The sequence below is a fragment of the Fibrobacter sp. genome, from assembly GCA_024399065.1.
Taxonomy (GTDB): Bacteria; Fibrobacterota; Fibrobacteria; order Fibrobacterales; family Fibrobacteraceae; genus Fibrobacter.
On the sequence record JAKSIB010000002.1, the window covers coordinates 1 to 200,175 of the forward strand.

Here is a 200,175-nt window from a genome sequence, read left to right on the forward strand (position 1 = left end):
TCCTCGTTCTTACCGGCGTGGAAGGCGTTCAGTCTCAGTCTATTACCGTTGACCGTCAGATGAAGCGTTACCACGTACCGCGCGTCGTGTTCGTCAACAAGTGCGACCGTTCCGGTGCAAACCCGCTCCGCGTTGCAGTTATGCTTAAGGAAAAGCTCAACCACAAGCCCTGCGTTATGCAGATTCCTATCGGTCTCGAAGACCAACTGAAGGGTGTGGTTGACCTCGTCGAAATGAAGGCCTACTACTTCGAAGGCGCTAACGGCGACGACATGATCGAAAAGGAAATCCCGGCTGAACTCGCTGACCAGGCTCAGGAATACCGTGAAAAGCTCGTTGACTGCTGCGCAGACTACAACGACGAAATCATGGAAATGGCTATGGAAGGCAAGTACGGCGTCGACGAAATCGACAAGGCCCTCATCAAGAAGACCATCCGCGAAGCTTGCATTAGCCTCGAAATCACTCCGGTGTTCATGGGTTCCGCTCATAAGAACATTGGTATCCAGAAGCTCCTCGACGGTGTTGTGGACTACCTCCCGAACCCGCAGGAAGTTGAAAACAAGGCTCTCGACCTGAACAACGAAGAAGCTGAAGTTGTCCTCAAGTCTGAAGACAACGAACCCATGGTTTCCTACGCATTTAAGCTGGTGAACGACCGCTATGGTCAGTTGACCTACATCCGCGTCTACCAGGGTGTTATCAAGAAGGGTGACATGATCACCAACATCGCTACTGGTAAGAAGGTTTCCGTTGGCCGTCTCGTTCGTATGCACGCTGACGAAATGGTGGATATCACCGAAGCTGGTGCAGGCGACATCGTTGCTCTGTTCGGTATTGACTGCGCATCCGGTACTACCTTTACCGATGGCAAGAACAACTACAACATGACCTCCATGCACGTTCCTAACCCGGTTATCGAATTGGTGATCGAAGCTAAGAACCGTGACGACCTGGACAACATGTCTAAGGCTCTCAACCGCTTCACTAAGGAAGACCCGACCTTCCAGGTTGAAGTTAACAAGGAATCTGGCGAAACCATCATCAAGGGTATGGGCGAACTTCACCTTGACGTTTACATTGAACGTATGCGTCGTGAATACAAGGTTGACGTCCAGACTGGTGCTCCGCAGGTTGCATACCGCGAAACCATTACTCGCGCTTCCAAGTTCGACTACACCCACAAGAAGCAGACCGGTGGTAGCGGTCAGTACGCTAAGGTCGTCGGTGAAATGCGTCCGATGGCTGTCGAAGGCGACTCCGAAAAGGTTTACAACTTCATCAACTCCGTCGTTGGCGGCCGTATTCCTAAGGAATACATCCCGTCCTGCGATAAGGGCTTCCAGAGCTGCATGGCTGCAGGTTCCTTGATCGGCTTCCCGGTCGTTGGTATCGAAATGGACGTCCAGGATGGTGCTTTCCACCCGGTTGACTCTTCTGATATGGCCTTCCAGGTTGCTGCTCGTATGGCTTTCCGCGAAGCTTTCGCTAAGGCTGGCGCTCAGATCCTCGAACCGATCATGAAGGTTGAAATCCAGACCCCGACCGAATTCCAGGGTTCCGTTGTTGGTAACGTTTCTCAGCGTCGTGGTACCATCGTTGGTACTAACGAAGAACTCGGCATGACCACCATCACCGCTGAAGTTCCGCTTTCCGAAATGTTCGGTTACGCAACTGACCTGCGTTCTATGACTCAGGGTAAGGCTGAATTCACCATGGAATTTGCAAAGTACCTCCCGGTTCCGCGCAACATCCAGGAAGAACTCATCAAGAAGTACGGCGACAAGGCTGGTGCTAGAGCTTAATCTTTGAGTTCAACTCAGAATTAAAAAAGTCCCGCGGATTCCCGCGGGGCTTTTTTTTACGCACACAGTTGCACGGACACAACACTGGAGGACTTCGCCCTACACCAAACAAATTAAAACGAAGGTCCTCCATATTATATACAAAGAACCCCAAACCGAGTGCTGCGCACAAATTTATTTGTGCATTGCCGAGGCGATGGTTCTTGTGTTCATAGAACACAAAGAACCCTGCGAGACTAGCCCGCAGGGTTCAGTGGAATTAGAAGAGAACAAGTGTGCTTCCTACCTAGTCTACTCCGCGGTTAGAGGCCGGCATCCCGTCTCGAAAACCAGAATAGGTTGGAAGCACGTTCTTAATATACACTGCGAATTTCCCTAGGAAAACTTTTTTCATAAAAACACTGCTCCCAGGAAAAACATTCCAACATGGAGTACGCGGTAATTCCGTCGTTTTTACATATAAGCAAAGATGATAAAGAGGTTTTATAGGTAGTTTTACAAACAAACTATCATAAGCTCTTGTAAATCTTTGTGTTTTTCACCCATAACTCGGCCATTACATAGTTTTTATAGGTAACTAACGAAAATTCGCTCATAACTCAATTCTATTCTGGGAGTATTTTACCTATAAACACATCATTTAAAACCGATTTATAAGTGATTTTTGTCAAAACCCGTTCGAACCTTCGCTTCCCGCCACAGTTCCTGGAGGCGTTCCGGAGTTTCCTCCTTCATTTCCTTGCCTTCGGCCCGGGCCATTTCTTCCACCACGCGGAAACGTTTTTCGAACTTGGAATTGGCGCGTTCCAAGGCGAGGGCGGCATTGAAACCGCAGTGGCGGGCAACGTTCACCAGGCTGAACATGATGTCGCCGAACTCATCTTCCATACGTTCAATATTTCGATTTTCTTCGTTTGCGGCTTGCATTTCAGCACGGAATTCAGTAAATTCTTCTACGGCCTTGTTGAACACAGGTTCAGCCTCGATCCAGTCGAAACCAACCTTCGCTGCGCGGCGCTGAATTTCCTGGGCGCGGGCCAGAGTGGGCATGCTCTTGCTAACCTTATCCATAGCGGACTTGCCCGCCATTTGTAGATTATTCTTTTCTGCAGCCTTGATGCGTTCCCATCGACGGGTCACTTCGGAGGCATCATCCACCTTGGCATCGCCAAACACATGTGGGTGACGGCGGATCATTTTTTCGCAGATTCCCTGCACCACATCGTCAATGGAAAAGTCATTGTTTTCCTTTGCGACCTGTGAGTGGAATACTACCTGGAAGAGTACATCTCCCAGTTCTTCCGCCATGTGAACCTTGTCGTTTGCCTGGGCGGCATCAATGTATTCATGAGATTCTTCGACTAGATAGGGCAACAAGGACTGATGAGTCTGTTGTCTGTCCCAAGGGCAACCTTCCGGGGAACGGAGGGTGGCCATGATTTTCACAAGATCTTCAAAGGAATATTTCATATGGTACAAGATAGAAAAGGCAAGAGCTGTACAAATGCCAACGATATTTATGAGCTCGGGCTCAAAGAATTCCCTCTGCAATTGAAGGATTCCATTCTCCGCCCCAAAAGACTTTTTTGCAAGGGCATACTTCCCGACAAGGAATCCATCGGAATCGCCATGGTGGGCACAAGGCGCCCCAGCAGCTCCGCCAAGGAACTGTGCCGCAAGCTAGTGGAAAGCCTTAAGGGAACCAACGCGGTGGTAGTTTCCGGCCTTGCACAGGGCATCGACAGCTACTGCCACGAAGCAGCCCTGAATGCGGGCATAAAGACCATTGCCGTCATCGCCCAGGGGTTGGAAGCCCAGTTCCACGGTTCCCAAGCAGAACTGGCCCATAGAATCGTTTCTGAGGGCAGTTGCATCGTCACCGAGTACGAGGGAGACTTCCCGTCGTACAAGGGCACCTTCCCCGCCAGAAATCGAATTATCAGCGGTCTCAGCCGAGCCACCGTCCTTGTCCAGAGCAAAACCAAGGGAGGCGCCCTCATTACCGCCGACTATTGCCTTCAAGAAAGTAAATTGCTCCTGGCGGTTCCCGGGGACTTCGACAGCGAGGTTGCCAGCGGCCCAAACCTCTATTTGGATCAAGGAAAGGCAAAGCCCGTTTTTTCGCCAGAGAGCCTTCGGGTAGCAGCAGGTCTTCAACTTGTAGAATCACCACAGGCCAGCCTGCAGCAGTTGGAACTTTTCGGTTGCAACCTATCGGAAGAGGCCAAGGCGTTCTTCAAACAATTCAATGGTTTCCGGAAGACTTTTTCAGATCTTCAGAAAGAATCTAACTTTAAGACTGGCAACATTTTAGCTATATTAACAGAACTAGAAATTGCAGGACTTGTCCAGACACAGGACAACTACCAATTCTATTTCAACGGATCGGATTAACTTGAACAAGCGACTATTCTTCTTTGCCGGGATCATCATCATCGCAATCATTGCGATGGTTTCCCAGGTTTTCTTCGGAAAGAACAGCTTGAGCCAGCAAAGATACGTCGCCCACGACATTGCCGTCTATCAGGCAAAAATCGATTCCCTGGAAAAGGTGATCGAAACCCGCAACATTCAAATCGAACGCCTCAAGACCGACTCCCTCTACAAGGCGGAAATCCTCCGCACCCGCTACGGCATGACCCAGAAAGGCGAAAAAGCCTTCCAGCTGGTGGAGTAAATCCTTTTTTTTCATAAGTGAAAAGAGCCCGCGTAACACGCGAGCTTTTTTATTTCAAGGAAGACTTTAATCTAACCAAACTCTTCGGGAACTAAAACAGTTTGCATTTAGGTCAAGAGGAGTGGAGTTGGATTCGACCGACCCCTGAAAGGGCGACTGGAGCATCGCGCAAGGAGCGGAGGGAGAAGACAATCTACCACCCTCGCAGACCTTACACAAACAAGACATCAAGCCATTTTACTGGCGTCCGTATGTCCGGCCTTCTCCACCTTTCCTGCGAAATAGCTATAAGCAGCCGGCACAATGAACAGCGTCATGAAGGTAGCGAACGTGAGACCGCCCGCAATAGCGATACCCATAGCCATGCGGCTAGGCGTGCCCGTGAGGATCAAGGGCACTGCGCCCAATACCGTGGAAAGGCTCGTCATGAGGATTGGGCGGAAGCGGCGTTCCGCCGCTTGCCTAGCCGCTTCCAGCTTTGTACATCCGGTAGCAGCAGCAATCTGGTTTGCGAATTCCACAATCAAGATACCGTTCTTCGTCACAAGAGCAATCAAAAGAATCAAGGCAATTTCACTGAAGATGTTCAGAGTCTGCCCTGTAAGGAACAGGCAAGTGAGCGCACCAGCCAAAGCCAACGGCACCGTAAAGAAAATCACCAGCGGAGCGCGGAAACTTTCAAACTGACCTGCCAGCACCAAGAAGATCAAAGCCAGCGCCAGCAGGAACACAATGTACAAGCCGGAAGAGCTTTCTTCGAATTCCTTGGACGCGCCACTCAATGTGGTGCTTACGTTGGGATATTCCTTCAAGAGGCCTTTAGCAATTCGACGCATCTCTTCCACGCCGTCGCCGATGGTCTTTCCGGGAACAAGACCCGCCTGAATCGTAGCAGCGCTAAAGCGGTTGTAACGCGGTAGCGACGGCGATGCAGACTGTTCCTTGTAAGTGATAAAGTTATCCACGCTGACAGCTTCGCCCTTACGGTTCTTCACCGTCAACAAGGACAAGTTCTGAGGCGTTGCACGATACTGGTAACCGACCGCACCGATCACATCGTACTGACGGCCTTCCTTGTAGTATTCACCATAATTCATGTCGCTAATGCTCAATTGAACGGCCTGGGCAATATCATTTACAGACACGCCTTCTTCATTAGCCTTATCGCGCAAAATCTCGATATGAAGCTCCGGCTTGGTAAACTTCAAGTTGGTATTCACCACGCTGAACACCGGACTCTTGCTAGCCTCTTCCATAAACTTGGGCACCAAAGTTCTCAGCACTTCGATAGAACCTGCCTGCAGCACAAACTGCACCGGCAAGCCACCGCGCTGCGTACTGATACTCTGAGGTTCAAACACCATCACGCGAAGGTCAGGATATTCGTTACCCAGAATCTGGATAGCATGGGCGATTTCACTCTGGGGACGGCGAGCAGTTTTGTCGTCATTCAAGGACAAACGAATTCTGGAGTTACCAGCATTCCAAGCACCTGCCTGAACTTCCTTATATTCGCCACTATCCAAGATACCCATGACTTCATCCACGAAGGCATCGGCCATACGTTTAGTGCGGGTAAGAGTCACGCCTTCGGGCATGTTCACGTTCACCATCACGGCACCGGAATCTTCCGTCGGAGCCATTTCGCTACTCATGTTATTGAAGCAGAAATAAGCCGCAATCAAAAGTCCCGCCACAATGGGGAACAACAGAAAACGCAATTTCAGGAAGCCGCCCAGAAGCACAGAATAAATACGGTTCAAACCATTGAAGAAAGGTTCCGTCAAGGCAAAGAACTTACCCTGTTTCTGCTTTCTCAGGAACTTGGAGCAAAGCATGGGAGAAAGGGTCAGTGCGCACAAGGTGGAAAGGAACACCGTACCGATCATCACTGCCACGAATTCGCGGAACAAGAGGCCCGTTGTACCGCCCAAGGCAAGCACAGGCACAAACACAGACATCAACACCACAGAGGTGGCAATCACGGCAAAGAAGATTTCGTTGGTTCCCGCCACAGCAGCCTGCTTGGGAGTCATGCCCTTTTCAATCTTGTCGTAAATGTTTTCCACAATCACAATGGCGTCATCCACAACAAGGCCGATGGCCAGCACCATTGCAAGCAATGTCAAAACATTAATACTAAATCCGCAAAGGTACAGAACAAAGAAGCTTCCGATTACAGCCACCGGCACCACCACCATAGGGATAATGGTTGTACGGCCCTGACGGAGGAAAGCGAAGATAATGGCAATCACCAGGAGGAATGCAACGAAGATGGTCTCCACCACTTCCTTGATGGAAGCACGAATGTTGATAGAAGTGTCGCGGCCATAAAGCATGTCCACGCCTTCGGGGAGTTCACGACGGATGTCTTCCACACGCTTGTAGAATTCGTCTGCAATGTTCACATGGTTACTGCCAGGCTGTGCCACGAGAGCGCAAGTAATGGTGTTCTTACCGTTACGGCGGAAACCCTTACGAGTATCCATGGGTTCGTAATGGATGGTAGCCACGTCTGCCACGTGAATCACAGTGCCGTCGGCAGCAGTCTTCACTGCAATTCTACCAAAGGCTTCCGGATCAGGAATACGGCCCAAAGTACGGATGGAAAGTGTGGTTTCAGAACCTTCGATGGAGCCGGAAGGAAGTTCCAGGTTACCTCTGCTGAGAGCGGCACTCATTTCGCTTCCGGTAACGCCCATGGCCTGCATACGAATGGGGTCAATCCACAGGCGGACTACAGGCTGCTTTTCGCCCCAGATCATCACTTCGGAAACACCGTTGATGGTCTGCAAACGTTCCTTCACGTGGTTGCGGGCAATTTCAGAAACCTCCATGGGGTCCAGCTTGTCGCTGACCAGGCTGATCATCAAGATGGGATCGGAATCAGAGTCGCTCTTATTGACGGTGGGTTCATCCACATCGTCGGGCAAACGACGGCGCACACGGCTCACACGGTCACGAATATCGTTGGCAGCGGCTTCCAGGTCCATGCCGGTTTCGAATTCCGCACTGATGTAGGAGAAACCATCGGAACTGGTAGAAGTCAAGGCCTTGATGCCCGGCGCACTATTGATGGAGGATTCCAGGACTTCGGTAACTTCGGCTTCCACCACAGCCGCATTAGCGCCGGGGTAAGAAGTACGCACCTGGATCAAAGGATAGTCGACGTTGGGATATTCACGGATACCCAAGTTGCTCATGCCGAAGGCGCCCAGCAAAAGAATCACCAGGGCCATCACAGTCATAAGGACCGGGCGACGAACTGAAAGGTTTGCTACACTCATTATTAGGTTCCAGGGGCGAGGTTCGAGGCGCCAGCCTTAGTCAACTTCGTAATCGGTATTGTTGCGAATTTCGCGAATGCGGATAGAGCTACCCTGACGGATGCTGATCAAGCCAGAGGTAATCACGGTATCGCCTTCATTCAAGCCAGAAACAACATCCACGGCAATAGGCGTACGGAGGCCAGTTTCCACACGGACCATCTGGGCCTTGCCATCCTTGGCGATAAACAAATAACCGCCATCCTTATCCAGAGTCAAAGCTTCTGCAGGAACAGGAATAGACTTGGCGCGACCGGAGGAAAGTTCCACACTAACCTTGACGTAGCTGCCAGCCAGCAATTCACCGTTAGCATTATCTACAGCCACCATAATCTGGCGGGTACGGCTGCTTTCAGAAATGGTAGCGTCCAGAGCCTTCACCTTGCCGGTTCTGTTGATACCGCGTTCTTCATCGCGAAGGTCGATTTCGTCACCAACCTTCAGATTAGAGGCGTAACGCTGAGGCAAGGCAAACCTAGCCTTCAGCTGCTTTACTTCGCTAAGAGTTGCAATAGAAGTGCCGGTAGTCATCCAGGCGCCAACGGAAACATTCACAAAGCCAAGCTTACCGCTAAACGGTGCGCGGACTTCAGTCTTTGCAATCTGAGCCTTAATCAATTCAATGCTTGCTTCCGCAGACTTAAGAGACGCTTCTACAGCTTCAAGATCAGCCTGGGTAGCAGCATTCTTTTCCACCAAGCCCTTAGTACGGTCCATCTTTTGCTGAGCCAACTGCTTGTTGGACTCGGCCTGCTTCAGCTGAGCCTTCAATTCAGAATCGTCAATCTTTGCCAGGAGGGCGCCCTTCTGCACGTTGGCTCCATCCTTGGCCATCAGCTTCATCAAACGGCCATTTGCAGCAGCAGTCAGCTCCACGCTGTTCATGGCCTCCAAGGTAGCCATAGTCTGAAAACTCTTGTTAGCTTCATGAGCCTGGGCAATGTAGCCTTCTACGGCAAAAGTCTTAGCCTTACCACCAAAGCCACCCGGACCGCCCTTGCCAGGGTCTTTTCCACCAGGAGCACCAGGACCACCCTTGGCAGCATTATCGCCACCACAAGCGGAAAGCACAACAGAGAGCGCAACAATTAACAAACCAACAAATTTTCTCATATCCATCCAAGGACAAAAAGGTGAAGTCAACCCAACCCTAACTCCAATTAGATGCTTGGAACCAGGATTCGGTTGCAAGGTTTTTTCCAAACACTACCTAAAACTTCACGTTCAGAAGTAAACCGCTGCCATCTTCAAAGAATTGGGGAACAAATTCCATTCGTTCAGTAAACGCCTTCGAAGATGTTGCTCGGTAAATTCTAATGGAATTCAACATGGATACCACACGGTTCAGCACCAGGGCGCCCATAGAAGCCTGAAAGAAGATCCTGCTAATGCGGAAATGACGCAAGCGGCTCTTATATTCCTCAATGTGTTCCGTACTCTCAGGATTATCACTGCTGCCCCAGTCCCACTGAATTTCTGCAGCCAGTTCTTCGTCAATTTCCTTGCCAGCACGAATCATGGTCTGGTTGTAATCCTCGTCCATGTCCGGAGAAGAATTCTGTCCATCTACCCCACCGCGGCTACGATAATTTCCCACCGTATTCAACATGGAGACATTCTTGCTCTTGGTGTTCAATCCGGCATGACGCACCGCATAATTATGGGCTGACGAAATATAACGTTCGCCAATGAAGTAACTGCCGATGGTAGTCATCCACAGCGCAGCGTCAGTCCAGACAAAGGGACGGACAAACTGTTTTTCGCCAAGGTATAATTCACCCATACCAGGCAACAACGCAGAGGCACCAACAGCCTTCCACCAGCTTTTGTCAGAATTCTTGGAAACGCTTTCATCCACCGAAACCACCACCTGGGAATAGGCAGAGACTGCAGCGAACAAAAGAACCAAGATCAATCTCATTAGAAACTCCAGCTAGCCTGAACGTTTACACCGACGCCATCGAACAAGGTAAAGCCACCATCAAGATGCAGGTAGTCATACCAAGACAAATCTTCCTGATACAAGGTCTTGTTGAAGGCGTTTGCAGTGAGGGCTGCATCTACTGCAGAGATAACATGGTTCAGGATCAAGCCACCAAAGAACCATGCCTGCATATCAGCATAGTCGTTAGCTTTGTTACGAAGAGAACGATATTCATCCTTGTGCTTGGATTCTCCCAGGGAGACTGCAGAGGCGTTGGGGTTTTCCAGATCGAGGCTGATGTTGGAGGGAATCACATCATCCCAGCCAAGAACATAGTTCTTATCAGCGATCAAGGAATAGACTTCTGCCGGCTTATCAAACTTGACCTTTCCCATTTCCTTGCCAAGGTTTACAGGCTTGTTCACAAAGTCGCTCTTGTATCCAGCATCGTTTTCATAAAGGTCTCGGCTATAGCAACCGCGTGCGGAAGCGTTTCCATAAATCGCTTCACAGAAACTTTCACGGGAGCCAAGGTAGCGGGTACGGAAAGCTTCTGCATTAGCACCACTGCCATTGGATTCAAACAACGTACGCATGCCGTTTTCGTAATCGCCAATGGAGAAGTGTTCCTTGGCATAGCTCTTATACTTCTTGACTTGCTTGCCGTACTTGTAGACAGAGTAGTAGTACCAACCGCTCCAAAGACCTGCTTCCAAAGCCAGGTAGACGACACCACGGGCCGTAGTGAACTTGGAACCGCCAGTGTATAGCTGACCTGCACCCGGAATCACAAGGGACATGAACAAAGCCTTACGAGGATCCTTGTACTTGCCCTTGATTTCATCCATGCCGTGAACCTTGGAAACCTTCACCGGCCCAAGCAAGTCGCGACGGCTCATGGAACTGGAGGACGGAGCGGCAGAAGTTTCAGAAGAACTGCTAGATTCTGCGGCTGCGACTTCAGAAGAGGAGGATTCAATTACCGGCATTTGGGCTGCTTGGGCAGCCAAAAGCTGATCCTGAATATCCATCAGGGAATCCTGGGCGCGCATGGCGGAATCCTTGGGAAGTTCCGCCTCACGAATAGAATCACGGACTCGGGCCTGTTCCGTTGCCTGTCGGATGGCTTCCTGACGTTCTGCGTTCATTCGAGCATAGTTACGGGCGTATTCTTCTTCGGGAGAAAGGGAGCTGGAGCTCTCCGCCACAGAAGAGGAACTGGCCACGCTTGAGCTAGAAACGGCAACGGAACTGGAGGATACCGCAGCACTGGAAATAGCAACTGTGGCAGAACTTGAAACCGCGGCACTGGATGCAACCTCGGAGCTGGAAGACTGAGCTTCGGCAGCGGCAGCTTCTTCTTCAAATTCGGCAAAAAGGTCTCGCGGCTGGGCAAAACCCTGAGTTACAAAAAATCCGGCCATGCAGGCCACAATAGACTTAAGAGCAAACTTGTGCATACAAGTATAAAATAGAAAATTGCAAAAAAAAGAACCGCCCCAATCCGAAGAATGGAGCGGTTCAAAAGCTTTTAACCAAGCTAGTTTAGGGAGAGAGAATTACTTCTCTGCCACCACCCAAACCTTAACCTGTGCTTCAACGTCGCTGAAGACCTTGATAGTCACGGTGTAAACGCCGAGCTGCTTGATCGGTTCAGCAAGATCAACCTGAGCGCGGACGATCTTAACGCCCTGCTTGGTGATTGCATCAGCGATGTCGGAAGCGGAGACGGAACCGTAAAGGCGTTCGCCTTCCACTACGCGGCGTTCGAGGTTAACAGAAATCTGAGAAAGCTTTGCAGCGACGTCGCCAGCAGCTGCCAGTTCCTTCTGGAATGCAGCTTCAACAGCAGCGCGGTTGTTCTTGATTTCTTCAACAGCTTCCTTGGTTGCACGAACAGCGAGCTTGCGCGGGAAGAGGTAGTTATTTGCATAACCGTTCTTAACCTTCACGACGTCGAGCATCTTGCCGAGGTGGGGAACATTGGCCTTAAGAATAATTTCCATAGTCTAGGTCCTCCAATTAGCGAATGCTGTCCGAAACGAACGGGAGAATAGCCATCTGACGAGCACGCTTGATTGCTTCGTTCAGCATACGCTGATACTTAGCAGAGGTGCCGGAGATGCGGCGAGGAATGATCTTGCCACGTTCAGAGATGAAGCGACGGAGAGTCTTTTCATCCTTGTAGTCAATGAACTGAACGTTGTTTTCAGTGAACCAGCAAGTCTTCTTGCGACGAATACGGGTTGCCTGCTTCTTATCTTCAAAAGCCATGATTAAGCCTCCCCTTCTTCTTCTGCGTCAACCGGAACGATTTCTTCGGTAGACTGAGCCATATCTGCATTGTAAACGATTTCGGTCATCGGATAATCAGCGAGGGTCATCCAACGGAGAACGTTTTCATTGAGCTTGAGAGCTGCTTCCATAGCGGCAACAGTTGCAACTTCTGCCTTGTAGTAGAAGATTACATAGAAGCCGTGCTGGCGCTTGTTGATAGAATAAGCGAGCTTGCGCTTGCCCCAATCATCGCGACGAACAATTTCGCCACCCTTAGTGATGTTAGCGGCGATGGTCTCGATTTCAGCCTTGATGGCGTCGTCAGAGATCATAGCGTCGATGATCACCATAGTTTCGTACTGTCTCATAATGAGATCCCTTTGGTCTTTCGCCCAGGTTACCACCATTGGCCCCGGGAGGGTTCCGATATAAATCGGTGGCCCAAATATAGAAAAGGATGAATTTTTGTCAAACCTAGGGGGCTGGTCCTAGGTAAAAATGTCATTTTTCAGCCCTAAATTGCGATTTGGAGACCCACAATTCCGTGCAGAGACCAGTTCCCCACCCCGCGGTTGAAGTACCTCTGGACACCAAATTCGGCAGAAATCCAGATGGAACGGAGATTTCCCCTACCCCAAGGCCAGAATTCCTGCATGTCGATAGCAATACCGGGGGTAATGGACAGGAGGGCCGAGTTGGAGAAACTGTACTCAAACAAGGCACTGCCGGTCAGACCGAAATAGCGAGTCGGCTTCCAACCGAAACCGCCACCTACACCAATGGAGAAACCATCCAGGGAGAACATTTTTTCGCACTCGGTCAGTTCGCGTTCAGTGGTATCGGGAGCAGAGACCGTTGAGTCGCCACCGATAATATTCCCAAAATCATCCTTTATCTGATTGCGAAATTCCGAAATGCGGGTTGTTTCAAAGCCAAAGACCGGTTCTGCATAGATGTCAAAGTTTGTCCATGTTTTATGGAATCGGGCATCAATACGGAAACGCTGGTACATAAGCATGGAGGACTTGTCCAGGTTGCCGCCGAAGTATCGCACGTCGCCGCCACCGCTGATCCAGTCCGTATAGAAGAACTCCACCTGAGCCTGCCAAATTCCCATGCAATCGCAGTCCATGGTAGGCTGAAAAACGCCAGCGCCGATGCCTACGGAAAGGCCTTTGCCAGTGTAGGCCGTTTGGCGAGGAAGCGGAATGTTCTTCTGTATTTCCACAACTACAGGCTTTTCAACATCAAGAGAGTCGACCGTGGGCAAGGAATCTACAGCAGCCAATGTGTCGACCGTGGTCAAGGAATCGGCGACCTTCGAGGAATCGGCCCATTCAACGTATTCGCCGAGAGGGGCCAGGGAATCATTGACCAAACCAATGTTTTCCCTTACGGCAGTCTCCGGGTCGTCGTATTCATCCGGCATTTCACATATAACATACGCGGAGTTCGGCCAATTGGAATTACCGTCCGAATTTTTTGCTGTGTCCGAAGTTTGTGCGGAGCCAACCGATTGCTGGAGCGAATCAGCTGCTTGCTGAACAGAACTATCCTGCTGCAGGTTAGAGCCGTCTGATTGCAGGTTGGAACCATCTGTTTGCAGGTTAGAACCGTCCGCCGCTTCAGCAGCGAAGGCTCCCATGGCAAGCAAAAGTACAAACAGGATTGGCTTCATTTCTGAATTAATTATAACAAATCCATTTACTTACGGGTCGCAGCCTTGGCAGCTTTTCGAACCATCGGGGCGTAATTTCCCGAGGGGTCCACCGTTTCCAGCAAATCAATCTGCAGATTTTCGATTGCAACGGCATCTTGTACCTCGTTGAACCTGGCATCATAGAAGAGCAAGGCACGCCCCTGTCCGCGGTTAAAATCTTCGAAGATCAGTTGGGACGAGAAATGCTCATGATAAAAACTCGTCATGTATACAGGTTTAAAGGCCGCGGATGCCTGATTCAGCTTTTGGATAATATCCTTCTGCTTTTCGGTCAGGGGCTGCCACTGGCAGGAATCTGGATGAACCTCCGGGAAGTAACCGAACTTGTAGCCAACGGAATCTTTCTTGACGAAGAATCTCACCTCCACATTGCCGCTCTCTATATGGAACTCGGTGTGAATTTCATAATCAATATGAAATTTATTTTCTGAAGGTTCCAAATTAAAATGGCTGACCACGCCCCAACAATCAATAACGCGTTCTCCAAAGTAAAGGGCGTTCCCGACAAAAGATACTGCAAACAAGGCGGGAACCGTAAGCCAGTGGATCCAGTTTTTCGGTTGAAGATGCAGGCCCCAAAAGCCACACAGCAGAAAAAGTCCCAACAGCAGAAGGCCATAGAGAAGGCACGTACTGGAGGCACTTTCGGACCAGAGGATTCTAAAGCCTTCCTGGGCCAAACCACCCAAGAAATAAATCAGCAAGGCACCCCAAAGTACCGCCCACAAAGGCTTGGGAAACACATTCTTGAATAGCACCGCCAGTACCAGGGAAAACAGGCAAGGAAGAAAAACATCCTTCAGGGACTCCGTCAAAAACCAGCCCGGATCCGAGAGCACGCTTTCTAAAAGGGTGGACAAATAATTAGAAAGGTTTGATTGGATCATTGTCACCTTAATTTAATCAACCTCAATATACACAAAAACCCTCGACGACATGCCGGGGGCTTTTGTAAAAATGCTTTTAGAACACCTTATTAAGTCTGCTTCGATTGCCGCGGGGCTTCGCCCCTCGCAATGACAGTTGGGACTAGTAAGTACCGAGGAGTTCGCGGACCTTGTCCATCATGGCCTTGGACTTGACGCGGGCCTTTTCCTTACCGTAGGCGAGAATCTTGTCGATTTCTTCGGTGTGGGCAAGCAGGTCGAAGTACTTTTCGCGGGCAGCGCCCAGATGTTCTTCGAGGACGTTCTGCAGTTCCTGCTTGGCGTGGCCCCAGCCCATGCCGCCTGCGCGGTAGCGGGCTGCCAGAGCTTCGGTCTGTTCCGGCGTTGCGAACAGCTTGTACAGTTTGAACACGTTGCAGGTATCCGGATCCTTAGGTTCTTCGATGCCCTGGGAGTTAGTTACGATCTTGCCCAGGCGCTTCTTGAGAGCCTTGGAATCCAGGAAGATGTCGATGTAGTTGTCGTAGGACTTGCTCATCTTGCGGCCATCCAGACCCGGGATCACGCCGGTGGATTCCTGGAAAACCGGTTCAGGAACGGTGAACACATCCTGACCAAAATGCTTGTTGAACTTGATGGCGATATCGCGGGCAAATTCCACATGCTGCTTCTGGTCCTTCCCCACCGGCACGATGTCGGCATTGAACATGAGGATGTCAGCATCCATCAAGCAAGGATAGCAGTAAAGGCCCATGTTCACGTTGGCATCCACGTCTTCGCCGGCGGCATCGTTCTTCGCCACCTTGTCCTTGTAGGCGTGGGCGCGGTTCATGAAGCCCTTGGGGGTAAAGCAGCTGAGAGCCCAGCTCAGTTCGAATATTTCGGGAATGTCGCTCTGCTTGTAGAACAGGGTTTCTTCCGGATTCAGGCCCAGGGCAAGCCAGGTGGCTGCGACCTTGTAGATGTTGTCGCGCATTTCGGCGCCGTTCTGCACGGTGGTCAAAGCATGATAGTCTGCAATGAAGTAGACAGCGTCGTAAGTCTTGGTGAGTTCAAGAGCCGGGCGGATTGCGCCCACATAGTTGCCGAGGTGCGGAGTGCCTGTCGGCTTGATACCGGTAAGAGAAATCTTTTTCATGGCGGGAAATTTAGGAAAAAAAGAAGAATACAAATATTATATGGACAAAAAAAGGTTATCTTTACCCCAAAATGATGCAAGACGAAAAGTACATATTGGTAGATAGCGAAGAATCCTTGGCAGGTTTGCTTGCAGATTTGGAACTTTACGACATGGCTGCGGTAGATACCGAAGCAGACTCCATGTACCATTATACCACCCGCCTTTGCCTTATCCAGATTACCATCGGCGACCACCACTACATTGTGGACCCGCTATGCGAACTGGATCTTGCACCGCTGTTCAAGGCACGCGCCATGCAGACCTTGATTTTCCACGGTGCAGACTACGACCTTAGACTTTTGTGGCAGACCTACGGTTTTGCCCCCAAGCACATTTTCGACACCATGCTTGCGGCCAAGATCCTGGGCGAACCCCACCTTGGCCTTGCAGACCTGGTCCGTGAGTACTTCGGCGACGAACTGAAAAAGGAAAATCAGCGTGCCGACTGGACTACCCGACCGCTCCCCCTGGAAATGTGCGAATACGCCATCCACGACACCTTCTACCTCCACGAACTCTGCGCAATCCTTGCAGAAAAGTTGCAGGCAGCGGGACGTATGGACTGGCTCATGGAACAGTGCGACGCATTGATCGAACACGCCAAGAACCCGGCTCCCGCAAAAAAGGACCCCTGGCGCATTACCGGCAGCAACATTTTCAGCCCCTGCTCCCTGAATATTTTGAAATTCCTGTGGGAATGGCGCGAAAAACAGGCCGAAGAACTAGACCGTCCGCCCTACAAGGTGATGCCTTCTGAACTGATGCTGGCAATCGTTCGCCACGCTCAGCAGACCTTCCCGGTGGTAGACCTGGAAAAGCTGCCCCGCCTCCCCCGCAACTTTAAGGAAGACCGTCTGGATTCCTTCGTGCAGATGCTGACCGACGCCATGGCAGTTCCTGAAGCTGACTGGCCAGCACGCTTGCCCAAGGCTCCCCCTCCGCCTATTGTTCCCAACTCCGACTTGCTGTCGGTGCTGAAACAGTGGCGCGACGACAAGGCTGCCTCCTTGAACATCGATGCAGCGCTCCTTGCCAACAAGGCTCAGCTCATTTGGCTTGCAGCCCCCGGCACCATGCCCTGGGAAACCCGCTATGAAGAAGCCAAGCTGCAGAACTGGCAACGTAGGATTTGGACCGAGATTTTGCAAGAAAACCTGCCTACCGCAAAGCGCGTCGGCGACCCGGACTAACAGTCCAAGAACTTTTTTGGTATAAAACTTTTTGGTGACAGCCCGCTAAACTTAACGCCGGCATTGAATATGGAATACATTTTACCGATTATCCTCCTTTTCGTGGTCCTAGCCTCTAGACCTTTTTACGACAAACTTTTCAAGAAAAAGGAAGAAGGCGATGAACTTATCAAGAACCCCTGGTTCGAGATCCATGCTATTCCTGGCTACACCGCCTCTAGACAGATTGCTGCATTTTATCCTTTGAAGGGTGAGCCCAATATTTTGCCCATCCTGGAACAGCTCTGTGAAGAAGGGCGTCTGCTGCTCCCCCGCTGCACCGGCGAAACCACCATGGAATTCTACCCCGTCAGGAACCTTCGCAAGGATTTGGTGAAGGGACATTTTGGAATTATGGAACCTCGTGAAGGTTTGGAACCTTTCCAGGGTGAAATCAACGTCTTTTTGGTACCCGGCACAAAGTTCAATTTGGACGGCAAGCGCCAAGGACACGGAAAGGGTTACTACGACAGATTTTTGGCAAAGTATCCTGAAGCCTACAAGGCAGGAATTGCCACCCCCAAGCAGATTGCGAAGGAGCCTCTGGAACAGAAGGAAACTGACATCCAGATGAACCAGGTCATTGTTTGCAGGGAAAGATATTAAACTAAAGGAAGTGCACTATGGCATTTGACAACAACAGAAAATTCGGCCGCGCCCCCCGTCAGAATTACAGAGTCCGCGAAGACAATGAATTCCGTCCGCAGAATCGCGAAGACCGCCCCCAGGGTGATTTCCGTTCTCAGGGTGATTTCCGTCCGGCTCGTCCGAACAACGAATTCAAGCCATTCCGTCCCAAGCCCCGTTTTGAGCAGCGTCCGCAAGACACCGCTCGCGCCCTCCAGGACGGCGTGGTTCCCGCAGTTGGTGACGCAGACGCAGCCCCGCAGGTAGCCGTAGGCGGCATCAAGGAAGTGACCGAACTTTTGACCAAGAGCCCCATGCAGGTTCACCGCGTGCTGTTCATGCACCAGTCCGGCAATCCCAAGCTCTATGAACTGCAGAAGCTTGCCAAGCGCAACCACGTTCACGTGCAGCAGGTAGATTCCAAGATCCTGAACAGCTACGCCACCCCGAACCACGGTGTGGTGGCCCTCATGAACGAAAAGGAATTGCTGGTCTGGGAAGACGTTCGTGAGGAATTCTTCAAGGCCATCGATAACGGCGAACGCAAGTTGATCGCCGTAGCCACCAACATTGAAGACCCCCGCAACCTGGGCGCTTGCATCCGTAGCTCCCTCGCCTTGGGCGTCGACATTTTGCTGCTCCCCGCCAAGGGCATGTGCGGCATTACGCCCAGCGTTGCACGTACTTCCGCAGGCGCACTGGAAAAGATGCGTATCTGCCGTCCCAACAATTTGGAAGCAGCCGTTGGCGAATTGAAGATGGCCGGCTACCAGATTCTCGGTCTGGACGCAGACACCGAAACCAACTTGGCAGACTTCAAGTTTGCAGACCATGCCGTTATCGCCGTGGGTGGTGAAGACGTGGGCCTTCCGCCTTTCATCAAGAAGCAGTGCGATGCAGTGCTTCGCATTCCCATGATGCCGGAAGCACACTCCTACAACGCTTCCGTGGCACTTTCTTTGGGCCTGTACGAATACGCAAGACTTAGAATCAAATAGCAGCTCAATTAAATCTGCATAGATTGCCACGTCACTACGTTCCTCGCAATGACATAAGGCAAAAAAAATTGGCGACCGAAAGGCCGCCTTTTTTATTTTAGTTCTCCGGGAACAAATCCGGATGTTCTTTCATTTCATCAATCTGGATTTGATGCAGAACCACCTTACCCTCGGTTAGGCTCTGTTGCACATCAATCAGTCGCTGGTTCAATGAACCGCGGAACTTGATTTCCATACAACGCTTCGCCATCACGAAAGGACCATCCACCAGGATATCTGCAAAGCTGAGGAGTTCAAGATACTCAGGCTTTTCAGGAGCCAAGGCCATCAGGCGTTCATAAGTGAATCCAGTAAAAATCACCAGGTTAAGACCACGTTCCTTGATTTCGCGAGCCAGGGGAACCAAGGTTGCCGCCTGGAACATAGGATCGCCACCACTCAAGGTAACGCCATCCAGCAGCGGGTTTTCCTCGATCATGTCAAGAAGTTCCTTGAGGGAAACAAAATGACCGCCATTAAAATCGTGGGTCTGGGGATTATGGCACCCGGGGCAATGATGGGAGCAGCCCTGGGTGAAAATAGAAAAGCGGATGCCCGGGCCGTCCACAAAGGATTCCGGCTCTACACCCGCTATTCGCAGGCGCATAGATTCGAGACCTTCCGCAGCAGGAAATTCTTCCTCGCGATCAACATCTTCTACGAATTCGCTATCTCGGTTCATCTATGCGTCAACAGATTTTTTATTCAACAAATTAGTTTTCGCTGTCGTAACCGTGCTTAACGCGGTCGTTCACTTCAGCAAGCTTTGCGTTGTTGAAACGGTCCACTGTACCAACCAGGTAACCAGTGATGCGACGGATGCGTTCGAAACCAACGCCTTCGCCGTACTGGGACTTTTCCTTATCAGACATTTTATACTCCTTAATGTTTACTTTATACTGAGAAAAAATTCTTTTCCAACTGTTCGCACACAATTAGCGAATGCCCAAGAAGGCAGGCATGCCCGGGAACTTCTTGCGGAGTTCTTCAATCTTCTGCGGGTCAATGGAATGACCTTCCTTACGGCCGCAGCGGGGGCAGACATCGTTAATCACGCCAACGAAACCACAAACCGGGTCACGGTCAACCGGGTGGTTGATGGAGCCATAACCAATGCCGGACTTAGCCATGAAGCGAACGATCTTTTCGAATGCGTCAAGGTTCTGAGTCGGGTCACCATCCATTTCGATGTAGCTGATATGGCCAGCGTTGGTGAGTGCGTGGTACGGTGCTTCCAGTTCGATCTTCTTGAATGCAGAAATCTTGTAGTAGACCGGAACGTGGAAAGAGTTGGTATAGTAATCGCGATCGGTAACGCCCGGGATAATGCCGAACTTCTTCTTATCCATGCGGAGGAAGCGACCAGAAAGGCCTTCTGCCGGAGTTGCGAACAAGGTGATGTTCACACCGAGGCGCTTGGATTCGCTGTCACAGAAGTCGCGCATGTGCTGGATTATTTCCAGGCCCAGGCGCTGAGAAGATTCGGATTCGCCATGATGCTTACCGGTGAGAGCCACCAGAGTTTCAGCAAGGCCGATGAAACCGATGGAAAGGGTACCATCCTTCAGGACTTCACGGACTTCGTCATTCCAGCCAAGCTTTTCGGAACCAATCCAAATGCCCTGACCCATGAGGAAGGGGAAGTTCTTTACGCGCTTACGGCTCTGGACTTCCATACGTTCCAGCAACTGATCGCGGACGAGAGCCAACATACGGTCCAGTTCCTTGTAGAACAGGTCCAAAGACTTCATCTTGAGAGCGATGCGCGGAAGGTTAATGGAAGTGAAGCTCAAGTTACCGCGACCGAAAGTGATTTCGTGGTCGGGACGAGCGGAGTTACCAATAACGCGGGTGCGGCAGCCCATGTAGGCGATTTCAGTTTCGGGACGGCCCGGCTTGTAGTAAGCAGCATTGTACGGTGCATCCATGAAGCTGAAGTTGGGGAACAAGCGCTTTGCAGAAACGCGGCAAGCAAGCTTGAACAAATCGTAGTTGGGATCTTCAGGGTTCAGGTTCACACCAGCCTTCACGCGGAGGATCTGAATCGGGAAGATTGCGGTTTCGCCACCACCCAAGCCTTCTTCTGTGGTAAGGAGCAAGTTGCGGATTACCATGCGGGCTTCGGGATCGGTGCACATACCATAGTTGATGCTGGAGAACGGAGTCTGAGCACCGGCGCGGCTGTGCATAGAGTTCAGGTTGTGAACGAAGGCTTCCATTGCCTGGAAGGTAGCCTTATCGGTTTCTTCGTAAGCCTGCTTTTCAGCAAACTTCTGAGCCCCCATGACGATTTCGGTCGAGAAAGTCTTGGAGAGTTCGCGAGCTTCGGTCTGGACAAACTTTTCGTTAGGAACGAGAGTTGCAACCATGTCCATTTCGAACATTTCGTCGTGAAGCTTCTTGACGATGGGGCGGAGTTCTTCTTCTTCCTTACCGGTGAGAAGAATCAAGGCCTTCACCATGTTGTTCAGGTAAGCCTTGCGGTAAGTGATGCGAACGCCGTCGGCCATGGCATAGTCGAAGTTAGGAACAGCCTGGCCACCGTGCTGATCATTCTGGTTGGACTGAATAGCGATAGCTGCGAGAGCTGCGTAGCTGCGGATGTCCTTCGGTTCACGGAGATGGCCGTGACCGGTATTGAAGCCGTTCTTGAAAAGCTTGATCAAGTCGATCTGGCAGCAGGTCATGGTGAGGGCATAGAAGTCCAAGTCATGAATATGGATATCGCCTTCGGAATGAGCGCGGCTGTGTTCCGGCTTCAGCATCATCATGGTGTAGAAATGCTTTGCGGATTCGGAACCATACTTAAGCATGGTACCCATGGCGGTATCGCCATCGATGTTTGCGTTTTCACGCTTCAGGTCGGATTCCTTAGCGGAGCTGAAGGTGATGTCGCGGAGGGTGTGCATGAGGCGAGTGTTCACTTCACGAACACGGGTACGTTCTGCACGATAAAGGATGTAGCTCTTGGCGGTGTCGCCGTAGCCAGCTTCGGTCAAAGCCTTTTCAACAGCATCCTGAATGTCTTCAATTTCGGGTTTGGTCTTGCCTTCAGCTTCGAGGCGACCTACTGCGTAAGCGGCAACTTTAAGGGCGGTGCTACTAAGAACGTCTTCGCCGCCGAGGAGGTCGAGCTGGCTCTGAGAAGCCTTGATCTGTTCTTCAAGTTCACCGGAGGCACGGAAAGCTTTTACAATGGCATCGGAAATCTTTTCGATGTTGAACGGCATCTCACGGCCGTCACGCTTCTTCACAGTAAAGATCATCACCAATCCTAGATTTTTTGGCTCGCCAGCCGATAAAAATGCGACTTTTTACCGAATCCGGCGAATTTAGTTCAATTTCTTCAATTCCACTATATCTTGTGCTTTCCTCCAAACCCTAGACACAAGATATGGACTACAAGATAATAAAAAGACCATTATTTAGGGGTAATTTTTTCAAAATTCCTAATTTTTTTTTCACATTTACATTGCTTTACAAAAACTTATCAACATCTTACAAAAAGTGTCATAAATTTGTGACCTGAAGAATAAAAGCTTACTTTTTCCTAACTCTTTATTTAATAAGAACTTAGCGAATTTTAGTCGAAAAACACACCCCATTTTGACTTATCAACAACAAAAAACGGGCATGTGATGCCCGTCACTTGACAAAAATTTAGGGGTTTTATAGCTACTTCAATTCCACCCAAAGGCGAACGTTGGCACTGATTTCTACAGAGTCCGCGATGGAGGATACATCGGCAGCAAGGACATCGACGCTGTTCATGGCAGCAAGCATCACACCCTTGCGACGGGCTCCGCCCATGGCAAAGACGCCGTCACCTTCGCTACCGATGTAGAGGACCTTGCCCAAAGTGCGGCCAGCGCCTGCTGCGTAGTGAGAAGCCTTATTCATGCCGTCCTTGACGGCGGCTTCAATAATAATACCCTGCAAAGAATCCTGATCTTTCAAAGTTGCCTGGGTGGGATAAATTTCAATATCCGGTTCTGCAGACAACAACTGAGACAGCAAAGCAGCGTCCTTACGGGAATCAAGCTTCACCACGAAATTCTGGGTTGCCACATAGCCAACCAAATTGCGGGAGCCCTTATCGTAGGACCATTCCTTAGTCAAGGAAACACTGTTCTGCTCAATGCTGGATTCAGAAATGTCCAAGGATTTCACTACATCGAAAATCTTGGTGCGGCGTTCGGTAAGCTTGTTATAGACACCATCCTTGTCTGCATCACGAAGCTCAATGGAGAAATTGGAAACAAACTGGTTTGCTTCAAACTTCTGGGACTTGTGCCCGGTCAATTCCACCTTGGGAACCAAGCTAACATCATCGGAAGCATTAGCAGAGGTCTGGGTTCGATTGCAGCAGTCACAGCCAATAAGGTTGAGAGAGGCGATCAGCAAAGCGGACAGGACAAATTTCTTTTTCATAGTTACTCCAATTAAAACCAAACCAATCCCACTCCTATAAACCTACTTATTTTGATCCTTGAAAACAAGCTTTGAAATCAAAGAAATCAAAACCGCTACGATAATGGTGGTAGACATGCTGATAAACGGCATCCAAGGCCAGCTGAAGATTCCACCGAGAACCGCAGGCACGCCGAACACAGGAATTCCCTGCACCAGCACGAGGCTACCCATACCGCAAAGAACGGAAACTACCACAACCCAGGGGCGAACATTCTTGATAAAGAAGGCCAAGAGAAACATGCCAAGGAGCGGGCCGGTGAAAAGACCTGTAAAGAACAACGCGTTCTTCAAGAGGCTTCCCTGCTGAGTTGCTGCGAACAAGGCGCCAAATACACCAAGGACTCCCCAAAATACCGTCCACAACTTTGCACGCTTGAGACCACCCATACCCTCGTCTTCCTTGAAGCCGAGAATATCCTTTTCCATGGTGTTGCTGAGGGAGTTGATGGCGCCAGAAAGAGAACTCATGGCAGCAGCGCAAATGGCGGCAACGATCAAGCCAGTAATACCAACGGGAAGTCCATTCACGATGAAGTGGGGGAACACGTCGTTCTGGCCGATGCCTTCGGGGAGCGGAGCAGCATGAGCCATCTGGTAGTAAACGTAGAGAGCGGCGCCCACCCAGTAGAAGAGGATAGAAACAATGACGCCCAAGACCATGGAAAGCACGCTGGAACGGTTGGCAGCCTTCACGTCCTTGCAGCTCAGGTAACGCTGCACAAACTGCTGGTCACAACCGCGGATTGCAATTTCCAGAATAGCATAAGCGAAGCCTGCTGAAATCAAGGTGCGGGCGTTGGAAATATCGAAGGAAGCGTCCCACCATTTGGTCTTGCCCGCTTCGGAAGCCATAGCAGCCATTTCACCGAAGCCGCCTACGGAATTGGCAATCAAAATCAGGACAAGGGCGCCACCGCCGAAGAACACGATAAACTGCATCACGTCGGTCCAGATCACCGCCTTGATTCCACCAAACCATGTGTAGAAAATGGCGACCGCCGCAGAAACGATGATGGCGTAACGCAGGTCCACATGCAGGATTTGAGCCAGCACAAGGGACGGTGCATAAAGAAGAATACCCGTACGGAGCAACAAGTGCAAGCAGTAGAAAACCGCAGCCAATCGCCTTACGCCTCGGGAATACCTTACTTCAAAAAGCTCGTAGGCACTGTTGATGCCCGCATTACGGAACCTGGGGATGAATACGAAACCCACCACAAAGATGCTAAAGAAGGCTCCAATCTGGAACATAAGGAAAGTCATGTTGTCGCCATACACATCCGCAGGCGCGCCCAGGAAAGTGGTGGCACTGACGGAAGTTGCAATGAGGCTGATGCCCACGGCAACCCAAGGCATGGAACCGCCGCCCAGCATGTATTCCTTGAGGTTCTTGTTTCCGCGGGAAACCCACAGGCCGATAAACAAGGATACCAGCAGGTAGGCAACAAGGACAATCCAGTCAAAAACAGTAAACATAGGTACCTATAAAAAAGAGCCCGCAACAGCAATGTCCGGGCTCCGTAATTTCAAAAGTTAAGTAGCAGAATTTTCGGGAGCAGCCGGTTCGGAAGTTTCTTCCTCGAAGCGAATCACCTGATTACGTCCACCTTCCTTGGCGCGGTAGAGAGCCTGGTCGGCGTTGTTCACGGCTTTCTTCATATCGTGGAAGTCCGGGGTCACCAGGAATGCACCGATACTGACGGTAACGCGAAGCGGTTCAGCCTGCTTGACATCGAAGACCAGTTTCTGCACTGCCTTGCGGATTCGTTCTGCAGTTTCCAGCATACCTTCTGCAGTGGTTTCCAGAAGACCAACCACAAATTCTTCACCACCGTAGCGGGCAACAATATCGATATCCTTACGGATTTCACCGCTGATGGTATCGGCGATGCCCTTGATGACCACGTCACCAATGGGATGGCCGTAAGTATCGTTCACATGCTTGAAGTGGTCGATGTCCATCATCAGCACGCCGATATTGTACTTCTTGCGGTCGGCGCGAACCTTCTCGGTACGGAGGCTTTCGTGAAGAGTACGATGGTTGATAAGACCGGTAAGACCATCACGCATAGCGAGGTCGCGGCCATGTTCAAACTTGCGGGCACGATCGTAGGCAAAGCCAGCAACGCCAGCAAAGGCCTTGAGCAATTCCTTTTCGTGATCAGTGTAGGGCTGGGAGCTACGGTTTTCCAAGCAAATTGCAATATCAGCTTCAGAGGAGTCCGGTTCAGTAGCAATAGGCATCACGAAAAGTTGACGCAAATTCAGGTTGCGCTTTTCGTTATCGTTCAGGCGGGGCACGTAATCGTTGAAGTTCTGGGAGAAGCTACGTTCCACAGGACGGTTACGCATAAGGGCGAGAACAAAAATACCCTTGTCAGAAAGAGTAAATCTCTTTTCTGCAAACTGGTCGGCATCGATACCATCGCAGAATACCACACGGCCAGAGCCTTCCTTCACCTTGTTCATGGCAAGAATGGTAAGACGGTCGTAGGCCACGTTATCCTTGACGTAGTTGATAATCTGCTTGTAGATGTCCTTCACAGTCATGGTCTGGAAGAACTTGCGCTGGTAATTGTAGAGGCCGCTGTACTGCTGGAGAGCGATATGCTTCTGGGCAGAGAAGAAACCCTTGCAGTCAAGCATGCTGATACTGCCGGCAATGTAGTTCAAAGCCTGGGCAGTCTGGTCGTTAAAAGCGTTAGGATAGACGGAATCCATAACCAGAGCGCCAATTCGGACACCATTGTAATTCAAGATAGGCACCGCCACCACGGACTTGATGGGAGTGGCGTCTGCATAGTACATGAGGCTCTTGTTGCTGGTCAAATCACCTTCAAGAAGACGATTCACGCTGGGGCGGAAAAGCTTGCTGATTAAACCGGTATTTTCAGAAATGCGAACACAAGGATTCACAGAAAGTTCCTTGTCGTTCACAAAATTTCTCACACCCCAGTCCTTGGGATTTTCCAGCTGGGTAAAGACGATAACAGTATTTACATGGGGCACCGCAATCTTCAGGGCGCGCATCATGTTCTGCATGCCCTTATTGATATCGGCGTTGGCACGAGCCCAGATCTGGCTCACCTTAAGGGCGGCTTCAGGTTCATTTACCATGCCGTTTTCATTACGGAATTCAGTACGCAGATCCGGAGCCACGATGGGATTGGCGTTGGTGGGATTTCTCTTGAGAGAAATAATCGGCAAGGTCGAAGTGGACTGCTGGCTATTGGGACCAGCCAAACGGGGGCGATTCAGCCATGCAAGAACAAAAGCCACCACGGCAAAGGGAATCAGGAACAAAAGCATCCCGCCCTTGAACGCAAGACCTAAAAACAGGCCCGCCACCACAAATAAAACTTCTGACACAGTCATAAAACCCATCTACCTTCTTATAACCGGAATGAACGGTACAGCATTACAGACGCGATTCCACCATAAACGAAGTGGCTGATCCAGGCTGCCCAAAATGGCGTTAGTGCTCCATTCTCGCCCATTTTCAATCCGATACGTTCAAGGATATAATAGCTAAAAACAATCAACAGGCCAACACCGAACTTCTGAGAAAGGCCTCCAGAACGGCTATATCGATGACAAAGTGCGGCGCCAATCAAAAGCACGATTAAATTCATCCAATGAGCGGAACGTTTAAAGTGGAGGGCCGTTTCCATGAGACGGGTATCTTCACCAGAACGCTTCAGGACCTCGATGCGCTTAATGACCATCTTGGAATCCATTTCGTCGGAAACCTGACGTTCATTAATCAGGTCATCCGGATGGGTGGACACCTTTTCACAAGCCCTTTCCTGGGCAATTCGGTAGACATTGACGTTGCCGTCCCTGGTAAATTCACGATGGAACCCACGTTCAAACTGCCAGCACCCTTCACCGGTACTATCGTTTATCGTCATCCAACGAACAAGCTTTGCGTCGTAACGTTCTGTGAGGCGCCCCTGTTCGCGAATAAGCAAAACAACATCGCGGCCAATCTTACTCTTTCCAGAATAATACCTGAAGAACCAGCTGGCCTTTTCATTTTCAATAAAGGTAAAGTCCTGTTTTTCCTTGACGCGGGGATTCTTCTTTTTCTGGGCATTTGTTTCCATAATTTCCAAGCGCTTATGGTTAGCATCAGGAAGCCACAATTCACTCATTTCATAAGAGCCTAGGGAAACAAGTACACCAAAGAAGAAAATCGGCAACAACGTCTTAAGAGGACTTTGTCCAGAACTCTGCATTGCGGACATTTCCAGATGACGAGCCATATTACCCACAGACGCGAGAACGCCGATAAACAAGGCCACCGGTGTAATCAGGTAAATCATATAGGGCAAGTAGCAGACGTAATAATCTACAGCATCCTTCACATCGCGGGCAAGCCAAGTCTTGATATTACCAACAAAGTCAATGACCACGAACATAAAGATCGCGCCAAGCAGGACAATGAGGAACATCTTCAAGAAGTTCCAGATCAAATATCTGGTGAATTTCATCCGAACCTCTTGGTAGCACGTTTAAAGACTCGACCAAAGAAGCCCTTGATTGCACGAATGGCTCTAAAGAACTTGGAATCACCGGAGAACTTGTCTCGGACCATGGCGATGGTTATAAATATTCCAAATACGCCAATGATGATGTTGGACGCCCACATGGCAAGATAGGGATTCAGCAACAAGCGGTCTGCCAGGTTTTCACCACCGATAAGGCAAATCCAGTAAATCACAAAGAACGCCAAGCTGTAAAGAATACCTGTACCGATACCGCCTTTACGAGCCATGATACCCAGCGGAGCCCCGATCAGGATGAAGATAAAGCAAGCGAAGGCCGTACTAAATTTCTTCTGAATTTCAACGGTGTACTGAGCCTTACGTTTCAGTTCCGCCTCCATGCGGCCATAGAAACGTTCCGTGGTACGAAGTGCGGAAATTTCCTGGATGCGAACTTTTTGCAAAGACCTGCGGCGCTGGATGGAATCCAACTGAGGGGAGCCTTCCAGGTTATCCGGAACAATGGTGTCTCCCGCCACATTCTCGCGCAAGGCGACCAACGTGTTCAAGCGTTTTTCAATGGCGGTTACCTTATACTCTTCATACTTCTTTTCCGCATCCTCAACCACTTCCTGCATCATTTCGATGGGCATTTCGCGGTCACTGCGGTAGTTGCGGCTACGACGTTCCAGACGATCATCCACATTCTTCATGGCCAGATCCTGGGAGAAGAAACGGATGCGGAAATAGTTCTCCGGATTGTCCGCATCGGTCATGTGGTTTTCACCACTGCGGAGGCGAAGCATAAGGGTTGCACCATTGTCGGCGTATTCCATGGATGCGCTATCCGCATAGACAATTCGCGGGGAGCCCTTCTTTTCCATTTCAAAAATCTGAATGCCGTACAAAGTTCCCGTGCTGGGATCAATTCTATTAACCCAAAGCTGGACATCCGGGAACTGAGTAATAAGTCGACCCGCATCAATGAAGGCATGGGGCTTTTTGCGAGAGACCGCGCTCATCAATTCTACAGAGCGATGGTTGGCTTCCGGAAGGATCCAGTTGTTAAAAACCACCATGAGAACTGAAATCAACATGGACACAAGAAGCACGGGGCGCATCAACGAAAGAGGCGAAACGCCAGCAGCCTTGCAAGCCGTAATTTCCTGGTCGCCGGACAAACGACCAAAAGCCATGAGGCTAGCCACCAGTACTGCCATGGGAATGGACAAGGATAGCATCCATGCCAAGTTCAGTACGAAGATTTCAACGACGGTGGATGTGGGCAACCCCTTGGACAACACATTGTCCAGAATTTTCACCAAAAAATCCACTACAAAAAGAAACGTAATGCCAAAAAGAGCCGCGAGAAACGGTGCAATTAGCTCTTTCAATACGTAGCGGACTAAAATCATTTTTCTAAACAGACAATTTTTTCTACTTTACGAGTGTAAAAGTAAGAATTAACAAAAGAAAAAAAATGAAGTTGACCAAAAAGATACCCCTGTTGCTCACCTTTTCCGTATTTGCCGCAGCCCTCTCCGGTTGCGCGACCAAGCCTCAGGAAAAGATGAAGTTCACGGAATGGTGCAAGGCCCGTTACGAATTCGCAGAAGACCTTTACAAGAAAGGCAAGTATGGTCGTACCGTAGAAAAGTTGGAAGAAATTCTTGCTACTTGCGCAGGCACCGGTTACCTGGAACAGACTCAGTTCCTTTTGGCAGAAAGCTATTTTAATCAAGAAGACTGGATCGAAGCCCGTGGCGAATACGGCAGCTTCATCATCAACTTCCCTGGCTCCCCCTTTGTGGAAACCGCTGAATTCCGTAAGGCAATTTCCTCCTTCAACATGGAATACCGTGTAGCTCGCGACGAAGCCAACACCACCATCGCCATGAAGGATTTCGAGCGTTACCTTTCCAACCACCCGGATTCCCCGCTCCGCGACTCTATTGACTACTACCGCGGTCTCCTGGTGGAACGTATGGCAGAAAAGGAATTCCAGACTGCACGACTTTACCTCCGTATGGACAAGCCCCAGGCAGCTGTAATCTACTTCAAGGAATTCCTGGAAACCTACCCCACTTCCAAGCGTCATACAGAATCCCTGTTCATGATTGCCCAGGCTTACAATGACCTGGATCAGTTCGAATCCGCCAAGAGCTACCTTGCCATTGCAAAAAGCGAAGCCAAGGAAGACGACAAGGATATCCAAAAGCAAATCGCCAAGGTTGAAAAGAACATCGCCAAGGCAGAAGAAGCTTACGAAAAGCGTTTGAAGAAGGATTCCGAAAAGAAGCGCATCCAGAAAGAAGAAAAGGATCTGCAAAACTAGTCTTGCGGAGTTTCCATGCTGTCGTTTCGCAAAGTTCTCGCCTGTATCACAACTGCAATCGTAAGCTTGACGCTTAACGTTTCTGCAGCAGAGGACCGCGTTGAACACGACAAATCCAAGCTTTCCATTTTCGTTCAGCCTTCTGTATCCTTTCTTGATTTTGAAAACAGAAAGTATTTCCAAAACGCCGTAGACACCATCTACAAAAGTTTTAGAGAAAGCGCCGTCACCGAAAGCGAATCCCTGAATGTCGCAAAGCAGGATTTCCAGAAGGTGAACTTCTGCTTCCCCATTTCCGCGGGTTTGCAGTACCAGGTTTTACGCGACCACTTCATTAGCGCAGGCATTGGATTCATCTACGATAACGAATCTGTGGTGTTGACCGACCGCAAGAACCGCACCCACAACTACAGTTACACCATCCAGGGTGTTCCGCTGTTTTTGGAATACAGGCTCGCCATCCCCAAGAATTTCCTGTCTTTGTCAAACTCCAGTTTGTTCAGCATCGCAGCACGTTGGTACTGGGTTTTGCCGGGAACAGAAATCTACACCACCTGGGGTATGCTTGAAGCGAAGACTCCTTTATCCGGCGCCGGCTTTGGAATCAGCTTAGGTTACCTTGTTGCCAGCTGGAAGGGATTCAACATTTACGGTGACATTGGATTCAGTTCCATTTCCGTAGAATCAGACAAGAAGTTCTCTGACATCGTTCCCGATGGTCCCGAAGAAAAGGCCAAATGGAACGTCGGTGGTTTGCAGATGCAGTTCCGCGTAAGTTTCGGTCTGTGGAACGACAAGAAAATCGAGGACGATGAGGAAAAGAAAAATTCCCCGCAAAGAAACCGTTCTCCCAAGGAAATAGTTGAAGCCAAGAAGACTGCAAAGGCCGCGGAAAGCGAAACTAATTCCGAAGGTTCCGCTGCTGAAACAAAGAGTGCGGACAATGCAGAGCCCGCAGCAAGCACTGCAGCAACTGAACCCGACGCAACTGAGCCCGGCGCAACTGAGCCCGACGTAACTGAGCCCGCAGCAACTGAGCCCGCAGCGAAGCCGGAGGAATAATGAGCCTCTTGCCGGGAGAAAAGCTGCGCTACGCAGAAACCCACTTCAAGTTTAAACTTCCCTGGTCATTGCTTTATAGGCCCTGGCCAGAAATTTTGGTGGACGCGCCGTTCCAATTTGTTCCTGGCGTGAAGCCTATGCTATGGATTGTGGTGCGAGACGCCCACAGATTTCCGACAATCCTTGAATCTGTTGAAATTGAAATCCGGGAAAACAATACCGCAGGGAAAAACTCCGGCGAAGTTTGCGGCACTGCGAAGGTTGTTCCTCTGGGAATTGAGGCAAAGGATCAGTTCGCTTTTTATCCTGTAGAAATCGGTGACTTGGAACCGGGTCACTACGAAATTCACTGCAAGATCAAGGCCATTCGGGACATCAAGGGAAAACGAAAAGAACGCGTTTTCACCCGTTGGAATTTCCCTGGAATGGAGCCAACGCCATTGAAAATCCATGTGCTCGCCACCCAGCCGCCAAAGGCTCCGGGATTTGTTGCTGGCGAAATGCATTGCCATACCCTCTACTCCGCAGACCACGTGGAACATGGTGCCTCCCCCGCTGTATTCCAGCAGGCAGCAAAGGCTATCGGGCTTGACTTTGTCAGCTGCACGGACCACGCTTACGATTTTGCCTACACAACTGAAGACTACACCAAGGAAGCGGAATCGCCTCTGCCAAGGTTCAATGCGTTACGAGAAGAAGTAAAGACATTGAATGACGAGGCGAACTGCGACGAAGCCATGCCGCTGTTAATCGCCGGCGAAGAAGTTTCTGCAGGTAACGCAAAAGGCGAAAACGTTCACGTCACTGTTCTCGGTCCTGAAGGATACTTGCCGGGCCTCGGCGATTGCGGAAGAAACTGGCTGGACAACAAGCCCACATTCAAGATCGAAAAAATTTTGCAGATGACAGAAGCTCACTGCTTCGCAGCACATCCCCACCAACAGATGGGGCTGCTGGAAAAATTCATCTTCCGACGCGGCTACTGGGAAAGCAAGGATCTGCACGCAGCATCAAAGCATCCCATCCGCGGAATACAGTTCTGGAACGGCTTGCGCGACGAAGGTTTCAAGCTTGGTCGCGAGTGGTGGATCCAGGAGCTGTGCAAGGAAAACTACGTGCTGCCCATCGGCGGAAACGACGCCCACGGAGACTTGAACGATACCACCGCTGTGGATCTTCCGCTGTTTACGTTGAAGCATAACCGCCACCACGTTTTCGGAAACGTGAGGACCGTGGTAAAGTTGCCCGAACCGTTGGAAACCTCGGATAGAACTGAGCAGACTGCAGATGGTACCGCGCAGCCGCTGACCCGCGACATTGTGCATCAGGCATTCGCAGGAGTCAACTGCTATATCACCGACGGCCCCGCCCTCTGGTGGGAACGAGTCGCAGACTCTGCTGAAGGCCGCCCCGAAGGGGCGGTGGCGTTCCATGCCCGCAGTAGCGATGACTTCGGAGGCGGGTTCAGGTACGTGAAGATTTACGGGCGGCGCCGTTTGTTAAACGGCAAGCTCGCTCCAAGAGAAGAGCTGCACCTGGCAAGCCAGGTGGCCGCCCGCCCCGAGGTAGACATCACCGTGGACTACGAAGACTTCGCCTACCTTCGCGCAGAATGCATCACTGCCACAGGCAAGTTCGCATTGACCTCCGCCGCAGTCAACCCACGCAAATAGACGCGGAACCGCGCGCACCACCGACTTCGCCGACGCGTTTACTAGTACGCGCTCCTTTTCCTGAGCTTTACGCCAAAAACAAAAAACGCTCCGTTTGCACGGAGCATTTTCAAATTTCTAATTCGTCCCTCTAGTACGCTCTCCTGTCCTGAACACAGCGTCGATGACCGGAGGTTTCCTACTTGACGAACGATCGACGCGGTTAGATACTAGCGAGGAACTTCTTAGCCTTGTCAGCCACGGACTGGTTGTCGCCGTAGACTTCAAGGAGGCGTTCAGCTGTCTTCTTAGCCTTGTCGTTAGCACCGAGCTGCTGATAGACGAGGGTAAGCTTCCACATAGCGTCGGCGACAGACGGAACTTCATCCATCGGTTCGTCCTTCTGGTAGCGGTCTTCCTTGTCACCAGTGCGCTTTGCAAATTCAGCAACGAACTTTTCAAGCAGACCGGCAGCAGCGGAGTAGTCGCCCTTTTCCATCTTCACAGCGGCAAGGCCGTGCATTGCAGCGGAACGAACCAGAGCAACAGAACCTGCATTGTCCAGAGACTTCTGGAAGAGGACTGCAGCGGCGTCAAAGTCGCCAGCTTCGTACTTGATGTTGCCAGCATAGAGAGCAGCCTTAGCGAGACCAACACCACTCAACTTACCAGAGTTGATCTTGGATTCGAATTCAGCCAAAGCATTTTCCTTTTCACCAGCATAGAGGAAGGTCATTCCCTGGCCGAGGAGTTCAGCCTGTTCTGCAGCAGCAGCCTTCTGGTAATCGCGGTACTGAACCACGCCCACCACGATGGCAATGACAACTACCAGAGCAGCAACGACCTTGGAGCCGTGTGCAATAAAAAATGCCTTCATTTCAGAATTGTTGTTATTGGATTCGTTAGCCATGTTAAATGTCCATATTAAAATTTTTTGTGTCCCAATCATAGCAAAAAAAACGGGGGTTGTCAGTCCGTCTTGACAAACAACCCTCTCATTACTACCTTTGCACCCACTACGCCACTCTAGCTCAGCTGGTAGAGCAGCTGATTCGTAATCAGCAGGTCGGCAGTTCAAGTCTGCTGGGTGGCTCGACGAAAAAGGCTCGGATTTCTCCGGGCCTTTTTTGATTTTCATCAAATTTTCGCGAATTACTGTCTTGCAGCCAGTTCTTCAGGGGTTCTAGCCAAAATATCCCAGTCACCGCGCTTAATGATCTTGTAAGCATAGCCCTGTTCGGTCAAGAACAGCTGACGATTCATGGCAAATTCCTGTTCCTTGGAATCCTGGGTCACAATACTGTAGAAGTGAGCTGCACCGCCGTCCTGCTTCGGGCGAAGCACACGACCAAGACGCTGTGCTTCTTCCTGACGGCTACCGAAGGTACCGGAAATCTGGATCAGCACGTTTGCATCCGGAAGGTCGATAGCAAAGTTACCCACCTTGGAGACCATGAGATTCTTCTGGCTACCATCTCGGAAGGCGGCATAAAGTTTGTCACGTTCCTTGTTGGGAGTCTTACCGGTAATCAGCGGAATGTCCAAAACCTTGGAAAGGTTTTCCAACTGTTCAATATACTGACCGATAATCAGCACACGGTCATCCGGCTTGTCGTAGTACTTGAGCAAACGCTGGACAATGTCGGTCTTTTCGGGATTGGTACTGGCCAAGGTGATCTTGTCGCGGACAGGAGCCAAGGCATACTTCATCTTCATTTCCGATTCCATGGGAATACGGATTTCGTTACAGTCGGCAGTTGCGATCCAGCCTTGGGCTTCGAGAATACGCCAAGGAATGTCGTACTTCTTCGGGCCAATCAAGCTGAACACTTCTGTTTCCTTGTGGTCTTCACGAACCAAGGTGGCAGTAAGGCCCAAGCGACGGGTAGCCTGCATTTCAGTACTCAGGCGGAACACCGGAGCCGGAAGCAAATGGACTTCGTCGTAAATCATCAGGCCCCACTTCTGCTGGCTGAACAGCGGGAAGTTGGAAAGTTCCTTCTTGACCTGTTCTTCGGTACCTTCTTCCAGGTCGATTTCAGACAAAGTCTCGTTCGGATTCTCAGACTTCTTGGCGCGCTTACGCTGGGTCAAAATCTGGTAGGTAGCCACAGTGACCGGACCGATTTCCTTGACTTCGCCGGAGTATTCCTTCACCATGTCGGGAGTCAAGTCGGTCTTGTCGCAAATTTCGCGAATCCACTGGCGGGAGGCGGAAATATTCGGGGTAAGAATCAAGGTCTTAGTTTGTACCAAAGCCATGGTGGCAATGCCGATCACCGTCTTACCGGAACCGCAAGGCAACACGATCACGCCGGAACCGCCCTTTTCAGAACCGCTGGCGTAGAAGATTTGAGCAGCTTCCTTCTGGTAATCACGGAGCTTGAATTCCTTGCCGCTGAGCATGGTATCGCGGAGCTTGATAGGCAGGGGATCGCCTACGGTATAACCAGCCAAGTCTTCCACCGGGAAGCCTGCGTTGGTGAGAGCCATCTTCAAATGGCCACGACGTTCCGGATCCACCACAGCGTGGGTATCATCGATGAATTCAAGAACGAAAGGTTCTACTTCGCGAAGCTTGCAGATTTCCGTGAACATGAACTTGTCATCGGATTCGATGAGCAAACGATCACCATCTTTCTTGAGGCGCAGCAAGCCATAGCGGGACATGTAGTCTTCCACTTCGGTAATCACCGTCTGCGGAATAGGATAGCGGCTCTGGCTATCGAGACGTTCAAGAACTTCCTTGGCTCTGAGGCCAGTTGCTGCAGCATTCCACAAGCTCAAGTGGCTGATCTTGTAAGTGTGCAAGTGTTCCGGGCTCTTCACCAGTTCGGTAAAGGGGGCAATTGCATCACGTGCTGCTTCGTAAGTGGGGGCATCAACCTCCACCATAATTTCCATGTTACTTTGAACAATAATAGCGCCATTCGGATTCATAGGGCGCCAAATTTAATAAAATCCAAAAAACGTGGCAAGATAAGCTGTTCGAAGCCAATGAAAGAGAATTAAAACATCTCATTTACCTTTTTTATTATATCTTTATGATGTAAAAAAAGAGGTTTTTTTGAGCCAGTTAAACATTAATGGAAAAACCGAATCTCTCTGTATTTTCGGTAATCCGATTGGACACAGTAAATCACCTTTGATGCACAACGCCCTTTTTGAGTCCTTGGGCATTAATGCGGTGTATCACCCCCATGCTCCAGAGCCGGAAAACCTGGCCGACGCCATCAAGGGTTTCCGAGTTCTCAAGTACCGCGGGGCTAACGTCACCATTCCCTACAAGACCCCAGTCATGGACCTGGTTGACGAAGTTTCTGAAATTTCAAAGTTCACGGGCAGCGTAAATACGCTCTACTGGAAAGACGGTATCGTAGGTGGCACCCTTTGTGGCACCACAACCGACCCCTACGGATGTATCCGCAACCTGGAAGAATTCGGGGTTCATCCCGAAAATACCTCCGTGGCCCTGCTGGGTAACGGCGGTGCAGCCAAGGCTATCGCTTTCACTTTGGTGGAACGTAACAACGAGCTGACCATTGTATGCCGCACCAAGGAAAAAGGTCAGGCACTGGCAGACGGATTGAACAAGGCTTTCGCAGGAAAGGCTCCCACCGTCCAGGTGGTCACTTTCGCTGAATTCGCAAAGGTTTCTCCCAACATCAAGTTGATCATCAATGCAACCTCCGTGGGTATGACTCCCAACGTAGATGAATCTCCGCTGACTGAAGCTGACCTGACTGCTGGCCAGGCCGTATGCGACATCGTGTACACTCCCCGCATGACCAAGCTTCTGCAGATGGCAGAAGCCAAGGGTTGCAAGATTGTCACCGGCGAAGGAATGCTGGTACACCAGGGTATTGAAAGTTTCCGCAAGTGGTTCCCCGAGGAAACCAAGAACAAGACTAACGACGAACTCGCCGCTATTATGCGCAAAGGAATGCAAGGTTAATTATGAATAAGCACATCTTTTTCACAGGTTTCATGGCCAGCGGAAAGTCCCGCACCGGCCGCGCCCTTGCAGAACGTTTGAACCGCCCTTACGTTGATACCGACGCAGTTATCGTTGAACGCGCAGGCAAGACCATCAGCGAAATTTTTGAACAGGACGGCGAAGCCAAGTTCCGCGAAATGGAACGCGACGTGGTCGCAGAGTTTGCGGCCAAGGCCGAGCCCCATATCATTTCCTTGGGCGGCGGCGCACTGACTCAGCCGGCCAACCTGAAGGTCATCCGCGAAAACGGCACCATCATCCGCCTCTGGGCAAAGCCCGAAGTTCTTTCCGAACGCATCGGTCGCAAGAACACCCGTCCGCTTCTCGCAAATCTCAGCGACGAAGAACGCCTTGCAAAGATCAAGCAGATGCTGAAGGACCGCGAACCCAACTACGCTAACGCAGACTTCAGCGTAGAAAGTTCCAACGAGTTCTCCGAAGACCACGTTATCGAAAAGATTCTCCACATTATGCGCTTCTGGGAGAACCACGCTCTGGACGTTCTGCCCAGCAGCGGCGGCAAGTATCCCATCTTTATCGGCAAGAACATTATCCAGGATGTTGGCGTTCTGCTGGAATGCCTCAAGCTCTCCCCCAGCCATGAATTCCTGGTCTGCACCGACACCAATATTGCAAAGGCGCAGAACCGCACCTTGTTCGAATTGAAGAACCAGGCCGGCCGTTGCCCCATCTTCAAGTTCCAGGCAGGCGAACGCAACAAGACCTTGCACAACTTGAACCAGCTTTACAGTTTCATGCTTCATCGCGGCTACACCCGTAAGAGCTGTCTTCTGCAGTTCAGCGGTGGCGTCGTAGGTGACATGGCAGGCTTTGGCGCCGCAACCTACCAGCGCGGCATTCCCTTTATCCAGTTCCCCACCACCCTTCTTTCTATGGTGGACAGTTCCGTTGGCGGTAAGGTTGCCGTAAACCACCCCGAAGGCAAGAACATGATCGGCGCCTTCTACCAGCCTCACGCAGTGGTTGTAGACGTTGATGTTCTCAGCACCTTGCCTGAAACCGAATACCTGGCAGGCCTCGCCGAAATCGTGAAATACGGCGTGATTTACGATGAAGAATTCTTCCGCTACATGGAAGAACACGTGGAACAAATCAAGAACCACGATCTGGAAGTCCTTAAGCACCTGATCTACCGCAGCTGCGCCATCAAGGCAGAAGTGGTGGGCATCGACGAAAAGGAAGCCGGACTTCGCGCTATTTTGAACTACGGTCATACATTCGGTCACGCCATCGAAAACCTGACCCACTATGAAAAGTTCACCCACGGCATCGCCGTTTCTCTCGGTATGCGTGTGGCAGCCCGCGCCGCAGTTCTCCTGAACAAGATGACTGCAGAAGCAGAAGCCCGCCAGAACAAGTTGCTGGACGACCTTGGATTCCCCAAGACTTACGACATCGATGTGGAAGCCGCATGGGACGCCATGGCCGTCGACAAGAAGGCGGAAAAGGGCACTCGAGTTTATATTCTCCCCACCAAGATTGGTGCGGTAGAAAAGGTTTGCAACATCGACAAGAACATTGTTGCAGAATCTTGGAAGGCTATTAAGTAAGAGGTTTATATGAGTATTCTAGTTACCGGTGGTACGGGCGCATTAGGGTTCCATATTCTCTCCAGTCTGAAAGGTACTTCTCACGACCTTTACAGCTTCAGTGATGAACAACCCCAGCCCTGGCAAAAGGTCGATGGCGTTCAGTACTTGAACGGAGACCTGTTGAATTTCAAGGACGTGTTGGAAATGCTCCAGCAGGTGAGTCCCACCCACATCTATCATCTGGCAAGTCAGTCCTCTGTGGGCCTCAGCTACAAGAAGCCTTACGAAACACTGAACATCAACTTGCTAGGTACACAGAACCTTCTGGAAGCCGTACGCCAGGTTTGCCCCAAGGCAAAGGTGATGCTCCTGAGCTCCAGTGAAATCTACGGTCGAACCGAGCGCAACCTGACTTATCTTCACAAGGAATCTGACCAACCCAACCCCATGACACCCTATGCAACATCAAAGGCATGCATGGAACTATTGGGCAACCAGTTCCGTAACGCACATGGCTTGCACGTTGTATTCGTGCGTCCCTTCTACTTTACCGGGCCTCACCACAGCCGCCGTTTTGTAATTCCTTCCATTGCCTATCAGCTGGTGAAAATCAAGCACTACGGCACCGAACCGGTCATCTACTCCGGAAGCCTTGACGTAAGCCGCGACATCGTGGACGTTCGCGACGTGGCACGTGGTATGATCCAGCTTTTGAACCAGGCAGAATCCGGCGAAGTGTACAACATTTGCTGCGGTAAGTCCTACACCATCCGCGAAGTCGTGGAAATGATGGTAGACATCGCCGACGTGAACGTAGACTTCCGTTTTGACCCGGGTTATGAACGCCGCAACGAAATTCCCCTGCTCATCGGTGACCCCACCAAGGTAATGGACACTGGTTGGAAACCCATGATCAGCATGGAAGACAGCCTTACCGACTTGTTCAACGAAATGGTTCTGCGCCGCCGCATCGAATTGAAGATGGGCATGGGCAAAGATCTGAGACTTTAGAATTTCGTACATTAAGAAGATGGTTAAAAGTCTCTACACATCTATCTTGGCAATCCTTGTGGCTGCAGGCGTCGCTTTCGCAGCCGATGTTACTGCACCCAAGGGAAACGTCCGCGGTACCACAGTGGACGATTTTATGCCGCACCAAAATTCCGCCAAGGAATTCAACGAAACGTGGAACTACCAGTTTGTCTTTGACAATGGTACCCGAGCCTACGTTGGTTATTCCACCCTCTACGTTCCCAGTTCCGGCAAGAAGGTCGCTTGCGAACTTTCCTTCTGGAATTTCAAGGGCAAGAGCTATACCGTCGGTCGCCAATATCCGCCGGAACGCCTCGTCGCCGACAAGGCCAAGGCAACCATCGATATCAAGGGCGAATACAAGATGGAAAACAAGCCGGGCAAAGGACATCGCGTTTACTTCACTGCCGACAAGAACGGAAGCTTCTTCCTGGATTTGACCTTTGATTCAGCAGAAAACGGCAAGGTTCCCGGCGACGGCATTTGGAAGATTGGAAACGAAAAATTCGGTCAGTACATCCACATTCCCTACGGTCGTGTCTCCGGCAGAATCGCCTACAACGACGATACTTTGACCGTGAAGGGCTACGCCTATATGGACCAGGCCTGGCAAACCGTTCAGGCAACTGACTTGGCTGCACGAGTAATCAACTTCAGTTCCAATGCAAGAAGTCCGCTTTACGCAGGCCGTATGTTCATCACTCCCGAAGGCAAGTACGCTGGCTACGCTCTCTATAACGGTGGCGAAGGCTACAAGGTCGCCATGCCCAAGGAAATCAAGGACGGCGAACAAGTTTATACAGGAAAGAAATTCTCCAAGGGCGATTTGGAAATCTCTTGGAACGATGAATCAATTCCCGCACTGAAATTCAACACCGCAAAGCCTTTCCAGAAGGCAAGTTTCTTGGACAAGATTGACAGCTGGTTTGCAAAGAAAGCAATCAAGCTTGCCACTGGCGGCGAAATCATGTTCTACCGTGGACGCAGCGAAGGCAGCAGCGGAAAGAAAATTGACTGGTGTGTTACTGGAGTTAAGGATTAATGACAAAGTTTCGTCCGTGCATCGACCTGCATGATGGAAAGGTCAAACAGATCGTAGGCAGTTCCCTGAGCGATTCTGGAGCTGGCCTCAAGACCAATTTTGAAACGGACCGTTCTCCCGCATGGTTCGCAGAACTTTATAAGAAAGACGGCATTACTGGCGGTCACGTGATTATGCTGGGCAAAGGCAACGAAGCCGCAGCAAAGGCTGCCCTCGCCGCCTACCCTAATGGCCTGCAGATCGGTGGTGGCATCAATGCCGAAAACGCCAAGGAATATCTGGACGCAGGCGCAAGCCATGTGATTGTGACCAGCTGGATTTTTCCGGATGGCAAACTGGATCGCGAACGCCTCGCCGCCCTCGTAAACGTTGTAGGTAAGGAACATTTGGTTTTGGACCTTAGCTGCAAACGCACCGGTGTCGATGCCAACGGCAACCCCACCTGGAATATCGCAACAAACCGCTGGCAAACTTTGATCGACATCCAGATTACCCCGGCAACGCTCCGAGACCTGGCGGAAAGCTGCGACGAATTCTTGATTCACGCCGCAGACGTGGAGGGAAAGCAGCAGGGCATGGACGACGACTTGATTCGTTTCCTGGCAGAAAACAGCCCCATTCCTGCAACCTACGCTGGCGGCGCCAAGTCTCTTGAAGATTTGGTACACTGCAAAGAAATTTCTAACGGAAAGATTGACCTCACCATCGGAAGTGCATTGGACCTTTTTGGTGGCAAAGGAGTGAAGTACGATGACTGCGTCAAATTCAACAAAGCTTAAGGCTACAGACAAGCTGGACACTCGTCCAGGCATTTTTGGACGCACTGTCACCAGCACGTTCCGCAAAAGTTTTGGCATCAAGCACAAGCCACCAGGAAACATTCGTACCTGCTGGATTCCGCCTATTGTTTTCGGCTCCGCCCTCATCAATATTCCGAAATTGTTGAAGCTCCGTTCCTACCTGAAAAAGGAACGCAAGGCTCGCCTTGCAAAAGATCCTAACGACATTAGCGTCCTTTACTACTCTGACAATCTGGACGAAACCAACGGTATTGCAAATAACCTCCGCAACGTGATTCCCTACATGCGCGCCCACGGCTTGAAGGCCGGTCTCATGGGAAGCGCATTCAACACCCGCCCCTGCGGTGTTGTGGAAAACGGCTACTGCATTTTGCTGCCCCGTATGTTCAGCATGGAACAGCTGGGTTACGCCAACAGCGAACTGGCCATTCCCCGCGTAAGCCCGGTGCTCCGTTTGCTGAAGCGTTATCCCGTAGACATTATCGAACTTGAAACCCCCAGCCCTGGCGCATGGCTTATCGCCCTCTGCGGAAAGCTCGCTGGCATCAAGGTCATGAGCCATTACCGCACCGACGTTCCCCAGTACACAAGAACTTTGGTGAAGGCCAAGTGGATGCACTTCTATGTGCTCAAGCTGATGCAGATTTTCTACTGGATGGCACGTCCGGTAATCAGTCCCTGCGACGACTATTCCAACGCCCTCATTAACGAATTGAAGGTGCCGGAAAATCAAGTACGTCTGATGCCTCGCGGCCTCCCCCTAGAACGATTCCAGGCATCGATGCGTGGGCAGGGTACTTGGGAAAAGTTCGGCTGCACCCGCGAACAGCGCCCGGTACGATTCTCCTTCATTGGACGAATTTCCAAGGAAAAGAATCTGGAATTCCTGAACCGTGTCTGGAAGAAATTTGCAGCTAAGCATAACGACGTAGAATTAATGTACGTAGGCTACGGCTGGTACCTTGACGAAATCAAGGCTGAATTTGCCAAGAGCGACGTGAAGGACAGCGTGAATTTCGCAGGTGAACAAGGTGGCGACACTTTGGCCGGTCTCTACGCCGACTCCGACTTTTTCCTGTTCCCCAGCACTACGGACACCTTCGGCAACGTGGTGGTGGAAGCCATGTCTACAGGCACTCCCGCCATCGTCAGCAACTATGGCGGTCCCCGCAATATCGTGGACAGCGAAAAGCATGGCATGATTCTTCCCATCGACGAAGAAAAGTGGCTGCAAGCTCTGGAAAATTGCCGCAAGATGAAGCTGGAAAATGCAGAAGCCTACGAACAGATGCGTAAGGATTGTCAGATCCGTAGCACCCGCTACACTCTGGAAAATTCCAGCAAGTCCCAGTTCGAATATTTCCGAAAAGTCGCAAAGGAATACTACAAGGTATAGGCACGAGGTTCGAGGCTCGAGGTTCGAGGCTCCAGTCATAGATGGATTCGCAAGAATTAAAGAAACTCCGCAACTGGTTTTCAAAGAACGCCGCAGCACTGCCGTGGCGTCCTCTTGATTTAGACGCGCCCCGAGATCCTTACGCCGTATGGATCAGCGAGACCATGCTGCAACAAACCCAGGTTTCTACCGTACGCGAATACTTTGTCCGTTGGATGGAACGTTTTCCCGACGTCGCCACCCTTGCGAAAGCCTCTGAAGAAGAAGTCTTTAAATACTGGCAGGGGCTTGGATATTACAGCCGCGCCCGCAACATTCTGAAGACGGCGAAGATTGTAGCGGAGTCCGCAAACGCCACGGCAAGTGCTGCGACGACCTCACAAAAAACGCCTCCCATGCCCGCCACCCGCAAGGAGCTGGAAGCTCTTCCCGGCATTGGTGCATATACTGCAGGCGCAATTCTCAGCCTCGCTTACCACAAGCAAGAAGCGATTCTCGACGGGAACCTGGTCCGTATTTTCGCCCGTTTCTACGCGCTGGATTTTCTCCCCACAGAAAATGCAAACGCAGCCGCCACCTACTGGAACTACGCCAAGGAAGTGGCGGACTCCCCCAAGGCTTACATGCACAACGAGGCCCTGATGGAATTAGGCCGCACCGTTTGCAAAATCAAGAATCCGGAATGTGCCAACTGCCCTCTCAAAGAGAGGTGTAAAGCATTCGCCGCAGGCACCACCAGTCAATTTCCGCCAGCAAAAAAGCACGTCCAAAAAGACTGGCACGGCACTGTCCTCATCATCGAAAGCAAGGACCATAAAATCCTCGCCGTTCATGGCGGCCAAAAATTTTTCAGCAACCAGTTCGCCCTCCCCCATTTCGAGACGGCGAAAAGTGTCGCTATTGGCCTTCCCCAGCAAGCAGAAAATCTAATTAACGCCGACGACATTCTATCCATCGAAAAGATCGGTTCCTTCCGTCACGGCATTACCGTCCACAAGATTTCTTGCGGCGTTCTACATATCACCCTGAACAAAACTGCAAAAGCAGCACAAACCAGCGTCACTCGCGCACGAACTGGCAAGACCGCAAATCAGGAAACACTGTGGATAGAAAAAGCGAAGGCCACAGAGACCTTCGCCAACAGTTTCAGTTTAAAAGCCTTAGAATCTCTTTCGAGCTGTGCAGATAAATCTTAAGCGGTCGTGACTACCGTTGGGAACTTCAACCACTTCCTTTGCAAGAACGTGGAGCAATGTTCCCGCAAAAGTAATTCCGTACTTCGGGAAGTTCTGTTCAAAGGTAACATCCCAATACCAGTCGCCCTTCACAACCATGGGATCGATGCTGCGCAAGTTCCACTTGGCGTCGCTACGATACTTCACAGAATGAGAAATTCTGAAAGTCTTGTTAATCAACCAATCACCGGTAAAAGCAACAAAGTATTCAGCCGGAGTGACTTCCAATTTTTTGGTCAAGCCACTGATTCTTTCAAAACCAACCATGGCATTGAACTTGAACATATCCTGATACCAGGCGTTCAACCAAATTTCTCCAGTGACGCCCTTAATCCAAGAATCAATTCGGCCTGCGCCGCCATAACGGAAGAAATAAGAGTTCTCATCAACAAAGCCATCCACATCAAATGTTTCAGCTCCGTATTCTGCCCAGAAGCTACCCTTACCACCATAGTTTAAACTTGCCACCGTATCATTAAATACTGCATAGCCCTGGATAAGGGTCATTTGACCATCAGCCGTCAAGTCAATCTCATGATTGTTAAGGATTTCCTTGGTATCGGCCAAAGGATTCAAACGGGTTCCGGAAATGTTCTTCACGCCAACGGTAGCGCCCATGGTCTTAGGAGTAGGAATTTCAAACTGGACGCTATCCTGCACAAGCCAATCGCGTTCGTTTATACCGAACATCACATCGGCTGTCAAACGCTGCAACGGCTGGAAACGCAATTCAACAAAAGGCCAGAAAACACGGTCTTCCTCAAGATCCGTATAAACTGTTCCGGAATCGCTGACTCCACGGAAGGCAAGGCCTGCAGAAATTTGAAGTTTACCTTGTCTGCAAGCTTCATCACACTGGTAGTAGATGGAGCCGTTCACTTCCTGACGGGAGCCCCGTTCCTTCTTAGACTTGTTCATGTATTCCGCATCCTCGTAAGCGAGGGTCACGGAGACATTCTTCACATCCGCACGAGCTTCAATACGGGGCTTAAAATGAGTCGGTATCCAGCGGGAAGATGCAGTGTATGTCCACAAATATTCTTCACCAGCAACAACAGAAGCGTTCACCATGGAGTTGGTGTAACCAACGCCTGCATAAGCGGTACTGAACAAGGGGTAGTTTTCACCGAAGTGGGCAAAGCTATTATCCACCTGGCTTCTTCTGTAAGACGACATCTTTTCAGAGAAATGGTCGTCCTGGAACAAGCGGCCTGTTATCCAAAAACCCTTATAGGCAGGAGTCGTAAAGCCCACTTCAAGGAAGGGAGTTCTATTAGCCGGATATGCCTTGTCACTGGGAAGCAAGTTCTGATAAATCATGTCGCCCAGTTCATTTCCGGTTTTCAACCAGAAAGAAGGATCAAGGGGTTTCCAGGACGGAGTCCCAGACATACGATTGAACAGCAAGCGATCACGCAACTTTGCAGGGGTCCACAGCTCGCTTTCAGAATAGGTACCGCCGGCGCCGAGAATTCTATCAAAAGCATAAGTGGGACCGCCAATAAGGTAGGTTCCATCACCGCGAACTTCGTATTCCATGCCTTCAACTTCAGCATCAACCGTTGCAAAAGTCGGCGCAGCCAAAGCAGCAGTCAGGGCAAGAGTCAAGAAGGATTTTTTCATTACCAGATCCTCCTTTCAATATAAAGGCCTACAGTGAGCATTTCAGAACGCTTAGGCAAAGTCCAAAGTTCTTCCCAAACAGCATTCATGCCGACACGGTATTTTTCAAAATTCCAGAACGGGATGTTCAAATGAACGAACCAACCAAATTCTGTTTCATTGTCACCCAGTGTTCCACCAAGATCGTTTCCGAAATCCAGGGTCTTTCCTTCCTTGACTTCCGCACGGGTAAAATTACAAGTAAAACCAGCACCAATAATGAGGGGACGAATGTATTTCAATTTCCAATCCATACCCACTTTACCAGAGAACTGGTTAACGCCATTCAACTTTGTCTTGGCCACAGGCTTGAAATAGGAATAGTTGAAAGTCATAAAGCCATCAGCATTTTCCCAATAGGAGTAACGGATTCCAACACCACCATAAAGGGTGTTTTGGACTGCGTCGATCAAGTCTCCAAAGGGATAAATTTCACCGCCTTCAATGGACACATAGAAATGCTCGAAGGCATAGTCCGCGGGATTTTTTTCTACAGACGGCTTTACTGCTGCAGAATCCGCAGCAGGAGTCTGCGCAAACAGGGTCGCCGCAAACACAGACAAAGCTAACAGCAGAACTTTCAACTTATTCATAGAAACCTGCTTATGCGTTACGAATCAAGGCCTGGGCAAAGAAACCATCGAAACGGGAATCCTTGTTACCGGGAAGCACGGCGTCGCCCGCCTTTGCAAAATTCGGATGAGCCTTGAGAAACTTGGAAATAACCTGGGTCGTTTCCACCGGATCCGGAGAGCAGGTGGCATAAACGATAACGCCCTTTTCTGCAAGAACGTTAGCTGCAGATTCCAGCAAACGGTACTGCAAGTCAGCCAATTCCTTCAGAGACTGATTGGTCAGGCGGTAAACGGCTTCGGGTCGGCGGGCAATCACGCCCATGTTGCTACAGGGCACATCCAAAAGAATGCGATCCACCAGAGCACCCGGAGACAAGTTCAAGCCTCGGGCAATAAATTCCATTCCGTTGCCTTCCGTAAGAGAAAGCACATCGATGCAAGCAGTATGAATGTTGGTGAGGCCGAGGCGGTCAGCCAAGTCCTGCATCTTGTCCATACGGAAATCAGAAACATCGCTGGCGAGAATGCAGAGGCTGGGGTCCATTTCTGCCATGAGGGCGGACTTGCCACCAGGAGCAGCACAGGCGTCCCAAACCTTCAGGCCGGGCTTCAAATCCAGAAGTTTCACCACTTCGTAGGCGGAAGGATTCTGCAGGCTGAATTCGCCCTTTGCAAATGATTCAGATTCAAGAACCGGCTTCAGTTTTGCATCGGCAGGAACCTGAATGTAACGGTCGTAAAGAATGGAAGCTCCATCAAAGCCAAGTTTCTGGGCAAGCTTAGGAGCGTTAGTCTTCTGAAGATTTACGCGCAGCCATTCCGTCGGTCGTTCCAAAGTCTTCTTTGCGAGAAGTTCAGCAGTGTCACCGCCGTACACGTCAAACCAACGACGTACAATCCATTCGGGCACGGAGTTTTCAATAGAAACTCGGCGCACGCGCTGCGGGGGCATTTGCGGAAGACCGCTCTTCTTTGCTGCACCAAGTACGCCATTCACCAGGCGGGCAGCACCATCACCAAAGCCAAGTAACTTCGCGAGATTTGCGCTGGTGCTGACAGCGGCGTAATCCGGGACGCTCATAAAGAACATCTGGAACAATCCCATCTCGATAATCATCTGGAGTTCCAGCAAAGGTTTCTTCTTCGTCAACGTCTTGACGAAATAATCCAGGTAAAGATGGCGACGGCAAACACCCAAAGCAATTTCCATGGCAAAGGGAGAAAGTCCACTGTCCTTGATAAACGCACCCTCATCAACCCACTGCATCAAGACGCGGTAGGCCTCACGGCGTTCCTTAAGCTGATCCTTGACTTCGTTCTGCATGAAACAACCAATTGCTAATTGCCGAAGGCAAGTCCGTCGTGATTCTGGATGCCACGCATAAAGTCTGCCACCGGCATGGGCTTCTTGCCTTCGGCCTGAATTTCAATCACTTCCAGGAGACCTTCGCCAGTGCCTACATAGAAGCGCTTGTCCTTGAAGGCAACTGCACCAGGAGCGAGGCTGGGGCCGTTTGCGGGAGTGTCTGTAACGCGGAGGTAGACCATGCGGCCGCCCAATTTTCCATAGCCACCGGGCCACGGGTTGAAAGCGCGGATGCGGTCGTGAATCACCTTGGCCGGAAGATTGAAGTCGATAAGACCTTCTTCCTTCTTCAGTTTGGGAGCACCAGAAGCCTGGGCGTGATCCTGAGTCAAATCCTTTTCAGTACCGGTAATAAGCTGGTTAATAGCATCGTCCAAAGCTTCACAACCGGGAGCCACCATCTTTTCCAGAAGGCTTGCGGTAGTATCCTGATGGTCGATGGGAATCACACGCTGAGCAAGGATGGGACCGTGGTCCATCTTTTCATCCAGGCGGAAAACAGTAACGCCTGTTTCCGGGAGGCCATCGGCGATAGCGCGCTGCACGGGAGCGGCACCGCGGTACTTGGGAAGCATACTGCCGTGAACGTTCACAGCACCAAACTTTGCAACGCCAAGAATGTTCTTAGGAAGAATGGAGTAAGCCACCACCACAAAGAGGTCCGCACCAAAGGCGCGGAGTTCTTCTTCAAATTCCGGAGCCTTCAAGTCCACAGGCTGCAACACCGGCAGGCCATATTCCAAGGCCAGGCTCTTTACCGGCGGAGGAGTCAGCACGCGGCCGCGTCCTGCGGGACGGTCCGGCTGAGTTACAACACCAACAACTTCTGCAAAGTCACTTTCTTTCAAGTGCTTCAAAAAACATGCCGCGAATTCCGGCGTACCCATAAATACAATCTTCATATGTAGGAATATAGCAATTAAAGCAGGATTATTAGCCAAGAGCCCTTAGCAGCTAGCAAATATAACCGCGGCAACATCACCATATTTCTCTTTTACCCTTGTTCCTTTAACCAACAACTTTTATATTTGGCACCGCTATGAGAATACCTCTTCAAATTGCCGTGATTTTTGCCATTTGCCTGGCAGGCGAATTTCTAAACCAAGTGGTTGGCATTCCTATTCCGGGTAACATTCTCGGCATGGTTCTGCTCCTTATATTACTTTGTACTAAAATTCTTAAACCGGAGCAGATTTCCGGCGTTTCCAGTTTCTTCTTGAACCATCTGGCACTTTTCTTCTTGCCGCCAAGCATCGCCATTATGACCGTTGGCGACGACATTCTCAGCCAGTGGCCCACCCTACTCCTTCTTTGCATCGTACTGACGCTCATCAGCTTGGCAGCCACCGGCCTTACCACGCAGTTTCTCATTGGCCATCAAGAAAAGCGTCTGAACATCGAACAACTTGAAGATGACGAAATGAAACAATCCACTAGGGGGAAGAAATGAACACCATCATCAACTCGCCCCTGTTCGGAATTTTCCTGACCTTGGCCGCCTTCGAAGTGGGCGTGGCTCTGAACAAGAAATTCAAGTACTCCATCTTGAACCCGCTGCTCATCGGCCTCATTCTCATTGTGGGATTCCTGATGATTACGGGAATCAGCTACGACAGCTACAAGATAGGCGGCGACTATGTTTCCATAATGCTAGGCCCCGCTACTGTGGTTTTGGCCGTTCCCTTGTACAGGCAGCTGGGCAACCTCAAAAAGCACTGGCTCCCGATTTTGACAGGCATCGCCGTCGGTAGCCTCACTTCCATTTTCTGCGTGGTGGCAGCCTCTAAGTTGGTTGGCCTTAGCGAAACCTTGATGCTTTCCTTGGTTCCAAAGTCCATCACCATTCCCATGGGCTCCGTAGTTTCCGAACAGATTGGCGGCATTCCCAGCATTACCATTATTTCCATTGTGATTACGGGAATTACTGGAGCCGTCACTGCTTCTGTGGTTTGCAAGTTCTTCCGCATTAAGCACAAGGTGGCACAGGGTATTGCCATCGGTACAGCTAGCCACGCACTAGGCACCACCCGTGCCATGGAAATCGGAGAAACCCAAGGCGCCATGAGCTCCCTCGCCATCGGCATTGCGGGAATCTTCACCGCAGTAGTGGCACCGATTCTATTGCAAGTGATTGCATAACCATTCCTGGATTCATTCGCTTCGCCTTACGGCGCCGCTCAGAATGACATCGGGTCTACTTCCCCACAAGGATTTCGGAAATAACAGATTCCTCTTCGGGAATGTTGCAGAGCTTTTTCAGGTCGTCTTCGTAGAAGAAATGAGGGCTGCGAACGGTCTTGTTCAACACTCGTCCAGACAAGTGCAGAGATTGCAGAATGTATCCCGCATTCAAATTCAAGTAGCGGTAAGCGCGTTCTCCCAGCAGGTTGCAGGCTTCCTTCAAGTCGGCAGTAAGTACCACGGCAAAGGCTGCGTTTTCAGCATCTTCTACAGCGGCGTGGCACTTGGCAAACTTTTTCATCACCACAACACCGTTCTGCATGTAGATGGACTTGCGTACAGGCACATAGCGGTACACACCAGGGTACACAAACATCACATCAAAAGTCACAATCCAGATTTTCAAAAGTCCTGCGCCGAACAAATTGATCGGGCCCAGTTCCAGCCAGCGAAGCATACTGGAAAAATCATCCAGGTCCATGCTGATCTTTCTGAAGGGCACGTTTTTTGCGGCCACCTGTTCCAAGTCGGGCAACGCACTAAGGTAGCTGTCGCCAGAATACTTCGCAGGAGTCAGGGGGAATTCATCGCCGGGCAGTGCCTGGGAAACCAAGCGACGCACACGAATGCACTTGCTTAAATCTTCAATGGTTTCTGCACGGTTCTGGTGCATAAAGCGGGCAGCATATCGATCCGCCGAAGCCACCATATCCATTTCGCTTCGGTTGGAATAGGCCGATTCGCCCACACCATCATCCACCGAGTCGTAGGCAACTTCGCTATACTCCGGAAACACCGCCAAGCAAGCCAGCGGAACTTCTGTAGAGGGCAACTTCAAGGCCACCGCCACATCGTCATCTACAAAACCACCCAGAGGGAAAACCTTCGCGCCCTTGCGTTTTGCGTCCAGCAGAACACTTCCCACGCAGGCGCCCACATCACGCTGCACCTGGGAATAGGCCGATTCCTTAAAACGCCAAACAGCGCGTTCCAAAATTCCAGTAAAAATGTACAGCACCGGAGTGTCGCAGACAAAATCCTTATCCGGGAAAGCCGCTGCCAAGGATTTCATTTCATCCTTGCCGCCAATTTTCACCAACTGGCCGGCGACAGTCCTTGAAGCGGAGCCCGCGGCGGAATCAACCCCTCGGCCCGACGCACCCCCAGCAGCATCGTAGGCATAAATCCCATCGGGCAAACTGCGGCCTCTCAGAACCACATAAACGCCCACAGGCTTAATATCATCTCCAGAAACGTACCCAAAACCAGGCACGTCTTCTGCCCGGACATCAATTCGGTTACAGCCAGAGTAACGGCGATCCGCCGCTTTTTGCTTTTCCCACTGCAGCACAATGGGATCCGCAACGGCCTTCGCTGCGTACTTTACCGATTCATGGTAGGTTTCTGAGTAAAAATTCATGGAATACCTTTAATATAGCAGTTTTTCGCCTAAAAAGACGATCTTCGCAAGTCAAAAAAACAATACAGCTAATACGCTTTTTCCATTTACAATCAAAAACTGAATGTACCGACTAAAGAATTTAAATCTATTTTAAAAAGGATTAAAGTCAAAAAAGGAACATCTATGAACTACAAATCCTTGGCAACACTTACTGCCGCCGCAGCACTCGCTTTCTTTACCAGTGCATGTAGCGACGATCCCAAGACCGAAAACCCCACCGGCGGCAACGACACCCCAATCCTCCCCGACAATCCTACCGGTGGCGACTCCACAGTTACCGATCCCACTGGTGGCGACGATCCCACTGTCGGCGGCGACTCTACCAGCACCGAACCCATCGTTGTTGAACCGTTTACCCCCAAGGGCATCCTGATCGACGACTTTGAAGATGGCGATGGTGAAACCGCACAGGGCAACGGTTGGTTCACCTATGACGACCAGGGAAATAAAGGTGCATCTGTCATCGAAACTGCCGTTAGCGAAGAAGGCTACCCCGTCGCTGTCGAAGGTGGTTACAACTCCAAGTATGGTTTCCAGGTGAACTACACCTTGGACAAGGGTGATTACCCATACGACCCCTACGTCGCCATTGGCGTTGCCATTAGCGAAGAAGATTTCTCCAAGATTGGCGGTATCCACTACTGCTATAAGGGCGGCAAGCACACCGTTCGTGTAGAAACCTCTGACGTGACCGACTTCGACGTCCACGGCACCCAAATGCCGGCATCTACCGCCGCATGGAAGTGCGTTGACGTCAAGTTCCGTGACCTGGCTCAGGAAGGCTGGGGCGTATACGTCCCCTTCAACAAGGAAAACATCAACCAGATCAGTTTCCACATCAAGGGAACTGCTAAGGTTTCCACAGGTTCCCTGATTATCGATAACGTGGCATTCCTTGATCAAGACGCCCTGCCTGCAGACGTTGCAGACCTGACCATCAACGAGCCCTCCATTCCTGAAGTTACCATCGGCGACATCGCCATCAGCAATCCGCTGCAGGAAAAGGCCATGAAGTACCTGAACAAGGGTGTAAACTTCACCAACTGGCTGGAAGAAGCTAACGGCAAGTTTGACGGTACTTTTGAATTCGGCGAAGACGACATCAAGCTTCTTGCCGGCTACGGTTTCAAGAGCATCCGCCTGCCCATTGACCTGGACCTCTATGTGACCAACAAGAAGGATTTCCTTGCAGGCAAGGCAACCGAACTTGCTTTCGATGACGAAACCTTGTTCAAGGTTCTCGATTCCTTCGACACCTGGACCAAGGAAAACGGCATGTCTTTCGTAATCGACTACCACGAATACGACAACAGCTACAACGCTACATCTGCTAACGACACCATCTACATCAAGATGATGGCCGGCGTCTGGAAGCATGTTGCAGAACACTTCGCCACAAGCGAACGCGAAGATATCTTCTTCGAACTGCTCAATGAACCGGACATGAGCAATGGTAAGGTGACTGCAGCCCAGTGGACTGTTGCCGCACAGGCCATGATCGACGCTATCCGCGAAGTAGACAAGAAGCATTCCATCCTCTTCGGCGATGCTCAATGGTACTCCATGACGCTCCTGGCCAAGCGTACCCCGTTCACCGACGACAATATCATCTACGTCATCCACACCTACGAACCCTTCGTCTTCACTCATCAGGGCGGTTCCTGGACTGACTACGCTGCAGTCAAGAACATTCCGTTCCCCTATGATCCGGCCAAGTGGTCCGAATACTCTGTTGACTTCGGTGTTTCCGCCGCCAACAAGAGCAAGGTTCTTGGAGCCATCAAGCAGTACTACAAGACTGGCAGCAAGGAAGCTATCCTCCAAGCCGTCGCCAAGGCAAAGGCTTGGGCTGTTACGAACAACGTTCCTGTGATCATCAACGAATTCGGCGCACTCCGTGATAAGTCTGATGCAGAATCCGTTCTGAACTACTACAAGGCCATGGCAGAAATTTGCGACACCTTGCAGATTCCTTGGACTCACTGGGGCTACACTGGCGGATTCTCCGTCATCGACAAGGATGGCAAGCTCTACGACGGTCTGGCAGAAGCCATGGGCCTCGAAGCTAAGTAAATCAAGGCTTTCCGCTTTTAATTAAAGAAGCTGCTCCAATCAATGGGGCGGCTTTTTTGTAGATTGTAGCTAATGCGTGCTTTTAGATTTTTGAAGACCTTTTTTGTGGTATCCGCTTCTGCGGTGTGTTCTCTTGCAGTTGCCGGAGGCTTTTACGGCAACCAAAGCGACGTCAAATGGAAAACCGCTGGATCCGATCGTTTTCAATTCTTCTACCCTGCAGAATATTCTAGCCACGCATCAAAAGTTTCAGCCTACGCCGAAGCCGTTTACGACAGCGTCGTAAGTCGTTATCACAAGGATTTGCCTAGCCGTGTCAATGTCACCCTGAGCAACGCCCTGTACAGTAACGGTAGCGCTGTCCCCAGCGAAAACGCATTGAACCTCTGGCTCACCAACTGGGACTTTAAAATCCGCAGTAGCCACGGCTGGCTCGCCGATGTGGTCACCCACGAATTCAGCCACCTGGTCAGTATCGAAAGCGGAAGCAAGGTTCGTCCCAACATTTATGGTCTACAGTTCAGCTACTCCGACTACTACAACGAACGCATCACCAACGATTTCATATCGCTAATTCCGTTCACTTTACAGCCCCTGTGGCTTGCCGAAGGTACAGCCCAGTATGAGTCCAGCCGCATGGGATTCGACGGCTGGGATACCCACCGCGACATGTTGCTCCGCGTTGCCGCCTTAAACGACAGCTTGCTTTCCTTGGAATACATGCACGACTTCTCGGACAATTCCTTGTTCGCAGAACTCGGTCCCTATACACAGGGCTTTTCTCTCGTCCTGTACATCGACAAGCACTACGGCGAAGATGCCGTTCCGAAAATTTGGAACAATCTTGCAAAGCTAAACAGAATGACCTTGGACGGAGCCATCAAGGATGTCCTTGGCATCAGCGAGCAGGAACTGTACGACAACTGGAAAAAGGAAATCACCGAAAAATACAAGGCGCAAAAAGATTCCCTCGGGGAACTTGTTGAAGGGACCAAGCTTACCGAAAACGCCTTCTGGCAAGATTTCCCCGTTGTTGCAGGAAAGCACCTCTACGGCATTTCCAACTTCGGCGGGCCATGGTTCGACGGCAGCGTCTTCAAGATGCCGCTGGAAGCCGACACCTCAAAGGCCGACACGGCTAAGGTTGCCTCAGCCGACACCTCAAAGGCCGACAGCGCAATGGTTGAAATCGGCGATGTGGTCGTCGAGAACAGCACCGAAGAGGACAGTTCCACCACTATCAACATCGGGGACTACGCCAAATGCGGATTCAAGGCAAAGAAGCCCTGGTTCGACAAGGGCATCGATGTTTTTGAAGATTCCGTGCAAGGTCCTGTGCTGGCCTACATCAGCTATCAGAATCGCGACAAGGATGGACACGCACACTTTGATGTGGCAGTTAGCGACACAAGCAAGCACCAAATATCATTGACCTACCTAGTAGACGCAGTCTACCCCACCATCGACAAGCAGGGAACAACCGTCGCTTTCGTTCGTCGCGAACCCTACAGCACCCGATTCAGTCTGAGCAAGGTTCCCTACCCCAAGGACATCAAGGATTACGTTTCCGAAGATCCCGTGGACATTTTCGTTCCGGATACCCAGTATACCTACTACAACATCTACAGCCCGAAATTCAGCCCCGACGGAAAACGTATCGCCTTCGGTTTCTTCGACAACAAGGTTCGCGGCATTGCAGTCATCGATTCCGACGGCAAGAACTTCAAGGTTGTAAGCAACTCTGAATACGACGAACGCGACGTCAACTGGATTGATGATGACAAGATTATTTTCGCCAGCAACCGCAACGGCATTTTCAACCTGATTGAAAAGAGCCTGAGTTCCGGCGCAGAACACCCCCTCACCAACGTGGTTGGCGGAGCGTTCACTCCTGTACTGAACAAGGACACCATCTACTACACCAACTACGACAAGGATGGTTTCTCCCTCTACAAGTTGGCCTACAGCACCTTCATTCCGGCAAAGGCCGACACCACAACAGAAGGCACCAAGGAAATCGTCCTGAAGGGCTCACCTCTCAAGCGCGTTGAAAAGCAGCTGGAGTTGCCGGAACTGGAATTTGCCGGTGTCGAACAGAACTACAAGCCCATCCCCAACGTTCCTTTGTTCATTCCCATGCTCGCCCTTGCAGAAAGCGCACCCGACCTTACCGTTTTTGGCGATGGTCAAATGAAGGTGAAAGCAGGCCTTGCAGTGGTCCTCAGCGATCCTCTGAAAAAGAACAACGTTCAGCTAGGCTTGCTCCTGGAACTGGGCAAGGGCCTCTTTGAAAATGTCCAAGGCCTCTTCCCCGCCCTTGAAAAAGAATTCTTTGCTTCCTGGGAAAACCGCAGTACACCTTTGGACCTGGGACTTTCCTACACTTACGCCAACTACACCAGCAAGGACACCGTCCGCTACGAAGACGTTAAAGCCCACGGAGGAGATAGCCTCGGCATTAACAACTACGCCGTTTCCACTCAATCCATTGTGGCAAGCGCCGGCTATAGCATATTCAAGTCCATCGACACATTGCAAATTGCCGGTGGTTACAACTGGTCCGACTTCAACCTGTACGAAGACTACTTCAGCTGGACCTACCAGAAGCAAATCGTCGCCATGGCAGCCCTGGGCCTCTACGGTGAACATAGTGAAGATGACATCAGCGGCTCCGGCAATGGCGCATTCCTCTATTATCAATACTCAAACAACGACCTGTACCGCCCGGGAACCTTCGCCGAAAGCTTTACCGTTACAAGCAGCGGAAAGGTCAAGCCTAACTACAGAAACTTCAACATTCATGAAATCGGTTTGAATCTCTACGGCAGCTTACAGAGCCCGTGGACAGGCGCACGTCTTGCTGCTGGCGGCAAGATCAGCGGCATCGTCCACTGGAATACCGACGCCAAGGAAGACACTCTGGATTCCTACTATTACAAGGCTTTGTTCCTGGAAGGCTACCCCTACCTCCGCAGTTCCGAAGACTACACCTTGTCCGGAACAAGAACGGCCATGGCTGAAGTCCATTACCTCTTCCCCATTTATGATGATTGGCGTAAGCACGCCTGGATCTTCAGCACCCGCAGCTTCTACTTCGATCTCTTCGCCCAGATCGGCGCAGCATGGCAGGGCGATTGGATTGATACGGACAAGTGGACCGACCATCGTTTCTGGGATCGTAGCGTAGGCTTAAGCTTCCGCATGAGTAACAAGATATTCTACAGCGTACCGCTGGATATTTCCTTAACCTTCGCCAGAGGCCTCAGCCGCATCGGTGAAGACAAGGACCTCCGTGGAGGTCGCAAGGTCAAACCCATCGATATTCCGGTGCTGCCTGACTGCGTATCGCCCACACGAATCCGCTTCGCCATTGGAATGGGCTTTAATAATACGTGGCAGTAGGCCACGTATTATTTCAACACCATCGGCTCGGTCATGAACAAACTTCGTTTGTTCGCGACTCTCGCCTTGGGGCGTTGGCAATAACACATGGCAATAGCCAGGAATCGGCACCATGGGTAAAAAAGAAAAAGGGACTTGAAGCCCCTTTTTTTATTTCTTGTTGATTTCGCCGGGGAGTAATTGTCCCGGACTGGTTCTGCGAGCCGCATCGCCCGTAAAGTTAGGATTGAATGTCTTGATCTTCGCGCTTTTCATTTCCGCCTGAATGTCGTTCATGTGCATTTCCCACTGACGAATGGCTTCGTCCAGTTCTGCACGGGCATTCAGCATCAGTTCCTTGAGCTGCATCAGTTCAAGCATCCTGTCGCGCTTCATGATCCACAGTTCTTCTTCCTCGGGCATGCGCTCGATATTGAACAGCAGATTCAAGTAGTCTTCTTCAGCCTTGGAGTAGGCCTTGTAGGTTTCCTCGTAAACAAGATGGCGGTCATCCACCAGCGTCTGCTGGTGAGACGGATGAGCCGCACATCCCATCAAGGCAAAGCCCGCCATGCAAGCAAGTACAAAAGAACGCTTCATGAATTATTCTTCGCCTTCGCCAGGTTTCTTGACGGTGTAGAGACGTTCCAAAAGGATGTGGCTATTGAAAGTCACAGTATCCTTGGTTGTCGGGTTCACCATGGTGTGGACACCCTTCTTCACTTCGCGTTCCTGGCAAGGAATACCGGAATCCACATCGATAGCGATACCGAATTCCGTTGCGTACTCTGCAGAAAGGCCCGTGTTGTAAGCCATGTACTTTTCAGGAATGATCTTGCTGTTGACGTGCTGTTCCCAAATGTAGTAGGGGAAGCTTTCCTTTTCGTGTAGGTACACATTGTACCAAAGGCAGTTTCTCTTATCCAGATGCTGGAAGCCCTTGGTCACCACAGAGTCTACCTGAATCAAGGCGAAATTCAAACGGCCCTGGTCCTTGAGCAGCTGGGTAATGTCAGCGCGTTCCGGAACAGTACCCTTAATCAAGTGGTCCATTTCCCAACGGTGCTTTTCTGCACGGGCCAGGTGAGGCTTGTATTCCGGGTTCAGCAACTGGTCACGCCAGCGCTTGGGCATGGGAATCTTGTTCACCAGGGAGTCGTATCCTTCGTTAAGGCCTTCGATGCTGAGCACATTGCGATCTACGGCAGACATATTGACTTCGTCCACACGCCAAACCAGTTCAGAAGGCATGAAGTTCTTCAGGTAACCCTGGGAAGCGTCAATGCTGTACTTACGATTGACCTTGATGGTATCGCCAGCCTTGGAATAGTTCAATACACCGAACGTCTTGGTAATGGTTCCCATACGTTCTTCGCCTTCCATGTCGTAAGTGGCGATAAAGCTCTGCACGCAGATTTCAACATCTACGGGAGCCTTCAAATCATAATTTATCGTAACATCGGAATCGTTACAGGCACAAAGGGCCAATGCGGCACAAAGGCCAAATAAACTTCTAAGATTCATAAATTATCGAGTCTTGACCAAGGTGATTTCTTTCTGTGCAATGACATTGCCATCGGCACTGAATTCAACAACGATAGAACCCGGCTGCTTTTGACGGCTAAGTTCACGGGCTGTCATAAGGCCGCCATGCTTAGATTTGCCCTGCAAGGTGTAGGAATCCATCTTTTCTGTCACCGGAATTTCACGGGACCAGATTTCCTTACCCTTGTTAGCCAAGGTTCCTTCAAAGAAAGCGGTCTTCAGTTTGGTGAAGTCAAAGTTGCGACCATACTTGAACTGGACAATCATCTGGTCAGCCAAGTCAAATTCGCTAGTAGTATCCACAACCACATGGGCAGTGGGATTCCAGTCTCGACCGCAGGAAATAGAAGGTTCCTCGGACATACAGCCGGCAATAAAACCGCAAAGAGCTACAGTAGCAGCAAGAATCATTTTTTTCATATTACAAACTCTCTTTTAGAACCAGAAACGGAGACCCACGCGGAAGAAGAAGTCCGGGAACTTCCATTCCACATCGTCGTCGTCATAGTACTCATGCTTTCCATTGTTCCAGTCGTGATCGTCTTCCCAGCTCAGGTAGTGGAATTCGACCACCGGGCTCAATTCGAAATAGAGCTGCAGCGGAATGACCGGGAATTCCCACTGGAAACCGCCAGTGACACCGGCACGGATGGCGAAGCCAAATTCATCACGCCACCACCAACGATCGTTATGATCCTTGTAGTCAACCCAGTATTCTTCATCCCACAAGCCGATACCACCGGTGGGGCCAACATAGAAGCCCATACGGCCCAGTTCCTTGGGATTGTTCAAATAGAAATTCCAATAGTAACCAACGTAGGCACCAAAGGAATTGTCGTCGTCACTGAGGTACAAATGGGCGTAAATATCCAAGGTAATGTCATTGCCCATGCGCATCATGAAATCGAGACCCGCATGTTCACCAGGATTGCCAGCCTGAATCCAGCCACCAGCACCCATGTTTTTAGAGGAGCTACCAGATTGACCGGAACTAGAACTTTTTGCAGATACGGCAACAGGCAGCATCACGCAGAGAATGAGAGAGATTAGCAATTTTTTCATCATGCCAATCAATTTAACAAAAACTATCGGGAAAGGACAGCCAGCATTTCCATGTGGGGGGTCTGCGGGTAGAAGGCAAAGGCCTCCGCAGACTTCATAGTAAACCCGAATTCCCTTAATTTCGCAAAATCGCGGGCAAGGGTCACAGGATCGCAGGAAACGTAAATCAATTTTTTCACGGAGCTTTTGGCAATGGCATCCAGCGCTGTAGGCGGAAGGCCTGTACGGGGCGGGTCCACAATCAATGTGGCGGGAATGTCCACCACGTTTTCGGCAAGCCAGTCTTCTGCCGGAGCGGAAACATTTTCCGCATTTCCAGACAAATTAACCTTGGCATGCTTTAGGCAGCCATCGTCTCGTTCCACAGTGGTAACGCGTTTGAACTTGTCCTGGAGAAGGGCGGCAAAGAAGCCTACGCCGCTGAACAAGTCGATAAGCCATTCGTCGCTGGCTTCGCCACTTTTGATACCCTCATCAACGGCGTTGCGTACAGCGTCCACAAGCTCCGGCAACAAACCCAGATTGCTCTGGAAAAATACAGAGGCGTCGGACTCGATTTTCTTGCCGCCGATTTCCACAACGCTTACAGCGTTCTTCTGGAATTCTGCAGCAGGCATGCCATCGTAATAGTAGCTGACCTGGCCGTTTCCGTTATCAAAAATATTCAGTTCCCTGGCCTTCAAACTCTTGGCAGGGCCTTTTAAAAAATCATTCAGTCCCTTGGTGAGAACAGGGCAATCCGCAAAAGTTACTGCGTGATTGGATTCCTGTTCACGGAAGCCGAAGCGGGCTCCATCCTCACGGTTACCGCAGAACACCACGCGGGCTCGGTTGCGATAGTTCCAGGGGTTTCCCGTATGAACCTTGAAGTTGTCCGGAAGTTCCGCATGGGCCAGGCGTCTAAAATTTTCACGTTCCACCTGGGCCAGGTATTCTACCTGCTTGGCTGAATCCAGATGCTGCAGGGAGCAGCCGCCACAGCGGCCATACAACGGACACTTGGGCTTTACACGATCGGGGCTAGTTTCCAAAACTTCCAGAACGCGCCCGCGGGTAAAATCCTTCTTCTGGAAGGTCAGAAGGACCTTGCAAAGTTCCCCCGGAAGGGCTCCAGCCACAAAGCACACGCGACCATCGGCCAAGCGTCCCATGCCCTCGCCGCCCTGCACCATCTTATCGATGCGCAGTTCAACAAAGCGGGATTCACCCTTGAAGCCTCTCTTGTCCTTAAAATTTCTGCGGAAGTCAGCCATTTAAAAATCAGTCAATTAAATCGGTCAAATAAAAAAAATCAGTTATCGCTTAATGGTAGGAACACTAGCCAAAAGTTTCTGGGTGTATTCATGCTGCGGATTCACAAGAACCTTGTCCGCCTCGCCACGTTCCACCACCTTGCCAAAGTACATCACCAGCACGTCGTCGCTCAAGGCGCGAACCACCTGCATGTCGTGGCTAATGAACAGCAGGCTAATTCCAAGTTCATTGCGCAAGTCGTCCAGCAAATGCAAAATTTGAGCCTGCACAGAAACGTCCAGGGCGCTGGTCACTTCGTCGCACAAAAGAACCTTGGGCTCCACCATAAGGCTTCGTGCAATACACAGGCGCTGGCGCTGTCCGCCGGAAAATTCGTGGGGGAATTTATCAAGGGCTCCCGCGGGAATAGAAACGCGGTCCAGCAGCTTCTGCGCCCTCGTTCTAGCGTCGTCAAAGGAAAAACCGCGGGCCACCACGGGCGCCGTCAAAATTTCAGCAACCGTCTGTCGAGGATTCAGGCTGCTGAAAGGGTCCTGGAAAATCATCTGGACCAAGTCGCGGACCCTACGAACCGCAGCCCCGTTCTTAAAGTTCACGTTTTCGCCAAGCAACTTGTAGGAGCCGAAATCCGCCTGAACAAGCCCCACCAGGGACTTCACCAGAGTGGACTTACCGCAACCGGACTCGCCTACGATAGAAAGGATCTTTCCCTGGGGAAGCGTAAAGGATACGTTATCAACAGCGGTAAAATAGTTCTTGACCTTGCCAAAAACACCCCCACGGATGGGAAACTTCACCGTTAGATTTTCCACCTCAAGGGCAGGAACTTGCGTATCCAAAATCAACTATCCTTCCACTTCACCATCCAGGCTAGCCAAGGCTTCCTGAACGTTCTTTTCGGTTTTCAGCAAAATCTGTCTGCAGGTACGAAGCAGTTCCGTAGCTTCCTGAACCTGGCCAGCAAGCTCATCAATCTCCATTTCGGAATTGTCAATACGTTCCAAAATGTTTTCTAGACGCTCCATAGCGTTTTTATATTCAAAGTTTTCCTGACTCATGCCTTTGAATATAGTAGATTTACCACCGTGAGTTTTGGAAGAACAAGGATTTTTCGGCTTTTACGCCTAAGCATCGCCCTAACCCTGGGCGCCCTTTTCGCAGCATGCCTAGACATTCCTAGCAACCCAGACTCTACGGCCGTGGTCGAGACCGTAAAGGTCATGGTTTACCAGAACGACATCTACGACTCAACGTTCTACAAAATCAATCCTGCAGAATCAGCCTCCCTGGTAGCAAAAGTTTATCCTGCTTCCTTCGAAAACGAACTGGAATTCTACTGGTACTTCAACGACGAACTTGTAGATAGCGGTACCGTATACTCCATCCGTTTTCAGGATCTGAGCAACATTCCCAACATTCTTTTCGTCACCGACAAAGGTGGCAATTCCAGAACTGTCAGATTTACCACAATCCTTAATTCTGCTCCGATCATTGACAGCAAGACTATCCCCGCCGACGGAGACAGCATCGAAGCCACGGAGAACACCCCCGTTCTTTTCCAGTGGAACACCTTCGACTCCAACGACGATAAGCTGACCCACATTTTGGAAATCGACAGCACAAGCTACAACGTTGGTCCTCTGACAAAAATATCCCAGTCCGGATTCGAACCTGGTGAGCACTCTTTCCGCGTTATTGCAACAGACTCCTTTGGCGATTCCGACACTCTGTCCTGGGTTCGCTTCACCATCACAAATTCACGGGAGGATTCCGAATGACCCCAAAGCGTCATGCCTCCCTGATTTTTGCGGTGCTAGCCCTTTTCCTTGCAGCCCTTTGCAGCTGTACCGATGCCGACGACGTTATCTTTAACGGCGACGACACTGAATACATCAGCGTCCAGGCCTACATCACCCGCGTACTGGATTCCAGCGCCACCATGATGAAATCAGACACCATCACCCCTGGCGACTCCCTGATTTTCATGACCAACGTGTACCCGTCAAAATCCATCAGGAGCAAGGACTACTATTGGACCATTGACGACAAGGCTTTCGCAGGAGAATACAATTTTAGAAGACCGGTGTACTCTCCGGGCCGACACCTGATAAAGTTCATCCTTGTGGACTTTTTCGGAGACACCCTTACCGACAGCATAAACCTCATTGTCGCATCCACTCCGAAGCTAGATGACCAAGCCTTCATTCCCGCCAAGGGCATCCAGAACATAGCCTCCACAGACATTGTGAATTTTGCGTGGAACGCCTCCGATCCTGACGGCATGTGGGATTTGTCCCATCATTTCATCCTGAAAGAAGCTGAAGGGTTTTACGAGAAGCCGAAGGTCCTTGTGGACACCATCCTGAAGGAAGCCTACTTCACCTACCGCAAGGGATTCTCCCCATTGACCCATTATGAATGGTCCGTTTCCGTTGAAAACAATATCGGTCAAAAGTCTGAAGAAACAATCCACGGAACATTGAATACCCAGGGCGTTCCAGGCGAAAACGCCATCTACGGATTCGTCACCCATACATCATCAAACAAGGCCTTGCCAATCCATTTGGAACTCAGGAACGACTTCGACGAAGTTGTCTATAGAGCAGACGACTATAACATGGAGAAGGGTGCTTTTGTTGTGAAGCCCATTGCAGACGGCGACTACAAGATAACAGCATCTATCGATGGATACACAGACTTCACCCCCGCCACACAAGAAATATCCATTCGGGGAAACCAGGTCTTGACCTTAAAAACCATGACCCTGCAAGACAACTACCCACCGCAAATACTGGCATTCAGCGGCAAGGATACCATTCCTTGCACAGCCCCCCTGAAGTTCGGCATATGGGATAAAGGCGGAGACATTTTGAGCAACCGCATCAAAATCGCTTACGAGTCCACAAGCATATCTAATTTCACTTTCAAGAATGACACGCTGACCGCCGTTATTCCCGAAATCAAGACAAACTGGACCACCAAAACTCTTTCCGTCACAGCCTACGACCAAAGCGGAAACAAAAAGCAAAAGACTCTTTATATAGCACCATGCACCACCCTTGCGGAGGCGTACAGTGAATAAGATTTTTGCATACGCGCTTTTCCTCGCCAGTTTGTTCATCTGCATGGCGCTTTGTTCCTGCGGCGATAACCACCTCGCCTCAGAGGGGCCGCAAATGTACCCGTATATCATTGTCACTCCAGACAAGTACAACGGCGCATTGGACGGTTTCGTTGCAAGCGAAAAAATCTACGCAGCACAGAACCAGACTGTAAAGCTGTACGCTGCCGCGGCCATCGGAAACAGTCATTTCTACGGCGACGACATCTTCCCCTATTTTAAGAACGTGCTCTGGGAAGTTGACGGAGAATTAATTTCTGCATCCGTACTTAAATACTCCCTAAAAGACGCTGGCCGTAAGAAGATTCATTTGACCGTGGTGGACTTCTGGAATGACACAACCCATAGGGAACTCGAATTCTTTGTCAATGCCCCCAACAAGATCAGCATAGACTTCCCCTATGACGGCTACAACCAGGTAGACCCGGAAAATACCCAGTCCCTGCCTCTGCAATGGACCATGGAGGGAATCGACGAATGGGAAAACGCAACATGCACCGTTTTTGCCTGTAGTGACAAAGATTCCCTGTGGGACCACCCCATCGCCATCGTCGACTGCTTCGACGAAGTCAGCCTTCAAAACTCCCTTGTCGGCAACAAGCTTAGCCTGACCGCAGATTCCTCGTTTAGCTTTTACTGGGCGGTCAAAGCCGTCGTCACCAGTGAATTCCAGGATCCCACAACAGATTCCACCGAAATAGCCCGATTCTCCACAAGAATCTCCGGGGATAAATCCGTCATAAAAATCCCCTTCGTCTACGATGATTATTACGACAGGGAAATCAACGAGACAAGTATTACCGTCGTATCATCCGCCGGCGACACGTTGGATTCCTTCATCAGCCAGAAAAAGGCAGACGTCGCATCATTCTCCATAATTCCCCGATCCAATGTCAAAGTCTACATCCAGAGCATCAACCGTCGTGAATACATGCCCGAGGTTCTGTCCATTGATATTCCCCCCAACACCGTTTACGTAACCGACACAGTCCATTTCGTAGACAAGATTCCGCCACAGATTGCACTCTATCGAAAATCCTTTGCAAAGCTCGGAAGCATCGGTTTTTACGTGTACGACGACGGATCAGGATTCGACTTCAACAATGCGGCAGTCACCATCGACAAGGACACCGTATCCTTCAACGCCGTGTCGCCCAACATGATTATTCCTGTCGGTTGCCACCATGACCAGTGCTTGCTGCAAGTCTACGGGGAAGACTTCGCAGGAAACAAGCTGCCTGACGTCAGTTGGCTCATGATAATGAGAACCGATTCCGTCTATGTGTATGGGCCCTACCCCAACGAGGAGAAGTGATATGAAGAAAATCATTTTCATCCTCATGTTCATCGCAGGCTTTATCCAGGCCCAGGAAATACAGGAAAATGTCCCTCAAAGATATCTCCATGTTTCCACCATTCCTGGAAATGCGGACATCTACATAAACCAGCTGCACCCAAACCACAAGAAGAATCCCCAGGCCTCGTCGCCGGTGTTCATTCCCGTCACCAGCGAAAACTCCCAGGACAACGAAATTCTGATTTCACTGTTCAAGCCTGAGTTTGCAGATACGACCATCCGGGTAAAGCTTTCCGCCAAGGATACTTCCTTCCTCATCGTGTCCCTACGTCCGAACTATGATAAGGCACTGCAGGAGGAACAGGAAAAAATCCTGAAAAAACGCTACAACAGTAATTTCGGTAAAAAGATGATGATCGGCTCAGCAGCCCCCTTTGTTGTAGGCGCCATTTCCGGCATCATCGCAAGTAACCAGTTAGACAAGGCCAACGAAGCCAAGAAAAAAATTGAAAATTCGCCCCTGGCGGACAAGGCAACCCTGGCCAAGCACCAATCCGACTTTAAACAACACCGCGATAACGCCGATATCGGGAAAACGATTCTAAATGTTGGAGTTAGCCTCGGGGCATCACTTCTTGCCGTGGGCATCATCCTACAATTCTAGGTTGCGTATGAAAAAGTTTTTACTGGCAATAATCCTTCTTGCTTTTGCAGCCCACGCCGAAGACCTCCAAGGTGTCCGAGCAAATATTGAATTGGTTACGGGAGCAAAGCAAACCGCACAATTCCTCGGCATCCAGCAGGATACCGTGAGCCTTGGCGGAATGATCAAGGGCAATTTCACCGTCATCAAGATTGCCAAGAATCGCTTCAAGAGCATCGTTGACGAAAACGGCAAGGACTTGCTAAACGAAGTCAAGGCAAGCACCGACTCCACCGTCGCAGCCGTGGATTCCGCAGCAACTGACTCCTCTGCCATTGATTCCGCAGCTGTTGAAACCGCAGCCGAAAGCAGCGCCGCCGTTTCTCCCGCAGAAACTTTCCTTAACACCGTCGACGGCAAGCACGTCATTGTCGCATTGGAACGCCGTTCCATCGATTCTGTTCTCGCAAGCCAACTGAACGTCCTTATTGCACGCATGCTCCAGGAATCCGGAATACCCGTAGTTTCCGCAAACCGAACAGACTTCGGATTCTGTAGAGAATCAGCCTGCATCAAGGATTCCCTGGTCCACTATGGGGCTGCCTCCGTTTACATGGGAAGCATCATTGCCGCCAAAAGCACCGACTCCGTGACCATCCAGATGGTGCATCACAATCTCGCAGATTCTTCCCAGAAGGACGTGAAAACCGTCCAAATGAATTTGTCTACAATGACCGCCCTCAGCGACGCCATGTCCAACGACAAACTGAAAAACTTCACGTTGCAGCTCCAAGGAAAGGAACTTCCCAAGCCTAAGCAAAACAGAAGCTACATCCACGTCGAAACAGACCCGGAAGGCGTAACTCTCGCAACCGCGACCCAGGGAGAAATTTGCAGATCCCCCTGCACCTTCGCCACCCAGGATTCCGGCAAGGTCGCCCTTTACGCCTACTGGAATGTGGACAAGCAATTGTGGGGTGCAAGACAAGTTATCGTTCCCATTCCCTTCGATACAACAAAGATTTCCCTCAAGCTCAAGCAGACCCGCCCCGAGCTTAGAATCATGACGACCCCCAGCAAGGCCGAAATCTACGCCGGCTCCGATTCCATTTCTGTCAAGTCCAAGGCCATCGGCAAGACCCCGAACAAGTTCCCCATTTACGAACCGGGAACCATCACCGTCAAGCTCCGTAAGGAAGGCTACCGCGACACCACCATCACCACCTTTGTTCCGCCCACCGACCTTACAGACATCAACGTAGAACTTCAGCCTATCACCGACATCGAAGAACTCCGCGCACAGGAAGCCTGGACCAAGAAAAACAAGGTCCGTAAAATCGGCCTCACCCTCCTGGGATCTTCCCTCGCCCCTATCATTGTTGGCGGCCTGTTCACTTACCTCGCAAGCGAGAATTACGACAAGGCCGACAAGCTCAAGCAGGAATTGAGTCGCCCGGCCACAGCAGGCGGGGAACACTACCTGCAGAAAATCCAGGAAAACCACGACTTGGTAAATAAGGGAAAACGCCAAATGGCCATCGGCGGATCCTTGCTTGGAGCTGGTCTTGTAATTTTAGGTGTCGGTATTACACTGACCTTCTAAAATGGAAGCAAAAAAGGCCCCAAAACAGCACTTATAAAGAAATTGTAAATTACACTTTCCTAAAAGAAAACCTAAATTTACACTGATGCGTAGACTATTACTTACATTGTCTCTTTTAGCTGCCGCTGCAACTACCCAGGCCGCCGACTACGAACGTTCGAATTGGCGCCAGCAGTTGTACCTTCAGGCAGAACCTGCTTTTTTGAATTTCAAGGGTGACAACGAACTCTTGGACAAGGGCATCAACGCCGATGTCTTGACCGTTCCCCTGTCTGTCGGTTACCTTTGGTCTCCTCTGATTACGCCGGCATGGAAGGCTGACATTCCGTTCACCATCTGGTTGGGCTTGGAAGTCAATTCCATCCAGTTCGGCACAATCGAAGACAAACCGCAGTACACCATCCCGAACTGCAAGGCTAGCGACTGCAGCCCCCGTGACGACGAAGAACTTTCGTTCATGACTTACGCTCCGTCCGTGGTGGCTGGTTTCTCCGTGAACCTGGTCGGTGGTTTGGACTTTAGAGCCCTGGGTGGTTTCGGTTTCCACTTTTTCTCCTTCTATGACGATTACAGTGGCAACATCGAACAGTACACCGATTTTCTCTACACCGCTTTCGCATCTGGCGCTTTGGAATATCGCATCACCGAAGTGTTCCAGGACGTGGACCTCAAGATTGGTTTGAACGTACGCAAGGAATTCCTGGCCTACGAAAACATCAAGGCACGCAATGTGGACGGCAACAAGAGCAGTCCGTCCCCCTATTCCGGTTTGACCTTCGACAAGGTTGAATACAAGTGGCCTGTACGCGTCGGCCTCGAAGTATCCCTTGACTTTGGCCGTGAAAGCCGCCGTGACCGCAAGATGCGTTTCAAGCTCCATGACCGCGATGGCGTGCTCCGTGAAAACAGCGAAGTCAAGGACACCTTGTCCGACTGGGACTGCATGGCTATCGAACGCGACTACCGCTTCTACCTCGATGAAGACGGCAACCTGCCCGACATGAGCGAAGCCTTCACCCGCACCCAGTTCGCCGACGTTCTTGAAAGCTACCTGGCATTCTGCCACCCGGCAGACTTGGCCACCAAGGAACAGCTCTACGCAACCTTGGATAGCGGTAAGGTTGAATTGAAGGAATACCAGGTCCGCCAGGAAGATTCTCGTTTCGACCAGGTCATGGCATCCAACGATCCGGAAATGCTCGAAATGTTCCTCCAGTACTATCCGGATTCTCCGCGTCGTGCTGAAGTTGAGAACAAACTAAAGTCCCTCGGCGAATACGACAAGTTCCGCGCCATCCAGGCACAGAACACCTTCAAGGCCTACCTCTCCTACCTGAACGACAATCCCAACGGTGCATTCCGTGACGAAGCCGAAACAGGCATCTTTGAACTGGTCAAGGCCGGCAACCGCACCAAGGACTACGAAATCTACCTGAAGCGCTTCCCCAACGGTAAGTATGTTGACGAAGCTCGCGCAGCTCTCAACGCTTCTAAGCAGGAAACTTCCATCATCGAATACCAGACCGGTGAAACCTATAACACCGACCCGGAACCGGAACAGCCCGCCTACGAAGAGCCCGCTGAAGAACCGGAAGAAGAGGAAGTAGAAGAACCTGCTCCGAAGAAGAAAGGCAAGAAGGCTGCTAAGAAACCCGCCAAGAAGGCAAAGAAAGCAGCAAAGAAGCCTGCCAAGAAGAAAAAGAAATAAGCCTTGGCAATAAGCCTTTGGCAAAAGCAAATTGAAAGTGCAGCCGACCTCGGTTGCACTTTTCTATATTTGGCCCATCATGATTTACGACCTTATTATCGACTGGTACAACGCCCACCTGAACTACGGCACCGTAGCCCTCCTCATGACGGTGGAAAGTTCCTTCATTCCTTTCCCGTCTGAACTGGTGGTGCCTCCCGCCGCCTACAAGGCCTTGCAGCCAGATTCCGGCCTGAACATCGCCCTGCTGGTTGTGGCCGCCACCATCGGCGCCTTGCTGGGAGCATTCATCAACTACTACCTGGCAAAGTTCCTGGGCCGCCCCATCATCTATAAGTTCGCAGACAGCCGCGTAGGCCACTTCTTCCTGCTGGATGGCGAAAAGGTGGCCAAGGCAGAACAGTTCTTCCGCGACCACGGCGCCATCTCCACCTTGGTGGGTCGATTCATCCCCGTGATCCGTCAGCTGATTTCCATTCCCGCAGGCATCGCCGGCATGAAGCTTTTGCCCTTCACCGTGTTCACCGCCATCGGCGCCATCACATGGAACATCATCCTCGCAGTTCTCGGCTACGTCGCCCACGGCCAGCAGGACATCATCCAGCAATACAGCCACGAACTTTCCCTGGGTCTCGTTGTACTTGGCGTGCTGTTCGTCGGTTACATGGTCTGGAGCGCCCTGAAGCCCAAGAAAAAGAAGGACTAAAACAGCATGTCATTGCGAGCCCGAAAGGGCGTGGCAATCGAAGCTGGCTCAATCCGAGCTTTGAAAAAAAAAGACCTTGGCTAAAAACCAAGGTCTTTTTTAAATGTCAGGTTGCGCGACTTGTTTCGTTGCAAGCAAGCCGCAGCAACTTACTTAGCGCGAGCCGCGGTTAGCCTGCTGCTACTTCGTAGCAGAGGCGAAAGCCTTGTCCAGCTTGGCGACAGCTTCGACGCATTCGGCTTCGCTGACATTCAGCGGAGGAAGCATACGGAGCACGTTGCCCTTAGCGGAAAGGACCATGAGCTTTTCTGCACGGGCGGCAGCAATCACATTGCCCACCGGCAGGGATTCGTCCAGAGCGAGGCCCACAATAAGGCCTGCACCGCGGATTTCCTTGATGGCGCTGTACTTTGCCTTGAGATCAGCGAGGGCGGTGCGGAGCTGTGCGGAACGTTCCGCGACATTCTTCAGCAGGGCCGGTTCTGCAACCTGGTTCACCACAGCGAGACCTGCAGCGCAAGCGATGGGGTTACCGCCGAAAGTGGTACCGTGGTCACCAGCCTTCAGTTCGTCAGCAATCTTCTGACGGAGAAGAACGGCACCCAGCGGGAGGCCGCCACCGATACCCTTGGCCAGGGAGACCAGGTCCGGATTCAAGCCGTACTTTTCAAAGCCGAGGAAGGTTCCGAGACGGCCGCAGCCTGCCTGGACTTCGTCGACAATCACCAGCACGCCGAATTCCTTCTGGAGGCTGTTGATGGTTTCCACCATTTCTGCAGACAAGGTCATGACGCCGCCTTCAGCAGCCAGGGATTCCAGCATGATGGCGCAGGTGTCCTTGTTGACTTCAGCCTTAAGTGCTGCGCAATCGTTCCAAGCCACATGCACGAAGTCGCCCGGCATGTTGCCGAAGCCCTGACGGAGCGCCGGCTGACCGGTTGCAGAAAGGGCTGCGAAAGTTCTGCCGTGGAAGCTGTTCACGAAGGTGATGATCTTCAGCCTGTTGGGTTCGCCCTTGCGGTCGAAGTACTTACGTGCAAACTTGATGCAGCCTTCGTTAGCTTCGGTACCGGAGTTGCAGAAGAATGCCTTGCCGAAGCCGGTGATTTCCAAAAGCTTCTTGCCCAGTTCCACCTGGGGCATATTCACGTAAAGGTTGGAAATGTGGTTGAAGCTATCCATCTGCTTCATCACTGCTTCCTTGATGGCCTTGTTCTGATGGCCAAGAGCGTTCACTGCAATACCTGCAACGAAGTCCAGATACTTGTCGCCCTTGGTGTCGATGAGGTAGGAACCTTCACCCTTTACAATTTCAATGTCGGCCTTGCCATAGAGAGGAGCAATGACCTGCTTATCTTGTTCGAGAAAATTCATTTTAAAATTCCTTTAGTGGTTAGTGATTGGTGGTTAGTGGTTAGTTTTATAATCGCGGCGCAGCCGCCTTATTTTCACTGATTACTAACCACTGTTTACTAATCACTTCTAGCACTGAATAGTGCCGTAGTTGTGTTCGCCGTTAATTTGCTTGATGAAGGATTCAGCGTCCTTCCAGCCCACGATATGGATGCTCTTCAGTCCTCGTCGGATAGACTTGAAGCTTTCGCGGACCTTAGGAATCATACCACCGCTGATAACGCCTTCTTCAATGAGCTTTTCGGCATCACCTTCAGAAAGTTCAGGAATCACATTCTTTTCGCCGTCCATAACGCCCGGCACATCGCTCACCAGCACGAACTGGTCAGCCTGCAGTGCCACAGCCAGTTCGCTTGCGGCGGTGTCTGCATTCACGTTCCAGCTGACGCCGTTGCCGTTTTCGTCAGGACCATAGGAAATGGGGCTAACAACAGGAACCCAGCCGGCGGCCCAGAGGTCTTCCACAATCTTCGGATTGACCGTCTTTACTTCGCCCACCAGACCAAGGTCAACCTTGCCCTGCTTCTTCACAACTTCAAACAACTTGCCGTCCACGCCGGAAAGACCGATGGAGTTCACGCCGTTGTTCAGGAGCATGCGGACAAGCTTCTTGTTCACGTGACCGGAAAGGGTCATTTCCACCATCTTCATAATGCCGGGTGTAGTCACTCGGAGGCCATCGATAAAAGTGGGCTGTTCTCGCAGCAGGGCGATATTTTCGTTAATGTCCTTGCCACCACCGTGAACCACGGCGACCTGGCAGCCCATAGCCGGAAGCTTGGAAACTGCTGCCACAAAATCGGCCAACTTAGCTTCGTCGATTGCCAAGCTGCCACCAATTTTTACAACCACTTTTTTCATTTTCTGTGATGTCCTCACTAGGTTACGCAGGCGGAGATGGTTTAAGCTCCGCTTGCCATTGTTTCGTGGACGAAAATTTAGAAAAACATTGTGCGTTCTCAATGCATTTTGTTATATTTAAAGCATACAGAAGTATAACTAACCCAAAAGAGGTATAAAAATGGCAATTACTAAGGTTTGGCTCGACGAATCTTCCGACGAATGCGTTTCTTGCGGTGCTTGCGAAGCTACTTGCGACGCTGTCTTCTCCGTTCCTGAAAAGATGCAGGTTAAGGAAGGCGTTGATTTCTCTGCTTACGAAGCAGACATCAAGGACGCTGCTGGCAACTGCCCGGCTGGTGTGATCAAATTCGAGTAATCTGCAAGCCGAGTGCTGCAAAAAAGGTCCCCATTCGGGGACTTTTTTTATAGCCGAGGCGCAGCGATTAACGCCGTAGGCGTTCAGAAGCATAATCTTTTTTATAGCTTTTGAAAATTTAAAGAGACCGTCCTTCGGGGCGGTCTTTTTTATTTTATCCAAAATTTTCGTTCTGGGCCCTATCGGCATTTCATGCCTCCAGGGTGACGTTCGGGAAATTATTCGGCTGCGGCCTTCTGAACTTCGTACACGGCACGGATCCAGTCTGCGGTACGCGGGGCCATTTCGATACGGAATTCGTCCAAGGCACCATCCCAGGTATCCACTTCGTTCCCGCTACCGCCAATACGGACCGGAGACATCATTGAGCCAAGGTAAATCGGGGAACTGAAGGAGACAGGTTCACCCACCGGTTTTCCATTCACATACATGGTATAGTTACCCATCCAGGAAACCAGGGCAACATGAGCCCATTCACCCACAGGCAACACCGTGGAGTCAGCGAGATCAAAGACTTCCATGGAACTGGGAGCACCCTTCATCAAGCTGAACTTGCCTTCGTCGTAACGCCACTGAAACTTATAGGTGGAATCACCACGTTCAGAAGCAAGTACCTGACGCTTTCCATTGGGGCCGTTCCACTTTGTCCAGAAGGACATGGAGAACTGGCCGAAAGTAACATCGACAGAATCGATGCTCATATACTGACCCGGATTCAAGGAAATGCCCTTACCCAGCAGACCAGCAGAATCAGCAACAGACTTTGCTACAGACTTGTCTTTGTTAAGAACCTTTGCATCACCATTGAAATGAAGCCTGGACAAGGCGCCATCCTGACGCTGACCTTCGCTAAACGGAACATTCATAAGCTTTGCAAATTCTTTGTTTTCAAAGATCTTGAAATTCAATTCCGTAACACCGCTATCCACACCGGCCACGCGAACCCAAAGCAAAGCCTCGGAATCAGTCCAGTAATCTATTTCAAGGGGGAATTGCACGCCGTTATCCACGTCAATCACAGCAATGTGTTTTGTATTCACATCCGAGGGGAATTTCTTGGGATCCACCTTCACGGGGAACAGGAATCCACCCAGGTATCCAACATTCTGCGGCACAGAAACCGTCACCACCTGGGAAGAGGCGGAATCATCCTGGGACAACGTCGGGATTTCCGTAATCGGAGTCCAGTGTTCAGACTTCGGGTTATGAATCTGGATGTCATCATAACCTTCATCCACATAGTAGCGGAAGTCCTGAACAGCGAGCCAACTGTCATCGCCATAGACAAAGCCAAGTTCCGGCAACACATAAATCTGCTTGGGACCGAGCGTGGTGAATTCCACACGGGCATTGACTTCCACGCTGTCGGCGTCGTCGGTATAGGCTAGGGTAATGTCTCCCGGCGGCATGTTGTAGAAGATGAAGTAGCCGTCGCCATCCAGCTTGATGGATGCGCTATCAGCCACACCGACAACACGCATGCTACCAGTATTTCTGCCAGCAATGTGGCTGGAGTACATGGTACGCTTGCCAATGGAAATCTTGTTGGACTTATCAAGTTCTGCAGAGGAAAGGCCACATTCTTCACCAGCGGAGGCGAACAGCACGACCTTTTCGTTTTCCTTTACCTTAAGCTCGTATTCACCCTTGGCGTTGGCTTCGGTAACCACAGAATCCTTGATACCTTCCTGGTCCCAGCTATCGTAGTAGGCCACAACGCGGGCACTGGGAACTGCGGCACCGGAAGCGTCCACAACCACACCTTCGTAGGCCACGGAATTTCCAATATCGGTAACACCACCGCCAATCTGCTTTTCATTTTCAGAACAGGCGGTCAAGCCGGCGAAACCAACAGTCATCACAGACAGGGCGCCGCCCAAAGAAATCAACTTTCTAAAGGAAATCATTTTTCAGCCTCCTTTGAAAATTTCTTGCTCATGGGGAATGCAACCATCATCAATTCGTAAACTCGTTCAACATTGGAATCGTTGGCAGCTCGTGCGATAATCTTCTTGCGAGCCTCTTCCAAAACTTCAACAGCATAATTATACGAACTTTCGCTGATAGCAAGAGTTGTAAACGCGGCAAAGCGTTCGGTTTTCGATTTATTTTCCACAGCCCCGATTGCATGCTGCACATATTCACGGCGGATCTGGCGGAGAGCCATGGGCGGAATCGCAGAAGCATCCAGCATCTGGGAGGTTTCTTCGTAACGGACGGCCGCGGGATTGCCACCTGCGGCTTCGTCATTGGGAATTTCGCGGATCAGGCCCCATTCCACCAGGTTCTTCACAGCTTCGCGAGCTTCTTCTGTAGTGATCTGCGGGTCAAGGGAACGTGCAAGCACCATGTAGTCCCCATTCCAGTCAGAACTTACGGCAAGTTCACGAATAATGGGATAGTACCACTTGGAGAAATAAAGCTGTTCCCTGGCGCCCAGGTGTGTAAATTCGATCTGCTTACGGATCTGGACAATCTGACCCCAGGCGTTTTCGCGTTCATTCACCTGCTGGGCCTGGTTGTACTGCACCAGGGCTTCGAAATAGGACTTCTGCAAGGGCTCGAATTCCATGGCCCTGGCAAGCTTTTCAATAGACTTCTGCGTTAAGTTGAAACGGCCTCGAATCACATTCAGGCAATAGGAGGAACTACTGAATCCGGCCTTCGCAGCAAAAAAACGATGGCTGAACACAGCCCTAATCTTCTTCTGTTCCTCAAAGTAATCCTGGAGGAACTTGCGGAAGTCATCGTAATCGTACAAATGTTCTAACGCAGCACTCATACCTACCAAAATAAATAATTTTTACACACCTAGCAACCATAAAGAACAGGTTTTAAGGGCGTTGTGAGGAATGTCAACAAAATTTTTACACAAAAAGAGCTTTTTACGGCCACATTTGGGACAAAAACTCCCATAAACGAAAAATACCCTCCGGCTTTGGGCCGAAGGGCTAATGATTGGAAGAAAGTTTTTACTTCTGGACAAATGTCAGCGGGAAAATCACCGTGTAACGGCCCTGCTCGGAATCCGGGAATTTCCAGCGGGCAATGGAATTCTTGAGCTTCAGGTCGAAGGATGCGGAGCCTGTAGTCGTTGCATCCACGAAAATCCTGAAAATATCTCCACCCGGGTCCACCGTCACATTCAAGGTCAGCTTGCCGGCAATGGTAGAATCGGATTTCAAAGCTCTGTTATAAATATTGTTGATCAAGTTGGATTGCTTGTCGAGGAACTTCAGCAAGGAGGAGGCGCCACCAGCGATCTTTCCCTGGACAATCACATCCTTCTTTGCAGGCAGAACAATGTGGGGACCCTTGGGCTGAACTCCTGCAGCGGATTCATCCTTGACGGAATCAGCCTGGGCGGTTTCGGCCTGGGGATTCAAATCCTTCACAAAAGTCAGGGACAGGGAAATGGTGTAATGGCCCTGATCGGTCTTCGGGTACTTCTGCTTTGCGAGGGAATTTCTGATTTCGGTATTGAACTGGGGATAGTTCGTAGTGGAGGAAATTTCGGTAATGTTCTTCACGTCACCGCACACGTCCACGGTAATATCCAGAGTCATTTCGCCTTCAAAGCCAGGCTTCAAGGCACTGAATTTCTTGTAGATGTAGTTGAGGCCAGTCTGACGTTCATCCAGGAAGGTCATGACAGCGGGAAGGCCACCGGTAACTTCCTTACCGTGCAAAGTCACTTCGTCGGACTTCGGAAGAACCACACCACCGGCAAAATCGTCATTGGTGTTGGCGGCTGCAATCTTGCGCTGTTCCGTAAAGGCGGCGGGAGCCGACGTAGCCTTCTGCTTAGGCTTACTTTCAAGAGGATCATTGCCACAGGCGATCAGTGTTGCGGAAACAATGCCCATGCACAAGGCAAGAACATAAGCGCATTTCTTTACACGTACTTTCATTATCCCGTCCACTCGATTTGTGTTCGCATCTTCACGCCAACACATCCATTCACCGGCGCAAAATATAAGTAGTGTTTACAAGAACTTCAAGATTGTTTTGCATATGCAATTTTTAAACGTGACGGGGTTCACTTTTGAGCCTCTCTTATAAACCTCGCTTTTAAGCCTCGCCCACCCTCGGCTCTGTATACAAGAATTCCTGTATACAGAAAAAGACCTGGGTGCAAACCCAGGCCTTTTAAAATTGCGGCATAAATTTCCGCACGCTAACAAGCGCGGAAATTAGCGCATGCCCTTGGCGAGGCCCTTGAGGAGGGCACTCATCTTGGCAGGCTGAGCGTTCCCCGGCTTCTTTGCCTGGTTGTTGTTCTTGCCTGCAATCTGGGCCTTGAGATCAGCGATAGTTGCATGACCCTGGAGGGAACCACGGTTCTGGCCGTTGTCGCGACCGCCGAAACCGCCACGACCGCCATTGCCCTGGCCGCGGGGGCCGCCAACACGCTGACCGCGAGGACCGCTGGCACCTGCACCTGCCACACCGTCCACCTGTTCGGTCTTCATGGAGAGGCTAATGCGCTTCTGGCCAGCATCCACAGCCATCACGCGGACCTTCACGATGTCGCCCACGGTAAGGACAGTCTTTGCATCTTCAACGAACTTGTCGCTGATTTCAGAAACGTGTACGAGGCCATCCTGATGGACACCGATGTCCACGAAGGCACCGAAGTTAGCAACGTTGGTGACGACACCTTCCATCCAGCTACCGGTAATGAGGTCGTTGATGGTTTGGATCTTGTCGTCGAACTTTGCGTAACGGAATTCCTTACGGGGGTCGCGGCTGGGCTTCTGAAGTTCGCTGAGGATATCCTGCAAGGTTTCCTTACCCACTTCGTCGGAAAGGAATTCGTCCAGCTTGATGCCCTTGACGGCTTCAGCGTTACCCACCATTTCCTTGACAGACACGCCAACCTTGGCAGCCATCTTTTCGACGAGGGCATAGTTTTCAGGATGGACGGCAGAGTCGTCCAGCGGGTTTTCTGCACCCGGGATACGCATGAAGCCAGCGGCCTGTTCGAAAGCCTTGGGGCCGAAGCCCTTCACCTTCTTCAAGTCTTCGCGGCTGGCGTAGGCACCGTTTTCTTCACGATGCTTGACGATAGCTTCGGAAAGGGTGTTGCTCAAACCTGCCACATGGGAAAGGAGCGGTGCGCTGGCGCTGTTCACGTCCACGCCCACCTTGTTCACGCAGCTTTCCACCACTTCGTCCAAGCGCTTCTTGAGTTCGCGCTGGTTCACGTCGTGCTGGTACTGGCCCACGCCAATGGACTGGGGATCAACCTTCACAAGTTCTGCCAGCGGGTCCTGCAAGCGACGGCCGATGGAAATAGCGCCACGGGTAGTCACGTCTTCCTTGGGGAATTCCTGAATAGCGATCATGCTTGCGCTGTAAACGGATGCGCCAGCTTCGGAAACGATAACGCGGGGAGGAACCTTGCCCTTGAACTTTGCAGCCATTTCGGAGCAGAAAGCGTCGGTTTCGCGGCTGGCGGTACCGTTACCAATAGCGATCAAGTCAATCTTATACTTGTCAATAAGCTGCATCAGGTAAACTGCGGAAGCAGCCTTGTCGTTCCACGGTTCGTGAGGTTTGATAATGCCGTGGTCCATGAACTTACCGTTTTCATCAAGCACAGCAACCTTACAACCAGTACGGAAGCCCGGGTCGAGGGCAAGAACAGCCTTGTGGCCTGCGGGAGCTGCCAGCAAAACGTCCTGGAGGTTCTTGCTGAACACCTTGAAAGCTTCTTCTTCGGCAGCATCCTTGAGGAGCAAACGGACTTCACTTTCCATGCTGGGCTGGAGCAAACGTTCCCAAGCATCCTGGCACATAGCTTCAAGATACGGGGTCCAAGTAGTCTTGCCCTTAATAATATTAGCCTTGAGGTAGCCCACCAGTTCTTCGTTGGGAACTTCAATAGTGAGGCGGAGGACCTTTTCCTTTTCACCACGGCGGAGAGCCAGCATACGGTGGCTGGGAATCTTGGAAACAGGTTCGCTAAAGTCGTAGTAGTCCTTGAACTTGGTTTCTTCCTTTTCAAAGTCCTTCTTGACCTTGGAAACCATAACGCCCTGCTTTTCGATCTGGGTACGGAGGTACTGACGGAACTGAGCGTTGTCAGCCACTTCTTCGGCCAGAATGTCGCAAGCGCCCTTGAGAGCAGCCTTGGGATCGGCCAGGCCCTTTTCTTCGGAGAGGTAGATAAGGGCGATCTGTTCTGCAGTGTTGCCGGTTTCTTCCTGTTCCCACATGAGGCGTGCGAGAGGTTCCAGGCCAAGTTCCTTGGCGATGGTGGCGCGGGTACGCTTCTTGGGCTTGTAGGGTGCGTAAATATCTTCGAGGGCGGTCTTGTCCTTGCAGGCTTCGATCTGAGCCTTCAGTTCCGGAGTAAGCTTGCCCTGTTCTTCAATGCTCTTGAGGATCGTTTCCTTACGATCGGTCAATTCCTGCAAATAGTCACGACGGTGGCTGATATCGCGGAGTTCGATTTCGTTCAAGGTACCGGTCTGGTCCTTACGGTAACGAGCGATAAAGGGGATGGTACCACCCTGGTCCATCAGTTCCAAAGCCTTGGAAACGCGCCACACTTCAATGTTCAGTTCTTCAGCAATAATTGCAGAAAAGTCCATAATTCTAATTCCAATTTTATAGGGTCTTAAAGCCCTGGTGAACAACAAATGTACCCCACCCGGGGTGGGTACTGAGGGAATATAACAATTAATTATGTCATAAAAATGACAGCAAAGTGTCAAAAATAATTTCCATAAAAAAAGACCCCGACAGGCCGTCGGGGTTTCAACTCCATAACTCGTTGCTTCACAACAGGTTAGCGATTCTTGTACATATTTTCGTAGTACTGGGCGTAATCGCCGCTAGTAATATTATCTAGCCATTCCTGATTGTCCAGGTACCAGCGCACCGTCTTTTCGATACCTTCCTCGAACTGCAGGGACGGTTCCCAGCCAAGTTCCTTCTGCAGCTTGGTGCTGTCGATGGCGTAGCGGGCGTCGTGGCCCAGGCGGTCGGTAACGTAGGTGATCAAATCCAGGTCCTCGTTTTCGGCGCGGCCCAGGAGCTTATCCACGGTCTTGATCACCACCTTGATAATATCGATGTTCTTCCATTCATTGAAGCCACCAATATTATAAGTCTCAGCAATCTTACCGTTATGGAAGATGACGTCGATAGCGCGGGCGTGGTCTTCAACAAAGAGCCAGTCGCGAACGTTCTCGCCCTTGCCGTAAACCGGCAGCGGCTTCTTGTGGCGGATATTATTAATAAACAGCGGGATCAACTTTTCCGGGAACTGGTAGGGGCCGTAGTTATTGGAGCAGTTGGTCACGATGGTGGGCATGCCGTAGGTGTCGTGGAAGGCGCGAACGAAATGGTCGGAACCAGCCTTACTTGCAGAGTACGGGCTATGCGGAGTATACTTTGTAGTCTCGTAGAAGAAGTCGTCGCCGTAGGCCAGGTGATGCTCGGAGCTGGAGGCCGTGGTGGTGAACGGCGGCTCGATACCTTCCGGATGGTTCATGGTCAGAGCGCCATAGACTTCGTCGGTAGAAATATGGTAGAAGCGCTTGCCTTCGTACTTTTCGGGCAAGGATTCCCAGTAGAGCTTTGCAGCCTGGAGCAGGCTCAAGGTGCCCATCACATTGGTGCGAGCGAAGGTGAACGGATCCTTGATGGAACGGTCCACATGGCTTTCGGCAGCCAGATGGATGATACCGTCGATCTTTTCGTCCTGCATGAGCTTGTAGAAGGCGTCGAAGTCGCAGATGTCCATCTTCACGAACTTGTAGTTGGGTTTGTCTTCGATATCCTTCAGGTTGGCCAAGTTGCCTGCATAGGTCAACTTATCCAAGTTAATAATGTTGTATTCCGGGTACTTGTTCACAAAAAGACGTACCACATGGCTTCCGATAAAGCCTGCACCGCCAGTAATAACAATATTCTTCATATAGCTAAATAATAACAAACACACTGCCCATTTTTACACTAAATCCAATAAAAAAGGGGTCATTTTAGTACAAATTAGGGATTGGTCTAGCCATTTCCTCCGCCGAATATCTATCTTCGTAAAGATTTTGTAATAAAACCTATAGGTGGATTATGAAGAAAACAAACAAAACCTTCAAGAAGGGAGCAGCAATCGCGCTGGCCACATTGATGGCCGCAGGTTCCGCTTTCGCACAGAATGGCATGGGCGGTGGTCGTGACGGTATGCACCAGATCGACGCCCATACCCTCGGTCAGTGGCACGTATCCTTCGGTGTCGGAGCCATGGCATCCGCAGACTCCTGGTCTCTTGCAGGCGGCGGCGTCATGACCGGCGACGAAGGCCAGACCATCGGCTTGAACGAAACCGGCTACTCCGCAGACATTGGTGCAAACTTTGCTATCGGTCTTACCAACTGGTTGGATGCAGGTATCAACTTCCCCATCCACTTCGACTCCGGTACCGATAACCAGAACTACATCGGCAACAGCTCCCTGGCAGGTGTCGGCATCGGTGATATCGACCTCTGGGGCAAGCTCCGCTTCCTCGGTGGCAACAAGTCCATCTTCACCTCCGCATTGTTGGTCCAATTCTATGTGCCGACCGGTGACGAAGAAGTGGGTATGCGCCCCCGTCACTCCTGGTACCTGGACAAGAAGACCATGGCCTACAGTTCCGGCTACGCAGCCTTGGCTGGCGGTCTGGTATTCAGCCTGGACTTCACCCGCTTCAACATCCCCGTCCGTTGGAATGGTCAGATCAGCTACCTCCACTCCTTCGACGAAAATCCGTCCAGTTCCTTGCTTTACAGCACCGGTGTGAACGTGGTTCCGTTCCGCGCTCTTGACTTCTTCCTGGAATTCTCCGGCGAAATGCGTCTTGATAGCGACCCGTACTACATCGAACCGATCATGGATCCTATGACCATTACCCCGGGTGTCCGTTTCCACATGAACGACAACATGGACCTGGCCCTCGGCATCGAAATGGCTCCGCGTATGTTTAGAAACATCGGCTTCGACTGGAAGAAGGAAATGGATTACGGTGAAGACTTCATCATCACCAAGATCGACGACCAGGACCGCGAAAACAAGTACCGCTACTCTGCCAACCCGCTCTTCGCAGCATCCGCAGCCCTCACCTGGCGCTTCGGTGGCGACGAACGCATCAACGGCATCAATGTGGACTCCCTGGTCCGCGTCCGTTCCGAAATCCTGGCCAAGGCAAAGGTCGACTCCATCATGCGTAACATGAAGGCCGACACCATTACCGTTTCCAAGATCGACACCGTCAACAAGGTCGATACCGTTTCTGTTTCCAAGGTCGATACTATCGCCAAGGTTGACACCATCTCCAAGGTTGACACCCTGACCCGCGTCGACACACTCAAGATCGTTGACTCTGCAGAAATCGCAAAGAACCAGGCCAAGATGGATTCCATCGCAGCAGCAGCAGCCCAGGACAAGGCCAAGGCAGACTCCATCGCAGCAGCAGCAGCCCAGGACAAGGCCAAGATGGATTCCATCGCCAACGAAGCTGCCAAGAACAAGGCTCAGATGGATTCTCTCGCAAGACTCTCCGGCGACGACGACAAGGACGGCGTTCCCAACATGGTGGACAAGTGCCCGGATACCCAGCCTGGCCTCAAGGTCGGTGCCGATGGTTGTGAAGTTGATACCGACAACGACGGCGTAACTGATTCTAAGGACAAGTGCCCGGAATCTCATGCTGGTGCTCCGGTTGACGAAGAAGGTTGCGAATTCGACGAAGACGAAGACGGCATTGTTGATGCTCTCGACAAGTGCTTGCATACCTTGAGTGACGTAAACGTTGACGACAAGGGCTGCCCCACCAACAAGGACGAAGACCTTGACAAGCTCAAGAGCCAGATCACCTTCAAGAAGGGTACCGCCAAGATCAACAAGAAGTCCAACAAGGCAATGGACAAGATTGCCAAGTTGATGATCGCTCGCCCGAACCTCCGCATCGAAATCCAGGGTCACTGCGACGAAAAGAAGACTGCAGAAGACAACCAGGAAATGTCCGTGCTCCGCGCACAGGCTGTGGTTGACTACCTCGTAGGCAAGGGCGTTCCCTCCAAGTACGTCCGTGCAGCAGGCTTCGGCGACACCCAGCTCCTGGTCCAGCCCAAGATGGACAAGAAGGGCCGTAAGGCAAAGACCAACCCGAAGAACAACCGCGTTGAATTTGCACCTCACGTAAAGAAGCCGAAGAAGAAGGCTGAAGCTCCGGCTGCTGAAGCAGCTGCAGCACAGGCTGCAGCCCCCAAGGCTGAAACCCAGGTAGCTCCGGCTCCTGCAGCAGCTCCGGCGACCGCAGCAGCTCCGGCACCTGCAGCAACACCCGCTAAGGCAGAAGCTCCCAAGGCAGAAGCAGCAGCACCGGCCGCTCCCGCAAAGGAAGCCCCGAAGGCTGAAGCTCCCAAGGCCGAAGCAAAGCCCGCTGCAGAACCTGCAAAGGGCGGCTTCAAGCAGGACGCCCCCAAGGCCGCTCCCGCCAAGAAGTAATCCGCACGGCAAAAGCTGCGCCTAGGCGCAGCAACTCCATTACGAAAAAGGACGTCTCTATGAGACGTCCTTTTTTTTGCACCTCGAAATTGGAGACTGCAGAGGAATATGCGCTGGTGTTAAACAGTTTCCCATTTCTGGGATTTGGCGGAAACCGCAGCGGCTTCCATCATGGCGAGGCCTTCCAAGGAAGTCTTGATTCCGCAAACGTACTTGCTATTGAAGGAACCTTTTTCAAGAAACTCGGTTAAGCAATCTGCGATGTCGCGGTAATAGTTGGCAAAAGCCTCGATGAATCCAGCGGGGTGGCCAGCCTTGAAGCGGTTATAGCGGGGCAAGTTTGCAATCTTCACGTCGCCGGTACGGTCACTCAGGCATACGCGGCCATGAAGGTCACAAGTCTTCAAGGTTTCAGGCTCCAGCTGGAACCATTCCGCACTGCCTTCGCTACCGAAAACTCGGATGCGCAAGCCATTGCGGTTACCAAGAGCAGTCTTGCTGAACCAGATCTGAGCACGCACATTGTTGGTATACTGAACCAAAGCGCCTACATTATCCACAATCTGGGGGAACAAACCGAATGTGGCTTCATCTGCCACAATGCGGGTGGGGCGTTCGCCGGTCAAGAAATACATCATGTTGTGCAGATGGCTTCCCAAATCCAAGGAAATCTTCGGGATCACCGTATCCTTCAGGCGCCAGGCCTGAGGCTTAGGCGGTTCATTATTCGCACCCAGGCGAAGAAAACCTTCCTGGGGCATTTCCACCTGTACCTGCTGGATTTTACCCAGTTTGCCATCCTCAATCAACTGTTTCAATTCGCGGACCATAGGATAGCCCGTGTAATTGTACGTGGTGCAGAAGAAGCCCTTGGTTTCGGCAACGACTTTTGCAATGGACTCGCCTTCGGCAACACTTGTAGCCAGAGACTTTTCACAAATCACAGCGAACCCCGCCTTAAGCGCTGCCACCACAATTTCTTCGTGATAATCGGTAGGAGCCAAAACAACAACAGCATCCAACTTGCCTTTCTCAGCAGCCAGCAACTGCTTATAGTCATCATAGACGCGTTCGGGAGCAACACCCCAAACTTCTGCAGTCTGCTTATTGATATCGGCATGGGTGCTGAACGCACCGGCCACCAGCTTAAAGCAGCCATCCATCTGGCTTGCGGCTTTATGAACTTCACCAATGGCCGAATTGATTCCGCCGCCAATAAAAGCAATGTTGTAAGGCTTTTTCTGCATAATTTGAATATAATCTTTTTTATTTGAAGCGAACCTTGATATATTCCGACATCTTCGCTGTTTTTTCAGTCATTTCTTCTACAGAATCGAACAGCATAAACACTATGCCGGCCTTGTAGTACATCGGATCGGCAACTTCTTCACCAACCATGTACCACATGAACTTTTCAACAATATTTTGCTGAATTTCATCGGCAAAATCAACGCCATCAACAACGCCCGTGCGGTTGGTCATAACGCAGTGGCGGAGGAAAGGCTTCGGAACGTTGTGCAGAGCCTGCTTCGATTGCGTCGCTACGCTCGCAATGACATCCGTACTCAATCCGCATTCAGCCTTTACAAGCATCAACGGATAATCTACTCCGGTGGCGTACTTCACAAACTTGATGTACAAATCTCCAGGAGGCCTGCGGCAGATTTCAATAATCACAGGAATGCCATCGTCACGTTCAATGTACTGAATGTGCAGAATGCCATCCACCAAATGCAAGTGAGCAGCGATGCGTTCGCTGTACTCCACCAGAAGTTGCAACCCGCGGGCGCTTGTGGTGCTAGGCGTGTTGGCGCCACTAACCATGTACTTATTCAGACAATACTGTTCATTGTCTGCGAAGTAGAACGCCACCTTGCCATCTTTCAAGAAACAGCTAAAGCCGTGATTCGTCCCGATGACAAATTCTTCAACCACCACATGGTCTTCGCGGGTGCGGGAAACTGCGTCGGCGTAAGCGGCCAAGGCTTCGTCCACGTTATTCACACGATGGATGCCCTTGCCTCCGGTCAAGTCCACAGGTTTTACAATCAGCGGAAACTGCAGTGGGCAGAAATTCTTTTGTTCGAAAGACACGGCAGCGCAACCGGAATTGGGAGCAAGTCCAATGACGGACTTAAATTCATCTACACTTCGCACCACTCTTGCTCGAGGCGTAGGAATACGCAGTCTTTCCGCAAGAGCGCGATACTTATCCTTATGATGAATCTGCAAGCTGGTTTCAAAACTATCATGACCAGGCAAGCCCAGTTTTTCACAAACATAAACCGTACTGAGCAAGGCGAAATCATTGCAACCCGAGCACACGGCGCTAACACCCTCGGCACGGGCCAACTCAAGCATGGCGTCTTTATCACTAAAATCGGCGAAGACATTCTTGTCGGCATAAGGGTGCCCAAGGCCTTCGCGAGCATTACCCGTGGTAATCACAAAGTAGCCCAATTCTTGGGCCGCCTGGATTAAGGGAATTTCAGCGTGACTGCCACCCAATAGTAATAAACGTTTTTGTTCCATAACATAGCACTCGGCAGGTTCACAACCTACTTGAAAAATTCTTCCACCTTGTCACAGACAAAGTCCAGGTCATCCTGAAGCAGCCCGTAGAACATGGGCAAACGCAACAAACGATTGCTTTCTGCCGTAGTAAACTTGTCTTCACCACGGAACTCGCCAAAGCGCTTGCCCGCGGGGGCATTATGGAGCGGAACATAATGGAATACTGCCAGAATTTCATTCTTCACCAAATGGGCAATCATCTTGGTGCGGCCATCCAAATCCGGCATCTTGATATAGAACATGTGGGCATTGTGCTTGCAATGTTCCGGCACCTGGGGCAACTGAATCAAGCCCCGCTGTTCAAGCCCAGCCAAGCGTTCCCTATAGGCATTCCAACTGGCCATACGGTTATCAAAAATCTTATCGGCCTGTTCCAATTCCGCATACAAGTAGGCAGCATTCAATTCGCTGGGCAAGTAGCTGGAACCCAGTTCCACCCAAGTGTACTTATCCACTTCACCGCGATGGAACTGACAACGGTTGGTTCCCTTTTCGCGAATGATTTCTGCATGGTCTGCAAACTTGGGGTCGCGAATGAGAAGGGCTCCGCCCTCCCCCATGCTGTAGTTCTTGGTTTCGTGATAACTGTAGCAACCAAAATCACCCAAGGCACCTAAGGAACGCCCCTTGTAAGTGGCCATCATTCCCTGGGCCGCATCTTCCACCACAAACAAATTATGGCGTTTGGCAATCTCGTTGATTTCATCCATTTCGCAAGCCACACCTGCGTAATGCACCGGCACAATGGCTCGTGTCTTCGGCGTAATAGCAGCCTCAATCAACTTTTCGTCCAAGTTCATGGTATCCGGACGAATATCCACAAACACACACTTGGCACCGCGCATAGCGAACGCATCGGCGGTAGACACAAAGGTAAAGGACGGCATGATCACTTCATCGCCAGGCTTGATATTGCAAAGGAGCGCAGCCATTTCCAAAGCATGGGTGCAACTGGTTGTGAGCAAAGCCTTGGCCGTTCCCGTATGTTCCTTAAGCCAGGCATGGCATTTTTGGTTGAATTGGCCATCGCCACAAATACGGCCACTTTCCACAGCGGCGCGAACATAGTCAAATTCAGATCCAACAAAAGGCGGCTTGTTAAAAGGAATTCTCATACACACCTTAATTCAAAACAACATAGGGAGTCCAGCGTTTATAGAAACGTTCCTGGAACTTCAAGGGCGACAAAATAGGTTCGTGATCACCTTCCACCACAAAACGCACAGTCGGATGCTTACGGGCCAAATCTGCAATTTGACGTAAAGTTTCCATCAGCCGTTCAGTATAAGCGGAATCAAGTTTTTCAACAGGAATGTTATAAGCAGCCTGGGTAACATCACTACCCGGAGCAGTCAAACCCTCGATGGGGAACTTGGTAGACGTGGTGGTCCAAGCCGCAAAAACTCTGGGAGCGGTGACACTCGAAGACGACGGCACCGTCAAAACACTATCCAGCATCTTCACAATATCACCATCCTTCAAGGTCTTATCCCACACAACATGATCAAAGCCAACATTGCGGACGTACTTGAATCGCCATTGCTCAGCACTATCTGATGCCACAAAGAAACGAGTATCAAAACCAGCAGCAGCCAACTGGGCAGGAATAAACAAAGTGTCTCGACGACGTGTTGCCGAATCACGCTTCAGTTCATAAATCAAGTTCTCGCGCTCGGCAGTTCGAGTGCGGCTATACATGCGGCTATGCACACCCACCTGCACAGGAATGTCCGCATCACTGAACACAGACAACTCAGCCTCAAAGCGTTCGTTGTCCATGGGGATGCCCCAGCTTTCCACTAGAACAAAAACATTACTGCGGGTGGAGTCCACATACCTGCGAGCAACAAAGGCAGAATCTTCCACAGAGAACTTCGCCTTGAAAGATTCCGGCAGAACCTTTTGTTCCACAGGCTTGGGAGCCGTGCGATCCAAGTAATCAATCACCGGGAACTGAACCAAAGGCTGAGCCGCATACTGATTATAGGCAGCCAAATGCGCAACCAATGCAACAAACAAAATCAAGTTGATCGTAGGGAAAGTAAAAGAAGGCACCTTCCACATCATGGCTACGGCAAGGCCACAAGTGGCAACCGGCACAATAGCACGCCAGCCCATATCCCAACCCTTGATCGCCATCAAGTTGGAAAAATCCATGAACGCGACAATCAACATGACCGCAGCAATTACCGCCATCGGCACAAAGCGCCATTTCTTGCCAAGTCCCTTGACCCAAGCAAACAGCAACAACAATGCGAACTCTTCAAACCCAAACAAACCGCGCACAATATCCTGCCCCTTCTCGAATGTCAACAAGAAAGGCGCAATAGTAATCAGCGCGCTGGCGACCAATGGATAAACTAATCGCATCATATAATCATTCTCAAATATAACACAAGACCAAGCTTTTCAACCATCTTTGCATTCTTTACACAATGCTTTCCGCTCAATTTCATAACGATTCTCTCTAACAACCTTCTCTAAATCCTCTATTGATGGCAGATTTAGCTGATATTTAGAAGCAAACATCTGCTTAGCATCATTAAGTACAGAATACTTAACTACAGCCTCATCTCCATAACGCATAAGTTTTTGACGAGCTACAAAACAAAAGCCCTTTCCAAGTTCCAATAAAAACTTTTGCAGATGATCAATCAAGCCTTGCTCCACATCGGTTTCGTGAATAGCGGGATAATCGCCGAGGTTCAGAAAGTCTAGAACATAAGGATCGCGTATGAACTCATTCGGTCGCATTTCCTTCATTTTTTCTGCAGCTTCCTTTTTTACAGAACCCACATTTTGGCTTGAAAGGAGCCGTTCGAAATACAAAACAGAAATTTGACGGTCCAGCTGACGTGTAGACCAGGTTTCATTTGCGGCCTCATTCATGTACCACATACGCGCGGTTTCGTCTTTCACCTTAACGAGTAGACGATAATGTGTCCACAGCAATTCGTGACGCAGTGCGTCACGAATTGGAAAATTCTGAAAAAACAAACGCATATACCGCAAATTACTAGCATCATACCCCCTGCCAAATTCTCGCGTCAACCGCGCGGCAAGACTTTCAAGAACACCCTTACCATATTCGGCTCTTTTCTCTCCATTTTGCTCATGCTCAACAATAAGTTTACCGATAGTCCAGTAAGCCTGAACCATTGTAAAGTTTACAGTTTTGTGGACTAGTTTTCGAGCGTCGGAAAGAACGGACCGAACATTTTCATACAAAGAAGAAGGTAAATTTTCCACCACTCATTCTCCCAAGTGGTGCTCTACGCTGCAAAGATACAGGTTACACCCTATATCACCTGGCCAGGAAGCTCTTTCCCAGGTACCCTGCGGGGAAACGTTTTTTCAAAAAATCCCGCGACCGTCAGGCAGATAGTTTGACAGCCGGCCCGTAAGCCGGATTGCATAGAACAACCTAAAGATACACAAACGTTCACTAATCGTCAAGAAGTTTTCTCAATTATTTTTTTGCTTTTAAGCACAGCGCCTCCATTGAAAAAATTTCTTAGAGATTCGATTTACTACATTCCACATTATGAGCGAGCAAAATAACGCCACATTGATTTCCTTTGTCATTCCCTGCTATCGAAGCCAGGGAACCATTGAAACCGTAGTCAACGAAATCCGCGACACAATCACCGCGCAGAACCGTGCCACAAGTTCTTCTGTCATCCCAGGCTACGACCCGGGATCTCCTTGCTACGATTACGAAATCATCCTGGTCAACGACTGCAGCCCCGATGGGGTCTGGAACGTCATCAAGAATCTGGCCGCAACCGACCCCAAAATCAAAGGCATTTGCCTCGCCAAGAATTTCGGCCAGCACTGCGCGCTAATGGCTGGCTACGGCCAAGCCTCCGGCGATTACGTGGTAAGCCTGGATGACGACGGCCAGACTCCCGCCAGCGAAACCTTCAAGCTGGTAAACAAGTTGGAAGAAGGCTTTGATGTGGTGTACGGCTATTACGCCCACAAAAAGGAGCATCTGTTCCGCCGATTCGGTAGCTGGACCAACAAGAAAATGGCAGAAGCTATTATCGGCCAGCCCAAGACTTTGCAGACCACCAGTTTCTTCATCATGAGAAAATTCATCGTCGAAGAAATTGTCCGCTACAACCACCCCTTCGCCTACATCAGCGGCCTGGTATTCCGCGCCACCAAGAATCTGGGCAATGTTCAAGTGGAGCACCGCAGCCGTTTGGAAGGCACCTCCGGCTACACCATCGCAGGCCTCATTCGTCTTTGGATTAACGGTTTCACAGCCTTTAGCGTAAAGCCCCTTCGCGTAGCAACACTCATCGGTTTTATCTGCGCCATCATCGGCGTCGGTGCAGGCGGTTTCGTGGTTTACCAAAAATTGATGCGTCCGGAAATTCCCGTGGGCTATACCAGCCTTTTGGCCAGTATGCTTTTTATCGGCGGCATGATCATGTTGCTGTTGGGCCTTATCGGCGAATACGTAGGCAGAATCTACATCAGCATTAATCAAAGCCCCCAGTATGTGATTAGAGAAAAGGTCTAAGACCAACCTCCTCAATCAAAAAAAGAGAAAATAGGATATGAGCAAAAAAGGTTTTTCCCTTGTTGAAATCATGGTTGTCATCGTGATTATGGGCATCCTAGCTGCCGTTGCCGTACCCCAGGTATTCGGAATGGTAGAAAGAACTCATCGCGGAATTGACGCAACCAACGCCCGCGAAATCAGAAACATTCTTGTAAGAGCTTACGATTCTCACGAACTTGAATTTCCCCAATCAACTCAAAACGATGGTAACGGAAAGAACGTAAACACCACGGTAGCCGTTGTTGTATACAAGGACAAAATGGAATACAGAGCTAGTGGAACCGTTCAAGTAAATGGTGGCGACTGGAGTTCTGATAAGGGTAAGGCATACGATCGTATCCGAAAGCTTTTGGCAGAAGCGGGCTTTGATAAAGTCTCTGTACAAGCAAAGAATCCCAAGGACGGCGGTTGGTCTAGCTATGGAGTATTAATGTCTGCTGACGGAACATGCAAATTCTTCTCTAGCGAAGAAGACATTAACCTAGGCGGCACTTCTGGCGGAAGCTACGAAAGCGCCATCAGCAAGGCATCTGGCAGTGGTTCTTCCAACATCGAACTATTCATGGGTGCAAACAAGTAATTTTGCATTGGTAAATCTTTGGTTCCTGCCTTAGTCATAAATCTGTTTTTCTTGGCCCTATGCCTTGTCTTTGGCGACCTGAAATTCGGCGCCATTGATGACTATTTTATGGCTGCGGTTCTGACCGGCGCCCACGGCACTGATTACAACCCTCACCTGCTTTTTGTTAACGCACTTTACGGCTACGCGCTGCTCCCGCTATACAAGCTATTCCCTACCATCGGCTGGTATTACATTGGAGAAATATTCAGTGTTTTCCTGAGTTTTACCACCATCAGCTATATCATTATTAAGAAGATGGGCAAGCAGTGGGGTACGCTTATTGCAACCGTATTCGTAGCCCTGTTTGCTAGCGACTTTTACTTGGTTGTGCAATTTACCCAATGCGCCAGCCTCCTTAGCGCCACCGGCATGCTGGTTTTTGCAAACGCCGTGTACGAAGGCCGCCGCGCCCCCGGAGACTGTCATCCCGGCCCCCGTGCCGGGATCTCCCTTTACCTGCCTTTCATCTACGCCCTTTTCCTCCTTCTCTGGGGCTCCATCATGCGTTGGCAGGCCTTCCTTATGGGCATGCCTTTCTTCTGCATTGGCCTCCTGTTCCTTATCAAGCAATGCTGGGCTCGCAAAATTCCCGTCATCATTTCTCTCGCCGTAATGTTCATTGCCGCCTTCGGCCTGCAACACTGGGACCGCAGCCTTTACGACACCCCGGAATACAAGCCTTACATGGAAATCCAGGGTCCTCGTGCAACCCTTGGCGACGGTAGCAACTTTAACGACAATGCAATTTACGAAGACCTTGAAGAACTGGGAAAATCCGGTAAAGACTACCATCTGCTCAAAAACTGGACGTTCTACGACACAGAAACATTCCAAAAAGATAGTATGCAGGCTATCGTAAATGCTGCAAGCTATTACAAAGCTAAAAATGAACGTAGAACCATTCCCGCATTATTGCTAAGCTCTCTATCTCACAGTTTACAGATGCCCATGTTCTGGACCTGGTTTATTTCATGCCTTATCATCCTGGTCACCAACCGAAGCAAATTCCCATACCTATGGGCAACACTGGGCACCACATTTTTCTTGATGACTATACTCCTTGCACAAGATCGTTTAGTTTATCGCGTGGAAAGTGGTTTTTGGCTCTACTCAGCCATGCTAGCGGAGCCTCTATGGAATCAAATCAAGAACGAAAAACTGAACCAAATTTTCAATAGCAGAACAATCTACGCCACTCTCGGCATTATTGCGCTAGCCAACATCGTCTCCTACGCCTCTTCTGGCGACATGGTTCGCGACCCCAGTAGCGGCAAAACAAGAACCTTGACCATCGAAGACTCCACCGACTACAAGCAAGTCTTTGACTACATCGACAGCAACCAAAACAAGATGTTTCTGCTGAGCATGAACGCCTATATGCGCTTTAGTCACCACAAGATGCCGCCCTACAAGGCGGAACCCATTGGCAGCTATCGAAACACAATCAGCTTTGGTTATTGGACTCCCTACCTGCCCGAAATCACTCGGACCTTGGCAGAGTATGGCATCACAAACCCCATGCGCCAAGTTATCGACAGCAACGTCATCGTCATCAACGAGCCTATGCTCGGCGATTTCCTGCTCCGCCACTACTATGGCAGTGACTCTCTGGGAAACGAAACAAAGGACACTATCATTGTGGACTCCCTCCGATCCTTTGGCGAAATAAATTTCTACAAATACAGGCTGGTACACAAATGAGCGAAATGAATAGCGAGAAATGGACCACCGAAATCAAACCCAAGTCTAGCCTGTTAAGCGTAGACTTCAAAGAACTTTGGCAGTACCGCGACCTTTACAGAATGTTCGTAAAGCGCGACATTGTGACTTGGTACAAGCAGACCATCCTTGGCCCCCTCTGGTTTTTTATTCAGCCCATCATGACAACCATTATGTTCATGGTGGTATTCGGCGGTATCGCAAAAATCAGTACCGACGGTTTGCCACAGCCCCTGTTTTACCTTGCAGGCATTTGCCTTTGGCAGTACTTTGCAGAATCCCTGAGCCAGACCAGCAAAACCTTCATCGACAACGCCAACGTTTTCGGCAAGGTCTACTTTCCCCGCCTGGTGGTGCCTATGGCCACCGTCACCAGCAACCTTGTGCGCCTGGCAATTCAAATGGGCCTATTCCTGATTGTATCCGCCTACTACATGATTTTTACCAGTGCACCGGTGCACCCCAACATTTACGCCCTTTTGACCCCAGTACTTATTTTGATTCTAGCAGGTCTCGCCCTTGGTTTCGGCATCCTCTTCAGCAGCCTTACCACCAAGTACCGCGACCTTACATTCCTCCTCAGCTTTATTGTGCAGCTGTGGATGTACGCCACCCCCGTCATCTACCCCATGAGCACCATTACCGACCCCCGCCTCAAAATGCTGATGCAGGCCAACCCCCTCTCCAGTATCATGGAAACATTCAAGTTCGGCATGCTGGGCGTCGGCGAATTCAGTTGGTGTGCACTAGGCTACAGCGCTGCCTTCGCCGCAATTCTACTGGCATTGGGCATTATTGTATTCAATAGGATTCAGAAGACCTTTATGGATACGGTGTAGTTTAGTTACACAGACAAAACACAAGGTTCATTATAGCCTGGAATCAAAGAATCGTGCGTAATGAACTTAAAGCCTTCGACTTTAGCTTGAGCAAGCATAATTCGATCAAACGGATCCTTATGGGGAAGCACATTCGGTGAACGCCGCAAGGTTTCCAAAGATTCAACATGTTTGTTCTCTACAGGCAAACCAAACAAGCCCATTTCCGAACACTTCTCTGCATATTCTTTTCCCGATACAAGCATGAGTCCAGGATTTCGTTCATGTTTTATGGCAACTTCCCATACAGATGCTGTACTAAAAAAGAACTGATGTGCAGGATTTTGCAACATCGCACGTACTGACGAGGGCAATTTTTCGCTATCCACTAATGCCCATAGAATTACGTGAGTATCAAGAAGGTATCGCATTAAGCCCCCTCGAACAACTTCGCAATTTCATCATTATCGGAATCAATATCGTAGCCATCAGCCACCAACTTTTGATTCCGACAAATCCCGATTTTACAAACTGTACGAGGAGATTCACTTGATTTCAAGTGCAAACGATCTAAAATTTCGATAAAGAAAGCCAAGTCCGCATCAGACATGACACCGACCTTCTGAATGACTTGTTCTTTTAACGAAGACATAGTTTCAATATACATATTCATTTTCCTTTCCGTTTTACAGGCGTGAATAAAAAACGGATTCACCTTGATTAGACTGCACAAACACACACTAGTTTTATAAAATTGACAAGACTCTCGCGTAACAATCCACCAAAACCTTCTCGATCAGCTCGTGATAGACTTCAGGGTATTCAATGTCGTCTATCGTTGTCACGCGCTTTCCCGCATCTTTGGATGAAGCGCCACAATGGAACATCTTTTCATGGTCTGTTTTGTAATCCAACACAATATAGCGATCATGGAATATACCGCCTGCAGGCCTCCGCTCAATATCCACATCAGGCCTAGCAGCCTTGAAGTCGTCAATCATCGTTTGAGTTAAAGCGCAGCCATTCCGCTGGTCGCTAAAAATCGTCACATTCACATTCTGAGCAACACCTCGCAATAAATCCAGTGTTTTTACGCCAACAAAATCATCAAACAAGAAAATCGACTTCTGAGCCATGCCATAAATCTGCGTGTAAGCGACATCAGCCTCTAGTTTTTGCCCATTCAGAATCAAGTGGTGCTTGTAAGTAGATGGATCGTGAAAAAACTCCATGACCTTGCCCAAAGAATCTTGGGTTTCATTCTTGAAAACGCTAAAATCAGAGCGAATTTCGGCGATTTCATGAGAGTGTTGAGTGGTCTTACTTTGAGCGACAGCCAAAGGACCTTTTAAGACCGACATGAGCATGTAAATACCTTGTTCGGTAAACGCGTAAGGCAAGTAGCGTAAACCACCCCAACTTGAGGTCGTTTTTTCCAACCTCAAGTTCAAAGAGAGAACTTCCTCTTTTGTGAGCTGAAATCTGAAATCATCATCAAAACGTTCAATATTGGCTTTAACCTGTTCATTAAAACGCTTGGTACTATACCCATAAATTTCCGCCAGATCGGCATCTAGCATCACCTTTACACCGCGAATAGTGTAAACCTTGTTCTTCAAGAACCTCTACGCATGCTGCCGAGGGGCCGATTCCCCTCAGAGGTCCTGCGGAAATGCGATTGCACGTTCCAGCGACACATGGCAGAGAGTTAATCACCTCTCCAATTTCAGCTAAGAGGATTAATTCTCACGACAACAAAGATACACAAACGTTCACAACTTATCAAGATTTTTTTTACGTTCCCCGGCAAGCCGGGGCGGGCTCTCGCGTTATAAAATTTTCGCTATCATCTAACCAAAACATCTTACGCGAAAATTTTTCCGTTCAGCCTCGCTTCGCGAGTCCGAATGGCTTCGCCACTTCGATCCCTAACGCAAATTACACAAAAGCCCATCTCAATCAGCGTCAAAATCACGGGCAAACGATTCCAGTGTTTTCAGATTTATTTTAGGAAAGCTTACATCTTTAAGTTCTCTAAAATGTGAATCGTCAGAAACAATGTAATCAGCTTGACACGCAAAGGCGCAGTCCACAAACTTATTGTCGTCAGGGTCCTTCTTTATTAGCCGCAACCTGAAGAACGGATCTTTTCGAACAACATTAGAAGAAAACTGAACAGTTCTCATAAACATTGTTGCAACAATGTCTGCAGCCTTCTGACGAAAGATTTCTTCATATTCCAATAGGATTTCTGTTGAAACGCAAAGTACATATTCTTCGTTCAGAAATTTCTTCCACAAAAAATGGTAGGGAGACTTACTACCAAGCATCTGCAGCATGGCATTCGTATCAATAACAATCTTTCGCATGACTACCCCCGATAAGGAGTACGAAGATGTTCTGATTTCAGCTGTTCCAGTTTTTCCTGGCCGAAAGATCCGTCTTCCCAACGCTTATCAAGCTCTTGTTCAAGACGTTCTGCATAAAAATTTTTAAGAAGTTTTGTCAACGCAACCAACTCTTCTTCACTAGTAACGCTAGCGAAGGACTCAACTACCAGCATTTGAGCCGGATTCAGAGAAGCCAAAGTCAGTTCGTCAGTCATAAAAACTCCCGTTTGCTCTTGGCTAATATAGATATTATTCTGCATTTGTTGCATAGTAATTTTCCTTTCCGTTTTACAGGCGTGAACAAAAACGGCTTTACTTCAGCTAGACTGCACAAATATACACTAGTTTTGTAAAATTGACAAGACTCTTGCATAACAAAAATTAATCCCTAACGAAGAATTCTTAAAGGATGCCACCAGTTTTTGACAATTTGCACATTCACACTTAGCCAATATTCTACAACAAAAAATTGTCACTTACGGCATTTTTTTGTTACACCATGTACACAATTATAAATCCTAATTTCTATTGAAATTTATAACCAGATTTTCCCAGCGTGGTTCAAGGTCAAAAATTTTGACCTTGATAAGGAACGTGAAAACTTGAAATCCATTTTTTGGACATCAAGTTGCAAAAACGCATCTCTAGCCACCAACTTGAAATCACATTTTGTGATTTCAAGGAACGAAATTTTTGTTCATTCAACAACAGCAAAAATAGCGTTCTCCCCAAAAAACTTGAAGCCGTTTTTTTTTCGACCTCAAGTTCAAAGTAACAAGGAGAACTAATTCTTGAGGTGCAATTTTTGCACCTCAAACTAAACTAAATCACCCAACACTCCCTCGATCAGCTGGTGATAGACTTCAGGGTATTCAATGTCGTCTATCGTTGTTACGCGCTTTCCAGCGTCCTTACTTGACGCACCACAGTGGAACATTTTCTCGTCATCCAGCCCATAATCCAGCACGATGTAACGATCGTGAAATATACCGCCTGCAGGCCTCCGCTCAATATCCACATCAGGCCTAGCAGCCTTAAAGTCGTCAATCATCGTTTGAGTTAAAGCGCAGCCATTCCGCTGGTCGCTAAAAATCGTCACATTCACATTCTGAGCAACACCTCGCAATAAATCCAGTGTTTTTACGCCAACAAAATCATCAAACAAGAAAATCGACTTCTGAGCCATGCCATAAATCTGCGTGTAAGCGACATCAGCCTCTAGTTTTTGCCCATTCAGAATCAAGTGGTGCTTGTAAGTAGATGGGTCGTGGAAAAACTCCATGACCTTGCCCAAGGATTCCTGAGTTTTCAGAGACTCCACCTCCAAACGAGCCACATCCGTGCGAATTTCGGCTATTTCGTGGGAATGTTGAGCCGTGAGGGTTGCTATTTGAACACAGTTGGAACAACCTAGCAACTGCTGATTTTCAGAGGCAATAAAGTCCTTCATTTCTTTGAAAAGACGGACAATGGCAATACTCTGTTTTATAGCCAAATCACCCTTAAGAACGGTCATCAACATGTAAATACCTTGTTCTGTAAAGGCATAAGGTAAATAGACTCGCCCACCTTTCACCCCTTTGACCTGCATCGAGGTGCAATTTTTGCACCTCGATAATTCAGCAATTTCGTCCATAGTCAACTGAAATCGGAAAATCTCGGGAAAACGCTCTATATTATTCTTAACCTGCCTATTGAAATCCTTGGTACTATACCCATAAATTTCCGCCAAATCGGCGTCAAGCATCACCTTTACGCCGCGGATGGTGTAAACCTTGCTCTTCAGCAAATTCTCGTCAATGAGGGCAATTTCTTTCCCCGTAACAGGGGCTTCTTTCTTCTTCATAACAAACCTTCTGCAATACAAGCAAAAAAATCACAGAATATATCAATAGTGGCGCATTCTAGGCCGTGACAAGCCAAACCAGCGCAAGGTTCATCACAAAGATATACAAACGTTCACAACTTATCAAGATTTTTTTTACGTTCCCCGGCAAGCCGGGGCGGGCTCTCGCGTTATAAAATTTTCGCAAACATCTAGCCAGAACATCTTACACGAAAATTTTTCCGTTCAGCCTCGCTTCGCGAGTCCGAATGGCTTCGCCACATCGATCCCTAACGCAATTTCAACACTCCCTCGATCAGCTGGTGATAGACTTCAGGGTATTCAATGTCGTCTATCGTTGTTACGCGCTTTCCAGCGTCCTTACTTGACGCACCACAGTGGAACATTTTCTCGTCATCCAGCCCATAATCCAGCACGATGTAACGATCGTGAAATATACCGCCTGCAGGCCTCCGCTCAATATCCACATCAGGCCTAGCAGCCTTAAAGTCGTCAATCATCGTTTGAGTTAAAGCGCAGCCATTCCGCTGGTCGCTAAAAATCGTCACATTCACATTCTGAGCAACACCTCGCAATAAATCCAGTGTTTTTACGCCAACAAAATCATCAAACAAGAAAATCGACTTCTGAGCCATGCCATAAATCTGCGTGTAAGCGACATCAGCCTCTAGTTTTTGCCCATTCAGAATCAAGTGGTGCTTGTAAGTAGATGGGTCGTGGAAAAACTCCATGACCTTGCCCAAGGATTCCTGAGTTTTCAGAGACTCCACCTCCAAACGAGCCACATCCGTGCGAACTTCGGCAATTTCTTTCGCGTTTTGGGCCATAAGAGTTGCTATTTGAACACAATTAGAACAACCGAGTAACTGCTGGTTCTCTGAGGCTATGTAGTCCTTCATGTCTTTGAAAAGACGGATTATTGCTTTACTTTGCAGCGTTGCAAGACCACCTCTAAGAACCGTCATGAGCATGTAAATACCCTGCTCGGTAAAGACAAAAGGAAGTTTTCTTGTTCCGCCCCGTCCAGTTTTTGATGTCAAATTTTTTGACATCAAACGTTTGAATTCATCATCCGTAAGTTGGAATCTAAAATCATCGTCAAATTTGTCGATGTTTAATTTCACCTGCTGATTAAAAGCTCTCGTCTCATACCCGTAAATTTCCGCCAGATCGGCGTCAAGCATCACCTTTACACCGCGAATGGTATAAACCTTGTTCTTCAGGAGATTTTCATCAATAAGGACTATTTCTTTCGTTTTCTCGGCAACATTGGCCGGAACAGCACTACTCCCCGCAACAGGGGCTTCTTTCTTCTTCATAACATATCCTTTCCGTTTTACAGGCGTGAACAAAAACGGATTTACTTCGGTTAGACTGCACAAATATACACCAGTTTTACGGGTTTGACAAGACACTTACAATAAATTTTTTCACTCTTCCGCAAATCCCCATTCCCGCCTCCCCCGACCAGACTTGGGCTCCATATTTTTTACTACATTCCCGAACATGGCTACCGCAATTGAATTCGAGAACATCAGCAAACAGTACCGCCTGGGCTTGGTAAGCACAGGCACCCTGAGCCACGACCTCAATCGATTCTGGCAGACCAAGATCTTGCGCCGCGAGGACCCCTACCTCAAAGTGGGCGAAACCAACGACCGCGCAAGCAAAGGTTCCAGCGACTACGTGTGGGCCCTGAAGGACATCAACTTCAAGGTGGAACAGGGCGACGTCGTGGGCATCATCGGCCGCAACGGCGCAGGCAAAAGCACGCTCCTCAAGCTGCTCTCCCGCGTGACCGCCCCCACCACGGGCATCATCCGCGCCAAGGGCCGCATCGCAAGCCTGCTGGAAGTGGGCACCGGCTTCCACCCCGAAATGACCGGCCGCGAGAACATCTACATGAACGGTGCCATCATGGGCATGACCCGCGCCGAAATCTCCCGCAAGCTAGACGAGATCGTAGACTTCAGCGGCTGCGAACGCTACCTCGACACCCCCGTCAAGCGCTACTCCAGCGGCATGACCGTCCGCCTGGGCTTCGCCATCGCCGCCCACCTGGAACCCGAAATCCTCGTAGTGGACGAAGTGCTTGCCGTAGGCGACGCCGAATTCCAGAAGAAAGCCATCGGCAAGATGCAGGACGTAAGCAAAGGCGAAGGCCGGACCGTACTGTTTGTAAGCCATAATATGGGTGCCGTCAGGAATTTGTGCAAGACGGGGATTGTGCTGAACCAAGGACAAGTTGCATTCAGCGGAAGTGCGGAAGAAGCAATTGGGTTTTATACAAGTAACAATATTACCGATTTCTCGCAACACAAGAGAATAGACAATTCAATGCGAGAAAAAGGACATACTGGCGAAATAACCATTGAGGAAGCTTGTTTACTCAACAATGCTAGAGAAATCGGAACAGACGAACCGATTGAAATAGAATTAACCCTTCAAAAGCATTTCGGCAATGCAACCAAGTGCAAGTACTCCGTAAATATTTTTGACGATTCCGATACAAGAATTCTTGGTTACGTAACAAACGATGTTTCCATCCCTCAACACACAAACACATTCAAGGTTCATTTAACTCTAACAAACCATTCTCTAACACAAAGAAAGTACAAAATAAGCCTGAATGTAGGATACAAAGACTTTGGAGCAAATGTTCAAAATTTTGATGTCATCAATCGTGGAGTGCTAACTTTTGAAATTAAATATATTCAGAAAAAAAACAATATAGAATACTCCTGCTGGGACAGAAATTGGGGAGCAATCCTCCATCAAGGTCAGAATATAAAAGCTGAGATAATATAATGTCGTTGAGAGAATATCTAAGAAGCAACCGCTTTATAGCGTTTCTTTACTGGCTACCCGTTCATATTCTTATTCTGTTTTCAAAAATTCTTCCCCTGCAAAATAAAATAGTTTTTTCAAATTTCTCTGGAAAAGGCTTTGCAGATGACCCAAAATACATATTATTACAAATTGCTAGGCAAAACCCAAAGATAAAATTGGTTTGGCTACTAAATGACATTAACCAACATCTACCACCAACGGTAAAAAAAGTAAAATACGGGACTCCGTGGGCCACCTACCATTACACAACTGCAAAAATATGGATAGATAACGTAAAGAACAATCCAAAGCCCACTAAAAGAAAAAAACAGTTCTATCTACAAACATGGCACGGTTCATTCGCGAATAAAACGGTCGAAAAAGATGCCGAGCCGTATTTGGACAAAAACTACATTGAAGTTTCTCAAAAAGACAGCCAAATTATTGACTTAATGTATTCAAACAATGATTTTAAAATCAATTTATTTAAAAACTCTTTTTGGTATAATGGTCCAGTCATCAAATCGGACTCTCCTCAATTAGCTACTCTACTCAATCCTCCACCACGTTTAAAAACAAATATTTGTTCGTCGTACCAAATTGACGACAACAAAAAAATTCTTCTTTATGCTCCAACTTTTCGAAAAAACTTTAATGTAGACATATATAAATGGGACTTTAAAGCGGTATTAAATACTCTTGAAAAAAAATTTGGCGAGCAATTCGTACTGTTTTTTCGGTTACATCCAAACATTTCAAATCTTGTAAATTGCGGTATTTTTAACCAAAACATCATTAATGTAACATCATACCCGGACATGGACGAACTTATGGCCATTTCGGACATCATGATTACAGACTTTTCTGGAGTCGCATACGATATGGCTCTAGCAAAAAAGCCCGTATTCTTATTTGCTAAAGATTACGAAGATTACATAAAAAATGATCGTCCTCAATATTTCGAACAAAAAGATTTACCGTTTTCCTTTGCAAAAACAGAAGATGAATTAAAAGAACACATTCTGAACTTTCAAGAAAGCGCATACCAAGAAAAGACTTTGGACTTTTTCAATAAAATTGGCATGCAAGAATCTGGCAATGGAGCTGAAAATATTGCAAACATTGTTTTGGAGCAAATCACCAAATGAAAAAAGTTTTTACAGTTGGAGTTTTTGATATTCTTCATATTGGTCATTTCTACCTATTCAAAAAAGCCCGTGAACTAGGCGATTTTCTCACAGTTGCAGTACAGGAATCTGAATTCATCAAGGAACATAAACCTAATGCGCAAATGGTTTATTCCACCGATGAACGGATATTTATGGTACAATCAATCCGATTTGTCAATGAGGTTGTTTCATACAGCAATGTAGACGACATCATTGACAAAATTGATTTTGATGTTTTCGCAATAGGCCCTGATCAAAATCACGAAGGATTTCAAAAGGCCATAAGTTGGTGCAAAGAAAACAACAAACAAGTTGTATTATTACCTCGGACAGAAGGGATTTCGTCCAGTGCATTACGAAACTATCTTAAAGACAAGTAAAATCATTGGCGTTCTCGCAACGATAATTTTATTGGTCATACTGAATTTATTTTTATCTCCAGTAGATAAAAACAAATATTCACACATACCTGAACGGGACCTTCCTCAAAAAAAGTATGTTGGTCACGCAAGATTCCTAAGCGATTCACTAAAAAACAATTCAATCGCACTATATGATTATCTTGTAAAAAAAGGCATAAAAGTCATAGAAACAGACATAATCTTTTCTAAAGACAATGTTCCAATACTATCACACGACAATGAGCTTTTCCCAAACTTCAAAATCAAAGAAAATATAGCTTGCGACAGAAATGGTAAACTTTTGGATACATGGGGGGGGGGGGTGGCAACATTATTCGATTTAATTGATTTTGCCAAAGAGAACGATATTTTTCTCCAATTAGATCTTGAAAAAAACATCCTTTCAAACGAACAAATTCATATACTCTACAAATCAATAGAAAATGCAAAAATGCTAAATCAAGTGATTTGGGAAATCAACGACGAAAACTTTGAAAATTTTTCGGCATTAAGCAAAGAACTCATTTATCAATTTGACAACGCGTGGAATTACAACAGGCTACACAACCTAAAACGCCACCAAAAAAAGGCAAAAGCAATTTACCTATCACAATATTTTCAGCAACTTCCTCCAGATACTTCTTTTAAAGACTTTTTCAAGCAAGCTCACACCAACGGATTTCTAGTCAAAGTATGCTGCATCAGCGATTCCAATGCTGCAAGTAAATTGTGGGATGATGGAGTTGACCTGATAGTAATCGATAAATTGATTAAAGGACCTTGAGAACATTCCTCCATCAATTTTCAGTTAGTCATCAGACGATTCTTTCAAACAACCAACACAATCTTCAGGCGTCGAATCAAGAACATCCTTTATTGCACCCATAAGTTCCTTTCTGTCACACAAAAGCTCGCCTTTTGAAATTTGTGAATTTCCTAATTTGCAAGCATCTTGTAATTTACCTTCATCAATAACGTACTCGTATCCGTGAACATCACATGTTTTACAAGCATTCACCCGTTTAAGGATTCCCATAGCAATTCTACGTAAATTTTCTTGATCCTCAAGCATGTGTTTTGCAAAACCCATCTTAAACCTCCTCTTTGAAAAAAAATCAGTATCTCTCCTACAATCTATAATAAACAAAAAGCTACGTCAAGTCGCCCCCCCCCACACACAAAACGCTCAAAAAAAATGGACGCTAAAGGCATTTTTGTCTGTAACAAACCAACATCATTGCCTCTCCCCAAAACAATAATCTATATTGTTTACTATGACACCCAGCGAACTCCAAAAGATTATTGAATGCGGCGAAACCAGTAAAGTCCAATTCAAACAAGAATTCACTAGTCAAAAGCAAATCGCATCAGAAATGATCGCCTTTGCCAATTCAAAAGGTGGAATAATCATCTTCGGAGTAAAAGATAAGACAGGAATAGTCACTGGATTATCAGCAAAAAAAGTTCAGCAAGCCTCCATCGATTTAGGTAATGCAGCTACTAAACAAGTTAGACCTGCAATATATCTAACAACTGAAGTCGTCGAAGTTAAAAAAAAGTCCTACGTTCTTGTAGCCCACATCAATGAGGGCGTGAATAAGCCCTACAAGGACCTTAACGGGACAATGTGGGTAAAACAAGCTGCAGACAAACGCAAGCTAACCGAGAACTGCGAGATACTATCTCTTTTCCAAGATTCCCAAATGTACAAACCCGAAACTGCAGCCGTTCCGGGAACATCCATCAAGGACTTCGAAACCACCCACATCAATGATTTTTTTCAAAAAGTCTACGGAAATGACAAAGAGGATTTCGGCAAGCCTCATAAAAGTATCTTAACAAGCCTCTGCGCAATGAGAGAGTCCGGGGAGGCAACCCAGGCCGGACTATTATTTTTTGGACGCAACCCGCAAAAATATCTAAAGACCTTTAAAATAAAAGCTGTTGCCTTTTACGGAAATGACATTGGCGATACCGAATATCAGGACAGCAGAGACATCGAAGGAACAATCCCCTTCATGTACAAAGAAGCCCTTGCATTTTTAAAGGCGAATTTAAAGCACAAACAAAAAGGACAGAGCTTCAACTCCACCGGCATCCTTGAAATTTCAGAAATTGCTCTAGAAGAAATTTTGCAAAATGCGCTGGTGCACATTGATCTACTACAACCATCCTCGATAAAAATATTAGTCTTCAAGAATCGTGTAGAAATCATCAACCCTGGTTCTCTTTACAACGGGCTTACCATTGATGCGATAAAAATGGGCGTTTCTAGCGCTCGTAACCCCACCATAGCCAATCTCTGCTCTAAGGTCCTTGTTTACAGAGGACTCGGTTCTGGCATTATACGAGCAACCAAAGAGTGTTCCAATATTGATTTTGTCAACGAGCCCGATGCATCGCAATTTAAAGTTATCATTTGGCGGACCGACGATAAACCGACGATAAATGATATCGAGAGCATGATCATCGATTTTCTAAAGCAAAACGGGACTTCAACATCAAAAGACATTGCGCGCCACATCGGAAAGAAAATCACACAAACAAAGACCTACCTGCAGCGTCTAAAAGAAGCTGGATTTATCAGCTTCATGGGTGAAAACAAAAACAGAACCTACTCTCTAAAGCGATAAAATGGATAATCCCCTAATTTCCGTCATTGTTCCGATTTACAAGGTTGAGCCATATCTTAGACAATGCTTAGATAGCATTGTCAACCAGACATATACAAACCTGGAAATCATTCTTGTTGACGACGGAAGCCCTGATGGTTGTCCAGCAATTTGCGATGAGTACGCAGTAAATGACAACCGCATTATTGTGATTCACAAAGAGAATGGTGGGTTATCGGACGCAAGGAATGCCGGGTTGGACATTTGCAAAGGGGAATACATTTCTTTTGTGGATAGCGATGATTCCATAGAAAATATTTATTTTGAGACATTAATAAAAACTGCCCTAGAACTCAATTCAGACCTAGTCATAGGCAACAATAATACATCAACGGATAAAAATAGCCCATTAAAAATCGTTTCTTTTTTTGATTCTTTAACAGAAGAATTTGGGCCAAACCGGCTTGCATTTATCGCTTCATGGGGAAAACTATACCATCACAGTTTATTCAATGAGATAAGATTTCCTTTAGGAAAAACTCACGAAGATACCTTCACAACATATTTGCTAAATTACAAGGCAAAGAAAATCGTTTTCATCAACAAGACTTTATACCATTACATTAGAAGAACAGACAGTATTACGGGAAAGGGACCAACCCTAGATCTTTTAGATGCATGTGAGCAAAGATTTCTTTTCATTCAAAAATTAGGGGATAATCGAATCACGCACTTAATGTTCATCCAATTATGTTGGCAATGTCTAGATTTTTATACAACCTATAAAAATATGGACAATAAAAAAGCTATCGCCGCATTCAAAAAATATAGACAAGTTCTTAAATACCGAGAATTAGATTTAAAACTTTCTATCATCCTTAAACTGTTCTTATTGATTACAGCAATCCATCCCTACATATATTATCTTTACAAAAAGTACAGCCCTTTAAAAACATCAATTAAATTATGACGCCAAAAATTATTCATTACTGCTGGTTCGGCAAAAAGCCCTTACCTGAACTAGCTCTAAAGTGCATTGCTTCTTGGAAAAAATTTCTACCCGACTTTGAAATAAAAGAATGGAATGAAGATAATTTTGATATAAATCTTTTTCCGTATGTCGCTCAAGCTTATAAATGCAAAAAATATGCATTTGTTAGCGATGTTGCCAGATTTTGGATTCTCTACAATTATGGAGGGATTTATTTCGATACTGACGTTGAAGTTATCAAGCCTTTAGACTCAATATTCGAGCAATCTCCTTATATGGGTGTTGAAACGGATTTAAAACTTTCCGATGAAAAATCCATAAAGAATTCTGTCAACCCAGGCATCGGAATCGCCGCACCAAAGGGACATCCCTTTTACAAGGAAATGCTTGATTTATACAGTCAACTATCCTTTGAAGAGAACAAAAAAGATTACGCACTAAAAACAGTAACCCAATACACATCCGAAAAGCTTCTTGAACACGGCTGGGTTCCTGAAATAGGAATCACCACCAAAGTTGACGACATCACCATTTTTCCAAAAGATTACTTTTGTCCATTCTCATGGAAAACAATGAAAATGGAGGTTACCGATTCAACTTATACAATGCATCATTACGCTAGTTCCTGGCTAACTCCTAAACAGAGACTAATTAACAAGAATAAATACGTATCTCTTTTCTTTTGGCTTATAAAAAGGGATCCTATTTCCAATTTTAAGGGGCTTATTCGAGTTATTAAAGAGCGTAGAATCTGGTAAAAAATGATCCCCAAGATTATTCATTACTGTTGGCTCAGCAACGACCCTTTACCTAAAGGCGTTTTGAAGTGTATTGATAGCTGGGAAAAGAACATGCCTGATTATAAAGTCAAGCGATGGTCAACAGAAAACTTCGACATTTCTTCGGTGAAAATTGTCAAAGAAGCTGTAGAACAAAAAAAATGGGCATTCGCAACAGATTACATCCGACTATACGCCTTATATAATGAAGGTGGAATATACCTTGATTCAGATGTTCTTATTCACAAGAATTTAGAACCGCTGTTCATAGCAGACTTCATTTCGGCAATAGAGTTTAATCCCGCCGATATTCAAGCTTATTTAAACAACATTGATGAAAACCATCAGCGCTTAACAAATTCCAAATCAGTACCAGGGTGTGGTATTCAAGCTGCATTTGCAGCAAGTACACCGAAACACTTATTTATCAAAGAATGTTTGGACAAATACAAGACTTTATCTCTTAAAGACATTCTTGACAATAATTTGCTTGCTCCAGTAATACAAGCTCAATGCGCAGAAAAATTTGGATTCCGATACATCAATGAAAAACAAAATCTAAAAGAAAATATTGTCTTATATCCAACAACTACAATCGGACAAAATGCCTACGAAATCAAAGGCCGTTTTGCAACTCATTGTTGCGCAGGCAGTTGGGAAAACAGTCCTCTGAAGCATAAGGCGATAAACCTACTGAACAACAGATTCCATATGCTACCTTATCTATATAAATTAAAACATCTTTTTATCAAGAACGATAAATAAGTTCCAAAAGTTCATAGCACTTTCTAATATCAAAACGGTCGTTATCTACATGACAATCGACGTTTTCAACCCGAGTATTCTTCTTTACAAGTTCAGCCGCCCAAGGCTGAACTTCTTTTATGGGAAGCTTTTTCACCCTAGAGGATATCGCAACTTCATTAGGAACGGCATCACTCACGATGCACTGTAGCCCATTATATTGAGCCTCCACAAGGGTCATGGGGAATGCTTCACGCACAGAAGGCAAAAGCAACACATCAAACGCACAATAAAAGGGAACAGTATCCTTCTGTAGACCAGCAAAGATTACTGAATCATCCAAGCTTTTTTCGTGTACCAATGTTTTCACATCATCTTGCAAAGGGCCATTCCCCACAAGAAGAAGTTTTGCCTTGAGATTTTTCTTCAATAATTCAGCAAACAGTTCTATAATAAAACGATGATTCTTCTCCGGAAAAAACCTTCCCACGTGTCCCACTACAAAATCATCTTCTGCAATTCCGTATTGCTCGCGAATTCGCTTACGCGCTACATCGTCAAACTTAAATCGTTCCGGATCAATGGCATTAGGGAGAATAGTCACCTTGCCATTTGCAACCGTGCACTTACTCCACCCATTTTCTGCGGCAGCCTGGCCGCAAGCAAGCCAATGGGTAGCGAACATTTTATTCGGGATTCGGAGCATTGCGCACAGCAGTTTCAGCAACGGATTCGCGGGATGATAAGCCTGGTGATGGTGAGCGATCCTTTTCGGAACCCTCGCCAGCCAAGCCAAGAACATCACATAGGCATTCAGGAACCAGTCCAAATGCGAGTGGACCACGTCGTAGTGACCATTCCTAAAAATACGGAAGATTGACCACAAATGTTTAATAGGGTGATGGACTTTATCAGGAATTTGGATGCAGTTTATTCCAGCCTCATTGAAGCGTTCCAAAATCTGTGGGTTCGGTTCATATTGATAAAGCAAATCAAAATGTATATCACTCATGCGCGAGCAGTAGTTCAGAACCACCTGCTCCGAGCCACCACCCACAATACCGTGGAGAACCTGACATACCTTGATTTGCTTGTTCATCAGTGCGAATATAACAAAACTTTTCTATGCCATCACAACCTATTGAACTTTCTCATTTCCTTATCCAAGAATGTATCCACATATTTGGCGTAGATTAAGGTCGTATCCAAGTTGCGGTGGCCCAGCAGCTTACTTGTCGCCGGCAGCGGAATTCCTAATGAAATACAAGTCGTAGCGAAAGTATGCCTAGCTAAGTGGCAGTGAAGATATTTTGGGAAACCCAGTTTCTTTGCCGCCTTGCGTAATCGACGATTGAAGGAACAATTATCAGCCACATGAAAGACCGGTTCTTCGCCCTTCAGTTTTGAAGGCAACAACAACCTAGCCTGCACAGGGATCGGAATATACACTTCTTCACCAGTCTTATGAGTCTGCTTGCGAATCTTCCAATCGTAGATTTCATTTGCAGAAAGCGAACATAAATCACTATAGCGCAGTCCCGTAAAGCAACTGAACAAAAATATGCGGGTACACTCCTGTTCCTTTTCAGTTAATTTGTTCCTGTTATCGGAGTAACTCAAATAAAGTTGCTTCAGTTCACGAGTTGTCAAAAAGCCACGACGAGTATAAACCCGACCAATCTTCACTCCCATAAAAGGATCATTCTCAATCAATCCTTCTTTTCTTAATCGATTCACAAAGATTCTAAAAACCGATAAAGCCTTCGTCACGGTCGCCGGTTTATTTCCCTTTTCTTGAAGATGAACCTTAAAATCACGAATTATTTTTTCTTCAATGGCATTGCACTCAAGATCAGGCATAAAATCACAAACCTTGCGCAAGTTCCACAGATACGTCCTAATGGTCGCCTCAGTCAGCTCACCTGGGTTATTTTTCAAACTTTCAATTGCAGCATCATAAAAAAGCATATAGCCTCCTAATACCTGGAACATTCCAGGGTCGCGCAAACATTGAAAAATACAAGATTTATTTCAACTCATTTTCGTTTAAAAATACTGCAGAATACGTGAAGTTGCAGCAGGCATACGTTTCTGAAGCAGTTGCTATCGGTAACTGGCAGATTATCGGTTATAAGGGCCCGGGCGAACAGAGCTCTTCTATCGCTTCTGCAACTACAAACTTTGAATATAGCGATGGTGGTTCCTATTCTGCAAAGAGCACTGCTGAATTGGGCGAAACAGCCGTCAAGGGCTTTGCTGTAAAAAACAAGACTAAGCTCAATGATTGCGATTCTGCAGCTGACAACTGGAAAGTTGAAGTCAAGAAGGCAGGTTCCTCTGAAGGTGATGCTGAATTTACCGCAACTGTCGCCACGGTTTGCAACGATTTGACTCCGAATTTCGACAAGATCGGTAAGTAATCAACACTGTTGAATATGGAAAAAAAGAGATCCCCCTTACGGGGACCTCTTTTTTTATGTCAAAACATTTCTGCTTTGAATACAATTCTCAATCATATCAATCAATTCCGTATAAGAATTTAAAGCAGAATCCTTGCGCAAAATTGAAAAGGAATTCAGAATTTTCTCTCTCAGTGTTGCATATTGTTTTTGCATTACAGAGGGTTTAATATCCAACTCCAAACTTAATGTTTCAAGATCGCTAGCCTTGATTTTGTCTATCTCATAATGGCTCCCGATTTTCATGGATGTCTTTCTTGTAAGGCTAGGATAGATCAAGGTGCAAACTGTGTCATATACAGGAGCCAACTTCACAAAGTTACCTTCGTAAAGCAGCGAATAGTTTTTACCGTGGGCATCACAGTTCCCGATTATAAGGTTAAACAAAACGTTAAGAATAAAAGATCTTGATTCTAAAAGCGGTATGGATGCAGCTCGGTTTATAAGTTGGTATACGTCTAAAACACCAGGACCTCCATCATTCTGGTATTTCCTGTCACTAAGTATTCCTAAGGCCTGGCACATATCCTCTTGGTGCATGCGTGTAATGGAGCGTCCAGAGGATTTTCTATCATAGCGTTCCACCAATAAATATATTTCTCCGTTAGTAGAACGAAATTCGACTTTCGGAACATCCAGTCCAACATTTTTGGCCAACGTCATGCAAACATATTCGTTTGCGGAAAGGGTGCTGAGTTCCCCTTTACCAGTCGGTTTAATGATGTGCGTCGAGGGCGCTCCATTTTGTGGCAAGAAAAATTGATTGTCGAAAAAAGCCAAAGGCAGTTTTTCCTGCGCTCCAGCAAGAGACAATCGTAAATCTTCATTAGCCTTAAGCAACGGTCTTACATCAATATTCCTTATATAGCCGGCAAGTGTATCTTCCGATACTTTTTTATAGTTCTCCGCTCCTATTTCATAAGCATCCTTCAAAATAGGTTCGGTATCTTCTGGCAGCACAGAAACCATGCCGGCGCATTCACCGCCTAGTTCCTGTAGCAGTTTCAATGTGCTGGATTCAGAAACATGCAGAAAGTCAGATATTCTACGCTTTACATCACCTTCCGGGAGAACTCCGGCGAAGAAAGGCAGGCACTCCTTCTGAGAAAACTCTTCCACCCGTAGCGGGAGTGATACGGACAAGGCCGGAAATTTCTTATCCACGTAGGATTGCGTATAGGAATAGACGACGCCTCGGTCGGCAGTTGAGGACAGTTTCCCTGCAAGGACATTACCGAAGAACACGTTCAGATTCACTTGTCATTTTCCTTTTCTACAAGATGAACGTTCAAGCCCATCATTTGGATAACATGAAGAACCTTGTTCAGCTGCAGGGTTTCCTTTCCGTTTTCTAGTTCAGAAAAAAAACGGATTCCGACACCACAGAACGCTGCGCACTCTGCCTGAGTCAAGTTCAATTGAGATCTTCTGGATTTAACCAGCGCGGAAATGTCTGAAACCTGAAGTATTCGCATAAATGGAAATATAATAATCCCGTACGGGATTATTGAGCCGTATTTTTCAAAAAATACTAAAAATTTTCCCGAACGGGATGATTTTTTGCAAATTTATAATTTGCAGTTCTTTGATCCGGATTCGCGACTTTTTTCGAAATGTTCTCGCTGCACGGGTCATAAATTCAAAAAAAATGCGATATCCTACGTGAAGTTGCAGCAGGCTTATATCTCTGAAGCTGTTGCTATTGGTAACTGGCAGATTATCGGTTATAAGGGCCCGGGTGACAACACTACCGGTAATGCAACTGGTGGCGCATCCTCTACAACAACAAACTTTACCTACGCAGACAAGGCAAGCGGTTACACCAATAATACCGTAGCTCTTAGCTCTGACGCTGTTGAAGGCTTTGCTGTGACAAGCAACGTAAAGTTGAACGATTGCACTGCTGCTAAGCATTGGTATGTCACTGTAGCAAAGAGCACCGGCTCTGAAGGTGAAGCTGCTTTTGAAGCCGTCACTGACTGTGCAGAATTGACTCCGAACTTCTCTAAGATTGGCAAGTAATAGCTTGACTGCTTAAAGCTTTAGAGGACCTCCCTTTGGGGAGGTCCTTTTTTCTTTGTATGGATTTGATCATTTAAACTTCCTTGCGTGTTCAAAGTCGTCTTGTACGGGTACGATCTCTCCACGAATAGTATACAGACTCAATTTGTCCATGTACAGACTTGCTTTGTGTTGCGTACAGAGCCGATTCTCCCGCGTTAAATGCCGTTTTGAATCCTATTCAGAGTAATTTCTCCCGCGCTAAATTCAACTTTGTTCCGTATCCAGAGTCTTTTCGCACGTGTGCAAAGTCGCTTTGTACTATATACAGAGCCAATTCGTACAACCTAAAACGGACTATGAATCGTATTCGGAGTCATTTTGTACGCGTGATAATCTATTTTGAACCCTATTCAGAGTGAAATTTCACGCGTACGAGCGCACTATGAACCCTATTCAAAGTGAATTCGTACGCGTTGGAGCGCGGTCTGAACACCATTGCCAGGGAATTTTCCATCCAAGTTGGAATAATTGGTGCCGGTAAAAAACACCCCCTAACGCAAAAACGACATGAAAAGGCAAACTTTTCGTCGGGAAAATCCGACGTTTCATCGGGGAAAATTGACGTTTCACTCCAAACAGCCTTTTCCCGTCAAAATCCCGTTTTGAACCCGGTTGCAAAAAATTCCGGAATTTGCTGTTCTCGTCAAAATTGATGTTGTAGTTTGCTGTTCAATGAGTCGGGAGCTGCCCGGCCAGATGAACAAACACAAAATCCTAAAGGAGGATAACAATATGACGAACGCAAATATCATCAACGTTCACAAGCTCACCAACGAAGGCTTCTACGGTTTCCACAAGAACGTAGTAGAGCAGGCCAGCAAGATCAACGCCAAGGAATTCCGCACCTTGCTTGATACATACACCTCTGCGGTTGAAAAGTTTGGAGGTTACATCAGTAGCATCGCCGAAGCCGAGGCAAAGAAGATTGCCGCAATCAACAGCTCCAAGCGCACAGAAGCATTCAGCGGATTCCGCAACTACGTAAAGTCCATTACCAAGCACCCCAATGCCGACATGGAAACGCTTGCAAACAATGTATGGAAGTTTGTTAAGGGCTACGTACGTGTTTCCCACGCAGACCGCGACAAGGTTACCGCCATGATCGACCTGACCATCGCCAATGTGTCGGAACTTGTGGCAAGCGAGACTTTTGCCGCGGTCTATGCGGGTAGCGATCTTGAACGGTGGTTCAATCTGCTGGACTCCGCAGAAAAGGAATATTTGGCCGCAGTCAAGAGCTGTGTGGAAGAACGCCGCATTCGTGAGCAGGAAAACAACAACCTGCTCCGCAATGAATGTACCGAGGCGTTCTACCTGCTGTTGAATTATGCAAAGTACCTGGCAACTTCCAAGGGGGACACCGATTGTTGTTGGCTCGTACGTGAAGTGGAACTGATGGCGGATACCCGCCGCAGCCTCTACAAGAGCCGCGACAAGCAGCGTGCCGAAAAGAAGGCTGCCAGCGAAAAAGAAAAAAACGCCGAACAGGCGAACGCGTCTACTGAAACCTCTTCCACCGCAACCTTAACCGCGGTGGGACAGAACAATGCAGCATGATAAAAACAAAAAAGGGCTCCCATACGGGGGCCCTCTTTTACATTTTTTTGCTGTTAGGCTACTTGCCGATATTGGAATAAGACGGAGTCAACGGAGCACAGTTATCAGAAGTCGGCAACACGGCAGTGAAAGTAGCTTCACCTGCGTTGGTGCTGGAAGCCTTAACCTTCATAGACCACTTCTGACCAATAGCGCAATCATTCAGCTTCACACGGCTTGCAGCCTGCCAAGCATCTTCGATGTCAGTGGTAGACAGAGCAACAGTGTTGTTGTCCCAGCTACGAGTTGCTTCGGTATAATCGAAATTGGTGGTCTTATCAGCCTGACCCGGAGTAGAGTAGCCAATAATCTTATAGTTACCAAGAACAGTGCCGGCTTCAGAGATATATGCCTGCTGCAACTTCACGTAGTAACAAGTTTTCCCTTCTAGCATACGCACTTTCAAAAAATCCTTAAAGATTTCAAAAATCTTTTAAAAACAACAAAGTTTTTCAAATTTTATTGACAACTTTCTGCATTTCTTTGAAAGTAAACCAAAGTTTACATGATTTTATTGACAGATTTAAAGTCTGATTTTAAATTTGTCATTAAATTGGAAGAAGACATGGTTTACGCACATCGGACAATTGAAAACAGTATCAAGAAAATCAGCCGCACTTTCCCTGTGGTATTGATTACAGGACCTCGACAAGTCGGTAAAACGACTGTTTTGAAGGAATGCGACAAGTCCAGGAAATATGTTTCCTTGGACGACGTGAACTTACGGTTGCTGGCAAAGGAGTCGCCCGAATTGTTCTTGGACCGATTTGCGCCCCCTGTATTAATTGACGAAATTCAATATGCTCCAGAGCTTTTGCCCTACATCAAAATCATTGCTGACGAAAGGCAGGAAGACGGTCTGTTCTGGCTTACCGGATCTCAACAATTCCAATTGATGCGCGGTGTAACGGAGTCGCTCGCCGGGAGAATAGGAATTGTAGAGCTCCAAGGATTTTCCATTGCGGAACGTACCGGAAATTTTAAAAAAGCCCCGTTTTCAACAACATCGCTCAAGGAACAAAAGTCACTCACCCTTACTGAATGTTACGACATGATTTGGCGAGGCTGTTACCCTAAAATGGTAACGCGCGAAGACATGGATTGGGATACATTCTACAAATCGTATGTAACAACCTACATTGAGCGCGATGTGCGTGACCTTGTTTCTATTGGCGACGAGATGCAATTTTACAAGTTCATCCGGGCAGCAGCAGCCCGTAGCGGACAAATGCTAGATTACACCGACATTTCAAAGGATGTTGGGGTTTCTGTGCCTACCGTTAAATCCTGGGTTTCCATCTTGAAAAATTCAGGCCTTGTATTTTTTCTCGAACCTTATTCCAAAAATATAACTAAGCGAACCGTGAAGACCCCCAAGCTTTATTTTTGGGATACCGGCCTAGTTTGTTACCTTACCGGCTGGCTATCTCCAGAAGCTGCGGAAGCGGGTGCCCAGAACAGCGCTTTGTTCGAGAACTTCGCCATTGCCGAAATTCTAAAAAGCTACATGCACAACGGCAAGCGTTGCTCAGCTTATTTCTATCGTGACCAACAAAAAAAAGAGATCGATTTAATCATCGATGAAAACGGAATTCTGTACCCGATAGAGTTCAAGAAGTCATCGTCGCCAAAGAAAGACGATACTAAAAATTTTTCTGTACTGGAATCACTTAATACAGGAAAGGGCGCGGTCGTGTGTCTGTCCTCAACTTACTTTCCGCTAACCGAAAATGTTGATGCGGTGCCGGTAAGCTACATTTAAACGTTACAAATAACGAAAATCAGAAATGTTCCAATTCGTTCCTTAATATCTCATAGAAATATGCTGTGCTTTGAAAATACAATCCAGTTGCGGCATTTAAGAGAGCTGCATAGCTTTTAGAATTATAAAGTAAATCCATGGCCTTTTCCTGAGGACAGCCGAAATCGGAAACAATCATTGGGATTGTTTCTGCAGCGATAGAATTAATCAGAAATTTTTGCTCTTGGTTACTCATGAACCCTCTTCAAAAATTCTAGAGCTCGTTCTGTACCAAAGTAGTATTGAAAAGTTACATGATGGAACTTCAACCGTTCCATCAAAACGTCTAGTGAAATAAAATTTTGCTGATAAAACTTTATCTGCAAACCAACCTTGTCGTCCGCAATAGGACCGTAGACAACGTCGTAGTCGTGTTGCCGTTTTTCGCTAGATTTATTGCGGTTCAGCAAAATGAATTCAGCCCATTCCTTAGAATAGCCTGAGAAAACCTTTACTTTCAGATTTTTCACATCCAGAATGTTTTCGGGACACTCAAATTCCAATATTTGCGCAGATCCGCCCAACAGAGCCGTTTTGTTAGCCGCCATTTGCTCAGCCTGATCTCTATCGGCGGTCAAATAAAAGCCCTGGCCGAAATCCTTGTTTTTGTGGGATTTTTGCAGATCGATAGCATCAAAGTCTATATTCGTGCCATGATAGAGCTTCATGCTACCGCCCCGCCATGGTTCTTGCAAAATTCGGCCAAAGACTCTACGGCATCCTCCATGGATTGTGTGTGAAGAATACCATAGTGCGCATTTAGATACGAAATGCCATCATGTTTTTTTGCGTACCTATACGCTTCAACGTCATTCATGCCATGCTGTTCCGCAAAATCAGAAAGCACCCAAACAATGAATTCAGCCCTGTTTTTGGAAAGTTCATCCATGCTCTCTAATATAACAAAGTTTATTGAGATCGTAGCGAAAAAATATTCTTCCTACGTGAAGTTGCAGCAGGCATACTTCTCTGAATCTCTTAAGGCGGGTGGTTGGACTATCATCGGTTATGCGGCTCCCGGCGTGAACGGTTTGACCACTAACTTTGCTTATGGTATGGGCGGTGGCATTGCCACCAATACGGCGACAGCTGTAACATCATCTACTGTTGGCTGGACTGCTCACAACTTGGCTAAATTGAACGAATGTACTGGCGCATCCAGAACTGGTTCAAATACCGAAGCCACAGGTAACTGGCAGGTTTCCATCCAAGCTGCAGAAGGCGCTCAGGATCTGACATTTGACGCCAAGGTTAATGGCGGTGCAGACTGTCTGGCCTTGACTCCGACTTTCGAAAACATCGGTAAGTAATTCAGCCTAACCACAAATGTAAAAAAGGGCTCCCAAACGGGAGTCCTTTTTTAGTGTCTTTTGTCAGCGACGAATTACTGAACTGCAGCGGTGCTAACAGTGCAGTTTTCACCCGGAGTGCTAATTGCAGTGAAGTTTGCTGTCAAAGGAGCGGCGTCGGCAGTAAGGCAAGCAGCATACTTGATTTGGCCTCCCTTATCACCATTATTAACAACAACATCCCAGAAGCAACCATCTGTAGCGCAGTCATTGAGTGCAACCTTATTCTGAGCCTGCCAGCCAATGTTATTACTCAAAGATGTCAGTTCAACGGTGGCATCTTCAGTGATGCCGCCCTTGTAGCTGAAATTATTGGAAGCCGGAATGGTATAGCCAATCAGCTTCCAACCACCCGCTGCGTTACGTTCTGCAGCATAAGCATCCTGCAACTTCACGTAGGTACCAGCAGCGGGACCAACTTCAGATGCCTTGGACTTAGCGATCATACCGAACAGCTTAGGAACTGCGACGGCTGCGAGGATGCCCATGATAACGATCACGACCATCAATTCAATAAGGGTAAAACCTTGCTTCTTCATAGTGTACTCCTTGTTATATGTTACACACTTGTTTGAGACTGGCACCGAGGAGCGTTAGTGTTCCGAAGTGTTTCCTCTCGTTTACGTAAATAAATATATCTCTTTTCTGACCAATGTCAATAGTTTTGTCAAAGTTTTGTCACAGTTGTGTCACAGTTGTGTCATGAAAGTGACGGTTATCACAAAATTCTTGGCTTTTGATCCAAAAGAGGCACATTTTTACGCGTTTTGGATGGTTCAATTATAGATAATTTTTTACAAAGTAAAGGCATCAGACCCAAAATTCTTACTTTTTTATTATTCCAATGTGGAGTATATCACAGAAATCAGTCCAAAAGCCACTTCCAACACGGCAAAACCTCTATTTCACCGTAGGAATCCCTCAGGCTGCATTCTTCACCATATGTAACAACCACACGCCGCCTGCATGGCAGAACCTTTGGGAGTTTCGACAACGCCGAAACCTCCCTTTCAAACGTTGTCTCATCTCCGCCAATGGCAAAGGATACCTGTACGGCCAATTCATCTTCCGGAACGTAAAAATCAACCTCGTAGGCGGCTCCGTAAAAGAAAACTCTTTCGTTATCCAGATCGTGACCATACCTACGAAACAGACTCAAAGCAACCATATTTTCTAGCAGCGTGGTCGTCGGATCCACCAACAATAGGCTCAGAATTCCATTATCAACAAAGTAATACTTCGGTTTAGTTTCCTTATCCACAAGTTTGCCGGTATAGTTTCTGAGAGGAAGCAACAACCAAGAATCAGAACAGGCGCCGATGAACGAGATAATGGTGTTGATACCGACCTTGACCCCACAAGCGCCAACAATATTACAGACTCTATTGAAGGAAACCGGCTGTTTGACGCTTTCCGCCAGTTTTTTCAACATGACCTTCAACGACATCACATTAGTTATTCCATTGCGAGCAATCACATCACCAAGGTAGATCTTTTGAAATACGCTGGACACATAGGAACGTCGATCCACAAAGGCAAGGCTTTCAGGAAATCCACCAAATAAAAAATATTGTTCGAAAAGTCCTTCTAGCCGGCCACGTTCTGCAGTGGACATCGCGATAGAGGATTTCTGCAGGGCAGGCAGTTGCGCCCCCTTAGCATCAAGAAACTCGCGAAACGAGAAAGGGTATACCTCCCGTATGAGATAACGACCACCGAGAGTCGTCGCAATATCTCCAGAGAGCATTTTTGCATTGCTGCCAGTTACATACACAATATGTTTGCTATCCGCCAGACGACGTACAAACTTATGCCAACCAGGAACGTTCTGCACCTCATCAAGAAACAGATAAGGTTTCGCGGATCTCCGAGAATATTGGACTTCCAAAATCTTATTGAAATCCTCGGTATCGAAACCAATCAAGCGCTCATCTTCAAAGTTCACATACACGATATCATCCCAGTCCACCCCCTGGGAGACCAGCTCATTCATTCGCTGAAACATCAAGTACGACTTTCCTGCGCGACGCACCCCTACAAAAACATAACAACCATAATTTTCGAATTCAAAGGAGCGCCGCACGAACTGGACAAGTCTTGCGGACTCCCGAAAATCAGTCAAAATCGTGGATAATTGCGACAAGCTTAAACTGCTCATATTTTTATTCCCATTCAAGAACAAAAATATACATTTTTTATTCCCATTTGAGAATAAAATAGCCTGTAGTTTTAAATACATAGCCTCATTAGTCAAAACACGACGCAAGCAGCTTGGCCTCACCCAGGCGGAATGCGCTGCATTCTGCGGTGTAGTATAAACCAGGCCCATGCGTCATTTGGCTGTTTTACATTTTTCTATTATTCCCCGTACTATGAGTGAAAACTGCCTTTTCTGTAAGATTATCAAGGGAGAGATCCCTTCCAAGAAGATTTATGAAGACGACGATGTGTTCGCCTTCCACGATATCGCCCCCCAGGCACCGGTTCATTTCCTGGTGATTCCCAAGAAGCACATTTCCAGCCTCATGGAGATGCAGGCCGAGGATTGCGAGCTGGTGGGTAAGCTTTTGTTCCACGCACAGCGCATCGCAAAGGAACTGGGTCTCGAAGAATCTGGCGCACGTTTCGTGTTCAACTGCAAGGAAGACGCGGGCCAGACTGTTTTCCACATTCATTTGCATGTGGTGGGCGGCCAGAAGTTGGGTTGGCCCCCGTTCCCGCAGGCTTAATGCGTGTTAGTCAAGTCTCGTTGCATTGTTCTTCATCGGTTTCCGTACAGCGATTCCAGTTTTATCGTGAAGGCCCTAACCGAGGAGAGCGGCGTTGTCTCCTTTATATTAAAGGGAGGCAAGCGCAAGGAGTCGCCTTTCAAGGGGGCGCTGGACCCGCTGGCTCTTAGCGAAGTGGTGTTCCGGCAGAACCCGCAAAAGTCTAGCGGCGACGGGCTCATGTTCGTGAAGGAGGCAACCCTCCTGGACTGGCACGGCAATATGCGAAACGACTTGATGAGTACTGCGGTTGCACAGGTGATGGCGGAGATCGTGATGCGTTACGCCCCGCCGGGGGTTCCCTTGCAGGACGAGTTCGCGTTGCTGAACCGCGCATTGGATAACTTGAATAGCGCGGATGATTTAGGCACCGCGCAGCCCATAAGCAACGTGTTTGCCCAGTGGCTCCTGGATACAAGCGACTTGTGGGGCTACCACCTGGACCTGGGAACTTGCAGCCGTTGCGAACGTTCGCTGGAGGAGCCGCCGGCAGATTTCCATCCGGAATCCGGGGGTCTCATCTGCAGGGCCTGCCAAGGTGTCGACACGCCCCGCGCCCGCATCCAGACCACAGCGGGACTTTGGGCCCTGCGCAATGGCCAAAGCATCGGCGACAGCCGGGTATTCGTGGAGAATGCACTCCTCGCCTACCTCAGGAACCACATCGGCTTTTTAAAGGAAATTCATTCTCTACAATGGTTACAGGAGATTAGAAGACTATGCTCAGCGCAAACGACATAAAGTTGAAGAAGGCCAAGGGCGAAAAAGTATCTATGATCACCGCCTACGACTACGCTTTTGCCCAGATGGCAGAGGCTGCAGGCGTAGACCAGATTCTCGTGGGAGACAGCCTGGCCAACACTATGCTTGGCTACAAGAGCACCCGCGAGGTAGGCATGAATGAAATGCTGATTTTCGTAGGCGCCGTATGCCGCGGTGCCGCAAACACCCACGTGGTGGCGGACATGCCCTACGGTAGCGACGCCAACCCCCAGTTGGCCCTGGATAACGCCCGCCGCTTTATGGATGTAGGCGCCAGCTCCGTCAAGCTGGAAGGGGTTCCCGCAGGCGTCATCGAGAACTTGATCGCCCACGACATCCCGGTTTGTGGTCACTTGGGCCTTTTGCCCCAGACCGCCGCCAACTTCAAGCAGAAGGGTCAGACTGAGGAAGAAGCCGCCAAGATCATGGCCGACGCCAAGTATATAGACAGCATCGGGTGCTTCGAGTTCGTTCTGGAACACATTCCGGAGGCTCTGGGCACCCAGATTACGGAAGCCGTGAAGGCAGTGACCATTGGAATCGGCGGCGGACGCTTTACCGACGGCCAGGTTCTGGTGATGCACGACGCCCTGGGCATGCACAACCGAAAGATTCCGCCTTTCGCCACCAAGTTCGCCGATATGTACAGCGTTGGCGTAGAAGGAATGAAAAAGTACGTGGAAAGCGTGAAGACAATCTAACCATACTTTATACAAAACGTTACTTTACAACCGCAGTCTTTTTTATTAGATATCTGTTAATGGGATTATAATATGGGGTTCACCATGAAGAACAAGATTTTTACTATAGCATTGATCGCTACCGGTTTATTGGTTTCCGGTAGCTTCGCAGCCGACAAGGGCATCCGTTTCGGCGGCAACCTGGCCCTGGGCTACAACACCGTAGCCGGAATGGAAGACGGTTATACACTTTCCAAGAAAAAACTGCCCGGTTCCACCCCCTTCTCCTACGACGAAGAATCTATGGTTCTTACAGGAGGCAACGGTCTTAGCGGTTTCGGCTTTGAACTGGGCGGATCCATCGAATTCCCCATCAACAATTCCATCAGCATCCGCGGAAACTTGTTGCTGAATTACCGCATGCACTCCGGAACCATGATCATGGATTCCGTTGTTACGGCATATTCTAACACCGATGCAGGAAACAAGTTCTCGAAGTCGGGTGAATCTCATCATCGCACCAACCTGGGAGACCACTCCTTCAACCAGTTTGGCCTTGACATTCCAATCCTTTGCCGTCTGGTCTTGCCCACCGGTGATGAAAGCGGTTTCTACGCAGAAGTCGGCCCGGTTTTCACCATCAACCTCAGCACTTCTACTGACGACGTGGTTGTCAAGGCCGACCAGGTCAACTCCTTTACCATGGGTCTTTCCGTTGGCGTGGGCCGCCCGCTGCCCTTCGACAAGGTTCCGGTGGACATCGATGTACACCTGATGTTCGGTCTCATGAGCATGGCCAAGAGCCCGACCTTCGACCCCAACGATGTCACCGTTCGCGTGGCTGCAACCTACTGGCTGTAAACAGGGTTGACACGAATCGGTCAATACACAAAATTGCAACAGACAAAAGCTCGGCCCTGCGCCGGGCTTTTTTCGTTTACAGAACAGCAGTTTTTCTTTATCAAAATTCATTCTTTCCTTACTGGCAGTAAGGAAGAATCGTTTATTCATAATCAGGGAATACCTTGTTCGAAAAGCACCATTCCCTTGTTCAAAAAACAGAATTTCCTTATCCAAAATACAAGTTACACACAAATTAACAAACCGCCTATACAAAAATTTTTGTGATAAAGTTCGCACTGTGAAAAAATTTTTCATTTTTTTTGTAAAAAGGTGTTGATTATTTGTGAAAACAAAGTTATTTTATACACATCTAATCAACATAACCATAAGGAAGAAATAAAATGGCTGAAAAGAAAGTTGCTGCTAAGAAGGCTGCCCCGAAGGCTGCTGCAAAGAAACCCGCTGCTAAGAAGGCTGCTGCTCCGAAGGCTGCAAAGCCGGTAGCTAAGAAGGCTGCTCCGAAGGCTGCTGCTAAGCCGGCTGCCAAGAAGGCTGCCCCCAAGGCTGCTGCAAAGCCGGTCGCCAAGAAGGCTGCTCCGAAGGCTGCTGCTAAGCCGGCTGCCAAGAAGGCTGCTCCGAAGGCTGCTGCTAAGCCGGTTGCCAAGAAGGCTGCTCCGAAGGCTGCTGCTAAGCCGGTCGCTAAGAAGGCTGCTGCTAAGCCCGCTGCAAAGAAGCCGGCTGCTAAGAAGGCTCCTGCTAAGAAGAAGTAATAGCTCTTTCTTAACCAAGAACTTGGGGCTCGAGAGAAATCTCGAGCTCTTTTTTTGTACCCAGCCAACTCAAGTCATTTGAAATTCTATCTTTAGCCACATGATTTCAGAAAAAGATCTCGCCGAACTTGAAAACATTCCCTACGACGAACGCATTAGCCGCGTCGAAAAGCTTCTGGAAGACAAGGCAGAACCCCGCGCCTTCGAACTTGGCTTGCTTTTGGCTCTCAAGATGGGCCAGGAACTTCGCCAGGGCAAGGAACTGGGAAGCGAATCTGGAGACCTGGTGGCAAGCTGGGTGGTCAAGCATCCGGATTCCATCGTCGAAGAAGCTATCGCCAACGCCAAGGAATTCTTGACCAACCCCGCCTCCCTCGCAGAAAAGATCAAGGCAGGCGTCATGAAGAAGGCCGAGGAAGCCAAGTCTACGGAAAATGGCGACGCAGACAAGGAAGCCGCAGAAGGTTCCGCCGACAAGTAGGCCGAGGTCCTTATGGAAAATAAGCTTATCGCCACAGTAGACATCGGAAGCCACAGCTGCCTTATGCTGATTGCTGCTTTCGAAGAGGGTAAATTAGTTCCCAAGCTCCAGAAGGCGGAAGTCTGCCGCCTGGGCGAAGACGTTTACGACGACGGCTCCGACGAACCCCGCCCCATCAGCGAAAAGCGTATCAAGGAACTTTGCGATATCATGGTGAAGTTCCGTATGGACTTGCATGCCCTGGGTGCAAAGCTCCAGGCTGTAGTCATGACAGAAGCCATGCGTCGCGCCAGCAACCAGGAAGAAGTCCTGGACGCTGTGGAAAAAGCCATCTGGATGCGCCCGCAGATCATCAGCGGCGAACAGGAAGGCAAGCTGACCTACCGTTCCGTAAAGGAATGGCACGGCGAAGATATCGTCACCGTAGATATCGGTGGCGGCTCCACTGAACTTTCCAACGGCGAAACCACCTTCTCTATCCCCGTGGGCGCCCTGAAGATGTTCAAGGAAATGGGTCCCATCCCGGGTCCTGAATACAAGAAGTTTGTAAAGGAAGCTTTCAAGGACGTTAGCTTCAAGGGTATGACCAAGAAGCAGGTGTTCCTGATCGGTGGCACCGGTACGGCTCTGGCCATGGTCTACCTGGACAAGCAGCAGTTCGACTACAAGGCCATCGAAGGCCTAGAACTGACCATCCGCGACCTGGAAGCCGTGACCACAAGAATTTCCAACCTTTCCAAGGAACTCCGCGCCATGTTGCCGGGCTTGGAAAATGGCCGTCACGAAGTAATCATCTGCGGTCTGTTCTGGCTGAAATCCCTTTTGGAAAAACTCCGCGTAGAAAGTTTCAAGATCAGTACTGCCGGATTGCGTTTTGGATTGCTGTATCCGCCCGAGGCTGAACCCGAAGAAAAGCCAAAGGCAAAGAGAGTCCCGCCCTGGCTGAAAAAGAAATCGGAAGGCGAAATCTCGTAATTCATAATTAATCACGCTCCAGCTGTGAAGTTGCAAGGAAGATAAAATGAGAATCAACAAATTCATTTCTTTATGTGGTATCGCCAGCCGCCGCGCTGCCGACACCTTGATTGCCGACGGCAAGGTCATGGTCAACGGCGAAGTCATTAGCGACTTGGGCCACCAGGTTGACGAAGAAAAGGACCAGGTGGTTGTGGACGGCGTTCGCGCACGCCTCCCCAAGAAGTGTACCACCATCATGTTCCACAAGCCCGCCGGATGCGTTTGCACCAAGGACGACCCCCAGGGACGTCAAACTGTCTACGACTACCTGCCTCCCGGCTACCACACGTTGAAATATGTGGGTCGTCTGGACTTGCAGAGCCGCGGTCTGATTCTCTTTACCGACGATGGCGAACTTTTGCACCGTCTCACCCACCCCAGCTACGAGATTCCCCGCAGCTACTTCGTGTGGACGGACCGCCCCCTCAGTGAACATGCCGCCCAAAGGCTGGTTGACGGCGTAGACATCCGTGAAGAAGGCGCAGAGGAAGAAGAAATCGCTTTCGCTACAGACATTTACCTGGAGAAGGGTTTTGCAGAACTGGTGCTTACCGAAGGCAAGAACCGCGAAATCCGCCGTATGATGCGCGCCGTAGGTTATGAAATCCGCGACTTGAAACGTGTGAGCTACTGCAGACTGCAGCTGGGCGACTTGCCTGCCGGCGAGTTCCGCGAACTCACCGCCGACGAAATGAACAAGCTCCGTCAGGCAGTTCACGTATGAGTTCCGCAGACGCACAAAATCGCGTCGAGTCAGGCGCGCAAGACCGTATAGTGTCAGGCGCCCGCACCCTCTACATCGGGGACATTCACGGCTGCGCCGATGAACTGGAAAAGATTGTAGACGCCTTTGGATTCGTCCGCGGGAAGGATACGCTGTACCAGACCGGCGACATCATCAACAAGGGTCCGGACATGCTGCGAGCCATCAAGTTCGTGCAGCAGAACGGGATCTTGACTGTCCGCGGAAACCACGAGGAACACCTCATCCGCATGATGACCACGCCGCAATGCGACTGGACCGAAAAACAATGCGCACGCTTTGCCCGTCTCCCTCTGGAAGACTGGGAATACATTCTCGCCGAGGTTCAGAACTGGCCCCTCTGGCGCGACACACCCCACGCGCTTCTGGTCCATGCCGGGCTGGAACCGGGCAAGACGCGTCTGGAGGATATGGACCCGAAGGTCATCTTGTCCATCCGCTATTGGAACGATATTCCCTGGTTTGATCAGGTGACGTGGAATAAGCCTGTGGTGTTTGGCCACTGGGCCAAGATGGGATTCGTGGACCGTCGCCCCCACTTCATCGGGCTGGATTCCGGATGCGTGTACGGCAAGAAGCTTACCGCCTGGTGTCCGGAAGAAGACAAATTCTACGTGGTGCCCGCCGCCCGCGAATACTCTCCCGTAAAGGACAAGGCAAAGACCGCACTGGATGCGCCCTGCAAGGTGCCCGGCGACAAGCTCCCCGAAGAAGAACGTCCCAAAACCTTCGACGACATCAAGGCCCGTATTGCCAGTGGCGACATCGCCCCCGCCGACAACAGCAAGGAAGCCGAAGCCATCCGCAAGGCTAGCCCCAGCATCACCGCCGAATGGAGCGGTTACTAACCTGCACAATGTCATCCCGGACTTGTTCCGGGATCTCCTTCCCCAAACTGTCACCCCGGACTTGTTCCGAATTCATATGTCACCCCGGCGAAGGCCGGGGTCTCCTTTTTTTTACAAAATAAACATGCCAAACATTAAATAAAAATCGTGTTATAAGGTAGAACCTCAAAAGGAGCCTTATGAACTCGCAAAACTTCTACGTATACTTACTCACAAACAAATACAAGACTTGTTTCTATGTCGGTGTAACGAACGATCTTACCCGTAGGATGATTGAGCATAAATCCAAAAGAAACGAGGGATTTACGCAAAGATACAATATAGACACGCTTGTATACTACGAATGTTTTTTTCAAATAGAGCACGCCATTGCAAGGGAAAAGCAACTAAAGCGATGGCATAGACTGTGGAAGATAAATCTAGTCGAAAAGAACAATGCAGAATGGAATGATTTATCCTACAGCATAGGCGTTACAGATGAAACCGTAAAGAATGTTGCTAGAAAGGTCCTGCAAGAAAAGGAGATCCTCCCCCTACGGGGACCAGCCACACTAAGGAACAAGTTCCTAAGTGTGTTGCAGCCGGCTCGGAGGCCGGGATGACACGCAATGCGAAGCCGGGATGACAGTTAGAAATTACAACCTTCTACGCAGCGGTTGTTTTCGAACTTGGCCTCAAGAACCTTGAGGCCCTTTTTGTATCTGCGATAAGAGCCATGTCTCATCCCATGTTCAAAAGTCATTTCCTCCACCAAGGAACCAACTTCATCAAAGACTTTTCCCACACCGTGGATATGCCCCTTCACATAGGGAAGCTTACGGCGCAGATTGCCGTTCTCGTAATATTCCTCGGTCATTCCGTTCAGGATTCCGTCCCTATAAACTTCCTTGGATTTCTTCCCACCGCTTTCAAAGTAGGTGGTTGAAATTCCTTCCTCGATACCTTCCAGGTAACCGATGGTCTGCCACAATTTTCCGTTTTCATAATAGCTGCGGAACACCCCGTCCAACTTGCCGTTCTTGTAGGGAGCCTCCACAGCCTTTTTGCCGTTGGGATGGTAGGAAACAGCCACCCCTTCGCGAACATCCGTACCCGCCAGCACCGTATAAACTCGGGCCAGGGAACCATCGGCAAAAGTGGTTTTTACCGTGTCATATTTGACCTGCGTCACATTTTGGGACCCGGCATCGGCACCGAAAGCCGAAACCGCCGCAAACAGCAGGATTATGGAGATATTCACAACGAAAAAAAAGCGTTTCATTGCCATAAAATGTAACTAATTCCCCTCATTTTATGTATTTTGTGGGGCGACATGCGCATTACATTTTTAAATCCTCCGTTCCACCCGATGTTCAGCCGCGAATCCCGCAGCCCGTGTGTAACGAAGTCTAGTACACTTTATTGGCCAATGTTCTTGAGCTATGCTGCCGGCACTGTTGAAGCCGACGGTAACGAGATTCAGCTCATCGACAGCCCGGCCATGGAACTGGACCTGTCCCAGACCTTGGAAGGCATCAAGAAGTTTGATCCGGCCCTGGTCATCTGCAGCACCAGCACTCCCAGCATTTTGAACGACCTTAAGGTGGTCAAGGCTATCAAGGAAGCTTTGCCTAACGTGAAGATTGCCATCATGGGCACTCACGCTACCGCAGAGCCTCTGGAATCCATGGAAATGGAACCTGCCCTGGACTACGTGATTATCGGTGAAGCCGACTACACCAGCCGCAACCTGGTCCGCACCCTCCGTGGCGACGAAGGTGCCGCCCCTATCGGTCAGTTTGCAGGTCTCGCCTACCGTACCGCCGAAGGCAAGGTGGACTTCCAGCCCGAAGGCCCGAAGATCGAGAACCTGAACGAACTGCCCTGGGTTTCCAAGGTTTACCGCAAGCATCTTTACAGCTGCTACAAGAAGTACTTCTACGGCGCCAATCTGAACCCGCTGATCGTTATCCTCAGCGGCCGCGGCTGCCCCAACCATTGTAGCTACTGCGTCATTCCTCAGACCTTGAATGGTCACAAGTTCCGCCGTCGCGATCCTAAGGACGTGGTGGACGAACTGCAGTACATCAAGGACAACTTCGAGGATCTTGGCGAAGTCTTCTTCGAAGACGATACCTTTACCGCAAGCCACGAACACGTTCGTGCCATCTGCAACCTGATTCTGGAACGCGGCCTCAAGATTACCTGGAGCTGCAACGCCCGCGCAGACGTCCCCCTGGACCTTCTCAAGCTCATGAAGAAGGCTGGCGGTCGCGAAATGTGCGTCGGTTTCGAAAGCGCTTCCCCGGAAGTTCTGGAAAACATCCACAAGGGCGTCAAGAACACCGACAAGGCTATCGAATTCACCAAGAACGCCCGCAAGGCAGGCCTCTTGGTTCACGGCTGCTTCATGGTGGGTAACCCCGGCGACACTCCCCAGACCCTCCGCATGACTCTGGACTACGCCAAGAAGTTGAACCCCAATACGGCTCAGTTCTACCCCATCATGGCTTACCCCGGTACCGAAGCCTACAAGGAAGCTTTGGCCAGCGGCGCCCTGCAGACCAAGGACTACAACCAGTGGCTGGACAAGGACGGTTTCCACCGTACAACCATCCAGCGTGGCGAACTCACTAGCCAGGCTCTGGTGGACTTCTGCGACAAGGCTCGCCGCGAGTTCTACCTCCGCCCCAGCTACATCTGGCGCCAGGGCATCATGGCATTGAAGAACCCCCGTGAACGCTACCGCGTGTTCCGCGGCTTCAACACCTTGGTGAAGCACTTGTTCCGCAAGCACGGCGAACTGGCTCCCGTAGCCCGCCAGGCTCCCACGATCAAGCAGTAAGCTTCGACACGAATCTTAAGACGCGCGACCTGAATGGCCGCGCGTTTTTCATTTGAAAGTCAAAGCTCAATTTACCGTAGATAAAAAAAAGACCGTCATTACTGACGGCCTTTTTCAATAGTCTTTGTAAGAACTAGTAGACGCTCAACTTACAAGTTGCAGCCTTGATGCTGTTACCAGTCAAGCCAACGCAAACCATCTTGCTGAGGGTAAGGTCTTCACCCTGCTTAAGTGCTTCATTCGGGATGAAGTCCTGCAGGTTGACATTGCTGGAAGACTTTGTACTAGACTTAGTCTGTGTACCATAGGTCAAGGTCAAGGAAACATCAGACGGGCACTGGTTATTCACCTGCACATCCACATCGCAAGAGGAACGACCAGCTTCGCAAGAAACTCTTACGCTGGGCTTGTCACCATCGTAGCTCGGTTCGAAGGTGTAATTGATCACCATGCAGCCACCATCAGGAATGCTGAGGGAGGTTTCCTTCACCTTGGTCTGACCGCCGGTACGGGTAATGTGGAAGGCATATTCCGGACCATCGCTGACGCGAACCGCCGGGCAAGTCACAGACTGAACGGTCTTGTCTGCATTGCCAACGACAAGCTTCGGGGCAAAGCCATCAGTTGCCTTGGTAAAGGTGTGGGTATAGGTTTCAGTACCAGCAGTACCTTCCCAAGTGTAGGAATTGATTGCGGAATTACTCTTACAGCCCGAGACCTTCCAGGAAACGTTCGGAGTAGCCTGGAAGTCTACAGTACCGACAACATCAGTAGTGCAGGAACAACCGGTAATGGGGTCACCATTGACCTGGATCGGGGAGCATGCAATCGTTTCGGTAGCGCCATCAGGCATGGACACGATCACAGAAGCACCATAGGAACCAGAATTGGCATAAGTCAAATGAGCACTGTTTGCGTTGACCTTATCGCCAGCGTTGACAGTGGGAGCACCTTCGAAACTCCATTCATAAGATGCAGTTGCAAACTTCATGCCGGTATAGCCACTGGTAGTGGTGTTCGGAGTAAACTTGAACTGGCCGGCATCGGCCACGCCCTTACTGATGGCTGCAGTAGCCGGGCTACAAGAACCCAAACCAGTAACTTCGGGAACAGCGACGGTGTCAATCGGGTTCACAGGAATTTCACCGATATCATCGTCACCACCGCCAATTTCAATTGTGGTTGTATCAACAAAGTCTGTGTTTTCGCCACCCTGGGTCGGATCATCGGTAGAACTGGTATCTTCAGGAACTTCTTCCTTTTTAAAAGCACCATCGCAGTTCGTCTTGGAAGCAAGACAAACAGCCAGACCACTGGGCATAGCAGAAGGATCTGCCAAAAAAGCACTTTCAGCACCAAGGGGTTCATAAATTTCCCCCTGACCGCAGGCCCAGAAGACTGCGGTGACTGCAGAAACTGCAACAACAGCTAAAATTTTCTTGTTCATAACAAAAACCTCTTCATCCTAATTTAAATAAATCTTTTCAAAAGCGGAACTTTTTTAAAACTATTTTCTAGTCCTGGGGGCCGTCTTCCACGGAAATTTTGCGCTGTCCAGTGATAAATTGGTGCACATATGGGTTACTAGTGTTCTTAATTTCGTCCACTGTTCCCACTTCGATGATTCTTCCGTTATACAGCATGGCGATTCGGTCGGCCACCTTGAAGGCACTGACCATGTCGTGGGTCACCACCACGGAAGTCACCCCAAGTTTGCTCTGCATATCCAGGATCAAGTCATTGATCACGTCGCTGGTAATGGGGTCAAGACCGGTGGTCGGTTCATCGTAGAGCAGAATTTCGGGGTTCAGGGCGATGGCGCGGGCCAGAGCAACACGCTTACGCATACCGCCTGAAAGTTCGGAAGGCATCTTGGTGCGGAATTCCGGAACCAGGTTGATCATCTGGAGTTTTTCAGTCACCACGTCCTGAATCTGCTTTTCGGACAGTTCCGGATGATGTTCACGGAGAGCGAAGGCGATATTTTCACCGGTGTTCATGGAGTCGAACAGGGCGCCCATCTGGAACAGCATGCCCATCTTGCGGCGGATGGTATGGGTGTCAAAGAACTTCGGCGTACTGATGGTGACGCCGTCCACGGTCACTTCGCCGCCATCCGGCTGGAGAAGGCCGATCATGTGCTTAAGGATAACGGACTTGCCACCACCGGACTTACCGATAATGACCATAGTCTCGCCACGGCGGATGTCCAGATTCACATCGCACAGAACGTCCTGGGGACCGAAGGATTTCTTCAGGCCCTTAAGGCGGATGGCGATATCATTTGGGTCGATCTTTACATTTGGCATAAGTCACCTTCAAACATCAGAAGAACAGCAGTGCGTCCACCACAAAGTCCAAAATAAGAATCATCAAGCAGCAGGAAACCACCACGCTCATGGTAGCGATACCCACACCGCGGGCACCGGCCTTGGCATTAATGCCGTGGTAGTAGCCCAGCAAATAAATAATGGTACCAAAGACAAAGGACTTGATGACGCCAGACCAGAGGTCCATGGGGTCGAACAAGTACTGCATGCCGGTCACGTAGGTATAAGTCGTGATGTCCAGGCCCAGAACGCAGACAATCCAACCACCGATAATAGCCAAGGCGTTGGAAATGATGGTGAGGCAAGGAATCATGGTAATGAAGGCCACGAAACGGGGCAAGGCCAAATAGCGGTAAGGATTCAGACCCAGCACCGTATAGGCCGCCAGTTCTTCCTTTTCCTTCATGGAACCAAGTTCTGCGGAGATTGCGCTACCCACACGACCTGCCAGCACGATAGCCGTAAGCAGGGGTCCAAGTTCGATAAGCACCATCTTACAGGCGGCGGTTCCCACAAACTTGTCTGCAACCAGGTTGTGGAATTCGAATTCCGCACAAACCGTGGCCACCATGCCAGTAAAGATGGAAGTCACGAAAAGAAGCGGCAGAGAAGACACACCAATGGAGATCATCTGCTTTACGATGAGGTCCGGGTTCTTGTGTATATAGCGGAGCTGCTTCAGCGTATTGAGCAGAATGCAGATGACCTCGCCCACGGCAGAGATACCAGTGACAATGACGTCACCGATCCAGACAATGGGGCGTAGAATCAAAGGCATCGATACAACTCCTTAGAAATCAGCAAAATCAGGTGCGGCACCGCCATCACCACCGTCATCATAAGCGTAGGCACCGCCTTCACCGCCATCCTGACCTTCAGGTGCGGCGTCGTAGAAGGTGGTGTATTCCGGAATAAAGGTCATGGGAATGTCCTTCACGGAACCGTTACGGTGCTTGGCGACGATCAAGGTAGCCTTGAAGCGGTCTTCGTCACGGTGGGTCTGCACGTAAGGACGTTCCACGAACCACACCATATCAGCATCCTGTTCGATAGAACCTGATTCACGAAGGTCGGAAAGCTGCGGACGTTCACGTCCCTTTTCTTCTACCTTACGGGAGAGCTGAGCCAGTGCGATCACAGGGATCTGCATTTCCTTGGCCAAGATCTTAAGGCCACGGGAAATGGCACCGATAGCCACGGCGCGGTTTTCTTCCTTGCCAGTCTTCATCAACTGGAGGTAGTCGATAATCAAAAGGTCCAGCTTGCCCTTGCGCTTGAGCTGACGAGCCTTACTCATCAATTCCATAATGCCCAGGTCGGCGTTGTCATCCACGAACAAGGGAGCCTGGTTAATCGGGCTAACGGCGGCGATTAGTTTCTTCTTCTCGTCGCTGCTCAGGTAACCGTTACGGAGCTTGCTCTGGTCAATTGCGGCCTGGGAGCAAAGAAGACGCTGGGCCAGCTGCATGCCATCCATTTCCAGGCTGAAGAAGGCCACGTTCTGGTTGTACCTGATGGCGGCGTTTGCAGCGATGGTCATGGCGAAGGAGGTCTTACCCACACCAGGACGGGCTGCCAAGATAATAAGGTCGGAACGCTGGAGGCCGTTGGTCAATTCATCCAGTTCGGTGATGCCGGTACGGATACCGGTGATGCCGTCCTTACGTTCATTCAAACGCTGAAGAAGGGGGGACACAAACTGGTCGATGGGCTTGAGGGAGTCGCGGACCTGGTCATCGGCAATGGCCATGACGTCGCGTTCTGCCACAGAAAGGACTTCGTCCGGGGCGGCGGAGGGGTCCATGGCGCTCTTGATGACGGAATTGGACATCTTGATGAGCTTGCGGAGAACGGCCTTCTTACGGAGAAGTTCCATGTGCCATTCGACGTTGGCGGAAGACGCCACGGATTCCATCAGTTCGAAAAGGTACTCGCGGCCACCCACCAGCTGAAGCTTGCCCTTGGATTCCAATTCGGCAGCCAAGGTCACCAGGTCAATGGGGACCACATTACGGTTCAATTCCGTAAGGGCGCGCCAAACCAGCTGGTGCTTTTCCAAGTAGAAGAAGGTTTCGTCCTTGATTGTCATGATGGCGTTGCCCATCACTTCGGGATCACGGAGAATGCCGCCCAGGAGGCAGCGTTCCGCATCCAGGTCCATGGGGACCTGACGACCTTCAAAATTACCCTGTTGTTCTTCAAAATCTGACATATACTAATCCACTGGAAATATACATAAAGAAAACGGTGCGCCCAAAAGACGCACCTCTGTTATTCCCTAATTCGGGTTATTTTTGCAAAAAATGATTTAGCCGAAAGCAACGAGCTATTGCTTGATCGTAAGCAAGGTACTGCGCGGAATATGGACCTTCCAGGTGAGCCACTTCATCTGCTTGTCGTTCACCATGGCGTAGGGGTCGATCAAGGAGCAGGTGGGAACGCCGGCGAAGTCCATGTCGGAACCAGCAAGTTCGTCGAAGTTCTTGGCCTTGCCGAAGAGCTGGTGGAACAGCGGTTGGCCGAAGGTCACCATAACTTCGGGAGCGATGAAGGAAAGTTCCTTGGCCAGCATTTTCTTGAGGGCCGTTTCCAGCAGCGGAGATAGGGGGCGTTCCGTAGACTTGAAGAAGTAGGCGACACCGATGGATTCCTGGGCAACGTTCAGGCTTGCGAACAAACGAACAAGCATTTCGCCAACCGGGCTGACGAAAAAGTCAGTCGGGTTGGTACCAGCCTTTACCGCGGGAAGCAAGAACAACACCTTGGGATGTTCCGGACCCATGTAGCGGGCCACATCAGGCTCCTTCGCGTAGAGCGCCTCGGCCTTAATGTTATTGTAGAAGTCCTGGAGAGAGGCCGCAGACTCGTATGCGGAAACAGTGCGTTTAACGACGCGAGGCGCAGGAGCAGAAAGTCCGCCAGCCGGTGCGCCAAACATATTCTGGGCGCCTGTGGCCGGATTCGTCGTCGGCTGCACCGGAGCGGAAGCAGCAAAAGGCTGACCCATTGTTGCGGAGCGCGGTGCAGGATTGGACATCGCGACTGCGGGGCGAATCGCAGAAGGTGCCGGCGGAATAGGCGGCGGGTTACGACCAGGAATAGCAGGACGTCCGGGCACGGCCGGCTTACGAGTCAAAGTCCAAGGTTCATCCAAGTAGAGTTCAAATTCACCCAAGTCCATCTGGCCCTGGAGATAATTTTGAAGTTCGCTAAAATCAAATTCTTCAGACATCAAAACCTCTACTTAGCGGACTGCAAGTTGGCATCCTGCGAAAACTGCGCAGAACAAAAATTCACGATGGATTCCGCAAGGGAAACCTTGCTACCCATATTCAATTCGGGAATAGGCTTGCCGTGTTCAATCAAGGCATAGCGAACATTGTCATGGCCGAAGCCACTGTCTGCAGCCACCGGGGCATTCAACAGCAAAGCATCGGCGCCGGACTTTTCAAACTTTTCAGCAGCGTGTTCCTTGAAGTGGTCCGTTTCAAGAGCGAAACCCACAATCACCTGCTTGCGGGTCACACGACCTTCGCGACGGGCTGCGGAACAATCACGCAGAATATTGGGGTTGGGAACCAGTTCAATAGTCAGCTGACTACGGCTATCCTTGATCTTGGAATCAGCAGGATTTGCCGGACGGTAATCAGCAACGGCAGCGCAATGCACAAGAACATCCACGTCGGGCTGACGTTCCAAAACAGCATCATGCATCTGGCAAGCGCTACGAACACGAGTTACGCGCACGCCACCCGGGAACTGGGCTTCCATAGGGCCTGCCACCACTTCCACGTCGTAACCATTGGCAAGGAAAACCGCGGACAAAGCAACGGCAGTCTTTCCGCTACTGCAATTGGAAATATAACGGACCGGGTCAATAGCTTCTTCGGTACGGCCTGCGGTGATAAGCACCCTACGAGAACAGGTTCCAGGCTCCAGGTTCCAGGCTCCAGCCAAGTCTAGTTTGGCGGACTCTTCAAGGAACTTCTGAGCGTTAGAAACCTTAGAACAATTGTTCATTGTTAATTGTTCATTGTTAATTTCATCTCGAGCCTCGAGCCTCGAGCCTCGCACCTCGCACCTTTCAAGGCATTCCACAATCTGCGCAGGTTCCAAGAGTCTTCCCTGCCCCACTTCGCCACAAGCCAAGAAACCTGCGGGAGATTCCAGCACATGAGTCTTTTCAAAACCGCGGAGCATTTCAAGATTGCGCTTTACCGCAGGAGAATTGTACATGGCCACGTTCATCGCCGGAGCAATAAAGCGTTCGCAGTCGCAGCTCATGAAGCAAAGGCTTACTGGATCGTCGGCAATGCCGAAGGCAAACTTGCCAATCACATTGGCTGTAGCAGGAACCACCAGGTACAAGTCCGCCCAGCGGGGAAAATCGATATGCTGGAAAGGACGCGCCTCGGCAGCGCCATTCTTCAAATACACCGGACACTTGCTAAGGCTTGCAAAAGTCAGAGGCGCCACAAACTGGGTCGCAGCTTCTGTCATGCAAACGCGCACCTCGGCACCCTTCTTTTGCAACAGTCGCAAAAGTTCGCAGGACTTGTAGGCGGCAATTCCGCCAGATACGCCAAGAAGAATGTGCTTGCCAGAAAGATTCATACAGCCTTAAGATAGAAATTTGCTTTCTGCAAATTTTACAGCCTTGTCAGAAACCAACTTCAATAAGTAGGCCGCCACCAGGATTACAACCAAAGTTACCGCAAGAAAACCCAGACACACCGGAGAACTAAATTCCACAGCAGGGCGCCCCATTACCTTCACAAAAGCAATCTGGAGCCAGTTAATGCAAACATGTTGCAACAGGAAAACGCAATAGGTGTAAGGAGCCAGTTTTGCCACCGCCTTGCCCACCACAGACGCGGGGTTCAGCTTGCCACCAAAATTCAGCACAGCCAGGAACACGGCGACTCCCGCCACAGTTCCAGCCAAGTCATTCTTATAAAACCCACCGGGAGTATTCAGCAGGCACAGCGCAAGGAACACCACCAGGGAAGTCCAGCCCACCGCACGATTACGAAGTTTCGGCAAAAGGTCCATCAGCAAAAAGCCCAGCACAAACTTCAACATCAAGGTCGCAGGGAACGCACTGATAATCCAACGCCAACTGTCCGGCCACACAAACTGCAGAGCGTAACAGATTCCGAGAACAACCAACAAGACTACTCTGTTCTTTTGATACGCCCAAGCCAAAAAGGGAAACAGGAGATAGAGCAGCACAATTGCTCCCACAAACCATTCCCCGCAGAAGTAGTAACTTTCAAAACCAAATAAATTCAAGAATCCATCAAAGCCTGTTACCGTAAGTAGCAGTTTCAACGGATTTCCGGCAAAGAAGGGGTTGCCATCGCTGATCCAGTGACGAACCATGGCAAGCACCACATACAAGTTCAAAATCCAGAACGCAGGATAAATCGTCTTTGCTCGCTTTAAGTAAAAGGCGGGTAAACTGCCCACATTGCCATTTCCGTACTTTCGAAAAAGCAACGCACCGGAAAGCACCAGGAACATGGTCACTGCCACATTTCCAAAATCAAAGTTGGGCGTTACACAAAAGAAATTCACCAACGGAGCAAACGGGCCACAGGCATACTCGCATCCGAAATGATATGTCACCACCCAGAACATGGCGAGCACGCGGATAATATCAAATTCAAATATGCGGGATGACTTTGCGGAATGAACCATAAAATCAAAGTTAGCAAAAGCGGAAATAAAAAAGAAATCCCGCGGCGTTAACCACGGGATTCCTTTTAAGCTTGAAGTTCTTCGCTCGGACCTGGGGCCTCGAGCCTCGAACCTTTTAATTAAGCTTCTTCTTCCTTCTTCTTGGAAGCCTTCTTAGCCTTCGGAGCTACGTCACCGATAGTGGTGCCGTTTTCGCCCGGCTTGTGAGAGTCCATCCAAGCCTTGAGCTCAGCGGATTCACGGTTCTTGAAGTAGTCAACCACGGAGAGGTAGATCTTACGGTTGTTCTGATCGATTTCGGTAACAACAGCCGGAACTTCGTCGCCAACCTTGAATGCATCGGCAGGAACCTTGATGTATTCAGCGGTGAGCTTGGAAACCGGGATGAAACCTTCGATGCCTTCGTTGAGTTCAACGACAACACCGCGATCGAGCATACGGACAATCTTGCCCTTCACTTCAGCATCAACCGGGTAGGTGGAATCGATGGAATCCCACGGGTCTTCGGCGAGGTGCTTCATGGAGAGGGAAATGCGACGCTTTTCCTTATCGACAGCGAGAACGACGCATTCAACCTTGTCACCCTTCTTGACCATTTCGTTCGGATGGGTGATCTTCTTGGTCCAGGACATGTCGGAAACGTGGATGAGGCCATCAACACCTTCCTTGATTTCGACGAATGCGCCGAAGGAAGCGATGTTGCGGATTTCACCAACAACGCGTGCGCCCGGGGGAAGTTCGGTGTCGATAGAATCCCACGGATCGGATTCCAGCTGCTTCATGCCGAGAGAGATGCGTTCAGCTTCTTCTTCGACCTTGAGAACGACAGCTTCAACTTCCTGACCAACGGTGAGGATCTTGGACGGGTGCTTGACGTGCTGGGTCCAGGACATTTCAGAAACGTGGATGAGGCCTTCAACACCACTGTCGAGTTCGATGAATGCACCGTAATCAGTGATGGAAACAACCTTACCCTTAACGACAGCGCCTTCCGGATAACGTTCAGCGATGTCCTTCCACGGATGCGGCTTAAGCTGCTTCATGCCGAGAGAGATGCGTTCCTTCTTGTCGTTGAAGTCGAGAACCATAACTTCGACTTCCTGACCAAGCTGGACCATTTCGGTCGGGTGGTTGATGCGCTTGTAGCTCATGTCGGTGATGTGGAGGAGGCCATCTACGCCGCCGAGGTCAATGAATGCACCGAAGTCGGTGATGTTCTTGACGATACCCTTGCGAACCTGGTTCTTTTCGAGGGTTTCGAGAACGTCGCCACGCTGCTTGTTGCGTTCTTCTTCGAGAACAACACGGCGAGAAACGACGATGTTACGACGAGCCTTGTTAACCTTGATAACCTTGAGGTCATATTCCTGACCGATGAGGGCGTTGATATCCGGAATCTGACGGAGATCAATCTGGGAACCCGGCAAGAAGGCATCGATACCGAAGAGGTCGACAACTACGCCGCCCTTGATGCGCTTGGTGAGGGTACCACGAACGACTTCGTTGTTTTCGAATGCAGCATGGATGCGATCCCATACGCGAACGAAGTCAGCCTTCTGCTTGGAGAGGATGAGACGACCGTCTTCATCTTCAAGCTTTTCAACAAAAACTTCGATTTCGGAACCGAGTTCGAGGGAGTCAGTGTCCTTGAATTCAGCGCGATCGATCACGCCTTCGGACTTGTAGTTGACGTCGATGAGGACTTCCTGGTCGTTGACCTGGGAGATCTTACCGGTGACGAGATTGCCCTGAGCGAGGCAGTCCATGCCAGCATAAACGTCAGCGTTAGCCTTGCGGAAGTCTGCGCCGCATTCTGCTTCTGCAGCGAGGATTTCGTCGAGGTCTGCCTGGTTACCGAACTTAAGTGTATTTGCCATATTAGTTTGTTTTTGGTTGCGGTTTAAAAAATTCAGGCTACGCCACTACACCTACGTAGTCGAGAATTTTTTGAACCTGTTGTTCAATTGAGGTTTGTGTAGTGTCAATTTCAATAGCATCATCGGCCTTCTTGAGGGGGGCCGTAGCTCTCGAAGAATCCAGACGGTCACGTTCGGTCAGGTTTTCGAGAACTTGTTCATAGGTCACCTTTTCGCCCTTTTCAAGGAGTTCCTTGAGGCGACGTTCGGCGCGAACCTTCACGTCGGTGACGAGGAAAAACTTGTACTTAGCATTGGGGAAAACCACGGTACCGATGTCACGGCCATCCAGAATGCAGCTGGAAACAGCACCGATCTCGCGCTGCTTGTCGGTCATGGCCTTGCGGACGGACGGCAGGGCGCAGTAGATGCTCACGTTGGAAGAAACGCGCATACCGCGGATGTGGTCTTCGTAGGAAACTCCGTCGATGAGGACGTGGTTTTCAGAATCGAAGCTAAGCTTGAGGTTCTTGAGCAATTCGTCCATGGCAGGGCCTTCCTCTGCGGGAATACCCTTTTCCAGGGCTGCAAAGGTCACTGCACGGTACATGGAGCCTGTGTCCAAGTAGGTAATGCCCAACTTCTTGGCAATAATCTTTGCCGTGGTGCTCTTACCAGTGCCGCTACCGCCATCCAGGGCGATCACAAAGTTTTCAGAATTACTCATAAGTGGGGCGAAAAATAGAAATTATTCGTAATAATAAAAGGTCACCCGGTTGTTCCAGGAGTCCCAAACGGACATTTCCGACCCGTCCTTATAGATTTTTACGTCCAAATCGCCCTTTTCGAACATAAAATAGGACCCGTCGTCAAAGCCTTCATCGTAACTGGACTCCGTATAGTAGTAAGACTCCCCGTCCAGGTTCAAGGAGGCGAACCCGTCGGAATCAATCCGTAGCGTTACTTTGTACGAGGGACTCAAGACCTTTTCCAGGGAGCAGTCGTAGGGACCGATAGCATCATAACGGCATTCTTCGGCATAGTAGTAGCGGAAGGTGCGGCTAAAGTAGTTGCCGTCTGCGGCCGGATCCACTGTACAGCCCGAAAGCCACAACGCAAAAAACGGCGCTAGGAAAAGCGCCGTCTTCAAAACGAAATTTTTAGCAGAAGCCTTCATTACGGATTTTCGTAATCGCCACCGTAGAATTCGTCGTCAGCCTGTTCAGTATTTTCATCCTGATAGGTTTCTGCGGCGCGGAGTTCACCGGTGCTACCGTACTTACGCTTTTCTTCTTCGGTCAGCTTGTTGGAGAAGACGATTTCTTCCTGCTCCTGGTTAGCAGCTTCTTCTTCTTCCTTCATGATCTTCTGACCTTCTTCGAGGCGGCGCTTGATACGTTCGTCTTCCATCTGCTTCAGGTTGGTACCGACCTTAGCCTGGTCTGCAGACATCTTGGTACGTTCGTTGGCATCGTCCATGGCGTCCTTGATACCGATCAAGCGACCCTTGCGGTCCACTTCGAGACCGGCCCTACGGAGGGTGGAAAGGGGCAGACGGCGAACAGCCAGTTTATATTCTTCCTTGAATTCACGGCCATCGGAAGTAGCGATTTCGTCAGCTTCATCCGGGGTAACATATTCAAGAGCTTCCTGCCAACGAGCACTCTGGACGCAGGAAGTAAAGCCAGTAAGAGCATTATCCAATGCTTCCGGATCATCGCCCTTTGTACCGCCACAAGCGGAAAGAACCAAAGCCACAAAGGACAAGCACACCATCAGTTTTTTCATAGGATCAGACCTCCGAAAAAAATTTAAATCCCGCCTAAATATAAACAATTTTCGTAAAAATCAACAATTTTAAACAAAATTTTTACGTAACACGCTGTCAAAAGCCAACTTACAAACACTATTTAAACATGCTTTTCCCCAAAAATTTTTCATCTGGAAGCACTTCTTTTACTAAATTGGCGAAGCTATGACAGAAAATGCAGACATCTACCGCATCAAGAACGACGACCGAGAAATCATCCTTATCGGTACCGCCCATATTTCACAGGCATCCAAGGACCTGGTGCGCGAAACTATCGAGGCCGAGTCCCCGGACACCGTCTGCGTTGAACTGGACGAAGGCCGCCTGGGCTCCATCAAGGACCCGGACCGCTGGAAAAAGACCGATTTAAGACAGGTCATCAAGAACAAGCAGCTGGGCACCCTGATCGCAAATCTTGTGCTGGGCTCCTACCAGAAGCGCATGGGCGCACAGACCGGCGTAAAGCCCGGTTCCGAACTGAAGGAAGCCGTGGACGTAGCCGAAGCCGCCGGGCACGAACTGGTTCTTGCCGACCGCGACATCAAAATCACACTGAAGCGCACCTGGGCATGCACCCCCTGGTACCGCAAGTTCAGCCTTCTGGGCGGGCTTTTCGCAAGCATTTTCGACAAGACCGAAGTCAGCGAAGAGGAACTGGCCAAGATCAAGGAACAGGACGCCCTCAACGGCATGATGCAGGAATTCGGCAAGACCTACCCCGAAGTCAAGCAGGTTCTGATTGACGAACGCGACCAGTTCCTGGCCAGCAAGATCAAGAACGCCCCGGGCAAGAAGATTATCGCTGTCGTCGGCGCCGGCCACATGCGAGGCATCGCAGGCATCATCGAAGAAAACAAGGAACTGCCGTCCGAGGAGTCCATCAGCGTCATCCCCAAGAGCGCTCCCATCTGGAAGATCATCGGCTGGGCAATCCCCATCGCTATTATTGCAAGCATTATCGCAGTCGGCGTCCATGCCGGCGCCGAAAAGGCCGGCCAGCTTTCCCTGCAGTGGGCAATGCTTACTGGCGGCGGAGCCATGCTGGGCACCGTTATCGCCGGCGGCCACCCGCTGACAATTCTTGTGGCGCTGGTTACCGCCCCCTTCACAGGTCTTACCCCGCTGATCGGCGTCGGGTTCTTTACCGCCCTGACGCAGGTTTACATGCGTCCGCCCCGCGTTTCCGAAATGGAAACTCTCCCCGACGACATCTGGCAGGTAAAGCGCTGGTGGAAGAACCGCGTGACCCGCGTGATCCTCTGCTTCCTTTGCCCCGGCATTCCGGCAATTATCGGCAAGATCCTCGCCATCTTCAATATTTACCAGGCCTTATAGGAATAGGGAAACATCCCGGAACTTTCAGCAAGCCTCCGCCAATAGCGGAGGTTTTCTTTTTTCCGGAATTTCAACCCAATTTGAGAACATTTAATCAAATTTTGAGAACAAACCCATTCACAACTAGACACCAAAAACATCTTTTTATACAATATTTTCATAAAAATTTACATTTAACCTATTGACCTACCCAAATTCCCGATTTAAATTATGAGAAGAATTTTGAGAACATTAAAATTCAAAGGCATTTCAAAATTCGAGTGTATAAAGGTTTTAACCAAAGGGATGTGGGTATGAACTTCAAACTTATCGCAGCCGTCGCATTCGGCATCGCAACTTCCGCCATGGCCTACGGCCCCGCTCTTCCGTTGAGCGGTTGGGCAACCCAAAACGGAGGCACCACCGGCGGCGCAAACTACGGCACCGTCACCGTAGACAACGTGAATGACTTAAAATCCTACGCAAAGGCCGGCAACAAGACCATCTATATCAAGCCGGGTACTTACGCAGGCACCGTGGAAGTGGGTAGCAACGTAACACTCTACGGCTATCCGGGCGTAGTCATTACCCAGCCTTCCAAGGGCAGCGGCATCAAGATTTCCGGTTCCAAGAACGTTATCATCCGCAACATTTCCGTGAAGGGCGTGGGGGCTGTGGACGAAGACGACGAAGACTGCCTCCAAATCAACCATGAATCCAAGAACGTGTGGATTGACCATGTCCATGTCTACGACGGCCACGACGGTAATATGGATATCGTGAACCAGTCCGATTACATCACCGTTTCCTGGAGCAAGTTCACCTACACCTCCAAATCCACCAACCATCAGTTCTCCAACCTCTTCGGCAATAGCGATTCCAAGACAGCAGACGCAAACGCCCTGAAGATTACCGCCCATCATAACTGGTGGGGCGACGGTGTGAAGGAACGCATGCCCCGCGTCCGTTTCGGCCAGGTCCATGTGGTAAACAACCTCTACACCAGCAGCACCGCCAGCTACTGCGTCCGCGCAGGCATGAAGGCAAACATCCGCGTAGAAAACAACGTGTTCATCGGCGTCAAGAATCCCCTGGATTACAACAACAAGTCCAAGGAAGACGCCAAGGTTTCCATGATCGGAAACTACTACGAAAAGACTTCCGGCAATACCACAGGCCAGGGCACCGCATTTACTCCGGCATACAAGATGAGCATTACCGACGTCAGCACCCAGGCAAAGGCTTACGCCCTTCGCGATTCCATTCAGGCCTACGCAGGCCCCACGCTTCCCGCCCCCGGTTCCAGCGAAGTGACCCCTGTAAGTTCCAGTTCCGTGAAGAGTTCAAGTTCTGCAAAGTCCAGCAGCTCCGTCGCACCGACATCCAGCTCCAGCGTTAAGTCGTCCAGCTCCGCTGCAGTCGTTGCTGGCACCGCCACCCTCACCAAGCACGGCACAGGCAAATCAACCCAATCTGTTGCCGCAGGCTCTGCTATTGAAGAATTCTACTACACCATCGAAGGTGCAACCGGCGCAACCGTTACCGGACTCCCCGAAGGTGTCTCCGGCGCATTGAAGGGTTCTGACTTCTACATTTCCGGAACAGTTCCTGCAAACGCAGCATCTGGCGATTACAAGTACACCGTTACCACCACAGGCGCCACCACCAACGCAAGCAAGAGCGGCACCATCACCGTTACAGGCGGCAGCGCCCCCGTAGCTTCTAGCAGTTCCACAACACAGACAGCTTCAAGCAGTTCCGTGGCCCCGGCCTCCTCCAGTTCCACAAATGAAATCGCAACCATTGAATCCAGCGACTCTGGTGAACAAAACGGCAACGAAACTCAAGCCATCCAGCAAACCGCCGCACCCAAATTCAGCGTCGCCTCCGCAGGCCGCTCCCTCACCGTCTACGGCGCCGCAGGCAAAACCCTCACCATCATGGACATGCAGGGTCGTCTGATGTTCGGTCGCTTCATCCAGACCAATAACTTTGACGTCACACTCCCCCATAGCGGCAATTACATCGTCCGTGTGGGCAAGCAGACTCAGCGCGTAAACATCAAGTAGTTCTCCTCCAACCAACAAACGCAATCCTCCTTGCGTTATACAAACCTCCTCGCTTCACTCCCGTGGGGCGGGGATTTTTTGTAGATTTCCAATAACAGAAGGAAAGGAGTTTATATGATCAAGAATTTCATCTTTGATTTTGGCGGCGTCATTCTGGACATCGACATGCCTAAAGTTTTTAGAGGTTTCGCAGCCCTGGGCGTTGGTGCAGAAGCCATGGGCATTGGCACAGGAACCCTCGCCGCCAACTCCCCCGTCCTTCAACTGTTTTCCCAATACCAGTGCGGCTTTATCAGCACCGATGAATTCTGCTCGATTATCGCCTCCAAGTGCAAACCGGGAACCACCAAGGAACAGGTGGCCGAAACCTGGCTCACCGTTTGCGTAGATTTGCCGCAACACAGGCTTGACGCCATTCAGGAACTTCGCAAGAATCACAAGGTTTATCTCCTTAGCAACATCAACGACTTGCACTGGGATTACTGCTGCGAAAAGTGGTTCAACCGCGGCGGTCACAATTGCGAAGAATACTTCGACAAACTTTTCCTGAGCCAGCGTATGGGCATGGAAAAACCGAACCCGGAAATTTTCAAGAAGGTCATTGCCGACACCGGCATCGTCCCCGAAGAAACCATGTTCCTGGACGACACTTTGGAAAATTTGGAATCCGCAGCAAAGCTTGGCTTCCAGACATTCCACGCAGCCCCGGGCGTTGACTGGATCAAGGAATTCGTCGGCTAAAAATGTCCACCGTTATTTTGTTCAACAAGCCCTTTGGCGTTCTAAGCCAGTTCACTCCGGAAGCGGGGCACCCCGCTCTGGATACTTTCGGTTTTCCGCCGGACATTTACGCTGCGGGCCGTTTGGACCACGACAGCGAAGGCGCCTTGCTGCTTACGGACAACGGCAAGCTCATCAAGAAACTGCTGGACCCAAAGTTCGAGCACCCGCGAACATACCTGGCACAGGTTGACGGACAAATTACCGAAGAAGCTGTTCGAAAGCTTTGCAAAGGCGTGGACATCAAGGGATATCACACAAAACCCTGCAAGGCCCGCATCGTCCCGGCTCCAGACTGGATCTGGGACCGCAATCCGCCTGTCCGTTTCCGCGCAAACATTCCCACCAGTTGGGTAGAGCTGACCCTTATCGAAGGCAAGAACCGTCAAGTTCGCCACATGACAGCCGCGGTAGGATTTCCAACACTACGCCTCGTCCGCGTGAAAATCGGAAACATTCCGCTTGGCGATTTGCAGCCCGGCGAATGGCGGGTAGTTACAGACAAAGTGATTTAATTCGCGGCGAATAACCTAGTTTAAAAAGTTTCATTCTCAATCAATAACGAAGCTAAGTCTCGCCACGTTGACGTCCGTTTCGTTTTTTTATATTCAAAGACAACCTATTCGCAACAACCCATAGCTGCGATGTGTTTGCAAGGTCATCCATTTTTTAGGAGTATTTAGGAGGAACAAATGAAAAAACTTTTCACACTTTGCGCAATCTGCGTGGCGTCGCTCGCACTTTCCGGTTGCGCCATTTTGCTAGGCGTAAACCCAATGACAAACATCCACTTTGGTGGACTACACGTTTTCACAAGAGTCTCGACAGCCTACTATTACCTGGTCACAGACAATCCAGAAGAAGTCGAAGTGGACTTGCCGTTTCACAGCACAAATAGAAACAACAGATATCAAAATGTTTTCTACAACAAGAATAAAGATTTATCAAGCATCACATTCTACAACGATGAAATCAGGATGATTTTTCAGTTCACTACCTATGAAAAAATCTACGAAAGAGATCCTAACGGCATTCCGCAAGGGTTAAGCGAGAAACAAAAAATTGACCGCATTATTTCCAATTTTTTCAACATTGACAGCACAGACAAATCTGTCCGCCTTGTTTATGATGCAGAAAAGAAAATGGGATACAAATGTTTCTCCCGCTCCCCAATGTACGACACAAGCAAGGACATTGAAGATGTCTGCGGTGCAGTCCGTTTTTCAAGGATGGGCAACGTAGCGTTTTTCTACCTAGTAAGCTCAGAAATCGGAGCAGAACAACTCAAAGAAACAATGCTCAAAACAGCTAACAGCGTTCAATTCAAGGCAGAACAACAATAATAATCCTCAAAATTTTGGTAATAAAAAACACCCCGCCGGTGCAGATGCGAACCGACGGGGTTAATTTGTATATTTATCATGCATTAAGACAATCCCGGCGACGGAGGTTGCAGGTTACACGGCTGGGAACATTCACCTTTTTTGCCAAACGACTGGATAGCTGTCAGGAACACGACCTGATCGAGTGATGTAAACCGCGCCATGCGCAAGCATCCAAGTAACGCCGAGGTAGGCCCTCGCCAGTAGTTTTACAGAATCATCCCCATCTACAGCATTTCGGTTCGCAGACGACGGTCTGCTGAATTTCCATCAACAATGCCAATGGTATTGTTATCCTATTGACTTTAATTTCAGGAATATGTATATTATGCATATAGAGCCAAAAATTGAATGGAATTCTGAAAAAGCGGAAAAACTTTTAACAGATAGAAATATTGATATGAATGATATTGCAAAGATTATCAAATCAAACAACATCATTACTATCGATGATGTCCCAAACCAAAGCGATCACCCGGGTCAAAGAATGTACATACTCAACTATAAAGATTACACGTTCTGCGTTCCCTTCACCTATACAAAAGATGGAACATTGTTTTTGAAAACAGTTTTTCCATCTAGAACTTATCACAAAAAATTTGGAGGAAACAATGGCTAAATACAAAATCGATCCAAAAGCATTCGAGCCGTTGGACGAAGAAGAAAAGTGGCTTATGGAGGCCATTGAAAAAGGACAAACAAGATCTCTTTCAAAAAAAGAAATGAAGGAAGAACTAAGAAAAATTCCTAAGGTTATTGGCGGTCCCGTTGCACGTAACGTCACTATCCACATGCAGCAGGAAGATATCGACGGAATGAAGAAAAAGGCAGCCGAGGCAGGTATCCCCTACCAAACACTGATAAACTCCATCATCCATCGCTATTTGAACGGCGGAATCATTCTAAAAAACGCCATTTAGCAGAATGTCGAGCTTTCGGCTCGCAAAACAAAAACACCCCGCTGGTGCAAACCAACGGGGTGTGTTTTAAAGGAGATCCCGGCTCGGAGGCCGGGATGACAGCTAAGGATTACAGCAGACCCTTGAAGAAGTCGTTGCCCTTGTCATCAACGAGGATGAAGGCGGGGAAGTCCTTAATGGTGATCTTGCGGATTGCTTCCATGCCCAGTTCCGGGAAGGCCACGATGTCGTTGGACAGGATGTTCTGTTCAGCAAGGATTGCAGCCGGACCACCGATGGAGCCCAGGTAGAAGCCACCGAACTTCTGGCAAGCGTCGGTAACATCCTGAGAACGGTTGCCCTTAGCCACCATGATCATGGAGTGGCCCTTGCTCTGGAAGCGCATGACGTACGGGTCCATACGGCCTGCAGTAGTAGGACCGAAGGAACCAGTGGGCATGCCTTCCGGAGTCTTAGCCGGACCGGCGTAGTAAATCGGGTGGTTGGAAACAACTTCCAGAACCTTCTTTTCGATGTCGGAAAGTTCCTGACCAGCTTCCTGCTTGTCGAGGATTTCAGCGATCTTGGCGTGAGCCATGTCGCGAGCCACAATCATGGTACCCTTCAGGTTCAAGCGGGTTGCAACCGGGTACTTGGTGAGTTCTGCGCAAACGTCCTTCATGGGGCGGTCGAGATCGATTTCCACAGCTGCTGCGATGGGAGCTTCACCCTTCGGCAGGTACTGTTCCGGATTGTGTTCCATCTTTTCGAGCCACAGACCGTTTTCGTCGATCTTTGCCTTGATGTTACGGTCTGCAGAGCAGCTAACGCCGATGGAAACCGGGCAGCTAGCAGCATGGCGCGGGCAACGGATCACGCGGACGTCGTGAACCAGATACTTACCGCCGAACTGAGCACCGATGCCAGTCTTCTGGCAGATGTGGAGAACCTTTTCTTCCATTTCCACATCGCGGAACATACGGCCGCCTTCGGAACCGGTAGTCGGAAGGTCATCGTAGTAACCGCAGCTAGCGAGCTTAACGGTGTGGGTATTCATTTCAGCAGAAGTACCGCCGATAACGATAGCCAGATGGTACGGAGGGCAAGCAGCAGTACCGAGGGTCTTCACCTTTTCGGAAATGAACTTTTCCAAGTTCTTCGGGGTGAGGAGAGCCTTGGTCATGGGCCAATAGTAAGTCTTGTTAGCAGAACCACCGCCCTTGGCGACGAAGAGGAACTTCATGTCTGCACCTTCTTCGGCGTGGATGTCGATCTGGGCAGGCAGGTTGCAAGCGGTATTCTTTTCTTCGTACATGGTCAGAGGAGCGATCTGGCTGTAGCGGAGATTCTTGGTGGTATAGGCATTGTAGATACCTTCGGAGATGGCTTCGAAGTCATCGCAGCCAGTCCAGACCTGCTGGCCCTTGTGGGCGACGCAGATGGCGGTACCGGTGTCCTGGCAGAACGGGAGCACGCCCTTGGCGGCAACGCATGCGTTCTTCAGGAGGGTGAGAGCAACGAACTTATCGTTGTCGGAAGCTTCCGGATCCTGGAGGATCTTAGCCACCTTGGCGGTGTGAGCCGGGCGAAGGCGGAAACTGACTTCTTCGAAAGCAGCCTGAGCGATCTTGGTGAGGGCTTCCTTGGAAACCTTCAGGATCTTCTTGCCTTCGAATTCAGCGACGGAAACGCCTTCCTTGCCGAGATTGACGTATTCGGTAGTGTCACCGGTGTGCTGCACGGTAGCTTCGTACTTAAATGCCATAAATATGCCTCTGGGTTAGACGAGAGACGAGAGACGAGAGACGAGAGATTCTCGGACAGGTCCTTCATTTCTCATGATTTCGGCAATTACAAATTACGAATTACGAATTACAAGATTTAACCAGGCAGCGCAGCTGCGATTATTCCTCTCATAATTCATACTTTATAATTCATAACTCGTAATTACCCGTAGGGTTAAAAGTTACATGGGCAAAATTACATAAAAAAAGGGGCAACAGCCTTTTTTTTAGGAAAAATGTATTCCGCCACCCCTCCAAAAGCGACAAAAAACGCATAAATACCCCCAATTAGGAAGATTTTGTAACTTTTTTTTGATAAAGTCGTTCTAATTTTCAAAAGATGAGTTATTTTTTGACGGTAAAAATTTTAAAATCAAAGAGGGATACTATGAAGATGAAGAACTTGGTCCTGGCAACCATGATTGCCTCCGCAATGGCATTTGCCGCAGAAGCAACCGCACCTGCAGCAGCTCCTGCTGCCGCACCTGCACCGGCTGCTGAAGTCGCCGCTCCTACTGCTGAAGCTGCACCGGCCGCTGAAGCCGCTGCTCCTGCTGCTGAAGCTGCACCGGCTGCCGAAGCCGCTGCTCCTGCTGCTGAAGCTGCACCGGCTGCCGAAGCCGCTGCTCCTGCTGCTGAAGCTGCACCGGCCGCCGAAGCCGCTGCTCCTGCTGCTGAAGAAACAGCACCGGCCGCCGAAGCCGCCGCTCCTGCTGCTGACGCTCAGACTGAAGTTCTCGAAGCAAAGGCTGAAGAAGCACCGGTAGACACCGCCGCTCTCGCTAAGGCTGAAGAAGAAAAGAAGGCTGCCGAAGCTGAAGCAAAGGCCAAGGCTGAAGCAGATGTAAATGTAACGGTGAACGTCGAAAACGAATCCCAGGGCGCAGCAAAGAGCTCCATCATGGACAATCCGTGGGAATTCCTGGCCGTTTCCGCAGCATTCATCGCTTCCGTGCTCGTGATCATCTTCACCGGCAAGGACTAATTGAGACGCAAGGGGCAACGCCCCTTGGAACCCCTGCAAAAAGGCCCGCTTTGCGGGCTTTTTGCAGGGGTTCCAAGACCGCTCAGCTACAATGCGGGTATTGAACCTGCGTTCAGCTTCGCTCTCAAAACAAAAGCCCCGCCACAAGCGGGGTTTTGTTTTTCACAGTGAGACACAGAGCGCTCGTTTCCCCAAAAAAAAGCTCCGTTTTCAACGGGGCCTTTCTCATTCACTGTGAGACAAAGCTAAAAAACGCCCACAAGGCGTTTTTTTCTTTTTGGGGACAATCCGTTTTTTGCTCGAAATGCGGGATTTTGTATCTCAAATCACACCTTTTTGCAGGGTAAACTTTTCGTAACATTTACGTTTTAAAATTTTATCTTTTACGATTAAAAGTCCACACTTTTGGGAGCAGTAAAGGAACACTTTCTCGCCTATTTGTGAGCCATTTCACAATTTTAAATCTATTTTAAAAGTATCGTGTTTGGTATGTTGGGTCGGGCATTTTGTGTCCGCTGTTTTTGGATGTAATTGAAAGGAGGCGTTTATGCCGCTGAAAAAACTTGTTGTCGCTGCCTTGGCCGCAACCACCTCTTTGATGGCTGCAGTTGATAAGAATCAGTCTACTCCTTACGACCTGATTAGGCCCGTCTGGCCCTTGACCTGGGACACAACTGCCTTCGACAATTTCGATACAAACGTCACCGTCAAGCACAACATGGTGCCCAAGAACAGAAAGCCTGCTGCTTTCGCTCCCAACGAATATATTCCTGATACATTGAATCAGGCCTACTGGGACAATATCAATACCCATATTTCGCCCATCCGTATCAACCAGGCAGGCTACCTGGAAAGGGATCCGGAAAAGCAGTTCTACTATGTGGGCAAGGCGACAACCTTCGAAGTTGTCGACGTTAACGGAAACTCCCTTTCTCCCAAGGTTACTGGAACATTCTCCAGCTCCAAGGGTGAAACCGAATCTTCCTGGGTAATCGTTGGCGGTACAAACGCAGCAACAAACGACAAGCAGCGCTACCGCGTTGAATTCAACGGTCAGGAAGGTTCCGTTCTTGTCGGTAATATTCCGTCTGCAGGATTGACTCCCGAAACACGCTACCGTATCAAGGTGGGCAACGACATTTCCAGCACCTTTATTATTAGCGACAGAGTTTACTCCATGGTGCGCAATGCATCCATTAAATTCTTCGGTATCAACCGCAGTGGCGATAGCGAATCCTGGTTCCACCCGGCAAGCCACACCTTGGATGGTGGCGCACCCTCCGATTCTGGAAAATACGGATTTGACGAATCCCTGGCAGGTTCTCTTGCCGGTGGTTACTACGACTGCGGTGACCATCTGAAGGAATCCCAGACCCAGATGTACGCATTCATGGTAGCAGCAGTAATGGCCGCCACCAACCCCGACGCCGATGAAGACGTTTACGCATACAACCATAACGAAGCCTTGAATACCGATGGTATTCCCGACATGCTCCGCGAAGCAAAGCACGGTGGTGACTTCGTACTGCGTTCCTATCGTCGTGCAAAGGGCGTCATTGATGACATGGCTCTTTCCGTAGGCGACTTCGGCTCTGACCACGGTTGGTGGGGCCGTCCTGAAAGCCAGGACAAGCTCCCTCTGGACCCGTCCAAGGGCGACCCGGCACTGCGTCGTGGTGGTCCTCTTTCCAGAACCGTCCGTCTTGGTGAAATTGGTTCCAATATCGGCGGCGAAACCGTAGCCGGCCTTGCAATCCTCTCTAAGGACTACCAAGTATTCGATCCGGCCTTTGCAGACTCCTGCTTGATGGTCGCCGAAAAGATGTACGACTTTGCAAAGAACCTGGCTCAAGGCAAGTCCAGCTATGATGGTGGCAAGCCTTTCGTTCACAATAAGAAGGCTGCAGGTTGGAACACTCCCGCTTACAACGGAAACAATGAATTCGTAGACGACATGGCACTTGCTTCTGTAGCCCTTCTTTACGCTACAGGCAAAAAAGAATACGCGGATGATGCTCTCCGTAATAAAAATATGTATCCAGGCCAGCAGTTCCACGACACTCCCGCCGACCAGGCTCCTGGATTCTTCAGAGGCGGCTGGTTCGTCACCAACGACAAGGGCTTCTTCAAGAACGGTAAGAACACCAGCTGGGCAAACGCATACGCTTTTGCAACCTACGCTCTTTATAAGTTGATTCTTCAGGATAAGAACAAGGCTATCACGGAATACGGCCTTGACGAAACCGAATGGCTCAACGCAGTCGAAGACTGTATCTCCAGCATGATCAGTAACCTCGGTGAAAGCAGCAACGAAACCTTCACCGGAGCAATTGAACTGCCCAAGAGCGGCAACTGGAAGGACAAATATGGCGGCATCAAGTACGATCCCATGTGGTACGCCATGAAGACGGACCAGGAATGGATTTACAACCGCTACCAAGCAGGTAACATTTTCGAAGTCCTCGCCTACGCAGACGTCGCAAACGACATCAAGACCAAGGGACTTGTCCTACCCAATATGGGAAGCCCGGACTGGAAGGCCGACGAAATGTACCAGTTGGGCATCAACCAGCTCAACTACCTGTTGGGTGTCAACCCCTGGGACATATCTTTCATCTTGGGTATCGGTGATAAAAACGATGCCCACCCCCACCATCGTGCAGCCAACCCCGAAGGTAAAAACATGCCAGGCGCCAACTACAAGTACAATCCTCCTGTGGGCGCCCTCTATGGTAGTGTTGTTCCCGGCAAAATGGTCAATGGACGAATGAACGGCCTCGGCAAGTTCGGCATGTCTACCATGATCAATGGTACAAAGAACATGATCATCGCCGAAAAGATGAGCTGGGAAGACTACGAAATTTCCGAAACCTGTATCGACGCTGCAGCATCCCTTGTAAGTACCGGTATGCTCGCTGCCCAGAAAATTGACAGAAAAGAACGTCCCAAGGTCAGCGTGGAAATTCGCCACGTCAGCATGGACTCCGCAATCGTCATGGTGAAGTTGTCCAAGCGCGGTTTTGCCCAGCTTAGCTACGGTACCGACGAAAAGTCCATGACCACCGCCGCCGCCCCCGATAGCAACATCGCCGGCATGCAGCACGAAATCATTCTCCGTGGTTTGGAAAAGGGTACAACCTACTACTTCTACGCCACCGGCACCAACGCCTATGCAGCCGACAGCATCACAACCAAGTACATGGTAGACAGCACCCAGACTCCGTTCTCCTTCACCACTTTGAACGCAGTTGAAAGCGCACAAATTGCAAATATCACCGTATGTAACATGTTTGGCGATACTGCAGAAGTGATGTGGTACACCCCCAATGGCGAATACGAATCCAAGATTTACTGGGATACCGTCCCCCACGCAAAGGCTAGCGAATTCGCATTCAATTCCGGCAACGGCAATGCAGACATTTCCGGCATTCCCACCAAGTTCCATTATGTGAAGATTGGCGGTCTTAAGGAACAGACCACTTACTACTACATGGTTGAAAGTAACGGTGTCCAGCAAAATGTGGACGACAACGGCAAGATTCTGAAATTCACCACCCCTGTTGGCTGGTACGACTTCTCTGTAAGAACTTACCAGTATGAATTCAGTGGTCTGGACTTCCTGAACATCAACATCTACAATAACGAATCTAGAGCATTTGATAGCCTCGAACTCCGCATGTACTTCACCGCAGTCCCGGAAGACGTGGAAAAGTGTGCTTTGCTCATTGATATTGATATTCCTCAGGCTTACGATGAAGCAGGCTTTAACCACCCGCTTCTGGACAAGTACGGCAACGACGTTCAGACCGAAACTCGCGCCCTTATGCGTAACGCACGTCCCGTTCGTCTTGACGACACCTACAACGCAGCAACTGGCGAATACGACTATTACTTCCCCGTACCTCTCGGTGGAACAGAAATGAAGTCTTCTTCCAGAATCCGTCTGGACTTCGCATTCTCCTACGGTATTTCCAACGACGGATACCAGACCTGCGAAACCTTGAGACAGCGTCCCAGGAAGCGTATGAGCGCAACCTCCGGAGACTGGTCTTGGCGTCCCCATAAGTTCCAGGTGGATGGTGCAGACTACGACGGCATGCCTGCCGAAGAAAAGGAATACGGCGACTTTGACGTAGACATTCCTATCAACCCCTACATCACCGTCTATCGTAAGAACGAATTCATTTGGGGCTACAGTCCTTCTTCTCAGGAAATGAGCACCAAGAAGGCTCACTACGAAATGGAAGTGACCTACGACGCTCCGTTCAATGTCTCCGACGGTTCCTACGTACAGATCGACCAGACCAGCAGTGTCGTTCACGTTACCGGACACGCCTACGTTTCCGAAGGTGGCTACATCACCAAGGTTTGGACTAACGGTCAGTTGCTCGACGCCGAACTTCGTGAAATCGAAGGCGAACGTTATCTCGTATCTCCCACCTACGGAATGGTCGCCCACTACAACTCCAAGGGCGAAGAAAACGACCAGGACTCCCTTGGCCTCTGGACCTTGGATATTCCTGTGAAGATGGGTATCGGTAGTAACAAGATTGACATCACCCTGTTTGCAGGCGCCGACCCCAACAATCCGGAATGTGCAGAAAACGGCGGCTGCGCCTTCGTGAACAGAACATACTACGTACAGTTCACCCGCGGAAACGCAACCGCATCTGCCTTGACCATCAAGGGTGAAGCAGGAAACAGCGTTGACTCCCCTGCAGATCCCAAGGGAACAAGTTTCTACATCTACCTTACCGACAAGGACAAGGCCAACTACAAGGGCACCCTGAACGTCAAGGTACTTAACAGAAAGAAGCAGGATTCCTTGATGGTAAAGATGGTTGAAGACGCTGCCAACCCAGGTTCCTTCAAGAGCGCTAACTTGATTACCGCATTGAACGTCTCCAAGAATTCCAGAGACAAGGACAAGCAGATTTCCTTCTTTGCCGGCGACACCATCCAGGTCATCTACTTGGATCCGGACGATCCGGAAGACGAATCCAGGCAGTCCTTCTTCGCAGAGGCTACAACACCGCTGCCGGAAAAGATTCTCGCCCAGGATTCCGACTGCGATAACACAGCAGACAAGTTGTCCATCCAATTCTCTAATGCTCTTAACGCAGCAATTTGCAGCTTTGACAGCATCCGTATCTTCATCGAAGGTATGAGAGATTCTGTCACCCTTGCTGTGGACCAGGCTTCCGCCAAGGACAAGGATGTGGTCGTAATCGACCTGCCGGCAAGTCTCGGTATTCCGGAAAATGCAAGTCCCACAGGCAAGGCAACTCTGTTCATGACTGCAGAAGGCGAAGTAAGCTATACCGAATTCAATATTTCCGATGGTATCCCGCCCCGTCTCCAGAGCGTTACCATCCTTGAAAATCCGGATAGAAAGGAAGACTCCTACGATATAGTAATGATTTCCTTCACCGAACCGGTACAGCAGATCAAGGCATGGCCTCTCAGCGTAACCGGTCTCGACGGAGCCGCAGTTCCTCAGACCTCCATCCAGGTTATTGAAACTCCGTCCACTGATAACGACGGCAAGAGCTACATGTTCACCATTGCAGGCAACAGCAAGGGCGAAATCCTTCCTGTTGGAGGCGAAGCCGCCATCAGTTCTACTGTACAGATTGCAGACTTCGGCTTCAACCAGTTGGTACCCAAGAACAACTGTAAGCAGGTGTTCATTGCGGAAACTCCGAAGCCCGTTCCTGTAAATCTTGCAGAAATGCGCGACCTGGAAGGCGACGGCTATCCTGACGAAATCTATATCCGATTCGAAAAGAAGCTCCGTCCCAAGGATGTTCTCGACAGCTTCGTTGTCGAATGGGGTTTCAACTCCGAAACCAGAAGCTTCATTACCAAGGCAGACACTTCTACTCACCAGATTGTGCCCGTAGACAACTCCTGGAGCATCCAAGACAGTATTGGCGAACCCTACGAAATCATGATTGATTCTGTAACGTCAATCGTAAGGGACACCTTCAGTATTGTGACCATCAATATTCCCACCACAAACTCCTTCACACAGGGAGCAACAACTGGTGCATACGATGGCTACGGCAGAATCACTCCGCGCCTGGGTCCGGAAGGCGGCTTCTTCGACACCCGCTATCCGGTCAGCGACAAGTGCCCGCCGGTTGTCGTAAGCGCAACCTGGAAATCTGCCGAAATCAAGGGCAAGCAGACAGACATTCTTGAAGTGATCGTGTCCGAGCCCCTGGATACTGTCGCCCATAATACTGATTACTTTGAACGTTTACGCGATGGCAGTGCAGGAACCTACTATAGTCCGCGAACCAACGCCGCTCACTCCATCTATAAGTCTTCTACCAGAGGCTACACCTTGACCTATTCTCACGACGCCTCGGGTGCATTCTGGCTCACAGACTCTATCCGACTGGTTCCTGTCGCAGAACGTTCCTACCTGAAGGATAAGGTTGGTTTAATTGCTGGCGCAGGCACCCCCTGGGTACCTATCGTTGGCCGAATCACTAAGGCCAAGTTCAAGGTTGACGTGCTTGAACCGATTACTGCCGTGAACAAGGAAAACATTTACGGCGGTCTGCCTTTGCTCCCCAACGAGCACTTTAGACTTTCCGTCAAGAACAAGGAAGGTGCAACCATCGTTGTGGCTTCTGGATCAAATAAGCTCCAGAATGTTGCTAGCGCACCCATCCCCAACTACGAGCATGCTGGTCCGGTCTTCAAGATCGAAGTCACCATGCCCGAAGTTCTTGCAACAACGCAGCTCGGAGAAGCTAAGCGTGCCTACGAAGTCGCCATTGCTGTTGACTTCTACAGCAACATCGGCTCCTTCGTAAACAGCACCACCTACAAGTTCAACCCGGCCGACTTTACGGATTACATCTCTGCAGCAAACAGTTCTATCACCTTCTATCTTGAATGGTGCGCACCTAAGGACTATCCGCTGAGTGCTGAAGGACGAAAGATTGCTACAGGTCCGTACATCGCCAAGTTTAACGCAAAGGCTAAGGGCAAGTACGTTGCAACCGTCCCTGATGAAGGGGACAACCAGAAGAGTTTCAACGCCAACGAAACCCTTACGAAGACATTCGGATTTAGGAGAAGCAAGAAATAAGATGATTTCTTGACCTGACATTCGCAACGAAAGAATGTGACCTTATGGGCTCACATTCTTTTACGTATTTAGAATTGGGAAAAATAGAGGAATGATGATGAAAAAAATGCTTGGTTTATTCGTTTTGCTTACGTCGCTTTTCGCTGGAGAAGCGTTCGCTGACATGGGCCTGCCCAATTTGGACAGAACCGACAAGACCCATGAACGCCGTTATCTGGACTCCATCAACGTTTACAATCGTCGTCCGATTCGTTTGAACCAGAGTGGTTTCAGACCCCAGGACTACAAGTACGCCTACGTGGCCGATGCTACAGAAAAGAAGTTCTACGTCATCGACGCCAACAGCGGTGCCGAAGCCTGGAGCGGAACTCTGACGGAAATCTCCTACAACGAGCCGATTAAAGATGCTGATGGCAAAGTTACTGGTCACCGTCCGGCAGCCATCAAGAAACCCAACATGTACGTCAATGGACAATTCATGCAGGGCGACGACAACAAGTTGTACGAGTTCGGCGTACGAAGTGACGAGACCTCTGCAACAGAAAGGCTTTACCGCGCAGACTTCACAGGTCTCTCCCCTTCTACTCCTGGTGAATATTTCGTGGTTGTGGGCAAGGACACTTCCGCCACCTTCCATATCCATCCTTCCATTTTCAATTCCATTCTTGAAAACTCCCTGAAGTTCTTCGGAATCCAGCGTTGCGGAAATACCAAGTCTCATTTCCACGGTGCTTGCCACTTGAAGGACGGTTCCGCTGTAGGTCACGATCTTACCGGTGGTTGGCATGACTGCGGTGACCACTTCAAAGTATCTGAAACCCTGGGCTATACAGCCTACGTTCTTTCCATGGTGTACCTCACCTACCAGGATAAGGCAGAAGACCGTTACGGTAATTCCTATGCAGACACCGTGTTTACCGATGGTATCCCCGATATTTTGTACGAAGCAAAGATTGGTACCGACTACCTGCTGAAACTTTACAATGCCTCCAAGGCAGACGGTCTCATTGAAAAGGGCGACATGTATCATTCCGTGGGTGTATCCCAGGCCGACCATGAATACTGGGACTTGCCGGAACGTCAAGATGGCCAAACCCCTGCAAAGGGTGGTCCCGACCGCGTTGTTCTCACTGACATCGGTTCCAATACTGCAGGTATGTTCATTGCAGCCATGGCAAACGTAGCCGTGGGTTACCGCGTTTACGACGCAGAATACTCTGACTCTTTGATTGCAGCTGCCAAGGACATTTACAAGAACGTTCTTATGCCCAGCTTCGAGAATTACATTTTCGGAGGTAATCCTGGCAAGACGACAGCCTTCCCCGGATTCTACACCGGCGGCGGTCCGCTCTATGATGACGGTGCCGCAGCTGCATTGGCTCTTTGGTATGCTACCAAGGATACGACCTACCGGTACGACCTCTATAAGAACAAGAACATTTTTGATAACGAATCCAACTACCATTTCAACCTGGATTACTTTAGGGCAGGTTTCCTTGGCAACCCCAGTGGTTTCACTCAGGGTGGTTGGGCAACAGACTACCAGAACATCCATTCCTATGTTCTCTTCGCCTTCCAGAAGTTGATCTTGAGCAATGAAGCAACCGCAACAGAATACGGTCTCTCCCCTGCAGAAAGAGACACCCTTTCTATGCGTACCATTGCAACGTTCCGCAAGGTTCTAGACAACAGCACTAACGACGGTGACTCCCTAGTTCTTGAAAATCCGGCAACACAGGGCGAACCCCACGAAGGTTCCAGCAAGTTGCATGTCATTACGCCCTACAACCTGGTTTGGACAAGTTTCGACTGGGGTGTCATGCGCTACAACATGGGCACCGCAAACGCAATCTTCTTGATGTATGAATTGACCGGTGACGAACGTTACCTCCGTGTCGCCTTGGATAACATGTACTTCATCTTGGGCGCAAACCCCTGGGATGTTTCCCTCCTCATTGGCGCAGGCGACAAGAACCTCAACCATCCCCACAATCGTTCAGCAAACCCCGACGGATACAACGCAGGCGGTATGCCTTACGAATATAGAGCTCCTCTCGGTGCCTTGATGGGTGGACGCGACCCTAACAAGACCTTGAGTGAAGACGGTATGGAATGGACCTGTACCGAAACCTGTATCGACTTTACTGCACAGTTCCTGTTCCCCGCACAGAGTCTCGCTCAGTCCCTGCCGCTGGATGTAGATGGTCCGTTGTTCAGCAACATTGCCGGCACACCCATTACCAAGACTTCCGCAATCATCAGCTGGGATGCAAACGAAGTGGCCCTGGTGACCGTATTCTACGGTACAAGTCCCGATGCGTCTACAGCAAAGTCTGTTGAACAGAAGAAAGCAAGCAAGGGCGGCTCTGTCACCATCGAAGGTCTCGTTCCTGGCGAAACCTACTACTTCTTCCTGGAAGGCATGGACACCAAGCGTAACATGACCACCGATGATAACCATGGTCAATGGTACAAGTTCACCATGACCACCACCGACACGGAAATCAGCGGAGTTACCATCTGCCAGGTGGATCATCGCAGTGCAAAGATTTACTGGTGGAGCAGCGACCGTATGAACGGTGTTGTGAACTACGGCACCTCTCTCAGCAATTTGACAGAAACACAGACTGCAAACGGCGGCGCAGTGCTCTTCCACGAAGCAGAACTCACCGACTTGAAGCCGGGTACAACTTACTACTTCAATGTTTCTTCCGGCACAAAGACCGACAACAATGGTGGAAAGGGCTACAGTTTCACCACAGACGCCTATTCATCCTACGCAGATCTTGATATCACCATCAAGCCCAGTTCCTACCAGGACGCTTGTACCGACTGGAAGGACTGCAAAAAGTTCTACTTCAACATTTCCAATAACGACACGATTCCCTTCGAAGATTTCGAAGTCCGTCTGTACCTTAGCAGCAATAATCTTTCCGCCATTTGCAATATCGCTCAGCCCTATGGTGGTAACGGCATTGTAAATGGCAACGTCCAGATTACATTCGGCACTGCACAAAGCGATGGCCTCGGTGCATACTACCTGCCAATCTTTGTGAAGGGTCTCCTGGAAGTTTCCGGTAGAATCCAGTTCGAAGTCATATTCAAGAACTACGATCCCAATGTAAAGACCGCAACCTTTGGCGACTTGGTAGACTCCTGGTCACTCCGCCCCCATACCGCAGCAGACGATCCGGAACAATTCAAAGGCGTCGATCTTACAAAGGGTCCCTACTACACTGGATCTGAATCGAAATACGTCGAAACGGTCAATGGCGTCCGAGAAGTTGCTTTCGTAAGAGACCCCTACATCGCAGTATTCTACCACGATCGTCACATCTACGGTTACACTCCGGACTACACTCCGGAAAACGGACCGCAGGTACACCGCACCGTCGACTTGCAGTTCACTTCTCCCTTCAAGAGCCCGGAATACTCTGTTGAAAAGCTTGAGTACAAGACTCTCTACGAAGGCTTCAGCAGTGTCTCACCTAGCGGCTTCCTTGACGATCTGGAAATGAACGGTGTGTCCCAGAAGTTTAGCTACGACAAGGGCAACCGTACGGACTCCTTCGTATTCTCCAAGGACACTACCCTCGCCTACGGCAACAACTACACAGAATGGGTAAGCTGGCATAACCACGGTGCAAACAAGAATACCGAAAACAAGTACGATTGCGCCTGCGCAATCTACCGCACCAACGTGGAAATCGACACAATCACCACTCCGCTGGAATCCCGCTACCTGGTATTTGACAAGAAGGAATACTCTGCCTACACAGGCAAGAGAGCCGAAATCACCGTCCAGCTTTTGGACAGCACCTTGGCACTCATTGACACCGTTGACCTGACACTAAACATCATTACAGACAAGGGAAATGTCATCTTCTGGAATTCTGCAACAGCAACAATTCCTGTTACCAGCATTACCCTCGTTAAGGGTGTCGCCACCTTCTATATCAGCTCCGAAGCAGAACTTGAAGCAACCATGGTTGCAAAGACCACTTCTTCTCAATACAACTACCAGTCTGGTACCGCCAAGCTCGTTGTTGAAAAACTTCCGGACTGGCCGATTATTGATGTGGCCAAGATGGTTGATCTGGACTGCGACAACATTCCTGACGCAATCAATATTTCCTTGACCAATGAATATCTGCCGAACCAGTCGTTCCAATCCGTCACCTTCGATTACATGGGCGTGTCCTACGAAACAACAAAGGTCATTAGCCTTAGCGGCAAGGAACTGGTGGTTGGCATCGATGTTCCTAAAAAGATCAACACCGCTCCCTCCGGAAAAATTTGGTTGAATTCCAAGGTCGGTTCTGCAATCAAGAGCCCTGAGGACTTCTACCAGGATGGAATTTCCCCGTCTGTTTTGTCCGTTTCCGTATTGGAAAGACTTCCCGACGCAAAGAGCGACAAGGTTTATATTGAATTCAGCGAGACAATCTCCGCTCCTGGCGAAGACTGGCCCCTGCAACTGTTCGACACGGACAAATCCTCAAAGGTTGCCGCACCGACAGTAAAGTTCTCCAAGATTTACAACGACTCCTTGAATATCTGGGAATTCGAAATTGAATCCGATGCAAGCGGCAATGCGGTTGTAACCGAAGGCATGTATGCCCAGTTGATGAGCAACAGCGCCATCAAGGACAAGAACGGAAACGGAGTCTCCGCCCTTTGCGGCCAGCCCATTCTTCCCATCCAGTTGAAGTTGATTCCTATTCCCATGTCCTTCGCCTCCATTTCCGATGAAGACAACGATGGTCTCGCAGAACACGTGGACATCACCTTCGAAAGAGAAATGGACAGCAGACACATGCCGGATAGCATTTCCATCATCTTCGGCACGACAGAACCTGAAACTTTGTGGGTTGCAGGAAACAAACTTAACGTCGGTTCTACAGCAACCGAAGTTTCCATCAATCTTGCAACGCCGTTCAGCTACGGAATTACCAGCGGAACCTACAGCGGTTCTTCCAAGGGCTTAGCCGTTGAAAATGCAGGTCTTGTAACTCAGCACCTCGGCTCCGGCGCAACTTACGAAGAAAACTCCGTACTTGGAGAAGACAGGGTTGGTCCCGTAATCGCCTCCGCAACAGTCAAGACGACAAAGAGCGTTGACTTAGTCCTCCTGAACCTTTCGCTTAGCGAAGCTGTGGCCCAGACGGACAAGGCTCTTCCGCTCTATGATCAAAAGCAGGGTGACAAGGTCACATCTATCACAACCAAGGATGTTGCAACAACGACCATGGTTGGAAACAAGCAGATGACCATTGGTTACAACAGTTCCAGCGATCTCGCCCCCAACGACGGAGACTTCGTTCGTTTGCTCCCGAAGAATCTAGGTACATTTATTGATATGCAGGGCAACATGCCTGCAACCAACGCTCCGTGGGTTCCGATTTCCAACAGCGGTAAACCGAAGATTCAGTTCAAGGTCAATCTCGTAGACAAGGTTACCACTTCCGACAAGAATGTCGTCTCCGCAGTTCCGAGCAACAAGAACATCAGACTTTTCATTCTGAACCCGAAGACAAAGAACCTCGAACTCATCCAGAACGAAAACGTGGTACCCATGGCCCAGGCCATCGATTCCACATCCTTGCAGGGTGCCGTTTGGAAAATCGAGCTCACAGTTCCTCGTGGGGCCTCCGGTATCGAAGCTCCCGCTTGGGATTCTCTGAGAGTCCGTTACAACATGCCTATCTACACGAATATCGGCAGCTACGTAAATCGTCTGGTAGGAAAGTTCAATGTAAGTTCAAGCCAGTATCTGTCCTCTGCAGGCAAGGTCATCTTCTTCGCAGAATGGGCTAGCATGCCTGGCACAGGCCTCCAATCTGAAGATGGACAATCTGCAGGTACCGGCGCTTACATTTACAAGGCTCAGCTGAGTACAACCTTTGTCCCGAACAAGGATAAGGATCCTGAAATCGTCAAGAAGTTCTCCGGCAAGAACTCCTATGACAAGACAGAAACCTTCGGTATCAAGCGAGTAAAGTAACATGGCCGAAAGCCTGTATTCAGATTCTCCCTACCTGCTGATTCTGTCATTTACAGCGTTAGCATTGTCATTTTATTTTCCCGTCTTGATGGGAAGTAAGATGACCGTGCAAACGGTTCCAAATTCGTTGAAGAAACTCGTCATCATCAACATTATCTGGAACTTGTGCAGCATCATCGGCATCATCTTCTTTAGCGGAGAAATTGAATCAGGCTCCACGGCATATAATCTTCGTCAAGTCCTTGTCGGGTTCCAAGCTTTGGCATGGGTTCGATTGGGCATGGTTTCTTATGAAATCGGCGAAATGATCATGTTCAGCAAAATAACGACGTTGCGATATGTATCCAACATTTTCGCAACCGTTCTTATTATCGCTATCACCGTTCTATTTATACTCGACCCTACCATTCTTTCGAACCTGGATTTCCTTGAATTCAAGATACTCAAGACCAATCCGATTTTTGCCTGCTATTGCGGAATCTACTTGCTATTCATGCTGCCGGTATTCATCGGATCCATTTACCAGCTTCTTCACGGATCCATACAGGCCATGGACCAGGCATTGGCAAATACGGGTGCCTACATGGCAGGCACTTACGCCTTCTTCGCAACCATCGCATGCGCCTTCGACATTATCATCCCCTTCACAGTCAATCTGCAGACATGGTCCGGACCGTTCCATTTCATGGTCTGGCATCAGTTCCTGACACTGTTCCTCACCTTCCTTTGCGGCCAGTACTACACGTCCATTTCCTTCAAGAATAAAAGTTCTCTCTGGTTCCTTAGGAAGATCATCAGCAAGATGGACGATGGCATCATCTACTTCAACGATGATGGAAAAATTGAATACGCAAACTACGGTGCCGTAAAGCTTCTTGACACTTCGGCCGAAAGCCTCCAGGGGAAATCCATTCGAAGCGTGTTCCCCCCGAATCTGAACTTTTTCAATGAGTTTGTCTATAACGACATTCAAATGGACATCAAGGGAGAACGTCACTCCTTCAAGATTCATTTCTTCAAGGTCCGTCAGACCATGACAACCTTGATGAATGTCGCCTACTTCATTGACCAATCCAAGACTCTGCTTCTTCAAAAAGACTTGAAGACCTTGAACGAACAGTACGTGGAATACACCCACGACTTGGTGCGTTATCAGGACAGATTAAATAGAGAAGCTAGAATCAAGGCCGAAAAGGAAAACGTCCTGAACACCTTGATTAACGCATTGCCTTTTAGAGTCTGGTACAAAAACGAACAGGGCGTTTACCAGAAGCAGAACCAGCTTGACTTGGACAATCAGGGTTCTCTGGAAGGAGTCAATGATTCCTTTGACAATATTTCTCCTTACGAACGTAACGCACGTGAAAATGGTGAAGCAGGGGTTTATACCTCCTACGTAAACAAGGATGGTGTAGAAGTTACCCAGGACGAGGCAAACCGACTGACCAAAAACGGAGAACTGGTACAGACCTTCGACAACATGTACATCCCTATCCTTCAGGGACAAGCCCCATTCAAGACGCTTTGCATCAAGGTGGACATGACGAAGCAGCGTCGCCTGGAACAGGAACGAAACATGCTCCGCGAACAAAAGTTCATCCATAGTCGTCTCGAAGAACTGGGTACCATGTGCGGCGCCTTCGCCCACGACTACAACAACATTCTCGGATCCCAGATTGGTTTCTGCCAGCTGGCCCAGGAAATGCTTCCCAAGGAACATCAGGCCTACATGTTTATCAGCGAAGCTTTGAAGGCCGCAGAACGTGGCAAGACCTCCTTGGAAGAATTGCTGAATGCAATCCGCGGAAATGCAAAGTCAGCAACCCCTGCAATCGTCATTTCGCCCTACATGATCATCGAAGACGTGGTGAAGAAGCTGACATTGACTTTGCCGCCGAACATCACCCTCAACAGCGAGAACATGGATCACAGCATCAAGATCCGCGGCATCGTTGCTTCGTTGGACCGAATCATCAGCAACATGGCAAACAACGCTATTTTCGCCATGAAGGAAACCGGTGGTACGCTCACCTTCCAGCTGATTCGCGACGAACTGGCAGAACAGTTGGTTACCCCCTTTGCGCCGCCCATTCCTGCAGGCAAGTACGCAAAGATTATCATCTCGGATACTGGTTCCGGCATGGACTCCAGCACCTTGGAACGCATTTTCGCACCGTTCTTTACCACAAAAGCACCTGGCGAAGGCCTTGGTTTAGGTCTTTCTTCCGCCCTTCGACTGCTAAAAGAGGGAAACGCGTACTTTACTGTGCAAACAACCCTCGGCAAAGGAACTACATTTAATCTATATTGGCCTTTAGAAACTGAAATCAAGGAGAGCTAATGTCTACCATCTTGGTAATTGACGATGATGAACAGTTCAATCTGATGTTGAAATCCGCTCTTGAAATCAAGGGCTACACTGTAGAGACCGCAAGCAATGGCCGTGACGCCAAATCTCTCTATCAGAACAACAAGTATGATGTAATCATCACTGACATCATCATGCCGGACGTGGATGGCTACGAAGTCATTTTGGACCTGCGCCGTTTGAACATGAGCGACCGCACTATCGCTGTTAGCGGTGGCGGACGTACTGCTGCAGAAGACTACCTGGTCACTGCACAGCACTTCGACGTTGCAGCAACCTTCAACAAGCCCGTGGACCTCCAGGCTCTGCGCGCCAAGGTTGAAGAAATCATCAAGAGCCATTCCTAATAGGATTCTCTTCTAGAAAATGAACATCCTAATTGCGGATTCCGACCAGAAATTCGTAAACGACATCCAGCGTTCTTGGTCTGTGCCGAACACAAATCTTTTGACGTGTTCCGACGAGAGCGTTTTGATGCCTATGGTTAAGAAGGATTCGATAGACTTGGCGTTTATCGAAGTTCCCTTCTTGATGATGGACAACATGGATATGGTGAGCTACCTGAAGGAGCGTCACCCAGGGATTGAAATCTTCATTTTGTGCGACGACCGCAACTGGCAGGGCGCCGCAAGCGCCATTACACGAGGCGCAAACAGTTTCCTCAAGAAGCCCATTACGTTGTCGCTTCTGGAAGCAACTGCCCAGAAGATCCAGGCACAACTGCAGAACAAGTCCAACAGCCAGCTCATGGAATCCCAGGTGCTGGACAGCCTTTTGGGCAACACTGCAGAAATGCGCAAGATCCTCAAGACCGTATACAAGATTGCGCCCACAAACAGCACCGTCTTGATAACCGGTGAATCTGGTTCCGGTAAGGAATTTCTGGCTAACGTAATCCATCGTTACAGCAAGCGCGCTACGGAGCCCTTCGTAGCTGTGAACTGCGGTGCTATTCCCGAGAACCTGGTGGAAAGCGAATTGTTCGGTAGCAGAAAGGGCGCCTACACTGGTTCCACCACCGACAAGAAGGGTTTGTTCGAATCCGCCAACGGTGGCACCTTGTTCCTTGACGAAGTGGGCGAACTCTCCCCCGCAACACAGGTCAAGCTTCTGCGTTTCTTGCAGAGTCACGAAATCCGTCGCGTGGGCGAAACTGAAGCCCGCTACCTTGACGTCCGCATCATCGCAGCAACCAACAGGAACCTTCAGGACCAGATGCGTAACGGCAACTTCCGTGAAGACCTGTACTATCGTTTGAATACGTTCCACTTGCAGTTGCCGCCTCTTCGCGACCGCAAGCCGGCGCTCCCCAACCTGATCAAGTATTTCATCTTGAAGAACAAGGAATCTCAGGGCAAGGAAATCATTGACCTGGAACAGGCTGCACTTTACGCACTGACCAAGTACCAGTACCCGGGCAACATCCGTGAACTGGAAAATATTTTGGAACACGCCATCGTTCTTTCCGAGAACGGCATCATCCGCTTGGAAGACCTTCCTGAAAACGTCCAGGAATGCGCCAAGGAAAAGACCATGGCCATCCCCCACATCAAGGGCTCAGAGGCCATCACCGAAAGTGCTGTCGTAGAAGATCAGCCCCGCCAAATCGGTTGCGGAGAAAGTGTTCCTGCACAGGCGGCAGCCTCTGTTCAAAGCGGTGAAATTCTCACTTTGGAAGAAATGGAACGTCGCCACATTCTGAACGCACTCAGTGTCTGCAACGGCAACCGCACCGAAGTCTGCAAGAAGCTCGGCATCAGCCGCGCTACACTTTGGCGTAAGCTTAAAGAACTTAAGATTGAAATGGAAGGCGGCGAAGACTAGCGCGAATTGCGTCGGCCTTAAACTTCCACAAGGGTAGCTACAAGGCAAGAATCCTTGGTACTGCCACTCCCCACAAAATCAATATCCTGAGAACGTTTCCAGACGGTCTGTGCATTAGCATGAACTGTTCCTACGGCATCGCGTACACTACGAGCGAAGGCATTCAAATTGAACTCGCTGTAGTTGGAACTAACCATGAAGAATCCCTTAGGATTCAAGAGCGTGGCACAGTCCGCCACCAAAGGCATCAGGTGTTCGCGCACATTGAAATTCGCACCCTTGAAGCGAGCGAAGCTAGGCGGATCCAGAACGATTCCGTCAAACTTCAAGCCCTTCTTCTGGGCCCAGTGAACATACTCCACCGCATTACCGCGGAAGAATTCTCCCGGTCGTAAATCAAGACCGTTCAACGCATAGTTTTCACGGCCCTTGTCCAAAATCTTTCCACTGATGTCGGCATTGGTCGCAATAGTGGCTCCACCCAGTCGGGCATGCACAGAGAATGTGCAAGTGTAACTGAAGAGGTTCAGAAAACGACGACCTTCACACATTGCGCCCACATCAAGACGCACGTGACGCATATCCAAGAACAGGCCCGGATTCACCGTGTCCAAAAGGTCCACATTCAATGTGGCCTTGCCTTCGCGCACTGTACCCAAGGAATCCGCAGCAGTGCCAATCAGCACATCCATAGGCGGGTTTTCCAGGGACTTTCCCGAACGGGAAAGGCGTTCCTTAGTCACAAGGCAAATAGGACTAAAAGCCTCGCCCACAGCTTCTGCAATCACGTTTTTCTGGGACAGCATCTCGGGACCGAAAAACTGAATCTGGAACCTGTTTCCAAAACGGTCCAAGGTCATTCCAGGAAAACCATCTGCAGCTCCATTCACCACGCGATAGGCGTCGGTAACGTCAAAAAGAGGACTGCGCTTTTCGTTGGCAGTCTGCAGAAGATCCTTTAATTCGGTCAATTTCTGGGGCATGGACAAAAGCTAAAAAAAAAGTGGCGAAGCTTCAACATTGTCCGTATTTAAAGAGAGAAGAGAATCATCAAAGCCTTTAATTTCAAGAGGAGAACCAACATGGCAGAGACGACAAAGACCCAGTACAATACCGTGAAATGGATCAAGGAAAAATTCAAGTCGGAACACCCCTTGTCCAAGGACGAAGAAGATTTGCTTTTCAATCTAGCGAAGAAAGGCAACAAAACTGCAAAGACAAAACTTTTGAAAGCCAACATGAAGTTCGTAATCCAAGTGGCGTCTAGTTACCATAACGAGAGCCTGACCCAGGAAGAACTGATTAACGAAGGAGCCATCGGGCTTTGGAAGGCCATGGACTATTACGACCCGTCCCGAGGCGTACGCTTTATCACCTATGCGGTGTGGTGGATCAAGGCGTCCATCACTCGCGCCATCAGCGAGAAAGGAAGCATGGTGCGGCTCCCCCTCAATCAGCAGACTCTGCTGCATAAGGCAAGGGCGAAAAGCGGCGGCCAGCAGCTCCCCGCCGAAATCAAGACATTGGAAGCCATTAGCGGCAAAACGATCTCCCTAAGCGCCACCTTTGACAACGAAAGCGGTATAAAGTTGGAAGACATTATTGCCGATAAGAACGCAGACAATCCAGAAGAGTCTACAGAGAAATACTTTATCCGAAAATTTGCGAACAAGCTGCTCAACAAATTGCCTGCAAGGGAACGGCAGATTGTGAAGGATTTGAATGGCGTGGACCGCGACTGCACCAGAAGCATCCGTGAGGAAAGCCTATTCCTCGGACTTTCCCGCGAGCGCATCCGTCAGCTAAGAGACCAGGCAAGGCTTCGCCTTCGCCGCACCAATAGCGACGGTCATTTGAACCCCTCGTTAATGGAAATCATGTCATAAAAAAGGAGCCTTTCAGGCTCCTTTTCAAATACTGCGACGCATGTTTTCGCGAGGCAACTTGCGTTGAAAAATTACTTGTCCAGAGTCTTGATTTGGTCAACGAATTCGCCCACTTCCTTAAATTCGCGGTAGATGGAAGCGAAACGAACATAGGCCACCGGGTCCAACTTCTTCAGTTCCTGCATCACCAGATTACCAATCTGTTCGTAGGACACTTCAAAGTTTTCTGTAACAGTCAATGCATTTTCAACGTTGATTGCCACCTGTTCCATTTCCATAGTGGAAATGGGGCGTTTCTTGCAGGAGTTCATGATACCCTTCAGCAGCTTTTCGCGCTGGAAGGCTTCATGTTCACCACTACGCTTGATCACGGTAAGAGGCTGAAGTTCCACGTATTCGCGGGTAGAGAAACGACGACCGCATTCGACGCATTCACGGCGACGACGGATGTAGGAGCCGATAGCGCGGCTATCGACTACCTTGTCGTTATCTTTCTTGCAAAACGGACAGATCATGATTAGTGGTTGGTGGTTAGTGGTTGGTGGTTAGAAACTTTAGAAAACGTTCATCTCTCGCATTTCCTGTTTACGGAATCAAAGATTCCTAACCACTGTTTACTAATCACTTTTAGTTATTCTTCTTGAATTCCTCGACGTTAGCCTTGTATTCAGCCAGGTATTCCTTAGCGGCAGCCACAACTGCTTCCGGAGTGTAACCGAATTCCTTTTCCAGGACGCCAGCTGGAGCGGAAGCACCGAAGCGTTCCAGACCGGAAACCTTACCGAAGCCACCCACGACCTGAGCGAACAGGAGCGGGAGACCGCTGGACTTGGCGAACACCGGAGTCCACGGGGTAATGATGGAATCGCGGTATTCCTTGCTCTGGCTCATGAAGAGAGCCGGGCTGATCATGGAGACCACGCGAACCTTGAGACCTTCGGCGCGGAGAACATCTGCAGCGTCGTGAGTCAAGAGAACGTCGGAACCGTTGGAAACGAAGGTGAGGTCCGGACGGGCTGCACCGCAGTTGTCACTAACAACGTAAGCACCCTTACGGCACTTGGCAGCGTCAACCTTGCGATCACCCGGGAGAGTCTTCACGTTCTGGCGGGTAAGAATGATAGTGGTGGGGCTATCGTTGTTTTCGAAAGCCATTTCCCAAGCGGCAACAGTTTCGAATGCGTCTGCCGGACGAAGGACCAGCATTTCGGACTTACCGTTAGCCTTCTTGAGGCCTTCCAGCAAACGAATCTGAGTTTCGTGTTCGATAGGCTGATGAGTAGGACCATCTTCGCCAACGCGGAAGCTGTCATGAGTGTACATGAACTTCACCGGCAGGCCCATGAGAGCAGCCATACGGAGAACCGGCTTCATGAAGTCGCTGAACACGAAGAAGGTTGCGCAAATCGGATAGAGACCGCCGTGGAGGGCGATACCGCAGCAGATAGCACCCATGGTAAGTTCGGCAACACCGACCTGGACGAAGCCGCCCTTGAAGTCGTTTGCGCGGAAGATACCGGTCTTGTTGAGGAAGGCCTGGGTATTATCGGAGTTAGAAAGATCAGCAGAAGAGCAGATGCAGTTCTTCACGTTTTCAGCCAGGTGACCGAGGATGGTACCAGAGGTAACGCGGGTTGCAACGCCTTCCTTGAGTTCGAGACCGGTGAGGTCAATCTTCGGAGCCTTGCCAGAGAGCCATTCCTTGAGGGTTGCTGCCTTTTCAGGATTTGCAGCGTCCCAAGCAGCCTTTTCCTTCTTCCAGGCTTCGACTTCCTTGCGAAGTTCGGCCTTGCGAGCTTCGAATGCTTCAGCAACGTCCGGGAAAATCTGGAACGGTTCTGCCGGATCGCCACCGAGGTTCTTCACGGTTGCGTCGGTAGAAGCACCAGCGGCATTCAGCGGCTGGCCGTGGGTAGAGACAGCACCTTCGAAGGACTTGCCGTCTTCGGCAATGGCGCCCTTAGCCATGGTGGTGTGACCGATCACGATGACCGGTTTTTCAGTTTCTGCCCAAGCAGCCTTGAAAGCCTTGCGGAGAGAGGCAATGTCGGAACCATCGGAGTCAATGACGCGGAAACCCCATGCTTCGTACTGCTTCACGAAGTCGTGGCTCATCACGTCTTCGCAGCGGCAGGAAAGCTGGACCTGGTTGGCGTCATAGAAGAAAATCAAGTTGGAGAGCTTGAGGTGACCAGCGACGCGGCCCACGCCGTAAGCGATTTCTTCTTCGAGACCGCCATCGGAAACCAGGCAAACCACCTTGTGGTTCAGGATGTCGCCGAAACGTTCCACCATGAAGCGTTCTGCGATAGCGTTACCGAGGGCAAGACCATGACCGATACCGAGGGGGCCACTGGAGTTTTCGATGCCGAGGGCAACTTCAACTTCCGGATGACCAGGGGTACGGGAACCCAACTGGCGGAAGTTCTTCAAGTCTTCCATGGAGAGCTTACCCTGGAGGGCAAGTTCGGAATAAAGAAGTGCAGACATATGGCCCGGGTCCATGAAGAAACGGTCACGGGCTTCCCAGTTGGGGTTTTCAGGGTCAAAACGGAGGAATTCTGCGAAAAGGAGGGTGGTAGCGTCAGCTGCACCCATGGCTCCACCCGGATGACCGGACTTTGCCTTCTGCACCATGGCAGCGGAAAGAATTCGAACGTTGTCGGCCGCTTTTGTAACTAATGCGTCTTGCACTTTATATATCCTCTCTCTAGTTTTAGAACGATGAGCCGTTCCAAATTTTGAGCCAAATTTAGTTTTTTAACACCACTCTTCAAGGTGAACAAACCTATTTGTACATTAAAATGTAAAGAAAGGTACTTTCCCCGCCATTAAGCTACACATTTGAACAGGAAATTCGGTAAAAAACGTCAAAAATCAGCGAAAAAGTCGTTGGTTGAACTCTATTTCGAAGCCTGCATAGGAAGAGGAAATCTTTCGAAGGGCGGTGCACAAACCATCAGTTTTCCCCTGGTACGGGTAATTTCGACAGACTTTCAATTCAGGTGCGCGGGACCGGATTTCATCGATGATTACGTCTGCAATTTCTTTCTCCAAGGGGCGACTAGGATCATAAAGGACTCCCACATCGGCATTTCTTTCTTTTCCGTCCAGCACAGGCGTAAAACTGTGTATCGCCAAATGGAAAATGGGCTTTTCCGACGATCCAACAAAATTTTCCAGGGAATCTCGATAATCCAGGTAGTAAGCGAAAGCCTTTTTTCGCAAGGCATAATATTTAGCTACAGTGCGGTCATCAGCCAACGGAGCTGGAGCGCAATGTTCCCAAAACTCGCTGAAAACACTTTTATTCCAAAGGCTACGATTCAGGTCTATAAACAGCCTGCTGTATCTTCCTGCAGAATAGAAATCCGGTTTCAATTTCCTCACCAAGGCGTCATAAAGTTCCACCGCCCCAATATCGTATCCACGATGGGTATTCAGAATTTCCCGGGGAATTTCCAAATTACGGGCAAAGGAAGGAATGTCGTTGCGAGCATGTTCGCAAGTAACGATCAACTTAAAATCATCAAACATATGTGTCCCGGAGAACCTTACTCCACGTCGTACAAAGTATTTTCTGCAAGGCAACGGGCCAAGCGACCGTATTCGCAAACAAAATCGTCACGTCCCGGATTTGCCCCAACGTTTTTCACCAGGGCGCTGGCGAGAGTCCCGCGGTTGAACATTTTCTGGAGAAGAGTCAGAGAGTGGGCGGAAATCTTGGACTGAACTTTTGCGGTGATTTTCTTGATGAGTTCGCCTGCCGTGATTTCGGAAGCTTCGATACCGAAGGCTAGCAGGAAGTTCTTGTCGCGAATGATCGTCTTTTCGGCGAAGCGGGTGGTGTCCAGCAAGATTTTTGCGAGGGCTTCCGTCTCCAGCTTTTTCACACGGTTCAATGCGAAGGAAGAATCCAGCCCGGTGAAAGCTCCTTCGGTAAGACCCTTCAGCACCGCCACTTCCCATTCAGCGATGGCGATGTCGGCGTCGGGGCATTCCTGAATGTCCACCAGACGGATTTCCACGGCACCCCGGTCAAAGCGGGCGATGGCGCCACGACTATTGAGGAAAAAATGATTCAGCAAATGCTCCGGATCGTGGGGAGCGATATCCGCCTTCACCTTCTCGAAAATCTGCTTGTTGTAATCGTCGTAGGTGAATACGGCTTCCGGAATCACCATGCCTGCGATGCTGGGGATGCGATCCTGATTGTGGCGGTAAGTTTCGATACGGCCATCCAGGTAACCGCAGTATTTTCCATCCAGGAAGGGGCTGGAAGCGGCGATGGCAGGAATCAGGGGCAAGAGGGCGCGAATGGCTGCATGCAACTTCCCGAATTCTTCATCCCCATTGAAACTCAGGTTGATGTGGGTGCTCTGGAGGTTTGCCCAACCGTGGCCCTTGCAGTTGAAAATGCGATCGTAGGTCTCGTAGATTTCATTGCAGTCGTATGCCCACAACTGCATTTCCGCAGGATCCATAAAGGGGTGGGCTGCACTAGGCAGGAGCATGGCGTTAATGGACTTCAGCTTCTCATTGGCCAGCAGGATTTCCTTATGGAAAGCGGCACCAAGATTTTTCAGGTGGTCCACGGGGTTTGCGCACTTGAATTCCAAAACATGACTCACCAGCTCGTTGGAAAGCCCAATGCTACCGTGTTCCACATCGGAAAGCTGTTCGCCGTTCTTATCACGACCCAGGGGCACGTCTGCACGAGGGAGGACATTTAAATTGTCACGGTCAACGATCATGTATTCCATCTCGATGCCGTATTTTTGCCAAAGTTTGTAGGAGTTCATAGATAGAATGCTCTCTCGTGTTGAAGTAGTTTTTGTTGGGCTGCGTTCAGGCGGTCTTCGATGCGGTGGCGCAAGGAACGCATGATGGCAGCGTAGATTTTTCTTTTACCGACCTGATCTTCAATCCCCGCGTCGATACTGGGGTTATCGTTGACTTCTACTACAATGGGGAGTCCGTTCCATTCCTTAAGATCCACGCCATACAAGCCGTTGCCAATCATGCTGCAGATTTTAAGCGCAGTCTTTACAACGCCATGAGGCACATTTTCAATCGGCAGACAGTCGAACATGCCGCAAATTTCATCCTTGTCCTCGCTGGCCCAGTTATAGATTTGCCAGTGGTCCTTTGCCATGTAGTATTTGCAGGCATAAAGAGGCTTTCCGTCCAGCACGCCAATGCGCCAGTCAAAATCCGTGGGGGTAAATTCCTGGGCAATCAAAAGGTCGCTGGTCGCGAACATCTTGTTCAGCGTATCTTCCAGTTCCTCGTTGTTGGTCACCTTCTTCACGCCCATGGAAAAACTGGAATCCGGAGACTTCAGCACCATAGGAAACCCGATTTCCTTGGCCAAGGTGTGTCGATTTTCGGAATGGGCGATAATGGTCTTTGGCGTATGGATTTTTGCAGCCTGCATCAGTTCCTGAAGGTACACCTTGTTGGAACAGCGGAGGATGCTATCCGGATCATCGATGACAGCGATACCCAAGGATTGTGCGCGGCGGGCAAAACTGTAAGTGTAATGATTGACGTTGGTGGTTTCGCGAATGAACAGAGCGTCAAATTCACCGACGCGGTGGTAATCCTTACGGGTAATCAGTTCCACACGGAAACCCGTTTCTTCGGCGGCCTTGATGAAGTTCTGGATAGCCTGGGCGTTACTGGGCGGCTCCTTTTCTTCAGGATTCGTAAGAATGGCCAAGTCATACAAGTAGTCTTCTTCCTTGCTGGTGGCGTAACGATTCTTTTCGAAGTATTCTTGGGCGAACTTGTTCACCAGTTCCATGTGGGTTTCCGGAATTTCATCCACGCAAATGGGGCGAATGCTCTGAATGAACCATTTCTGCTTAAAGATGAATTTGGCACGAAGAAGGGGCGCCTGGAACAGACGGTAAAGTTCCTGGGAAAGTTCCAAGTACTGGGGGCTCACATTCTGGCCGAAATAAATACTCAGGACGAACTCGGTTCCTGTCAACTTATGTAGACTCTTCTGAATCAAGTTGTCGATTTCGTCGGAAATATGCTTGATCACCGCAGTGGTCTTGAAATCACGCATATTCTTGACACCAGGAATCACCTTGTGGCCACGGGCTTCCGCCAAGAGGGACACATAGTAGCCCTTGCTCTGGTAACTATAATCCCTGCAGAGGTTGAAAACACGGGTATTACGGTCACTGTTGTACTTTTGGGAAATAAGGTAGTCCTGGGCAGAAACAACTTCTACGCCGGGTACATTAAGCTTCCAATTCTTCGGGTTATAAACAACAATTAATTTTTTCATAGGAAATTTTGGGTATGCAGTGGTTAGTGGCTAGTAAACAGGATTGCAGAAAAATGTCCGCAACCACCAATCACTAGTCACTAATCACTTTTCTACTACAAGAACATTGCCGTCGTAGGTCATGACGCCAAGGAGAATACTGTGGACCAGTCGGAACTTATCCACCTTGTAGTAAGGGCCGCCGCAAAGAGGATTTGCGCAGTCCGGATCCGCCACCAGGAACTGTTTCTTTTCATCAAGGCCGTACAGCACTACGAAATGGCCGCAAGGATCCCCGATGATATCATCAAACACAGAGCGGTTGTTTTCGTTGGTGTATTCCCGCTTGCAACCGTAGAGGTACGTGGCCGAAAGTCCGCAAAGAACAGGAACGTTCTTCTTGAAATACTTCTCGAACATGGTCGCCCGCAAGTCAGCGGTTGCCACGGTGCCACCCAGGTCAATAAAGCGAATATAGGCTTCGATAGCCTTCTTCAGTTTTGGAGCATGCTTCGCCTTGTGGAGCTGCACGAGCTTTGCGCGCAACTCCGGCATCTTGAGGCCGCTCCAGCTGGGGTCGAAAATCTTGAGATTGTAAGAATAGATGGTAACCTTAAAGCCCCGCTTCAGGGCGTCGATACCCAGGAACACCCCAAGGGTACCACCTTCTTCAAGGAATTCGATTTCAGAGATGAGTTGTTGAAGGGAAAGGTTTAAGCCAAGATGCGCATAGACCGCGTGGAGGCTCGTGGGGCCGCAGGTCACGTCATCTGGCTGCGGCAGAATCTTGATGTCCATCGTTTGCCTCTGTCGAACGCCCTGGCCAACATGACCTAGGCCCTGAACTTGGCGGTGTCGGTATTACTATCTAGCCGTCGATTGGACAAGCATAAAACTACCAATATCAAAGTGCAAAAGCAAGGGGGATGGAAGAATATTTTTTTTCGTATTATCTATATTATGGAGACACCCAAAGGAGAACAATGAAAAACTTCGTCACAGGTCTTTTAAAGAACTTGGCTCACCCCGGAACCATCTTCGGGCTGATTGTCGCCATTGCGGTTCCGTTCCTCATTTATCTGGCTCCGAACATCGGCCATAAGGCTACCATCCAGAATCTGGATCTGAACCTTCCCCTGCCCCTGTTCTTCATCCAGCTTATCGCAGGGATTGTTCTTCTGGTTCTTTTGCGCAAGGATCTGAGAGACTGGTGCAAGGATGTTCTCCCGGCAAAGTCCTACTCCATTCTCGCCGTTGTTTTCGCAGTCGCCATCGCCATTTTCGCCGGCACACAGATCGAAGCCCGCCACCGCGTTCAGAGTGACGAAAGCGTTTTCCTTTCTGTGGCCCAGAACATGTATTATAACCAGCAGACTGGAACTTGCAACCAGGGTTATTTTGAAAACGGCAACCTGAACTGCGTCGCCACCTCCAACAGTTTCAAGACCAAGGGTCTCTCCTTCCTGTACCTGTTGGGCATGCCCTTCCTGGGAACCGACCTTCATTGGGTGTTCTCCGCAGAACTGCTGATGCTCCCGCTGGCAGTACTTTTAATGTTCCTCGCGGTGGTCGCCTGGACAAAGCAGCCTCTTTTGGCCTTCTTCGCAGCCCTCCTGACCGGCCTACAGCCCACCGTACTTTTCCAGTTCCGTTCCATGTCCGTGGAACCCCTCTATATTTTCCTCTCCGCCCTCGCATTATTCACCTTCAAGTGGGCTTACGACCGTAACACCGTCAAGCATTGGGCATTGAGCGCTCTGATCCTCGCATTCTTCGCCCAGACCCGTCAAGAAACTGTTTTCTGCTTTGCACCCTTCATTTTGATGGCCCTCCCCAAGCTGCTGGACGAGAAAGGCGCAAAGACTCCCGTTTTCTTCGTCATTCTTTCCGTTTTCACCGCTCCGGTCCTCCTGACCATCAGCTACTTCCAGGGATTCGGTTTCCAAGGTGGAGAATTCGAAGCCCACGGCCACTTCCTTGAAGACGTAAAACGTAACTGGGAAGTCATGACCCAGCCTCTCAAGGAAAACGGCGAACTGGCCAACCCCTTCCTTTCCTACTTTAACTACCTGTTTGCAGCCGGCGGCATTTACCTGATTGTTCGAGCCATCTACGATGCCACCAAGAAGAACTACTTCTATTTGAAGGTTCTCGCCTTCGTCATTCTTTACCACATTCAGACCTATGTGATTCTGGAAAACGTCTCCGGCGATTTCGGCATCGAAATCAACCAACGCTATAGCTTGGTGATGCTTCCCACCATGGCTTTCCTGGGAGCCCTTCCCGTCGCCCACCTGATTGAAGCCACCATGAAATACTCCGTTCCCGAAAAAACCTTGTTCAAGGGAACATTTATTGCAGGCGTTATTGTTGCCTTGTGCTTTGCCGGATGGACTGCCCACTACAAGGAATCTTTCAATAACAACATTATGTACAACCGCAACCATTTGACCATCGAGGAACACGAAATTCTCAGTTGGTTGAAGGAACAGCCCAAGGCAGAGCGTTTGTTCATTTACGGAAGACCCTGGCACTTCGTCGGTTACGGCATTTCTTCTATCCACTACGACAGAGCCCGTAAATTAAACGATGACGGCCTTAAGGAACTCATTAACAAGTACAATGGCGAAGTCTACTACATCCGCGGCCTGGATTGTTGGGACAGCAAGACCTACCATAAGAAGGCTGTAGAACATCGTATTCCAACAACTTGCGATATTTTCGAACGAGAAATGGACATGGATGGCGTGAAAAACATCCTTGTCACCAACAATTACTGGGTTCAAATCGCCAAGTTCAATGGCCGCAAGAATTTCAATCCCAAGAACATCATTGTAATTGATGAACCAACCCTCAGCAAAGCCGTTCCCGAAGAAAAGCTGAACTTGAATGAAATGGAAGAAAACACCGACGTCAACAAGATTGTCGTTGATTCCGTCAAGTTCAACTACAATCTCAAGGAAAACGGTGAAGCCGCAGGCGATTGGGATTTGCGCATTGTTCTGAACAACAAAAGCATGCAGTTCGGCAAGTACGAATTCGGCGAAGCCACTTTCGCCCTTCCCATTGACACCCTGCCACCCGGATACAGCAACATCCGTTTCATCATTACCAACAGAAATTCCGGAAAGATCATTGCCAACGTCAATAAGACTTACTTCAACGCTGCAGACGGAGTTGTCAATCTTGCAGACTTGAAGTACGAAAGTCATAAGCAGGACTGGGGATCGATGGGTTTCAATCAGACCATTGAAGGCCACAAGTTCACAGTCAACAGCAACACTTACGACAACGGCCTTGGCACACACGCATCTTCCGAAACTGTTTACAATATCGAAGGCAAATATTCCAGCTTCCGTACAAGCTACGCCTTGGACGACGAATCCATCTGTAGCGACGGCGTGTTCATTGAAATTTGGGGTGACGGAAATCTCCTCGCCCAGTCCCAGCCTTTCCAGAACGGAATCATCCAGACGATTACCGCCCGCGTAAAGGACGTTCAAAAACTGACTCTTAAATCTCGTCCTGTGGACGGCATCAACTGCAGCCACGTCGACTTTATTCAACCTGTACTTATCCCGTAGGCAATTATGTTACTTTCTGTAATCGTACCTCTTTATAACGAAGAAGAAATCGTCGCCACTACCTTCAAGGTCCTGGAAGAAGAATTGAAGGATGTGGAACACGAACTGATTTTCGTGAACGACGGATCCAAGGATAAGACTCGTGAAATTCTCGAAGGTCTCCTCCCCACCACTCCGCACAACAAGCTTGTGAACTTCAGCCGTAACTTCGGCCACCAGGCCGCATTCAGCGCAGGTCTGGACAAGGCTACCGGCGACGCCGTGGTGATTATCGACGGCGACCTGCAGGACCCGCCTAGCCTCATCCACGAAATGCTGGAAAAGTGGCGCGAAGGATACCAGGTTGTTTACGCCCAGCGTAACAAGCGTGCCGGCGAAACCATCTTCAAGCGCTTTACCGCATTCGCATTCTACCGCATTATCGGCAAACTCACCAGCATTGATATCCCCCCTGATACTGGTGACTACCGCCTTATGGACCGCTGTGTCGTAGACCAGTTGAAGAACTTGCCGGAACGTAGCCGTTTCCTCCGCGGCTTGGTTTGCTGGGTTGGTTTCAAGAAGATTGGCGTCAAGTACGATCGTGCAGAACGCACCGCAGGTACATCCAAGTACCCGCTGAAGAAAATGGTCCGTCTCGCCTTGGACGGCATTACCGGCTTTAGCTCCGCCCCGCTGAAGATTAGTTTCTACATGGGCATTTTCGCCACCTTGGTTGGCTTCGGCATTTTCGTATGGTCCATCCTCGAGAAGTTCCTTTCCCCCGCAACAACCGTTCCGGGCTGGGCCTCCCTCATGACTGCCATCGTCTTCTTCTCTGGCGTTCAGCTGATGACCATCGGCATTCTCGGTGAATATATCGGCCGCATTTACGACGAAGTAAAGCAGCGTCCTCTGTACATTGAAGACAAGAAACAGGATTAATCATGAAAAACAAACTATTTGTAATGAGTTCCGCTAGCGGCGCAGGTAAATCTACTTTACAGAAGGAAGTGCTTCCCGATTTTCCGGACATCAAGTATTCCATTTCCGCAACCACCCGCAAGCCCCGAGTCGGCGAAGTAGACGGAGTCCATTATTTTTTCAAGACTCGCGAAGAATTTGAAGAACTGATCAAGAACGACGGTTTGATTGAATGGAACGAAGTCCACGGTAACTATTATGGCACTCCCAAGAGTTTCGTGGAACAGACTCTCGCCGAGGGCAATCGCGTGTTGTTCGACCTGGACGTTTTCGGCAAGGTGAACTTCGACAAGGTTTATCCCGACGCAACCGGCATCTTGATTTTGCCGCCCAGCGACGAAGAACTGGAACGCCGTCTCCGCGGTCGTGGTACCGATTCCGAAGAAGTCATCCAGCTCCGTCTTACAAACGCCAAGAAGGAAGTGGAATTTGCCAAGACCAAGGGCAAGTACGAATACGTCATCGTCAACGATGACCTTCAGAAAGCTGCAGACGAACTCCGCGCTATTTTGAAGAAATAAAAAACAAGGGGTCAAGCCCCTTGTATCATTTAATCAATTTCGACCTTTATGTCGACGCCAGGAACCCAAGGTTTCGCACAGTTGACAACGGGATTTAGCACTCTGCGGACTGGATTCAGGTCCGCAGTTTTTATATACAGTTTCACCCAATGAACATTCTGGACCATGGAAATAAATGCATCCACAGGTCCAAGGACCATCAGGGACTTTTCTGCACGGAGCATTTGTTCCAAGCGGTTTACCGTATTGCGTAAAAGCTGTTCGTCGCGGCTTCCGCAACTGATTTCGACAAGCTTGCAGAACGGCGGGTAGAATGCGTCGCGCCGATCTCCAATTTCCTTCTGGGCGAATCCTTCAAAGTCGTGGGAAATGGCGAACTGCATAACAGGTTCCGAGGGCTTTAGCGTTTGTATGTACACCTGACCCGTGGAGTCTTCTGCACGACCCGCGCGACCTGCAGTCTGACTCAGCAACTGGAACATACGTTCCGTCGCTCTAAAGTCGGGAATTCCAAGCCCAGTGTCTGCGCCAACGACCCCAACCAGGTGCACACCTGGGAAATCATGGCCCTTGGCCACCATTTGCGTCCCGAGGAGTATGTTGTATTCACGGTTGCGGAAGGAGTCAAGAATCTTTTCGGTGGCGCCCACGTTCTGAGTTGTGTCACGGTCCATGCGGATGACTTTGGCACCAGGCACCCATTCCTGGATTTCTTCTTCCAGCATTTCAATAGCGCCACCGATAAACTCATAAGTCTCCGCACCGCAAGCGCTACAGGGAGAGTTCACCGGGTAAAGCGTGGCGCAGTAATGGCACATAAGGGAACCATACTGCTTGTGATACACCAGAGGAATATGGCAGTTCTTGCAGTAAAGCGTTTCACCGCATTCCGTACAAACTCGAATTTTCGAGTAGCCACGTCGATTCATCAAAACTATGGCCTGGTCGCCAGCGGCAACACACTCTGACAACGCCTCGCGAAGTTTCGGCGACAGCAAGATGCCTTTCTGCTGACGCACCTTTCCCATGTCCACAACGCTTACATCAGGCAATGGAGCCTGGGTCGCACGCTCTTTCAAGCGTAAAACCTTCAGGTGGCCCGCAGCCACGTTATTGTAGGTTTCAAGACTAGGAGTCGCACTTCCAAGAACCACAAGGGCGCCATGCTTATGTGCTAAATGGAACGCCAGTTCGCGGGTATGGTACCGCGGGGCGGGATCCTGTTGCTTAAAGGACGAATCATGTTCTTCATCCAGAATCACCAAGTCAAAATCAAAAGGTGCAAGAATAGCGCTTCGGGTACCCAGCACCACGCGGGCAGAGCCGTTCATAATAGCCACATAGCCATTACGCTTCTTGGGGGCGGAAAGCGCCGAATGCAGCACAACCACAGGCACCTGTAAGAAGGATTCAAAACGTTCCGCCGTCTGGGGAGTAAGCCCAATTTCAGGAACAAGAATCAAAACCTTCTTGCCCTGTTTCAAGGCCTCGTAGGCCAGTTCCTGATAAACTCTGGTTTTTCCAGAACCCGTGACACCATGAAGCAAAGTTCCGCGAAAACCTGTTCCATCCAAATCTGCAACCAAGGATTGCAGAGCGTTACTTTGTTCCAAAGTCAAGGGAGGCAGGTCCGGTTTCGGCAACATTTTCAGAGCGGAATTTTCCGAGCCGTTTTTCTCGGCAGCATCACCAGAGCCTTCTTCCGTCGAACTCTTTTCAAATGCCAGCGCTTCCAGGAACTTCTCAAAATCCGCAGGCCAGAAAACAAACAGGGCCTTCATGGGCGTGGAGATATAGTACCTCGCCACCCATTCCAGATTTTCCATATAACGTTCGCTGAACTTGAATCCCGACTGATGGGGGCAAGCCAGGCGAACATCAAAATTCGGGCGATCCTGGTGAACCTTGGAAACAACAGCCAAGGCAGGCTTCTTTCGGGTGGCAAACTGAACCCACACCAAATCTCCCCTCTGCAACGAAACACCCTGTGGAACCCCGTAGGTATAAACCGCAGGAGCCAAGGGAATGTACACCTCGCAAAAACAGGTCAACTGAGATGATTTGACCTTGAGATGAACTTCCTCGGGAGGGATAATTTTGGGGATTCGCTTTGCCACGGAGTCAAAGATAGTTAAACCCATCAAAAACCCCTCTTTTTTAGGGAAATTTTTTTTCAAAAAACTTTTTTTATTTAGATTATAACTATAAATCCGGTATACGGATTTACCTACCTATTGGAGATATTATGAGCTTATTTGATTTTATGAAGGCAAACTGGAAAAAATCCGACCCCGCTGTACGTGCAGCTGCCGTAGAAACGGAAGTCGAAGATCAGGACATTATTGAAAGCCTGGCCAGTTCCGACCCTGATGTTAAGGTACGTACCGCTGCAGTCAAGAAGTTGACCGTCGTCGAAACACTTCAGAAGATTTCCAAGTCTGACAGTGACGACAACATCCGTCGCCTCGCTGCAAACCGTTACCTGGACGAAGTGGTTAAGATCCTTAAGAATGCAACCAATCCTTCCGAAAAGGAATTGGCATTGGCTGTCGAGCTCAAAGATTCCCATTATGCAGAAGATCTTTTGAAGTCCTCCATCACCAGCGAAATCGTTCGCGCCGAGTTGGTGAAGCTTTGCAACAAGTCCAGCATCCTCGCCGCTGTCGCATCCAACGATGCCAGCGAAAAGATCGCTTTGGCCGCAGCTGAAAAGGTGACCTCCGAATCCCTCATGCAGGATTTGACCAAGAAGTCCAAGCACAACTCTGTCCGCAAGTTGATCGCCGACAAGATCCGCGCCAAGAAGGAAGCAGAAGACGGTGGCAAGAAGGCCGCAGCACTTCTCCAGAGCAAGCGCGAAGCTTTGATCGGTCAGGCACATAGCCTCGCCGCAAGCAAGGACCCGCTGAGCGTCAAGGCTCAGTTCGACGACTTGATGAAGGACGCCGCCGCAATCGGCATGGGCGAATTCCAGCCCACCCTCAACGAAGTTTACGCCAGCTTCAACAAGTTCTGCGACGAACTCAATGCAGAAAAGTTGGCCGCAGCCAAGGCCGAAGCTGAAAAGCAGGCAAAGATTCAGAGCCTCGCTTCTGAACTCGAAGAATTGGAACAGATCATTGCGGAAGGCAAGCTTGCCGACAGCGCTGACCGCGTCTCCGCCATCATGAGCGACTGGACCGAAGGCAAGTCCATCATGGAAGCAAGCCTCATCAAGCGTTTCAACAACGCCTACTTCAAGGTCCAGGAATCCAAGAAGGTTGTTGAAGTTGCAGAAACGTCCGCAGAAACTGCTGCAGACGAATCCGCCCGTCCGGAATTGCTGGAACGTCTCCAGGCTCTTTCCGAAACCGACGTGAACGAATCTACCGGCAAACACTTGCACGCCATCGTCCGCGAATGGGAAAAGCTTCCGCTTCTCGAAGGCGAAGACCCCACCCTCCAGTCTTACAACGCACTTCGCAACAAGCTATCCGAAAAGATTTCCGCTTTCAATGAAAGCGCACAGAAGATTGTTGAAGAAAATTCCGCAAAGCTCAAGGCCATCATCGAAAAGGTTAAGGCCTTGGACGAAAACGAAAACTTCACCGAAATCAACAAGAAGGTTCGTGACTTCTACAACCAGTGGAAGGAAATCGTCGGCGAGCAGAAGTTCAAGTACCACGACCTGTGGCAGGAATACAAGGCAGCAACCGCCCGCTTCCAGGAAATGCAGCAGTGGGAAAACTGGCACAACGAAAAGGACCGCGACGACCTTCTCACCGAAATGGACGCTCTCACCAACGAAGCTCCCAGCCAGGCTGTTCTCTCCAAGCTCCGTGAACTTTCCAACCGCTGGAAGGAAATCGGCCGCGTGTCTGCCGACAAGTACCAGGCTATGCAGGAACGTTTCCAGGCTAACTACGAAAAGATCAAGACCAATTGCGCATCCTTCATTGAAGAAATGAATGCAGAACGTCTCAAGAACTTGGCCGACAAGGAAGCCCTCTGCCAGAAGATTGAAGAACTTGTTGCCAACGCAGAAATTTTCTGGAAGGACAAGTTCAAGACCATGCAGGAACTCCAGGAATCCTGGAAGAACATCGGAATGGTGCCGAAGGAAAATGTTGCAGCCCTCACCGAACGTTTCAAGGCCGCAGTCAATTCCTTCTACGCACAGCATAAGGAAAATGTCAAGCAGGAAGACGAGTCCCGCGAAGCCAACTACGAAAAGAAGGTGGCTCTCTGCGAAGAAGCCGAAGCACTTATCGAATCCACCGACTGGAATGCTACTTCCAACAAGCTGAAGCAGCTTCAGGATGCATGGAAGGCCTCCGGCCCGGTACCTAAGAGCAAGTCCGACGAAATTTGGACCCGCTTCCGCACCGCTTGCGATAGCTTCTTTGAAAAGAAGCGCACCCACTTCGAAGAAATGGATGCAAGCAAGCAGAAGAATCTCGACGCCAAGAACGCCATCTGTGAAAAGATGGAAGCAGGCGAAGCAACTCTTACTTTGGACGAATTGAAGGCTGCAGAAGCAGAATTCAAGGCACAGGGCATGGTTCCCAAGGAAGCTATCGAAAAGATCAGCGACCGCTTCAATGCAATCCACAACAAGATCCTCACCCGCCTCGCCCAGGCAGACGCAACCCTCTCCGCAGCCCTCGACGAAGTCAAAGCCAAGAAGCAGGAAATGATCGAAAAGGTCCGTCAGTTCTGTGAAAGCGCTGGTTCCAACCAGTTGGCCGACGCCGTTCGCGAAACCCAGAAGGAATGGCGCGAAATCGGTTCCTGCGGTGCTGAAGATCAGAGCCTCTACAAGACCTTCCGCGAAGTCTGTGACGATTTCTTCACTCGTCGTCGCGACCAGCTGGACATTCAGGAACAGGCTCGTCAGAACAACCTTCAGAAGAAGTTGTTGCTCTGCGAACAGGCAGAAGACTTGCTCACCGACTTGAGCGAAGCTACTGTTGGCGCATCTATGAACAAGGTCAAGCACCTCCGCCGCCTCTGGAAGGAAGTGGGAGCAGTTCCTCGCGAACATTCCGAAAAGACCTGGAACCGATTCAACACCGCCTGCGACAAGGTTTTCGCATTCGGCCGCAAGGACGAACCGAAGGCTGACGAATCCGCTCCCGCAGCAGATGCAAGCGCAGAAGCTCCCGCTGAAAACGCTTAATCGCTAAACGCGAAACAATTTAAGGATGGTCCATCGGGCCATCCTTTTTTGTTCTTGCTTTTTCAAAGCAAATTTCTAAATTGCAGTCCATGAAATTTCCTCCTTGGACATCTGTTGACGAAGCAGCCAAATTGCTGGCTGAAGGCCAAGTTGTCGGCATTCCTACCGAAACTGTTTACGGTCTCGCAGGCAACGCCTATGAGCCCAAGGCTTTGGCACAGATCTTCGCCATCAAGGAACGTCCCACCTTCGACCCGCTAATCGTCCATATCTGCGACGTGGCACAGTTGAAGGACGTGGCCAAGGACATTCCCGAAGCAGCCTACAAGTTGGCAGAAGCCTACTGGCCCGGCCCTATGACGCTGATCCTTCCCAAGAAGGATTGCATTCCGGACCTTTGCACCAGCGCATTGCCTTCTGTTGCCGTACGTTTCCCGTCTCACCCTGTGGCACAGGAAATCATCCGTAAGGCAGGCGTGCCTCTGGCTGCCCCTAGCGCAAACCTATTCAAGCACGTAAGCCCCACAACGGCTCAGCACGTGGCAGACCAGCTGGCCGACCGCGGTATCGCAGGCATTGTGGACGGCGGCCCCTGCGAAGTGGGTGTGGAAAGTTCAATCATTTCTCTCGTCGGCGAAACACCTACGGTGCTACGCCCGGGTGCCATCACCCCGGAGATGGTAGAGAAAGTTCTCGGCAAGGTGGCCATCAAGGAATCTACGTCCAAGCCGGGCCAGCCCATGGCAGCCCCGGGTCAGTGCGACACCCATTACCGCCCGCAAGTTCCGCTGTTCTACGGCGAAGTGCCTGCAGGTACAAAACTGCCAGAACACACCGTGCGCATCGCTTTCGGCAAGCAGGCAGGCGTTATTCCTGCCACCCTGAATCTGTCCGAATCTGGCGACATGCTGGAAGCAACCGCGAAGCTGTACGCCTTCATGCACGACCTGGATTTGCCCGAATACGATTTGATCCTCGTGGACCCCATTCCCAATGTGGGCGTAGGCATGGCACTGAACGACCGCCTCAAACGCGCTAGCATCAAGGTCCTTCCCGGCGCATAAAATCCCGAGGCATAAACTTTTTAACGCGTAAACTTTTATGCGCATAAACTTTTTTGCGCATAAAATTTTAGCCGTCCTCTTCAGGGCGGCTTTTTCATTGAAATTATATTCCGAACTTTTCAAAGTTCTCGTAGGTATATTCACGGGTGTACGCATTGAAATGCCACCACTCGCTATTCAGCGGTACCCAACCCGCCTTCTTCATAATAGCACGAAGCTTGTTACGGTTATCAATCTGTTCCTGCGTAAGGCGGCCACTCTTCAAAGCATCAGCCTCCCCCACCAAGCCCGCGCAACGCTCAAAGGAGTCAAAGTCCGTTCCCATGTCCAGCAGGTTTCCTTCAGCATCTGTAATGCTCAAGTCAAGAGCCAAGCCAAAGTTATGCAAGCCACCTTTCACCGGCGAAGAAACGTAATGGGAATAGGGCGTTCCCGCCACCATCCTCTTTAACGCAGCCTGGGCATAGATGGGTCGAGCAGCGTCAAAGATCACCAACTTGGAGCCAGGCATATCCTTCTCCATAATGGCGATGGTCCTTTTTAGCTTTACATAGGCATCCTTACGGACGAAGGCACGTTGTACACCGCAATACAAATCATGACCGGTAACGTTATTGAAGGTACCGTAACGCAGGTCCATCTGCAGGCCCTTCAAACGTGTAATCTCCACAAGGCTGGTGTCCGCCTCGGCGTAGGCAATCCATTGTTTTACCGATGAACAATAACGTAACGGCTTTTCAGGTTTCGCCGGTTCGAACTTCACGTCGGTGGCATAGGTCGGGTCCGCAAAGGACATTACACTCAAGATTCCAAGAGCGACAACAGTCCTAGCCATCATTTCGAAAAGCATTTTCATATCCGGAGCCGAGCCCCACAAACCTTAGGAGGATTACGTTCCCAAATCTACTTCTACACCGAACTGGAAGAACAAGCCCATGCCCTTAGCCATGAAAGGAACCAGTTCGTATCCATTCGAAAACTTGTTGTCCCTATCGCGAGTAACCCAGGAACGTTCGCGGGCATTTTCTCCACCCAGGAAGCGCAAGGCGCCCACATCGAGATTTGCAAAGAGGTTATCCACTTCAAGATAGAAACGTGCGCTGTTAAACCAGAACTTCTTCTTTGCAATATCCAAATTGACACGCAAATCCGTGCGGAACATATCAGTGAACTTATTCAAGTCCTTCAGCTCACGGGTACCAACATTACCATCCTTGGACGGAGTAATTGCATAGTAGTACAGCGGACGATGCAGGGCTGCATGGTGAGTCAAGATCACAGAGATGATAGAGTCCTTGCGCGGATAGTAACGGAAATGGGAAACGATGTCCAAACGGGAGTTAGCTTCCCAAGGCAGGGAACCATCACCTTCCAATTCATATTCGCCATAGACTGAGCTAATGTTCGTCGCCATGGAGAAATGGTGAGAGGTCTTATATTCCACAGAGCCGCTAGCGCCAAGAACCCAGGCATAGTCAATGGGTGTTACGTCGTTGTATTGAGCATAGGCCTTCGGCAAGGGCAGCAAGGGATTGTGGTAGTAGCGGCCAAAAGCGGAAGCCTGAGCAACAAGATACTTGGAATTATAGCCACCGCCAATCTTTGCAGAAGTACCAGATTCCAAACGGCCAACCAGGTCACCATTGTCGTAATAAGGTTTCCAGTCACCGCGGAAAGCTGCGTTGGCAAACATGCGCCAGTAAGCAGTATCGGTCTTTGAAAGATTCTGCTGGAAATCAAAGGAAGCAGTAGGCAAAGCGTCGTGACCAGTCCAGTCCGCCACAGCACCCACAGACAAAATCTTCTGGGAGAAATCATCCTTCCAATTCAAGCGGGCTACGCCGGAAATAACGCCCGTCATGTAATCATCGGACTGGATGGTTCCAAAATCAGGATAGCTTCGATCCAAAATCTGATGTTCATAAAGCAAAGCACCACTGAGGTCAGAGCCAAGGAACGTACCAAAACCCTTGTCGGCACCCACAGTAATTGTGCTATGAGTGTATTCATAACTATCAATAAATGTTCTGGTAATGTCTTCAAGCTTAGAAGGGTCAGAAGCCGGGCGGAAACCAATGGTATCGCGCAAGGTATCGCCAAGATGTTCCTGGACAAAACCGGCATGGAAGCTTGTACCAAAACGGGATTCATATTCCGCACCAATAACCAAGTAGGACTGGACGCCTTCAATAATGTCAATAGCCTTAGGATCGACCGCAAAGGAGTGAGTCGTATCCTGATGGATGCTGTAGTCATCCGAGCTGTACAGGGCTCTCAACGCCCAAGTGTTACCATTGCTATCGGAGCCGTTCAACTGAGTGTAGAAATCCATCGCATTAAGATCGAAGGGATCGGAATTCTTTACCTTGCAATCCTTGCACTCGTCAGTACGCTTGCGGAATTCAGAGAAAAACTTTTCGCCAAGATTCTGCAACATGTCGCCATCCAGCATACGGAAGGCAAAACGGAAGCTGTCCCAGAAAAGCCACGGAGCATCGACAACAACTTCACGCATGGTAATACCAGCAGAGAGCTTAGCGCCCCAGTCGCCCTTGGTCTGTTCAGGAATGTACTGCACAGAAGTTGCCAAGCCCTGGCCAATGGGGCCCTCGCCATAGTTATCATGAACTTCAATACCACTCAAGGTATGAGGATTCACCACAGACAAGTTGCCCGGGAAGCCAACATCCAAATGACGCATGTTGGGAATACGCAAACGGCCCAGATGGTAGGCCACGTCGCTGGCGCGGGAACCGTCATAATACAAAGCGTTGCTAAAATCCTTCTGGCCGGAAATACCCGGCATCTGGCTCAAATGTTCCGTAAGATCGAAGCGCATGCCTGCAGCGTCTTCCAACTTGTCCAGGTTAACCTTACGTTCCACATTCCACTGAACCTTTTCTTCACCGCCACCGATAATGGTGCTTGCACCAAGGTTACGAACATTGGTAGAAAGAGTGACCACCATGTCCGTCAAATCGGCAAAGTCCTGCAGTTCCACAAGTACACTATCAAAGCCATCCTTCTTGAAAATCAAGGAGGCGTTCTTGGAATCTACGGTGTATTCGAAACGACCATCGGAATTGGTCTCACCCACCTTTTTCCCAGACTGGTAGGCGATCATCACATCCTTGATAGGAAGGTCTGATTCCGCTTCCAAAACAACACCAATAATAAGAGTCTTGGTCGCAGCAAAAGTATAGCTTACCGCAAGAACAATCAGCAACAAAAGAGAACGGACTTTCATAATAAACAAATTAGAATAAATTTTTTATCTTGATGACTATGTTAGATGTATTCTTGGTACAAATGGATTGCGGAAACTTTGACAAGGTGCGAAAGCTCCTGGCCAAGGTTAATCTACAAAAAAACGGTCTCATAATCCTACCAGAGATGTTCTCCACCGGATACATCCCTAAGAATCCCGCGGAATTCGCCGAAGACTTCAGCAACGCAGACGCAAGCGCCACCGCACGCTTTTTAAGCGAGCTGGCAAATGAAACAGGCTGCGCAGTAATGGGAGCGGGCATCGGCCGCAATGCCAGTGGAAAACTGACAAACCACAGCAGCGTTTACCTTCCAGGCAACGTCAGCGAATACACAGGCTACAACAAGGTTCATCCCTTCTTTCCCGAATTTGACGAATTCGAATCCGGCGCAGATGTTAGTTTGTTTGAAATTAACGAATGGAACGTTTCCAGCGTCATTTGCTACGATTTACGCTTTCCGGAATTGTTTCGAAGCGCAGTCAAGAAAGGCGCCCAGCTGATCACTGTTCAAGCCGCCTGGCCCAAGGTCAGAATTGAACATTGGGAAACTTTGCTGAAGGCCCGCGCCATCGAAAATCAAGTCTACATTGCAGCAGTCAATGCGGTTTCCGCAGGCGAAAATAGCAACGTCGACGAAAAGAATCGACTGGGCGGAACCTCCATGATTATCACCCCACAAGGCGAAGTGATTTCCCGCGGAAGTTGCAATTGTGAAGAGGTTGTTCATAACTCGTTGGACATCTCGTCATTAATTAGTTACCGAAAGGCTTTTCCCGTCCTGAATGGAATAGTCTAAAACGGAATGATTTAAATCACACTAATTTATCCGTAATTCAAACGCGTTAAAACGTTGATATTCAACGTTTTGTTAGAAAACAGTGTGATGTAGATTTCTTTGGAATTTTACGTCCTCATTTTTGACATTGAAATGTCAAAAAAAATATGTAAGTTTGATAGTGTAATTTAAGGCTAACCACAGACGTGCGAGGTTCACCATGTCCCCCAATAGAATCCAGTATGCAAAGGCATTGATCAAGGCCGGCGTTACCCGCGAATTGGTCTTGCGCATCACTGCCATTTCTAGCTACCAGTACGTTCAGATTCAGCGCGAACTTGCCGCCTAGTAGGCTCACGTTGAAGCTTATCCTAGTCATTCCTCCACAGCCTGCCACTCAAAATGAAGAGAGGCAGGCTGTGCTTTTTTCCTGCTTTCGCGATGGCAGCTTGCTGCTGGAAGGCAAGGACGGAAAGAAGCCCGCACGTTTCTTCTTGACACCCCAGGACCAATTTCCCTGGGCTGACTTTATCCAGAAAATGATGGTGGCATGGCAGCTGGGAGATTACTCCGAATTGCCCCGTGAATTTCATCCGCAAAAAAGAATCCCACCCTTCGTCACCGACGAACTCTTGAACGAAACTCTTCCAAACCAAATGAAGGTTCTCGCCACTTTGAGACAGCAGGGATATTTTCCGCCCCTTCAGGCTAGAAAAGAAAAATGAACTCCGAAGAGTTCATTTTTCTTTTCAATTATGAATTATGAAGTATGAGACGAATAATCGCGCCTCCAGCGCCATATCAAATCTCGTAATTCATAATTGTTAATACTCTACCGCATTTCATGCGTTAGAGTATTAACATTCCATCGCCGTAGCTAAACAGCTTCAGCCTGTTTTCCACAGCCATCTTGTAGGCAGCGAGAGTATTTTCGCGGCCATAGAACGCAGATACCAAAAGGATCAGGGAGCTCTTGGGCCAATGGAAATTGGTGAGGAGTCCATCGATTACCTTATAGCGGTAACCCGGATAGAAGAAGGCGTGGGTCACACCAGTCTGGGCCTTCACGGTACCGTCATCGGCGGCGATAGTTTCCACCACGCGGGTGCTGGTGGTACCTACGGTAACGATGCGACCGCCGGCGGCCTTCGCCTTATTGATGATGTCGGCGTTTTCCTGAGTCATCTCGTAGTGTTCACCATGCATCTTATGCTGCGTGAAGTCTTCTACGGAAATATTCTGGAAGGTACCAGGACCTACGTGAAGAGTAACTTCGGCAACATGCACGCCTTTAGCCTTCAACGCGTCCAGCATTTCTTCGCTGAAATGCAGGCTGGCGGTAGGAGCGGCCACGGCACCAGAATACTTTGCGAAAATCGTCTGGTAGGCCTTTTTGTCTTCTTCATCGTCGGGACGGTCAATGTAGGGCGGAAGCGGAACATGGCCCTGAGCATTCATCACGGCTTCCAGTTCCACCGGAGTCACCGCAAAACGCAGCACGCGGGAACCGTCTTCGTTCACAGATTCCACCGTAGTCTTGACGCCGGCGATAATCAGTTCGCGTCCCACCTTGAAAGCCTTACCGGGGCGAACCTGCGCCTCGTAGCGGGCGGAGCCATCTTCCGCAGGAATCATCGCCTGCACCAGCAATGTTTCCACCTGGCCGCCATGCAGAGTTTCACCGTACAAGCGTGCAGGAATCACCTTGGTATTATTCACCACCAGGCAGTCCCCCGCCTTGAACAGGTCTACAATTTCGCATGCCTTCATGATGTGGCGTTCTCCGCCATCCTTAGGGCAATGGAGAATGCGGGTCTTGCCCTTGCCTGCAGTGCGGCTAGCAATCAGTTCCGGAGGAAATTCAAAGGTATAATCAGAAAGATTGTGTTCCATCTTATGCGTCCATTTCAGCCAAGGCTTTCTGCAGCTTTTCCTTGATGGTTTCCTTCAAACTTGCCGGTTTCAAAATTCGAATGTCAGAAGAAACGCCCATAATCCAAGTCACGAAATCCGGAGTGATTCGCAGCTTCATATCTACGATCATATTCTTGTCCTTGTCGTAGCGCTTCTGGATTTCCGGATTGAAATGAGACTTTTCAAACTGGGTCTGCAGCCACTTGGATTCAGCCTTCACCAGCAAGGATACATCCTCATAATGTTCCATGGAGGTCCACTTACCAAAAGTGTACTTGTAGTGAGTCTTTGCATCGAAAGGCATTTTCGGGAACGGCACATTGGTTTCAGAAATACTGATGATATTTTCAAAAAGGAAGTTCTTGAAAGTCTGAGTTTTTTCAAACTCATCATCGGCAGCCACAAGGTACAGCGTATCCATACGCATAATCACCTTGACAGGGCAAACTTCAAGCCAACCGGACTCCTTGTTCTTGGAGGCGTGACGGTAATTCATTTTGATTTTAAAACCAGAATGGATTGCCTTCAAGGCCTTATTGACCATGGTATCCTGCAGCTTGTTATCACTAAAGGGGCCGTAGTCCAAAATATAATCCTGGTCCACAGAAATAGCTTCCGGTTTGAAGTCTTCGGGATTGGTGCTCTGCATGGCACCAATAACCTTGTCCAGCAACTTGATATTCTTGATATCAGAAGCGTCCGTTGCAGACATGCCCTTCTTCACCTTTTCCAGCTGTTTGACAACACTCTGGTTAAAATTGACTTCGCCTTCAGTCTGGATGATGTAATAGGTTTCACCACCTTCCTTGAATCTACGCAAGCCGCAATTTTCGTTGGAAACAATATCCAAGTGGCGGAAAATAGTACGGGTTCCACATCCCAGTGATGCGGCCAACTGCTTCACAGTCATCTTGGTCTTGAGTTTAGCCTTCAAGTCATTGATTTTCTGGTAACTCGTAGACATAAAAAACTCCTTAAATTATTGCAGCCTCAGGCGGTTTTCAACCGACGTAGTCTTAGCGTTTTTCACAACAGACAGGAAAGCCACCTGTTTCTGGATTACAGAAACAACAAAGCCTTCGAGCAAATATTTTTTTCGAACATAGGAAACTCGGATATGAGCGCCCTGCAACATGGAATGCAAAGCAAGATCCGTTTCCATTTCCTTGCACAACTGAAGATTTTCCACGGAGTCATCAGGGAGCACCGTGATGTTGCAGTTCAAGTCAAGGATTCCTGGAACTTCTCCAACTCGGGTTTCAAAGTCCTTGGTAAAATCAGATTCCAGGCAGTTCGCCGTAATTTCCGCACGGCCAAAGGTAACCTTCACCGAGTAATCAAACATTCGGCAATTGGTCGATTCCAAAATGGAAAGAATCGAACGTTCCATCTGGGAATCCGTCACAAAGGAATCCGACTGAATTCTGGTAAAGTCTACACAGCCGCGAACCTTGGGCAAGCCATCTACGCAAGCCTTCATGGCTCGCTTCATGGAAAGATTCTTTACATGACCATGCAGGAACACAATGCCCTGTCCCACCTGAAGAGTAATCTTCTTTACGTCCTCCGGAAACACCTGGGCAAGCTTGTTACGGACAACAGTCTGCAACTTATCGTTAGGTGCATTCTGAGCATTTTCCGGCATGGTGATAAAGACTAGCGTCTTATCTTTCAAAAGAACGGCCAGCTTATCCTTTTCGCCATCATTCACCAGGCCCACGCAGACACCGAACTGATCACGGATTGCATGGTAAACATGGTCGCCAATCAAGGTCACGGAACTTTGCGAAGGAAGAAGTCTATATCCGTCGGGAGCTTCCTCTTCTTCCACCACAATCTTTTCGCATTCCACTTTCTTGACCTGGGCACCATCAAAACTGATGTTGATGATTTCCTTGTCGGGACCCTGGAAAACGCTTTTCACGACACCCGGCTTAGGCTGTCCTTTGAAGTAAAGCCAGTTGCCCGGATTAATTCGGTTGTGACCGTAGATCTTTGCATAGTCCTTGTTGATTTTGTCGGACCTGCAAAAAGTGAACTCATGGGAAAAAGCCACGAAAAGCGTTTGGCATTTTTCACAGCTGCACAAAAGCGGAATATGGGAATCCATTCCCCCGTAGGTGGAATAGTTTTCACGAGCATAGATGCCATGCTCCCGCACCTTCTGGCAGCGGCGGCAGAACAACTGCTGTGAAAACAGCCTATGGGGAAACAGCGGTCTCATTCTAGATTCGCGCCCCGAGTATTAGCCCATCAACGGAAGAGCAACGTCGATACGACGGAGGGTTTCTTCCTTACCGATGATTTCGAACATTTCCCACAGGCCAGGACCGGCAGTAACGCCAGACACAGCCAGGCGAGGTGCACCCACCAGTTCACCAACCTTGTGACCGATACGTTCGGCCAGAGCGTAGAATTCCTTTTCGATCACCGGAGTCTTGAAGTCTTCGATGGAAGCCAGCATGTCACGAACCTGCTGGCAGAGTTCCTTGGAGCCTTCACCAAAGTGCTTCTTGGCACCCTTTTCGTCGTAGGTTTCCGGAGCCTTGAAGAAGTAGGTAGACATTTCTGCCAGGTCCTGCACGAAGTGTGCGCGGGGTTTCAGGTTCTTCACGATTTCCAGGAGACGAGCTTCAGGTTCGTTACTCAGGTCAAAGCCCTTGGCGGCAAGACCTTCCTTCATGATGCCGAGGAGCATGGCGTCGTCGCACATGTGAATGTGCTGGCCATTCATCCACTGCAGCTTCTTTTCATCGAAGCTTGCGGGCTTCGGGTTAATGCGTTCCAGGGTGAAGCAGTCGATCATTTCCTTGATGGTCATAACTTCGCGGTCGTCGCCCGGATTCCAGCCCAGGAGTGCGAGGTAGTTCACGAGAGTTTCGGGCAGGTAGCCCAGGTCGCGGAAGTCGCCCACGGATGCGGCACCCTTACGCTTGGAAAGCTTACCGCCGTTCTTATCCAGAATCACCGGCAGGTGGCACCATACGGGAGGTTCCCAGCCGAAGGCCTTGTACAGCAGTTCGTGCTTGGGAGTAGAAGAAATCCATTCGTCACCGCGGAGAACGTGGGAAGTACCCATCAGGTGGTCATCCACAACAGATGCGAAGTGATAAGTGGGGTAACCGTCGCGCTTGATGAGAACCAGGTCGTCCAGCAGTTCATTCTGGTAGGAAATGTGACCGCGGATCATGTCATCAAATTCAGTGACGCCAGTTTCGGGAACCTTGAAGCGGATCACAGCCTTTTCGCCGGCGGCAATGCGGGCTTCGGCTTCTTCGCGAGGAATGTTGCGGCAGTGACGGTCGTAACCGGTCACGGAAACGCCGGCCTTTTCCTGTTCGGCACGAACTTCCTGAAGACGTTCTTCGGTGCAGAAGCAGTAGTAGGCGTCGCCGGAGTCCAGCAACTTCTTGATCTGTTCGTTATAGATGTGCAAGCGTTCGCTCTGGAAGTAGGGGCCGCAATCCTTTTCACAACCCGGACCTTCGTCCCACTGCAGACCAAGCCACTTCAGGTCGCGCATCAAGTCGTGGAGAGCGGTTTCGTTGTAGCGCTTGCGGTCGGTATCTTCGATACGCAGGTAGAAAACGCCACCCATGGCCTTTGCAAAGAAGTAGTTGTAAATAGCAGTACGGGCACCGCCAACGTGGAGGTAGCCAGTGGGGCTAGGTGCAAAACGCACACGGACAGGACGCTTATTATTGCAGCAATCGCACATATTGTATTCCTTTTTTCGGGCAACCGCGCAAAAGGCCTCGCACGGCTCCATAGTTTAAATTTTCTGTGTCAAAATTTAGCAAAACTTTTTTCTGCAGGCACAGAGGGGGGTGTTGCGGGGGAACGCCGCAGAGGGGGTAGCGAAAAACAACACCGTTGGTTGAAGCGAGGGGGAAAAATCACGAATCAGCACTTAGTTTCCAACCCATTGATGTGCAACGATTTACTATCTTTCGTCCGTAAATTTTTCAACTAGCGGATCCGTGTAGAAAACGCGCATTTTTGCGTAAAGATCTTGCGGCCGCGTAGCCAAAGGATCGATATGGAAGCTTTTACCGCTTTTCTTGATACCATCGATGGCTATGTCTGGGGAGTTCCCCTCATTGTAGTCATTTTGTTTGTTGGTCTGCTTTTGACCATCCGCCTAGGATGCCTCCAGGTGATGAACCTGCCCAACGCTCTCCGTTACATGCTCCACAACGAAAAGGGCGGCGAAGGCGAAGTTTCCAGCTTTGGCGCACTTTGCACCGCTCTTGCCGCTACCATCGGTACCGGTAACATCGTGGGTGTGGCAACCGCCATCGGCACCGGCGGCCCGGGCGCATTGTTCTGGATGGAATTTGCAGCCTTCTTCGGCATGGCAACCAAGTACGCTGAAGGCGTTCTGGCCGTGAAGTACCGCAAGATGGACAATGACGGCAAGGTTCTGGGCGGTCCCTTCTACTATATCGAAACAGGCCTTAAGGAACGTTTCGGTTGGAACATGAAATGGCTCGCAGTGCTCTTCGCCATTTTCGGCGTCTGCGCCGGCGTTATGGGCATCGGCACCATCACCCAGGTGAACGGCATTACCAGCGCCATGGCCCGTCTCACTCCCAACGCTGCTGAATTCATCAACATCGGTGGCAACTCCGTCAGCGTCACCACCGCTATCGCAGGCCTTCTGGTGACCGCATTCTCCGCCTTCGTGATTATCGGCGGTCTCAAGCGTATCGCCAAGGTTTCTACCTACATCGTTCCGGTGATGGCAATTCTCTACATTCTCGCTTGCTTGCTGTTGCTCTTGATGAACTTCGCTGCAATTCCCGAAGCCATCCAGACCATCGTCCGCGCAGCCTTCAACCCCAGCGCGGTGACCGGCGGTGTGGTGGGCACCATCTTCATCGCTATGCAGAAGGGTATCGCCCGCGGTATCTTCAGTAACGAAGCAGGCCTCGGTTCCGCACCTATCGCAGCAGCTGCCGCAAAGACCAACGAGCCCGTCCGTCAGGGATTGGTTTGCATGACCGGTACTTTCTTTGACACCATCATCATTTGTACCATGACCGGCCTTGCCATCGTGGTTTCCGGCGCTTGGGATCCGAAGCTGGGTCTCGAAGGCGTGAACATCACCATGGAAGCATTCTCCCGCGGTCTCGCATTCTTCCCGGGTGGCGCAACCATCGCTCCGTACTTCTTGGCTGTGGCTCTGGTGTTCTTCGCATTCACCACCATCCTCGGCTGGGCCTACTATTCTGAAAAGTGTCTGCAGTACCTGATTGGCGGCAAGAAGAAGGGCGCAATCCTCGCCTACCGCTGGGTCTATATCGCAGCAATCTTCATCGGCCCCTACCTCACCGTAAGCGCCGTGTGGACCTGCGCCGACATTTTCAACGGCCTCATGGCATTCCCCAACTTGATTGCCTTGATCTTGTTGAGTGGTATTGTCGCGCTTGAAACCAAGGACTTCCTGGATCGTTTGCATAGCGGCCAGATCGGCGACTAATTACCGCAGAGTTCGCGCTGGTTAACGCCGCGCAAAATCGCAAATCAGTTCCGCGCAAATTCACAAAAGAAAAACAGATGGTGACGAGCCATCTGTTTTTTGTTTTATCAGAAAAAGTCATCGCGTTTGTCATCTTTCGACATCGGCAAAAATGTATTTTAAAAAAGTCTAAAAAGAGGGTGAAAATGATTACCACATTTTTGATTGTTCTAGGGGTTCTTGCCCTACTGGGAGGAGGCAGCGCCGATGTAGGAGACGCCTGCCTAATCACCCTTCTATTGAAGATTTTGCCCTTGCTTTTGATTTTTGGTGGAATTTTAACCCTTGTCATGTGTAGTCACTGACAACTTAAAGGTGATCTGATTAATTTCCTCAAAAAGAACAAAAACTATATTTGCCGCTGTAACAAGGATTGATTTATGGCAAAAGAATTTCAGATGCAAATGAACCTGGCTTCCCGCCTGGACAAGTATTCCCTGAAGCTGCAGCAGCTCATGGTGAAGTCTAAGTTTACCCTCAAGGCCATGGAATATGGCGCAACCCACGTGATGCTCCGCGACCTTATGAAGTACGGCGTGGAACTTGACGGCGTGTTCAACAGTGTTGGCGATTTCTGCTTCTCCAAGACCACCCTACCCCTGGAAGAATACGCCCTGGATATGGAAGTCCAGTTTGACGCAGTGACTTTGGAAGCCCGCCTGATGAGCATCAGCATTTCCAGCAAGCGCGTTAAGGACGGCAATACCGAAACCGAATATTCCTTCAACTTCGAAAAGGATGCTGACAAGGAAGACTTCGACATGGTGATTCCCTACTTCAAGGTGAAGGAACCGGACGAAGAACAGGACGACCCCAACAAGGTCGACATGGGCGGCCTCCAGGACGCACTTTCCGAATTGGAAGGCGGTGGAAAGGGCAAGTTCAAGCGCAAGAAGAAGCGCCCCTTCATCTACTACGACACATACTTCACCATCAAGTAGTTTTAACGAGAAAAGGTAAGTTTTCGGAGCTTATTTATGGACAAGAAATTTGCAGTAGTTTTGCCGGCAGGTGGCCTTGGAAAGCGTATGGGCGGAAACATTCCCAAGCAGTTGATGCTTCTGGGAGGCAAGCCCGTTTACCGTTACTGCCTGGAAACCTTCTTGTCCATGGATGAAATCGTAGAAGTGGTGATGGCAGTGCCTGCCGACTGGAAAAGCCATTTCGAAAACGAACTTTTCGCAAGCGCAGGCGAACGTTGTGATGCAGTGAAGGATTGCGCAGAACTTTCTCCTGAAATGCGCGCCAAGCTGAAAATCGTTGTGGGCGGAGCAGAACGTTGGCAGTCCGTGGAAAACGGCGTAAACGCATTGACCAGCGACGCGGAATACGTGCTGGTCCACGACGTGGCCCGCCCTTTCATCAGCAGGGAAATCATTCTGGACGTTTGCAACACCTTGGTTACGAAGGGCGCCTGCCTTGTGGCCAAGCCCGCCGTGGACACCATCAAGATTGCCGCCAACGGCCGCGTTGAAAAGACCATCGACCGCAACACCGTTTGGATGGCCCAGACACCCCAGGCGGCCCGCATCGACGTCTTGAAAAAACTCTATGCCCGAATCGCCGCAGAACCGCTGAACTTTGTTCCCACCGACGAAGCCAGTATCCTGGAATTCTTCGGTGAAGCAGTCTACATCGTAAAGGGCGCGGCCGCTAACGACAAGCTGACCACCCCCGAAGACTTCGAAATTTTCGCGGCAAAGATTAAGTAACCGTGGGAAGTAAATAACCGCGGGAATTAAAATCTCGCGACTTTACGAAAGCATATACAGTCCGGCAAAGAACACCACAAGGCCTCCCGCAAAGGAGGCTATAATGTGGATGTAGCCTGCCAACCAACCGGTTTTGGAGGCACCCTTATCAATGCCTTTTTTCAGGGCGATGGCGGCAACACCAAACATCACATTGGTGAGCGTCATGCCAATGCAAATCATACCTGCAGCGGCAAGAGCCAACCCCACCATGGAATTCAGCAGGCAGAAAAGTACAATCAAGGCCACGGCTGGGCAAGGCACAATTCCTGTAACAGCGGCTACGCCAATCAGTTCTTTCCAGGAAGTACTTTTCGCAGCAGGGATTTCGCCGACTTCGCCTCCGACACAACCATCCCCTATACCGGCGACAGCATTAGCCTTTCGTTGTTTTAACAACTTCACCAAATCGTGAATGGCAATTCCCACCAGCAACAAGCCAGTAAAACAAACCAGGCCATAGCTCACCTTTTCCATTCCCTGGCGCCCTACTTCAAAAGTCGGGAACACGGCCGCCTTCAAAACAGCGTACAAGGCAAGCAACAAAATCACCGCACTTAATGTATGAGCAAAGGTGATTCCAGCACCAAGAGCAACCCCGTGCCTCCAGCGACCCTTACGAGCCAGGAAATAGCCCACCACGATGGATTTTCCATGGCCAGGGCCTAAGGCGTGAAGCATTCCGTACAAGAAACAAATGAGAAGGAAAGTCCAGATGACACCTGTTTCTCCCGCTTTCATGGCATTGATTTTTGCCGCAATATTTTCTCGCAGCATTTTCTGCTGAGCTGCAAAATTTTCCGTTAGGCAAAAAATATGAGAGTCATGAATACTTACAACAGACTGTTTGTCTTGAGCGACAGTATCGGGGAGAGGCGTCGATTCAACGGTTTCGGCAGATGCCGTAGAGCCATCCATCGAAAACTTTTTCTTTGTAACCGCAGAAAAAGAGAACTGCGCACAAAGCAGCAACAAGGCAACAAACAATGTGGCTATGGGTGATTTCATCGTTTGATAATATATAAAAGATTATGGTTTCATTATAATTTTTATTCTTCATTTTTCGTCTCAAACCTATTTACTTTTTTGTTAGATTTAGCTAACTTATAATTGTATAAAACAGGAGGATAAATGTCAGCATTATCTCAATATCACGACTTGATTTTATGCATCGTATCCGCATTGGAAGCAAGAGATTCCTATACCAGTTTTCATTCGTCCCGCGTGGCAGAAATGGTGGAAGCCCTATGCAGGTTTATGGGCATAACCGGCGATCAGGAAGAGCTTTTTCACATTGCCGCGCATCTGCACGACGTGGGTAAAATCGGGATTCGTGACGACGTTCTTTTGAAAGCAGGACGCCTTAACGATGAAGAGTGGGAAATCATGAAGTCGCATTCCGAGCAGGGCTATGAAATTTTGATGAAAGCCAAGTTATTCCAGGATGTAGCAGTCATTGTCCGCGGTCACCATGAACGCTGGAACGGCAAGGGCTATCCCGACGGATTGGCAGGCAACAATATTCCATTGGGATCAAGACTGATTGCCATCGCCGACTCCATCGACGCCATGATTTCAGACCGTCCGTACCGCAAGGGATTGGACGTTTCAATCTGCAAGGAAGAAATAAAAAAGAACGCCGGAATCATGTACGATCCCGACGTAG

The 200,175-nt window shown here is 49.6% G+C and carries 169 protein-coding genes, 1 tRNA gene and 3 pseudogenes; 82 read left to right on the forward strand and 91 right to left on the reverse strand.

Translation table 11 applies throughout. From position 1 onward, the window contains the following. On the forward strand, positions 1–1,805 hold a 1,805-nt coding region (gene fusA, locus MJZ25_01145), incomplete at its 5' end, for an elongation factor G (protein ID MCQ2122769.1). Positions 1,806–2,456: 651 nt separating this feature from the next. Here fusA and mazG read toward each other — a convergent pair. Continuing rightward, positions 2,457–3,275: a nucleoside triphosphate pyrophosphohydrolase gene (gene mazG / locus MJZ25_01150; GenBank protein MCQ2122770.1), complete on the reverse strand. Its 819-nt coding sequence runs from the start codon at positions 3,273–3,275 to the stop codon at positions 2,457–2,459. Here mazG and MJZ25_01155 point away from each other — a divergent pair, their 5' ends adjacent. Further along, positions 3,276–4,199, forward strand: coding sequence for a DNA-protecting protein DprA (locus MJZ25_01155; GenBank protein ID MCQ2122771.1), 924 nt, complete (start codon positions 3,276–3,278; stop codon positions 4,197–4,199). Between the two features lies 1 nt (position 4,200). Continuing rightward, positions 4,201–4,482, forward strand: a complete 282-nt coding sequence (locus MJZ25_01160; protein ID MCQ2122772.1) for a septum formation initiator family protein — start codon at positions 4,201–4,203, stop codon at positions 4,480–4,482. Positions 4,483–4,709: 227 nt separating this feature from the next. Here MJZ25_01160 and MJZ25_01165 read toward each other — a convergent pair whose 3' ends face one another. The 10 genes from MJZ25_01165 to trpS all read right to left on the reverse strand — a co-directional run bounded on the left by MJZ25_01165 (position 4,710) and on the right by trpS (position 15,754). Beyond that, the gene (locus tag MJZ25_01165) at positions 4,710–7,769 is read right to left on the reverse strand and encodes an efflux RND transporter permease subunit (GenBank protein ID MCQ2122773.1); all 3,060 of its coding nucleotides are present in this window, start codon (positions 7,767–7,769) and stop codon (positions 4,710–4,712) included. Positions 7,770–7,805: 36 nt separating this feature from the next. After that, on the reverse strand, positions 7,806–8,921 hold the full coding sequence (locus MJZ25_01170) for an efflux RND transporter periplasmic adaptor subunit (protein MCQ2122774.1): 1,116 nt from the start codon (positions 8,919–8,921) through the stop codon (positions 7,806–7,808). A 97-nt stretch (positions 8,922–9,018) separates the two neighbouring features. Further along, positions 9,019–9,729 (reverse strand): hypothetical protein, encoded by a 711-nt coding sequence (locus MJZ25_01175; protein MCQ2122775.1) that lies wholly within the window; start codon positions 9,727–9,729, stop codon positions 9,019–9,021. Continuing rightward, complete coding sequence (locus MJZ25_01180) at positions 9,729–11,192, reverse strand: hypothetical protein (protein ID MCQ2122776.1); 1,464 nt, start codon at positions 11,190–11,192, stop codon at positions 9,729–9,731. The genes MJZ25_01175 and MJZ25_01180 overlap by 1 nt, the downstream gene beginning before the upstream one ends. Before the next feature lie 99 nt (positions 11,193–11,291). Beyond that, positions 11,292–11,738 carry a 50S ribosomal protein L9 gene (gene rplI / locus MJZ25_01185; protein MCQ2122777.1) on the reverse strand — a complete coding sequence of 149 codons (447 nt, stop codon included), beginning with the start codon at positions 11,736–11,738 and terminating at the stop codon, positions 11,292–11,294. Between the two features lie 16 nt (positions 11,739–11,754). Then, the gene (rpsR, locus tag MJZ25_01190; protein MCQ2122778.1) at positions 11,755–12,006 is read right to left on the reverse strand and encodes a 30S ribosomal protein S18; all 252 of its coding nucleotides are present in this window, start codon (positions 12,004–12,006) and stop codon (positions 11,755–11,757) included. Between the two features lie 2 nt (positions 12,007–12,008). Next, positions 12,009–12,377: a 30S ribosomal protein S6 gene (gene rpsF, locus MJZ25_01195; GenBank protein MCQ2122779.1), complete on the reverse strand. Its 369-nt coding sequence runs from the start codon at positions 12,375–12,377 to the stop codon at positions 12,009–12,011. Positions 12,378–12,523: 146 nt separating this feature from the next. Further along, a complete protein-coding gene (locus tag MJZ25_01200; protein MCQ2122780.1) occupies positions 12,524–13,687 on the reverse strand; it encodes a hypothetical protein in 1,164 nt (387 codons plus the stop codon). Between the two features lie 26 nt (positions 13,688–13,713). After that, complete coding sequence (locus tag MJZ25_01205) at positions 13,714–14,616, reverse strand: hypothetical protein (protein MCQ2122781.1); 903 nt, start codon at positions 14,614–14,616, stop codon at positions 13,714–13,716. 142 nt (positions 14,617–14,758) lie between these two features. Next, positions 14,759–15,754, reverse strand: a complete 996-nt coding sequence (gene trpS / locus MJZ25_01210; GenBank protein MCQ2122782.1) for a tryptophan--tRNA ligase — start codon at positions 15,752–15,754, stop codon at positions 14,759–14,761. A 71-nt stretch (positions 15,755–15,825) separates the two neighbouring features. Between trpS and MJZ25_01215 the strand changes: the two genes are divergently transcribed. The 3 genes from MJZ25_01215 to MJZ25_01225 all read left to right on the forward strand — a co-directional run bounded on the left by MJZ25_01215 (position 15,826) and on the right by MJZ25_01225 (position 18,650). Further along, positions 15,826–16,986 carry an HRDC domain-containing protein gene (locus MJZ25_01215; GenBank protein ID MCQ2122783.1) on the forward strand — a complete coding sequence of 387 codons (1,161 nt, stop codon included), beginning with the start codon at positions 15,826–15,828 and terminating at the stop codon, positions 16,984–16,986. 69 nt (positions 16,987–17,055) lie between these two features. After that, complete coding sequence (locus MJZ25_01220; protein ID MCQ2122784.1) at positions 17,056–17,631, forward strand: 5-formyltetrahydrofolate cyclo-ligase; 576 nt, start codon at positions 17,056–17,058, stop codon at positions 17,629–17,631. A 17-nt stretch (positions 17,632–17,648) separates the two neighbouring features. Next, complete coding sequence (locus MJZ25_01225) at positions 17,649–18,650, forward strand: RNA methyltransferase (protein MCQ2122785.1); 1,002 nt, start codon at positions 17,649–17,651, stop codon at positions 18,648–18,650. A 97-nt stretch (positions 18,651–18,747) separates the two neighbouring features. Here the strand turns inward: MJZ25_01225 and nrdG are convergent, their stop codons facing one another. The 8 genes from nrdG to MJZ25_01265 form a co-directional block, all read right to left on the reverse strand. After that, positions 18,748–19,371 (reverse strand): anaerobic ribonucleoside-triphosphate reductase activating protein, encoded by a 624-nt coding sequence (gene nrdG / locus MJZ25_01230; protein MCQ2122786.1) that lies wholly within the window; start codon positions 19,369–19,371, stop codon positions 18,748–18,750. 31 nt (positions 19,372–19,402) lie between these two features. Then, positions 19,403–19,561: a hypothetical protein gene (locus MJZ25_01235; GenBank protein ID MCQ2122787.1), complete on the reverse strand. Its 159-nt coding sequence runs from the start codon at positions 19,559–19,561 to the stop codon at positions 19,403–19,405. A gap of 63 nt (positions 19,562–19,624) precedes the next feature. Further along, positions 19,625–21,955: an anaerobic ribonucleoside triphosphate reductase gene (locus MJZ25_01240; protein MCQ2122788.1), complete on the reverse strand. Its 2,331-nt coding sequence runs from the start codon at positions 21,953–21,955 to the stop codon at positions 19,625–19,627. 409 nt (positions 21,956–22,364) lie between these two features. Next, positions 22,365–23,120, reverse strand: a complete 756-nt coding sequence (locus MJZ25_01245; protein MCQ2122789.1) for an SIMPL domain-containing protein — start codon at positions 23,118–23,120, stop codon at positions 22,365–22,367. Positions 23,121–23,162: 42 nt separating this feature from the next. Next, positions 23,163–24,638 (reverse strand): sodium:solute symporter, encoded by a 1,476-nt coding sequence (locus tag MJZ25_01250; protein MCQ2122790.1) that lies wholly within the window; start codon positions 24,636–24,638, stop codon positions 23,163–23,165. Between the two features lie 57 nt (positions 24,639–24,695). Beyond that, complete coding sequence (locus MJZ25_01255; GenBank protein ID MCQ2122791.1) at positions 24,696–26,537, reverse strand: GGDEF domain-containing protein; 1,842 nt, start codon at positions 26,535–26,537, stop codon at positions 24,696–24,698. A 17-nt stretch (positions 26,538–26,554) separates the two neighbouring features. Further along, positions 26,555–27,655 carry an LptF/LptG family permease gene (locus MJZ25_01260; GenBank protein ID MCQ2122792.1) on the reverse strand — a complete coding sequence of 367 codons (1,101 nt, stop codon included), beginning with the start codon at positions 27,653–27,655 and terminating at the stop codon, positions 26,555–26,557. Beyond that, entirely contained in the window at positions 27,652–29,064 is a 1,413-nt protein-coding gene (locus MJZ25_01265; protein MCQ2122793.1) for an LptF/LptG family permease, read from the reverse strand. Before MJZ25_01265 ends, MJZ25_01260 begins: the two co-directional genes overlap by 4 nt. A 65-nt stretch (positions 29,065–29,129) precedes the next feature. On the opposite strand from MJZ25_01265, the gene bamD reads away from it, so the two are divergent. From bamD to MJZ25_01280, 3 genes are read left to right on the forward strand one after another with little or no spacing between them, the layout of a single operon-like run. Beyond that, the gene (gene bamD, locus MJZ25_01270; GenBank protein MCQ2122794.1) at positions 29,130–29,984 is read left to right on the forward strand and encodes an outer membrane protein assembly factor BamD; all 855 of its coding nucleotides are present in this window, start codon (positions 29,130–29,132) and stop codon (positions 29,982–29,984) included. Between the two features lie 15 nt (positions 29,985–29,999). Beyond that, a complete protein-coding gene (locus MJZ25_01275; protein ID MCQ2122795.1) occupies positions 30,000–31,046 on the forward strand; it encodes a hypothetical protein in 1,047 nt (348 codons plus the stop codon). Then, the gene (locus MJZ25_01280) at positions 31,046–32,719 is read left to right on the forward strand and encodes a hypothetical protein (protein MCQ2122796.1); all 1,674 of its coding nucleotides are present in this window, start codon (positions 31,046–31,048) and stop codon (positions 32,717–32,719) included. The genes MJZ25_01275 and MJZ25_01280 overlap by 1 nt, the downstream gene beginning before the upstream one ends. A gap of 202 nt (positions 32,720–32,921) precedes the next feature. Here MJZ25_01280 and MJZ25_01285 read toward each other — a convergent pair whose 3' ends face one another. Next, complete coding sequence (locus MJZ25_01285) at positions 32,922–33,608, reverse strand: tetratricopeptide repeat protein (protein MCQ2122797.1); 687 nt, start codon at positions 33,606–33,608, stop codon at positions 32,922–32,924. A gap of 110 nt (positions 33,609–33,718) precedes the next feature. On the opposite strand from MJZ25_01285, the gene MJZ25_01290 reads away from it, so the two are divergent. Further along, positions 33,719–33,791, forward strand: a tRNA-Thr gene (locus MJZ25_01290). Between the two features lie 59 nt (positions 33,792–33,850). Here MJZ25_01290 and MJZ25_01295 read toward each other — a convergent pair. Next, positions 33,851–35,638, reverse strand: coding sequence for a DEAD/DEAH box helicase (locus tag MJZ25_01295; protein MCQ2122798.1), 1,788 nt, complete (start codon positions 35,636–35,638; stop codon positions 33,851–33,853). A gap of 208 nt (positions 35,639–35,846) precedes the next feature. Here MJZ25_01295 and aroE point away from each other — a divergent pair, with 208 nt between their 5' ends. From aroE to MJZ25_01330, 7 genes are read left to right on the forward strand one after another with little or no spacing between them, the layout of a single operon-like run. Next, complete coding sequence (gene aroE / locus MJZ25_01300; GenBank protein MCQ2122799.1) at positions 35,847–36,653, forward strand: shikimate dehydrogenase; 807 nt, start codon at positions 35,847–35,849, stop codon at positions 36,651–36,653. Between the two features lie 2 nt (positions 36,654–36,655). Then, on the forward strand, positions 36,656–38,266 hold the full coding sequence (aroB, locus tag MJZ25_01305) for a 3-dehydroquinate synthase (GenBank protein ID MCQ2122800.1): 1,611 nt from the start codon (positions 36,656–36,658) through the stop codon (positions 38,264–38,266). Between the two features lie 9 nt (positions 38,267–38,275). Continuing rightward, positions 38,276–39,259: a GDP-mannose 4,6-dehydratase gene (locus MJZ25_01310; protein ID MCQ2122801.1), complete on the forward strand. Its 984-nt coding sequence runs from the start codon at positions 38,276–38,278 to the stop codon at positions 39,257–39,259. Positions 39,260–39,278: 19 nt separating this feature from the next. After that, positions 39,279–40,322, forward strand: coding sequence for a hypothetical protein (locus MJZ25_01315; GenBank protein MCQ2122802.1), 1,044 nt, complete (start codon positions 39,279–39,281; stop codon positions 40,320–40,322). Continuing rightward, positions 40,322–41,101, forward strand: a complete 780-nt coding sequence (gene hisA, locus MJZ25_01320) for a phosphoribosylformimino-5-aminoimidazole carboxamide ribotide isomerase (GenBank protein MCQ2122803.1) — start codon at positions 40,322–40,324, stop codon at positions 41,099–41,101. The genes MJZ25_01315 and hisA overlap by 1 nt, the downstream gene beginning before the upstream one ends. Next, positions 41,073–42,518, forward strand: coding sequence for a glycosyltransferase (locus MJZ25_01325; GenBank protein MCQ2122804.1), 1,446 nt, complete (start codon positions 41,073–41,075; stop codon positions 42,516–42,518). Before hisA ends, MJZ25_01325 begins: the two co-directional genes overlap by 29 nt. A gap of 41 nt (positions 42,519–42,559) precedes the next feature. After that, the gene (locus MJZ25_01330; GenBank protein MCQ2122805.1) at positions 42,560–43,714 is read left to right on the forward strand and encodes an A/G-specific adenine glycosylase; all 1,155 of its coding nucleotides are present in this window, start codon (positions 42,560–42,562) and stop codon (positions 43,712–43,714) included. Here MJZ25_01330 and MJZ25_01335 read toward each other — a convergent pair. From MJZ25_01335 to fmt, 4 genes are read right to left on the reverse strand one after another with little or no spacing between them, the layout of a single operon-like run. Then, positions 43,679–45,376 (reverse strand): hypothetical protein, encoded by a 1,698-nt coding sequence (locus MJZ25_01335; protein ID MCQ2122806.1) that lies wholly within the window; start codon positions 45,374–45,376, stop codon positions 43,679–43,681. The genes MJZ25_01330 and MJZ25_01335 overlap by 36 nt on opposite strands. After that, entirely contained in the window at positions 45,376–46,008 is a 633-nt protein-coding gene (locus MJZ25_01340) for a hypothetical protein (GenBank protein ID MCQ2122807.1), read from the reverse strand. The genes MJZ25_01335 and MJZ25_01340 overlap by 1 nt, the downstream gene beginning before the upstream one ends. 10 nt (positions 46,009–46,018) lie before the next feature. Beyond that, positions 46,019–47,314 carry an RNA methyltransferase gene (locus MJZ25_01345; protein ID MCQ2122808.1) on the reverse strand — a complete coding sequence of 432 codons (1,296 nt, stop codon included), beginning with the start codon at positions 47,312–47,314 and terminating at the stop codon, positions 46,019–46,021. Positions 47,315–47,328: 14 nt separating this feature from the next. Next, complete coding sequence (gene fmt, locus MJZ25_01350) at positions 47,329–48,258, reverse strand: methionyl-tRNA formyltransferase (protein ID MCQ2122809.1); 930 nt, start codon at positions 48,256–48,258, stop codon at positions 47,329–47,331. Positions 48,259–48,395: 137 nt separating this feature from the next. Here fmt and MJZ25_01355 point away from each other — a divergent pair, with 137 nt between their 5' ends. Both MJZ25_01355 and MJZ25_01360 read left to right on the forward strand, forming a co-directional pair. Then, positions 48,396–48,806, forward strand: a complete 411-nt coding sequence (locus MJZ25_01355; GenBank protein MCQ2122810.1) for a CidA/LrgA family protein — start codon at positions 48,396–48,398, stop codon at positions 48,804–48,806. Continuing rightward, positions 48,803–49,495 (forward strand): LrgB family protein, encoded by a 693-nt coding sequence (locus MJZ25_01360; GenBank protein ID MCQ2122811.1) that lies wholly within the window; start codon positions 48,803–48,805, stop codon positions 49,493–49,495. The genes MJZ25_01355 and MJZ25_01360 overlap by 4 nt, the downstream gene beginning before the upstream one ends. A gap of 55 nt (positions 49,496–49,550) precedes the next feature. On the opposite strand, the gene MJZ25_01365 is transcribed toward MJZ25_01360, so the two are convergent. Further along, positions 49,551–50,957 carry a nitroreductase family protein gene (locus tag MJZ25_01365; protein MCQ2122812.1) on the reverse strand — a complete coding sequence of 469 codons (1,407 nt, stop codon included), beginning with the start codon at positions 50,955–50,957 and terminating at the stop codon, positions 49,551–49,553. 405 nt (positions 50,958–51,362) lie between these two features. Here MJZ25_01365 and MJZ25_01370 point away from each other — a divergent pair. Continuing rightward, a pseudogene (locus MJZ25_01370) lies at positions 51,363–53,072 on the forward strand (cellulase family glycosylhydrolase). Between the two features lie 72 nt (positions 53,073–53,144). Then, entirely contained in the window at positions 53,145–56,474 is a 3,330-nt protein-coding gene (locus MJZ25_01375) for a hypothetical protein (GenBank protein ID MCQ2122813.1), read from the forward strand. 150 nt (positions 56,475–56,624) lie between these two features. On the opposite strand, the gene MJZ25_01380 is transcribed toward MJZ25_01375, so the two are convergent. Genes MJZ25_01380 through xseB form a run of 7 tightly spaced genes read right to left on the reverse strand, consistent with a single transcriptional unit; the run spans position 56,625 to position 61,372 of the window. Then, the gene (locus tag MJZ25_01380; GenBank protein ID MCQ2122814.1) at positions 56,625–57,053 is read right to left on the reverse strand and encodes a hypothetical protein; all 429 of its coding nucleotides are present in this window, start codon (positions 57,051–57,053) and stop codon (positions 56,625–56,627) included. Between the two features lie 3 nt (positions 57,054–57,056). Beyond that, entirely contained in the window at positions 57,057–57,977 is a 921-nt protein-coding gene (locus tag MJZ25_01385) for a hypothetical protein (protein MCQ2122815.1), read from the reverse strand. 3 nt (positions 57,978–57,980) lie between these two features. Then, complete coding sequence (locus MJZ25_01390) at positions 57,981–58,418, reverse strand: hypothetical protein (protein ID MCQ2122816.1); 438 nt, start codon at positions 58,416–58,418, stop codon at positions 57,981–57,983. 15 nt (positions 58,419–58,433) lie between these two features. Next, positions 58,434–59,063, reverse strand: coding sequence for a hypothetical protein (locus MJZ25_01395; protein MCQ2122817.1), 630 nt, complete (start codon positions 59,061–59,063; stop codon positions 58,434–58,436). A gap of 20 nt (positions 59,064–59,083) precedes the next feature. After that, a complete protein-coding gene (locus tag MJZ25_01400) occupies positions 59,084–60,313 on the reverse strand; it encodes a TRAM domain-containing protein (protein MCQ2122818.1) in 1,230 nt (409 codons plus the stop codon). A gap of 42 nt (positions 60,314–60,355) precedes the next feature. Continuing rightward, positions 60,356–61,153 (reverse strand): ATP-binding cassette domain-containing protein, encoded by a 798-nt coding sequence (locus tag MJZ25_01405; protein ID MCQ2122819.1) that lies wholly within the window; start codon positions 61,151–61,153, stop codon positions 60,356–60,358. Positions 61,154–61,159: 6 nt separating this feature from the next. Then, positions 61,160–61,372, reverse strand: coding sequence for an exodeoxyribonuclease VII small subunit (gene xseB / locus MJZ25_01410; protein ID MCQ2122820.1), 213 nt, complete (start codon positions 61,370–61,372; stop codon positions 61,160–61,162). Between the two features lie 27 nt (positions 61,373–61,399). Between xseB and MJZ25_01415 the strand changes: the two genes are divergently transcribed. From MJZ25_01415 to MJZ25_01445, 7 genes are all read left to right on the forward strand, one after another. Continuing rightward, positions 61,400–62,092: a hypothetical protein gene (locus tag MJZ25_01415; GenBank protein MCQ2122821.1), complete on the forward strand. Its 693-nt coding sequence runs from the start codon at positions 61,400–61,402 to the stop codon at positions 62,090–62,092. Then, on the forward strand, positions 62,089–63,396 hold the full coding sequence (locus tag MJZ25_01420; protein MCQ2122822.1) for a carboxypeptidase-like regulatory domain-containing protein: 1,308 nt from the start codon (positions 62,089–62,091) through the stop codon (positions 63,394–63,396). The genes MJZ25_01415 and MJZ25_01420 overlap by 4 nt, the downstream gene beginning before the upstream one ends. Continuing rightward, on the forward strand, positions 63,389–64,750 hold the full coding sequence (locus MJZ25_01425) for a hypothetical protein (protein ID MCQ2122823.1): 1,362 nt from the start codon (positions 63,389–63,391) through the stop codon (positions 64,748–64,750). The genes MJZ25_01420 and MJZ25_01425 overlap by 8 nt, the downstream gene beginning before the upstream one ends. 1 nt (position 64,751) lies before the next feature. Then, positions 64,752–65,396 (forward strand): hypothetical protein, encoded by a 645-nt coding sequence (locus MJZ25_01430; protein ID MCQ2122824.1) that lies wholly within the window; start codon positions 64,752–64,754, stop codon positions 65,394–65,396. A 7-nt stretch (positions 65,397–65,403) separates the two neighbouring features. Further along, positions 65,404–66,978 (forward strand): PEGA domain-containing protein, encoded by a 1,575-nt coding sequence (locus MJZ25_01435; GenBank protein ID MCQ2122825.1) that lies wholly within the window; start codon positions 65,404–65,406, stop codon positions 66,976–66,978. A gap of 85 nt (positions 66,979–67,063) precedes the next feature. Next, the gene (locus MJZ25_01440; protein ID MCQ2122826.1) at positions 67,064–68,686 is read left to right on the forward strand and encodes a hypothetical protein; all 1,623 of its coding nucleotides are present in this window, start codon (positions 67,064–67,066) and stop codon (positions 68,684–68,686) included. Positions 68,687–68,765: 79 nt separating this feature from the next. Next, positions 68,766–69,392, forward strand: a complete 627-nt coding sequence (locus tag MJZ25_01445; protein MCQ2122827.1) for a DedA family protein — start codon at positions 68,766–68,768, stop codon at positions 69,390–69,392. A 180-nt stretch (positions 69,393–69,572) separates the two neighbouring features. Here MJZ25_01445 and MJZ25_01450 read toward each other — a convergent pair whose 3' ends face one another. Next, complete coding sequence (locus MJZ25_01450) at positions 69,573–70,766, reverse strand: acetylornithine/succinylornithine family transaminase (protein ID MCQ2122828.1); 1,194 nt, start codon at positions 70,764–70,766, stop codon at positions 69,573–69,575. Between the two features lie 108 nt (positions 70,767–70,874). Continuing rightward, positions 70,875–71,666, reverse strand: a complete 792-nt coding sequence (argB, locus tag MJZ25_01455; protein MCQ2122829.1) for an acetylglutamate kinase — start codon at positions 71,664–71,666, stop codon at positions 70,875–70,877. 160 nt (positions 71,667–71,826) lie between these two features. On the opposite strand from argB, the gene MJZ25_01460 reads away from it, so the two are divergent. Continuing rightward, entirely contained in the window at positions 71,827–72,024 is a 198-nt protein-coding gene (locus MJZ25_01460; GenBank protein MCQ2122830.1) for a ferredoxin, read from the forward strand. Positions 72,025–72,242: 218 nt separating this feature from the next. Here the strand turns inward: MJZ25_01460 and MJZ25_01465 are convergent, their stop codons facing one another. The 5 genes from MJZ25_01465 to MJZ25_01485 form a co-directional block, all read right to left on the reverse strand. Beyond that, positions 72,243–73,931, reverse strand: coding sequence for a hypothetical protein (locus MJZ25_01465; GenBank protein MCQ2122831.1), 1,689 nt, complete (start codon positions 73,929–73,931; stop codon positions 72,243–72,245). Further along, a complete protein-coding gene (locus MJZ25_01470) occupies positions 73,928–74,806 on the reverse strand; it encodes a TIGR02147 family protein (protein ID MCQ2122832.1) in 879 nt (292 codons plus the stop codon). Before MJZ25_01470 ends, MJZ25_01465 begins: the two co-directional genes overlap by 4 nt. A 190-nt stretch (positions 74,807–74,996) precedes the next feature. Continuing rightward, complete coding sequence (locus MJZ25_01475; protein ID MCQ2122833.1) at positions 74,997–75,935, reverse strand: AgmX/PglI C-terminal domain-containing protein; 939 nt, start codon at positions 75,933–75,935, stop codon at positions 74,997–74,999. 282 nt (positions 75,936–76,217) lie between these two features. Beyond that, positions 76,218–78,623: an RNA-binding transcriptional accessory protein gene (locus MJZ25_01480; GenBank protein ID MCQ2122834.1), complete on the reverse strand. Its 2,406-nt coding sequence runs from the start codon at positions 78,621–78,623 to the stop codon at positions 76,218–76,220. A 197-nt stretch (positions 78,624–78,820) separates the two neighbouring features. Further along, on the reverse strand, positions 78,821–79,954 hold the full coding sequence (locus MJZ25_01485; GenBank protein ID MCQ2122835.1) for a dTDP-glucose 4,6-dehydratase: 1,134 nt from the start codon (positions 79,952–79,954) through the stop codon (positions 78,821–78,823). A gap of 152 nt (positions 79,955–80,106) precedes the next feature. Here MJZ25_01485 and MJZ25_01490 point away from each other — a divergent pair, with 152 nt between their 5' ends. Continuing rightward, positions 80,107–82,521 carry an OmpA family protein gene (locus MJZ25_01490; GenBank protein ID MCQ2122836.1) on the forward strand — a complete coding sequence of 805 codons (2,415 nt, stop codon included), beginning with the start codon at positions 80,107–80,109 and terminating at the stop codon, positions 82,519–82,521. Positions 82,522–82,640: 119 nt separating this feature from the next. Here the strand turns inward: MJZ25_01490 and MJZ25_01495 are convergent, their stop codons facing one another. Genes MJZ25_01495 through MJZ25_01515 form a run of 5 tightly spaced genes read right to left on the reverse strand, consistent with a single transcriptional unit; the run spans position 82,641 to position 88,344 of the window. Next, complete coding sequence (locus tag MJZ25_01495; protein MCQ2122837.1) at positions 82,641–83,768, reverse strand: Gfo/Idh/MocA family oxidoreductase; 1,128 nt, start codon at positions 83,766–83,768, stop codon at positions 82,641–82,643. Positions 83,769–83,787: 19 nt separating this feature from the next. Next, positions 83,788–85,053: an ATP-grasp domain-containing protein gene (locus MJZ25_01500; protein ID MCQ2122838.1), complete on the reverse strand. Its 1,266-nt coding sequence runs from the start codon at positions 85,051–85,053 to the stop codon at positions 83,788–83,790. A 26-nt stretch (positions 85,054–85,079) separates the two neighbouring features. Next, entirely contained in the window at positions 85,080–86,210 is a 1,131-nt protein-coding gene (gene rffA, locus MJZ25_01505) for a dTDP-4-amino-4,6-dideoxygalactose transaminase (protein MCQ2122839.1), read from the reverse strand. 7 nt (positions 86,211–86,217) lie between these two features. Next, on the reverse strand, positions 86,218–87,468 hold the full coding sequence (locus MJZ25_01510; GenBank protein MCQ2122840.1) for a hypothetical protein: 1,251 nt from the start codon (positions 87,466–87,468) through the stop codon (positions 86,218–86,220). Positions 87,469–87,504: 36 nt separating this feature from the next. Further along, positions 87,505–88,344, reverse strand: coding sequence for a PDDEXK nuclease domain-containing protein (locus tag MJZ25_01515; GenBank protein MCQ2122841.1), 840 nt, complete (start codon positions 88,342–88,344; stop codon positions 87,505–87,507). A 295-nt stretch (positions 88,345–88,639) separates the two neighbouring features. On the opposite strand from MJZ25_01515, the gene MJZ25_01520 reads away from it, so the two are divergent. The 4 genes and pseudogenes from MJZ25_01520 (at position 88,640) to MJZ25_01535 (ending at position 92,848) form a co-directional block, all read left to right on the forward strand. Further along, complete coding sequence (locus MJZ25_01520) at positions 88,640–89,626, forward strand: glycosyltransferase family 2 protein (protein MCQ2122842.1); 987 nt, start codon at positions 88,640–88,642, stop codon at positions 89,624–89,626. A 37-nt stretch (positions 89,627–89,663) separates the two neighbouring features. Next, a pseudogene (locus MJZ25_01525) lies at positions 89,664–89,756 on the forward strand (prepilin-type N-terminal cleavage/methylation domain-containing protein). 543 nt (positions 89,757–90,299) lie between these two features. Further along, positions 90,300–91,991 (forward strand): hypothetical protein, encoded by a 1,692-nt coding sequence (locus MJZ25_01530; protein MCQ2122843.1) that lies wholly within the window; start codon positions 90,300–90,302, stop codon positions 91,989–91,991. Further along, positions 91,988–92,848, forward strand: a complete 861-nt coding sequence (locus tag MJZ25_01535) for an ABC transporter permease (protein MCQ2122844.1) — start codon at positions 91,988–91,990, stop codon at positions 92,846–92,848. Before MJZ25_01530 ends, MJZ25_01535 begins: the two co-directional genes overlap by 4 nt. Positions 92,849–92,853: 5 nt before the next feature. Here MJZ25_01535 and MJZ25_01540 read toward each other — a convergent pair whose 3' ends face one another. The 7 genes from MJZ25_01540 to MJZ25_01570 form a co-directional block, all read right to left on the reverse strand. Continuing rightward, positions 92,854–93,258: a type II toxin-antitoxin system VapC family toxin gene (locus tag MJZ25_01540; protein ID MCQ2122845.1), complete on the reverse strand. Its 405-nt coding sequence runs from the start codon at positions 93,256–93,258 to the stop codon at positions 92,854–92,856. Further along, complete coding sequence (locus MJZ25_01545; GenBank protein MCQ2122846.1) at positions 93,258–93,479, reverse strand: hypothetical protein; 222 nt, start codon at positions 93,477–93,479, stop codon at positions 93,258–93,260. The genes MJZ25_01540 and MJZ25_01545 overlap by 1 nt, the downstream gene beginning before the upstream one ends. 94 nt (positions 93,480–93,573) lie before the next feature. Next, positions 93,574–94,446 (reverse strand): ORF6N domain-containing protein, encoded by an 873-nt coding sequence (locus tag MJZ25_01550; GenBank protein MCQ2122847.1) that lies wholly within the window; start codon positions 94,444–94,446, stop codon positions 93,574–93,576. Between the two features lie 336 nt (positions 94,447–94,782). Next, positions 94,783–95,196, reverse strand: a complete 414-nt coding sequence (locus MJZ25_01555; GenBank protein MCQ2122848.1) for a putative toxin-antitoxin system toxin component, PIN family — start codon at positions 95,194–95,196, stop codon at positions 94,783–94,785. Positions 95,197–95,198: 2 nt separating this feature from the next. After that, the gene (locus MJZ25_01560) at positions 95,199–95,486 is read right to left on the reverse strand and encodes a hypothetical protein (GenBank protein MCQ2122849.1); all 288 of its coding nucleotides are present in this window, start codon (positions 95,484–95,486) and stop codon (positions 95,199–95,201) included. Between the two features lie 548 nt (positions 95,487–96,034). Beyond that, on the reverse strand, positions 96,035–97,063 hold the full coding sequence (locus tag MJZ25_01565; protein ID MCQ2122850.1) for an ORF6N domain-containing protein: 1,029 nt from the start codon (positions 97,061–97,063) through the stop codon (positions 96,035–96,037). 269 nt (positions 97,064–97,332) lie between these two features. Beyond that, positions 97,333–98,382 carry an ORF6N domain-containing protein gene (locus MJZ25_01570; GenBank protein MCQ2122851.1) on the reverse strand — a complete coding sequence of 350 codons (1,050 nt, stop codon included), beginning with the start codon at positions 98,380–98,382 and terminating at the stop codon, positions 97,333–97,335. Between the two features lie 187 nt (positions 98,383–98,569). On the opposite strand from MJZ25_01570, the gene MJZ25_01575 reads away from it, so the two are divergent. Genes MJZ25_01575 through MJZ25_01590 form a run of 4 tightly spaced genes read left to right on the forward strand, consistent with a single transcriptional unit; the run spans position 98,570 to position 102,246 of the window. Beyond that, positions 98,570–99,871 carry an ABC transporter ATP-binding protein gene (locus tag MJZ25_01575; GenBank protein ID MCQ2122852.1) on the forward strand — a complete coding sequence of 434 codons (1,302 nt, stop codon included), beginning with the start codon at positions 98,570–98,572 and terminating at the stop codon, positions 99,869–99,871. Next, positions 99,871–101,040 (forward strand): CDP-glycerol glycerophosphotransferase family protein, encoded by a 1,170-nt coding sequence (locus MJZ25_01580; protein ID MCQ2122853.1) that lies wholly within the window; start codon positions 99,871–99,873, stop codon positions 101,038–101,040. The genes MJZ25_01575 and MJZ25_01580 overlap by 1 nt, the downstream gene beginning before the upstream one ends. Then, positions 101,037–101,441: an adenylyltransferase/cytidyltransferase family protein gene (locus tag MJZ25_01585; GenBank protein ID MCQ2122854.1), complete on the forward strand. Its 405-nt coding sequence runs from the start codon at positions 101,037–101,039 to the stop codon at positions 101,439–101,441. The genes MJZ25_01580 and MJZ25_01585 overlap by 4 nt, the downstream gene beginning before the upstream one ends. Further along, positions 101,410–102,246 carry a hypothetical protein gene (locus tag MJZ25_01590; GenBank protein MCQ2122855.1) on the forward strand — a complete coding sequence of 279 codons (837 nt, stop codon included), beginning with the start codon at positions 101,410–101,412 and terminating at the stop codon, positions 102,244–102,246. The genes MJZ25_01585 and MJZ25_01590 overlap by 32 nt, the downstream gene beginning before the upstream one ends. A 24-nt stretch (positions 102,247–102,270) precedes the next feature. Here the strand turns inward: MJZ25_01590 and MJZ25_01595 are convergent, their stop codons facing one another. Continuing rightward, positions 102,271–102,552, reverse strand: coding sequence for a hypothetical protein (locus MJZ25_01595; GenBank protein ID MCQ2122856.1), 282 nt, complete (start codon positions 102,550–102,552; stop codon positions 102,271–102,273). 184 nt (positions 102,553–102,736) lie between these two features. On the opposite strand from MJZ25_01595, the gene MJZ25_01600 reads away from it, so the two are divergent. The 4 genes from MJZ25_01600 to MJZ25_01615 are packed head-to-tail and all read left to right on the forward strand — an operon-like array spanning position 102,737 to position 106,609. Then, a complete protein-coding gene (locus tag MJZ25_01600; protein MCQ2122857.1) occupies positions 102,737–104,095 on the forward strand; it encodes a putative DNA binding domain-containing protein in 1,359 nt (452 codons plus the stop codon). 1 nt (position 104,096) lies between these two features. Further along, positions 104,097–105,044: a glycosyltransferase gene (locus tag MJZ25_01605; protein ID MCQ2122858.1), complete on the forward strand. Its 948-nt coding sequence runs from the start codon at positions 104,097–104,099 to the stop codon at positions 105,042–105,044. Next, positions 105,041–105,823, forward strand: coding sequence for a glycosyl transferase (locus MJZ25_01610; GenBank protein MCQ2122859.1), 783 nt, complete (start codon positions 105,041–105,043; stop codon positions 105,821–105,823). The genes MJZ25_01605 and MJZ25_01610 overlap by 4 nt, the downstream gene beginning before the upstream one ends. A 3-nt stretch (positions 105,824–105,826) precedes the next feature. Continuing rightward, complete coding sequence (locus MJZ25_01615; GenBank protein ID MCQ2122860.1) at positions 105,827–106,609, forward strand: glycosyl transferase; 783 nt, start codon at positions 105,827–105,829, stop codon at positions 106,607–106,609. Here MJZ25_01615 and MJZ25_01620 read toward each other — a convergent pair. After that, positions 106,593–107,687 (reverse strand): glycosyltransferase, encoded by a 1,095-nt coding sequence (locus MJZ25_01620; protein ID MCQ2122861.1) that lies wholly within the window; start codon positions 107,685–107,687, stop codon positions 106,593–106,595. The two genes, MJZ25_01615 and MJZ25_01620, sit on opposite strands and share 17 nt — an antisense overlap. Positions 107,688–107,719: 32 nt before the next feature. Then, complete coding sequence (locus tag MJZ25_01625) at positions 107,720–108,556, reverse strand: site-specific integrase (protein ID MCQ2122862.1); 837 nt, start codon at positions 108,554–108,556, stop codon at positions 107,720–107,722. Between the two features lie 98 nt (positions 108,557–108,654). Here MJZ25_01625 and MJZ25_01630 point away from each other — a divergent pair, with 98 nt between their 5' ends. Further along, positions 108,655–109,008 (forward strand): hypothetical protein, encoded by a 354-nt coding sequence (locus MJZ25_01630; GenBank protein ID MCQ2122863.1) that lies wholly within the window; start codon positions 108,655–108,657, stop codon positions 109,006–109,008. Between the two features lie 54 nt (positions 109,009–109,062). Here MJZ25_01630 and MJZ25_01635 read toward each other — a convergent pair whose 3' ends face one another. Then, on the reverse strand, positions 109,063–110,304 hold the full coding sequence (locus MJZ25_01635; GenBank protein ID MCQ2122864.1) for a type II toxin-antitoxin system HipA family toxin: 1,242 nt from the start codon (positions 110,302–110,304) through the stop codon (positions 109,063–109,065). Next, on the reverse strand, positions 110,301–110,522 hold the full coding sequence (locus MJZ25_01640; GenBank protein ID MCQ2122865.1) for a hypothetical protein: 222 nt from the start codon (positions 110,520–110,522) through the stop codon (positions 110,301–110,303). The genes MJZ25_01635 and MJZ25_01640 overlap by 4 nt, the downstream gene beginning before the upstream one ends. Positions 110,523–110,709: 187 nt before the next feature. Here MJZ25_01640 and MJZ25_01645 point away from each other — a divergent pair, with 187 nt between their 5' ends. Continuing rightward, complete coding sequence (locus MJZ25_01645; GenBank protein MCQ2122866.1) at positions 110,710–111,069, forward strand: hypothetical protein; 360 nt, start codon at positions 110,710–110,712, stop codon at positions 111,067–111,069. A 774-nt stretch (positions 111,070–111,843) separates the two neighbouring features. After that, complete coding sequence (locus tag MJZ25_01650; protein ID MCQ2122867.1) at positions 111,844–112,668, forward strand: DUF6261 family protein; 825 nt, start codon at positions 111,844–111,846, stop codon at positions 112,666–112,668. 58 nt (positions 112,669–112,726) lie between these two features. Here MJZ25_01650 and MJZ25_01655 read toward each other — a convergent pair whose 3' ends face one another. Beyond that, positions 112,727–113,101 carry a hypothetical protein gene (locus MJZ25_01655; GenBank protein MCQ2122868.1) on the reverse strand — a complete coding sequence of 125 codons (375 nt, stop codon included), beginning with the start codon at positions 113,099–113,101 and terminating at the stop codon, positions 112,727–112,729. Between the two features lie 111 nt (positions 113,102–113,212). Here MJZ25_01655 and MJZ25_01660 point away from each other — a divergent pair, with 111 nt between their 5' ends. Then, a complete protein-coding gene (locus MJZ25_01660) occupies positions 113,213–114,469 on the forward strand; it encodes an ATP-binding protein (protein ID MCQ2122869.1) in 1,257 nt (418 codons plus the stop codon). A 19-nt stretch (positions 114,470–114,488) separates the two neighbouring features. Here MJZ25_01660 and MJZ25_01665 read toward each other — a convergent pair whose 3' ends face one another. Genes MJZ25_01665 through MJZ25_01675 form a run of 3 tightly spaced genes read right to left on the reverse strand, consistent with a single transcriptional unit; the run spans position 114,489 to position 115,397 of the window. Beyond that, on the reverse strand, positions 114,489–114,704 hold the full coding sequence (locus MJZ25_01665; GenBank protein MCQ2122870.1) for a hypothetical protein: 216 nt from the start codon (positions 114,702–114,704) through the stop codon (positions 114,489–114,491). Then, positions 114,697–115,176 carry a DUF3990 domain-containing protein gene (locus MJZ25_01670; protein MCQ2122871.1) on the reverse strand — a complete coding sequence of 160 codons (480 nt, stop codon included), beginning with the start codon at positions 115,174–115,176 and terminating at the stop codon, positions 114,697–114,699. The genes MJZ25_01665 and MJZ25_01670 overlap by 8 nt, the downstream gene beginning before the upstream one ends. Beyond that, complete coding sequence (locus MJZ25_01675) at positions 115,173–115,397, reverse strand: DUF3791 domain-containing protein (protein MCQ2122872.1); 225 nt, start codon at positions 115,395–115,397, stop codon at positions 115,173–115,175. The genes MJZ25_01670 and MJZ25_01675 overlap by 4 nt, the downstream gene beginning before the upstream one ends. Between MJZ25_01675 and MJZ25_01680 the strand changes: the two genes are divergently transcribed. Next, entirely contained in the window at positions 115,396–115,818 is a 423-nt protein-coding gene (locus MJZ25_01680) for a hypothetical protein (protein MCQ2122873.1), read from the forward strand. The two genes, MJZ25_01675 and MJZ25_01680, sit on opposite strands and share 2 nt — an antisense overlap. Positions 115,819–116,315: 497 nt before the next feature. Here MJZ25_01680 and MJZ25_01685 read toward each other — a convergent pair. After that, a pseudogene (locus MJZ25_01685) lies at positions 116,316–116,396 on the reverse strand (prepilin-type N-terminal cleavage/methylation domain-containing protein). Between the two features lie 326 nt (positions 116,397–116,722). Beyond that, the gene (locus MJZ25_01690) at positions 116,723–118,033 is read right to left on the reverse strand and encodes an ATP-binding protein (protein MCQ2122874.1); all 1,311 of its coding nucleotides are present in this window, start codon (positions 118,031–118,033) and stop codon (positions 116,723–116,725) included. 196 nt (positions 118,034–118,229) lie between these two features. Here MJZ25_01690 and MJZ25_01695 point away from each other — a divergent pair, with 196 nt between their 5' ends. The 9 genes from MJZ25_01695 (at position 118,230) to MJZ25_01735 (ending at position 124,789) form a co-directional block, all read left to right on the forward strand. Further along, positions 118,230–118,586, forward strand: a complete 357-nt coding sequence (locus MJZ25_01695) for a histidine triad nucleotide-binding protein (GenBank protein MCQ2122875.1) — start codon at positions 118,230–118,232, stop codon at positions 118,584–118,586. 3 nt (positions 118,587–118,589) lie between these two features. After that, entirely contained in the window at positions 118,590–119,366 is a 777-nt protein-coding gene (gene recO / locus MJZ25_01700) for a DNA repair protein RecO (protein MCQ2122876.1), read from the forward strand. Beyond that, positions 119,345–120,088 (forward strand): 3-methyl-2-oxobutanoate hydroxymethyltransferase, encoded by a 744-nt coding sequence (gene panB, locus MJZ25_01705; GenBank protein MCQ2122877.1) that lies wholly within the window; start codon positions 119,345–119,347, stop codon positions 120,086–120,088. The genes recO and panB overlap by 22 nt, the downstream gene beginning before the upstream one ends. An 84-nt stretch (positions 120,089–120,172) precedes the next feature. Then, entirely contained in the window at positions 120,173–120,928 is a 756-nt protein-coding gene (locus MJZ25_01710) for a hypothetical protein (GenBank protein MCQ2122878.1), read from the forward strand. Positions 120,929–121,311: 383 nt separating this feature from the next. Further along, positions 121,312–121,680, forward strand: a complete 369-nt coding sequence (locus MJZ25_01715) for a hypothetical protein (GenBank protein ID MCQ2122879.1) — start codon at positions 121,312–121,314, stop codon at positions 121,678–121,680. A 100-nt stretch (positions 121,681–121,780) separates the two neighbouring features. After that, a complete protein-coding gene (locus MJZ25_01720) occupies positions 121,781–122,161 on the forward strand; it encodes a hypothetical protein (protein MCQ2122880.1) in 381 nt (126 codons plus the stop codon). A 12-nt stretch (positions 122,162–122,173) separates the two neighbouring features. Then, complete coding sequence (locus MJZ25_01725) at positions 122,174–123,136, forward strand: phosphatase (GenBank protein ID MCQ2122881.1); 963 nt, start codon at positions 122,174–122,176, stop codon at positions 123,134–123,136. 46 nt (positions 123,137–123,182) lie between these two features. Continuing rightward, positions 123,183–123,902, forward strand: a complete 720-nt coding sequence (locus MJZ25_01730) for an rRNA pseudouridine synthase (protein MCQ2122882.1) — start codon at positions 123,183–123,185, stop codon at positions 123,900–123,902. Then, positions 123,899–124,789 carry a metallophosphoesterase gene (locus MJZ25_01735; protein MCQ2122883.1) on the forward strand — a complete coding sequence of 297 codons (891 nt, stop codon included), beginning with the start codon at positions 123,899–123,901 and terminating at the stop codon, positions 124,787–124,789. Before MJZ25_01730 ends, MJZ25_01735 begins: the two co-directional genes overlap by 4 nt. A gap of 628 nt (positions 124,790–125,417) precedes the next feature. Here the strand turns inward: MJZ25_01735 and MJZ25_01740 are convergent. Beyond that, positions 125,418–126,050, reverse strand: coding sequence for a toxin-antitoxin system YwqK family antitoxin (locus tag MJZ25_01740; protein ID MCQ2122884.1), 633 nt, complete (start codon positions 126,048–126,050; stop codon positions 125,418–125,420). Positions 126,051–126,101: 51 nt separating this feature from the next. Between MJZ25_01740 and MJZ25_01745 the strand changes: the two genes are divergently transcribed. Beyond that, positions 126,102–127,613, forward strand: a complete 1,512-nt coding sequence (locus tag MJZ25_01745; GenBank protein ID MCQ2122885.1) for a B12-binding domain-containing radical SAM protein — start codon at positions 126,102–126,104, stop codon at positions 127,611–127,613. Between the two features lie 133 nt (positions 127,614–127,746). On the opposite strand, the gene MJZ25_01750 is transcribed toward MJZ25_01745, so the two are convergent. The 11 genes from MJZ25_01750 to MJZ25_01800 all read right to left on the reverse strand — a co-directional run bounded on the left by MJZ25_01750 (position 127,747) and on the right by MJZ25_01800 (position 139,287). Continuing rightward, positions 127,747–129,060: a hypothetical protein gene (locus MJZ25_01750; GenBank protein MCQ2122886.1), complete on the reverse strand. Its 1,314-nt coding sequence runs from the start codon at positions 129,058–129,060 to the stop codon at positions 127,747–127,749. A gap of 67 nt (positions 129,061–129,127) precedes the next feature. Further along, a complete protein-coding gene (locus MJZ25_01755; GenBank protein MCQ2122887.1) occupies positions 129,128–129,922 on the reverse strand; it encodes an ABC transporter ATP-binding protein in 795 nt (264 codons plus the stop codon). Between the two features lie 16 nt (positions 129,923–129,938). Further along, the gene (locus tag MJZ25_01760) at positions 129,939–130,721 is read right to left on the reverse strand and encodes an ABC transporter permease (GenBank protein ID MCQ2122888.1); all 783 of its coding nucleotides are present in this window, start codon (positions 130,719–130,721) and stop codon (positions 129,939–129,941) included. Between the two features lie 12 nt (positions 130,722–130,733). Continuing rightward, positions 130,734–132,155, reverse strand: coding sequence for a replicative DNA helicase (gene dnaB, locus MJZ25_01765; protein MCQ2122889.1), 1,422 nt, complete (start codon positions 132,153–132,155; stop codon positions 130,734–130,736). Between the two features lie 114 nt (positions 132,156–132,269). After that, positions 132,270–133,175: a hypothetical protein gene (locus MJZ25_01770; protein MCQ2122890.1), complete on the reverse strand. Its 906-nt coding sequence runs from the start codon at positions 133,173–133,175 to the stop codon at positions 132,270–132,272. Positions 133,176–133,183: 8 nt separating this feature from the next. Continuing rightward, the gene (locus MJZ25_01775) at positions 133,184–134,557 is read right to left on the reverse strand and encodes a bifunctional phosphopantothenoylcysteine decarboxylase/phosphopantothenate synthase (GenBank protein ID MCQ2122891.1); all 1,374 of its coding nucleotides are present in this window, start codon (positions 134,555–134,557) and stop codon (positions 133,184–133,186) included. A gap of 6 nt (positions 134,558–134,563) precedes the next feature. Beyond that, positions 134,564–135,643, reverse strand: a complete 1,080-nt coding sequence (locus MJZ25_01780) for an acyltransferase (protein MCQ2122892.1) — start codon at positions 135,641–135,643, stop codon at positions 134,564–134,566. A 119-nt stretch (positions 135,644–135,762) separates the two neighbouring features. Next, the gene (gene rpsA, locus MJZ25_01785) at positions 135,763–137,520 is read right to left on the reverse strand and encodes a 30S ribosomal protein S1 (protein ID MCQ2122893.1); all 1,758 of its coding nucleotides are present in this window, start codon (positions 137,518–137,520) and stop codon (positions 135,763–135,765) included. A gap of 37 nt (positions 137,521–137,557) precedes the next feature. Next, on the reverse strand, positions 137,558–138,226 hold the full coding sequence (gene cmk, locus MJZ25_01790) for a (d)CMP kinase (protein MCQ2122894.1): 669 nt from the start codon (positions 138,224–138,226) through the stop codon (positions 137,558–137,560). Positions 138,227–138,247: 21 nt separating this feature from the next. Continuing rightward, the gene (locus tag MJZ25_01795) at positions 138,248–138,592 is read right to left on the reverse strand and encodes a hypothetical protein (GenBank protein ID MCQ2122895.1); all 345 of its coding nucleotides are present in this window, start codon (positions 138,590–138,592) and stop codon (positions 138,248–138,250) included. Positions 138,593–138,675: 83 nt separating this feature from the next. Next, the gene (locus MJZ25_01800; GenBank protein ID MCQ2122896.1) at positions 138,676–139,287 is read right to left on the reverse strand and encodes a hypothetical protein; all 612 of its coding nucleotides are present in this window, start codon (positions 139,285–139,287) and stop codon (positions 138,676–138,678) included. Between the two features lie 187 nt (positions 139,288–139,474). Here MJZ25_01800 and MJZ25_01805 point away from each other — a divergent pair, with 187 nt between their 5' ends. The 7 genes from MJZ25_01805 (at position 139,475) to MJZ25_01835 (ending at position 145,774) form a co-directional block, all read left to right on the forward strand. Continuing rightward, the gene (locus tag MJZ25_01805; protein MCQ2122897.1) at positions 139,475–140,644 is read left to right on the forward strand and encodes a TraB/GumN family protein; all 1,170 of its coding nucleotides are present in this window, start codon (positions 139,475–139,477) and stop codon (positions 140,642–140,644) included. A gap of 293 nt (positions 140,645–140,937) precedes the next feature. Further along, positions 140,938–142,692: a pectate lyase gene (locus tag MJZ25_01810; protein MCQ2122898.1), complete on the forward strand. Its 1,755-nt coding sequence runs from the start codon at positions 140,938–140,940 to the stop codon at positions 142,690–142,692. A 114-nt stretch (positions 142,693–142,806) separates the two neighbouring features. Next, positions 142,807–143,433 carry an HAD family phosphatase gene (locus MJZ25_01815; GenBank protein ID MCQ2122899.1) on the forward strand — a complete coding sequence of 209 codons (627 nt, stop codon included), beginning with the start codon at positions 142,807–142,809 and terminating at the stop codon, positions 143,431–143,433. 2 nt (positions 143,434–143,435) lie between these two features. Further along, positions 143,436–143,987: a pseudouridine synthase gene (locus MJZ25_01820; protein ID MCQ2122900.1), complete on the forward strand. Its 552-nt coding sequence runs from the start codon at positions 143,436–143,438 to the stop codon at positions 143,985–143,987. A 177-nt stretch (positions 143,988–144,164) separates the two neighbouring features. Next, on the forward strand, positions 144,165–144,815 hold the full coding sequence (locus MJZ25_01825; protein ID MCQ2122901.1) for a hypothetical protein: 651 nt from the start codon (positions 144,165–144,167) through the stop codon (positions 144,813–144,815). Between the two features lie 358 nt (positions 144,816–145,173). Further along, positions 145,174–145,473 (forward strand): hypothetical protein, encoded by a 300-nt coding sequence (locus MJZ25_01830; GenBank protein MCQ2122902.1) that lies wholly within the window; start codon positions 145,174–145,176, stop codon positions 145,471–145,473. After that, entirely contained in the window at positions 145,466–145,774 is a 309-nt protein-coding gene (locus tag MJZ25_01835; protein MCQ2122903.1) for a hypothetical protein, read from the forward strand. Before MJZ25_01830 ends, MJZ25_01835 begins: the two co-directional genes overlap by 8 nt. A 109-nt stretch (positions 145,775–145,883) precedes the next feature. On the opposite strand, the gene MJZ25_01840 is transcribed toward MJZ25_01835, so the two are convergent. Then, entirely contained in the window at positions 145,884–147,518 is a 1,635-nt protein-coding gene (locus MJZ25_01840) for a fumarate hydratase (protein ID MCQ2122904.1), read from the reverse strand. Positions 147,519–147,925: 407 nt separating this feature from the next. On the opposite strand from MJZ25_01840, the gene MJZ25_01845 reads away from it, so the two are divergent. From MJZ25_01845 to MJZ25_01870, 6 genes are all read left to right on the forward strand, one after another. Next, positions 147,926–148,522, forward strand: coding sequence for a hypothetical protein (locus MJZ25_01845; GenBank protein MCQ2122905.1), 597 nt, complete (start codon positions 147,926–147,928; stop codon positions 148,520–148,522). 547 nt (positions 148,523–149,069) lie between these two features. After that, positions 149,070–155,627 carry a glycoside hydrolase family 9 protein gene (locus MJZ25_01850; protein MCQ2122906.1) on the forward strand — a complete coding sequence of 2,186 codons (6,558 nt, stop codon included), beginning with the start codon at positions 149,070–149,072 and terminating at the stop codon, positions 155,625–155,627. A gap of 106 nt (positions 155,628–155,733) precedes the next feature. Further along, a complete protein-coding gene (locus MJZ25_01855) occupies positions 155,734–161,631 on the forward strand; it encodes a glycoside hydrolase family 9 protein (protein MCQ2122907.1) in 5,898 nt (1,965 codons plus the stop codon). Positions 161,632–161,719: 88 nt separating this feature from the next. Then, complete coding sequence (locus tag MJZ25_01860) at positions 161,720–163,972, forward strand: ATP-binding protein (protein ID MCQ2122908.1); 2,253 nt, start codon at positions 161,720–161,722, stop codon at positions 163,970–163,972. Then, positions 163,972–164,346 carry a response regulator gene (locus tag MJZ25_01865; GenBank protein MCQ2122909.1) on the forward strand — a complete coding sequence of 125 codons (375 nt, stop codon included), beginning with the start codon at positions 163,972–163,974 and terminating at the stop codon, positions 164,344–164,346. The genes MJZ25_01860 and MJZ25_01865 overlap by 1 nt, the downstream gene beginning before the upstream one ends. Positions 164,347–164,365: 19 nt before the next feature. Beyond that, entirely contained in the window at positions 164,366–165,823 is a 1,458-nt protein-coding gene (locus tag MJZ25_01870) for a sigma-54-dependent Fis family transcriptional regulator (GenBank protein ID MCQ2122910.1), read from the forward strand. A 17-nt stretch (positions 165,824–165,840) separates the two neighbouring features. On the opposite strand, the gene MJZ25_01875 is transcribed toward MJZ25_01870, so the two are convergent. After that, positions 165,841–166,806, reverse strand: coding sequence for a class I SAM-dependent methyltransferase (locus tag MJZ25_01875; protein ID MCQ2122911.1), 966 nt, complete (start codon positions 166,804–166,806; stop codon positions 165,841–165,843). Positions 166,807–166,905: 99 nt separating this feature from the next. Here MJZ25_01875 and MJZ25_01880 point away from each other — a divergent pair, with 99 nt between their 5' ends. Then, positions 166,906–167,709, forward strand: coding sequence for a sigma-70 family RNA polymerase sigma factor (locus MJZ25_01880; protein MCQ2122912.1), 804 nt, complete (start codon positions 166,906–166,908; stop codon positions 167,707–167,709). A 71-nt stretch (positions 167,710–167,780) separates the two neighbouring features. Here the strand turns inward: MJZ25_01880 and nrdR are convergent, their stop codons facing one another. The 6 genes from nrdR to MJZ25_01910 form a co-directional block, all read right to left on the reverse strand. After that, positions 167,781–168,224, reverse strand: a complete 444-nt coding sequence (gene nrdR, locus MJZ25_01885; GenBank protein MCQ2122913.1) for a transcriptional regulator NrdR — start codon at positions 168,222–168,224, stop codon at positions 167,781–167,783. Between the two features lie 112 nt (positions 168,225–168,336). Further along, positions 168,337–170,403: a transketolase gene (locus tag MJZ25_01890; protein ID MCQ2122914.1), complete on the reverse strand. Its 2,067-nt coding sequence runs from the start codon at positions 170,401–170,403 to the stop codon at positions 168,337–168,339. Positions 170,404–170,586: 183 nt separating this feature from the next. Beyond that, positions 170,587–171,246: an N-formylglutamate amidohydrolase gene (locus tag MJZ25_01895; GenBank protein ID MCQ2122915.1), complete on the reverse strand. Its 660-nt coding sequence runs from the start codon at positions 171,244–171,246 to the stop codon at positions 170,587–170,589. A gap of 17 nt (positions 171,247–171,263) precedes the next feature. Then, entirely contained in the window at positions 171,264–172,511 is a 1,248-nt protein-coding gene (locus MJZ25_01900; protein ID MCQ2122916.1) for a glutamate-cysteine ligase family protein, read from the reverse strand. Continuing rightward, complete coding sequence (locus MJZ25_01905; GenBank protein MCQ2122917.1) at positions 172,508–174,010, reverse strand: RimK family protein; 1,503 nt, start codon at positions 174,008–174,010, stop codon at positions 172,508–172,510. The genes MJZ25_01900 and MJZ25_01905 overlap by 4 nt, the downstream gene beginning before the upstream one ends. 84 nt (positions 174,011–174,094) lie before the next feature. Further along, positions 174,095–174,787, reverse strand: a complete 693-nt coding sequence (locus MJZ25_01910) for a peptidase-C39 like family protein (protein MCQ2122918.1) — start codon at positions 174,785–174,787, stop codon at positions 174,095–174,097. Positions 174,788–174,972: 185 nt separating this feature from the next. Between MJZ25_01910 and MJZ25_01915 the strand changes: the two genes are divergently transcribed. From MJZ25_01915 to gmk, 3 genes are read left to right on the forward strand one after another with little or no spacing between them, the layout of a single operon-like run. Then, the gene (locus MJZ25_01915; GenBank protein MCQ2122919.1) at positions 174,973–177,573 is read left to right on the forward strand and encodes an NPCBM/NEW2 domain-containing protein; all 2,601 of its coding nucleotides are present in this window, start codon (positions 174,973–174,975) and stop codon (positions 177,571–177,573) included. A 6-nt stretch (positions 177,574–177,579) separates the two neighbouring features. Continuing rightward, positions 177,580–178,497, forward strand: a complete 918-nt coding sequence (locus MJZ25_01920) for a glycosyltransferase family 2 protein (protein ID MCQ2122920.1) — start codon at positions 177,580–177,582, stop codon at positions 178,495–178,497. A gap of 2 nt (positions 178,498–178,499) precedes the next feature. Then, the gene (gene gmk, locus MJZ25_01925) at positions 178,500–179,057 is read left to right on the forward strand and encodes a guanylate kinase (protein ID MCQ2122921.1); all 558 of its coding nucleotides are present in this window, start codon (positions 178,500–178,502) and stop codon (positions 179,055–179,057) included. Between the two features lie 29 nt (positions 179,058–179,086). Here gmk and priA read toward each other — a convergent pair whose 3' ends face one another. Continuing rightward, positions 179,087–181,198 carry a primosomal protein N' gene (gene priA, locus MJZ25_01930; protein MCQ2122922.1) on the reverse strand — a complete coding sequence of 704 codons (2,112 nt, stop codon included), beginning with the start codon at positions 181,196–181,198 and terminating at the stop codon, positions 179,087–179,089. A 104-nt stretch (positions 181,199–181,302) separates the two neighbouring features. Between priA and MJZ25_01935 the strand changes: the two genes are divergently transcribed. After that, positions 181,303–184,215, forward strand: a complete 2,913-nt coding sequence (locus MJZ25_01935; GenBank protein ID MCQ2122923.1) for a DUF349 domain-containing protein — start codon at positions 181,303–181,305, stop codon at positions 184,213–184,215. Between the two features lie 89 nt (positions 184,216–184,304). Beyond that, positions 184,305–185,279: a threonylcarbamoyl-AMP synthase gene (locus MJZ25_01940; GenBank protein MCQ2122924.1), complete on the forward strand. Its 975-nt coding sequence runs from the start codon at positions 184,305–184,307 to the stop codon at positions 185,277–185,279. A 103-nt stretch (positions 185,280–185,382) separates the two neighbouring features. Here the strand turns inward: MJZ25_01940 and MJZ25_01945 are convergent, their stop codons facing one another. Next, positions 185,383–186,135, reverse strand: a complete 753-nt coding sequence (locus MJZ25_01945) for a peptidase M15 (protein ID MCQ2122925.1) — start codon at positions 186,133–186,135, stop codon at positions 185,383–185,385. 33 nt (positions 186,136–186,168) lie between these two features. Further along, positions 186,169–188,526 carry a hypothetical protein gene (locus MJZ25_01950; GenBank protein ID MCQ2122926.1) on the reverse strand — a complete coding sequence of 786 codons (2,358 nt, stop codon included), beginning with the start codon at positions 188,524–188,526 and terminating at the stop codon, positions 186,169–186,171. A 32-nt stretch (positions 188,527–188,558) separates the two neighbouring features. Between MJZ25_01950 and MJZ25_01955 the strand changes: the two genes are divergently transcribed. Then, the gene (locus MJZ25_01955; GenBank protein MCQ2122927.1) at positions 188,559–189,344 is read left to right on the forward strand and encodes a nitrilase; all 786 of its coding nucleotides are present in this window, start codon (positions 188,559–188,561) and stop codon (positions 189,342–189,344) included. Positions 189,345–189,742: 398 nt separating this feature from the next. Beyond that, positions 189,743–190,048, forward strand: coding sequence for a hypothetical protein (locus MJZ25_01960; GenBank protein ID MCQ2122928.1), 306 nt, complete (start codon positions 189,743–189,745; stop codon positions 190,046–190,048). A gap of 124 nt (positions 190,049–190,172) precedes the next feature. Here MJZ25_01960 and queA read toward each other — a convergent pair whose 3' ends face one another. From queA to gltX, 4 genes are read right to left on the reverse strand one after another with little or no spacing between them, the layout of a single operon-like run. After that, on the reverse strand, positions 190,173–191,216 hold the full coding sequence (gene queA, locus MJZ25_01965; protein MCQ2122929.1) for a tRNA preQ1(34) S-adenosylmethionine ribosyltransferase-isomerase QueA: 1,044 nt from the start codon (positions 191,214–191,216) through the stop codon (positions 190,173–190,175). Between the two features lies 1 nt (position 191,217). Continuing rightward, on the reverse strand, positions 191,218–192,201 hold the full coding sequence (locus MJZ25_01970) for a WYL domain-containing protein (protein MCQ2122930.1): 984 nt from the start codon (positions 192,199–192,201) through the stop codon (positions 191,218–191,220). Between the two features lie 15 nt (positions 192,202–192,216). Then, entirely contained in the window at positions 192,217–193,461 is a 1,245-nt protein-coding gene (locus MJZ25_01975) for a BON domain-containing protein (GenBank protein ID MCQ2122931.1), read from the reverse strand. 21 nt (positions 193,462–193,482) lie between these two features. Further along, a complete protein-coding gene (gltX, locus tag MJZ25_01980) occupies positions 193,483–194,955 on the reverse strand; it encodes a glutamate--tRNA ligase (GenBank protein ID MCQ2122932.1) in 1,473 nt (490 codons plus the stop codon). A gap of 321 nt (positions 194,956–195,276) precedes the next feature. On the opposite strand from gltX, the gene MJZ25_01985 reads away from it, so the two are divergent. The 3 genes from MJZ25_01985 (at position 195,277) to ispD (ending at position 198,470) form a co-directional block, all read left to right on the forward strand. Next, a complete protein-coding gene (locus tag MJZ25_01985) occupies positions 195,277–196,719 on the forward strand; it encodes a sodium:alanine symporter family protein (GenBank protein MCQ2122933.1) in 1,443 nt (480 codons plus the stop codon). Positions 196,720–197,138: 419 nt separating this feature from the next. Beyond that, positions 197,139–197,699: a hypothetical protein gene (locus tag MJZ25_01990; protein ID MCQ2122934.1), complete on the forward strand. Its 561-nt coding sequence runs from the start codon at positions 197,139–197,141 to the stop codon at positions 197,697–197,699. Between the two features lie 36 nt (positions 197,700–197,735). Further along, positions 197,736–198,470: a 2-C-methyl-D-erythritol 4-phosphate cytidylyltransferase gene (ispD, locus tag MJZ25_01995; GenBank protein ID MCQ2122935.1), complete on the forward strand. Its 735-nt coding sequence runs from the start codon at positions 197,736–197,738 to the stop codon at positions 198,468–198,470. A 42-nt stretch (positions 198,471–198,512) separates the two neighbouring features. Here ispD and MJZ25_02000 read toward each other — a convergent pair whose 3' ends face one another. Further along, a complete protein-coding gene (locus tag MJZ25_02000) occupies positions 198,513–199,517 on the reverse strand; it encodes a hypothetical protein (GenBank protein MCQ2122936.1) in 1,005 nt (334 codons plus the stop codon). Positions 199,518–199,640: 123 nt separating this feature from the next. Between MJZ25_02000 and MJZ25_02005 the strand changes: the two genes are divergently transcribed. After that, a partial coding sequence (locus MJZ25_02005) for an HD-GYP domain-containing protein (GenBank protein MCQ2122937.1) occupies positions 199,641–200,175 on the forward strand: 535 nt, incomplete at its 3' end.

Coding starts and splice junctions, on each gene's coding strand:
- MJZ25_01325 (MCQ2122804.1), top strand. CDS start 41,073: ATGACTGCGTCAAATTCAACAAAGCTTAAGGCTACAGACAAGCTGGAC.
- MJZ25_01545 (MCQ2122846.1), bottom strand. CDS start 93,479: ATGTCTTCGTTAAAAGAACAAGTCATTCAGAAGGTCGGTGTCATGTCT.
- MJZ25_01420 (MCQ2122822.1), top strand. CDS start 62,089: ATGACCCCAAAGCGTCATGCCTCCCTGATTTTTGCGGTGCTAGCCCTT.
- MJZ25_01170 (MCQ2122774.1), bottom strand. CDS start 8,921: ATGAGAAAATTTGTTGGTTTGTTAATTGTTGCGCTCTCTGTTGTGCTT.
- MJZ25_01205 (MCQ2122781.1), bottom strand. CDS start 14,616: ATGATCCAATCAAACCTTTCTAATTATTTGTCCACCCTTTTAGAAAGC.
- MJZ25_01445 (MCQ2122827.1), top strand. CDS start 68,766: ATGATTTACGACCTTATTATCGACTGGTACAACGCCCACCTGAACTAC.
- MJZ25_01800 (MCQ2122896.1), bottom strand. CDS start 139,287: ATGAAAAAACTGATGGTGTGCTTGTCCTTTGTGGCTTTGGTTCTTTCC.
- queA (MCQ2122929.1), bottom strand. CDS start 191,216: ATGGAACACAATCTTTCTGATTATACCTTTGAATTTCCTCCGGAACTG.
- MJZ25_01235 (MCQ2122787.1), bottom strand. CDS start 19,561: ATGTCTGATAAGGAAAAGTCCCAGTACGGCGAAGGCGTTGGTTTCGAA.
- MJZ25_01620 (MCQ2122861.1), bottom strand. CDS start 107,687: ATGAACAAGCAAATCAAGGTATGTCAGGTTCTCCACGGTATTGTGGGT.
- rffA (MCQ2122839.1), bottom strand. CDS start 86,210: ATGAGAATTCCTTTTAACAAGCCGCCTTTTGTTGGATCTGAATTTGAC.
- MJZ25_01715 (MCQ2122879.1), top strand. CDS start 121,312: ATGGCTGAAAAGAAAGTTGCTGCTAAGAAGGCTGCCCCGAAGGCTGCT.
- MJZ25_01570 (MCQ2122851.1), bottom strand. CDS start 98,382: ATGAAGAAGAAAGAAGCCCCTGTTGCGGGGAGTAGTGCTGTTCCGGCC.
- MJZ25_01805 (MCQ2122897.1), top strand. CDS start 139,475: ATGACAGAAAATGCAGACATCTACCGCATCAAGAACGACGACCGAGAA.
- MJZ25_01735 (MCQ2122883.1), top strand. CDS start 123,899: ATGAGTTCCGCAGACGCACAAAATCGCGTCGAGTCAGGCGCGCAAGAC.
- MJZ25_01585 (MCQ2122854.1), top strand. CDS start 101,037: ATGAAAAAAGTTTTTACAGTTGGAGTTTTTGATATTCTTCATATTGGT.
- MJZ25_01610 (MCQ2122859.1), top strand. CDS start 105,041: ATGACGCCAAAAATTATTCATTACTGCTGGTTCGGCAAAAAGCCCTTA.
- MJZ25_01615 (MCQ2122860.1), top strand. CDS start 105,827: ATGATCCCCAAGATTATTCATTACTGTTGGCTCAGCAACGACCCTTTA.
- MJZ25_01875 (MCQ2122911.1), bottom strand. CDS start 166,806: ATGCCCCAGAAATTGACCGAATTAAAGGATCTTCTGCAGACTGCCAAC.
- MJZ25_01390 (MCQ2122816.1), bottom strand. CDS start 58,418: ATGAAAAAAATGATTCTTGCTGCTACTGTAGCTCTTTGCGGTTTTATT.
- MJZ25_01720 (MCQ2122880.1), top strand. CDS start 121,781: ATGATTTCAGAAAAAGATCTCGCCGAACTTGAAAACATTCCCTACGAC.
- MJZ25_01565 (MCQ2122850.1), bottom strand. CDS start 97,063: ATGAAGAAGAAAGAAGCCCCTGTTACGGGGAAAGAAATTGCCCTCATT.
- nrdG (MCQ2122786.1), bottom strand. CDS start 19,371: ATGAACCGAGATAGCGAATTCGTAGAAGATGTTGATCGCGAGGAAGAA.
- MJZ25_01330 (MCQ2122805.1), top strand. CDS start 42,560: ATGGATTCGCAAGAATTAAAGAAACTCCGCAACTGGTTTTCAAAGAAC.
- MJZ25_01900 (MCQ2122916.1), bottom strand. CDS start 172,511: ATGAACTCCTACAAACTTTGGCAAAAATACGGCATCGAGATGGAATAC.
- MJZ25_01260 (MCQ2122792.1), bottom strand. CDS start 27,655: ATGAAATTCACCAGATATTTGATCTGGAACTTCTTGAAGATGTTCCTC.
- MJZ25_01730 (MCQ2122882.1), top strand. CDS start 123,183: ATGAGAATCAACAAATTCATTTCTTTATGTGGTATCGCCAGCCGCCGC.
- MJZ25_01600 (MCQ2122857.1), top strand. CDS start 102,737: ATGACACCCAGCGAACTCCAAAAGATTATTGAATGCGGCGAAACCAGT.
- MJZ25_01810 (MCQ2122898.1), top strand. CDS start 140,938: ATGAACTTCAAACTTATCGCAGCCGTCGCATTCGGCATCGCAACTTCC.
- aroB (MCQ2122800.1), top strand. CDS start 36,656: ATGAATAAGCACATCTTTTTCACAGGTTTCATGGCCAGCGGAAAGTCC.
- MJZ25_01535 (MCQ2122844.1), top strand. CDS start 91,988: ATGAGCGAAATGAATAGCGAGAAATGGACCACCGAAATCAAACCCAAG.
- MJZ25_01770 (MCQ2122890.1), bottom strand. CDS start 133,175: ATGTCTGAAGAATTTGATTTTAGCGAACTTCAAAATTATCTCCAGGGC.
- MJZ25_01865 (MCQ2122909.1), top strand. CDS start 163,972: ATGTCTACCATCTTGGTAATTGACGATGATGAACAGTTCAATCTGATG.
- xseB (MCQ2122820.1), bottom strand. CDS start 61,372: ATGAGTCAGGAAAACTTTGAATATAAAAACGCTATGGAGCGTCTAGAA.
- MJZ25_01860 (MCQ2122908.1), top strand. CDS start 161,720: ATGGGAAGTAAGATGACCGTGCAAACGGTTCCAAATTCGTTGAAGAAA.
- MJZ25_01255 (MCQ2122791.1), bottom strand. CDS start 26,537: ATGACTGTGTCAGAAGTTTTATTTGTGGTGGCGGGCCTGTTTTTAGGT.
- MJZ25_01850 (MCQ2122906.1), top strand. CDS start 149,070: ATGCCGCTGAAAAAACTTGTTGTCGCTGCCTTGGCCGCAACCACCTCT.
- MJZ25_01950 (MCQ2122926.1), bottom strand. CDS start 188,526: ATGAAAGTCCGTTCTCTTTTGTTGCTGATTGTTCTTGCGGTAAGCTAT.
- MJZ25_01625 (MCQ2122862.1), bottom strand. CDS start 108,556: ATGCTTTTTTATGATGCTGCAATTGAAAGTTTGAAAAATAACCCAGGT.
- MJZ25_01240 (MCQ2122788.1), bottom strand. CDS start 21,955: ATGATCTTTACTGTGAAGAAGCGTGACGGCCGTGAGATGCCGTTCAAC.
- MJZ25_01275 (MCQ2122795.1), top strand. CDS start 30,000: ATGCTGTCGTTTCGCAAAGTTCTCGCCTGTATCACAACTGCAATCGTA.
- MJZ25_01660 (MCQ2122869.1), top strand. CDS start 113,213: ATGATTTTATTGACAGATTTAAAGTCTGATTTTAAATTTGTCATTAAA.
- MJZ25_01220 (MCQ2122784.1), top strand. CDS start 17,056: ATGGAATACATTTTACCGATTATCCTCCTTTTCGTGGTCCTAGCCTCT.
- MJZ25_01385 (MCQ2122815.1), bottom strand. CDS start 57,977: ATGAATCTTAGAAGTTTATTTGGCCTTTGTGCCGCATTGGCCCTTTGT.
- MJZ25_01680 (MCQ2122873.1), top strand. CDS start 115,396: ATGCTCTCTAATATAACAAAGTTTATTGAGATCGTAGCGAAAAAATAT.
- MJZ25_01650 (MCQ2122867.1), top strand. CDS start 111,844: ATGACGAACGCAAATATCATCAACGTTCACAAGCTCACCAACGAAGGC.
- MJZ25_01775 (MCQ2122891.1), bottom strand. CDS start 134,557: ATGAATCTTTCTGGCAAGCACATTCTTCTTGGCGTATCTGGCGGAATT.
- rplI (MCQ2122777.1), bottom strand. CDS start 11,738: ATGGAAATTATTCTTAAGGCCAATGTTCCCCACCTCGGCAAGATGCTC.
- MJZ25_01520 (MCQ2122842.1), top strand. CDS start 88,640: ATGAGCGAGCAAAATAACGCCACATTGATTTCCTTTGTCATTCCCTGC.
- MJZ25_01575 (MCQ2122852.1), top strand. CDS start 98,570: ATGGCTACCGCAATTGAATTCGAGAACATCAGCAAACAGTACCGCCTG.
- MJZ25_01910 (MCQ2122918.1), bottom strand. CDS start 174,787: ATGGACATCAAGATTCTGCCGCAGCCAGATGACGTGACCTGCGGCCCC.
- MJZ25_01435 (MCQ2122825.1), top strand. CDS start 65,404: ATGAAAAAGTTTTTACTGGCAATAATCCTTCTTGCTTTTGCAGCCCAC.
- MJZ25_01465 (MCQ2122831.1), bottom strand. CDS start 73,931: ATGATTTCCTTTAGAAAGTTGATTTCTTTGGGCGGCGCCCTGTCTGTG.
- MJZ25_01760 (MCQ2122888.1), bottom strand. CDS start 130,721: ATGCCTTTGATTCTACGCCCCATTGTCTGGATCGGTGACGTCATTGTC.
- MJZ25_01155 (MCQ2122771.1), top strand. CDS start 3,276: ATGGTACAAGATAGAAAAGGCAAGAGCTGTACAAATGCCAACGATATT.
- rpsA (MCQ2122893.1), bottom strand. CDS start 137,520: ATGGCAAATACACTTAAGTTCGGTAACCAGGCAGACCTCGACGAAATC.
- MJZ25_01200 (MCQ2122780.1), bottom strand. CDS start 13,687: ATGAAGCCAATCCTGTTTGTACTTTTGCTTGCCATGGGAGCCTTCGCT.
- MJZ25_01825 (MCQ2122901.1), top strand. CDS start 144,165: ATGAAAAAACTTTTCACACTTTGCGCAATCTGCGTGGCGTCGCTCGCA.
- MJZ25_01400 (MCQ2122818.1), bottom strand. CDS start 60,313: ATGGCTGACTTCCGCAGAAATTTTAAGGACAAGAGAGGCTTCAAGGGT.
- MJZ25_01830 (MCQ2122902.1), top strand. CDS start 145,174: ATGTATATTATGCATATAGAGCCAAAAATTGAATGGAATTCTGAAAAA.
- mazG (MCQ2122770.1), bottom strand. CDS start 3,275: ATGAAATATTCCTTTGAAGATCTTGTGAAAATCATGGCCACCCTCCGT.
- MJZ25_01380 (MCQ2122814.1), bottom strand. CDS start 57,053: ATGAAGCGTTCTTTTGTACTTGCTTGCATGGCGGGCTTTGCCTTGATG.
- ispD (MCQ2122935.1), top strand. CDS start 197,736: ATGGACAAGAAATTTGCAGTAGTTTTGCCGGCAGGTGGCCTTGGAAAG.
- MJZ25_01555 (MCQ2122848.1), bottom strand. CDS start 95,196: ATGCGAAAGATTGTTATTGATACGAATGCCATGCTGCAGATGCTTGGT.
- MJZ25_01460 (MCQ2122830.1), top strand. CDS start 71,827: ATGGCAATTACTAAGGTTTGGCTCGACGAATCTTCCGACGAATGCGTT.
- priA (MCQ2122922.1), bottom strand. CDS start 181,198: ATGGGTTTAACTATCTTTGACTCCGTGGCAAAGCGAATCCCCAAAATT.
- MJZ25_01815 (MCQ2122899.1), top strand. CDS start 142,807: ATGATCAAGAATTTCATCTTTGATTTTGGCGGCGTCATTCTGGACATC.
- MJZ25_01640 (MCQ2122865.1), bottom strand. CDS start 110,522: ATGCGAATACTTCAGGTTTCAGACATTTCCGCGCTGGTTAAATCCAGA.
- MJZ25_01840 (MCQ2122904.1), bottom strand. CDS start 147,518: ATGGCATTTAAGTACGAAGCTACCGTGCAGCACACCGGTGACACTACC.
- rpsR (MCQ2122778.1), bottom strand. CDS start 12,006: ATGGCTTTTGAAGATAAGAAGCAGGCAACCCGTATTCGTCGCAAGAAG.
- MJZ25_02000 (MCQ2122936.1), bottom strand. CDS start 199,517: ATGAAATCACCCATAGCCACATTGTTTGTTGCCTTGTTGCTGCTTTGT.
- MJZ25_01310 (MCQ2122801.1), top strand. CDS start 38,276: ATGAGTATTCTAGTTACCGGTGGTACGGGCGCATTAGGGTTCCATATT.
- MJZ25_01165 (MCQ2122773.1), bottom strand. CDS start 7,769: ATGAGTGTAGCAAACCTTTCAGTTCGTCGCCCGGTCCTTATGACTGTG.
- MJZ25_01985 (MCQ2122933.1), top strand. CDS start 195,277: ATGGAAGCTTTTACCGCTTTTCTTGATACCATCGATGGCTATGTCTGG.
- hisA (MCQ2122803.1), top strand. CDS start 40,322: ATGACAAAGTTTCGTCCGTGCATCGACCTGCATGATGGAAAGGTCAAA.
- MJZ25_01245 (MCQ2122789.1), bottom strand. CDS start 23,120: ATGAAAAAGAAATTTGTCCTGTCCGCTTTGCTGATCGCCTCTCTCAAC.
- MJZ25_01335 (MCQ2122806.1), bottom strand. CDS start 45,376: ATGAAAAAATCCTTCTTGACTCTTGCCCTGACTGCTGCTTTGGCTGCG.
- MJZ25_01560 (MCQ2122849.1), bottom strand. CDS start 95,486: ATGCAACAAATGCAGAATAATATCTATATTAGCCAAGAGCAAACGGGA.
- MJZ25_01355 (MCQ2122810.1), top strand. CDS start 48,396: ATGAGAATACCTCTTCAAATTGCCGTGATTTTTGCCATTTGCCTGGCA.
- MJZ25_01905 (MCQ2122917.1), bottom strand. CDS start 174,010: ATGAAAAAATTAATTGTTGTTTATAACCCGAAGAATTGGAAGCTTAAT.
- MJZ25_01340 (MCQ2122807.1), bottom strand. CDS start 46,008: ATGAATAAGTTGAAAGTTCTGCTGTTAGCTTTGTCTGTGTTTGCGGCG.
- MJZ25_01450 (MCQ2122828.1), bottom strand. CDS start 70,766: ATGAATTTTCTCGAACAAGATAAGCAGGTCATTGCTCCTCTCTATGGC.
- MJZ25_01605 (MCQ2122858.1), top strand. CDS start 104,097: ATGGATAATCCCCTAATTTCCGTCATTGTTCCGATTTACAAGGTTGAG.
- MJZ25_01215 (MCQ2122783.1), top strand. CDS start 15,826: ATGATGCAAGACGAAAAGTACATATTGGTAGATAGCGAAGAATCCTTG.
- MJZ25_01280 (MCQ2122796.1), top strand. CDS start 31,046: ATGAGCCTCTTGCCGGGAGAAAAGCTGCGCTACGCAGAAACCCACTTC.
- MJZ25_01920 (MCQ2122920.1), top strand. CDS start 177,580: ATGTTACTTTCTGTAATCGTACCTCTTTATAACGAAGAAGAAATCGTC.
- fmt (MCQ2122809.1), bottom strand. CDS start 48,258: ATGAAGATTGTATTTATGGGTACGCCGGAATTCGCGGCATGTTTTTTG.
- MJZ25_01540 (MCQ2122845.1), bottom strand. CDS start 93,258: ATGCGATACCTTCTTGATACTCACGTAATTCTATGGGCATTAGTGGAT.
- MJZ25_01470 (MCQ2122832.1), bottom strand. CDS start 74,806: ATGAGTGCTGCGTTAGAACATTTGTACGATTACGATGACTTCCGCAAG.
- MJZ25_01595 (MCQ2122856.1), bottom strand. CDS start 102,552: ATGGGTTTTGCAAAACACATGCTTGAGGATCAAGAAAATTTACGTAGA.
- MJZ25_01855 (MCQ2122907.1), top strand. CDS start 155,734: ATGCTTGGTTTATTCGTTTTGCTTACGTCGCTTTTCGCTGGAGAAGCG.
- MJZ25_01265 (MCQ2122793.1), bottom strand. CDS start 29,064: ATGATTTTAGTCCGCTACGTATTGAAAGAGCTAATTGCACCGTTTCTC.
- MJZ25_01375 (MCQ2122813.1), top strand. CDS start 53,145: ATGCGTGCTTTTAGATTTTTGAAGACCTTTTTTGTGGTATCCGCTTCT.
- MJZ25_01490 (MCQ2122836.1), top strand. CDS start 80,107: ATGAAGAAAACAAACAAAACCTTCAAGAAGGGAGCAGCAATCGCGCTG.
- MJZ25_01285 (MCQ2122797.1), bottom strand. CDS start 33,608: ATGGCTAACGAATCCAATAACAACAATTCTGAAATGAAGGCATTTTTT.
- MJZ25_01440 (MCQ2122826.1), top strand. CDS start 67,064: ATGCGTAGACTATTACTTACATTGTCTCTTTTAGCTGCCGCTGCAACT.
- cmk (MCQ2122894.1), bottom strand. CDS start 138,226: ATGAGTAATTCTGAAAACTTTGTGATCGCCCTGGATGGCGGTAGCGGC.
- MJZ25_01175 (MCQ2122775.1), bottom strand. CDS start 9,729: ATGAGATTGATCTTGGTTCTTTTGTTCGCTGCAGTCTCTGCCTATTCC.
- MJZ25_01845 (MCQ2122905.1), top strand. CDS start 147,926: ATGAAGATGAAGAACTTGGTCCTGGCAACCATGATTGCCTCCGCAATG.
- argB (MCQ2122829.1), bottom strand. CDS start 71,666: ATGAAAAAAGTGGTTGTAAAAATTGGTGGCAGCTTGGCAATCGACGAA.
- MJZ25_01670 (MCQ2122871.1), bottom strand. CDS start 115,176: ATGAAGCTCTATCATGGCACGAATATAGACTTTGATGCTATCGATCTG.
- MJZ25_01345 (MCQ2122808.1), bottom strand. CDS start 47,314: ATGCAGAACGAAGTCAAGGATCAGCTTAAGGAACGCCGTGAGGCCTAC.
- MJZ25_01250 (MCQ2122790.1), bottom strand. CDS start 24,638: ATGTTTACTGTTTTTGACTGGATTGTCCTTGTTGCCTACCTGCTGGTA.
- MJZ25_01180 (MCQ2122776.1), bottom strand. CDS start 11,192: ATGCACAAGTTTGCTCTTAAGTCTATTGTGGCCTGCATGGCCGGATTT.
- MJZ25_01510 (MCQ2122840.1), bottom strand. CDS start 87,468: ATGATGCGATTAGTTTATCCATTGGTCGCCAGCGCGCTGATTACTATT.
- MJZ25_01315 (MCQ2122802.1), top strand. CDS start 39,279: ATGGTTAAAAGTCTCTACACATCTATCTTGGCAATCCTTGTGGCTGCA.
- MJZ25_01955 (MCQ2122927.1), top strand. CDS start 188,559: ATGACTATGTTAGATGTATTCTTGGTACAAATGGATTGCGGAAACTTT.
- MJZ25_01430 (MCQ2122824.1), top strand. CDS start 64,752: ATGAAGAAAATCATTTTCATCCTCATGTTCATCGCAGGCTTTATCCAG.
- MJZ25_01495 (MCQ2122837.1), bottom strand. CDS start 83,768: ATGCAGAAAAAGCCTTACAACATTGCTTTTATTGGCGGCGGAATCAAT.
- MJZ25_01820 (MCQ2122900.1), top strand. CDS start 143,436: ATGTCCACCGTTATTTTGTTCAACAAGCCCTTTGGCGTTCTAAGCCAG.
- MJZ25_01895 (MCQ2122915.1), bottom strand. CDS start 171,246: ATGTTTGATGATTTTAAGTTGATCGTTACTTGCGAACATGCTCGCAAC.
- MJZ25_01580 (MCQ2122853.1), top strand. CDS start 99,871: ATGTCGTTGAGAGAATATCTAAGAAGCAACCGCTTTATAGCGTTTCTT.
- MJZ25_01755 (MCQ2122887.1), bottom strand. CDS start 129,922: ATGCCAAATGTAAAGATCGACCCAAATGATATCGCCATCCGCCTTAAG.
- MJZ25_01475 (MCQ2122833.1), bottom strand. CDS start 75,935: ATGAAAGTACGTGTAAAGAAATGCGCTTATGTTCTTGCCTTGTGCATG.
- MJZ25_01945 (MCQ2122925.1), bottom strand. CDS start 186,135: ATGAAAATGCTTTTCGAAATGATGGCTAGGACTGTTGTCGCTCTTGGA.
- MJZ25_01740 (MCQ2122884.1), bottom strand. CDS start 126,050: ATGAAACGCTTTTTTTTCGTTGTGAATATCTCCATAATCCTGCTGTTT.
- MJZ25_01725 (MCQ2122881.1), top strand. CDS start 122,174: ATGGAAAATAAGCTTATCGCCACAGTAGACATCGGAAGCCACAGCTGC.
- MJZ25_01750 (MCQ2122886.1), bottom strand. CDS start 129,060: ATGAACAAGAAAATTTTAGCTGTTGTTGCAGTTTCTGCAGTCACCGCA.
- MJZ25_01675 (MCQ2122872.1), bottom strand. CDS start 115,397: ATGGATGAACTTTCCAAAAACAGGGCTGAATTCATTGTTTGGGTGCTT.
- nrdR (MCQ2122913.1), bottom strand. CDS start 168,224: ATGATCTGTCCGTTTTGCAAGAAAGATAACGACAAGGTAGTCGATAGC.
- MJZ25_01745 (MCQ2122885.1), top strand. CDS start 126,102: ATGCGCATTACATTTTTAAATCCTCCGTTCCACCCGATGTTCAGCCGC.
- MJZ25_01295 (MCQ2122798.1), bottom strand. CDS start 35,638: ATGAATCCGAATGGCGCTATTATTGTTCAAAGTAACATGGAAATTATG.
- rpsF (MCQ2122779.1), bottom strand. CDS start 12,377: ATGAGACAGTACGAAACTATGGTGATCATCGACGCTATGATCTCTGAC.
- MJZ25_01835 (MCQ2122903.1), top strand. CDS start 145,466: ATGGCTAAATACAAAATCGATCCAAAAGCATTCGAGCCGTTGGACGAA.
- MJZ25_01780 (MCQ2122892.1), bottom strand. CDS start 135,643: ATGGTTCATTCCGCAAAGTCATCCCGCATATTTGAATTTGATATTATC.
- MJZ25_01395 (MCQ2122817.1), bottom strand. CDS start 59,063: ATGATGAAAAAATTGCTAATCTCTCTCATTCTCTGCGTGATGCTGCCT.
- MJZ25_01500 (MCQ2122838.1), bottom strand. CDS start 85,053: ATGGAACAAAAACGTTTATTACTATTGGGTGGCAGTCACGCTGAAATT.
- MJZ25_01225 (MCQ2122785.1), top strand. CDS start 17,649: ATGGCATTTGACAACAACAGAAAATTCGGCCGCGCCCCCCGTCAGAAT.
- MJZ25_01655 (MCQ2122868.1), bottom strand. CDS start 113,101: ATGCTAGAAGGGAAAACTTGTTACTACGTGAAGTTGCAGCAGGCATAT.
- dnaB (MCQ2122889.1), bottom strand. CDS start 132,155: ATGTCAGATTTTGAAGAACAACAGGGTAATTTTGAAGGTCGTCAGGTC.
- MJZ25_01710 (MCQ2122878.1), top strand. CDS start 120,173: ATGAAGAACAAGATTTTTACTATAGCATTGATCGCTACCGGTTTATTG.
- MJZ25_01975 (MCQ2122931.1), bottom strand. CDS start 193,461: ATGAGACCGCTGTTTCCCCATAGGCTGTTTTCACAGCAGTTGTTCTGC.
- MJZ25_01915 (MCQ2122919.1), top strand. CDS start 174,973: ATGAAAAACTTCGTCACAGGTCTTTTAAAGAACTTGGCTCACCCCGGA.
- MJZ25_01990 (MCQ2122934.1), top strand. CDS start 197,139: ATGGCAAAAGAATTTCAGATGCAAATGAACCTGGCTTCCCGCCTGGAC.
- MJZ25_01695 (MCQ2122875.1), top strand. CDS start 118,230: ATGAGTGAAAACTGCCTTTTCTGTAAGATTATCAAGGGAGAGATCCCT.
- MJZ25_01880 (MCQ2122912.1), top strand. CDS start 166,906: ATGGCAGAGACGACAAAGACCCAGTACAATACCGTGAAATGGATCAAG.
- MJZ25_01480 (MCQ2122834.1), bottom strand. CDS start 78,623: ATGGACTTTTCTGCAATTATTGCTGAAGAACTGAACATTGAAGTGTGG.
- bamD (MCQ2122794.1), top strand. CDS start 29,130: ATGAAGTTGACCAAAAAGATACCCCTGTTGCTCACCTTTTCCGTATTT.
- MJZ25_01935 (MCQ2122923.1), top strand. CDS start 181,303: ATGAGCTTATTTGATTTTATGAAGGCAAACTGGAAAAAATCCGACCCC.
- MJZ25_01940 (MCQ2122924.1), top strand. CDS start 184,305: ATGAAATTTCCTCCTTGGACATCTGTTGACGAAGCAGCCAAATTGCTG.
- MJZ25_01970 (MCQ2122930.1), bottom strand. CDS start 192,201: ATGTCTACGAGTTACCAGAAAATCAATGACTTGAAGGCTAAACTCAAG.
- gmk (MCQ2122921.1), top strand. CDS start 178,500: ATGAAAAACAAACTATTTGTAATGAGTTCCGCTAGCGGCGCAGGTAAA.
- MJZ25_01485 (MCQ2122835.1), bottom strand. CDS start 79,954: ATGAAGAATATTGTTATTACTGGCGGTGCAGGCTTTATCGGAAGCCAT.
- MJZ25_01870 (MCQ2122910.1), top strand. CDS start 164,366: ATGAACATCCTAATTGCGGATTCCGACCAGAAATTCGTAAACGACATC.
- panB (MCQ2122877.1), top strand. CDS start 119,345: ATGCTCAGCGCAAACGACATAAAGTTGAAGAAGGCCAAGGGCGAAAAA.
- MJZ25_01365 (MCQ2122812.1), bottom strand. CDS start 50,957: ATGAATTTTTACTCAGAAACCTACCATGAATCGGTAAAGTACGCAGCG.
- MJZ25_01360 (MCQ2122811.1), top strand. CDS start 48,803: ATGAACACCATCATCAACTCGCCCCTGTTCGGAATTTTCCTGACCTTG.
- aroE (MCQ2122799.1), top strand. CDS start 35,847: ATGCACAACGCCCTTTTTGAGTCCTTGGGCATTAATGCGGTGTATCAC.
- trpS (MCQ2122782.1), bottom strand. CDS start 15,754: ATGAAAAAGATTTCTCTTACCGGTATCAAGCCGACAGGCACTCCGCAC.
- MJZ25_01665 (MCQ2122870.1), bottom strand. CDS start 114,704: ATGAGTAACCAAGAGCAAAAATTTCTGATTAATTCTATCGCTGCAGAA.
- gltX (MCQ2122932.1), bottom strand. CDS start 194,955: ATGTGCGATTGCTGCAATAATAAGCGTCCTGTCCGTGTGCGTTTTGCA.